Annotated in this window: 204 protein-coding genes, 3 tRNA genes, 4 pseudogenes and 2 riboswitches (1 of these 213 running past the window's edge); of the genes and pseudogenes, 115 read left to right on the forward strand and 96 right to left on the reverse strand. The window is 72.4% G+C overall.

The annotated features are described in order from the left end of the window. Positions 1-266: 266 nt before the first annotated feature. Positions 267-1,139 (forward strand): class I SAM-dependent methyltransferase, encoded by an 873-nt coding sequence (locus ACFYOB_RS16050; RefSeq protein WP_388560255.1) that lies wholly within the window; start codon positions 267-269, stop codon positions 1,137-1,139. A gap of 4 nt (positions 1,140-1,143) precedes the next feature. On the opposite strand, the gene ACFYOB_RS16055 is transcribed toward ACFYOB_RS16050, so the two are convergent. Then, a complete protein-coding gene (locus ACFYOB_RS16055; RefSeq protein ID WP_388560257.1) occupies positions 1,144-1,572 on the reverse strand; it encodes a hypothetical protein in 429 nt (142 codons plus the stop codon). 112 nt (positions 1,573-1,684) lie between these two features. Between ACFYOB_RS16055 and ACFYOB_RS16060 the strand changes: the two genes are divergently transcribed. The 4 genes from ACFYOB_RS16060 to ACFYOB_RS16075 all read left to right on the forward strand — a co-directional run bounded on the left by ACFYOB_RS16060 (position 1,685) and on the right by ACFYOB_RS16075 (position 5,524). Further along, positions 1,685-2,512, forward strand: coding sequence for a helix-turn-helix domain-containing protein (locus tag ACFYOB_RS16060; RefSeq protein ID WP_388560717.1), 828 nt, complete (start codon positions 1,685-1,687; stop codon positions 2,510-2,512). Positions 2,513-2,706: 194 nt separating this feature from the next. Next, positions 2,707-3,528 (forward strand): inositol monophosphatase family protein, encoded by an 822-nt coding sequence (locus ACFYOB_RS16065; RefSeq protein ID WP_388560259.1) that lies wholly within the window; start codon positions 2,707-2,709, stop codon positions 3,526-3,528. A 59-nt stretch (positions 3,529-3,587) separates the two neighbouring features. Next, positions 3,588-5,006, forward strand: coding sequence for a phytoene desaturase family protein (locus ACFYOB_RS16070; protein WP_388560261.1), 1,419 nt, complete (start codon positions 3,588-3,590; stop codon positions 5,004-5,006). Then, positions 5,006-5,524, forward strand: coding sequence for an O-acetyl-ADP-ribose deacetylase (locus tag ACFYOB_RS16075; RefSeq protein WP_388560263.1), 519 nt, complete (start codon positions 5,006-5,008; stop codon positions 5,522-5,524). Before ACFYOB_RS16070 ends, ACFYOB_RS16075 begins: the two co-directional genes overlap by 1 nt. A gap of 16 nt (positions 5,525-5,540) precedes the next feature. Here the strand turns inward: ACFYOB_RS16075 and ACFYOB_RS16080 are convergent, their stop codons facing one another. Next, positions 5,541-6,023, reverse strand: a complete 483-nt coding sequence (locus ACFYOB_RS16080) for an Lrp/AsnC family transcriptional regulator (protein WP_388560265.1) — start codon at positions 6,021-6,023, stop codon at positions 5,541-5,543. 135 nt (positions 6,024-6,158) lie between these two features. On the opposite strand from ACFYOB_RS16080, the gene ACFYOB_RS16085 reads away from it, so the two are divergent. The 3 genes from ACFYOB_RS16085 (at position 6,159) to ACFYOB_RS16095 (ending at position 10,843) form a co-directional block, all read left to right on the forward strand. Further along, complete coding sequence (locus ACFYOB_RS16085; protein WP_388560267.1) at positions 6,159-7,202, forward strand: DMT family transporter; 1,044 nt, start codon at positions 6,159-6,161, stop codon at positions 7,200-7,202. Continuing rightward, the gene (locus ACFYOB_RS16090; RefSeq protein ID WP_388560269.1) at positions 7,195-8,418 is read left to right on the forward strand and encodes an aromatic amino acid transaminase; all 1,224 of its coding nucleotides are present in this window, start codon (positions 7,195-7,197) and stop codon (positions 8,416-8,418) included. Before ACFYOB_RS16085 ends, ACFYOB_RS16090 begins: the two co-directional genes overlap by 8 nt. A 367-nt stretch (positions 8,419-8,785) precedes the next feature. Next, the gene (locus ACFYOB_RS16095; protein ID WP_388560270.1) at positions 8,786-10,843 is read left to right on the forward strand and encodes a SpoIIE family protein phosphatase; all 2,058 of its coding nucleotides are present in this window, start codon (positions 8,786-8,788) and stop codon (positions 10,841-10,843) included. A 37-nt stretch (positions 10,844-10,880) separates the two neighbouring features. Here the strand turns inward: ACFYOB_RS16095 and ACFYOB_RS16100 are convergent, their stop codons facing one another. Together ACFYOB_RS16100 and ACFYOB_RS16105 are read right to left on the reverse strand one after the other, a co-directional pair. Further along, a complete protein-coding gene (locus ACFYOB_RS16100; protein ID WP_388560272.1) occupies positions 10,881-13,682 on the reverse strand; it encodes a SpoIIE family protein phosphatase in 2,802 nt (933 codons plus the stop codon). Continuing rightward, the gene (locus tag ACFYOB_RS16105; protein WP_388560274.1) at positions 13,679-14,674 is read right to left on the reverse strand and encodes a GlxA family transcriptional regulator; all 996 of its coding nucleotides are present in this window, start codon (positions 14,672-14,674) and stop codon (positions 13,679-13,681) included. The genes ACFYOB_RS16100 and ACFYOB_RS16105 overlap by 4 nt, the downstream gene beginning before the upstream one ends. A 97-nt stretch (positions 14,675-14,771) precedes the next feature. On the opposite strand from ACFYOB_RS16105, the gene ACFYOB_RS16110 reads away from it, so the two are divergent. Continuing rightward, the gene (locus ACFYOB_RS16110; protein WP_388560275.1) at positions 14,772-15,356 is read left to right on the forward strand and encodes a cysteine hydrolase family protein; all 585 of its coding nucleotides are present in this window, start codon (positions 14,772-14,774) and stop codon (positions 15,354-15,356) included. Here ACFYOB_RS16110 and ACFYOB_RS16115 read toward each other — a convergent pair. Continuing rightward, positions 15,335-15,862 (reverse strand): GNAT family N-acetyltransferase, encoded by a 528-nt coding sequence (locus ACFYOB_RS16115; protein ID WP_388560276.1) that lies wholly within the window; start codon positions 15,860-15,862, stop codon positions 15,335-15,337. The genes ACFYOB_RS16110 and ACFYOB_RS16115 overlap by 22 nt on opposite strands. A 106-nt stretch (positions 15,863-15,968) precedes the next feature. Beyond that, on the reverse strand, positions 15,969-17,117 hold the full coding sequence (locus ACFYOB_RS16120) for a glycerate kinase (protein WP_388560277.1): 1,149 nt from the start codon (positions 17,115-17,117) through the stop codon (positions 15,969-15,971). A gap of 384 nt (positions 17,118-17,501) precedes the next feature. Here ACFYOB_RS16120 and ACFYOB_RS16125 point away from each other — a divergent pair, with 384 nt between their 5' ends. Together ACFYOB_RS16125 and ACFYOB_RS16130 are read left to right on the forward strand one after the other, a co-directional pair. Continuing rightward, positions 17,502-18,002 (forward strand): NUDIX domain-containing protein, encoded by a 501-nt coding sequence (locus ACFYOB_RS16125; protein ID WP_388560278.1) that lies wholly within the window; start codon positions 17,502-17,504, stop codon positions 18,000-18,002. 35 nt (positions 18,003-18,037) lie between these two features. Continuing rightward, positions 18,038-18,466, forward strand: coding sequence for a hypothetical protein (locus tag ACFYOB_RS16130; protein WP_388560279.1), 429 nt, complete (start codon positions 18,038-18,040; stop codon positions 18,464-18,466). On the opposite strand, the gene ACFYOB_RS16135 is transcribed toward ACFYOB_RS16130, so the two are convergent. The 11 genes from ACFYOB_RS16135 to ACFYOB_RS16185 all read right to left on the reverse strand — a co-directional run bounded on the left by ACFYOB_RS16135 (position 18,463) and on the right by ACFYOB_RS16185 (position 31,776). After that, positions 18,463-18,966 (reverse strand): methylated-DNA--[protein]-cysteine S-methyltransferase, encoded by a 504-nt coding sequence (locus ACFYOB_RS16135; RefSeq protein ID WP_388560280.1) that lies wholly within the window; start codon positions 18,964-18,966, stop codon positions 18,463-18,465. The genes ACFYOB_RS16130 and ACFYOB_RS16135 overlap by 4 nt on opposite strands. A gap of 11 nt (positions 18,967-18,977) precedes the next feature. Then, positions 18,978-20,462: an AlkA N-terminal domain-containing protein gene (locus tag ACFYOB_RS16140; protein ID WP_388560281.1), complete on the reverse strand. Its 1,485-nt coding sequence runs from the start codon at positions 20,460-20,462 to the stop codon at positions 18,978-18,980. Positions 20,463-20,757: 295 nt separating this feature from the next. Beyond that, positions 20,758-21,618 carry a CDP-diacylglycerol--serine O-phosphatidyltransferase gene (gene pssA / locus ACFYOB_RS16145; protein WP_328928614.1) on the reverse strand — a complete coding sequence of 287 codons (861 nt, stop codon included), beginning with the start codon at positions 21,616-21,618 and terminating at the stop codon, positions 20,758-20,760. Beyond that, positions 21,605-22,261, reverse strand: a complete 657-nt coding sequence (locus ACFYOB_RS16150) for a phosphatidylserine decarboxylase (RefSeq protein WP_073909135.1) — start codon at positions 22,259-22,261, stop codon at positions 21,605-21,607. The genes pssA and ACFYOB_RS16150 overlap by 14 nt, the downstream gene beginning before the upstream one ends. A 186-nt stretch (positions 22,262-22,447) precedes the next feature. Next, on the reverse strand, positions 22,448-23,653 hold the full coding sequence (locus ACFYOB_RS16155; RefSeq protein WP_328928615.1) for an acyl-CoA dehydrogenase family protein: 1,206 nt from the start codon (positions 23,651-23,653) through the stop codon (positions 22,448-22,450). Positions 23,654-23,655: 2 nt separating this feature from the next. Beyond that, entirely contained in the window at positions 23,656-24,168 is a 513-nt protein-coding gene (locus tag ACFYOB_RS16160; RefSeq protein WP_030155134.1) for a MaoC family dehydratase, read from the reverse strand. A 5-nt stretch (positions 24,169-24,173) separates the two neighbouring features. Beyond that, entirely contained in the window at positions 24,174-25,148 is a 975-nt protein-coding gene (locus ACFYOB_RS16165) for a CoA ester lyase (protein ID WP_249768874.1), read from the reverse strand. Further along, positions 25,145-27,223, reverse strand: coding sequence for a protein meaA (locus ACFYOB_RS16170; protein ID WP_388560284.1), 2,079 nt, complete (start codon positions 27,221-27,223; stop codon positions 25,145-25,147). Before ACFYOB_RS16170 ends, ACFYOB_RS16165 begins: the two co-directional genes overlap by 4 nt. A 21-nt stretch (positions 27,224-27,244) precedes the next feature. Further along, positions 27,245-28,582 carry a crotonyl-CoA carboxylase/reductase gene (gene ccrA, locus ACFYOB_RS16175; protein ID WP_388560286.1) on the reverse strand — a complete coding sequence of 446 codons (1,338 nt, stop codon included), beginning with the start codon at positions 28,580-28,582 and terminating at the stop codon, positions 27,245-27,247. Positions 28,583-28,985: 403 nt separating this feature from the next. Continuing rightward, positions 28,986-29,801, reverse strand: a complete 816-nt coding sequence (locus ACFYOB_RS16180) for a TetR family transcriptional regulator (protein WP_388560287.1) — start codon at positions 29,799-29,801, stop codon at positions 28,986-28,988. A gap of 178 nt (positions 29,802-29,979) precedes the next feature. Next, the gene (locus tag ACFYOB_RS16185) at positions 29,980-31,776 is read right to left on the reverse strand and encodes a 3-hydroxyacyl-CoA dehydrogenase family protein (RefSeq protein ID WP_388560289.1); all 1,797 of its coding nucleotides are present in this window, start codon (positions 31,774-31,776) and stop codon (positions 29,980-29,982) included. A 366-nt stretch (positions 31,777-32,142) separates the two neighbouring features. Between ACFYOB_RS16185 and ACFYOB_RS16190 the strand changes: the two genes are divergently transcribed. Next, positions 32,143-32,700 carry an adenylosuccinate lyase gene (locus ACFYOB_RS16190; RefSeq protein ID WP_388560290.1) on the forward strand — a complete coding sequence of 186 codons (558 nt, stop codon included), beginning with the start codon at positions 32,143-32,145 and terminating at the stop codon, positions 32,698-32,700. On the opposite strand, the gene ACFYOB_RS16195 is transcribed toward ACFYOB_RS16190, so the two are convergent. The 3 genes from ACFYOB_RS16195 to ACFYOB_RS16205 all read right to left on the reverse strand — a co-directional run bounded on the left by ACFYOB_RS16195 (position 32,697) and on the right by ACFYOB_RS16205 (position 35,844). Beyond that, the gene (locus ACFYOB_RS16195; protein WP_388560292.1) at positions 32,697-33,122 is read right to left on the reverse strand and encodes a RidA family protein; all 426 of its coding nucleotides are present in this window, start codon (positions 33,120-33,122) and stop codon (positions 32,697-32,699) included. The two genes, ACFYOB_RS16190 and ACFYOB_RS16195, sit on opposite strands and share 4 nt — an antisense overlap. Before the next feature lie 24 nt (positions 33,123-33,146). Further along, complete coding sequence (locus tag ACFYOB_RS16200) at positions 33,147-34,709, reverse strand: alpha/beta hydrolase (RefSeq protein WP_388560294.1); 1,563 nt, start codon at positions 34,707-34,709, stop codon at positions 33,147-33,149. A 112-nt stretch (positions 34,710-34,821) separates the two neighbouring features. After that, positions 34,822-35,844 carry an Rv2578c family radical SAM protein gene (locus ACFYOB_RS16205; RefSeq protein ID WP_388560296.1) on the reverse strand — a complete coding sequence of 341 codons (1,023 nt, stop codon included), beginning with the start codon at positions 35,842-35,844 and terminating at the stop codon, positions 34,822-34,824. Between the two features lie 393 nt (positions 35,845-36,237). Between ACFYOB_RS16205 and ACFYOB_RS16210 the strand changes: the two genes are divergently transcribed. The 4 genes from ACFYOB_RS16210 (at position 36,238) to ACFYOB_RS16225 (ending at position 41,093) form a co-directional block, all read left to right on the forward strand. Next, complete coding sequence (locus ACFYOB_RS16210; protein ID WP_388560297.1) at positions 36,238-36,681, forward strand: SRPBCC family protein; 444 nt, start codon at positions 36,238-36,240, stop codon at positions 36,679-36,681. Positions 36,682-36,879: 198 nt separating this feature from the next. After that, the gene (locus tag ACFYOB_RS16215; RefSeq protein ID WP_388560299.1) at positions 36,880-37,716 is read left to right on the forward strand and encodes a M55 family metallopeptidase; all 837 of its coding nucleotides are present in this window, start codon (positions 36,880-36,882) and stop codon (positions 37,714-37,716) included. A 1-nt stretch (position 37,717) separates the two neighbouring features. Beyond that, positions 37,718-39,094 (forward strand): M20/M25/M40 family metallo-hydrolase, encoded by a 1,377-nt coding sequence (locus ACFYOB_RS16220; protein WP_388560301.1) that lies wholly within the window; start codon positions 37,718-37,720, stop codon positions 39,092-39,094. 13 nt (positions 39,095-39,107) lie between these two features. Further along, positions 39,108-41,093, forward strand: a complete 1,986-nt coding sequence (locus tag ACFYOB_RS16225) for a prolyl oligopeptidase family serine peptidase (protein ID WP_388560303.1) — start codon at positions 39,108-39,110, stop codon at positions 41,091-41,093. A gap of 1 nt (position 41,094) precedes the next feature. On the opposite strand, the gene ACFYOB_RS16230 is transcribed toward ACFYOB_RS16225, so the two are convergent. Further along, entirely contained in the window at positions 41,095-41,808 is a 714-nt protein-coding gene (locus ACFYOB_RS16230) for a hypothetical protein (protein ID WP_388560719.1), read from the reverse strand. A gap of 40 nt (positions 41,809-41,848) precedes the next feature. Here ACFYOB_RS16230 and ACFYOB_RS16235 point away from each other — a divergent pair, with 40 nt between their 5' ends. The 3 genes from ACFYOB_RS16235 (at position 41,849) to ACFYOB_RS16245 (ending at position 45,451) form a co-directional block, all read left to right on the forward strand. Further along, positions 41,849-42,403, forward strand: a complete 555-nt coding sequence (locus ACFYOB_RS16235; RefSeq protein ID WP_388560305.1) for a GNAT family N-acetyltransferase — start codon at positions 41,849-41,851, stop codon at positions 42,401-42,403. A gap of 37 nt (positions 42,404-42,440) precedes the next feature. Continuing rightward, positions 42,441-43,340, forward strand: a complete 900-nt coding sequence (locus ACFYOB_RS16240) for an arginase family protein (RefSeq protein ID WP_388560307.1) — start codon at positions 42,441-42,443, stop codon at positions 43,338-43,340. A 140-nt stretch (positions 43,341-43,480) separates the two neighbouring features. After that, on the forward strand, positions 43,481-45,451 hold the full coding sequence (locus ACFYOB_RS16245) for a DUF5107 domain-containing protein (RefSeq protein ID WP_388560309.1): 1,971 nt from the start codon (positions 43,481-43,483) through the stop codon (positions 45,449-45,451). Positions 45,452-45,461: 10 nt separating this feature from the next. Here ACFYOB_RS16245 and ACFYOB_RS16250 read toward each other — a convergent pair whose 3' ends face one another. After that, positions 45,462-46,280 (reverse strand): methyltransferase domain-containing protein, encoded by an 819-nt coding sequence (locus ACFYOB_RS16250; protein ID WP_388560311.1) that lies wholly within the window; start codon positions 46,278-46,280, stop codon positions 45,462-45,464. 192 nt (positions 46,281-46,472) lie between these two features. Here ACFYOB_RS16250 and ACFYOB_RS16255 point away from each other — a divergent pair, with 192 nt between their 5' ends. From ACFYOB_RS16255 to ACFYOB_RS16265, 3 genes are all read left to right on the forward strand, one after another. Further along, positions 46,473-47,045: a TIGR03086 family metal-binding protein gene (locus ACFYOB_RS16255; RefSeq protein WP_388560312.1), complete on the forward strand. Its 573-nt coding sequence runs from the start codon at positions 46,473-46,475 to the stop codon at positions 47,043-47,045. Between the two features lie 124 nt (positions 47,046-47,169). Next, the gene (locus tag ACFYOB_RS16260) at positions 47,170-48,387 is read left to right on the forward strand and encodes an aminotransferase class I/II-fold pyridoxal phosphate-dependent enzyme (protein ID WP_388560313.1); all 1,218 of its coding nucleotides are present in this window, start codon (positions 47,170-47,172) and stop codon (positions 48,385-48,387) included. A gap of 28 nt (positions 48,388-48,415) precedes the next feature. Then, entirely contained in the window at positions 48,416-49,495 is a 1,080-nt protein-coding gene (locus ACFYOB_RS16265; protein WP_388560315.1) for an MBL fold metallo-hydrolase, read from the forward strand. Here ACFYOB_RS16265 and ACFYOB_RS16270 read toward each other — a convergent pair. From ACFYOB_RS16270 to ACFYOB_RS16280, 3 genes and pseudogenes are all read right to left on the reverse strand, one after another. Beyond that, positions 49,496-49,957 (reverse strand): annotated as a pseudogene (locus tag ACFYOB_RS16270) (MarR family transcriptional regulator). Between the two features lie 90 nt (positions 49,958-50,047). After that, a complete protein-coding gene (locus ACFYOB_RS16275) occupies positions 50,048-50,689 on the reverse strand; it encodes a DedA family protein (protein ID WP_388560317.1) in 642 nt (213 codons plus the stop codon). Then, positions 50,686-51,462 (reverse strand): MBL fold metallo-hydrolase, encoded by a 777-nt coding sequence (locus ACFYOB_RS16280; RefSeq protein WP_388560319.1) that lies wholly within the window; start codon positions 51,460-51,462, stop codon positions 50,686-50,688. Before ACFYOB_RS16280 ends, ACFYOB_RS16275 begins: the two co-directional genes overlap by 4 nt. A 127-nt stretch (positions 51,463-51,589) precedes the next feature. Here ACFYOB_RS16280 and ACFYOB_RS16285 point away from each other — a divergent pair, with 127 nt between their 5' ends. The 6 genes from ACFYOB_RS16285 to ACFYOB_RS16310 all read left to right on the forward strand — a co-directional run bounded on the left by ACFYOB_RS16285 (position 51,590) and on the right by ACFYOB_RS16310 (position 59,346). Further along, positions 51,590-51,994 (forward strand): hypothetical protein, encoded by a 405-nt coding sequence (locus tag ACFYOB_RS16285; protein WP_388560321.1) that lies wholly within the window; start codon positions 51,590-51,592, stop codon positions 51,992-51,994. 113 nt (positions 51,995-52,107) lie between these two features. Continuing rightward, positions 52,108-54,246 (forward strand): phage holin family protein, encoded by a 2,139-nt coding sequence (locus ACFYOB_RS16290; protein WP_388560322.1) that lies wholly within the window; start codon positions 52,108-52,110, stop codon positions 54,244-54,246. A gap of 74 nt (positions 54,247-54,320) precedes the next feature. Continuing rightward, positions 54,321-55,730: an amino acid permease gene (locus ACFYOB_RS16295; protein ID WP_388560324.1), complete on the forward strand. Its 1,410-nt coding sequence runs from the start codon at positions 54,321-54,323 to the stop codon at positions 55,728-55,730. A gap of 42 nt (positions 55,731-55,772) precedes the next feature. After that, complete coding sequence (locus tag ACFYOB_RS16300) at positions 55,773-56,222, forward strand: SRPBCC family protein (protein ID WP_388560325.1); 450 nt, start codon at positions 55,773-55,775, stop codon at positions 56,220-56,222. A 257-nt stretch (positions 56,223-56,479) separates the two neighbouring features. Further along, on the forward strand, positions 56,480-57,541 hold the full coding sequence (locus tag ACFYOB_RS16305; protein ID WP_388560326.1) for an ATP-binding protein: 1,062 nt from the start codon (positions 56,480-56,482) through the stop codon (positions 57,539-57,541). Further along, positions 57,538-59,346 carry a hypothetical protein gene (locus ACFYOB_RS16310; RefSeq protein WP_388560328.1) on the forward strand — a complete coding sequence of 603 codons (1,809 nt, stop codon included), beginning with the start codon at positions 57,538-57,540 and terminating at the stop codon, positions 59,344-59,346. The genes ACFYOB_RS16305 and ACFYOB_RS16310 overlap by 4 nt, the downstream gene beginning before the upstream one ends. 11 nt (positions 59,347-59,357) lie before the next feature. Here the strand turns inward: ACFYOB_RS16310 and ACFYOB_RS16315 are convergent, their stop codons facing one another. Then, a complete protein-coding gene (locus ACFYOB_RS16315; RefSeq protein WP_388560330.1) occupies positions 59,358-60,962 on the reverse strand; it encodes an RNA polymerase sigma factor in 1,605 nt (534 codons plus the stop codon). A 215-nt stretch (positions 60,963-61,177) separates the two neighbouring features. After that, entirely contained in the window at positions 61,178-61,939 is a 762-nt protein-coding gene (locus ACFYOB_RS16320; RefSeq protein WP_388560332.1) for a methyltransferase domain-containing protein, read from the reverse strand. A 57-nt stretch (positions 61,940-61,996) separates the two neighbouring features. After that, positions 61,997-62,090, forward strand: a riboswitch (ZMP/ZTP riboswitch). A gap of 66 nt (positions 62,091-62,156) precedes the next feature. Here ACFYOB_RS16320 and ACFYOB_RS16325 point away from each other — a divergent pair. Continuing rightward, positions 62,157-63,002, forward strand: coding sequence for a bifunctional 5,10-methylenetetrahydrofolate dehydrogenase/5,10-methenyltetrahydrofolate cyclohydrolase (locus tag ACFYOB_RS16325; protein WP_388560721.1), 846 nt, complete (start codon positions 62,157-62,159; stop codon positions 63,000-63,002). An 83-nt stretch (positions 63,003-63,085) separates the two neighbouring features. On the opposite strand, the gene ACFYOB_RS16330 is transcribed toward ACFYOB_RS16325, so the two are convergent. The 4 genes from ACFYOB_RS16330 to ACFYOB_RS16345 form a co-directional block, all read right to left on the reverse strand. Further along, positions 63,086-64,249 carry a DUF6545 domain-containing protein gene (locus ACFYOB_RS16330; protein WP_388560334.1) on the reverse strand — a complete coding sequence of 388 codons (1,164 nt, stop codon included), beginning with the start codon at positions 64,247-64,249 and terminating at the stop codon, positions 63,086-63,088. Next, the gene (locus ACFYOB_RS16335; RefSeq protein ID WP_388560336.1) at positions 64,246-65,778 is read right to left on the reverse strand and encodes an FAD-dependent oxidoreductase; all 1,533 of its coding nucleotides are present in this window, start codon (positions 65,776-65,778) and stop codon (positions 64,246-64,248) included. Before ACFYOB_RS16335 ends, ACFYOB_RS16330 begins: the two co-directional genes overlap by 4 nt. Positions 65,779-65,848: 70 nt before the next feature. Then, the gene (locus ACFYOB_RS16340) at positions 65,849-66,427 is read right to left on the reverse strand and encodes a toxin-antitoxin system, toxin component (RefSeq protein ID WP_388560337.1); all 579 of its coding nucleotides are present in this window, start codon (positions 66,425-66,427) and stop codon (positions 65,849-65,851) included. Beyond that, the gene (locus ACFYOB_RS16345) at positions 66,424-67,452 is read right to left on the reverse strand and encodes a hypothetical protein (protein ID WP_388560338.1); all 1,029 of its coding nucleotides are present in this window, start codon (positions 67,450-67,452) and stop codon (positions 66,424-66,426) included. The genes ACFYOB_RS16340 and ACFYOB_RS16345 overlap by 4 nt, the downstream gene beginning before the upstream one ends. 258 nt (positions 67,453-67,710) lie before the next feature. Here ACFYOB_RS16345 and ACFYOB_RS16350 point away from each other — a divergent pair, with 258 nt between their 5' ends. After that, a complete protein-coding gene (locus ACFYOB_RS16350; protein ID WP_388560340.1) occupies positions 67,711-68,136 on the forward strand; it encodes a hypothetical protein in 426 nt (141 codons plus the stop codon). Here ACFYOB_RS16350 and ACFYOB_RS16355 read toward each other — a convergent pair. Then, positions 68,113-68,916: a helix-turn-helix domain-containing protein gene (locus ACFYOB_RS16355; RefSeq protein WP_388560342.1), complete on the reverse strand. Its 804-nt coding sequence runs from the start codon at positions 68,914-68,916 to the stop codon at positions 68,113-68,115. The genes ACFYOB_RS16350 and ACFYOB_RS16355 overlap by 24 nt on opposite strands. Positions 68,917-68,940: 24 nt before the next feature. Continuing rightward, complete coding sequence (locus ACFYOB_RS16360; RefSeq protein ID WP_388560344.1) at positions 68,941-70,731, reverse strand: FAD-dependent oxidoreductase; 1,791 nt, start codon at positions 70,729-70,731, stop codon at positions 68,941-68,943. A gap of 198 nt (positions 70,732-70,929) precedes the next feature. On the opposite strand from ACFYOB_RS16360, the gene ACFYOB_RS16365 reads away from it, so the two are divergent. Continuing rightward, positions 70,930-71,235, forward strand: a complete 306-nt coding sequence (locus tag ACFYOB_RS16365) for a 4a-hydroxytetrahydrobiopterin dehydratase (protein ID WP_388560345.1) — start codon at positions 70,930-70,932, stop codon at positions 71,233-71,235. Between the two features lie 17 nt (positions 71,236-71,252). Continuing rightward, positions 71,253-71,987: a class I SAM-dependent methyltransferase gene (locus tag ACFYOB_RS16370; RefSeq protein WP_388560722.1), complete on the forward strand. Its 735-nt coding sequence runs from the start codon at positions 71,253-71,255 to the stop codon at positions 71,985-71,987. 22 nt (positions 71,988-72,009) lie between these two features. Here the strand turns inward: ACFYOB_RS16370 and ACFYOB_RS16375 are convergent, their stop codons facing one another. The 8 genes from ACFYOB_RS16375 to ACFYOB_RS16410 all read right to left on the reverse strand — a co-directional run bounded on the left by ACFYOB_RS16375 (position 72,010) and on the right by ACFYOB_RS16410 (position 82,011). Next, positions 72,010-72,642 carry a hypothetical protein gene (locus ACFYOB_RS16375; protein ID WP_388560347.1) on the reverse strand — a complete coding sequence of 211 codons (633 nt, stop codon included), beginning with the start codon at positions 72,640-72,642 and terminating at the stop codon, positions 72,010-72,012. 111 nt (positions 72,643-72,753) lie between these two features. Further along, positions 72,754-73,179 carry an RICIN domain-containing protein gene (locus tag ACFYOB_RS16380; protein ID WP_388560349.1) on the reverse strand — a complete coding sequence of 142 codons (426 nt, stop codon included), beginning with the start codon at positions 73,177-73,179 and terminating at the stop codon, positions 72,754-72,756. 50 nt (positions 73,180-73,229) lie between these two features. Continuing rightward, on the reverse strand, positions 73,230-74,036 hold the full coding sequence (locus ACFYOB_RS16385) for an aldo/keto reductase (protein ID WP_388560723.1): 807 nt from the start codon (positions 74,034-74,036) through the stop codon (positions 73,230-73,232). 144 nt (positions 74,037-74,180) lie between these two features. Continuing rightward, on the reverse strand, positions 74,181-74,969 hold the full coding sequence (locus ACFYOB_RS16390) for an ABC transporter ATP-binding protein (protein WP_388560351.1): 789 nt from the start codon (positions 74,967-74,969) through the stop codon (positions 74,181-74,183). Then, a complete protein-coding gene (locus ACFYOB_RS16395) occupies positions 74,966-77,818 on the reverse strand; it encodes an ATP-binding cassette domain-containing protein (protein ID WP_388560353.1) in 2,853 nt (950 codons plus the stop codon). The genes ACFYOB_RS16390 and ACFYOB_RS16395 overlap by 4 nt, the downstream gene beginning before the upstream one ends. A 15-nt stretch (positions 77,819-77,833) precedes the next feature. Beyond that, positions 77,834-79,102, reverse strand: a complete 1,269-nt coding sequence (locus ACFYOB_RS16400) for an ABC transporter substrate-binding protein (protein ID WP_388560354.1) — start codon at positions 79,100-79,102, stop codon at positions 77,834-77,836. A gap of 114 nt (positions 79,103-79,216) precedes the next feature. Further along, complete coding sequence (locus ACFYOB_RS16405) at positions 79,217-81,040, reverse strand: AMP-dependent synthetase/ligase (RefSeq protein WP_388560356.1); 1,824 nt, start codon at positions 81,038-81,040, stop codon at positions 79,217-79,219. A gap of 119 nt (positions 81,041-81,159) precedes the next feature. Beyond that, positions 81,160-82,011, reverse strand: a complete 852-nt coding sequence (locus tag ACFYOB_RS16410; RefSeq protein WP_388560358.1) for a LysR substrate-binding domain-containing protein — start codon at positions 82,009-82,011, stop codon at positions 81,160-81,162. Between the two features lie 94 nt (positions 82,012-82,105). Between ACFYOB_RS16410 and ACFYOB_RS16415 the strand changes: the two genes are divergently transcribed. Continuing rightward, entirely contained in the window at positions 82,106-83,173 is a 1,068-nt protein-coding gene (locus tag ACFYOB_RS16415; protein WP_388560360.1) for a bile acid:sodium symporter family protein, read from the forward strand. A gap of 9 nt (positions 83,174-83,182) precedes the next feature. Next, positions 83,183-83,614, forward strand: a complete 432-nt coding sequence (locus ACFYOB_RS16420; protein ID WP_388560362.1) for a (2Fe-2S) ferredoxin domain-containing protein — start codon at positions 83,183-83,185, stop codon at positions 83,612-83,614. 38 nt (positions 83,615-83,652) lie between these two features. Here ACFYOB_RS16420 and ACFYOB_RS16425 read toward each other — a convergent pair whose 3' ends face one another. Both ACFYOB_RS16425 and fdhD read right to left on the reverse strand, forming a co-directional pair. Then, positions 83,653-84,126 (reverse strand): flavodoxin family protein, encoded by a 474-nt coding sequence (locus tag ACFYOB_RS16425; RefSeq protein ID WP_388560363.1) that lies wholly within the window; start codon positions 84,124-84,126, stop codon positions 83,653-83,655. A gap of 128 nt (positions 84,127-84,254) precedes the next feature. Beyond that, on the reverse strand, positions 84,255-85,082 hold the full coding sequence (fdhD, locus tag ACFYOB_RS16430) for a formate dehydrogenase accessory sulfurtransferase FdhD (RefSeq protein WP_388560724.1): 828 nt from the start codon (positions 85,080-85,082) through the stop codon (positions 84,255-84,257). A 228-nt stretch (positions 85,083-85,310) separates the two neighbouring features. On the opposite strand from fdhD, the gene ACFYOB_RS16435 reads away from it, so the two are divergent. The 3 genes from ACFYOB_RS16435 to ACFYOB_RS16445 all read left to right on the forward strand — a co-directional run bounded on the left by ACFYOB_RS16435 (position 85,311) and on the right by ACFYOB_RS16445 (position 88,377). After that, a complete protein-coding gene (locus ACFYOB_RS16435) occupies positions 85,311-86,252 on the forward strand; it encodes a beta-ketoacyl-ACP synthase III (protein ID WP_388560365.1) in 942 nt (313 codons plus the stop codon). Positions 86,253-86,453: 201 nt separating this feature from the next. After that, positions 86,454-86,538 (forward strand) — tRNA-Leu (locus ACFYOB_RS16440). Positions 86,539-86,778: 240 nt separating this feature from the next. Further along, positions 86,779-88,377 carry a protein kinase gene (locus ACFYOB_RS16445; RefSeq protein ID WP_388560725.1) on the forward strand — a complete coding sequence of 533 codons (1,599 nt, stop codon included), beginning with the start codon at positions 86,779-86,781 and terminating at the stop codon, positions 88,375-88,377. A 409-nt stretch (positions 88,378-88,786) separates the two neighbouring features. On the opposite strand, the pseudogene ACFYOB_RS16450 reads toward ACFYOB_RS16445, so the two are convergent. Both ACFYOB_RS16450 and ACFYOB_RS16455 read right to left on the reverse strand, forming a co-directional pair. Continuing rightward, positions 88,787-89,506, reverse strand: a pseudogene (locus ACFYOB_RS16450) (IclR family transcriptional regulator C-terminal domain-containing protein); the annotation flags it as partial. 830 nt (positions 89,507-90,336) lie between these two features. Next, complete coding sequence (locus ACFYOB_RS16455; RefSeq protein ID WP_388560367.1) at positions 90,337-90,942, reverse strand: sigma factor-like helix-turn-helix DNA-binding protein; 606 nt, start codon at positions 90,940-90,942, stop codon at positions 90,337-90,339. A 451-nt stretch (positions 90,943-91,393) separates the two neighbouring features. On the opposite strand from ACFYOB_RS16455, the gene metG reads away from it, so the two are divergent. Continuing rightward, positions 91,394-93,109 (forward strand): methionine--tRNA ligase, encoded by a 1,716-nt coding sequence (metG, locus tag ACFYOB_RS16460; protein WP_388560369.1) that lies wholly within the window; start codon positions 91,394-91,396, stop codon positions 93,107-93,109. A gap of 146 nt (positions 93,110-93,255) precedes the next feature. Then, positions 93,256-94,455 (forward strand): glycosyltransferase 87 family protein, encoded by a 1,200-nt coding sequence (locus ACFYOB_RS16465; RefSeq protein WP_388560371.1) that lies wholly within the window; start codon positions 93,256-93,258, stop codon positions 94,453-94,455. Here ACFYOB_RS16465 and ACFYOB_RS16470 read toward each other — a convergent pair. Then, entirely contained in the window at positions 94,452-95,111 is a 660-nt protein-coding gene (locus ACFYOB_RS16470) for a response regulator (RefSeq protein ID WP_388560373.1), read from the reverse strand. The two genes, ACFYOB_RS16465 and ACFYOB_RS16470, sit on opposite strands and share 4 nt — an antisense overlap. After that, positions 95,099-96,346: a sensor histidine kinase gene (locus tag ACFYOB_RS16475; RefSeq protein WP_388560726.1), complete on the reverse strand. Its 1,248-nt coding sequence runs from the start codon at positions 96,344-96,346 to the stop codon at positions 95,099-95,101. The genes ACFYOB_RS16470 and ACFYOB_RS16475 overlap by 13 nt, the downstream gene beginning before the upstream one ends. Before the next feature lie 214 nt (positions 96,347-96,560). Here ACFYOB_RS16475 and ACFYOB_RS16480 point away from each other — a divergent pair, with 214 nt between their 5' ends. Then, positions 96,561-96,980, forward strand: coding sequence for a DoxX family protein (locus tag ACFYOB_RS16480; protein ID WP_388560375.1), 420 nt, complete (start codon positions 96,561-96,563; stop codon positions 96,978-96,980). Between the two features lie 55 nt (positions 96,981-97,035). Here the strand turns inward: ACFYOB_RS16480 and ACFYOB_RS16485 are convergent, their stop codons facing one another. Beyond that, positions 97,036-97,914 (reverse strand): alpha/beta hydrolase, encoded by an 879-nt coding sequence (locus ACFYOB_RS16485; RefSeq protein ID WP_388560377.1) that lies wholly within the window; start codon positions 97,912-97,914, stop codon positions 97,036-97,038. Between the two features lie 315 nt (positions 97,915-98,229). Here ACFYOB_RS16485 and ACFYOB_RS16490 point away from each other — a divergent pair, with 315 nt between their 5' ends. Together ACFYOB_RS16490 and ACFYOB_RS16495 are read left to right on the forward strand one after the other, a co-directional pair. Further along, positions 98,230-98,871, forward strand: a complete 642-nt coding sequence (locus ACFYOB_RS16490; protein WP_388560379.1) for a hypothetical protein — start codon at positions 98,230-98,232, stop codon at positions 98,869-98,871. An 81-nt stretch (positions 98,872-98,952) separates the two neighbouring features. After that, positions 98,953-99,732, forward strand: coding sequence for a hypothetical protein (locus ACFYOB_RS16495; protein WP_388560381.1), 780 nt, complete (start codon positions 98,953-98,955; stop codon positions 99,730-99,732). 2 nt (positions 99,733-99,734) lie between these two features. Here ACFYOB_RS16495 and ACFYOB_RS16500 read toward each other — a convergent pair whose 3' ends face one another. From ACFYOB_RS16500 to ACFYOB_RS16510, 3 genes are all read right to left on the reverse strand, one after another. Further along, entirely contained in the window at positions 99,735-100,958 is a 1,224-nt protein-coding gene (locus tag ACFYOB_RS16500; RefSeq protein WP_388560383.1) for an MAB_1171c family putative transporter, read from the reverse strand. Further along, entirely contained in the window at positions 100,955-101,512 is a 558-nt protein-coding gene (locus ACFYOB_RS16505) for a toxin-antitoxin system, toxin component (protein WP_328928674.1), read from the reverse strand. Before ACFYOB_RS16505 ends, ACFYOB_RS16500 begins: the two co-directional genes overlap by 4 nt. A gap of 64 nt (positions 101,513-101,576) precedes the next feature. Continuing rightward, positions 101,577-102,245, reverse strand: coding sequence for a helix-turn-helix domain-containing protein (locus ACFYOB_RS16510; protein WP_388560385.1), 669 nt, complete (start codon positions 102,243-102,245; stop codon positions 101,577-101,579). A 229-nt stretch (positions 102,246-102,474) separates the two neighbouring features. On the opposite strand from ACFYOB_RS16510, the gene ACFYOB_RS16515 reads away from it, so the two are divergent. The 4 genes from ACFYOB_RS16515 (at position 102,475) to ACFYOB_RS16530 (ending at position 108,336) form a co-directional block, all read left to right on the forward strand. Then, on the forward strand, positions 102,475-103,464 hold the full coding sequence (locus ACFYOB_RS16515; RefSeq protein ID WP_388560387.1) for a helix-turn-helix domain-containing protein: 990 nt from the start codon (positions 102,475-102,477) through the stop codon (positions 103,462-103,464). A gap of 53 nt (positions 103,465-103,517) precedes the next feature. Next, positions 103,518-104,873: a 6-phospho-beta-glucosidase gene (locus tag ACFYOB_RS16520; protein WP_388560389.1), complete on the forward strand. Its 1,356-nt coding sequence runs from the start codon at positions 103,518-103,520 to the stop codon at positions 104,871-104,873. Positions 104,874-104,946: 73 nt separating this feature from the next. Then, the gene (locus ACFYOB_RS16525) at positions 104,947-107,001 is read left to right on the forward strand and encodes an MDR family MFS transporter (protein WP_388560391.1); all 2,055 of its coding nucleotides are present in this window, start codon (positions 104,947-104,949) and stop codon (positions 106,999-107,001) included. A gap of 132 nt (positions 107,002-107,133) precedes the next feature. Next, a complete protein-coding gene (locus tag ACFYOB_RS16530; protein ID WP_388560393.1) occupies positions 107,134-108,336 on the forward strand; it encodes a calcium-binding protein in 1,203 nt (400 codons plus the stop codon). Between the two features lie 58 nt (positions 108,337-108,394). On the opposite strand, the gene ACFYOB_RS16535 is transcribed toward ACFYOB_RS16530, so the two are convergent. Further along, complete coding sequence (locus ACFYOB_RS16535) at positions 108,395-108,883, reverse strand: NUDIX hydrolase (RefSeq protein ID WP_388560395.1); 489 nt, start codon at positions 108,881-108,883, stop codon at positions 108,395-108,397. Beyond that, positions 108,880-109,497 carry a helix-turn-helix domain-containing protein gene (locus ACFYOB_RS16540; protein ID WP_388560397.1) on the reverse strand — a complete coding sequence of 206 codons (618 nt, stop codon included), beginning with the start codon at positions 109,495-109,497 and terminating at the stop codon, positions 108,880-108,882. Before ACFYOB_RS16540 ends, ACFYOB_RS16535 begins: the two co-directional genes overlap by 4 nt. Positions 109,498-109,562: 65 nt before the next feature. On the opposite strand from ACFYOB_RS16540, the gene ACFYOB_RS16545 reads away from it, so the two are divergent. Both ACFYOB_RS16545 and ACFYOB_RS16550 read left to right on the forward strand, forming a co-directional pair. Then, positions 109,563-110,534 (forward strand): NAD(P)/FAD-dependent oxidoreductase, encoded by a 972-nt coding sequence (locus ACFYOB_RS16545; RefSeq protein WP_388560399.1) that lies wholly within the window; start codon positions 109,563-109,565, stop codon positions 110,532-110,534. A 177-nt stretch (positions 110,535-110,711) separates the two neighbouring features. Beyond that, positions 110,712-112,091 (forward strand): NAD(P)/FAD-dependent oxidoreductase, encoded by a 1,380-nt coding sequence (locus ACFYOB_RS16550; protein WP_388560401.1) that lies wholly within the window; start codon positions 110,712-110,714, stop codon positions 112,089-112,091. A 47-nt stretch (positions 112,092-112,138) separates the two neighbouring features. Here ACFYOB_RS16550 and ACFYOB_RS16555 read toward each other — a convergent pair whose 3' ends face one another. Continuing rightward, positions 112,139-113,212, reverse strand: coding sequence for an ATP-dependent DNA ligase (locus ACFYOB_RS16555; protein ID WP_388560403.1), 1,074 nt, complete (start codon positions 113,210-113,212; stop codon positions 112,139-112,141). 75 nt (positions 113,213-113,287) lie between these two features. On the opposite strand from ACFYOB_RS16555, the gene ligD reads away from it, so the two are divergent. After that, positions 113,288-114,307 (forward strand): non-homologous end-joining DNA ligase, encoded by a 1,020-nt coding sequence (gene ligD, locus ACFYOB_RS16560; protein WP_388560405.1) that lies wholly within the window; start codon positions 113,288-113,290, stop codon positions 114,305-114,307. A 10-nt stretch (positions 114,308-114,317) separates the two neighbouring features. Here the strand turns inward: ligD and ACFYOB_RS16565 are convergent, their stop codons facing one another. The 3 genes from ACFYOB_RS16565 to ACFYOB_RS16575 form a co-directional block, all read right to left on the reverse strand. Continuing rightward, a complete protein-coding gene (locus tag ACFYOB_RS16565; RefSeq protein ID WP_388560407.1) occupies positions 114,318-115,559 on the reverse strand; it encodes a serine hydrolase domain-containing protein in 1,242 nt (413 codons plus the stop codon). 622 nt (positions 115,560-116,181) lie between these two features. Further along, entirely contained in the window at positions 116,182-116,448 is a 267-nt protein-coding gene (locus ACFYOB_RS16570) for a hypothetical protein (protein WP_388560409.1), read from the reverse strand. Positions 116,449-116,567: 119 nt separating this feature from the next. Then, positions 116,568-117,230, reverse strand: coding sequence for a TetR/AcrR family transcriptional regulator (locus ACFYOB_RS16575; RefSeq protein ID WP_388560411.1), 663 nt, complete (start codon positions 117,228-117,230; stop codon positions 116,568-116,570). Between the two features lie 146 nt (positions 117,231-117,376). On the opposite strand from ACFYOB_RS16575, the gene ACFYOB_RS16580 reads away from it, so the two are divergent. Then, positions 117,377-118,168 carry a VOC family protein gene (locus ACFYOB_RS16580; protein ID WP_388560413.1) on the forward strand — a complete coding sequence of 264 codons (792 nt, stop codon included), beginning with the start codon at positions 117,377-117,379 and terminating at the stop codon, positions 118,166-118,168. A 57-nt stretch (positions 118,169-118,225) separates the two neighbouring features. Next, positions 118,226-118,468, forward strand: a complete 243-nt coding sequence (locus ACFYOB_RS16585) for a WhiB family transcriptional regulator (RefSeq protein ID WP_388560415.1) — start codon at positions 118,226-118,228, stop codon at positions 118,466-118,468. Here the strand turns inward: ACFYOB_RS16585 and ACFYOB_RS16590 are convergent, their stop codons facing one another. The 8 genes from ACFYOB_RS16590 to ACFYOB_RS16625 all read right to left on the reverse strand — a co-directional run bounded on the left by ACFYOB_RS16590 (position 118,469) and on the right by ACFYOB_RS16625 (position 126,082). Further along, positions 118,469-119,050 carry a hypothetical protein gene (locus ACFYOB_RS16590; protein ID WP_388560417.1) on the reverse strand — a complete coding sequence of 194 codons (582 nt, stop codon included), beginning with the start codon at positions 119,048-119,050 and terminating at the stop codon, positions 118,469-118,471. Beyond that, positions 119,047-119,667: a hypothetical protein gene (locus ACFYOB_RS16595; protein ID WP_388560419.1), complete on the reverse strand. Its 621-nt coding sequence runs from the start codon at positions 119,665-119,667 to the stop codon at positions 119,047-119,049. Before ACFYOB_RS16595 ends, ACFYOB_RS16590 begins: the two co-directional genes overlap by 4 nt. Next, a complete protein-coding gene (locus ACFYOB_RS16600; RefSeq protein WP_388560421.1) occupies positions 119,664-120,797 on the reverse strand; it encodes a hypothetical protein in 1,134 nt (377 codons plus the stop codon). The genes ACFYOB_RS16595 and ACFYOB_RS16600 overlap by 4 nt, the downstream gene beginning before the upstream one ends. Continuing rightward, complete coding sequence (locus ACFYOB_RS16605; protein WP_388560423.1) at positions 120,790-121,092, reverse strand: hypothetical protein; 303 nt, start codon at positions 121,090-121,092, stop codon at positions 120,790-120,792. Before ACFYOB_RS16605 ends, ACFYOB_RS16600 begins: the two co-directional genes overlap by 8 nt. 72 nt (positions 121,093-121,164) lie before the next feature. Next, a complete protein-coding gene (locus ACFYOB_RS16610) occupies positions 121,165-122,136 on the reverse strand; it encodes an acyl-ACP desaturase (RefSeq protein WP_388560425.1) in 972 nt (323 codons plus the stop codon). 1,118 nt (positions 122,137-123,254) lie between these two features. Beyond that, positions 123,255-124,892, reverse strand: coding sequence for an ABC-F family ATP-binding cassette domain-containing protein (locus ACFYOB_RS16615; RefSeq protein WP_388560427.1), 1,638 nt, complete (start codon positions 124,890-124,892; stop codon positions 123,255-123,257). Between the two features lie 180 nt (positions 124,893-125,072). Beyond that, on the reverse strand, positions 125,073-125,489 hold the full coding sequence (locus tag ACFYOB_RS16620) for an SsgA family sporulation/cell division regulator (protein WP_388560429.1): 417 nt from the start codon (positions 125,487-125,489) through the stop codon (positions 125,073-125,075). Between the two features lie 179 nt (positions 125,490-125,668). Next, complete coding sequence (locus tag ACFYOB_RS16625) at positions 125,669-126,082, reverse strand: (4Fe-4S)-binding protein (protein ID WP_388560431.1); 414 nt, start codon at positions 126,080-126,082, stop codon at positions 125,669-125,671. A 75-nt stretch (positions 126,083-126,157) separates the two neighbouring features. Here ACFYOB_RS16625 and ACFYOB_RS16630 point away from each other — a divergent pair, with 75 nt between their 5' ends. Then, on the forward strand, positions 126,158-127,294 hold the full coding sequence (locus ACFYOB_RS16630; protein ID WP_388560433.1) for a WD40/YVTN/BNR-like repeat-containing protein: 1,137 nt from the start codon (positions 126,158-126,160) through the stop codon (positions 127,292-127,294). Here ACFYOB_RS16630 and ACFYOB_RS16635 read toward each other — a convergent pair whose 3' ends face one another. Together ACFYOB_RS16635 and ACFYOB_RS16640 are read right to left on the reverse strand one after the other, a co-directional pair. Further along, on the reverse strand, positions 127,295-127,783 hold the full coding sequence (locus ACFYOB_RS16635; RefSeq protein ID WP_388560435.1) for a GNAT family N-acetyltransferase: 489 nt from the start codon (positions 127,781-127,783) through the stop codon (positions 127,295-127,297). A 49-nt stretch (positions 127,784-127,832) separates the two neighbouring features. Next, a complete protein-coding gene (locus ACFYOB_RS16640) occupies positions 127,833-128,132 on the reverse strand; it encodes a YciI family protein (protein WP_388560437.1) in 300 nt (99 codons plus the stop codon). Positions 128,133-128,158: 26 nt separating this feature from the next. On the opposite strand from ACFYOB_RS16640, the gene ACFYOB_RS16645 reads away from it, so the two are divergent. Continuing rightward, positions 128,159-128,839 carry an endonuclease V gene (locus tag ACFYOB_RS16645; protein WP_388560439.1) on the forward strand — a complete coding sequence of 227 codons (681 nt, stop codon included), beginning with the start codon at positions 128,159-128,161 and terminating at the stop codon, positions 128,837-128,839. Positions 128,840-128,883: 44 nt separating this feature from the next. On the opposite strand, the gene ACFYOB_RS16650 is transcribed toward ACFYOB_RS16645, so the two are convergent. Then, positions 128,884-130,101, reverse strand: coding sequence for a saccharopine dehydrogenase family protein (locus ACFYOB_RS16650; protein WP_388560441.1), 1,218 nt, complete (start codon positions 130,099-130,101; stop codon positions 128,884-128,886). Positions 130,102-130,229: 128 nt separating this feature from the next. Continuing rightward, a complete protein-coding gene (locus ACFYOB_RS16655; RefSeq protein ID WP_388560442.1) occupies positions 130,230-131,873 on the reverse strand; it encodes a hypothetical protein in 1,644 nt (547 codons plus the stop codon). A gap of 223 nt (positions 131,874-132,096) precedes the next feature. Here ACFYOB_RS16655 and ACFYOB_RS16660 point away from each other — a divergent pair, with 223 nt between their 5' ends. The 6 genes from ACFYOB_RS16660 to ACFYOB_RS16685 all read left to right on the forward strand — a co-directional run bounded on the left by ACFYOB_RS16660 (position 132,097) and on the right by ACFYOB_RS16685 (position 139,358). Then, entirely contained in the window at positions 132,097-132,489 is a 393-nt protein-coding gene (locus ACFYOB_RS16660) for an MmcQ/YjbR family DNA-binding protein (RefSeq protein ID WP_388560444.1), read from the forward strand. 94 nt (positions 132,490-132,583) lie between these two features. Continuing rightward, positions 132,584-133,714 carry a CaiB/BaiF CoA transferase family protein gene (locus ACFYOB_RS16665; RefSeq protein ID WP_388560446.1) on the forward strand — a complete coding sequence of 377 codons (1,131 nt, stop codon included), beginning with the start codon at positions 132,584-132,586 and terminating at the stop codon, positions 133,712-133,714. After that, positions 133,714-134,739 carry an LLM class F420-dependent oxidoreductase gene (locus ACFYOB_RS16670; protein WP_388560448.1) on the forward strand — a complete coding sequence of 342 codons (1,026 nt, stop codon included), beginning with the start codon at positions 133,714-133,716 and terminating at the stop codon, positions 134,737-134,739. Before ACFYOB_RS16665 ends, ACFYOB_RS16670 begins: the two co-directional genes overlap by 1 nt. Before the next feature lie 10 nt (positions 134,740-134,749). Further along, positions 134,750-135,892, forward strand: a complete 1,143-nt coding sequence (locus ACFYOB_RS16675) for an acyl-CoA dehydrogenase family protein (protein ID WP_388560450.1) — start codon at positions 134,750-134,752, stop codon at positions 135,890-135,892. A 29-nt stretch (positions 135,893-135,921) separates the two neighbouring features. Then, positions 135,922-137,136 (forward strand): acetyl-CoA C-acetyltransferase, encoded by a 1,215-nt coding sequence (locus tag ACFYOB_RS16680; RefSeq protein ID WP_388560452.1) that lies wholly within the window; start codon positions 135,922-135,924, stop codon positions 137,134-137,136. 50 nt (positions 137,137-137,186) lie between these two features. Beyond that, a complete protein-coding gene (locus tag ACFYOB_RS16685) occupies positions 137,187-139,358 on the forward strand; it encodes a 3-hydroxyacyl-CoA dehydrogenase NAD-binding domain-containing protein (RefSeq protein WP_388560454.1) in 2,172 nt (723 codons plus the stop codon). Between the two features lie 70 nt (positions 139,359-139,428). Here ACFYOB_RS16685 and ACFYOB_RS16690 read toward each other — a convergent pair whose 3' ends face one another. From ACFYOB_RS16690 to ACFYOB_RS16705, 4 genes are all read right to left on the reverse strand, one after another. Then, positions 139,429-140,400: an antibiotic biosynthesis monooxygenase gene (locus tag ACFYOB_RS16690; protein ID WP_388560456.1), complete on the reverse strand. Its 972-nt coding sequence runs from the start codon at positions 140,398-140,400 to the stop codon at positions 139,429-139,431. Continuing rightward, the gene (locus ACFYOB_RS16695; protein ID WP_388560458.1) at positions 140,397-143,123 is read right to left on the reverse strand and encodes a molybdopterin-dependent oxidoreductase; all 2,727 of its coding nucleotides are present in this window, start codon (positions 143,121-143,123) and stop codon (positions 140,397-140,399) included. Before ACFYOB_RS16695 ends, ACFYOB_RS16690 begins: the two co-directional genes overlap by 4 nt. Beyond that, positions 143,120-143,947: an FAD binding domain-containing protein gene (locus tag ACFYOB_RS16700; protein WP_388560459.1), complete on the reverse strand. Its 828-nt coding sequence runs from the start codon at positions 143,945-143,947 to the stop codon at positions 143,120-143,122. Before ACFYOB_RS16700 ends, ACFYOB_RS16695 begins: the two co-directional genes overlap by 4 nt. Before the next feature lie 149 nt (positions 143,948-144,096). After that, positions 144,097-144,825, reverse strand: a complete 729-nt coding sequence (locus tag ACFYOB_RS16705) for a MerR family transcriptional regulator (RefSeq protein WP_388560460.1) — start codon at positions 144,823-144,825, stop codon at positions 144,097-144,099. A gap of 94 nt (positions 144,826-144,919) precedes the next feature. Between ACFYOB_RS16705 and ACFYOB_RS16710 the strand changes: the two genes are divergently transcribed. Continuing rightward, complete coding sequence (locus ACFYOB_RS16710; protein WP_388560461.1) at positions 144,920-146,761, forward strand: AMP-dependent synthetase/ligase; 1,842 nt, start codon at positions 144,920-144,922, stop codon at positions 146,759-146,761. Positions 146,762-146,819: 58 nt separating this feature from the next. Here the strand turns inward: ACFYOB_RS16710 and sph are convergent, their stop codons facing one another. Beyond that, positions 146,820-147,806: a sphingomyelin phosphodiesterase gene (gene sph, locus ACFYOB_RS16715; protein WP_388560462.1), complete on the reverse strand. Its 987-nt coding sequence runs from the start codon at positions 147,804-147,806 to the stop codon at positions 146,820-146,822. A 198-nt stretch (positions 147,807-148,004) separates the two neighbouring features. On the opposite strand from sph, the gene ACFYOB_RS16720 reads away from it, so the two are divergent. After that, on the forward strand, positions 148,005-148,931 hold the full coding sequence (locus tag ACFYOB_RS16720; RefSeq protein ID WP_388560463.1) for an oxygenase MpaB family protein: 927 nt from the start codon (positions 148,005-148,007) through the stop codon (positions 148,929-148,931). 5 nt (positions 148,932-148,936) lie between these two features. On the opposite strand, the gene ACFYOB_RS16725 is transcribed toward ACFYOB_RS16720, so the two are convergent. After that, the gene (locus ACFYOB_RS16725) at positions 148,937-150,496 is read right to left on the reverse strand and encodes a M1 family metallopeptidase (RefSeq protein ID WP_388560464.1); all 1,560 of its coding nucleotides are present in this window, start codon (positions 150,494-150,496) and stop codon (positions 148,937-148,939) included. An 822-nt stretch (positions 150,497-151,318) separates the two neighbouring features. Next, positions 151,319-152,140 carry a lipase family protein gene (locus tag ACFYOB_RS16730; protein ID WP_388560465.1) on the reverse strand — a complete coding sequence of 274 codons (822 nt, stop codon included), beginning with the start codon at positions 152,138-152,140 and terminating at the stop codon, positions 151,319-151,321. A gap of 622 nt (positions 152,141-152,762) precedes the next feature. Here ACFYOB_RS16730 and ACFYOB_RS16735 point away from each other — a divergent pair. From ACFYOB_RS16735 to ACFYOB_RS16760, 6 genes are all read left to right on the forward strand, one after another. Continuing rightward, a complete protein-coding gene (locus tag ACFYOB_RS16735; protein ID WP_388560727.1) occupies positions 152,763-154,154 on the forward strand; it encodes a glutamate decarboxylase in 1,392 nt (463 codons plus the stop codon). Positions 154,155-154,264: 110 nt separating this feature from the next. Then, a complete protein-coding gene (locus tag ACFYOB_RS16740) occupies positions 154,265-155,128 on the forward strand; it encodes a hypothetical protein (protein ID WP_388560467.1) in 864 nt (287 codons plus the stop codon). 103 nt (positions 155,129-155,231) lie between these two features. Next, positions 155,232-157,673, forward strand: a complete 2,442-nt coding sequence (locus ACFYOB_RS16745; RefSeq protein ID WP_388560468.1) for a Tex family protein — start codon at positions 155,232-155,234, stop codon at positions 157,671-157,673. A 321-nt stretch (positions 157,674-157,994) separates the two neighbouring features. Next, positions 157,995-158,435 carry a hypothetical protein gene (locus ACFYOB_RS16750; RefSeq protein ID WP_388560470.1) on the forward strand — a complete coding sequence of 147 codons (441 nt, stop codon included), beginning with the start codon at positions 157,995-157,997 and terminating at the stop codon, positions 158,433-158,435. After that, positions 158,425-159,621, forward strand: a complete 1,197-nt coding sequence (locus ACFYOB_RS16755; RefSeq protein ID WP_388560472.1) for an MAB_1171c family putative transporter — start codon at positions 158,425-158,427, stop codon at positions 159,619-159,621. Before ACFYOB_RS16750 ends, ACFYOB_RS16755 begins: the two co-directional genes overlap by 11 nt. Next, positions 159,618-160,403, forward strand: coding sequence for an SDR family NAD(P)-dependent oxidoreductase (locus ACFYOB_RS16760; RefSeq protein WP_388560474.1), 786 nt, complete (start codon positions 159,618-159,620; stop codon positions 160,401-160,403). Before ACFYOB_RS16755 ends, ACFYOB_RS16760 begins: the two co-directional genes overlap by 4 nt. A 73-nt stretch (positions 160,404-160,476) precedes the next feature. Here the strand turns inward: ACFYOB_RS16760 and ACFYOB_RS16765 are convergent, their stop codons facing one another. Then, a complete protein-coding gene (locus ACFYOB_RS16765) occupies positions 160,477-160,749 on the reverse strand; it encodes a hypothetical protein (RefSeq protein ID WP_388560476.1) in 273 nt (90 codons plus the stop codon). 317 nt (positions 160,750-161,066) lie between these two features. Further along, positions 161,067-162,704, reverse strand: coding sequence for an ABC-F family ATP-binding cassette domain-containing protein (locus tag ACFYOB_RS16770; RefSeq protein WP_388560478.1), 1,638 nt, complete (start codon positions 162,702-162,704; stop codon positions 161,067-161,069). Between the two features lie 104 nt (positions 162,705-162,808). On the opposite strand from ACFYOB_RS16770, the gene ACFYOB_RS16775 reads away from it, so the two are divergent. Beyond that, complete coding sequence (locus ACFYOB_RS16775) at positions 162,809-163,765, forward strand: GlxA family transcriptional regulator (RefSeq protein ID WP_388560480.1); 957 nt, start codon at positions 162,809-162,811, stop codon at positions 163,763-163,765. Between the two features lie 112 nt (positions 163,766-163,877). Further along, positions 163,878-164,504, forward strand: coding sequence for a DJ-1/PfpI family protein (locus ACFYOB_RS16780; RefSeq protein ID WP_388560482.1), 627 nt, complete (start codon positions 163,878-163,880; stop codon positions 164,502-164,504). Here ACFYOB_RS16780 and ACFYOB_RS16785 read toward each other — a convergent pair. Beyond that, the gene (locus tag ACFYOB_RS16785; RefSeq protein WP_388560483.1) at positions 164,491-165,267 is read right to left on the reverse strand and encodes an enoyl-CoA hydratase/isomerase family protein; all 777 of its coding nucleotides are present in this window, start codon (positions 165,265-165,267) and stop codon (positions 164,491-164,493) included. The genes ACFYOB_RS16780 and ACFYOB_RS16785 overlap by 14 nt on opposite strands. 315 nt (positions 165,268-165,582) lie before the next feature. On the opposite strand from ACFYOB_RS16785, the gene ACFYOB_RS16790 reads away from it, so the two are divergent. Further along, positions 165,583-166,107: an ATP-binding protein gene (locus ACFYOB_RS16790; protein ID WP_388560728.1), complete on the forward strand. Its 525-nt coding sequence runs from the start codon at positions 165,583-165,585 to the stop codon at positions 166,105-166,107. Positions 166,108-166,135: 28 nt separating this feature from the next. Here ACFYOB_RS16790 and idi read toward each other — a convergent pair whose 3' ends face one another. Together idi and ACFYOB_RS16800 are read right to left on the reverse strand one after the other, a co-directional pair. Beyond that, positions 166,136-166,735 carry an isopentenyl-diphosphate Delta-isomerase gene (gene idi, locus ACFYOB_RS16795; protein WP_388560485.1) on the reverse strand — a complete coding sequence of 200 codons (600 nt, stop codon included), beginning with the start codon at positions 166,733-166,735 and terminating at the stop codon, positions 166,136-166,138. A gap of 148 nt (positions 166,736-166,883) precedes the next feature. After that, the gene (locus ACFYOB_RS16800; RefSeq protein ID WP_388560487.1) at positions 166,884-168,179 is read right to left on the reverse strand and encodes a GNAT family N-acetyltransferase; all 1,296 of its coding nucleotides are present in this window, start codon (positions 168,177-168,179) and stop codon (positions 166,884-166,886) included. 380 nt (positions 168,180-168,559) lie between these two features. Here ACFYOB_RS16800 and ACFYOB_RS16805 point away from each other — a divergent pair, with 380 nt between their 5' ends. The 16 genes from ACFYOB_RS16805 to ACFYOB_RS16880 all read left to right on the forward strand — a co-directional run bounded on the left by ACFYOB_RS16805 (position 168,560) and on the right by ACFYOB_RS16880 (position 185,791). Next, the gene (locus ACFYOB_RS16805; RefSeq protein WP_388560729.1) at positions 168,560-170,344 is read left to right on the forward strand and encodes a DUF5941 domain-containing protein; all 1,785 of its coding nucleotides are present in this window, start codon (positions 168,560-168,562) and stop codon (positions 170,342-170,344) included. After that, positions 170,341-171,093: a sugar phosphate nucleotidyltransferase gene (locus tag ACFYOB_RS16810; RefSeq protein ID WP_388560489.1), complete on the forward strand. Its 753-nt coding sequence runs from the start codon at positions 170,341-170,343 to the stop codon at positions 171,091-171,093. Before ACFYOB_RS16805 ends, ACFYOB_RS16810 begins: the two co-directional genes overlap by 4 nt. Next, positions 171,081-172,142, forward strand: a complete 1,062-nt coding sequence (locus ACFYOB_RS16815) for an iron-containing alcohol dehydrogenase family protein (protein ID WP_388560490.1) — start codon at positions 171,081-171,083, stop codon at positions 172,140-172,142. The genes ACFYOB_RS16810 and ACFYOB_RS16815 overlap by 13 nt, the downstream gene beginning before the upstream one ends. Beyond that, the gene (locus ACFYOB_RS16820) at positions 172,120-172,899 is read left to right on the forward strand and encodes a CDP-alcohol phosphatidyltransferase family protein (RefSeq protein ID WP_388560492.1); all 780 of its coding nucleotides are present in this window, start codon (positions 172,120-172,122) and stop codon (positions 172,897-172,899) included. Before ACFYOB_RS16815 ends, ACFYOB_RS16820 begins: the two co-directional genes overlap by 23 nt. 8 nt (positions 172,900-172,907) lie before the next feature. Further along, positions 172,908-173,780 carry a glycosyltransferase family 2 protein gene (locus ACFYOB_RS16825; protein ID WP_388560730.1) on the forward strand — a complete coding sequence of 291 codons (873 nt, stop codon included), beginning with the start codon at positions 172,908-172,910 and terminating at the stop codon, positions 173,778-173,780. A gap of 94 nt (positions 173,781-173,874) precedes the next feature. Then, the gene (locus ACFYOB_RS16830; protein WP_388560494.1) at positions 173,875-174,804 is read left to right on the forward strand and encodes an ABC transporter permease; all 930 of its coding nucleotides are present in this window, start codon (positions 173,875-173,877) and stop codon (positions 174,802-174,804) included. After that, positions 174,797-175,579, forward strand: coding sequence for an ABC transporter ATP-binding protein (locus ACFYOB_RS16835; protein WP_388560496.1), 783 nt, complete (start codon positions 174,797-174,799; stop codon positions 175,577-175,579). Before ACFYOB_RS16830 ends, ACFYOB_RS16835 begins: the two co-directional genes overlap by 8 nt. A gap of 345 nt (positions 175,580-175,924) precedes the next feature. Continuing rightward, positions 175,925-176,854, forward strand: coding sequence for a squalene synthase HpnC (gene hpnC, locus ACFYOB_RS16840; protein ID WP_388560498.1), 930 nt, complete (start codon positions 175,925-175,927; stop codon positions 176,852-176,854). Beyond that, a complete protein-coding gene (gene hpnD, locus ACFYOB_RS16845; RefSeq protein WP_388560500.1) occupies positions 176,851-177,801 on the forward strand; it encodes a presqualene diphosphate synthase HpnD in 951 nt (316 codons plus the stop codon). The genes hpnC and hpnD overlap by 4 nt, the downstream gene beginning before the upstream one ends. Next, positions 177,801-177,983: a hypothetical protein gene (locus tag ACFYOB_RS16850; RefSeq protein ID WP_388560501.1), complete on the forward strand. Its 183-nt coding sequence runs from the start codon at positions 177,801-177,803 to the stop codon at positions 177,981-177,983. The genes hpnD and ACFYOB_RS16850 overlap by 1 nt, the downstream gene beginning before the upstream one ends. After that, positions 177,980-179,371, forward strand: coding sequence for a hydroxysqualene dehydroxylase HpnE (gene hpnE, locus ACFYOB_RS16855; RefSeq protein WP_388560503.1), 1,392 nt, complete (start codon positions 177,980-177,982; stop codon positions 179,369-179,371). Before ACFYOB_RS16850 ends, hpnE begins: the two co-directional genes overlap by 4 nt. 50 nt (positions 179,372-179,421) lie before the next feature. Continuing rightward, a complete protein-coding gene (locus ACFYOB_RS16860) occupies positions 179,422-180,522 on the forward strand; it encodes a polyprenyl synthetase family protein (RefSeq protein WP_388560505.1) in 1,101 nt (366 codons plus the stop codon). Positions 180,523-180,628: 106 nt separating this feature from the next. Next, positions 180,629-182,662, forward strand: a complete 2,034-nt coding sequence (shc, locus tag ACFYOB_RS16865) for a squalene--hopene cyclase (protein ID WP_388560507.1) — start codon at positions 180,629-180,631, stop codon at positions 182,660-182,662. Beyond that, positions 182,659-183,282 carry a 1-hydroxy-2-methyl-2-butenyl 4-diphosphate reductase gene (locus ACFYOB_RS16870; RefSeq protein WP_388560509.1) on the forward strand — a complete coding sequence of 208 codons (624 nt, stop codon included), beginning with the start codon at positions 182,659-182,661 and terminating at the stop codon, positions 183,280-183,282. The genes shc and ACFYOB_RS16870 overlap by 4 nt, the downstream gene beginning before the upstream one ends. Positions 183,283-183,287: 5 nt before the next feature. Then, positions 183,288-184,319 (forward strand): adenosyl-hopene transferase HpnH, encoded by a 1,032-nt coding sequence (gene hpnH / locus ACFYOB_RS16875; protein ID WP_388560511.1) that lies wholly within the window; start codon positions 183,288-183,290, stop codon positions 184,317-184,319. Further along, positions 184,316-185,791, forward strand: coding sequence for an aspartate aminotransferase family protein (locus ACFYOB_RS16880; protein WP_388560513.1), 1,476 nt, complete (start codon positions 184,316-184,318; stop codon positions 185,789-185,791). The genes hpnH and ACFYOB_RS16880 overlap by 4 nt, the downstream gene beginning before the upstream one ends. A 45-nt stretch (positions 185,792-185,836) precedes the next feature. Here ACFYOB_RS16880 and ACFYOB_RS16885 read toward each other — a convergent pair whose 3' ends face one another. Further along, positions 185,837-186,628 (reverse strand): tyrosine-protein phosphatase, encoded by a 792-nt coding sequence (locus ACFYOB_RS16885; protein ID WP_388560514.1) that lies wholly within the window; start codon positions 186,626-186,628, stop codon positions 185,837-185,839. Between the two features lie 315 nt (positions 186,629-186,943). After that, positions 186,944-187,117: riboswitch (cyclic di-AMP (ydaO/yuaA leader) on the forward strand. A 4-nt stretch (positions 187,118-187,121) separates the two neighbouring features. On the opposite strand from ACFYOB_RS16885, the gene ACFYOB_RS16890 reads away from it, so the two are divergent. The 9 genes from ACFYOB_RS16890 to ACFYOB_RS16930 all read left to right on the forward strand — a co-directional run bounded on the left by ACFYOB_RS16890 (position 187,122) and on the right by ACFYOB_RS16930 (position 196,240). Beyond that, positions 187,122-188,141 (forward strand): peptidoglycan DD-metalloendopeptidase family protein, encoded by a 1,020-nt coding sequence (locus ACFYOB_RS16890; protein ID WP_388560516.1) that lies wholly within the window; start codon positions 187,122-187,124, stop codon positions 188,139-188,141. A gap of 163 nt (positions 188,142-188,304) precedes the next feature. Next, a complete protein-coding gene (locus ACFYOB_RS16895) occupies positions 188,305-189,090 on the forward strand; it encodes an SGNH/GDSL hydrolase family protein (protein ID WP_388560518.1) in 786 nt (261 codons plus the stop codon). 132 nt (positions 189,091-189,222) lie between these two features. After that, the gene (locus tag ACFYOB_RS16900) at positions 189,223-190,422 is read left to right on the forward strand and encodes an MBL fold metallo-hydrolase (RefSeq protein ID WP_388560520.1); all 1,200 of its coding nucleotides are present in this window, start codon (positions 189,223-189,225) and stop codon (positions 190,420-190,422) included. Positions 190,423-190,757: 335 nt separating this feature from the next. After that, complete coding sequence (locus ACFYOB_RS16905) at positions 190,758-193,700, forward strand: ATP-binding protein (RefSeq protein WP_388560522.1); 2,943 nt, start codon at positions 190,758-190,760, stop codon at positions 193,698-193,700. Positions 193,701-193,735: 35 nt separating this feature from the next. After that, positions 193,736-194,170, forward strand: coding sequence for a roadblock/LC7 domain-containing protein (locus ACFYOB_RS16910; RefSeq protein ID WP_388560731.1), 435 nt, complete (start codon positions 193,736-193,738; stop codon positions 194,168-194,170). Between the two features lie 71 nt (positions 194,171-194,241). Continuing rightward, positions 194,242-194,580 carry a DUF742 domain-containing protein gene (locus tag ACFYOB_RS16915; RefSeq protein ID WP_388560524.1) on the forward strand — a complete coding sequence of 113 codons (339 nt, stop codon included), beginning with the start codon at positions 194,242-194,244 and terminating at the stop codon, positions 194,578-194,580. Next, the gene (locus ACFYOB_RS16920; RefSeq protein WP_388560526.1) at positions 194,558-195,193 is read left to right on the forward strand and encodes an ATP/GTP-binding protein; all 636 of its coding nucleotides are present in this window, start codon (positions 194,558-194,560) and stop codon (positions 195,191-195,193) included. The genes ACFYOB_RS16915 and ACFYOB_RS16920 overlap by 23 nt, the downstream gene beginning before the upstream one ends. Further along, complete coding sequence (locus ACFYOB_RS16925) at positions 195,190-195,741, forward strand: GAF domain-containing protein (protein ID WP_388560528.1); 552 nt, start codon at positions 195,190-195,192, stop codon at positions 195,739-195,741. The genes ACFYOB_RS16920 and ACFYOB_RS16925 overlap by 4 nt, the downstream gene beginning before the upstream one ends. 133 nt (positions 195,742-195,874) lie before the next feature. Continuing rightward, positions 195,875-196,240 carry an MmcQ/YjbR family DNA-binding protein gene (locus ACFYOB_RS16930; protein ID WP_388560530.1) on the forward strand — a complete coding sequence of 122 codons (366 nt, stop codon included), beginning with the start codon at positions 195,875-195,877 and terminating at the stop codon, positions 196,238-196,240. Between the two features lie 19 nt (positions 196,241-196,259). Here ACFYOB_RS16930 and ACFYOB_RS16935 read toward each other — a convergent pair whose 3' ends face one another. Beyond that, complete coding sequence (locus ACFYOB_RS16935; RefSeq protein WP_388560531.1) at positions 196,260-197,162, reverse strand: transketolase family protein; 903 nt, start codon at positions 197,160-197,162, stop codon at positions 196,260-196,262. Between the two features lie 14 nt (positions 197,163-197,176). Then, complete coding sequence (locus tag ACFYOB_RS16940; protein WP_388560533.1) at positions 197,177-197,878, reverse strand: transketolase; 702 nt, start codon at positions 197,876-197,878, stop codon at positions 197,177-197,179. A 147-nt stretch (positions 197,879-198,025) separates the two neighbouring features. On the opposite strand from ACFYOB_RS16940, the gene ACFYOB_RS16945 reads away from it, so the two are divergent. After that, positions 198,026-198,099, forward strand: a tRNA-Pro gene (locus ACFYOB_RS16945). 242 nt (positions 198,100-198,341) lie between these two features. On the opposite strand, the gene ACFYOB_RS16950 is transcribed toward ACFYOB_RS16945, so the two are convergent. The 4 genes from ACFYOB_RS16950 to ACFYOB_RS16965 form a co-directional block, all read right to left on the reverse strand. Then, positions 198,342-199,454, reverse strand: a complete 1,113-nt coding sequence (locus ACFYOB_RS16950; RefSeq protein ID WP_388560535.1) for a CU044_5270 family protein — start codon at positions 199,452-199,454, stop codon at positions 198,342-198,344. After that, positions 199,454-200,074 (reverse strand): RNA polymerase sigma factor, encoded by a 621-nt coding sequence (locus tag ACFYOB_RS16955; RefSeq protein ID WP_388560537.1) that lies wholly within the window; start codon positions 200,072-200,074, stop codon positions 199,454-199,456. Before ACFYOB_RS16955 ends, ACFYOB_RS16950 begins: the two co-directional genes overlap by 1 nt. Before the next feature lie 111 nt (positions 200,075-200,185). Continuing rightward, the gene (locus ACFYOB_RS16960; protein ID WP_388560539.1) at positions 200,186-201,232 is read right to left on the reverse strand and encodes an NUDIX domain-containing protein; all 1,047 of its coding nucleotides are present in this window, start codon (positions 201,230-201,232) and stop codon (positions 200,186-200,188) included. Positions 201,233-201,306: 74 nt separating this feature from the next. After that, positions 201,307-201,930 carry a LysE/ArgO family amino acid transporter gene (locus tag ACFYOB_RS16965; protein ID WP_388560541.1) on the reverse strand — a complete coding sequence of 208 codons (624 nt, stop codon included), beginning with the start codon at positions 201,928-201,930 and terminating at the stop codon, positions 201,307-201,309. Positions 201,931-201,999: 69 nt separating this feature from the next. Between ACFYOB_RS16965 and ACFYOB_RS16970 the strand changes: the two genes are divergently transcribed. The 7 genes from ACFYOB_RS16970 (at position 202,000) to ACFYOB_RS17000 (ending at position 209,673) form a co-directional block, all read left to right on the forward strand. Next, positions 202,000-202,935 carry a LysR family transcriptional regulator ArgP gene (locus ACFYOB_RS16970; RefSeq protein WP_388560543.1) on the forward strand — a complete coding sequence of 312 codons (936 nt, stop codon included), beginning with the start codon at positions 202,000-202,002 and terminating at the stop codon, positions 202,933-202,935. A 170-nt stretch (positions 202,936-203,105) separates the two neighbouring features. Further along, a complete protein-coding gene (gene corA, locus ACFYOB_RS16975; RefSeq protein ID WP_388560545.1) occupies positions 203,106-204,188 on the forward strand; it encodes a magnesium/cobalt transporter CorA in 1,083 nt (360 codons plus the stop codon). Between the two features lie 87 nt (positions 204,189-204,275). After that, the gene (locus tag ACFYOB_RS16980) at positions 204,276-204,878 is read left to right on the forward strand and encodes a GNAT family N-acetyltransferase (protein ID WP_388560547.1); all 603 of its coding nucleotides are present in this window, start codon (positions 204,276-204,278) and stop codon (positions 204,876-204,878) included. A gap of 70 nt (positions 204,879-204,948) precedes the next feature. Beyond that, positions 204,949-205,791, forward strand: a complete 843-nt coding sequence (locus tag ACFYOB_RS16985) for a chitosanase (RefSeq protein ID WP_388560549.1) — start codon at positions 204,949-204,951, stop codon at positions 205,789-205,791. A gap of 162 nt (positions 205,792-205,953) precedes the next feature. Continuing rightward, positions 205,954-206,307 (forward strand): DUF805 domain-containing protein, encoded by a 354-nt coding sequence (locus ACFYOB_RS16990; protein ID WP_388560732.1) that lies wholly within the window; start codon positions 205,954-205,956, stop codon positions 206,305-206,307. A gap of 194 nt (positions 206,308-206,501) precedes the next feature. Beyond that, the gene (locus tag ACFYOB_RS16995; RefSeq protein WP_388560550.1) at positions 206,502-208,721 is read left to right on the forward strand and encodes an NADP-dependent isocitrate dehydrogenase; all 2,220 of its coding nucleotides are present in this window, start codon (positions 206,502-206,504) and stop codon (positions 208,719-208,721) included. Between the two features lie 175 nt (positions 208,722-208,896). Continuing rightward, on the forward strand, positions 208,897-209,673 hold the full coding sequence (locus tag ACFYOB_RS17000; RefSeq protein ID WP_388560552.1) for a hypothetical protein: 777 nt from the start codon (positions 208,897-208,899) through the stop codon (positions 209,671-209,673). 2 nt (positions 209,674-209,675) lie between these two features. On the opposite strand, the gene ACFYOB_RS17005 is transcribed toward ACFYOB_RS17000, so the two are convergent. Further along, a complete protein-coding gene (locus ACFYOB_RS17005) occupies positions 209,676-210,146 on the reverse strand; it encodes a hypothetical protein (protein WP_388560553.1) in 471 nt (156 codons plus the stop codon). Positions 210,147-210,243: 97 nt separating this feature from the next. On the opposite strand from ACFYOB_RS17005, the gene ACFYOB_RS17010 reads away from it, so the two are divergent. The 3 genes from ACFYOB_RS17010 to ACFYOB_RS17020 all read left to right on the forward strand — a co-directional run bounded on the left by ACFYOB_RS17010 (position 210,244) and on the right by ACFYOB_RS17020 (position 213,488). After that, positions 210,244-210,384 (forward strand): hypothetical protein, encoded by a 141-nt coding sequence (locus tag ACFYOB_RS17010; protein WP_388560555.1) that lies wholly within the window; start codon positions 210,244-210,246, stop codon positions 210,382-210,384. 125 nt (positions 210,385-210,509) lie between these two features. Beyond that, positions 210,510-212,234: a glycoside hydrolase family 71 protein gene (locus tag ACFYOB_RS17015; RefSeq protein ID WP_388560557.1), complete on the forward strand. Its 1,725-nt coding sequence runs from the start codon at positions 210,510-210,512 to the stop codon at positions 212,232-212,234. A 111-nt stretch (positions 212,235-212,345) separates the two neighbouring features. Then, complete coding sequence (locus tag ACFYOB_RS17020; protein ID WP_388560559.1) at positions 212,346-213,488, forward strand: aminotransferase class V-fold PLP-dependent enzyme; 1,143 nt, start codon at positions 212,346-212,348, stop codon at positions 213,486-213,488. A gap of 6 nt (positions 213,489-213,494) precedes the next feature. On the opposite strand, the gene cobF is transcribed toward ACFYOB_RS17020, so the two are convergent. Beyond that, positions 213,495-214,247: a precorrin-6A synthase (deacetylating) gene (gene cobF, locus ACFYOB_RS17025; RefSeq protein WP_388560561.1), complete on the reverse strand. Its 753-nt coding sequence runs from the start codon at positions 214,245-214,247 to the stop codon at positions 213,495-213,497. A gap of 18 nt (positions 214,248-214,265) precedes the next feature. On the opposite strand from cobF, the gene ACFYOB_RS17030 reads away from it, so the two are divergent. The 4 genes from ACFYOB_RS17030 to ACFYOB_RS17045 are packed head-to-tail and all read left to right on the forward strand — an operon-like array spanning position 214,266 to position 217,510. Next, a complete protein-coding gene (locus ACFYOB_RS17030; protein WP_388560563.1) occupies positions 214,266-215,021 on the forward strand; it encodes a (Fe-S)-binding protein in 756 nt (251 codons plus the stop codon). Beyond that, positions 215,018-216,487 (forward strand): lactate utilization protein B, encoded by a 1,470-nt coding sequence (locus ACFYOB_RS17035; protein WP_388560565.1) that lies wholly within the window; start codon positions 215,018-215,020, stop codon positions 216,485-216,487. The genes ACFYOB_RS17030 and ACFYOB_RS17035 overlap by 4 nt, the downstream gene beginning before the upstream one ends. Beyond that, on the forward strand, positions 216,484-217,113 hold the full coding sequence (locus tag ACFYOB_RS17040) for a lactate utilization protein C (protein WP_388560567.1): 630 nt from the start codon (positions 216,484-216,486) through the stop codon (positions 217,111-217,113). Before ACFYOB_RS17035 ends, ACFYOB_RS17040 begins: the two co-directional genes overlap by 4 nt. A gap of 4 nt (positions 217,114-217,117) precedes the next feature. Next, complete coding sequence (locus tag ACFYOB_RS17045) at positions 217,118-217,510, forward strand: VOC family protein (protein WP_388560569.1); 393 nt, start codon at positions 217,118-217,120, stop codon at positions 217,508-217,510. Here the strand turns inward: ACFYOB_RS17045 and ACFYOB_RS17050 are convergent. Next, the gene (locus ACFYOB_RS17050) at positions 217,490-217,975 is read right to left on the reverse strand and encodes a DUF309 domain-containing protein (protein ID WP_388560571.1); all 486 of its coding nucleotides are present in this window, start codon (positions 217,973-217,975) and stop codon (positions 217,490-217,492) included. The two genes, ACFYOB_RS17045 and ACFYOB_RS17050, sit on opposite strands and share 21 nt — an antisense overlap. Before the next feature lie 108 nt (positions 217,976-218,083). On the opposite strand from ACFYOB_RS17050, the gene ACFYOB_RS17055 reads away from it, so the two are divergent. Continuing rightward, a tRNA-Pro gene (locus tag ACFYOB_RS17055) sits at positions 218,084-218,160 on the forward strand. Positions 218,161-218,191: 31 nt separating this feature from the next. Here ACFYOB_RS17055 and xerC read toward each other — a convergent pair. From xerC to ACFYOB_RS17075, 4 genes and pseudogenes are all read right to left on the reverse strand, one after another. Further along, positions 218,192-218,839, reverse strand: coding sequence for a tyrosine recombinase XerC (gene xerC / locus ACFYOB_RS17060; RefSeq protein WP_388560733.1), 648 nt, complete (start codon positions 218,837-218,839; stop codon positions 218,192-218,194). Between the two features lie 59 nt (positions 218,840-218,898). Continuing rightward, positions 218,899-218,946, reverse strand: a pseudogene (locus ACFYOB_RS17065) (hypothetical protein); the annotation flags it as partial. Positions 218,947-219,223: 277 nt separating this feature from the next. Continuing rightward, positions 219,224-219,280 (reverse strand): annotated as a pseudogene (locus tag ACFYOB_RS17070) (hypothetical protein); the annotation flags it as partial. Further along, positions 219,274-219,588: a hypothetical protein gene (locus tag ACFYOB_RS17075; RefSeq protein ID WP_388560573.1), complete on the reverse strand. Its 315-nt coding sequence runs from the start codon at positions 219,586-219,588 to the stop codon at positions 219,274-219,276. The gene ACFYOB_RS17075 and the pseudogene ACFYOB_RS17070, both read right to left, overlap by 7 nt. A gap of 776 nt (positions 219,589-220,364) precedes the next feature. On the opposite strand from ACFYOB_RS17075, the gene ACFYOB_RS17080 reads away from it, so the two are divergent. The 4 genes from ACFYOB_RS17080 (at position 220,365) to ACFYOB_RS17095 (ending at position 224,205) form a co-directional block, all read left to right on the forward strand. Next, complete coding sequence (locus ACFYOB_RS17080; protein WP_053788620.1) at positions 220,365-220,973, forward strand: hypothetical protein; 609 nt, start codon at positions 220,365-220,367, stop codon at positions 220,971-220,973. A 13-nt stretch (positions 220,974-220,986) separates the two neighbouring features. Next, positions 220,987-222,327, forward strand: a complete 1,341-nt coding sequence (locus ACFYOB_RS17085; protein WP_388560575.1) for a Dyp-type peroxidase — start codon at positions 220,987-220,989, stop codon at positions 222,325-222,327. 28 nt (positions 222,328-222,355) lie between these two features. Next, positions 222,356-223,453 carry a catalase family protein gene (locus ACFYOB_RS17090; protein WP_388560577.1) on the forward strand — a complete coding sequence of 366 codons (1,098 nt, stop codon included), beginning with the start codon at positions 222,356-222,358 and terminating at the stop codon, positions 223,451-223,453. A gap of 104 nt (positions 223,454-223,557) precedes the next feature. Beyond that, on the forward strand, positions 223,558-224,205 hold the full coding sequence (locus tag ACFYOB_RS17095; protein WP_388560579.1) for a TetR family transcriptional regulator: 648 nt from the start codon (positions 223,558-223,560) through the stop codon (positions 224,203-224,205). Positions 224,206-224,608: 403 nt separating this feature from the next. Here ACFYOB_RS17095 and ACFYOB_RS17100 read toward each other — a convergent pair whose 3' ends face one another. Beyond that, on the reverse strand, positions 224,609-225,674 hold the 3' portion of the coding sequence (locus ACFYOB_RS17100) for an MFS transporter (RefSeq protein ID WP_119094881.1). 554 nt of this gene lie beyond the right edge of the window; the window shows 1,066 of its 1,620 coding nt (coding positions 555-1,620); the start codon falls outside the window, past its right edge — the gene reads right to left on this strand; it ends in the stop codon at positions 224,609-224,611.

Genomic DNA, 225,674 nt, shown 5'->3' on the forward strand with positions numbered 1-225,674 from the left:
TGGAAACCGGTCCGCTCCTCGTCGAAACCCTCCTGCCCGGGCAGGAACACCTCACCCTCGACCCGCGACACCAGCGAAGAGAACTCACTCATAAGGCAACCTTTCCACGAAGGCGGAACCAAGCCCCGCCTGCATAAATGATGTTGATGCGGCCGGCACTCCATGTCCAATAAGAAACCGTGCTGGACGTCAGAAGCCGTGCCTATTGGACGCGGTCGCGCGGATGCCGCACGCTTTTCCCGGCGAACTCAAGTCAAGGAGCCGGTATGGGTAATTCGGAAAGCACGGCGGAGATGCACCGTGTGTTCAGCACTGCCGCGGACGTGTACGACCAGAGCGGAGTCGAATTCTTCGGCCCCATCGGCCGCAAGCTGGTCGAATTCTCCGGAATTCGCAGCGGCGACTCGGTGCTGGACGTGGGCTGCGGCCGTGGCGCCGTGCTCTGGCCGGCAGCGGCGGCCGTGGGCGGCACCGGCGAGGTCATCGGAATCGACCTCGCCGAGGAAATGGTCACGTACGCGGACGCCGACGCGCGTTCGCGGGGCCTGACCCACGTGACCACCCAGGTCATGAACGGCCAGGTGCCGGACTTCCCGGCCGGGCGCTTCGACGCGGTGCTCGGCGGCTTCAGCGTCTTCATCTGGACGCACGGCGCGGCCGAACTGCGCCCCTACCGCACGATCCTGCGCCCCGGCGGTCTCTTCGCGGCCAGCGCGCCCTCCTTCTTCCCCACCGCCACGGGCAAGTGGGGATTCCTCCCCGAGGACGTGCACGACCTGCTGCTGCCGCACCTGACCCGGCCCAAGGAGGGCGATGCCTACGACTGCCCCTTCACCAACATCCACAACAACTGGCTGGTGACCCCCGAGGCCGTCACGGCCACCCTGACCGACGCGGGCTTCACCGACGTGTCCGTACGGGAAGAGGACCTGCCCATCGTCGTGGAGTCCGGGGCCCAGTGGGTCGACTGGACCCGCTCGCACGGCATGCGCCGGCTGTGGGACAGGCTGTCCGAGCAGGAGGCCGCGGAGCTGTCCGCCGAGGTCGCCCGGCGCCTGGACGCCCTGCGCTCGGCCGACGGCACCATCACCCTGCCGACCCCGATCGTGTACCTGCGAGGCCGGGCCCCGCAGGCCTGACCCGTCACCCCGCGCTGGTCATCCGCCGCAGCCCCGCCCACTCCAGGGCCGCGTACACCCCCACGACCAGCGCGCCGATCAGCATGAACACGATGCCGAACCCGGTGAGCGGGACGAAATCCCCCGCGGCCACCACCAGGCATGCGACGGCGGAGCCGAGATTCACCCCGATCACGGCTTTGACCAGGCCGGCCGGGATCACCGGGTACCCCGCGATGAGGGCCAGTGAGGCCGCCCCGCCGAGCTGGAAGAGCCCGAAGCCGATGCTGAAGGCGACCGGCATCCCGGTGGCGGAACCGAGCGGGCCGCACGCGGCGATGAGCACGGCGGCCATCACAGCGGTGCTGGCACTGTCGATCCGCAGGACCAGCCGCAGGAAGCGGTCGGCCGCCTGCCGGACGGCAGGGTCGGTCGTATGCATGGTCTGTGTCATGGCAGAGCTCCTTCGCACCGGACTGTGCCCCCACCGTGACACGGGACAGGTCGCGGACTCCATGACCTCAGAGGTCATGGAGTCCGCGACCCCGGCGGCTACCGTGGAGTGCATGAAGACCGAAGACCCGCCCCGCGTCGGGCTGTTGCTGCGCGACTGGCGCCAGCGCAGGAAGTTCAGCCAGCTCGACCTCGCCCTGCGTGCCGAGACCTCCACCCGGCACCTGTCCTGCGTGGAGACGGGGCGGGCCCGGCCCAGCCGGGAGATGGTGCTGCGGCTCGCCGAGCACCTCGACGTGCCGCTGCGCGACCGCAACAGCCTGCTGCTGGCGGCCGGCTACGCCCCCGCCTACCAGGAGAGCCCCCTGGACAGCGACCGCATGGCGATGGCACGCCAGGCGCTGCGGAGCATGCTGGCCGGCCACGAGCCCTACCCGGCGGCGGTCGTCGACCGGGTCTGGAACATCGTCGACTCCAACCGTTCGATGTCCCTCCTGCTGGACAGCGTCCCGCCGACCCTGACGGCCGGGGGCGCGAACGTGATGCGCCTGATCCTGCACCCGGACGGCCTTCCGCAGCACTGCCTCAACTTCGCGGAGGTCCGCGCCCACGCCCTCGGCCGTCTCCTGCACCAGGCCAACGGCACCGGCCACCCCGAACTGCAGGCGCTGTACGACGAGGTGTCCGCCTACCCGCCGCCGCCGGGCACCGGCGCCCCGGCCGGCCCGGTCGACGCGACCGGGATGGTCGTCCCGCTGAGGCTGCGCACCCCCTTCGGCGACATGGCGCTGTTCAGCATGATCGCCACCTTCGGCGCGCCCGCGGACGTGACGCTGTCGGAACTCGCGGTCGAGACCTTCTTCCCGATGGACGAGGAGACGGCCCGGCTCCTGCGCCTGCACGCGGCGGCGGCCCACCCGCAGGGCCCCCAGGGCTTCTGACACGGCGTGGCCGGTCAGGAGCCGTCCGAAGCCCGGGTCGCAGAGCCGCGCCTTCCCGGTGTCACGTCCGCGGGACCGGTCCCGGATCCGGCCGGTCCGGCCCGGGGCCGGTTCACCCGGTGTCCACCCGGTGTCCAGCCGTCCGTCCGGGATTGTCGGTGGGGTTTGTCGGTCGGGCGTGCTTTGCTGGGGACATGATCGATGAGTTCCTGGCACAAGGCCTGTCCGATGTGGAAGAGGCCGTCCGCAAGGCGGCGGCGGTCGAGATCATGCCGAGATTCCGCCAGCTCGCCGACCACGAGGTCGATGAGAAGAGCGGACCGCACGACCTGGTGACGGTCGCCGACCGCAAGGCCGAGGAGCACCTCACGGCCGCCCTGACGCGGCTGCTGCCCGGCTCGGCCGTGGTCGGCGAGGAGGCCGTGCACGCCGACCCGACCGTGTACGAGGCGCTGCGCGCCGACGCCCCGGTGTGGATCGTGGACCCGGTCGACGGGACCCGGCAGTTCGTCTCCGGCGACCCCGCCTTCTGCACCCTGGTGGCGCTGGCCCACCGCGGGGAGATCCTCGCCTCCTGGACCTTCGCCCCGGCTCTGGAGGAGCTGGCGACCGCCGTGCGCGGGCAGGGCGCGTACGTCAACGGCGAGCGGATCCACAGCGGTTCGCCCGAGCCGGGCGCCGAGCTGCGGATCGCCATGGCCCACCCGCTGTACACCTCCGACCAGGACAAGCGGACCCTGAGCCGGCTGGACGCGCCCGGCGTGGCGGCCAGGCCCTGCGGATCGGCGGGCCTGGAGTACCTGAAGGTGGCCCGCGGCGAGATGGACGGCCTGGCCTTCACCTGGCCCTCGGCCTGGGACCACGCGGCCGGACTGCTGCTGGTCGCCGAGGCCGGCGGGGCGCAGAGCACCGTCGCCGGGCTCCCCTTCCGGGTGGACCGCGACAACGCGCTGCCCTTCGCGGTCGGCCGGGACGAGGCCACCGTGGTCCGCATCCGCGACCTGCTGCGGGGTTAGGTACCGCGCGGCCGGAATATCCTTGGGAACACAGGCGCCGCCGGACGAAGGAGTCGCAAGTGCCGTCGATTCTCGATGCGGTCGTGGTGGGGGCGGGGCCCAACGGGCTGACGGCCGCCGTCGAACTGGCCCGGCGCGGCTTCTCGGTGGCCGTCTTCGAAGCCGCCGGCACGGTCGGCGGCGGAGCCCGGACCGAGGAGCTGACCCTCCCCGGCTTCCGGCACGACCCCTGCTCGGCCGTGCACCCGCTCGGCATCGGCTCGCCCGTCTTCGCCACGATGCCGCTGAAGCGGTACGGGCTGGAGTGGCTGCACGCCCCGCTGCCCATGGCGCACCCCTTCGACGACGGCACGGCCGCCGTCCTCTCCCGCTCGGTCGCGGAGACGGCGGCGTCCCTCGGGCCGCGCGACGCCGGTGCGTACCGGCGGCTCGTGGGGCCCTACCTCGGCAAATGGGACACGCTGGCCCGGGACTTCATGTCGCTGCCGAGCACCGCCCTGCCCCGCGACCCCGTCACCCTCGCCCGCTTCGGGCTCACCGGGCTGCCCCCCTCGACGTGGCTCATGCGCCGCTTCCACGACGACCGGGCCCGGGCGATGTTCGCGGGGCTCGTCGCGCACGCCATCGCCCCGCTGGACGGGATCGGCACCGGAGCCCTCGGCCTGGTCTTCGCCCTGGCCGCGCACGCGAACGGCTGGCCCCTGCCGCGCGGCGGCTCGCAGTCGATCTCCGACGCGCTCGTCGCGTACCTTCGCGACCTCGGCGGCACGGTGCACACCGGCTTCGAGGTCAAGCGGCTCGACGACCTCCCGCCGGCCCGCGCGTACGTCTTCGACACCTCGCCGACCGCGCTGGCCCGCATCGCACGCCTGGGCCGGGCGTACGAGGGCTACAAGTACGGCGCCTCCGTGTTCAAGATCGACTACGCGCTGGACGGCCCCGTCCCGTGGACCGCCGAGGAACCGCGCCGGGCCGGCACCGTCCAGATCGGCCCGCGGGCCCGCGACATCGACGCCGCCCTGCAACTCGCCTGCGGCGGGCGAGCCCCTCGCAGCCCCTTCCTCATCACCGCGCAGCCCAGCCTCGTCGACCCCGGCCGGGCGCCCGAGGGCAAGCACGTGTTCTGGGCGTACGGTCATGTCCCGGCGGGCTGGGGCGGCGACCTCACCGGCGCCGTCGAACGCCAACTGGAGCGCTTCGCACCGGGCTTCCGCGACCTGGTCCTGGCGCGCGCCACGGCCGGCCCGCCCGAGCTCGCCGCCCGCAACCCCAACTACGTCGGCGGGGACATCGCCTGCGGCGCGGCCTCGGGGCTCCAGCTCCTGCTGCGCCCCAAGCTCTCCCTGTTCCCGTACGCGACCTCCCACCCGGCCGTCTTCATCTGCTCCTCCGCGACCCCGCCGGGCCCGGGCGTGCACGGCATGTCCGGCCACAACGCAGCCAAGGCGGTCTGGCGCCACCTGCGAAAGGACTCCTGATGCTCCGCATCACCCTGGTCCTCGGCGACATCACCGCCGAGAAGGCCGACGCGATCGTCAACGCCGCGAACTCCTCGCTGCTCGGCGGCGGCGGGGTGGACGGCGCCATCCACCGGCGCGGCGGGCCGCAGATCCTCGCCGCCTGCGAGGACCTGCGCCGCTCGCACTACGGCAAGGGCCTGCCGACCGGCAAGGCCGTCGCCACCACCGCGGGCCGGCTCGCGGCCGGGCACGTCATCCACACCGTCGGCCCGGTCTGGTCGCGGGAGGACGACCGGTCGGCGCTGCTGGCCTCCTGCTACCGCGAGTCCCTGCGGGTCGCCGACGAGCTGGGGGCCCGTTCGGTCGCCTTCCCGGCCATCTCCACGGGGATCTACGGCTGGCCGATGGACGACGGGGCGCGGATCGCCGTGGAGACCGTACGGGCGGCGCGGACCGACGTGGAAGAGGTGCGGTTCGTGCTCTTCGACGCGGCGGCCTACGCGGCCTTCGAGGCGGCGGTCGAGGCCGCCCGCTAGGCCACGCCCGCGGACCTCACAGGGGTCGCGCGGAGCCGCCCGGGGAGGGGCGCGGGTACGTGCGGGACTGCTTGACACTGCCGTACGCGAAGCTCGACTCGATCGAGGCGATGCCGGGAATGGCGTGGATCCGGTGGCGCACCAGGGCCTCGTAGGCCTCCAGGTCCTCGATGACCACGCGCAGCAGGTAGTCGCTGCTCCCAGCCATCAGGTAGCAGTCCTGGATGTGCTCGATGACCGCCACGTGCTCCTCGAAGAGCCGGACCGCCTCCGCGGTGTGGCGTTCCAGCCGGATCCGGACGAAGACGGTGACCGGGAGTCCGAAGGCGACCTGGTCCACCATCGCCGTGTAGCCGCGGATCAGCCCCGCCTCCTCCAGGCGCCGGACGCGGCGCAGACAGGGCGAGGGAGAGAGCCGTACGCGGTCGGCGAGGTCCTGGTTGCTCAGGCGGCCGTCGGCCTGCAATTCCCGGATGATCTGCAGATCGACTGCGTCCATGGCCACTCCTTGGCAGATTCTGCCCCAAACGTATGTCCGAGAGGCAGAACTGGCAATCGGCTGCCCCGTCCGAAGCCCTAGCCTTGCCCGGGAACGGACCAGACCGGTCCGGTCTCAGAGGCTGGAGCAATTTCCGTGGTCGCGACGAACATCACCGGGGTGACCGCGCCTCCCGACACAGCGGTCCCGTCGGCCGGAAACCCCGGCCGACGCGGGCTCTCCCCGCACGCCCAGGGCGTGCTCGCGCTCCTGGTGACCGTGTCGATCTGGGCCGCCTTCGCGCTCAGCGCCCGGGCCCTGAGCGCCTCCACCCTCCTGCCCGCCGATGCGGCCCTGCTGCGCTTCGGCGTCCCGATCGTCGTCCTGCTTCCCGCGCTGTGGCGCCGCCGCCACCGGATCGCGGCGGTCCGGCCGGGCCCCGCGATCAAGATCATCTGCGGTGCGGGGGTGCCGTTCTTCCTGGCGGCGATGCACGGCGGCGCCCTGACGTCCGCGGCGTTCGTCGGCTCGATCGTCCCCGGAATGGTCCCGCTGTTCGTCTCCGCGCTCATGGTCGCGCGCGGGCACGGCATGCCCCGCGGGACCCAGGCGGCCGGGCTCGCGCTGATCGCGGCCGGCGTGATCGCCCTCGTCTGGCGCTACGTCGTCCCCGTGGACACGGACGTCCTGGCGGGTGCCGGAATCCTCCTGGTGGCCAGCGGACTGTGGGCCCTCTACACGGTGGGCCTGCGGGACGTCGACCTCGACCCGATCGGCTCGATCGGACTGCTGTGCCTGCCCTCCTTCGCGGTGATCGGGCTCCTGGTCCTGACCGGGGTGCTCCCGACGGGCCTCGCGCACGCGGCGGGCGGCGACATCGCCCTGTTCCTCGTCGTGCAGGGGCTCGGGGTCGGCCTGTGCGCCGGCCTGCTGTACGCCTTCGCCATCCGCAGGCTCGGCGCCGAGCGCAGCTCCGTCTTCGGCAGCCTCAGCCCCGTGGCCGTGGTCCTGCTGGCCATCCCCCTCCTCGACGAATCACCCACCCTCGCCGTGCTCATCGGCGTACCCCTCATCACCGTCGGCGTCGTACTCGCCAACCGCCGACCCGGCATCCGCCTCAGGGGGTGCCTTGCCGGTGAGGCAGGGCTCGCGGCGTCCGACAAGACACCCCCTAGACCCGAGGTCCCCGCACATGCTTGAGCTCCTCCCGCCGCCGCCCACCGACCCGCTGTGGGACCTGACCGCGGAGTTCGCCGCCGACGAGCGGCCCGAGCGCCTGAACCTCGTCCTCGGCGTCTACCGCGACCACACGGACCGCACGCCCGTCATGGCCGCCGTCCGTGACGCCGAGATGCGTCTTGCGGAGCGCTCCGAGTCCAAGGAGTACCGGGGGCTCTCCGGCAACGCCGCCTTCAACCGGGCCATGCAGGCGCTGGTCCTGGGGGCCGAGGTGCCCGCCGACCGGGCCGTGGCCGTCCAGACCGTCGCCGGCTCCGGCGCGCTGCGGCTGCTGGCCGACCTGATATGCCGGACCCGCCCGGGCACGACGGTCTGGATCAGCGACCCCGCGTACGTGAACCACCGGCCGATCCTTGAGGCCGCCGGGCTGAAGGTCCGTACGTACGGCTGGCGTGACGCACAGGGCGGCTTCGACGCGGATGGCGTGCTGCGGGAACTGGGCGGCGCGCAGCGCGGTGACGTCGTCCTGCTCCAGGGGTGCTGCCACAACCCGACGGGAGCCGACCCCACGCTGGACGCCTGGGAGGCGCTGGCCGAGCTGGCCGTCCGGGGCGGCTGGGTGCCGTTCGTCGACCTCGCCTACCACGGGCTCGGCGACGGACTGGAGGCCGACCTGCTGCCCACGCGCATCCTGGCCGCGCGCGTGCCCGAGATGCTGATCGCCGTCAGCTGCTCGAAGAACTTCGGCCTCTACAGCGACCGCACCGGCTGCGCCATCGTCCTCGGCCAGTCCGGCCAGGCGCTGCGGCACGTCGAGACGGCCCTGCAGAACGCCGCCAGGACGCTGTACTCGATGCCGCCCGAGCACGGCGCCGCCGTCGTCACCACGATCCTGGAGGACACCGGGCTGCGAACCGCCTGGCAGACGGAACTGGAGGTCATGCGCGGCCGGATCGTGGCCAACCGGGCCGACCTCACGACCCACCTGAGCGCCCTGGGCTGCGGCCCGCAGGCGCGGGCCCTCGCGCTGCAGAAGGGGATGTTCTCGATGCTGCCGCTCGACGCGGCGCAGATGCTGCGGCTGCGCCGGGACTTCGCCGTCTACGGCACCACGTCGGGCCGGATCAACATCGCGGGGATCCCGGGCCACCGGATTCCCCGGCTCGCGCAGGCCGTCGCGGCGGTGCTGGGGGAGGCGCGGGCGACCCGGCCCCTCGAAGGCGCGCTGCGGCAGTAGCCGGACACGACAGTCCCCGGCAGTCCCGCCGATCCATGAGCCATCCGCCGTCGCCGATGGCTCCCGTGGATCGCGAGATCTGCCGGGGGCCTGGCCAGAGCCTGGACAAGGGTCACGCGGCACTCTGGACGTCTCCAGAGGGGGGTGCGGCTCTATCCGGTTTTCCGGTGTATTGATGAGTTTCCTCCCTATTTCGCCCGAGTCAAGGGTTCTGGAGCTTCCGGTGTGACGAGCTCGTGCGGCGAGCTCCGGTCCCCGGCCGGCCGTCCCGCCCGGGGGCCGGAATCGCCGGACACAGAGCCCCGCGCCGATGCCTCGGATAGGGTGAATCGGTAGGAATCAGGCCCCCCGGGGTGAGGTCGGTGCGTTGGACACTTACCAGTCGACGAGCGAGGTGCCGGACCCGCCGGCGGCGGCTGTCGGGTACGCGGGCGTGCTCCGCGAGCTGCTGCCGATCGCCCTGTGGCGGGAGGACGCGGACGGGCGCGTCGTCGAATGGTCGCTCGCCGCCCAGGACCTGCTCGGGTACTGCCCCGAGGACATCCTCGGCCGCCTCGGCTCCGCCGTCCTGGTCCCCGACGCCAACCGTGAGCTCGCCGGTCAGCTGACCCGCCGCGTCCAGGCGGGCGAGACCGTCGGTGGCACCCTGCCCGTGCGCCACCGGGACGGCCACCGCGTCGTCATGGAGATGTGGATCGTCCCCGCCCAAGACCCGCAAGGGCGTACGGGGGCCATGCTCATCGCCGTGGAGACCTCCGAGGTGCTCCACATGCGCGACTCGCTCGCCGCCCTGGAGAGCCTGTTCACCCAGTCGCCCATCGGCATCGGCACCCTCGGCCTCGACCTGCGCTTCATCCGGGTCAACGACGCGCTGGCCCGGATGAACGGGGTCCCGCCCGCCGAGCACGTCGGCAAACGGCTCACCGAGGTCGTACCCGGGGTCAACGCCGGGGCGCTGGAGGCGACCATGCGCCAAGTCCTCGACCGGGGCACGGCCGTCGTCGACGTCCGCCGCACCGGGCGGACCGCGGCCGACCCCGAGCACGACCGGACCTGGTCCTGCTCGTACGCCCCCCTGCGCGACGGCTCCGGGCGGCCGCTGGGCCTGATCGCCTCCCTCATCGACATCACCGAGGGCCAGCGGGCCCAGGCCGACGCCGAACGGGCCAGGCGCCGCTTCGCCCTGCTGGCGGAGGCGGGCACCCGCATCGGCACCACCCTGGACCTCCATCAGACCGCCCGGGAGATCGTGGACGTCCTCGTACCGCAGCTCGCGGACTCGGCCGACGTCCAGCTGCTCGAAGCGGCGATCGAACCGGACGAGGCGGCCGGCTCCACCCACGGAGTCCTGCGGCGGCTGGCCGTCAGATTCCCCGACCCGGACGCCCCCACCGCGAAACTCGCCGCGGGCCAGACCCTCCAGATCCCCGAGGGCAGCGTCTACGAGCAGGTCATCGCCGACGGGCGGGCCATGAACCTCTACGTGTCCGACATCCCGGAGCTGATCACGGACCCGCGCGCCGAACCGCTGCGCGCCTACCTCGCCACCCTCGGCGCCGCCCGCCTGGTCCCGCTGGTCGCCCGGGGCGCCGTGCTCGGAGCGGTCGTCGTGACCCGGGTCCGCGAGCGCGGGCCCTTCGACGAACAGGACTGCGTACTCGTCGACGAGCTGGTCGCCCGCGCCGCCCTCAACATCGACAACGCCCGGATGTACACCCGTCAGCGGCAGGCCGCCCTGACCCTCCAGCGCAGCCTCACCAACAGCGAGCTGCTCCAGGTCACCGGCCTCGAACTGACCGGGCGCTACCTGCCCGCCAGCGACCACGACGTCGGCGGCGACTGGTTCGACGTCATCCAGCTGCCCGGCGGGCGGACCGGCCTGGTCATCGGGGACGTCATGGGCCACGGGATCCACGCGGCGGCCGTGATGGGCCAGCTGCGCACGGCCGTACGGACCCTCGCGCGCCTCGACGTGCCCCCGGCCCGGATGCTCGGCTCGCTCGACGCCGTCGTGGCCGACCTGGGCGAGGACGAGATGGCCACCTGCGTCTACGCCGTCCACGACCCGGCGTCCGGGGGCTGTGTCATCGCCCGCGCCGGGCACCCGCCGCCCGCCGTCGTCGGCGCCGACGGGACCATCACCTTCCTCCACGGCCCTCCCGGCACCCCGCTGGGCACGGGCGGGCAGGACTTCCGCACCGAAGAGGTGCGGCTGCCCCCGGGAAGCCTGCTCGTGCTCTACACCGACGGCCTCATCGAGGCCCGGGACCGGGACCTCGACGAGGGCATGGACCAGCTGGCGCGGGCCCTGCGCGGGGCGCAGCAGCCCCTGGAGGAGCTCTGCGACGGGATCCTGCAGCGGCTGCTGCCGGACGCTCCCCAGGACGACGTGGCGGTGCTGCTGGCCCGCACGCGGCCGGTCTGAGAGCCGGCCCGGTCTGCGGCCCCCCGGCCGGGCCGCGTCACCAGGCCAGGTCCTCCAGCGAGTCCAGGTCCGCCGCGTCCAGGTCCAGCAGGTCCGGCGCCGACGGCTCCGATCCCCCGGTCAGCGGCAGCTCGGCCCAGATGACCTTGCCGCGGTCCGTGTAGCGGGTGCCCCACCGTTCGGCGTACTGGGCGACGAGGAACAGCCCGCGCCCGCCCTCGTCGGTGGTGGCCGCGTACCGCAGGTGCGGGGAGGTGCTGCTGCCGTCGGAGACCTCGCAGATGAGGCTGCGGTCGCACAGCAGCCGGACCCGGACCGGCGCGCTCCCGTACCGGATGGCATTGGTGACCAGCTCGCTGAGGATGAGCTCGGTGCTGAAGGAGATGTCGTCCAGCCCCCATGCGGAGAGCTGCGCCGAACCGGCGTTGCGCACCCGCGAGACGGCCGACGGCTCGCCGGGCACCTCCCACTCGGCGATCTTGCCGGGCTCCAGCCGCCGGGTGTCGGCGATCAGCAGGGCGATGTCGTCCGCCGGCGTCGGGAACAGCATCGCGGCGAGCACGTCCGCGCAGGCCTGCTCGGGGCTGCGGCCGGTCGCGGACAGCGTCTCGGCCAGCAGGCGCAGGCCGGAGTCGAAGTCCCGCTGGCGGTCCTCCACCAGACCGTCGGTGAACAGCACGAGCCGGCTCCCCTCGGGCAGCTGCAGCTCGACGGCCTCGAAGGGCATGCCGCCCACCCCGAGCGGGAGCCCGGCGGGCAGCGTCGGGAAGTCCACGTGGCCGTCGGCCCGCACCAGGGCGGGCCCGGGGTGTCCGGCGCTGGCCATCACACACCGCCCGGAGACCGGGTCGTAGACCGCGTACAGGCAGGTGGCGCCCGTGATCCCGGCCGATTCGCCCATCCCGTCCGGACCGCCCCCGTCGCCGCCGCCCGCGGACTCGTTCTGGTCGATCCGGCTGATCAACTCGTCCAGGTGCCCGAGCAGCTCGTCGGGCGGCAGGTCCAGGGTGGAGAAGTTGTGCACGGCGGTCCGCAGCCGGCCCATCGTGGCCGCCGCGTGCACCCCGTGCCCGACGACGTCGCCGACGACCAGCGCCACCCGGGCGCCCGGCAGCGGGATCACGTCGAACCAGTCCCCGCTCACCCCCGCCTTCGCGGGCAGGTAGCGGAAGGCGACGTCCACGGCGGTCTGCTCGGGCAGCACCCGGGGGAGCAGGCTGCGCTGCAGGGTCACGGCCGTCGCGTGCTCGCGCGTGAAGCGGCGGGCGTTGTCGATGGAGACGGCCGCGCGCGCCGCCAGCTCCATCGCGAAGGAACGGTCCTCCTCGTCGAAGGCCTCCGGGGTGTCGGCGGCCCGCCAGAAGTTGGCCATGCCCAGGACAACGCCCCGCGCCTGGAGGGGTACGGAGATCAGCGAGTGGAAGCCGTAGTCGAGGGCCAGCCGGGTCCCGTCGGCGTCCTGCGCCCGCCAGCCCATGGCGGCCTGCAGATCGGCGGCGAGCACCGCCTGCCCGGCGTCCAGGGCCGCGGCCATCGGCGCGGTCGGCACGACGAACCGGATGGTGTCGCCGACCGCCTGCAGCGGCTGGTCCGCGCGGACCCCGCTCATGGCCGCCCGCCGCATCTCCGTGTACATGCCGGCGACCAGCGAGGGCTCGTCACCGTGCAGCACCGGCTCCAGCAGTTCCACGGTGACGAAGTCCGCGAAACGGGGGACGGCGACCTCCGACAGCTCCTCGGCGGTCCGCACCACGTCCAGCGTGGTCCCGATCCGCCCGCCGGCGTCGTAGAGCAGCTGGAGCCGCTCGCGGGCCACCTCGGCCCGGCCGGAGAGCGCGGCGAGCTCGGTGGAGTCGCGCAGGGTAATGACGGTGCCGGAGGGCTGGCCTCCGTACGGCTTGGCGAGCCGCTGGTTGACCGCGAGCAGCCGGTCGCCCGCCAGGTGCACCTCGTCCGTCGCGACCCGGCCCGAAACGAGCAGCTCGGTGGTGCGCGGGTCGAGGCCGAGGTCGGCGACGTGCCGCTGCTCGGCGTCGGGCGGCAGGTCGAGCAGCCGTCTGGCCTCGTCGTTGGCGAGGACGAGGCGCCGGTCGGTCCCGATGATGAGGACTCCCTCGCGCACGGCGTGCAGCACGGCCTCGTGGTGCTCGTTCATCCGCGCCATCTCGGCGGCGCCCAGACCGTGGGTCTGGCGCCGCAGCCGTCGGCTGACCAGGAAGGCGCCGCCCGTGCCGAGCAGCAGGGCGGCCACCGTGGCGCCGACGAGGAGCGGGATCTGGTGCTCGACGGCGTCGGACACGTTCGCCACCTCGATGCCCGTGCCGACCAGGCCGATGACCGCGCCGTCCGCGTCCCGCACGGGCACGACGGCCCGCACCGCGTCGCTGGGCTCGCCCAGGAACGTTTCGGTGAAGGACTGCCCGGCGAGGGCGCGGGAGAGGTCGCCCGGGGCGCGCTTGCCGATCAGCTCGGGCCGCGAGTCGGTGTACCGGATCCCGTCGAGGTTCATCACGGCGATGAAGTCGATGCCGGAGCCGCGGCGTGCGGCGTCGGCCAGCGGCTGGAGCTCGGCGGTCGGGTTCGCCGCCTTCAGCGCCGCCGGGAGGCCGGGGGCGTGGGCGAAGGCCTCGGCCGCCGCGAGCGAGCGGTTGCGCGCGTCGCGCTCGGTGTCGTACCGGGACTGGACCACCAGCGCCACCGCGCCCGCGGTGGCGAGCAGCAGCACTATCACCGCCATGAGGGCGAAGACCTGACCGGCGACACTGTGCGCCCACCCGGACGGGCGCGCGAGCAGGCGCGGGCCCCACCCGGTCGGCTGGCGACCATTACGTCCGGTCATGAGCCCTTTCTAACACTGTCCAGGTGGTTTGGGGGCGGCTGCGCGGCGGCGGCGGCCGCCCGGTACGCGCGGGGGCTGAGGCCGACGTACGAGGTGAAGTGCTGGCGGAAGGTGACCTCGCTGGCGAAACCGGCGCGGCGGGCCACCTCCGGGACCGGGTGGTCGGTGCGTTCCAGCAGCTTGCGGGCCCCGTCCAGGCGGTGACTCAGCAGCCACCGGTGGGGAGTGGTGCCGGTGGCCGCGGCGAAGTGCCGGGCGAAGGAGCGCGGGGACATCCCCGCCCAGCGGGCCAGGGTGGCCACGTCGAGCGGTTCGTGCAGATGGCGCAGGGCGCGTTCCCGTACGGCCGCCAGGGTTTCGGCGGTCCGGTCGGCCGCGGGCGTGGGCCGGTCCAGGTACTGGGCGTGGTCCCCGGTGCGGAAGGGACCCGTCACCATCGAGCGGGCGATGGCGGCGGCGGCCTCGGCGCCGTGCGCCTCCCGGACGAGGTGCAGGCACAGGTCGATGCCCGAGGCCACCCCGGCGGAGGTCCACAGCCCGCCGTCCTCCACGTAGAGCGGGGCGTCCTCGACCAGTACCCCCGGATGGCGGGCGGCGAGCCGGGGAGCCAGCGACCAGTGGGTCACCGCCCGGCGGCCTTCCAGCAGCCCGGCCTCCGCGAGGACGAACGCCCCGGCGCACAGTGCGGCCACCGGGACGCCCCGGGCGTGCGCCTCCCGGAGGGCGGCGAGGGCCGGCTCCGGCGTCGGATCGTCCGGCGAGGCCAGCGCCGGTACGACGACCAGGTCGGCCGAGGTCAGCCAGTCGAGCCCGCGGTCGGGGGCCAGGGTCAGCCCGCCGGGCAGGGCGATCGGTCCGGGCTCCACGGCGCACCGGCGCAGCTCGAACGGCGGCACCCCGCCGCGGGTGCGGTCGGGGCCCCAGACCTCGGTGATCACGGCGAGGTCGAAGCTGCGGATGCCGGGCTGGACGAGGATCGCGACGCGGTGCACGAGGCCAGTGTGCCATCCTGCCAGGCTGGCAGGATCCCATCGATCCGGGGCGCCGGTGGCCCTGTCGGCCCTGCTCCAGGGCCACCAGCATGGAGCCATGACGAAGAACGCGATCGAGATCGCCCCCGACAGTGCCCTGCTGGTCATCGACGTGCAGCAGGGGTTCGACGACACGTCCTTCTGGGGGCCGCGCAACAACCCGGCCGCCGAGGACAACATCGCCGCCCTGATGGACGCCTGGCAGGCAGCCGGGCGGCCGGTGGTGCAGGTGCGGCACGCCTCGCTCAGCCCCGGCTCCGTACTCGCCGCCGACCGGCCGGGTTACGCCTTCAAGGAGTTCGTGGAGCAGCGCCGGTACGAGTCCCTGCTGATCACCAAGCACGTCAACTCGGCCTTCTACGGCACCCCGGACCTGGCCGCCTGGCTCACCGCCCGGGGCATCGGCCAGCTGGTGGTGGCCGGGATCCAGACCAACATGTGCGTCGAGACCACGGCCCGGATGGCCGGGAACCTGGGCTACGACGTCCTCGTCCCGCTCGATGCCACCCACACCTTCGACCTCGCCGGCCCGGCGGGCCTGAGCCTGACCGCCGACGAACTCGCCACCGCCACCGCGGTCAACCTCCAGGGCGGTGGCTTCGCCCGCGTGGTGACCACCGCTCAGCTGCTCTCGGCCGCGTAGTACCGCAGGCGGCCGTCCTCTCGCAGCAGCCGCATTCCGACGGCCTCCATGACCCGCTGCGAGGCCGTGTTCTCCAGGTCGGTGTCGCCCAGAACGGCGGTCGCACCGTGCTTCCGGGCGTGGTCGAGCAGCGCGCGCAGGGCCTCGGTGGCGTAGCCCCGGCCCCTGGCGGAGCGGATCAGCCCGTAGCCGACGGTCACCCGGCCCCGGGCGTCGGCCGGGCCGTGGAAACCGGCGCCGCCGATCGTGGTGCCGTCGTCCCGGCGCCGTATCTCGTACGCACCGAACGGCAGCGGGTCGCCGTGCGCGGCCAGCACGCGCAGGTACCGCTGCGCGCCCGCCCGGTCCCCGGCGTCCGGGTAGCCCGGACCCCAGTGGTCGTCCGGGCCCGGCGCGCCGTCGATCAGCCGCCGTGCCCCGTCCGCGTCCAGCGGCCGCAGCACGAGCCGCTCGGTGAGCAGGCTCCGGGAGGCCGGGGGGTCCGAGGTGTCCCAGGTGTCGTCCATGACCGCCATGCCTATCAGCCCGCGTCGCCGCCCCGCCGGCATTTTGAGGCCGTACACGGCAGAGGCCCGGTCCCCCCGCTCGGGGGGACCGGGCCTCACCGGAGCGTCAGAGGACGTCGGCGGCGATGTTCGCCGCGACCTGCTCCAGCAGTGGTCCCGCGTTCGGGATGGACTTGGCCGGATCGGGCTCCAGGTCCGTGAGCGGGTACGCCTTGCGGATACCGGCCGCCTCCAGGGCCTCCTGGCCCAGCAGCAGCCGCCCGCAGACCGCCACGACCGGCTTGCCGGCCGCCCGCGCCGCCGCCGCGACACCCGCCGGAGCCTTGCCGTGCAGGGTCTGCTCGTCCAGCGAGCCCTCACCGGTGATGACCAGCGTGGCCCGCTCCAGGGCCGGCGCGAAGCCCAGTACCTCCAGCATCAGCTCGATGCCGGGCCGGAAAGTCGCACCGAGCAGCAGCGCCCCGTAGCCGATGCCGCCGGCGCCACCGGCACCCGGGAGCACCGCGCACTCGGCGGCCTTCGCGCCGATCGACTTCTCCAGCACCACCGCGAAGTGGGCCAGCGCCGCGTCGAGCGTCGCCACGTCCTGCGGCGACGCGCCCTTCTGCGGTCCGTAGACGGCCGGCGCGCCCTTCGGGCCCGTCAGCGGGTTGTCCACGTCGCTCGCCAGGACGAACTCCACGTCCGCGAAGCGCGGGTCGATGCCGGACAGGTCGGCCGAGGCCAGCTCGGCCAGCGCGCCGCCGCCCGGACCGACCGGTTCGCCGTTCGCGTCCAGGAACACCGCGCCCAGCGCCGCCAGCATGCCCGCGCCGCCGTCGGTGGTGGCGCTGCCGCCCACGCCGAAGACGATCGAGCGCGCGCCCGCGTCCAGCGCGGCCTTCAGCAGCTCGCCGGAGCCGTACGTGGTGGCCGTCAGCGGCGCGAAGGTGCCCGCCGGCAGCAGCTGCAGCCCGGAGGCCTCCGCCATCTCGACCACGGCGGTGCCCTCGCGCAGCGCGAACGCCGCCGTGACCTGGTCGCCGAGGGGTCCGGTGACCCGTACCTCGCGACGTTCGAAACCGGCCGCCACCGCGGCCGCGACCGTGCCGTCGCCGCCGTCCGCGACCGGGAGGGTCTCGATCTCCACGCCCGGTACGGCCTTGCGAAGGCCCGCCGTCACCCGCTCCGCGACCTGAACGGCCGTGAGCGAGCCCTTGAATTTGTCCGCGGCGATGAGCACGCGCGCGGCCTCAGTTACTGCTCCGTCCGTCACCTTGCTATTCCCTTGCTATCGAACAGTGCAGTCGCGCCGCCATGAGCTTATCCGGAGGATCCTCCTATTCCCATGAGTGGCCTGGGTCACACCCGGCGCGTCATGCGCCTAAATACGGATATACGCCTGCATAGTGTGGCCGCATGAGCGCGGATTCACTGGAACAGTCACGTCCGGATACCCCAGGTGGCGGTTCCGGTGCCCCGGTGGACGGCATGGGGATCGGCCTCATGTTCCACGGGGTGGGGGAGCCCCTCACCCACTACCCGCTGCCGCCCCCGGCCTCCGGCGCCGCCCCGTCCTCGGGCGCGTCCGCCCTGGCGGCCCGAGCCCAAGGGTTGGGACCGCGGGGACGGGCCCGGCACCCCTCGGTAGGGTGGCGCGGTGACCACCACGGATGACTACGCCACGTACATCGCGACCCTGCCCCGGGTGCTGGCCGGGGCGGCCGCCCTCTACCGGGACGCCGAGGGGCGGGTCCTGCTCGTCGAGCCCAACTACCGTGAGGGCTGGGCCCTGCCCGGCGGCACCATCGAGTCGGACATCGGCGAGTCGCCCCGTACGGCCGCCCGCCGCGAGAGTGCCGAGGAGATCGGCATCGACGTACCGCTCGGCCGGCTGCTCGCCGTCGACTGGAGCCTCGGCGCGGGCCGCCCGCCGCTGGTCGCGTACCTCTACGACGGCGGGGTGCTGGACGACGCCCAACTCGCCTCCATCACCCTCCAGGAGGAGGAACTGCTCTCCTGGCGGCTGGTCGACCCCGCCGAACTCACCGCGTACCTCCCCGGATCGCTCGGCCCGCGCACCGAAGAGGCCTACCGGGTCCTGCTGTCGGGCGAGGGCACGGCGGAACTGGAGAACGGCCGCCGCCCGGCGTCCAGGTAACACCGGGCTTACTGCGAGCAGGACAGAATCAGCTGATGATCACGATGTACGCCTGGCCCAGCACAGCCGACGGGCCCGACGCCCTCCCCATGGTGCACTTCACGACCGACCAGCAGGCCGGCGGCGAGGTGACCCCCGAGGGAACGCCCGTCTGGCTGTTCGACACCGCGATACGCGAGGGCGGCTGGGCCCAGTTCACCGACTTCGAGGGCTGGTCCGTGCCCGCCGCGCAGTGGCAGGCCTTCTACCGCCGGGAGGACGACCTCCTCGCCGTCAGCGGCCCCGGCTCCTGCGAGGGCTGGTACCAGGGCAACCTCGGCGCCGACGCCGAGTGGGTGGCGGCCGCCACCGCCCAGCAGAGCGTGGTCCTGCTCGCCGCCCCCGTCCAGCACCCGTCGCTGTACGGCTACGCGGTGGATGCGGGCGCGGCCTTCGCCCTGCTCGTCCCGCTGGTCGTCGTCTAGACCTGGAGCTGGCGGGCCCCGGATTCGAAGTCGAGCAGCCGCACCTTGCGGTCGACCCCGCCGCCGTAACCCGTCATACCGCCCGAGGCGCCGATCACCCGGTGGCAGGGCACGATGATGCCGATCGGGTTCTTGCCGTTGGCCAGGCCCACGGCGCGCGAGGCGTTCGGCTTGCCGAGCTCGGACGCGAGCTGCCCGTACGACCAGGTCTCGCCGTAGGGGATCCGGACCAGCTGGTCCCACACGCTGCGCTGGAAGTCGGTGCCCTCCAGCCGGAGCGGGAGGTCGAAGACGGTGAGTTCCCCGGCGAAGTACGCGGCCAGCTGCCGTGCCACCTCGGGGAACGGCTCCTCGGAGTCGGCGACCCGCTCTCCGAAGAACTCCTCGGCGGGGCGGTGGCGCTGGCCGGTCATGTACAGGCCGCTGAGGACACCGTCCGTGGCGACCAGGGTGAGCGGACCGTAGGGGCTGTCGACGACGGCGTGCTGCTTGCTGCTCATGCTCGTGCTCCTCAGGCGGGCAGGTGGTTGATGGGGTGGGCGTCCGTGGCCCACAGGTACTGCACGGCGTACGCACGCCAGGGCCGCCAGCCGGCCGCCCGGGCGGTCAGCGCCGAGGGCGTGGACGGCAGCCCGAGCCCCTGCGCGGCCCGCCGTACGCCCAGGTCGGACGGCAGGAACGCGTCCGGGTCGCCGAGCGCCCGCATCGCGATGACCTCGGTGGTCCACGGGCCGAAGCCGGGCAGCGCCGACAGCTGGGCCCGCGCCGCCTCCCAGTCGCTGTCGATGCCGAGCGGCAGCGAGCCGTCGGCGAGCGCCGAGACCAGGGTGATGAAGGTGGTGCGCCGGCTGCGCGGCATGGCCAGGGACTCCGGGTCCAGCCCGGCGAGCGCCTGCGGGGAGGGGAAGAGGTGGGTCAGCCCGCCCAGCGGGTCCTCCACCGGCTCGCCGTACGCGGTGACCAGCCGGGCCGCGTGCGTGCGTGCCGCCGCGGTGGACACCTGCTGGCCGAGGACCGCCCGTACGGCGAACTCCGCCGCGTCGACCGTACGCGGCACCCGGCGCCCGGGGGCCTTGTCCACGAGCGGGGCGAGCAGCGGGTCGGAGCGCAGCTGCTCGTCCACCGCCTCCGGGTCGGCGTCGAGGTCGAGCATCCAGCGGCAGCGGCTGATGGCGATGGTCAGGTCGCGCAGGTCGGTCAGGGCGAGGCGGCAGCCGATGTGGTCGGGCTGCGGTGTCAGTGCGACGACCCCCGTGCCGTAGGGCAGGCGCAGGGTGCGGCGGTAGGCGCCGTCCCGCCACTCCTCGACGCCGGGGACGGCGGTCGCGGCGAGATGCCCGAAGAGGTTGTCCGGGTTGAGGGGGGCTCGGAACGGCAGCCGCAGGCTGATCGTTCCGGGGATGCGGGGCGGGGCGTTCTTGTGGCGGCTGGCCTTCACCGCCCGCTCCCGCAGCTCGCTCGGGGCGAGGGCGAAGACCTCGCGGACGGTGTCGTTGAAGGTGCGGATGGAGGAGAAACCGGCGGCGAAGGCCACGTCGCCCATGGGGAGTTCGGAGGTCTCGATGAGCAGCCGGGCGGTCTGGGCGCGCTGGGCCCTCGCCAGGGCGAGCGGACCGGCGCCGAGCTCGGCGTTGAGCTGGCGCTCGACCTGCCGGGTCGAGTACCCCAGGCGGGTGGCGAGCCCCGGCACCCCCTCCCGGTCCACGACCCCGTCCCGGATCAGCCGCATCGCGCGTGCGACGGCATCGGCCCGGGCGTTCCACTCGGGCGATCCGGGGCTCGTGTCGGGCCGGCACCGCTTGCAGGCCCGGAAGCCGGCCTGCTGGCAGGCGGCGGCGCTGGGCAGGAAGGTCATGTTCTCGACCTTGGGGGGCACGGCGGGGCAGCTGGGCCGGCAGTAGATCCGGGTGGTCAGCACGGCGGTGAAGAACCAGCCGTCGAAGCGGGCGTCCTTCGACTGCACGGCCCTTACGCAGCGCTCGGTGTCGGTGTGCATGGCTCCAGGATCCGGGGCGGGATCGACGGGGGCTGGCGGTTTTCCGACATCAAGCGTAGCCCTGGCCGTGGGCTCGGCAGGTGTGGCGGGGGTGGGGCGGGGAGTCTCCGGGGTGTCAAACGTGATTTGTGGCCCTCGTCCCGAGTCCTGTGGCATGCCGCTCAGGGGCCATAAATCATGCCTACCCCGGAGACTCCCCGCCCCGCCGCCGACCCCGGCCCCGACTTCCGCCGCCCCCCGAACACGCAGAAGGCCCCGGATGCCATCGGGCATCCGGGGCCTTCGTACGGCTCGGCTAGCGCAGCGTCGTGGCTCGGGCCTCGCGCCGGTTGTGCCGGAAGGTGTTGGCCCTCCGGGTCGTCGCGAACAGCGGGATGGTCGCGGCCAGAGCGATCTGCAGCGCGCAGCCGGTCTGGAGCAGCAGCTGACCGCCCGGGGCGTCGAACGCCCAGGCCGCCAGCAGCCCCATCGCCCCTACGATCCAGCTGAGCATCGCCACCGCGAGGACACCCCGCGGCTTCGGGTACTCGACCCGGCTCACCATCAGCCAGGCCACGCCGACGATCGCCAGCAGGGTGGGGATGAAGGGGAGCTCGAGCAGGACGATGGACACGACCGTCAGCGCGCCGAAGGGGCTCGGCATGCCCTGGAACATGCCGTCCTTCATCGTCACGCAGCTGAATCTCGCGAGTCTGAGCACCACGGCCAGCAGGACCACGATCGCGGCCAGCGCCGACATCTTCTGGTGCGCGTCGTCGGCGACCATGCCGTAGACGAGCACGAAGTACGCGGGAGCCAGTCCGAAGCTGATCAGGTCGGACAGGTTGTCCAGCTCGGCGCCCATCGGCGAGCTGCGCAGCTTGCGGGCCACGATGCCGTCGAAGAGGTCGAAGACCGCCGCGAGCAGCATCAGTATCACCGCGGTCGCCGCGCTGTGCCGGGCCATGCCCGACTCGCCGCTGCCGGTGAGGTGCGGGATGAGGATTCCGGTGGTGGTGAAGTACACCGCCATGAATCCGCACGTCGCGTTGCCGAGGGTGAGGGTGTCCGCTATCGACAGCCGCAGCGAGAGCGGCATGTCGTCCTCGGCGGACTCCTCCTCGGCACGCTCGGGAACCCAGCCAGTGGCAGGAGTCTCAGGGTCAGTCACGGTCAATTCGGGTCACCCCCGCGGTGGTGGCCTGACCGACCTCGACCGCGACCTCGACGCCCTCGGGGAGGTAGATGTCGACGCGGGAGCCGAAGCGGATCAGACCGATGCGCTCGCCCTGCTCGACCTTGGTGCCGGCGGGCAGGTACGGGACGATGCGGCGGGCCACGGCACCGGCGATCTGCACCATCTCGATGTCACCGAGCTCGGTGTCGAAGTGCCAGACAACGCGCTCGTTGTTCTCGCTCTCCTTGTTGAACGCCGGGACGAATCCGCCGGGGATGTGCTCCACGGACGTCACCGTGCCCGCGAGGGGCGCGCGGTTGACGTGGACGTTCAGCGGGCTCATGAAGATCGCGACCCGGGTGCGCCCGTCCTTCCACGGCATGATGCTCTGCACCACGCCGTCGGCGGGCGAGATGACACGGCCCTGGGCGATCTCACGCTCGGGGTCGCGGAAGAACCACAGCATGCCCGCCGCGAGCGCGGTGACGGGCACGGCCGCCGCGGCCCAGCGCCCGGACTTGCGAGCCCGGGTGAGGCTGAGCGCCGCGGTGGCGACGGTCGGCAGAAGCCACGGCGATGCTCCGCGCGCGAGGCGTACGCCAAGGAGGCTGTCGCGAGGTGCAGAGGTTTGGCTGTGGGGCATGGATGACCTTCGTAGCGGGTGATTGCCGCGCCGCAAACAGGGGGACGGGACGGCGGCTTTACTGGAATGCTATCGGTTGCGCGCAACAACTGGGCAAGCCAGAAGCCGAGTCGATGGCCGTCGGCCAGTCACTGCCAGTAACGCTTCTGCGACGGATCAGTGGATGATCCGCCGCAAAAGGTACTTTCAGCCCTGGAGTCGGTACTCCTCGAGCAGGCGTCGCCCGATGATCATTTTCTGGATCTCGGCGGTACCTTCACCGATCAGCAGCATCGGAGCCTCTCGGTAGAGGCGCTCGATCTCGTACTCCTTCGAGAATCCGTATCCACCGTGGATACGGAAGGCGTCCTCCACCACCTCCTTGCAGTACTCGGAGGCGAGGTACTTCGCCATCCCTGCTTCGAGGTCGTTTCGTTCCCCAGAGTCCTTTTTGCGCGCTGCATTCACCATCATGGCATGGGCGGCTTCGACCTTGGTAGCCATCTCGGCCAGCTTGAACTGGATGGCCTGGTGTTCCGCGATCGCCTTGCCGAAAGTGTGACGTTGCTGGGCATAGGAGACACCCAGCTCGAAAGCACGCTGAGCGACGCCGCAGCCACGGGCCGCCACGTTGACGCGGCCGACCTCGACCCCGTCCATCATTTGGTAAAACCCTCGGCCCGTCTGCCCGCCGAGTACCCGATTGGCCGGAATGCGCAGTCCGTCCATGATCAGTTCGGTCGTGTCGACGCCCTTGTAACCCATCTTGTCGATCTTGCCCGGGATGGTCAGGCCCGGACGGACCTCACCGAAGCCCGGCTCCTTCTCGACGAGGAAGGTCGTCATCGACTTGTGGGGCGCGGTGCCCTCGGGGTGTCCTTCGTCACTTCGCACCAGAACGGCCACGAGGGTGGAGCTTCCACCGTTCGTCAGCCACATCTTCTGGCCGTTCAGGACGTACTCGTCGCCGTCCTTCACCGCCTTGGACGTGATGGCCGACACGTCGGAGCCCAGGCCCGGCTCGGACATCGAGAACGCGCCGCGCACCTCGCCCAGCGCCATCCGCGGAAGGAAGTAGTCCTTCTGCTCCTGCGTACCGTGCTGCTTGAGCATGTACGCCACGATGAAGTGGGTGTTGATGATGCCCGAGACGGACATCCAGCCCCGCGCTATCTCCTCGACGCACAGGGCGTAGGTGAGGAGCGACTCACCCAGGCCGCCGTACTCCTCCGGGATCATCAGGCCGAAGAGGCCGAGTTCCTTGAGGCCGTCGACGATGTCCTGCGGGTACTCGTCGCGGTGCTCCAGCTCGGTGGCGACAGGGATGATCTCCTTGTCGACGAACTCCCGGACGGTCTTGAGGATCTCCCGCTGGACGTCCGTGAGCCCGGCGGTCTGGGCGAGTCGGGCCATGGCTACTTCCCCTGTTCCTTCAGCTGCGGGCGGCCGGGCTGCTCGCCGCCGCGCTCCTTGATGTACGTCTCGGTCGGGACCATCACCTTGCGCCGGAAGACGCAGACGAGGGTGCCGTCCTGCTTGTAGCCCTTGGTCTCGACGTAGACGATGCCGCGGTCGTTCTTCGACTTCGACGGGGTCTTGTCGAGGACCGTGGTCTCGCCGTAGATGGTGTCGCCGTGGAAGGTCGGCGCCACGTGCCGCAGGGACTCGATCTCCAGGTTGGCGATGGCCTTCCCGGAGACGTCCGGCACGGACATGCCCAGCAGCAGCGAGTAGATGTAGTTGCCAACGACCACGTTCTTGCCGAAGTCGGTCGTGTTCTCGGCGTAGTTGCTGTCCATGTGGAGGGGGTGGTGGTTCATGGTCAGCAGACAGAAGAGGTGGTCGTCGTACTCCGTGACCGTCTTCCCGGGCCAGTGCTTGTAGACCGCGCCGACCTCGAACTCTTCGTACGTGCGTCCGAACTGCATGGTGCTCAGGCCTCCGGGATCTCGAACTTGCTGGTGCGCTGCATGCCGGCGGCCCGGCCCTTGCCCGCGATGACCAGGGCCATCTTGCGGCTGGCCTCGTCGATCATCTCGTCGCCGAGCATCGCCGAGCCCTTCTTGCCGCCCGCCTCGGAGGTGCACCAGTCGTACGCGTCGAGGATCAGCTCGGCGTGGTCGTAGTCCTCCTGCGAGGGGGAGAAGACCTCGTTGGCCGCGTCGACCTGGCCCGGGTGCAGCACCCACTTGCCGTCGAAGCCCAGCGCCGCCGCCCGGCCGGCCACCTCGCGGTACGCGTCCACGTCGCGGATCTGGAGGAAGGGGCCGTCGATCGCCTGGAGGTTGTGCATGCGGGCCGCCATCAGGATCCGCATCAGGATGTAGTGGTAGGCGTCCGCGCCGTAGCCGGGCGGCTGCATGCCCACGACCAGCGACTTCATGTTGATGGAGGCCATGAAGTCGGCCGGGCCGAAGATGATGGTCTCCAGCCGGGGCGAGGCGGCGGCGATCTCGTCGACGTTCACCAGGCCCTTGGCGTTCTCGATCTGCGCCTCGATGCCGATCTTGCCGACCTCGAAGCCCATCGTCTTCTCGATCTGGGTCAGCAGGAGGTCGAGGGCCACGACCTGCTGGGCGTCCTGGACCTTCGGCAGCATGATGCAGTCGAGGTTCTGGCCGGCGCCCTCGACCACCGTGATGACATCGCGGTAGGTCCAGTGCGTGGTCCAGTCGTTGACCCGCACGACCCGGGTCTTGCCCGTCCAGTCACCGTTGTTCAGCGCGTCCACGATCGTGTGGCGGGCGCCTTCCTTGGCGAGCGGCGCGCAGGCGTCCTCCAGGTCCAGGAAGACCTGGTCGGCCGGCAGGCCCTGGGCCTTCTCCAGGAAGCGCGGGTTCGAACCCGGGACCGCGAGGCAGGAGCGACGCGGGCGAAGACGGTTCACCGGGTGGACGGGCGTGGTCATGCGGGGACCTCCGTGCTTGCAAGGTTTGCGGTGTCTAGAAGGGGGTCGAGCTTGTTGGCTTTGCGGATCTCGTCGACGATGCGGCCGATGATCTCCGTGATGCCGAAGTCCTTCGGCGTGAAGACGGCGGCGACACCGGCCGCCTTCAGTGTCACGGCATCCGCGTTCGGAATGATGCCTCCGACGATGACGGGAATGTCACCCGCCCCCGCCACGCGCAGGCGTTCGAGGACATCCGGGACGAGTGCGCTGTGGGATCCGGACAGGATGGACAGTCCCACGCAGTGCACGTCCTCGGCCAGCGCCGCGGAGGAGATCTCCTCGGGTGTCAGCCGGATGCCCTGGTAGACCACCTCGAAGCCGGCGTCGCGGGCCCGGACGGCTATCTGTTCGGCGCCGTTGGAGTGCCCGTCCAGACCGGGCTTGCCGACCAGCAGGCGCAGCCGGCCGGAGCCGAGCTCGTCGGCCGTACGGGCCACCTTCTCGCGGACCTCGTGCAGCGGCGTACCGGGCTCGGCCGTGACCGCGACCGGGGCCGAGGAGACCCCGGTCGGGGCGCGGAACTCGCCGAACACCTCGCGCAGTGCGCTCGACCACTCGCCGGTGGTGACACCCGCACGGGCGCACTCCAGGGTGGCTTCCATCAGGTTCTCGGTCCCCGCCGCGGCCTCCTTGAGGCGTTCCAGGGCCTGCTGGGTGGTGGGGAAGACGAAGGGATCGCCGTTCCCCTGCCGGTCCGAGGACTCATGACGTTCGGCCCGCCAGCGGACGATGCGCTCGACGGTGAGCGCCTCCACTGCCGGGTCGACCGTCATGATGGCGCCGTCCAGGTCGGACGTGAGCGGGTTCTCCTCGGTCTGCTGGAAGCAGTTGACACCGACGATCTTGTCCTCGCCGGCCTCGATCCTCGCGCGCCGCTCGGCGTGCGACGAGACCAGCTGGGACTTCAGGTACCCGGACTCGACGGCCGCCATGGCGCCGCCCATCTCCTGGATCCGGTCGATCTCGGCCAGGCAGTCGGCGACCAGGGAGTCGACTTTGGCCTCGATGACGTGGGATCCGGCGAAGATGTCCTCGTACTCCAGCAGGTCGCTCTCGTGTGCGAGGACCTGCTGGATGCGCAGCGACCACTGCTGGTCCCAGGGCCGGGGCAGACCCAGCGCCTCGTTCCAGGCGGGCAGCTGCACCGCGCGGGCGCGGGCGTCCTTGGAGAGGGTCACGGCCAGCATCTCCAGCACGATGCGCTGGACGTTGTTCTCCGGCTGTGCCTCGGTCAGGCCCAGGGAGTTGACCTGGACGCCGTACCGGAAGCGCCGCTGCTTGTCGTTCTCGATGCCGTAGCGCTCACGGGTGACCTTGTCCCAGATGCGGCCGAAGGCGCGCATCTTGCACATCTCCTCGATGAAGCGGACGCCCGCGTTCACGAAGAAGGAGATCCGGGCGACCACCTCGCCGAAGCGCTCCTCGGGCACCTGGCCCGAGTCGCGCACCGAGTCGAGGACGGCGATCGCGGTGGACATCGCGTACGAGATCTCCTGGACCGGAGTGGCTCCGGCCTCCTGCAGGTGGTAGCTGCAGATGTTGATCGGGTTCCACTTCGGGATGTGGTTGACCGTGTACGCGATCATGTCCGTCGTCAGGCGGAGGGACGGCCCCGGCGGGAAGACGTGCGTCCCGCGGGAGAGGTACTCCTTGACGATGTCGTTCTGGGTGGTGCCCTGGAGCTGGGAGATGTCCGCTCCCTGCTCCTCGGCGGCCACCTGGTAGAGCGCCAGCAGCCACATGGCGGTGGCGTTGATCGTCATCGAGGTGTTCATCTGCTCCAGGGGGATGTCCTGGAACAGCCGCCGCATGTCGCCCAGATGGGAGACCGGGACCCCGACCCGGCCCACCTCGCCGCGGGCGAGGATGTGGTCGGGGTCGTAGCCGGTCTGCGTCGGAAGGTCGAACGCGACCGACAGGCCGGTCTGGCCCTTGGCGAGGTTGCGGCGGTACAGCTCGTTGGACGCCTCGGCCGTGGAGTGGCCGGCATACGTCCGCATGAGCCACGGACGGTCCTTCTGGCGCTCTGTCATCTCAGGCTGTCCCTTTGGCCCTTAGATGTTGCGGAAGCGGTTGATGGCGTCGAGGTGCGTGGCGCGCAGCTCGTGGTCCCGGACGCCCAGGCCCTCCTCGGGGGCCAGCGCGAGGACGCCGACCTTGCCCTGGTGGAGGTTGCGGTGGACGTCGTAGGCGGCCTGGCCGGTCTCCTCCAGGGAGTAGACCTTCGACAGGGTGGGGTGGATCTTGCCCTTGGCCACCAGGCGGTTGGCCTCCCACGCCTCGCGGTAGTTCGCGAAGTGCGAGCCGACGATCCTCTTGAGGGACATCCACAGGTAGCGGTTGTCGTACTCGTGGTTGTAGCCCGAGGTCGAGGCGCAGGTGACGATCGTGCCGCCCTTGCGGGTGACGTAGACCGAGGCGCCGAAGGTCTCGCGGCCCGGGTGCTCGAAGACGATGTCCACGTCCTCGCCGCCGGTCAGCTCGCGGATGCGCTTGCCGAAGCGCTTCCACTCCTTCGGGTCCTGGGTGTGCTCGTCCTTCCAGAACTTGTAGCCCTCGGCGTTGCGGTCGATGACCGCCTCGGCGCCCATGGCCCGGCAGATGTCGGCCTTCTCCGGAGAGGAGACGACGCAGATCGGGTTGGCGCCGCCGGCCAGCGCGAACTGGGTGGCGTACGAGCCGAGTCCGCCGCTCGCGCCCCAGATCAGGACGTTGTCGCCCTGCTTCATGCCGGCGCCGTTGCGGGAGACCAGCTGGCGGTAGGCGGTGGAGTTGACCAGGCCGGGGGAGGCGGCCTCCTCCCAGCTCAGGTGGCCGGGCTTCGGCATCAGCTGGTTGGACTTGACGAGTGCGATCTCCGCCAGGCCGCCGAAGTTGGTCTCGAAGCCCCAGATGCGCTGCTCGGGGTCGAGCATCGTGTCGTTGTGGCCGTCGGAGGACTCCAGCTCGACCGAGAGGCAGTGCGCGACGACCTCGTCGCCCGGCTTCCAGGCGTTGACGCCGGGGCCGGTGCGCAGCACGACGCCCGCGAGGTCGGAGCCGATGATGTGGTACGGGAGGTCGTGGCGCTTGGTGAGCTCCGACAGGCGCCCGTAGCGCTCCAGGAAGCTGAAGGTGGACACCGGCTCGAAGATCGAGGTCCACACGGAGTTGTAGTTGACCGAGGAGGCCATGACGGCCACCAGGGCTTCGCCCGGGCCGAGCTCCGGCACCGGGACCTGGTCCAGGTGCAGGGACTTGCGCGGGTCCTTCTCGCGGGTGGTGAGCCCCTCGAACATCTCCGTCTCGTCCTTGTGCACGGTGATCGCGCGGTACGAGTCGGGGAGCGGCAGGGCTGCGAAGTCGGCGGCAGTCGCGGTCTGCGACTGGATCGCGTCCAGGATGTCCTTCACGGTAGAGCCTCCGGCTTAGCGCTGATGAGGGTGCGCTGAGGGATACGCGTTGCGTGCGTAGAGCGTGTGGGGTGGTGCTGCGAGGTGCCGTCGGTCCGGCTGGTGCGGTGGTGCTGGCGACGCCTGTGGTGGGGCGTGCGGTGCCTGGTGACGCAGGCATCCGGGGCGCGTTCCGTGCCGAGTGGGCGTGGGCCGCGGGGACATCCGGACAAGATTCAACGTATGGCACGCGGTGTCACTCAGCAAGGCACCGCGTGCCAAAACTTTCTCTCATTTGCCTATTGACCTGCGAGTTTGAGCGATGATCGATCAGAGTTACCGGCGAGTAGGGGCAAGCTGGACAAACGGAAGCGGCCGCCCCCGGAACGGGAGCGGCCGCTGTGACGCTTGTCGCTAAGTGTCGCTACTTGTTGCGCAGTGCCTCTTCGATGGTCCGCATGACCTCGTCCAGCGGGGCGTCCGTCCGGGCCACCGCCACGAGCACCTCGCCCTGCGTACGGACCTCCGCCGCCGGCGGGGCCGGCGCCGTGCTCAGGGTGCGGCCCGCGCCGATCCCCGTGCCGAAGGTCTTGCGCACGATCGCGAAGGCGTGGTCCAGCTGCGCCTCCACGTCCCCCTGGCCGCCCGCCCGCAGCCAGCGCCGCAGCACGTGGTTGTGGGCGGTCACCACCGCGGAGGCGGCCACCTCGGCCAGCAGCGGGTCGTCGTTGCCGTCGTGGTGGTCCTGCTCGTCGAAGTGGGCCAGCAGGTAGCGGGTGAACAGCCGCTCGTACCGGGCCACCGAGGCGATCTCCCGCTCCCGCAGCGCCGGCACCTCGCGCGTCAGCCGGTAGCGCTCCACCGACACCGCGGGCGAGGCGGCGTACATCTTCATGACTTCCTTGATGCCGCGGCAGACCGTGTCGAGCGGGTGCTCGTGTGCCGGGGCTACATCCAGGACGGCCTCGGCACGCGTCAGGGTGTCGTCGTGGTCCGGGAAGATCGCCTCTTCCTTGGACCGGAAGTGCCGGAAGAAGGTCCGGCGCGCCACCCCTGCGGTCGCGGCGATCTCGTCGACCGTCGTCGCCTCGTACCCCTTGGTCGCGAACAGCTCCATCGCGGCCGCCGCGAGCTCGCGGCGCATCTTGAGCCGCTGAGCGGCCGCCTTGGTGCCGGCCGTGCTCTCTTGGGCGTCGGGGGCCGTGGCGGTGCGGGGCGAGGTCTTGGCGGGCTGGGACATAGAGCGAACGTACTTCATTTGCGCGGAGGAGCGCGCCTGAGGGGGGTGGGACAGGGGTGGATGCGGGGGAGGGCAGGCACTGGGCACACAGTGCTCGCCGGGAGGGTTTGCCCGCCGTGAGGGTCCGGCGGGCCCGAGGAGCCCTCCCCACGCATCCGGCTCGTGGCCCGGCCGGGGGTTACCGGCGGGCGTACTCACGGAATCCGCGGCCGGTCTTCCGGCCCAGGCAGCCCGCCGCCACCAGGTGCTCCAGCAGTGCGGAAGGGGCCAGGCCCGGGTCGCGGAACTCCTTGTGGAGGACCTTCTCGATCGCCAGCGAGACGTCCAGGCCGACCACGTCCAGGAGCTCGAAGGGCCCCATCGGGTAGCCGCCGCCCAGCTTCATCGCCGCGTCGATCTCGTCGATGCCGGCGTAGTGCTGCTCGACCATCTTGATCGCGTTGTTGAGGTACGGGAAAAGCAGCGCGTTCACGATGAAGCCCGCCCGGTCCCCGCAGTCCACCGGGTGCTTGCGGACCTTGACGCAGATCTCGCGGACCGTGGCGTGCACGTCGTCGGCGGTCAGGACCGTGCGGACGACCTCGACCAGCTTCATCGCCGGGGCCGGGTTGAAGAAGTGCATGCCGATCACGTCCTGCGGGCGCGAGGTCACGCGGGCCACCGCGATCACCGGCAGCGAGGAGGTGGTCGTCGCCAGCACGGCACCCGGCTTGCAGACCTTGTCCAGGGTGGCGAACAGCTCCTGCTTGACCGCCAGGTCCTCGGCCACCGCCTCCACGGCCAGGTCCACCTCGGCGAAGGCGTCCAGCGAACCGGCCGCCGTGATCCGGTCGAGCGTCTGCGTCGCGGCCTCGTCCGTCAGCCGGCCCTTGGCCACCGCGCGGCCCAGGGACTTGCCGATCGCGGCCTTCGCCGCCTCCGCCTTCTCCTGGCTGCGGGCGGCCAGGACGACGTCGTAGCCGGCCTGGGCGAAGACCTGCGCGATGCCGCTCGCCATGGTGCCCGAGCCGGCCACGCCGACCGAGGAGACCGGGCGGCCCGAACCGACCAGGGACCCGTCCGGCGGGGACTGGAGGTCGCGGACGATCACCGAGCTGCCCGGAGCCTCGTACGTGTAGAAGCCGCGCCCGGACTTCTGCCCGGTCAGGCCGGCCTCGGCGAGCTGGCCCAGGATCGGGGCCGGCGCGTGCAGGCGGTCGCCCGAGGAGGCGTACATGGCCTCCAGGACGGTGCGGGCGGTGTCCACGCCGATCAGGTCGAGCAGCGCGAGCGGGCCCATGGGCAGGCCGCAGCCGAGCCGCATCGCCGCGTCGATGTCCTCGCGGGAGGCGTACTTCGCCTCGTACATGGCGGCGGCCTGGTTCAGGTAGCCGAACAGAAGGCCGTCGGCGACGAAACCGGGGCGGTCGCCGACCGGGACGGGCTCCTTGCCGAGCTCGCGGGCCAGCTCGGTGACCGCCTCGACGGCCGGCGGGGCGGTCAGGACGCAGGAGACGATCTCGACCAGCTTCATCGCCGGAGCCGGGTTGAAGAAGTGCAGGCCCAGCACGCGCTCGGGGCGCAGCGACTCGGCGGCCATGCGGGTCACCGACAGGGCGTTGGTGCCGGTGGCGAGGATCGTGTCGGGCCGCACGATCGCGTCGAGCTCCCGGAACACCTGCTGCTTGAGCTCGTACGACTCCGGCACGACCTCGATGACGAGATCCGCGTCGGCGGCGGCGCCCAGGTCGGAGTAGGTGCGGAAGCGGGCGAGCACGTCCGCCCGCTCCTGCTCGGTGAGGCGCTCCCTGCTGACGGAGCGCGCCGTGGCCGCCGCGAGGGCGGCCGAGGCCCGGCGGGCGGCGTTCTCGCTGATGTCGATGCCGATGACCTCGCGGCCGGCCCGGGCGAGGACCTCGGCGATGCCGGTGCCCATGGTGCCGAGGCCGACGACGGCGACGGTCTGGAGGGTGGGGTGACTGGACGGACGGTCCATCGAGGGACTCCAGTGGAAGAGGGTGACGACTGTGGGAGCGCGCGGCGCACGGCGCGCGCGGATGCCGTACGGGAAGAACCGTGCGGAAGAGCCCAGGGGAAGGTGCCCGAAGGGCGGAAGCGGCGGACCCTGTCCCGGGGTCACGCCGTGGGTGGTGCAAAGAGTCGTACAGAACCGACTGGCACGAGGCGGCTGCGTCACCAGGCCGTCCTCGTACGTGTTGATGTGACAGTAACCCGTCGGTAACTGGTCCGCCAGAGCGGGGAGATGTGACCTGTACCGCCCAAATGTACCGATCATCGATCATCGATCATCAATCACTGCGAACGGGCCGTGGCGGCGGCCCGGCCCGCCTAGGGTGGCCGGGTGAACGACGTGCTGGAGCGCCTGCGCACGGAAGCCGGACGGTCGCCGGAGTACGAGGCGCTGCTCGCGGCCGGCCCCGATGCCCTTGCGGCCTCCCTGACCTCCGCCGGGCTGCCCCTGTGGGCCCGCGAACTCGCCGCGTACCGGCTGGGGCTGGCGGGGGACCGCCGTGCCTTCGAGTCGCTGGTGCTGCTGCTCAACCACCGGGACCCGCCGCGCTGCGCGGCAGCCGCCGAGGCGCTGGCCGTCCTGGGCGACCCCCGCACCGCCCGCGCCGCCGCGGCCCTCGCCACCAACAGCCTGCGCACCGCCTACGCCCTGCAGCCCGTCCGGCTGCTCACCGCCCTGCGCGCGCCGGAGTCGGCCCCGGCCCTGATGACGACCCTGTCCCGGCTGCTCTCCCCGCACGACCCGTACTGGCGGATCGCCCTGGCCTGCGTCGAGGGCCTCGGCGCCCTCGCCGACCCCCGGGCCCGTGAACTCCTGACCCGCGCCCAGTCCCACCCCCGCCTCGCGGTGGCGGCGACGCAGGCGCTGCGGGGTCTCCCTCCCGGCTAGGCCGTCCCGGCCGGGACGACGGCGAACGCCTCCACCTCCAGCAGGAGTTCGGGGCGGACCAGGGCCGAGACCTGGACCGCCGAGGAGGCCGGGAGGCGGTCCGCGGGGATGACGGCGTCGCGGGCGGCCCGTACCGCCGGGAGGTCGGCCACGTCCGTGACGAAGTAGGTCAGCTTCACGACGTCGTCGAAGGTGGCCCCGGCCGCCGCCAGGCACCGGCGCAGGTTCTCGAACACCTGCCGGGCCTGGGCGGCGGCGTCGCCCTCGCCGACCACCTCGCCCTTCTCGTCGAACGCGCACTGACCGGAGACGGCGACGAACCGCCCCGTGCCCCAGACGACGTGGCTGTATCCGGTACCGGGACTGACGCCGTCCGGGGCGTGGACGCGGGTGAGGTGGTCGTGCTCAGGTGTGGTGGTCATGGGCACGATCGTGCCCTGTGAAGATCAGCCGCGGAAGCCCAGCAGTCCGTGCAGGGCGGCGCCGCCGGCCGAGGGCGGGACCGCGCGGGTCGCCGCGGCCGGCTTCGGCGCCTCCTGGGCGGGGCAGACGGCGTCCGAGGCCTTGCCCGTCCTCAGGTACACCGCGACCTTCTCGTCCAGGCACTTGTTGCCGCTGAGCGCGATGCCGTGGTTGCCGCCGCCCTCCTCGACGACCAGGGCCGAGCCCTTCAGCTTCTCCCGCATGCTGAGCGCGCCCCCGAACGGGGTCGCCGCGTCCTCCGTCGCCTGGAGCAGGAGGGCCGGCGGGAGGTCGGCGTTCGTCACGTCCGGGGCCTGGAGCGGCTCCGTCGGCCAGAAGGCGCACGGAGCGTTGTACCAGGCGTTGTTCCAGGTCATGAAGGGAGCCTTGGCGTGGGTGCGCCACATGTCCGCCCGCCACTGGTTCCAGTCCTTCGGCCAGGCCGAGTCCCGGCACTGCACCGCCGTGTAGACGCTGTACCCGTTGCCCGCGGAGGGCTCCACCGCGCCGAACCGCTCGTACGCCGCGACCAGCGGCTTCGGGTCGTTCTCCACCGCGTACGCCGCGAAGGCCGCGGCCAGGACCGGCCAGTAGCCGTTGTAGTAACCGCCCGGCATGAAGGTGTCCTCCAGCTCGGACGGGCCCACCTTGCCGCCCGCAGGCGTCGTGCGCAGCTCCTCGCGCACGGCGTACCAGCGCTCCTCGACCTCTTCCGGGTCGGTGCCGAGCCGGTACGTCGCGTCGTACTTCGCCACCCAGGCCAGGAACGCCTTGTGGCGGGCGTCGAACGCCTGGTCCTGGGCCAGGTTGTCCTCGTACCAGACCCCGCCCGGATCGACCACTGAGTCCAGGACGAGCCGGTGCACCCGGTCCGGGTGGAGCTTGGCGTACACCGCGCCCAGGTAGGTCCCGTACGAGTAGCCGAAGTAGCTGATGCGCTGTGCGCCGAGGGCCGTGCGCAGCAGCTCGATGTCACGGGCGGCGGAGACGGTGCCGACGTGCTGCAGCACGTCCGCGTGCTTGGCCTGGCAGGACTCGGCGAAGGACCGCACGCGGTCCAGGTTGGCCTGCTCGCCGGCCGCGTCGCGCGGTACGGAGTCGGGCCGGACGGGGGAGAAGTGGCCCGCTGCACAGTCGAGCGCGGGTTCGCTCTTGCCGACCCCGCGCGGGTCGAAGCCGATCACGTCGTACTGGGCGGCCACGTCCTTGGGGAGGGCGGAGGCGATGAAGCCGGCCAGGCCGCGGCCGCTGCCGCCCGGGCCGCCGGGGTTGACCAGCAGCGGTCCGGCGGAGGTGGCGGCGGTGTGCGGGACCCGGGTCAGGGCGAGGGTGATCTGGCGCCCGGCGGGCACGTCGTGGTCGAGGGGGACCTTGAGGGAAGCGCACTGGAGCGTCGGGTAGCGGGGGGTCGCGCAGTCGGTCCAGCGCAGCGGCGCCTGCTTGGGCGCGGGAGCGGCCGGGGCGGCCGTGACCGGGCCCGCGAGGGCGGCGGCGACGGTGGAGATCGACAGCAGGACAGCGGCGCGTTTCTTCAAGGGGTGCAGCATGGGGCCTCCCAGCCGAGGGTTCTGGGCGGAATCGTCCCGGAAACCGTGGCGGGAAGGCGGGATTGGGCTGCCTATTGGCCCGATGTGATGACCCTTCAGGGGGTCTGGGGCATCACAGCAGGGTGAGCTGCGTCGGCGCGGCGGGCTCCGGCCGCTCGGGGGCGGTGATCCTGCGGGCCGCTCCGCGACCGTTCGGGCCGATGCCGAATTCGGCCGCCAGCTCGTGGACTTGGCGGGTGATCTGCCGCTGGTACCAGGTGGGGGCGTACGAGCCGCCCGCGTACATCCGCTCGTACCGCTCGACGAGGTGCGGATGGTGCTCGCCCAGCCAGGCCGTGAACCACTCGCGCGCCCCGGGCCGCAGATGGAGTACCAGGGGTGTCACCGAGGTGGCGCCGGACTCGGCGATGGCGCGGACGGTGTCCCGCAGCTGCTCCGGGGCGTCGCCGAGGAAGGGGATGACGGGGGCCATCAGCACCCCGCACTCGATGCCGGCGTCGGTCAGGGTCCGTACGGCGCCCAGCCGGGCGGCGGGGGAGGGGGTGCCGGGCTCGACGGTCCGCCACAGCGCGGTGTCGGTGAAGCCGACGGAGACGGAGATGCCGACGTCGGTCACTTCGGCGGCCTGCTGGAGGAGGGGGAGGTCGCGCAGGATCAGCGTGCCCTTGGTGAGGATCGAGAAGGGGTTCGCGTGGTCGCGCAGCGCCTCGATGATCCCGGGCATCAGCCGGTAGCGGCCCTCTGCCCGCTGGTAGCAGTCGACGTTGGTGCCCATGGCGATGTGCGCGCCGGTCCAGCGGTGCGAGGCGAGCTCGCGGCGCAGCAGCTCGGGTGCGTTGGTCTTGACGACGATCTGGGAGTCGAAGCCGAGGCCGGTGTCGAGGTCGAGGTAGCTGTGCGTCTTGCGGGCGAAGCAGTACACACAGGCGTGGGAGCAGCCGCGGTAGGGGTTGACGGTCCATTCGAACGGCATGCGGGAGGCGCCGGGCACCCGGTTGACGATCGAGCGGGCCCGGACCTCGTGGAAGGTGATCCCGCGGAACTCCGGGGTGTCGAAGGTGCGGGTCACGACGGCGTCGGCCCCGAAGAGGGCACTGCTCCGCGCCGGCCCATCGGTCAGGTTGTCCCAGCGCATGGCGCCTCCCTCGGGTAGCTCTCACCCCGAGAATAGAACAAACGTTCCCATGATCGTGCGGGTCGGGAAAGGGCCCGTGCGGCGCCGACGGCGTGAGGTGTCGCCGTGGCCGCGGACGCGCTGGAGGTGAGTGACGCGGCTCCCGCGGTCAGGGCGGTGGCCAGTGGCCAGAGCCAGACGCCCGATGCGGATGCCGCGCATGAGGTGCTCCTTGTGATCGGCAGGTGACCGTACGAGTGGGTGCGGTGCGCGGGGATCTGGGATGCGCGTCCGGTCGCGGCGGGTCCGTCGGGAACCGGAGCGGCGGTGGTCGTGCGGACCGGATTTGGGCGCCCGCCCCGGAGGTGGTTGGCTTCGCGATGACGAGCGGACACAACTGCTGGAGGAACAGCTATGGCGCAGGTCGAGGCCACCACGGAGCGGATCATCGCAGCCGACGCGGAGACCGTGTTCGACGCGCTGGCGGACTACACCGGGACCCGGGGGAAGCTGCTGCCCGAGCACTTCAGCGAGTACGAGGTGCGCGAGGGCGGCGACGGCGAGGGCACGCTGGTGCACTGGAAGCTCCAGGCCACCAGCAAGCGCGTACGGGACTGCCTGCTGGAGGTCAGCGAGCCCACCGACGGCCAGCTGGTGGAGAAGGACCGCAACTCCTCCATGGTCACCACCTGGGTCGTCACCCCCGCCGGTGAGGGCAAGGCCAAGGCCGTCGTCACCACCGTGTGGAACGGCGCCGGCGGCATCGGCGGCTTCTTCGAGCGCACCTTCGCCCCCAAGGGCCTCGGGCGCATCTACGACACCGTGCTGGCCAACCTGGCCGCCCAAGTCGAGGCCTGAGCCCGGACGTTGCACGGCTCCGAGCGGCTCACCGGATCGGGTGGAATTCCCCGGCCGAGGTGAGCCGCCGGAAGCCGGGCGTGGCCCCGGGCCGGCGCAGGCCGAGGCGGCTAGGCTGGATCCCTGCGCGTGCCGCCCGCGACGCGCGCGACCGAGCGCGCGCCACCGCCCGCGCGCGACCGACCGCCCGGGGGCCCGATGAAGATCCTCATCTCCGCCGACATGGAAGGCGCCACCGGGGTCACCTGGCCGGCGGACGTGCTGCCCGGGACGCCGCAGTGGGAGCGCTGCCGGTCGATGTTCACCTCCGACGTCAACGCGGCCGTCCTCGGCTTCTACGACGGAGGCGCCGACCAGGTCCTCATCAACGAGGCCCACTGGACCATGCGCAACCTGCTGCTGGAGCGCCTCGACGCCCGCGCCGAGATGCTCACCGGCCGCCACAAGTCACTCTCCATGGTCGAGGGCGTCCAGCAGGGAGACGTCGACGGGATCGCCTTCGTCGGCTACCACATGGGCGCGGGCTCCGAAGGGGTCCTCGCCCACACCTACCTCGCCAACTCCATCACCGGCGTCTGGCTCAACGGGATCCGCGCGAGCGAGGGACTGCTCAACGCCCACGTCGTCGCCGAGTACGGAGTCCCGGTCATCCTGGTCACCGGAGACGACCTGACCTGCGTCGACGCCGCCGGCTACGCCCCGGACGCGGTGACCGTCGCGGTGAAGGACCACGTCTCGCGCTACGCCGCCGTGTGCCGGACCCCCGCCCGCACCGCCGCCGACATCCGCGCCGCGGCCAAGGAGGCCACGGGCCTCGCCGGCCGGCGCGTTCCCCTACCCGGCGGCGGTCCGTACACCGTGGAGTTGGAGTTCGACGCCGAGCACCTGACGATGGCCGCCACCGTGGTCCCGGGTGCGGAGCGGTGCGGGGAGCGCAGGATTTCGTACACCAGCGAGACGATGTACGAGGGGATCCGGACCTTCAAGGCGGTCACGACGGTCGTCTCGGCAGCCGTGGAGGAGCAGTATGGCTGACATGCCCGCAGTTACCACCCAGGTCCCGGCGCAGGTGCAGGACCGCGCCCCGGACGACGTCGTCGACGAGGCCGCCCTCGACGAAGTGGTCGAGTTCACCTCCGGCTTGATCCGCATCGACACCACCAACCGGGGCGGCGGCGACTGCCGTGAGCGCCCCGCCGCCGAGTACGCCGCCGAGCGGCTCGCCGCGGCCGGACTGGAGCCGGTCCTCCTGGAGCGCACTCCCGGCCGCACCAACGTCGTGGCCCGGATCGAGGGCACCGAGAGCGGCGCCGATGCACTCCTGGTCCACGGCCATCTCGACGTGGTCCCGGCCGAGGCCGCCGACTGGAGCGTGGACCCCTTCTCGGGGGAGGTCCAGGGCGGAGTGGTCTGGGGCCGCGGCGCGGTCGACATGAAGAACATGGACGCGATGGTGCTGGCCGTCGTACGGGCCTGGGCGCGGGCCGGGGTGAAGCCGCGCCGGGACATCGTGATCGCCTTCACCGCCGACGAGGAGGACAGCGCCGTCGACGGCTCCGGCTTCCTCGCCGACCACCATCCGCACCTCTTCGAGGGCTGTACGGAGGGCATCAGCGAGTCCGGCGCCTTCACCGTGCACCCCGGCCCCGGACAGCCCGCCCTCTACCCGATCGCGGCAGGTGAACGCGGCACCGCCTGGCTGAAACTGACGGCCCACGGCACCGCCGGGCACGGCTCCAAGCCGAACAGGGCCAACGCCGTGAGCCGCCTCGCCGCGGCCGTGGCCCGGATCGGCGAGTACGAGTGGCCGGTCCGCCTCACCGACACCGTCGTCGCCTGCATCACCGAACTCGCGTCCCTGCAGGGCCTGTCGGTCGACCCCCGAGCCCCCGGCTTCGACCTCGACCAGGTCCTCGGGCGGATCGGCCCGGCCGCCACCCTGCTGGAGGCGACCGTACGCAACAGCGCCAATCCGACGATGCTCAGCGCCGGTTACAAGCTCAACGTGATCCCCGGCCAGGCCACCGCCTACGTGGACGGCCGGATGGTGCCGGGCGGCGAGGCAGAGTTCATCGCCACCCTCGACGCGCTCACCGGCCCGGACGTCCGCTGGGAGTTCCACCACCGCGAGGTGCCGCTCGAAGCCCCGGTGGACGGGCGGACCTACGGGATCCTGCGCGAGTCCGTCGAGCGGTTCGACCCGGACGCGCACGTCGTGCCGTTCTGCATGGCGGGCGGCACCGACGCCAAGCAGTTCTCCCGTCTCGGCATCACCGGCTACGGCTTCTCCCCGCTGAAGCTGCCGCCCGGCTTCGACTACTGGTCCCTCTTCCACGGTGTGGACGAGCGGGTCCCCGTCGACGCCCTGCACTTCGGGGTCCGCGTCCTCGACCACGCGCTGCGGACGCTGTGAAGGGGACCCTGTGATGGAGGTCGTGCCGACCCGGCCCTACGGGAGCTGGCCCTCTCCCATCGACGCGGAGCTCGCCGCCTCGCTCGACGGCCGGCCCGAGTACGTGGGCACGGTCGGCCCCGAGGTGTGGTGGACCGAGCCCCGGCCGCAGGAGGGCGGCCGCCGTGCCCTGGTGCGCCGGCCCGCGGACGGCGGACCCACGGTCACGGCGCTGCCCGCGCCGTGGAACGTGCGCAGCCGGCTCACCGAGTACGGCGGCCGCCCCTGGGCCGGAACCGAACGGGCCGAGGACGGGCCGCTGCTCGTCTTCGTCCACTTCGCCGACCAGCGGCTCTACGCCTACGAGCCGGACGCGCCCGACGGCGGACCGCGGCCCCTCACCCCCCTGTCCGGTGTCGGCGGCGGGCTGCGCTGGGCCGACCCGGTGCTGCGCGGCGCCGAAGTCTGGTGCGTGCTGGAGGAGTTCACCGGCCCCGCCCCGACCGACGTGCGCCGGGTGCTGGCCGCCGTACCGCTGGACGGGTCGGCGGCGGAAGACCGGTCGGCGGTGCGGGAGCTGACGGACGACCGGTACCGGTTCAGCACCGGGCCGCGGCTGTCCCCCGACGGGCGCAGCGCGGCCTGGCTGGTGTGGGACCATCCGCGGATGCCCTGGGACGGCACCGAGCTGCGGCTCGCCGAGGTCACCGCGGACGGGACCCTGTCCGGGCCCCGGACCGTGCTCGGCGGACCCGACGAGGCCATCGCCCAGGTCGAGTGGACGGCCGACGGGTCCCTCCTCGCGGTGAGCGACCGAGGCGGCTGGTGGAACCCGTACCGCGTGGACCCGGGGACGGGCTGGGCGGTCAACCTGTGCCACCGTGAAGAGGAGTTCGGCGGCCCGCTGTGGAAGCCCGGGCTCTGCTGGCTCGCCCCGCTCCCCGACAGGCTCGTCGCCGTCCTGCACGGGCAGGGCTCCTCGGTGCTCGGCATCCTCGACCCCGAGAGCGGGGACCTGGTGGACGCGGCCGGCCCGTGGACGGCCTGGCAGCCGGCCCTCGCCGTCAGCGGCACCCGCGTCTACGGGGTCGCCGCGAGCCCGCGCAGCGCGTACGAGGTGGTGGAGCTGGACACGGCCACCGGGCACGCCCGGGTGATCGGCGCTCACGGGGTGGACCGGGTCGACCCGGCCTACTACCCGGAGCCGCAGAGCCGGACCTTCCTCGGGCCCGACGACCGGGAGATCCACGCGCACGTATACCCGCCGCACCACCCCGCGGTGCGCGCCCCGGCCGACGAACTGCCCCCGTACGTGGTGTGGGCGCACGGCGGACCCACCGACCACGTCCCGCCCGTACTCGACCTGCACATCGCCTACTTCACCTCGCGCGGCATCGGCGTGGTCGAGGTGAACTACGGCGGCTCCACCGGCTACGGCCGCGCCTACCGGGAGCGGCTGCGCGAGCAGTGGGGCGTCGTCGACGTCGAGGACTGCGCGGCGGTGGCGCGGGCGCTGGCCGCCGAGGGCACCGCCGACCCGGTCAGGCTCGCCATCCGCGGCGCCAGCGCGGGCGGCTGGACGGCGGCGGCCTCGCTGGCCGCGACCGACCTGTACGCCTGCGCGGCGATCATCTACCCGGTGCTGGACCTGCTCGGCTTCGCCGAGGAGACCCACGACCTGGAGTCCCGCTACATCGACACTCTGGCCGGACCGCCGCAGACCCTCGCCGTACGGTGCCGCGAGCGCTCGCCAGTGGCTCGCGCCGACCGGATCACGGCCCCGTTCGCCCTGCTCCAGGGGCTGGACGACCCGATCTGCCCGCCGGCCCAGGCGGAGCGGTTCCTCGCCGCCATGCAGGGGCGGCAGGTGCCGCACGCGTACGTGACCTTCGAGGGCGAGGGGCACGGTTTCCGGCGTGCGGACACGATGATCCGCGCGCTGGAGGCCGAACTTTCGCTGTACGCCCAGGTCTTCGGCATCGAGCGCACCGACGTTCCCCGGTTGGAACTGTGGCTCTGAGTCAGGCGGTGTGCAGCCAGACGCGGAGCGGGCCGAGCGGGGAGAAGCCGGCGCGTACGGCGGCGTCGAGGTCGTCGCCCGTCTCGTAGCCGACGACCGGCAGGTCCGGCCAGCGGGCGGTGACCGCGGTGAGGGCGCCCGTCCAGGCGGCGTCGGTGTCGGCGTCGTCGTGTGCGAAGAGGTTGGACAGGCCCACCACCGCGTCGCCGCCCCGGTTCGCGACGGCTCCCGCCACGATCCGGCCGTCCGCGCGGCCCGCCAGGAAGGCGACGTCCTCGCCCAGCAGGGCCGGGTGGAACAGCCCGGTGCACTCCTCGCCGTCCCAGGCGGCCTCCCAGGCCTCCAGTTCGTCGGCGGTGGTCACCTCGGACCACTCCAGCCGCGAGCCCGCGGCCGTCGGGGCCCCGGCCGGACGGTGGATCCACCGGGCCTCGAAGAGCACCTCGAAGCCGTGCGCGGCCAGGTCCAGGTCGGCGAAGCTGTCCTTCACCGAGCAGCCGGGGCCGTCGGTGTCGATCGCGTCGACCAGCCCGGCCGCCGAGGCGCCCGGGGCGAGGGACACGGCGTCGGGGTAGAGCGGCGGGGTCCGGCGCGCACTCGTCCAGACGCCCGGCGCGAACGTGCCGGCCGAGCCGTGGCCGCGCACGACGGCGTCGCACCATTCGGCGTTGTTGCGCGCCGCGGCGAGCAGGAGTTCTTCGGTGTCCCGGATCATGATCACCGGGGGATCCTGCCACACGGCCTAGCCTGGCGCGATGAGTATTTCCCCGTACCTCCGAGAAGGCGACCGGGTGGGCCTGCGGCCCTTCCGGCCCGCCGACGGGCCCGAGTTCACCGCGCGCGTGCGCGAGAGCCGCGAGCTGCACCGGCCGTGGCTGTTCCCGCCCGCCACCATCGAGGAGTACGGGCCCTACGCGGCCCGGCTGACCGACGGCGAAGGCCGCGCCGGGTTCCTCGTCTGCGAACGGGGGACCGGAGCCATCGCCGGGTTCGTCAACATCAACAACATCGTGCACGGTGCCTTCCGGTGCGGGGCCCTCGGTTACGGAGCCTTCGCGCACGCCGCCGGCCGCGGGCTGTTCCACGAGGCCCTGCGCCTCGTCCTCGCGCACGCCTTCGCCCCGGCCGGGCAGGGCCTCGGCCTGCACCGCCTGGAGGCCAACATCCAGCCCGGCAACACGGCCTCGATCGCGCTGGTCCGCGGCGCCGGATTCCGGCTGGAGGGGCTCTCCCCGGACTTCCTCCACGTCGACGGCGCCTGGCGCGACCACGAGAGGTGGGCCGTGACCGCCGGAATGCCGCTGCCGTAGGAGGCCTTCCGGTCCGGTACCGAGGCAGGATGGGTCCATGCGATCCCTCGTGCTCCTCGATGCCCCGTCCAACCTCGGCCTGCGTCCGCCCGCCCCCGGCACCGTACCCGGCGTCTACAAGCTGGCCGGGGCCCTGCGCGAACAGGGCCTGTTGGCCCGGCTCGGCGCACGCGAGGGCGGGGTGGTGGTCCCGCCGAGGTACGACCGCGGCGACTGGAAGGAGGGCGACGGGGTGTTCCACGCCGACGCCCTCGCCGCGTACACCCTCCTCCTCGCGGACCGGATCGAACGGCACCTGCGGGAAGGGGAGTTCCCCGTCGTGCTCGGCGGGGACTGCTCCATCCAGCTCGGGGCCTCGCTCGCGATGCGCAGGCTGGGCCGGTACGGACTGGCAGCGATCGACGGCTCCGCCGACTTCCGCCACCCCGGCAACGAGGCCGTGAACGGGCCGGTCGGTGCCGCGGGCGGGGAGGAGCTCGCCCTCGCCACCGGGCGCGGGCAGGCCGCCCTCGCCGACCTGGAGGGCCGGTCGCCGTACCTGCGGGACGAGGACGTGCGGCTCTTCGGGATCCGGAACGGGGACGCCGACCTCCCGGAGCTGCGCGCGGCCGGGATCCGTACCGCCACCGTCTGGGAGATCCGCGAGCGCGGCGCCGGGCCGGTGGCCCGGGCGGCGCTGGACGGGCTGCACCCGCCGGTGACCGACGGCTTCTGGGTGCACCTGGACGCCGACGTGCTGGACCCGACTGTCATGCCGGCCGTGGACAGCCCCGACCCCGGCGGCCTGCTCCCCGGTGAACTCGCCGAACTCCTCGGTGTGTTGGTGAGCTCCCCGCGCTGTGTCGGGATCAACGTCACGATCTACGACCCGGACCTGGACCCGGACGGCCGCGCGGGCGCGCTGCTGGCCGACCTGGTCGCGGGCGCCTTCGCGTAGGCCGTCGCGCAGAGCGCGCGCAATTCCACGCACGGCCCGCGCGCAGGACGTCGACGTCGAACGGGCCTTTGCGTAATCCTGACCGGTGGTGATCCGCGGAACCCCTGTGCACCGGCCGCCGTGGCGTGTTCCATTTCCTCATGGCCACCACCGTCCGCCGCGCCGTACTGACCCTTCCCGCAGCCCCGTTGGGCCCCGAGAACCCGCTGCCCGCCCTGCGCGCTCCCGACGGGGTGCACGTGCTGGACGAGCGCTCGCGCGACGGGCTGCCGCGCGACATGGCGCGGCAGATCGGGTACGAGCCGCTGCGTTCGCTGCTGCCCGTCCGGATCCGGGACGGCTACCGACGGGAGCGCCCGGAGCGGGAGTTCGAGTCGATCGTCATCGAGAACGAACACCTGCGGGTGACCGTCCTCCCGGGCCTGGGCGGGCGCGTCCACTCGCTCGTGCACCTGCCCACCGGGCGTGAACTGCTCTACTGCAACCCGGTGTTCCAGCCCGCCAACTTCGCCCTCAACGGGGCCTGGTTCTCCGGCGGCATCGAGTGGAACACCGGCGCCACCGGACACACCACGCTCTCTTGCGCCCCGCTGCACGCCGCTCTCGTCCCGGCCCCGGACGGCGGTGTCATGGTCAGGCTGTGGGAGTGGGAGCGGCTGCGCGACCTGCCCTTCCAGGTGGACCTGTGGCTGCCGGAGGACTCGGAGTTCCTCTACGTCGGCGTGCGCGTGCGCAATCCGCACGAGCGCCCCGCGCCCGTGTACTGGTGGTCCAACATCGCCGTCCCCGAGGACGCGGGCACCCGCGTCCTCGCCCCCGCCGACGCGGCCTGGAACTTCGGCTACGAGCGCTCGCTGCGCCGCGTCCCGCTCCCCGAGTGGGAGGGCGCGGACCGCACGTACCCGCTCCGCAGCGAGTATCCGGCCGACTTCTTCTACGAGGTCCAGGACGGGGCCCGGCCCTGGATCGCCTCCCTGGACGCCGACGGCCGGGGGCTCGTACAGACCTCCACCGGGCGGCTGTGCGGGCGCAAGCTGTTCGTGTGGGGCGCGGGCGGCGGCGGCCGCCGCTGGCAGGAGTGGCTGACCGAGCCCGGCACGGGCGGCTACGCGGAGATCCAGGCCGGGCTGGCCAGGACCCAGCTGGAGCACGTTCGGCTGGAGGGCGGGGCGGAGTTCAGCTGGCTGGAGGCGTACGGGCCGCTGGCCGCGGAGCCCGCGGCGGTCCACGGGGCCGACTGGGCGGCGGCCCGCGGCTCGGCGCAGCACGCACTGGACTCCGTACTGCCCCGGGAGCGGGTGGACGCGGCCTACGAGGCGTGGCGCGGCCGCGCCGACAGCGAGCCGGGGGAGCGGCTGGCGACGGGCTCGGGGTGGGGCGCGCTGGAGGTGCTGTGCGGCGGTTTCAAGCTGCCGGGCACCCCCTTCGGGGAGGACACGCTCGGCGAGGACCAGCAGCCGTGGCTGGAGCTGTGGCGCACGGGGGTCTTCCCGGCCCCGCGCCGGCTGGCTCCGCCGGGGCCGAGCCTGGTCGCCGCGCACTGGCGGGACATGCTGGAGACGGCCCCGGCGCAGCCGCTGACCGAGTACCACCTGGGCGTGGCCCAATGGCATGCCGGTGACGTGGCCCAGGCGGTACGGAGCTGGGAGCGCGGGCTGGCACTGGCCCCGTCGCGGTGGCCGCTGCTGCGCTGCCTGGCGGTGGCGGACGCGCTGGCCGGCGACCCGGCGAGGGCGGCCGACGGGTACGCGGAGGCCTTCGACGACCTCGCCGGGGAGAGCCGGGGCAGTGAGCCGTGGACGGCCGCGGAGTCCGCACTGGGACAGGAGGCGATGGCGGCCCTGCTGGCCGCGGGGCGCCTGCCCGGGGCCCGGCGGGTCTGGGACCGGCTGCGGCCCGCGCTGCGCGAGCACGGCCGCTTCCGGCTCCTCGCCGCCAGGCTGCTGGCGGCGGAGGGCCATGTGGCCGCGGCCCGGCGGGTCTTCGAGGACGGCTTCGAGATTCCGGACCTCCGGGAGGGCGAGGAGATCCTGGGCGAGGTCTGGTCGGCCCTCACCGACCGGCCGCTGCCCGCGCGCTACGACTTCCGGATGCGGCCGCCGGTGGGGTGACGCCCGAACGTCAGGCCCGGCAGAGGATCTCGCCGTTCAGGACCGAGAACCAGGCGTCCGGGGACGCGCCCCAGGCGTGCCAGGCCTCGGCGGCGGCGGCCAGGTCCGCGGCGGCGGCGTGGCCGCCGCGGACGGCGATGTCCGCGTACGAGGAGGCCGTCGTGCGGTCCGCCCACAGCGACGACCACCAGGTGATCTCCTCCGGGGCGGCGAAGCACCAGGCCGTCGCCGAGGACGCCACGTCCGAGAAGCCCGCCTCCCGCGCCCACGCCCGCAGGCGGCGGCCCGCGTCCGGTTCGCCGCCGTTGGCGCGGGCGACCCGGCGGTACAGGTCCAGCCACTCGTCCAGCCCCGGCGTGGCCGGGTACCAGGTCATCGCCGCGTAGTCGGCGTCCCGCGCGGCCACGATCCCGCCCGGCCGGCACACCCGCCGCATCTCGCGCAGCGCCCGTACCGGGTCGCCGACGTGCTGCAGCACCTGGTGGGCGTGGACCACGTCGAAGGAGTCGTCCGGGAAGTCCAGCGCGTGGACGTCCGCCGTGGCGAACTCCACCCCGCTCAACCCCCGCTCCGCAACGTGCGCCCGGGCCTGCGCGATCACGTCCGCCGACGCGTCGACGGCGGTCACCCGGCCGCCCGGCGCCACCAGCTCCGCCAGGTCGGCGGTGATCGTGCCCGGGCCGCAGCCCACGTCCAGCACCGACATCCCCGGCCGCAGTTCGCCGATCAGGTACGCGGCAGAGTTCCGGGCCGTGCGCCAGCGGTGCGAGCGCAGCACCGACTCGTGGTGGCCGTGCGTGTAGACGGCGGTCTCCTGGTGGGCGTTCATGGCCTGACCCCTCCTCGTCGAAGCGTTGTCCTCACCGTAGACGATCAGTTCGTGATGTGAGATATGCGTTTCTACATGTGGACACAACCCTTGCGCGGCAAGGGGATTGGGCCCGGCGGTGGCAGGGTGATGCGGGGGCGAGGAGAGTGGGGCCCGAGGGGGCGGACCTCGTGCCACGGGACGGTGAGAGCCATGCCGGAAACGCTGCTCGAACGGCACGCCGAGGCGCTTCGGCTCTTCGGCGAGCGTCTGCGCGCCATCGGGGACGACCAGTGGGGCGCGCCGACTCCGTGCACGGAGTGGAGCGTGCGGGATCTGGTCAACCACGTCACCGGGGAGCAGCTCTGGATCCCGCCGCTGGTCACCGAGGGCCGCACGGTCGAGGAGATGGGCGACATGTTCTCGGGTGACGTGCTGGGCGACGACCCGGTCGCAGCCTGGGACCGGGCGGCCTCCGCCGCGCACGACGCCTTCGCCGAGCCCGGGGCGCTCGACCGGACCGTCAAGCTCTCCTACGGACCCGCGCTCGGCTCCGCGTACTGCTCGGAGCTGACCGCCGACTGCGTCGTGCACACCTGGGACCTCGCCCGGGGCATCGGAGCCGACGACCGGCTGCCGGACGGCCTCGTCGAGTTCTCCATCAAGGAGGTCATGCCGTACGCGGACGGGCTCGCGGCGAGCGGGATGTACGCCGCTCCGCTGGAGGTTCCGGCGGGAGCGGACGCGCAGACCAGGCTGCTGGCGCTGCTGGGGAGGCAGGGCTGACCGGCTTCGGCCGGCGGCGGTCGCAGGGGGCATAGAGCGGGCATACAGCAGCAAATAATCGTATAAAGGTCAGGATCGGCGGAGCTGAGCGGGACGCGCGCGGAAGGCGGCAACGGTGGAGGGGATGCAGCGCACGACGGCGGAAGGCCGTGGTCCGGTGCGGTACGGGCCTCCAGCGCCCCAGCCGGGCCTGCCCGTGCTGCCCGAACTCCTCTCCGTCCTCGCCGCGGCCGCCGGGCGCTCCGCCCCCGAGCCCGCCGGTGGCGGGGACGCCGTCCGCGAGGCAGCCTGCCGGTACTGGGGGCGGCGCGGGCTGCCGACCGCCCCGGAGAACGTGGCCGCGGGCCCGGGGGCCCCGGCGCTGCTGCTCGCGCTGATCGGCGCCTACGGGGGCGACGTGATGCTGCCCCGGCCCTGTCCCGCCTGGTGGACCCCACAGGTCCGGCTGCTGGGACGGCGGGCCTACCACGTGCCGACGCCCGCCGAGTGCGGGGGCATCCCGGACCCCTACGCCCTGCTGGAGACCGTACGGCGGGTGCGCGCCGAGGGGGGCGACCCGCGCGTGCTCCTGCTGTCGGTCGCCGACGACCCGACCGCGACCGTGCCGCCGCCCGAGATCCTGCGCGAGGCGTGCGAGGCCGCCGAAACCGCCGGGCTCTTCGTCGTCAGCGACGAGAGCTGGCGCGACACCGTCCACCGGCCGCACGACACCCTGGTCCTGAGCCCCGCCGAGATGCTCCCGGACCAGGCGGCCGTCCTCGTCGACCTGTCCGGAGCGCTGCTGCCCGCCGGCTGGCCCGCGGCCGTGGTCCGGTTCCCCGGCACCAGCAGGGGCACCTGGCTGCGCGCTCGTACCCTCGACGTCCTCACCGCCACCGGCGCGCTGGTCGCCGGCCCCGTTGCCGGGGCCGCGGCGCACGCGCTCGACGAACCCGACGCGGTCGCCGGGCGGGCCCGCGCGGCCGCCGCCCTGCACGGAGCGGTCGCTGCCGCCGCGCACCGGGAGCTGCTGGCCGTCGGCGCGCTGGCCCGGCCCCCGCAGGCCGGCCGGCACCTCTACGCCGACCTGACCCCGCTGCGCGCCGGACTCGCCCGGCACGGGGTCGGCGACGCCATGGAGCTGGAGGACTGGCTCGGCGGGCGGCTCGGCGCGCCCACCCCCGGCGGGCAGCGGTTCGCGGACGAACCGGTCGCGCTGCGGGTGAGGCTGTCGACCGGGCCGCTGCTGGGCGCCACCCCGCAGGAGCGGCTGGCCGCGCTCACCGCCCGCGACCCGCTCGCTCTGCCGCACGTGCGCAGCTCCCTGGACCTGCTCGGATCAGTCCTGGGCGGCCTGGTCTGATGCCCGGCCCGGTGAACGGAGACTCCTGATGAGCGACAGGACGGACGTCCCGGCATCCACGGGCGCGGGCGCGGTGCGGCAGGACGCCGCCCGGCGGGCCGTCGCCCCGCCGCCGCTCCCCGGCACCCCGCGCCCGCTCGGCGAACACCGCCGCTGGCCCCGTTCTTTCGCCGACCGGCTCACCACCCCGCTCCCCGGTGTCCGCGCCTTCGCCCGGCTCGCCCGTGAGGGCGCCTTCCGGCCGGGCCCCGAAGGGCTGCGAGGCATCCCCGACCTGCCGTGCGAGCCGGCCCCGCTGCCCGCGGCGGAGCCCGGCACGGTCTGCGTCACCTGGGCCGGACACGCCAGCTGGGTGTTGCGGACCGGCGGGCTGACCGTGCTCACCGATCCCGTCTGGTCCCGGCGGATCCTCGGCACCCCCTCCCGTATGACACCCGTCGGGGTGCGCTGGGAGGACCTGCCGCCGGTGGACGCCGTGGTCATCAGCCACAACCACTACGACCACCTGGACGCGCCCACCCTCAAGCGGCTGCCGCGCGGCACCGCCCTCTTCGTCCCGGCGGGCCTGGCCGGCTGGTTCCGCCGCCGTGGCTTCAACCGAGTCACCGAGCTCGACTGGTGGGAGTCGGCCGAACTGGGCGGGGTGCGCTTCGAGTTCGTACCGGCCCACCACTGGTCGAAGCGCTCGCTGATCGACACCTGCCGGTCCCTGTGGGGCGGCTGGATCCTGACCGACACCCTGAGCCCGGCGCCGAAGGAGCTCTACTTCGCGGGCGACACCGGCTACGGCCACTGGTTCGCGGAGATCGGCCGCCGCCACCCCGGCATCGACCTCGCGCTCCTGCCCATCGGCGCCTACGCCCCGCGCTGGTGGCTGGGTGACGTCCACGCCGACCCGGAGGAGGCCGTGCGGGCCTGCCTCGACCTCGGCGCCCGGCGGATGGCCCCCATGCACTGGGCCACCTTCGTCCTATCCGCCGAGCCGGTCATGGAACCCCTGCACCGTGCCCGGGCCGCGTGGGCCCGCGCGGGCCTGCCCCGCGAACACCTCTGGGACCTTCCGATCGGAGCCTCCCGCACGCTCGGCCAGGCCGTGCCCCCGCCGTGACTAGTGGTGCCAGGCCCGGCCACCGGTGTTGTGGATGAACCGCTGGAGGACCTTCAGGGTGGTCAGGTACTCCTCGTCGGAGATGCCCGCGTGCCGCTCGTCCCACAACTCCCGCTGCAGGTCCGCGGCCCGGTCGAGGAACTCCCGGCCCTCAGCGGTCATCGCGAGGTTCCCCCCGGCGTCCTGCGTGACCCACCCCCGGGCGACGGTCGTGTCGATCTCCTCGGCCACCGCCTCCTCGCCCACGGCGAGGTAACCCTTCAGGGTCCGGGTCACCTCGTCCCGGTCCTTCGGCTACCCGGCGGCCGCGGCGACCTGGTTGAGGATCCACCACCGGGGCTGGGTGGTGCCCAGCCGCGCGAGCGCGTCCCGGGTCCGGCCCACGACCGCCTCGTAGGCAGCCCAGCTCCAGTAGCCGATGGGCTGCCGGACCAGTTCTGCGTCGTCGTGCGTGTACTTCATGGCGTGTCAGCTCCGTTCGCCGGCCGGGACCGTCCGTTGCTCAGGACCGTCCGATGGACACGACCCTAGGACCCGAACCGCACTTGAGGTCTAGCCCTCCTGCCGGGCCCGTCCACGGAGCCGGCGCCACCCCGGCGGCACCGCGCTGATCAGCAGGGTCAGGGCCACCGCGAGGGCCACGCCCTTCCACGGCTCCGAGAAGAGCGAGCCGCCCAGGATGCCGATCAGGCTGTACGCCGCCGCCCAGGCGAGGCAGGCCGGGGCGTCGCCGCGCGCGAAGCGGCGCAGGGGCAGCCGCGCCAGCAGGCAGGCCAGCATCACCGGGATCCGCCCCGCCGGAACCAGCCGGGACAGCACCAGGACCAGCACCCCGTGTTCGTCCAGGCCCGTCCGCGCCCGCTCCAACCGGTCGGGCGTGGCGCGTCCGCGCAGCGCCTCCAGCCAGCGCGAGCCGCCCCGTGAGCGCACGCCGCGCTGCCCGAGCCAGTACAGGGTGACGTCCCCGGTGAACGCCGCCAGTGCCGACACCGCGAACACCAGCAACACCCCGTACGGCAGCGAGTCGTGATGGAACGCCACCACCGCGGCCGAGCTCACCAGCGCCCCCGTCGGGATCACCGGAACCAGCGCGCCGAGCGCCACCAGTACGAACAACGCCGGGTAACCCACCGCCTGCTGGGTGGTCTCCGGCGGCACCTGTCCGGCCGCCGCCGTGATGTCGCGCCAGGTCACGGCAGCCGCACCCGCTCCCCGTGGGCCGGCACCCGTACGGTCACCTTCGGCGCGAGCCGCTCCGCGCGGCGCTCGAACTCCTCGCCCGGCGCGTGGAACTCGTGCGGACGCACGGCGTCCATCCCGATCGGCCAGTACGTCCCGTAGTGCACCGGGACCGCTGCCGCCGGGGCCAGCTCGGCCAGCGCCCGCGCCGCCCGCCCCGCGTCCAGGTGCCCCGGGCCCAGGTACGGGCCCCAGCCGCCCACGGGAAGCAGGGCCACGTCCACCGGGCCGACCTCCCGGGCCATCGTGTCGAACAGCCCGGTGTCCCCGGCGAAGTAGGTACGGGCCGCACCCTCGACCACGTACCCGAGGGCCGGCGCGAGGTGCGGCCCGAACGGCAGCCGCCGCCCGTCGTGCAGGGCGCTGACCGCCCGTACCCGTACGCCGCCCCGCACCGGGACCTCGTCCCCCGGCAGCACCTCCGTCACCGCCAGCCCGCGCAGTCCGGCGATCCGCGCCAGCCCCGGCACCGCCCGGCGCGCACCCCGCGGCACCAGCAGCCGGGTGCCGGGCGCCAGCCGCTGCAGCGAGGGCAGGTGCAGGTGGTCGGCGTGCAGGTGTGACACCAGCACCACGTCGGCCCGCGCCGCCTCGGGCGGGGGCTCGGGCCCGCGCCGCCGCCTCAGATGGGCGAGCCGCCGGGCGAACAGCGGATCCGTCAGCAGCCGGACCCCGGAGTCCTCGACCGTGCACGTGGCATGCCCCCACCAGGTGATCTCCACCGGCATCCGGCCCTCCCTCCCACGCCCGTCCCGTCCCCTCACCGAGCCTAGAGGCTGCCCCGTGGATCCGCCCGGAACCGGAACGCCGCAGCCCTCTCCTCCCCGGCCGCCGATCGGAGTAGGGTCGGGCGGCATGGAAGAGCTGCGCGTGGCCGCGATCGCCAGCCTGGCCCCGCTCGAAGAACTCGACGCCGACCCCTTCGCCGTGGACACCCGGAGCCAGCACGCCGTGTGCGCGCGCTGGGCCGCCGACCACGGGTACGTCGTGACCAGGCAACTGCTCGTCTACGGGCTGCGCGCCGACCACTGCGGACTCTGGTCCGACATCGACGCCGGGCAGGTCGACCTGTTCGTCGCCGCCAACCACCGCGTGCTGGCCCGCGCGCTGCGCTCCGTCGAGGAGTTCAGCGCCGAGTGCGAGCGGCGAGGGGTGCGCCTGGAGACCGCCGGACACCGAGAACCCCCGTACACCTCCGCGATGAAGGCCGAGGTGCACCGCCGCCTCTCCATGCCGACCGCCGGCTACGACGGCACCTGAGCGGCGCCTCCTCCGCCCCGTGCGCCGCCCCTGTGCGCCGTCCGTGTCACCCGGCCCGGTGAGCCGGGCTGTGCGAGCCTGGAAGGCGGGACGGGGCGCGCGGAAGGTGGGGCGTGGTGCGAGGACGGTGGCGGACCGCGGGTGGCGCCCTGGTGCGGGTGATCCTCGTCTGGGCGGTGTCCACGCTGACGATGCTCGTGCTGGCCGGGATCCTGCCGGACTTCCGGCTCCGGTCGGGCGACGACGACAGCATCACGCGGATCGGGCTGACCGCCGCCCTGGGCGCCGGGGCCTTCGGGCTGCTGAGCGCGCTCGTCTGGCCCGTGCTGGTACGGGCCCTGCTGCTGGTGCCCGCCCTGGTACTCGGCCTGCTCGTCTTCTTCCTGAACGGCTCGCTGCTGCTCATAGCCCTCAGCCTGATCCCCGCCGGGGGCGAGGTGGCCCCCGAGACCGCGGTGGTCGTGGCCGCCGTGATGTCCGCCGTGGCCTCGGCGACCTCGACGGCGCTCGCCGTGCGCGACGACGAGGCGTACCGGCGGCGGCTCTACCGCCTCGCCGACCGGCGCCGCCGCCGACAGCGGGGGACGGGCGCGCCCGGGGCCGACGGGACCGCGCCCGGGCTGGTCTTCCTCCAGCTCGACGGGGTCGGGTACGAGGTGCTGCGCCGGGCCGCGGGCAGCGGCCTGATGCCGACCGTCGCCGACTGGCTGGACGGCAGCCACCGCATCGCGTCCTGGCGCACCGACTGGTCGAGCCAGACCGGCGCCAGCCAGCTCGGCATCCTGCACGGCTCCAACTTCGACGTGCCCGCGTTCCGCTGGTACGAGAAGGACACCGGCGAGGTGATGGTCTGCAACCGGCCCACCAGCGCCGCCGAGCTCCAGCGGCGGGCGATGGTGCGGACCGCGGACGGCGGGCTGCTCACGCTCGACGGGGCCAGCCGGGGCAACCTGTTCAGCGGCGGCGCGGACCAACTGGCGCTCGTGCTCTCGGTCTCCGCCCGCCGCGGGCGGGCGAACCGCTCCCGAGCCGGGTACTTCGCCTACTTCTCCGATCCGGCCAACGCCGTCCGCACGGCCCTGTCCTTCGTCGCCGAGGCCGGCCGGGAGATCGGCCAGTCGCTGCGCGCGCGGATCCGCGGGGACCGGCCGCGCGTGGCGCGCGGCGGGCTGTACCCGCTGATCCGGGCCTTCGCGACCGTGGTCGAACGGGACGTGGTCGTCGCGGCGGTGATCGGCGACATGCTCGCCGGGCGGGCCGCGATCTACGCCGACCTGGTCGCCTACGACGAGGTCGCGCACCACTCCGGCCCGCACGGCCCGGACACCGACCGGGTGCTGCAGCGCCTGGACCGGAGCCTCGCGCTGCTGGCCCGGGTCGCCGAGCACGCGCCGCGCGCGTACCGGATCGTGCTGCTCTCCGATCACGGCCAGAGCCCGGGGGAGACCTTCCTCAGCCGGTACGGGCTGACGCTGGGGGACCTGGTCCGGGCGGGCTGCGGGCTGCCGGTCTCCCGCCGGGCGGGCGGCACCCGCAGCGGGGCCGAGGCGCGGGCGGCCGTCCTGGCGGCCCTGCACCGGCCGGTGGAGGAGGACGCGGAGGCCTCCCCGGGGCCGGGCCCCGACCCGGTGGTGCTGGCCTCGGGCAATCTCGGGCTGATCTCCTTCCCGGACGTCCCGGGCCGGGCCTCGCGCGAACGCGTCGAGCGCGCGTACCCCGCCCTGCTGCCCACCCTGGCGAACCACCCCGGCGTGGGCTTCCTGCTGGTGGACGGCGTGGTGCTGGGCCGGGGCGGGATGGTGGCGCGCCTCGACGTGCCGGGGGAGGCGGAGGAGCTGCTGGCTCCCTTCGGCCCCGCGGCGGCCGGGGCCGTGCGCCGGACCGACACCTTCCCGCACGTGGCCGACGTGATGGTGAACTCGGCGTACGACCCGCAGACGGGCGCGGTACACGCCTTCGAGGAGCAGATCGGCTCGCACGGCGGCCTGGGCGGGGAGCAGGGGCACCCGTTCCTGATGTGGCCGACGGAACTGTCGGATCCGGGCGGTGAGCTGGTGGGCGCCGAGGCGGTGCACGGCGTACTGCGCCGCTGGCTGCGGGAGGCGGACGGGCCGCAGCTGCCGGTGACCCCGCAGGTGGCCCCGCAGGTGGCTCCGCCCGCCGCTGTGCCGGTGGAGGATTCCCGGCCGGAGGGCGCCCCCGGCGGAATCTTTCCTTCCGCGGCTACGCGCACGCAGGACGAAACCCACTGATTTGGTACCGCATGTGCGGTGGTCAACCATGTGTTGACCTGCCCACCATGTGAGACACCCCGAGGCGCACCACCGTGACCAGCACCGCAGTACCGCCGGCCGAGGCCGCAACCGTCCCCGAGCCCCCCGCGCCCGGCCGGGAGGACACCGGGCGCTTCGGCCTCCCCGTCGCCACCTGCCTGGTCATGGGCAACATCATCGGCGGCGGGATCTTCCTCCTCCCCGCCTCGGTGGCCCCCTTCGGCACCATCAGCCTCGTCGCGTTCGCCGTGCTCACCCTCGGCGCGGTCGCCCTCGCCCTCGTCTTCGGCCGCCTCGCCCGGCGGCACCCGCAGACCGGCGGCCCGTACGTCTACGCCCGCGCCGCGTTCGGCGACTTCGCCGGATTCCTCGCCGCGTGGAGCTACTGGATCACCACCTGGGTCTCCAACGCGGCCCTCGCGGTGGCGGCCGTCGGCTACCTCTGCGTGCTCTTCCCGGCCGTCGGCGCGCACAAGTGGTCCATGTGCCTGGCCGCCCTCGCCGTGCAGTGGCTGCCGGCGCTCGCCAACCTGGCCGGCACCCGGTACGTCGGCGCCGTCCAACTCGTCTCCACCGTCCTGAAGTTCGCCCCGCTGCTGCTCGTCTCCGTGGGCGGCCTCCTCTTCTTCGATCCGGCCAACCTCGGCCCCTTCCGGGCCACCGACCAGAGCGCGGTCGGCGCCGTCTCCGCCTCCGCGGCGATCCTGCTCTTCAGCTACCTGGGCGTCGAATCCGCCGCCGTCAGCGCCGGCGAGGTCCGCGACCCGGCGCGCAACGTCGGCCGGGCCACCATCCTGGGCACCATCGGCGCGGCCACCGTCTACCTGCTGGGCACCCTCTCCGTCTTCGGCCTGGTCGCCCACGACAGCCTGGTCTCCTCCCAGGCCCCCTTCACCGACGCCGTCAACGCCATGTTCTCCGCAGACGGAGGGGCCGGCGGCACCTGGGGCGGCACCGTCGTCGCCTGCGCGGCGGTGATCTCGATGGCGGGCGCCCTCAACGGCTGGACCCTGCTCAGCGCGCAGACCCCGTACGCCGCCGCCAAGGACGGCCTCTTCCCGAAGGCCTTCGAGACGAAGAAGCGCGGTGTCCCGGTGGTCGGCGTGGTCGTCACGGCCGTCCTCGCCTCGGCGCTGACCGTCTACAACTACACGGCGGGCTCGAAGGGCGTCTTCGAGATCCTGGTCCTGGTCACCACCTTCACCGCGACCGTCCCGTACCTGCTCTCCACCGCCGCGCAGCTCTACTTCCTGCTCTCGGGCCGGTCCGAGAGCGTCCACCGGGGCCGCCTGGTCCGTGACGCCTCGCTCGCCTGCCTGGCCTTCGGCTTCTCGATGTGGCTGGTGGCGGGCTCCGGCTACGCCGCCGTCTACCAGGGCGTGATGTTCCTGTTCGCGGGCGTCCTCGTCTACGCGGTGATGTCCGCCCGGAGGCGACGGGTCACCGCTTCCCCCGCGGGGTAATTTGGAGGGAGAGGACAGCCAGGGGGGCTCTAAGGGGTCGCCATGTCCGCGATCAGCAACACCATCGACATCGACCGCAGCCCCGAGGACGTCTACTCGTACGTGACGGACCCCACGCACCTGCCGGAGTGGCAGGGCAGCGCCGTGTCCGCCGTACCGATGGGCGACCTCCCCGTCCATGTCGGCTCGCAGGTCCTCGTCACCCGGCAGATCGGCAAGCGCAGGATCCCGACGACCATGGAGTTCACGGAACTCGACCCGCCGCGGAGCTGGCACATCCACGGCGTCGACGGGCCGGTCCGGCCGGACGTACGGGGCCGTATCGAACCCCTCGACGGCGGGACGCGTTCACGCGTGACCCTGTCCGTCGACTTCGAGGGCCACGGCATGGGCAGGGCCCTGGTCCCCCTCGTGGTCAAGCCCATGCTCCGCAAGGAGATGCCCCGGGGCGAGGAGAAGCTGAAGCACCTGCTGGAGCACTCCGCGAGCTGACTCGCGGGTACCGGGGAAAACCGGGTGCTCCGGGGCGGGGGGGGGGGGGGGGCCGGGCGGCGCGCCCCCCCCCCCCCCCCCCCCCGCCCCCCCCCCCCCCCCCGCCGCCCCCGCCCCCCCCCCCCCCCCACCGCCCCCCCCCGCGCCCCCCCCCGCCCGGGCGCCCGCCCCCCCCCCCCGCCCCGGCGGGGGGGGGGGGGGGGGGGCCCCCCCCCCCCCCCCCCCCCCCCACGCCCCGATCATGAGGACCGCCACCCGTGCAGGCTGCCGTCACCGTCACTCCCGCCCAGATCCCCGAACTGCTCCTCGGCCTCGCCACCGTGCGGCCCGTGTTCCTCTGGGGGGCGCCCGGAATCGGCAAGTCCTCGCTCGTACGGAAGTTCGCCGACTCCCTCGGCCTGGAGTGCGTCAGCCTCCTCGGCACGCAGCTCGCCCCCGAGGACCTGATCGGCGTACCGCAGATCCAAGGCGGCCGCTCCGTCTTCTGCCCGCCCGAGGCCATCGCGCGCGACGAGCCGTACTGCCTCTTCCTCGACGAGCTCAACGCCGCGTCCCCGGACGTCCAGAAGGCCTTCTACTCGCTGATCCTGGACCGCCGGATCGGCTCCTACGAGCTCCCCGCGGGCTCCATCGTCATCGGCGCGGGCAACCGCGCCACGGACAACGCGCTGGCCCGGCCCATCGCCTCCGCCCTCGTCAACCGCCTCACCCACGTCCACCTCCAGGCGTCCGCACAGGACTGGCTGGTCTGGGCCGGCGAGAACGGCATCCACCCCTGGGTCACGGACTACCTCACCGACCGCCCCGACCACCTGTGGTCGCAGCCGCCCAAGACCGAGGAGGCGTTCTCCACCCCCCGCTCCTGGCACATGCTCTCCGACGCCCTGCACTCCTTCGGGACCGGCCTGGACGAGCAGACGCTGAAGGTCGTGGCGCACGGCACCCTCACCCCCGCGCACGCCGTCTCCTTCTGCGGCTACGCCAAGATCGTCCGCCACACCTTCGGCATCGAGGCGATCATGAAGGGCGACGCGGGCTGGCCGCGCCGCGTGGAGGACCGGGACCTGCTGTACTACCTGGCCGAGGCCTTCCGGGGCCGTCTGGTCAAAGAACTCCCCGCGCAGCGCGAACACGTCTCGCCCGCCGCCCGGCAGACCGCCTACCGCGCCAAATCGCTCCTGGTCCAGCTCGCCGAGATCTCCGTCGAGGTCGCCCAGACCGTCATCGCCGACGACGCCGACGGCCTGCCCGTGCTGCCCGCCTGGTTCCTGGTCGAGGCCGCCCGCGACATGCCCCGCCTGGTCGAGGCCCGCCGGTGAGCCGGACCTCGCGCGGCAAGGACGCCAAGCCCGATCCCGCCACCGAGGCCTTCGCCGAGGGCCTCGCCCTGGTCAAGCGGAACCCGGCCCTCGCCGCCGTCGACGCCGTCATCTGCCGCCAGGCCAAGTGCGCGGCGACCCCGGCCGGGGGACTGGCCGCGGTGGACTCCAACGGCACCGTCCACGTCCACCCGACCCGGCGCGCCGACCCCCGGGACTGGGCCTGGACCCTCGCCCACGCCCTGCTCCACCTCGGCTTCGGCCACGTCCCCGCGAGCAAGGACGAGGACCGCCCGCAGCCCGACCGCTTCGACCTCGCGGCCCGCTGCGCTGTGGTCAACCGTTTCCTGCTCACCGTCCCGGCGGGCCGGGCCCCCGACCACCTCCCCGCCGAATACCCCGGCGGGGACGAGGAACTGCTCGCCGCCCGCTGGCGCCGCGACGGCATCCCGGCCGCCTACGAGCAGTGCGGCACCGCCGGGGACCACCCCGACCAGGTCCTGGTCACCTGGCGCCGGTGGAACACCACCGCCCCCGACTGGGAGACCGCCTTCGCGCACGCCCTGACCCGCAGCGTCTCCGCCGCGATGGACGTGGCCGGCGGCCGCCGCGACCGGGTCACCGGCGAGAGGACCCCCCAGAGGCCCTGGGACCGGGCCCTGAACTGGTTCGTCTCCTCGTACCCGCTGCTCGGCGGCCTCGCCGCCGGCCTGAAGATCGTCGCCGATGCCGAGCTGGCCCGATCCCAGGGCATCGCCATCGCTGCGGTCAGCGCGAGCGCCGGCGAGATCTACGTCAATCCGCTGCGCACCTTCACCGACGGCGAATGGCGGTTCATCCTGGCCCACGAGATGCTCCACGCCGCCCTGCGCCACGGCGAGCGCCGCGGCGCCCGCGACCCGTACCTGCACAACGTGGCAGCCGACTACGTGGTCAACGGCTGGCTCGTGGAGATGGGCGTCGGCGAGATGCCCGCGGGACTGCTCCACGACCCCGAGCTCCGGGACCTGTCCGTGGAGGAGGTCTACGACCGGATCGCCACCGACCTGCGCCGGATGCGCCGCCTCGCGACCCTGCGCGGCAAAGGCCTCGGGGACATCCTGGGCGAGCCGCTGCCCCACCCGGGGAGCTGTCCGTACACGGACCTGGACGACTTCTACCGGCGCGGCCTCGTCCAGGGCTTCGACCTGCACGAGGCGGGGCAGCGGGGGCTGCTGCCCGCCGGACTGATCCAGGAGATCCGGGCGCTGGCCCATCCTCCCGTGCCCTGGGACGCAAAGCTGGCCCGCTGGTTCGACGAGTACGTGCCGCGACCCGTGCCCGTACGGACCTACGCGCGCCCGGCCCGCCGCCAGGCCTCCACCCCGGACATCCCGCGCGCGGGCCGGTACTTCCCGCCCGAGGAGGTGGCTCGCTGCACCTTCGGTGTGGTGCTCGACACCTCGGGGTCGATGAACGCCGCCCTGCTCGGCAAGGCACTGGGCGCGATCGCCTCGTACGCGGAAGCCCGCGACGTGCCGGCGGCACGCGTCGTGTTCTGCGACGCGGCGCCGTACGACGCGGGCTATCTGCCCCCCACCGAGATCGCCGGACGTGTCCGGGTACGCGGCCGGGGCGGGACCGTGCTGCAGCCGGGCATCGACCTGCTGCAGCGGGCGGAGGACTTCCCGCCCGGGGCCCCGGTGCTGGTGATCACGGACGGGTGGTGCGACACCCTGCGGATCCGGCGCGAGCACGCCTATCTGGTTCCGCAGGGTGCCTCCCTGCCGTTCACACCCAAGGGGCCCGTCTTCCGACTGGCCTGAGACCCGCGGGCCTAGTCGAGGTAGTCGCGCAGCACCTGCGAACGCGACGGGTGGCGCAGCTTCGACATGGTCTTGGACTCGATCTGGCGGATGCGCTCACGGGTGACCCCGTACACGCGGCCGATCTCGTCCAGCGTCTTGGGCTGGCCGTCGTTGAGGCCGTAGCGCATGGAGACCACGCCCGCCTCGCGCTCGGAGAGCGTGCCCAGGATGGACTGGAGCTGCTCCTGGAGGAAGGTGAAGGAGACCGCGTCGGCCGGCACGACCGCCTCGGAGTCCTCGATGAGGTCGCCGAACTCGCTGTCGCCCTCCTCACCCAGCGGGGTGTGCAGGGAGATCGGCTCGCGGCCGTACTTCTGGACCTCGATGACCTTCTCGGGGGTCATGTCGAGTTCCTTGCCCAGCTCCTCCGGGGTGGGCTCGCGGCCCAGGTCCTGGAGCATCTGGCGCTGCACGCGGGCGAGCTTGTTGATGATCTCGACCATGTGCACGGGGATGCGGATGGTGCGCGACTGGTCGGCCATGGCACGCGTGATCGCCTGCCGGATCCACCAGGTCGCATACGTGGAGAACTTGAAGCCCTTGGTGTAGTCGAACTTCTCCACGGCGCGGATCAGGCCGACGTTGCCCTCCTGGATCAGGTCCAGGAAGAGCATGCCGCGGCCGGTGTAGCGCTTGGCGAGGGAGACCACGAGGCGGAGGTTGGCCTCCAGCAGGTGGTTCTTCGCGCGGCGGCCGTCCTCGACCAGGATCTCCAGCTCGCGCTTGAAGGCGGGCTTGTGGTCCTCCTCCTCTTCGAGCTTGTACTCGGAGAAGAGGCCCGCCTCGATGCGCTTGGCGAGCTCGACCTCCTGCTCGGCGTTGAGGAGCGGCACCTTGCCGATGAGCTTGAGGTAGTCCTTGACGGGGTCGGCGGTGGCGCCGGCCACCATGACCGTCTGCGCCGGAGCGTCGTCCTCGTCGTCGTCGGACAGGACGAAGCCCTGGGTGCCGCCGGCCTTGGGGGCCTCTTCCTCGGCCTCGTCGACGAGGTCCTCGGCTGCCCAGTCCTCGCCCTCCACCGCGGGGGTCTCGCCCTCGTCGGCGTCCTTGGCGCTGGTCTTCTTCGCCGCCGTCTTCTTGGTGGCGGTCTTCTTCGCGGCGGTCGCGGTCTTCTTGACCGTCCGCTTCTTCGGCTCGGCGGCGGCCCCGGCCGTCGCCTCGTCCTCGGTGGCGGGCGCCGACGGAGCGGATATCGCCGCGGCGGTGGCCGTGGCCGCGCTGGCGGCCGTGCTGGTGGCGGAAGTCTTGCGCGCGCCGATGGGGCGCGGCGGGGTGGCCGCCTTCTTGGCCACCGTGCGGGCCGGGGCGGCGGCTGCCTTACGGGGCTTCTTGGCGGCAGCCTTGGTGGCGGGGGCCGCGCTGACGTGGAGGGCGACACCCTCCTCGTCCAGGACCTGGTTCAGGCTGCGCAGGACCCGCTTCCACTGGTCCACCGGGATGCGGCCGGCCTCGAAGGCCTGGCGCACGTCGTCACCGTTGATGTGACCCTGCTCGCGGCCGCGCTCTACGAGCGCGACGAGGGCCTCCGATTCGGCGATCTCCGGAGGGAACGTACGGGACGGGCTGAGCGACACAAGGAGCCTCTCGTTGCGAACAGATAAGGGGTGAGCGGGACATCATCGCGCGAACTCGGGAAACAGACCCGAGGGGGGTCTGTATTCCGGGGCCGCGCGAGGACGCCTGTCGGTTCATCGCATGCCCGAGTCGATTCGTTACGCGCTGAATTGAGTGACCTGCGCCACGCTGTGGCCGCGCAACCGATTCGGCGGGGATCCGTCCGCCCTCTCCGTCACCCCGTTCTGCGGGCTTCGATGAGGAAACGGGCGGTGTGCGCGACGAACGGGCCCTCGCGTTCGATCTGTTCGTGCAGCTCGCGCAACCGGTCCCGGTACTGCCCGACCGTGAAGCCGGGCACCATCCAGATCACCTTCCGTAGAAAGTAGATCACGGCTCCGATGTCGTGGAACTCCGTACGCAGTCTCTCGGAGCGCAGATCGACGACTTCGAGGCCGGCCTTGGTGGCGTCCGTCACGGCGTCGTCGGGGTGCCGGCCGCGCCGGACCTCCTGCGGCTGGGGCCCGAGGAAGTACTCGACCAGCTCGAAGACGCTCGCCGGACCGACCTGCTGGGACAGGTACGTGCCGCCGGGCCGCAGGACCCGCGCGATCTCGTCCCACCAGATCGTCACCGGGTGCCGGCTCGTGACCAGCTCGAAGGCCTCGTCGCCGAAGGGCAGCGGCGGCTCGTCCGTGTCGGCGACCACCACCGCGCCGAGCGGGTGCAGCAGCCGGGTCGCCTTCGCGATGTTGGGGGGCCAGGATTCGGTGGCCGCCATCAGCGGGGGCAGGGGGCCGGCTCCGGCGAGGAACTCCCCGCCGCCGGTCTGGATGTCGAGGGCGGACCGGACGCGGGCCAGGCGCTCCGCCAGCAGCCGCTGGTAGCCCCAGGAGGGGCGCTGCTCGGTGGCGCGGCCGTCGAGCCAGGAGAAGTCCCAGCCGTCCACGGAAACGGATTCGGCCTCGGCGACGAGATGGTCGAATGTACGCGTCATGTCTGGATCGTCCCAGGCCGGGGCCCGGTGATCCACCGAATATGTCGACTACAGTGGACGGCGGGCCGTGACTGGCGTTCGGGTGGATCACCACCGGGGAGCGGCCCGGCGTACGTCCGTATGCCGGCTGCCGCGCGCCTGGGCGAACCGCGATCCGCAGCGACGTTCAGGAGACCCCGTGACGACTGCCCAGACTGCCACTGCCTCTGCCCAGCTGATGGACGGCACGGCCCTCGCCCGCCGCATCTCGGAGCAGACCGCCGCCTACGCGGCGAAGATCACCGAGCGCACCGGTACCGCGCCCTGTCTCGCGACCGTGCTGGTCGGTGAGGACCCCGCCTCCGTCACCTACGTACGCATGAAGCAGAACCGTTGCGCCAAGGCCGGGATCACCTCCCGCCACGTGGAGCTGCCGGCCGAGACCACCACCGAGGAGCTGGTGGCCACCCTCACCGCGCTCTCCGAGGACCCCGAGATCAGCGGCATCCTGCTCCAGCACCCCGTCCCGCACCACATCGACGAGCGCGCCGCCTTCGAGGCCATCGCGCCCGGCAAGGACGTGGACGGCGTCACCATGCACTCCTTCGCCGCCATGGGCTTCGGGCTGCCGGGCTTCGTCTCCTGCACCCCCGGCGGCATCATGCGCCTCCTCGCCGCCTACGACGTGGACCTCACCGGGAAGCACGCCGTGGTCGTCGGCCGCAGCGCGATCCTGGGCAAGCCGGCCGGGATGCTGCTGCTGGAGCAGAACGCCACCGTCACCTACTGCCACTCCCGCACCCAGGACCTCCCCTCGATCGTGCGCCAGGCGGACGTGCTGGTCGCCGCCGTCGGCAAGGCCGAATTCATCCGGGGCGAGGACATCAAGCCGGGCGCCGTGGTCCTGGACGCCGGGTACAACGAGGGCAACGTCGGCGACGTCCACTTCGAGTCGGCCGCCGCCCGCGCCTCCCTGATCACCCCGGTACCGGGCGGGGTCGGCCCGATGACCATCGCCGTCCTGCTGGAGCAGACCGTCCAGGCCGCCGCCGCGCAGGCCGGGCTGGACCTCGCATCGCTCTGAGCCGCAGCCGCGCTGTCTGACGAACGCCCCGGGCCCTCGGGCCCGGGGCGCCGTGCTGCCGGGGCCAGGGGGTGTCTGACGGATCAGGGCCGGGCCCGGGTCGTCTCGGTGGCGGCCTCGCGAGCCGCGGCGACGATGGGGGAGGTGCGCAGCTCCCGGGCCAGGGCGCCCAGCGGGCTGCCGCCCAAGCGGTACGGGGCCGGGTGCTCGCCCTCCGTACCGGCGGCCCCGCGCCGGCAGGCCACGGCGAGCACGGCCGCGTCCGCGACCACGGCGGCCCGGGTCTCGCTCATGCCCTGCCCGCGCGCCGCCTCGTACGCCCGGCCGCGCACGGCGGGATCGAACCGGGAGGCGAGGGCCAGGATGGCGTCGTCGATGAAGGACTCACGGTGGATGAGGCGGATCCCGACCGGCGACCACCAGGCCAGCGGCACGGTCCGTACCCTCGCGGCTCCCCGCAGTGCCTTCCACAGCGGATACAACCGCCGGTACTGGGTGAAGTCCCGCCAGGCCGCCGACCCGCCGGCCAGCGGCACGATGAACCCCGCACCGATCAGCAGGGCCGCCCCGGAGACCAGCGTCAGCGCCACGTCCGCGGAGGCCACCCAGTCCCGGCCGGCCCAGCGGGCCGCCACCGAGGCCCACTTCGCGGCGAGGTAGGCCAGGTCCAGCAGCCCGCCGCACACGATCAGCGCCAGCCCGGTGCGCAGCGGGCGCAGCGAACGGTCCGCGCGCCACATCCACTTCCCGCACAGCACGGTCAGCGCCGAGGTCCCGACGGTGTGGGCCAGCAGGAAGCAGACGATCATCTCGCGGATCCACGGCGTCGTGGCGTAGTACGTGTCCAGGTCCCGGACCCGCTCCACCGGCGCGTCGCCGATCACGAACAGCACGACGATCGCCACGGTCACGGCGCCGAAGACGGCCACCGTCAGCCGGGTTGCCCGCCGCACGATCGCGGGCGGGCCGCCGCGCCACTGCAGGACCAGCACCACGCACGTCCCCGAGAAGACGGTGATCAGGCCGAACACCAGCGGCGCGGAGAAGTTGACCACGCCGGTGAGCCGGTTGACCGTGGAGATCGTCGACGGCGACGCCAGGAACGTGAGCGGGGCGCCCACGGCGAGCAGTGTGCACGCGGCCCGGTTCAGGGGCTGGTCCCAGTCCCGGCGCAGCGCCGGCAGCTTGATCAGCAGGGCCAGGAACATCACGGATCCCGGCAGGTAGAGCAGGAGTCCGCTGCTCACCGGGCCTGTCCGACGGGATCGGCCGGGCCGACGGGGTCCGCCGGGTCCGTGCCGACACGGTCTGCCGGTTCCGCCGGGGCGGCCCTGTCCGCCGGTTCCGCCGGGTCCGTGCCGACCGGGGCCGCAGGGCCGGCCGGGCCGAGCCCGGCGACGGCCCGCTCGGCCGCCGTGAGCGGCGGTGCGGTCAGGGCGCCCCGGTCCGAGGCGCGCAGCACGTGCCAGACCACCGACGGCTGGAGCCAGTGGGTGGGCGCGCTGCTCATGGTGAGCACCTTGAACAGGGCGGCGGTGAGTGCCTCGTCGGTGGTGGCGCCCGTCATGAGCCGGTTCACGTACGCGTTGAGCGCACCCGTTCCGGCCCGCGGCTTCATCCCGGTGGCCCCCGGGTACAGGATGTCCTGCGAGGTGGCGAGCTCCCAGGCGGTGCTCACCAGGGGGGCGATCGCGCGCTGCGCCTCGCGGCCGAAGCCGGGGTGGGCGAGCCCCTTGCGGCGGATCAGGGCGCGCAAGGCCAGCAGCCCCTGGGCGGCGACCGTCATGCCCTGCCCGTACAGCGGGTTGAAGGTGGCGACGGAGTCGCCGACGGCGATGAAGCCGTCGGGCAGTTCGGCCCTTTCGAAGTAGATCCTGCGGTTGGCGGTGCCCTGGGTGACGGCGACGTCCGTCAGGGGCTTCTTCCCTTCGAGGAGCTCGCCGACGATCGGGTCCCTGATGTCCTTGGCGAACGGGATGAACCGGTCCGGGTCGCCGGTCGGCTGGCCGCCGCGGGTCCCGGAGAGGGTGGCCTGCCACTGTCCGTTCTCGATGGGCACGATCGTGGCCGTCCGGCCGGGGACGGGCACCCGGGGGTCGGACTGCACGTTGACGATGGGGAAGCCCATCTCGTGGGCTCCGGCCGGGGCTTCGAAGATCCTCGTCGCGTAGACGAGGCCGGAGTCGACCTCGGCCTGCCGTATGCCGGTGACGCCCAGTGCCTGGAGCCAGGTCCGGGCGCGCGAGCCACGACCGCTCGCGTCGATCACGAGGTCGGCGGTCAGCAGCCGGCCCTCTTCCTCCGGAGTGTCGACCAGGACGCCGGTGACCCGGGCCGCCGTGCCCTCCAGGGCCCGGACCCGGCTCCGCTGGAGTGTGGAGATCCCCTTCAGCCCGGTCACCCGGGCACGGATCACCGAGTCGAGGAGGTCGCGGCTGCACGAGATGTTGAACTGCTTCTCCCCGACGCGCGGGATCCAGCCCTGGGCGGTCTTGGTGACCAGGTCGGTGGGCAGGCTGCGGCGGATGGCGCCCGCGGCCGTCCAGTCGTCGGTGATGCCGGGCAGGATCCGCTCGATGGCACGGGCGCCGCCCGACCACAGGAGGTGGGTGTGCCTGGCCTGTGGCAGTCCGCGCCGCGGCGCCGGGCCCTCGGGCAGCGGGTCCGCGTCGATGACGGTGACCGTCGTGTACTCGGCGAGGACGGCGGCCGCGAGCAGGCCGGACAGGCTGCCGCCGATGACGACGGCGTGGCGGGGCGGGGAAGACTGGGTCATCGTGTCGTGCTCTCTGTCGGGGCCGTGCCGAGGGCATCGGCGCGAGGGTGCGGGGCTGGCTGGGCGCGGGTCACCGGAGTGACGCGGGGCGCCCCCAGCCGAGCGAGGTCTGGATGCGCTCGATCGCCTCGGGGAACTGTTCTTCCCGGGGTGGTGGCAGGTACGGCTTGAGGAGCTTGCCGAGGTGCAGGCCGAAGATCTCGGCGCGGATCTCCGCCGGATCCTCGTGGTCGGCCCGGGCGGCGGCCTGGCGGATCACGGTGCTCAGCCCGGTTTCGGAGCGCAGCAGCCCGGCGAGATCGCCGTGGCGTCCGGTGAGCCGCGCGGCCACCGCCATGCCCGGCCCGTGGCTGTCGCAGGTGCCCTCGTCCACGTGCCACAGCTCGTGGCAGGCGATGACGAGCTGGTGCTCGGGGCGGGTCCGCTCCTCGATGACGAGCAGGTCGCGGTCGTCCATTTCCAGCCATAACCCGCTGGCCGTGTCGGGCGGGAAGGAGGCGAAGCGGAAGTCGACTTTCCGCCCGCCGCGGCGGCGGGCGTAGGCGGCGCACAGGGCCCCGATGATCCCGGTGGCCTCGGCCGGCGCCGAAAGGCGCGCGTCCGCGAGCAGCTCGCCGGCGAGCTCGCGCATCGCCCGTGTCGTCCTCATACGGCTCCCCCCTCGGCGGTGTGGCCCCCGGCGGCCGCGTCCCCGCTGTCGCGGCCGGCGCCCGTGGCCGGACGGCCGAGCTGCCCTTCCCGGGCGAGCAGGTCGTCCAGGTGGTCGGCGAGCGACTTCCAGCCCCGCGGGGAGAGCCGGCCGGCCCGCGTGACGATGCTCCGTACGTCGTGCGCCCGCATCACGGCCAGCATCGGGTTCTCCTGCTGTCGCTCCGCGCACTCCAGTTCGCGCTCGATCGCGGTGAGGGCGGTGGCGAGCGCCTCGGTGTCGTCGGCCAGCAGGAAGCCGCCCTCCACTCCGTAGAAGCGCTGGATGCCGGCGGCCGCGGCGAGGTTCGGCAGGCCCTCGCCCTGGGCGAGGCGGGTCAGCGACTGGCCCGACGCGTCGAAGGACCTGGCGATGGCGGAGAGGGAGTGGGGCTGCCCGTCCTCCCGGAGCCGGGTGCGGCGCAGGTGCTCGAACCGCTGGCGCACCTGCTCCTTCAGCGGGAGCCGGGGCGGCCTGCCGTCGAGGGTGAGCCGGATGGCCTCGGGGGTGATGCCGGTGAGGTAGGAGAGGTGCTCCAGGTCGCCCCGGCCGTCCGGGGTGAGGGCGAGGGCCCGCTCCACCGAGCTCTTGCTGTCGGCCAGCAGGAAGCCGGCGTGGACCCCGAAGAAGCGCTGCACACCGGCCGCGTGGCCGAGCCGGGGAAGTCCGGTGCCCGCGTTGAGGGGGCCCAGGGAGGCGCCGGGGGCGTCGAAGTCGTCGGCGATGGCGGCGAGCGGCCACTCCCGGCCGTGCTTGTCGCGGCGGGTGGCCCGCAGTCGCAGGAAGCGGCGGTGGACGCGCTGTTCGAGGGGTTCCTCGGCGGCCGTGCCCGCAACCACCGAGGGAATGCGGGCCGGTTCGACACCGGAGAGATGGCTCAGCCGCTGGGCGGCCAGTACGTACGCGGGGTCCTGCCCGCTCCGCTCCGACAGCTCCTCCACGCGCCGCCAGAGCGCGGCGAGATCGGGTCGGGGAGCGGCTCGCACCGGCTGATTCTCCGTAAGTCGACAAGACGTTCGAGGGGCTGGGCTCGGTGAAGCCTATCCGGCAGCCCCCTGCCGAACCAGGGGAAACCCAACGTTTCCTGCCGTACAGCTCAAAGAAGGTTGGGCATGACTTCCGAGGTAATCGACCCCCCGGAAGGGCGCGGGCACAGTGGGGTTCAGCGGGTTCCGGAGCCGCGCACTCGGCGCCGGAACCCGTGTCCCACCAGGCCGTTCGACCTCGATGGAGGCTGATTTCCCATGTCCGCGACCCTGCTCGGCAGCATCGCCCGGACCACCGTGCCGCAGACCGCACTGCGCCGCTTCCTCGCCCTCGACTCGGTGGTCACCACCGGCAACGGGCTCGCGTACGTCGCCTTCTCCGCCCCGCTGGGACGGTTGCTCGGGGTCGGCCAGGGCCTGCTGCTGGAACTGGGCGTCTTCCTGACCGTCTTCGGCGCCGGGGTCGGCTGGCTCGCCTCGCGCCGCCGGCCGCCGGTCTTCCCCGTGAAGTTCGTCGTCGAGGCGAACTACGCCTGGGCCGCCCTGAGCCTGGTGTCCCTGGCCGTCTGGTTCACGCCCACCACCGCCGGTCTGGTGTGGATCGCGATGCAGGCCGTCACGGTGGCTTCGTTCGCCGTGCTGCAGCAGCTGGCCCTGCGTTCAGTCGCCGAGGGAGCCGAGTGAGCGCAGGTACTTCACCGTCGCCGGGTCGGCCGGGAGCATGGTCTCGATGGCCAGCTCGGCGACGGTCACGTCCATCGGCGTGTTGAAGGTCGCGATGGACGACACGAAGGACAGCAGGTGGCCGTCGTGCTCGATGACCAGGGGAAGCGCGATGTACGGGACGGGCTCGTCCGGTTCGCTGTCGCCGGGGCGCGCGGCCACCGGGTAGCCGGACACCTCCTCGTACAGCGCACGGAGCGGCCCGGACCGGGCCAGCGCGATCTGGCGCTCCATCTGGGCCAGCAGGTGCCCGCGCCACTCCTTGAGGTTGTGGATCTTCGAGGCCAGGCCTTCGGGGTGCAAGGTGATCCGCATGGCGTTCAGCGGCGGGGTCAGCAGGTGCTCCGGCAATCCGTCCAGCAGCATCATGATGCCCCGGTTGACGGCGATGACGTTGTACGTGGCGTCCACGACCAGCGCGGGGTAGGGCTCGTATCCCGTGAGCAGCCGCGAAATGCCCTCGCGCAGCGTCTCCATCGAGGGGTCGTCCAGAGCGGTCTGCGCGTAGTGGGGTGCGTAACCCGCCGCCAGCAGCAGGGCGTTGCGCTCCCGCACCGGCACGTCGAGGCGGTCGGCGAGTCGCAGCACCATCTCCTCGCTCGGCCGGGCCCGCCCGTTCTCGATGAAGCTGATGTGCCGGGACGAGGAATCGGCGCGGCCCGCCAGCTCCAGCTGGCTGATGCCGCGCCGTCTCCGCCATGTACGGAGCAGGGCGCCGACCGTGGGCGTCGTGGTGGTCATGCGCACGACGGTAGTCGAGACGGGTCACCCCAGGTCGAAGACGTTCCGCAGTCCAAGACGGTAACGCCACAGGTCGTGGCGCTTGGCGGACGCGACCTCCGGCGCCCGGTACAGCGGCTGGATCACGCACCGGGCGGCCTTCGAACCGTCCCGGTCCAGCAGGGAGTTGACGGCGGCCCGAGCCGAGGCGTTCGCGCCCTCCATCGTGGCCAGGTCGATGTCGACCGCCACGTAGTCCCCGCTGAGGAAGAAGTTGGGGATGCGGGTGCCCGCGCTCGGCCGGTTGTGGAAGGTGCCGGTCGGGTGGATCAGCAGCTCGTCCTGGTTGGTGGGGTTCGGGGTGCCGAGCCCGTCCACGCCCGGGTCCAGGAACCAGGAGTGCAGCGCGGAGTCGCGCAGCAGGATCTTCCCGGTGTCGTTGAGGGAGGCCTTCAGCTGCGCCCACACCTCGCGCGCCACCTCCTCGCGGGTGCATTGCTTGGCCGTCTTCCCGTACAGGATCCCGGGTTTGTCCCACTCCGAGACGTCCACCGACAGGCAGTCGACGGCGGCGCCGTCGCCGTAGTCGGCGGGGAAGTCCCGGGACGGCCAGTGCTCGGCCTGCTGGATGGCCGTCAGCGACCAGGGCGAGTCGATGCAGTTGAGGTGGCCGTGGACCAGCGGGGCCCGCTCGGTGAGGTAGAACTGGATCCCGGTCATCCAGTCGGTCTCCAGCCTGTCGCAGCGCCCCAGCATCGGATCCGCTGCCCGCAGCGCCGGGCTCCAGGTGCGCCGGGCGTGCTCGACGGGCAGGGCGCAGACGTAGTGGTCGGCGGTGACGGTCTGCCGCGCGCCGGACGGGTCCGATGCGGCGACCCCGCTCACCCGGCCGTTCCCGTACTGCACCTCCCGCACGGTCCAGCCGATCCTGAACTCCACGCCGAGGGAGCGCAGATGCGCTTCCCATGGGTCGATCCACGCTTCGTTGGTGGGCAGGTTGAGGATCCGGTCCGGCGGGCCGTCCGCGCCGCGGCCGAGCAGGTTGAAGACGAAGGCCTCGCCGAGGGTGCCGACCGTTCGGGTGGAGGCTTCCTCGGCCTTGGTGGCCACGATGTTGCGGGTCACGCCGATGGCCAGGATCCGCTGGTACTCGTTCGACATCTGCGCCGCGCGCACGAAGTCCCACCAGGGGGTGTGCTCCCAGACCTCGTTGCGCCGTTCGTCGCAGCTGGTGAGGAAGACGAGTACGCGGTTTACGAAGTACGCGGTCTCGTGCGGCGGGAGCCGGACCAGCGACTGCAGGATCCCGCTGAGGGCGCGCCGGAGCTCGTCGGGCGTCAGCTCGGCGGGGGAGTGCTCCGGCCAGGGGATGGGCCCGCGCAGGTCCTCGCGGCCGCCCGCCCGGGCGAACATCATCTCGCGCGGGGCGACGAGGTTGTCCCACACTCCGTTCGCGTTCCCGGGAAAGGGGATGCGCCGCATGGTGTCGGGCAGGTTGTGGTAGATGCCGGGGATGAAGCGGAAGCCGTGCTCGGCGGGCAGTGGCCGGCGCGTGCCGCGGGCGCTGCCGGGTACGTCCATGCTGCGGGCCTTGCCGCCGAGCGCCCGGCGCTCGTACACCGTGACGGCGTAGCCGCGCTCGGCGAGTTCGTGGGCCGCGGTCAGCCCGGCCACCCCGCCTCCGAGGACGGCGACGCGTCTGCCGTCCGGCGGGGTCGCGGCGGCCGCTGCCGCCGCGGGGGCCGCCAGGGCCCCGGATATCGACAGGGCGCCGGCGGTGGCCGCCGCGCCCGCGCCCGCGATGAACGTACGCCTGGAACCGCCTGTGCTCGCCATGGCGATGCCGCCCTTCGTTCCCTTGTTACCGCTGGTAACGGTCGCGTCCGGCGCAGGAGCATATGGGGGGCCGGGCGGGTGCGGAAGGCGCGGAAAGTACCCGAGCGCACTATGGCGCGAAAGGTTCGCCCCGGCGCGCACTGTGGGAACCTTGACTCCACGTCACGGGGGAAATCCGCGCGGAAAAGGAGCCGGTGCATGCCGAGTGAGCCGCTGTCACAGAAGGAGATCGAGGACCGGTTGCGGGAACTCCCCGGCTGGGCCTTCGAGGACGACCGCATTTCCCGCACCTACCGGCTGGGCTCGCACTTCGCGGCCAGCGCCCTCGTCGCCCACATCGCCAGCGTCCAGGAGGAGTTGAACCACCACTCCGACCTGACCCTCGGCTACAACACCGTGCGCCTGTCGGTGAACAGCCACGACGCGGGCGGCGTGGTGACGGAGAACGACTTCGTACTCGCCGAACGCGTCGAATCCCTCGCCCCGGCGCACGGCGCGAACTGATGCCGATACCGCGCACCCTGCTCGACTACGACGCGGAGGCCGAGGCCTACGACTCCACCCGCGGCGGCACCCCGCGCGCCGGGGCCGCCGCCGCGGCGGTCCTCGGCCTGCTCCCGGCGCACGCCCGCACCCTCCTCGACCTCGGCTGCGGCACGGGCATCGTCACGACCCGGCTGACCCGCCCCGGCCTGCGCGTCCTGGGCGCGGACACCTCGCAGGGGATGGCCGCGATGGCGGCCCGCCGCGGCGTCCCCGCCGTCCTCGCCTCCGCCACCCGGCTGCCGGTGCGGCCCGGTTCGCTGGACGCGGTGAGCGCGGTGTGGCTGCTGCACCTGCTGAGGGAGCCGGGCGCGGTCGAAGCCGTCGTCGCCGAGGCGGGGCGGGTGCTGCGGCCCGGCGGGGTGTTCGTCACCACCGTCGACAAGGACGCCGCGCACGACGTCGGCAGCGACATCGACGCCGTGCTCGCTCCGCATCTGACGGACCGCCCCGCGGACTCCTCGGACCAGGTCGCGGCGTACGCGGCGGGCGCGGGCCTGCGGCCGGCCGCCGAGACCCGCTTCACCGGCCACGGCCAGGGCCGCACCCCGCGTGGCTGCGCCGCGGACCTGCTGGCGGGCCGGTACGCCTCACGGGTCAGCCCGCGCGGCATCACCCCGCAGGAACTGGCCTCCCGCCTGGAACTGCTGCCGGGCCCGGACGCCCCCCGCGCGGAACCGACGTACCGCGTCCGCAGCTTCGTGCGTGCCTGACGACTGAGGTCTTGACCTCAGGTCACGGGCAGTTCTCCTCGAACTTCACCGCGGTGAACGAGACGGGCTGACCCGTCAGCGGGGTACCGGCCGCAGGGCTCTGCGTGCACACCTTCCAGTTCGATTCCTGGAGCACCATGCGGCCCTGGGCGGCGTCCTTCACGGAGATGGAGGCGTTGGAGGGCAGAGCGCCGCGGACGACCTTGAGCGACTTCCCGGCGAAGTCCGGCATGCTGCCGCCGGCCTCCGGCGGAGCACTGGCGTCCTGGGCGGGGCAGCTCTCCTCCAGCTTCACGGCGCCGAAGTCGATGGTCGTGTCCGTGGAGGCGGCGGCTCCGCCCGCCGGTGTCTGCGAGCAGACCTTCCAGTTCCGGTCCATGGCCTGGAGGCGCCCGCGGCCCAGTGCGTCATGGGACTTCAGCGAACGGAACCCCGCGGCCTGGGCCTCGTCCTGTGCGGTCTGGAGCCCCTTGCCCACGAGGACGGGGAGGGGCGCCTTCTTGGCGCCGGAGCTGCCCGGAGCCGTGGAGGGTGCGGGAGTGCCCTTGCCGGATGCGGCGGGCCCGCCGGGGGAGGGTGGCGTGACCTCCTGGCATCCCGTGAGGGCGAGCGTGCCCGCGAAGGCCAGCAGGGTGATGCTCCGGTGTGTGCGCATCGGCCCATGTTCGCGGGGCTGCTGATGCCCCGTGTGGTTCGTGACGCATCTGTGACGCGCGAAAGCCCCGCATCCGGCGGGGCTTTCACGTCGTCGGCCGTCCGCGGCCGGTCAGACCGGCTCCAGGCGCCACCACTGGGCGGGGGAGTCGGTGTCCTCGCCCTGCCGGGTCCGCCCCTCGGTGTCGGTCTCCAGCAGCAGGCCGCTGATGCACGCGACCAGAGACACCACGCCGGGATCGTCGAGGTGCTCCTCGACGATCCACTCCTGCGCGCCGAAGGCGTTGGCCCGCCACACCTGCACCCTGGCGCCGCTGTCCGTCGAAGCGTTCGCGACGTCGAGGCGCCGGTCGTTGTCCTCGCTCACCACATGGAAGATCCCGCCGCCGCTGTGGACCGGCGAGATCCGCCACCGGCGGGCGGCCACCGGCGCGGGCGGCCCGTCGGGGCCGACCCGCACCCGGGAGGCGCCCTCCAGCTGCAGCACCAGCCCACTGTCGACGTTGCGGATCCGATAGACCCCGTCGGGGACGTTCACGCGTACGTTTCTCCCGGCTCTCGTAGCTCTCTCGGCTCTCTCCCGATCCCTCAGACGTCGAAGACGGCCGGGTCCGGACCGATCCGGCGGCCCGCCGGGCCCGAGCCCAGCGCGTCCAGCGCGGCGATGTCGGCGGCGTCCAGCTCGAATCCGAAGACGTCCGCGTTCTCCCGGATGCGCGCCGGGGTCGCGGACTTCGGGATCACGATGTTCCCGTGCTGCAGGTGCCAGCGCAGCACCACCTGCGCGGTGCTGCGACCGTGCTTGGCGGCGATCTCGGCCACCGCCGGGAGCGTCAGCAGCTCCTTGCCCTGGCCCAGCGGGGACCAAGCCTCCGTGGCGATCCCGCGCTCGGCGTGCAGCGCGCGCAGCTCGGCCTGCGGGAACAGCGGGTGCAGCTCGATCTGGTTCACCGCCGGGACCAGCGGGCTCGCCGCCGCGAGCCGCTCCAGGTCCGCCGGGCGGAAGTTCGACACGCCGACCGCCTTGGCCCGGCCGCTCGCGGCGATCTCCTCGAACGTCTTCCAGATGGAGACGAAGTCGTCGCGCATCGGGCGCGGCCAGTGGATCAGGTACAGGTCGACGTAGTCGAGACCCAGCTTGCCGAGCGAGTCGTCGAAGGCGCGCAGCACCTCGCCGCGGCCCCACTCGCGCGACGGACCGTTCCACAGCTTGGTGGTGACGAACAGTTCCTCGCGCGCCACCCCGGAGGCGGCGACCGCCTTGCCGGTGCCGGCCTCGTTGCCGTAGACGGCCGCCGTGTCGACGCTGCGGTAGCCCGCCTCCAGCGCGGCCCCGACGATCCGCTCCGCCTCCGCGTCCGGCACCTGCCAGACCCCGAATCCGAGCTGGGGCATGAGCGTGCCGTTGTTGAGCTTGACGGTGGGGATGGTGGGGACCTGGCTCACGTCTGGATCGTTCCCTCGGGTCGGCGGTAGCGCGTCGTACGAGGGGCCACAACCGGCCCCTCGTACGACGTATTCCCGCCTCCCGCGCATGATTCACGCCGCGCCCGGAGAGGTCCCGAGATAGGCCTCCCGTACGAGCGGGTTCGCCCGTACCTCGGCCGCCGTGCCCTCGGCGAGGACCGTCCCGAGGTCCAGTACGACCACCCGTGCGCACAGCTCCATCACGAAGCCCACGTCGTGCTCGACCAGCAGCACCGCGCAGCCCTCCTCCCGTGCCAGCCGCCGCACGACCGCCGCGAGCTGCTCGCGCTCGGGGGCCGACATGCCGGACGCCGGTTCGTCCAGCAGCAACACCCGCGGCGGATCGGCCACCGCACGCGCCAGTTCCACCATCCGGGCCTGCCCGACCGGCAGCCCGCCGGCGTACGAGGCCCCGAGCGTCCCGATCCCGCAGTCGGCCAGTACCCGCTCGCCCCGCTCCCGGCGGGCCCGCTCCCGGGCCCGCCGGGCCGGGAAGGCGACGAGATCGGCGGCGAAGCCGCCCCCGCCGCCCCGCCACTCCTGCGCCACCAGCACGTTGTCGGCCACGCTGAGCTGGCCGAACAGTTGCCGGCGCTGGAAGGTCCGGCGCATCCCGTGCCGCGCCCGCCAGACGGGGGAGCGGCGGGTGATGTCCACCCCGTCCAGCAGCATCCGCCCCCGGTCCGGCCGCCGGATCCCGGACAGGACGTCGAACAGCGTGGTCTTCCCGGCCCCGTTCGGCCCGATCAGCCCGCACACCTCGCCCGCCCGGGTCCCGAGATCCACCCCGGTCAGCGCCCTGACACCGCCGAACCGCACGCTGACGCCGCTCGCCCGGAGCACGTATCCGTCGCCGCTCATGTCGCCATCCCCAGATAGGCCTCGGTGAGCCGGTCCGCCTCCACCTCGGCCCGCGGGCCGCACCAGGAGACCCGGCCCTGGGAGAGGTAGGCGACGGTGTCCGCGATCCCGAGGACCTCGGCCGCCTTCTCCTCCACCAGCAGGAGCGCGGTCCCGGCGTCGCGGAGCTCGGCGAGCAGCGCGTACACCTCCTCCACCACGCGCGGGGCCAGCCCGAGCGAGGGCTCGTCGGCGATCAGCACCTGCGGGGGCCGCTGCAGCAGCGGCGCCAGGGCCAGCATCTGCTGCTCGCCGCCGGACAGGGCTCCGGCGGCCACCCCGCGCCGCTCGCCGAGCCGCGGGAACCGGTCGTAGACGGCGGCCCGGGCGTCGGCCTCCCCCAGGTACAGGGCCAGGTTCTCCTCGATGGTGAGCGACGGGAAGATCCCGCGCCCCTCGGGGGCGAGCAGCACCCCGGCCCGGGAGCGCCGCACGGCGCCGTCCCGCGTGGCGTCCCGCCCGTGCACGCGTACCTCGCCGTCGGTGACGGGCAGCAGCCCGGCGGCCACCCGGCAGGCGGTGCTCTTCCCGGCCCCGTTCGGGCCCAGTACCGCGAGGATTTCCCCCCGCCGCACGGCGAGATCGACCCCGTGGAGCACGAGCCCCCCGTCGTACCCGGCGGTCACGGAACACAGCTCCAGCGCGGGCACGGACGCGGGCCGCGTGGCCGGGGCGGGCCCTGCGGGGCTCGCCCCCACCCCGCCCTTTCGCCGCTTCCCGGGGCTCCGCCCCAGACCCCGCGCCTCAAACGCCGGCGAGGCTGATGAATGCCGCTGCGCGGCATTTCCAGCCCGCGCGGCGTTTGAGCGCACCGGGTGCGCAGCGTCGGGCGCGGGGCTGGGGGCGGAGCCCACAGTTTGGGGAGGGGGCGGGGTGGGGGAAAGCCCCGCAGGGTCCCCGGCCCGGGCCCGGCGCCGGGCGAGCCGCACCGGTACGGCCGCGCAGTACCCGTCCGGATCGTTGGCCAGGGCCAGCCCCGCAAGGCCGAACAGGATCACCGGCAGATGCGCCGACGACGTCACGTAGTCCGACAGCAGCCGCGGGGCGACCGCGAACACCAGCCCGGCCACCACCGCGTACTGCGGCCGCCGGACACCCGCCGCCACCACGACCGCCAGCCACACCAGCCCCGCCATCGCCGTGAAGTCCGTCGCCGTGATCCGGGTGTTGAACGACGCGTACATCACGCCGCCGAACCCGGCCAGCCCCGCCGACAGCGCGAACAGGACCAGCTTCGTGCGCAGTACGGACACGCCGGAGGCCATCGCGGCCGCCGGGGCCGACCGTACGGCCAGCATCGCCCGCCCCGACGGGGAGCTGCGCAGCGCGCTCAGCCCGGCGGCCACCACGGCGACCAGGACCACCAGGGCCACCCCCAGCGCCCGGTCGTCGGACAGGTCCACCGGCCCGAACACCGGCCGCGGGACCGGCCATCCCGAGTCCCCGTTGCGCAGCCACCGCAGCTGGAACAGCACCTGGTCGGCGAGGAACGCCAGCGCCAGCGTGGCCAGGGCCAGGGACCGCCCGCCGAGCCGCAGCGCCGGCAGCGCGACCAGCGCCCCCAGCAGGGCGGCGGCGCACGTACCCACTGCCAGTGCCGCCACGAACGGCCAGCCCCGGCTCATCAGCAGGCCGGCCACCAGCGCGGCCCCGGTCACGAACGTGCCCTGGGCCAGCGAGACCATCGCCCCCAGCCCGGTCACCACGGTGAAGGACATGAACACCAGCGCGACGGCCAGCCCCTGGGCCAGCAGCCCGCTCCAGAAAGGGGTGGTCACGGTGTAGAACGCCACGCACAACAGCCCGGCGCCGCCTGCCCACACCCCCCACCGCCGCCCCCAGGAGGCCCCGGCCAGATGGTCCACCGGAGGTTCGTCCACGGCCGCGACACCCGCCGTCCGCGCCCGCCGGGTCAGTACCAGCAGCCCCCCGAACAGGATCAGGAAGGGCACCGCCGTGCGGAACCCCGTGATGCCCTCGGCGAACGACGCGTACCCGGCCACGAGGTTCTGCAGTACGCCGAGCCCCAGCCCGCCCGCGAAGGCGAGCGGCACGGACGCGAACCGTCCGATGACCGCCGCCGTCGCCGAGACGAACAGGAACAGCGTGAAGTCGTGCGCGGACAGCCCCAGCAGCGGGGTCGCCAGCACCCCCGCCAGCCCGGCCAGCGCCGACGCGATCATCCAGGCCACCGACGACAGCCGGTCCGCGCTGATCCCGCGCAGCTCGGTCAGCGAGCGGTTGTCGACGGCCGCCCGCAGCCGCAGCCCCAGCCGGGTGTGCCGCATCAGTACCCACAGGGCCACCGCCACCACCGCCGTCGCCACCCAGGTGATCAGCTGGTCGGAGTCGATGCCGACGCCCTGCGCGAGCTGCCAGGACTTGGCCGGGCTCGGCCCGGCGCCCGGCAGCCCGAACTGGTTCTCGGCGGGTTTCACCGGCGCGCCCGCGTCCGCCAGCAGCTCCACGGCCCACAGCCCGGCGGCCGGCAGGGCCACGAGCAGCCCGATCGTCGCCACGATCTGCGCCGTCTCGCCGACCCGCGCGAGCCGCCGGAACATCAGCCGGTCCAGACCCCAGCCGAGGCCGGGCGCCAGTACGCACACCACCAGCAGCGCCGCGGGAACGGCCGGCCAGCCCAGGCCCGAGTGCAGCTCGTAGAAGGCGAGCGCGCACAGGTAGGCGGTGGCCCCGTGCGCGAAGTTGAACAGCCCGGACGCCGAGTACGACAGCACCAGCCCGGTGGCGAGCAGTGCGTACAGAGCGCCGGAGACCAGCCCGCTCAGCACGAAGACCAGCAGATCTCCCATCCCGTCCCCCGATCCCTAGGTGAAGGGGACGGGTTCGTAGCACTTGAACGGGACGGCGACCTCGTACGTGCCGCTCTTCAGCTGGACGAGCGCCCCGCAGCCGAAGCTGTCCTTCTGCCCCTTGGGCTCCGCCCGGTCGCCGACGAGCGTGCCGGTGTCGGAGAAGGTCTGGGCGGCCTGCTGGAAGGACTCGACCGTCATGTCCTTGCCCGCCTTCTGCGCGATGGACACGAACAGGTCGGCCGCCATGTACCCCGTCATCACGTGCATGCTGAGCGGTACTTCCTGGCCTCCCGACGCGGCCTTGATGTCGGCCTTGAACTGGGCCATCTTCGGGCTGTCCGACTCGAAGGGCTCGAACTGCAGCAGCACGTACACCCCGTCGAGCGCCTGCTTGGTGGCGTCCTTCGCGAGCAGCCCGGGGTCGTAGTCGGTGGGGTCGGAGAGCAGCCCCTTGTAGCCGCTGCGCTTGAGCGCCGTGAACAGCCCGATGTTGTTGGGGGTCTGCATGACGGAGACCACGGCGTCCGGCGCCTTGCCGCCGTTGCTCTCCAGGATCTCCTTCACGTACGCGGACCAGTCGCTCGGCACGGCGGTGGCGGGCACGGAGGCCTTGGCGTAGGACACCGTGAAACCGGCGCTGGTGAAGCCCTGCTGGAAGGTCCGGATGCCGAACTTCCCGGCGTCGCTGTCGTTCGCGATGACCGCGACGGACTTGCCCCGGGCGCCGCCGAGGACCGCGGCGATGCCCTCGGGCCAGGTCTGGTTGAGGGTGCCTCCGGGGGTGGGGACCAGGCAGCCGTTGAAGCCGTAGATGTACTTGGGCCCGCAGAAGGAGGGCAGCGTGCCCCAGCCGAAGGTGGGGACCTTCTCCTGCTCCAGGAAGTCGGAGCCCGAGAAGGTCACCGAGCTCATCGGGGCGACCGCGAAGACCTTGTCCTGCTGGACGAGTTTGCGGGCGGCCGCCATGTTCTTCGCGGGGTCCTGGCCGTCGTCCTCCGCGCCGAGGTAGTCGATCTTGCGGCCGCCCACGCCTCCCTCGGCGTTGGCTCTCAGGTACCGGGCCTTGGCGCCGAGGTCGGTGTCCTTCTTGCTGTAACCGCTCGCGCTGGTCATCGACACGATGCCGCCGACCTTGACCGAGTCGGCGGTCAGCCCGCGGCGGCTCCCGGGCGCGTCTTTCGCCCCGCCCTTGCCGCTGCCGTTCGTGGAGGCGGAGTTGCAGGCGGAGACGAGCGCGAGGGCCGCCGCCGCGACGGCCAGGGTGCGGATCGGTCGCAACATCTGGAGATCCCCTCCGGTCGGAATCCCCGCATTCTGTGCGTGACCTGACGGATCGTCAATATCAACGGCAAGAGTGAAATGACGAACCGTCAGATGGGGTGGGAAGGGGCGCGCTCACGACTGGTAGAGGGCCGCGACCTCCGTCGCGTACGCCTTCTCGATCGCCCGGCGCTTGAGTTTCAGGGAAGGAGTCAGCAGCCCCCGCTCCTCCGTGAACTGCTCGCCGAGCACCCGGAAGGTGCGGATCGCCTCCGCCTGCGAGACCAGGGTGTTGGCGGCCACCACCGCCCGGCGGACCTCCGCCGTCAGGTCCGCGTCGTGCACCAGCTCCGCGGCCGGCCGCTGCGCCAGGCCGCGCATCGACAGCCAGTGGGCGATCCCCTCAGTGTCCAGGGTGATCAGGGCCGCGATGTACGGCCGGTCGTTGCCCACCAGCACGCACTGCGACACCAGCGGATGCGAGCGGACCCGCTCCTCCAGCGCGGTCGGCTGGACGCTCTTGCCGTTGGAGGTCACCAGGATCTCCTTCTTGCGGCCGGTGATGGTGAGGTAGCCGTCCTCGTCCAGCCGCCCCAGGTCCCCGGTCGCCAGCCACCCGCCGCGCAGGACCGCGTCCGTGGCGGGCGGGTCGTTGAGGTACCCGGCGAAGACGTGACCGCCGTGCAGCCAGACCTCCCCGTCCTCCGCGATGTGCACCGTGCCGCCGGGGATGGGCGGGCCCACCGTGCCGTACTTCGTCGCCCCCGGCGGATTCGCGGTGGCCGCCGCGGACGACTCGGTCAGGCCGTACCCCTCGAAGATCGTGATCCCGGCGCCGTCGAAGAACAGCCCGAGGCGGCGCGACATCGCGGACCCGCCCGACATGGCGTGCCGCACCCGGCCGCCCATCGCCTCGCGGACCTTGCCGTACACGAGCTTCTCGAAGAGCTGGTGCTCCATCCGCAGCCCGGCCGAGGGGCCGGGGCCGGTGCCGAAGGCCTTCTCCTCGCGCGCCTCCGCGTACCGTACGGCCGTCTCCACCGCCCGGTCGAAGGCGCCCGTACGCCCCTCCGCCTCGGCCTTGCGGCGCGCGGCCGCGAAGACCTTCTCGAAGACGTACGGGACCCCGAGCACGAAGGTCGGCCGGAACGCGGCCAGGTCCGGCAGCAGCTCGGCCGCCGCCAGTACGGGCTGGTGCCCGAGCTTGACCCGGGCGCGGACGGCGGCCACCTCCACCATCCGCCCGAAGACGTGCGCCAGTGGCAGGAACAGCAGGGTCGACGGCTGCTCGCCGGGGCCGGCCTGGAAGACGGACTCCCAGCGGCTCGCCATGGTGTCGGCCTCGAACATGAAATTGCCGTGGGTGAGGACGCAGCCCTTGGGGCGGCCGGTGGTGCCCGAGGTGTAGATGACGGTGGCGACCGAATCCGGGGTCACGGCGCCGCGGTGGCGGTGCACGACGTCCTCGGCGACCCCGCGGCCGTCGGCGACGAGGCCGTCCAAGGCCCCCGCGTCGAGCTGCCACAGAAGCCGCAGGAGGGGAAGCCGGTCGATGACCGAACCCACCGTCATGGCCTGGTCCTCGTTCTCGACGACGCAGGCCGTGCAGGCGGAGTCGGCCAGGATCCAGTGCACCTGCTCGGCGGAGGAGGTCGGGTAGACGGGGACCGGCTGGGCGCCGATCGCCCACAGGGCGAAGTCGAAGAGGGTCCACTCGTACCGGGTACGGGACATGACGGCGACCCGGTCGCCGAACCGTACGCCCTGGGCCAGCAGGCCCTTGGCGAGCGCGAGCACCTCGGCGGCCAGTTCGGCGGAGGTCACGTCCCGCCAGACCCCGTCCGTCTTGCGGCCGAGCACCACCCGGTCCGGCTCCTCGCGCGCATGCCGGAAGACGACGTCGGCCAGGCCGCCGACGGGCGCGTCGGTGACGACGGGTGGGACGGTGATCTCGCGCAAGGGTCCCGCTCCTCTCCGTGCGGCGCGGCGACGCTACCCCACGTCGCAGGGCAGTTGATCAGCCCGCGGATACCTCCACAAGACCTCCTCAGCGACCTTCTCGTAGGCCGGGCCCGCGGTCAGGCCGTGCGGCTGAGGCGGTCCGCGCCCGAGAGGACGGCCGAGGCCAGGGCTTCGGCGGGCGCGGAGGCCCGGGCCCCGCGCAGGAGGGCGAACTCGACCGGTCCGAGCTCCGGCAGCCCGCCGACCCGGACCAGGCCCGGCGGGATCAGCCCACGGGTGTGCGCCATCACGCCCAGCCCGGCCCGGGCCGCCGCGATCAGACCGCTCAGGCTGCCGCTCGTACAGGCGATCCGCCAGGCCCGGCCGTCACGCTCCAGCACCTCCAGCGCCCGCGCCCTGGTGATCCCCGGCGGCGGGAAGACGATCAGCGGAACCGGTCGCTCCGGGTCCACCCGCAGTCCCTCCGCCCCGATCCACACCATCCGGTCCCGCCACACCAGGCGCCCCCGTTCGTCCCCCGGCCCCCGCCGCTTCGCCAGCACCAGGTCCAGGCGTCCCGCGTCCAGCCGTTCGTGCAGCGTCCCCGAGAGCTCCACCGACAGTTCCAGGTCCACCTCGGGATGCTCGTGCCGGAACCCCTCCAGAATCTCCGGCAGCCGCGTCAGTACGAAGTCCTCCGAAGCCCCGAAGCGCAGCCGCCCCCGCAGCCGGGTCCCCGTGAAGAAGGCCGCCGCCCGTTCGTGCGCCTCCAGGATCGTGCGCGCGAAACCCAGCATCGCCTCGCCGTCCTCCGTCAGCTCAACGCTGTGCGTGTCCCGGACGAACAGAGGCCGCCCGGTCGCCTCCTCCAGCCGCCGCACGTGCTGGCTGACGGTGGACTGCCGTACGCCGAGCCGCCCGGCGGCCTGGGTGAAGCTCAGCGTCTGGGCCACCGTGAGGAACGTACGCAGCTGGACAGGGTCGTACATACCGCCCATGCTAGCCGCGCTCATCGGGATACGTGATGACAGTGAGTGCGGTGTGCGGGTTTCCCGATCACGACCCACCGCCGACCATGAACGGGTGAGCACCCTGCACAAGCGCCGCCCGCACCTCCCCGCCGAGCTGCCCGTCGACCCGTACGTACTGGCCCTCCTCGGCACCGTCGGCCTCGCCGCCCTGCTCCCCGCCCGCGGCCAGGCCGCCACCGTCGCCGACGGGGCCGCCACCGCGGCTGTGGCCCTGCTCTTCTTCCTCTACGGAGCCAGGCTCTCCACCCGCGAGGCCCTCGACGGCCTGCGCCACTGGCGGCTGCACCTCACCGTGCTCGTCTGCACCTTCCTCCTCTTCCCCCTCCTCGGCCTCGCCGCCCGAGGGTTCGTCCCCACCCTTCTCACGCCCCCGCTCTACAGCGGCCTGCTCTTCCTCTGTCTGGTCCCCTCGACCATCCAGTCCTCCATCGCCTTCACCTCGATCGCCCGCGGCAACGTCCCGGCCGCGATCTGCGCGGGCTCCTTCTCCAGCCTCGCGGGCATCGTCCTCACCCCGCTGCTCGCCGCGGCCCTGCTCGGGAGCAGCGCGGGCGGCTTCTCCCTCGACTCCCTCCTCAAGATCGTTCTCCAACTGCTGCTGCCCTTCCTCCTCGGACAGCTCCTGCGCCGCTGGGTCGGCGGCTTCCTCGTGCGCAACAAGCAGGTGCTCGGCCGCGTCGACCGCGGCGCGATCCTGCTCGTCGTCTACGCCGCCTTCAGTGCGGGCATGGCCGCCGGCATCTGGCACCAGGTGAGCGTCCCGCGCCTCGGCGCCCTGCTGGCGGTGGAGGCCGTACTGCTCGCCGTGATGCTCCTCGTCAGCTGGTACGGGGCGAGGCGCCTCGGCTTCGGCCGCGCGGACCGCATCGCCATCCAGTTCGCCGGGTCGAAGAAGAGCCTCGCCGCCGGACTCCCCATGGCCAGCGTGCTGTTCGGGGCCCAGGCCGGTCTCGCGGTGCTCCCGCTCATGCTGTTCCACCAGATGCAGCTCATGGTCTGCGCGGTCCTCGCCCGCCGCCGCGCCGCACGGACGGAGCCGGCCGGACACGGCGAACTCCCCGTCGGCCGTGTGGCGGAGGTCTCGCCGACGGTCCAACACCCCTGCGCACGGGCCCGGTAACGTTCGGCGGTGACCTGGATACGCCCGCTCGCCGCCCACACCGAACGCCCCTGCACCCTGGTGGTCTGCCGCGGCTGCTGCTGCGGCGACCCCCGCAAGAACCCCGGCTCCGACCACGCCGGCCAGCTCGCCCGGCTGCGCGAGGCCGCCGAGGCCTCCGGGGGCCGCCTGGCCGTCCGTACGAGCGAGTGCCTCGGCCCCTGCGCCCAGGCCAACGTCATCGTGGTCCAGCCCACCACCGAGGCCCGCCGCCGCGGCGCCCGCGCCGCCTGGTTCGGGTGGGCCCTGGACGACACCGCGACCGACGAGATCATCGCCTGGGCCGAATCCGGCGGCCCGGGCTCCACCCCGGTCCCGCCCACCCTGGACCTCCACCGCATAGAGCCGCCCGAGCCCAAGCGGGCCCCGAACTCCACCCGCCGCGGCCGCCGGGCCCGCTAGTGGAAGAGGCGACCCGTGCGGGTTTTCGGGCGACGAGGTCAGGACACCGCGCCGCCGGGGGCGCACAGCCGCTGGGCGAACTCACACGCGGTTTGCAGATCGGTGGCGTTGGGCCGCCGCTTGTTGATACCGCCGGCGAGCCTGAAGGGCCCCCAGGTGTCGAAGCCGCGGCAGGAGAAGCTGTCGGTCACCACGAAGCCCTTCTCCTGGAGGAGTTGGATCAGAGGCCCGGCGAAGGGGCGCAGGGGTACCTCGGGTAGACCGCTCGTGGCGAAGACGAACGCTCGCCCGTATCCGCCCCGTGGAAGCGAGCGCACGAAGCGCAGCAGGTCAGGGTGGAGCTTGCCGTAGAAGACCCCCGAGCCGAAGCCCACGAGGTCGCAGCCGGCGAGCGTCACCGCGTCGGCCTCCCCCGCGGAAACCACGCGCGCTCCCAGTACCCGGCCCATGACATCGGCGACCTTCCGGGAATTGCCGTGGGATACCGATGTGCACACGATCAGCTTCTTCATGCGAACACGCTCCTCACTGTCTCTCGCTTCACGTACAAGGAGGACCGTGTCGGAGCGGTGGATGTGACATCACGCGAGTGTGACCGCCATCACCGCCCGGTAGCCACCGGCGGAACCGGCACCAGGTCTCAGCGGGTGATCCGTTCCTCGCCCGCGTAGATGTTCATGTTCGGGCCCCGCAGGAAGCCGACCAGGGTCAGTCCCGAGTCCAGGGCCAGGTCCACCGCGAGCGAGGACGGCGCCGAGACCGCCGCCAGCACCGGCACGCCCGCCATCACGGCCTTCTGGGCCAGCTCGAAGGAGGCCCGGCCGGACACCAGCAGGACCGCTCCGGCCAGCGGGAGTCGGCCTGCCTGGAGCGCCCGCCCGACGATCTTGTCCACCGCGTTGTGCCGGCCCACGTCCTCCCGCAGGTCGACCAGCTCGCCCTGGGCCGTGAACAGCCCGGCCGCGTGCAGCCCGCCCGTGCGGTCGAAGACCTTCTGGGCCGCGCGCAGCCGGTCCGGCAGCTCACCGAGGAGATCCGCGGAGATCCGTACCGGGTCGGCGGCCGTCCCCGGGAAGCGGGTCGCCGTACGGACCGCGTCCAGGCTGGCCTTGCCGCACAGGCCGCAGGAGGAGGTGGTGTAGACGTTCCGCTCCAGTGTGATGTCCGGCACCGGCACCCCGGCGGCCAGCTGCACGTTGACCACGTTGTAGGTGTTCGACCCGTCTTCCGTGGCGCCCTCGCAGTAGGTGACGGCCTGGACGTCCGCCGCGGAGGCGAGCACGCCCTCACTCACCAGGAAGCCCACCGCCAGGGCGAAGTCGTCGCCCGGGGTCCGCATCGTGATCGCCAGCGGCTTGCCGTTCAGCCGTATCTCCAGCGGCTCCTCGGCGACCAGCGTGTCCGGACGGACCCCGGCCACGCCGTTCCGGATCCGGACGACGCGACGGCGCTCGGTGACCCGTCCCATGGTGATCAACCCACCCCTTCAGTTCTTGCCGTGCATCCGTCCGAATCCGGCTGCATCCGACAATCTTCATTGTCGCGGTTCCGCTTCCCGCAGCGTCCCCGGCAGGTGGATCCTCGGGAATCTCCAAATTCCGGTGCCGGAATCCTGTCGGGTTACACGCACATGTACCCATCAGTAGCAGGCAAAGCTGGGTGATCCTGCACTTCCGTACAAAGGGGGACCCCGCCCATGACCGGTTCACGCGTGGTGGCGCTAGGGCACTACCAGCCCGCGAGAGTGCTCACCAACGAGGACCTCGCGGCCATGGTCGACACCACGGACGAGTGGATCCGGTCCCGGGTCGGCATCAAGACGCGCCACATCGCGGGGCCGGACGAACCGGTCGACGAGCTGGCCTTCCACGCCGCGGGCAAGGCCCTGGCCGGCGCCGGCCTGACCCCGGACGACATCGACCTCGTCCTGGTCGCCACCTCCACCGCGATCGACCGCTCGCCCAACATGGCCGCCCGCGTGGCCGCCAAGCTGGGCATGGGCGGCAGCCCCGCCGTGATGGACCTCAACGTCGTCTGCTCGGGCTTCACGCACGCCCTGGCTACCGCGGACCACGCGATCCGGGCCGGCTCCGCCACCCGAGCCCTGGTCATCGGCGCCGACAAGATGGCCGAGATCACCGACTGGAGCGACCGCACCACCTGCGTGCTCACCGGCGACGGCGCGGGCGCGGCCGTGGTCGAGGCCAGCGCGGAGGCGGGCATCGGGCCGGTGCTGTGGGGTTCGGTCCCCGAGATGGGCAACGCCGTCCGGATCGAGGGCTCGCCGCCGGTCTTCGCGCAGGAGGGCCAGTCCGTGTACCGCTGGACCACCAGCCAGCTCCCGCCGCTCGCCCGCAAGGTGTGCGAGAAGGCCGGGGTCCTCCCCGAGGAGCTGGCCGGGGTCGTACTGCACCAGGCGAACCTGCGGATCATCGAGCCGCTCGCCGCCAAGATCGGCGCCGTCAACGCGGTCGTCGCCCGCGATGTCGTCGACTCCGGCAACACCTCGGCCGCCAGCATCCCGATGGCCCTGTCCAAGCTGGTGCAGCGCGGCGAGATCCCGACCGGCGCGCCCGTCCTGCTCTTCGGCTTCGGCGGCAACCTCTCCTACGCGGGCCAGGTCATCCGCTGCCCGTGACCCCGGCGGCGCGCCCGTGACGTACGCGGTGACGTACCCGACGGCCGCAGCGAGACGCTTCGTCTCGCTGCGGCCGTCGGTGCATGCGTGCAGGTCAGCACGGCGTGGCGGGCGGCGGCCGGTCGGATAAGTGGTCGGAGCCCCGCCGATCCTTTGCTATTGTTGTCCATGTCGCCGCGGGAAACCGGGGCCGACCACCTAGTCCGGGTGGCGGAATGGCAGACGCGCTAGCTTGAGGTGCTAGTGCCCTTTATCGGGCGTGGGGGTTCAAGTCCCCCCTCGGACACAGATCGGCGAGGGCCGTGACTCCAGGAGTCACGGCCCTCGCCGTTTGCGTTGCACCCCGGGCCGTTCCCGCGCGAGCGCGCCGGGCCTCCCGGCGGAACGGCCCGGGCCGGATCCGCGCATCTGCGGCATCATGGCCTTGGAACGGGCCAGGGGGAGCAACGTGTCGCAGGACGAACCACGCAACAGCACCGCGATCGTCGGGCGTTACCGGCTTGAGAAGCGGCTGGGCAGGGGCGGCATGGGCACCGTCTGGCGGGCCTCCGACGAACTGCTCGGACGCTCCGTCGCCGTCAAGGAACTCCACGTGGGGGACGGTACGCAGTCCGCGGGCGCCCTGCGTGAGGCGCGTACGGTGGCGCAGATCAAGCACCCGCACGTCGTCGTGGTCCACGACGTCGTGGAGCAGGACGGGCACCCGTACATCGTCATGGAACTCGTCGAAGGCGGCTCGCTCGCCGACCGGCTCGCCGCCGACGGTCCGCTGGACCACGGCGAGACCGCCCGCACGGGGCTCGCCCTGCTCGGCGCCCTGAGCGCGGCACACGCCCGCGGAGTGCTCCACCGGGACATCAAGCCGGCCAACGTGCTCATGGAAGCGGGAACCGGCCGGGTGGTGCTCACCGACTTCGGCATCGCCCGCCTCGCCGGCTCCACCACCATCAGTGAGACCGGGGCCTTCATCGGCTCACCCGAGTACACCTCGCCCGAGCGCATGCAGGGCGCCGCCGCCGGCCCCGCATCCGACCTGTGGTCCCTCGGCGTGCTGCTGTGTGCCGCGTTGACCGGCGAGTCGCCCTTCCACCGCGATTCGCTCGGCGGTGTCCTGCACGCCGTGGTGTACGCCGAGATCCGGCCGCCGGCTCAGGCGGGGCCGCTCCTGCCGCTGATCCAGGGCCTGCTGGAACGCGACCCGGAGCGGCGGCTGGGGGCGGCGGAGGCCGAGCGGCTGCTGTCGGCGTACGTGACCACCGGCGCCGTCCCGCTCATCGGCCGGCGCCCCGGCCCGAACCCGACGGCGGGGACCGCCACCGAGGCTCCGACCACTCCCAACCCGCCCGGCTACTCGCCGACCGAGCGCGTCGGCCGGCCCGGCGACCGCGCGCCGGGACCGGCCGGGAAGTTCCGGCCGGCCGTCCGCCTCGGACTGCTCGCGGCCCTCGTGGCGACCGTCGCGGGCGGAGTGACCGCGGCATCCCTGCTCGGCGACCGCACGGACGGCCGGGCCCAGGAGCCTGCGCGGAGCGTCCCCGCCACCACCGCCGCACCAGCCCCTGCCTCACCCGCCACCGCCTCACCCGCCACCGCCTCACCCGGCACCGACAAGGCCGTCGCGCAGTCCCCGGCGGCGACGCCCGCGCCCGCGCCCGCGAGCGCCGCGTCCGCCAAGCCCGTGCCCCCCGGGTACCGGACCGTCACCGACGTGCAGGGCTTCGCCCTCGCCGTCCCGAAGGGCTTCCAGCGCGCCACCGACGACCAGCGGGTCTTCTACGTCTCCGGGGACGGGGCGATCCGGATCGGCATCAAGGTGAAGCCGTCGGCGCCCGGCGGCCCGCTCGACGCGATGCGGCTCTCGGACGGCGACGGCCCGGCGACCAACCCCGGATTCCGCGACAACTCGGTCGTCCCGACGACGCACAACGGACTGCCCGCCGCGCTGTGGGAGTTCACCTGGGACGGCTTCACCCGTGCCGAAGGCGCCCGGCACACCTTCGACCTCTGCTGGGACGAGAACGGCCTCCTGTACGACGTCTGGGTGTCCGCTCCCGTCAGCCGGCTCGCCGAGGCCAGGAGCCACTTCGACGCGGCCCTGGACTCCTTCGTCCCCGGCGGGTCTTGATCACGGGGCCGGGCGCCCCGGCCCGGCCGCCTCACGTACGCAGCACCACCAGGCCCCTCGGGGTGGTCAGCGTGCCCGGGGCGACCTGGGTGAAGGTGTGTGGGAGGGACAGGGACGGTTGGCCGGTGTCCGGGAGGGCGTCGAAGAGGTAAGCCGCCGCGGACGTGGTGTCGCTGACCAGGTGGGGGCCGCCGGCCGAGGCCGTGGTGTCGGTGAGCGGGGTGCGGAACAGGCGTCGGAGGTGACGCAGGGTCTCCGGGGTGAGGGGGGCCCGAGTCGGCTGGGGCGCGCGCTGCTGCTCCCGCTCCGGCCGCGCGGACGGAGAGGGGTACGGGGGCTCGGCGGCGGCGGACGCCCCGGGCCCGGACGCGGTCGGGGCAGCCGGCGCGTCCGGGGGGATGGCACCCGTCAGGAGCAGGGCGAGCAGCACCGGAACGGCCTTGCGGCGCAAGGCCTCGGTGGCCGAGTGCAGGCGATGGGCATGGACCGCGGGCAGGGAGAGCGCGAGGCTCCCGGCGGCGTCGCCGGTGGCGATCGGGACCGCCGAGCAGACGACCCCCGGCGAGTACTCCAGCAGGTCGAAGACGGGCGCGCCCGGGGCCAACGCGTCCAGCGCGGTGAACAGGGCCCGGCTGTCGGTGATGGTCCGCGGCGTCAGCCGCGCGGGCCGGTGCCGGGCCACGTGGTCGGCCCGGCGGTCGTGGTCGAGCTGGGTCAGCAGGCACTTGCCGACGGCGCTGGCGTGCGCGGCGGCCCGGAAGTCCACCCACTCCCGTACCGGCGGGGTCCCGGGACCGTCCGCCATCTGCGTGATCCGGACCTCGCCCTCCGCGTACCGGCTCAGGTACACAGCCGCGCCCGCGCTGTCCCGGGCCAGTGCCAGCGTGCGCTGGAGCTGGCCCGCCAGGCCGCTGCCGCCGGGGGCCGCGAGCCGGTCCAGGGCCGGTCCGCGCGCGTACACCCCCGTGCCGGGGCGGCACGCGTACTCCTCCTCGCACAGCATCGACAGCAGGGGACCGAGTTCCTCCTCGGCGAGCCCCGACTCCCGGGCGAGCTGGGCGGCCCGCACCCCCAGGGGATGCCGCTCCAGGACCTGTACGACGGCCAGCGCGCGCCGGGCCTCCGACAGGGCCCGGCCGGTCCCGGCCTGGACGACGGTCCCGCGGGCCGCCGCCGTCAGCGCCGGGTGGCGCAGCGGGCCGGGTGCGAGGCGCGGTACGGGAACGGCCGCCGGCGTTGCTGCTGCGGCGGCCGCGGCGCCGCTGACCGCGGCCGCCGACGGCTGGAACGCGGCCAGTATCCCGGGCAGCCCGGGCCTGGGCAGCGGCACCGGGCCCAGGTCGGGATCGTCGAGCTGGTCGACGTACCGCAGGACGGCCGCCTGCGCGCACAGCCGCACCTCCCGCAGATCCCGCCGGCCGCCGGGCCGGAAGCCGCGGCGGCCCAGTTCGCGCGCCCAGTGCCGGGCGTCGTGGTACTCACCGCGGCGGGAGTGGTCGAGGAAGAGGCAGTACGCGGCATGGGCGGTCCCCGGACCGGTCCAGCCCGCGGCGAACTGCCACCAGAACCGGGCGCCTTCGCGCAGCCCGGCCAGGTACAGCAGACAGCCGAAGACGACCGCGCCGGCCAGGTCGGTGTGCCGGGAGGCGCGGAAGGAGACGAGCTGCGCCTCGGCCTTCGGGGCGCACACGGAGGCCAGGCAGGCGGCCTTGAGGTCGCGGCGGGCGCGTTCGGCGTCGAGCGGGCAGTCCCGTGCTGGGTCGCTCCAGCCGGACACGGACCGGCGCCGGGCGCGGTGGCCGGAGGCCGGCGCGGGCGGGGCGGCGCGCAGCAGCCGGGCCTCGGCCGCGCCCAGGTCGTAGTGCGGGTAGCGGTCGCGGACGCTCGCCCGGGCGAGGAACTCGGCCAGGGCGCGGGGGGCTCCGCCGCCGTCCTGCGGCTGCTTCCGTTCGCGGTGCCTCATGACTCGGCTGATTCGTCTGATCCGGCGGACTCGGCGGACTCGGCGGACTCTGCGGATTCGGTGCATCCGGGTGAGTCGACGGAGGCGTCGAGGAGCCGGGCGAGACGCCGGTTGGCCTGGCCGAGGTACGAGCGGACCGTGGCCTCGTCGACACCCATCACGGAGGCGGCCTCGCCGGGGGAGCACTGGAGCCCGTACCGCAGCAGTACGGCGTCGCGCTGCCGCTCGGCGAGCCGGGCCACGGCGGAGTAGAAGCGGATGGTGTCGGTCAGCACCTCGTACCGGTCCGCGTGGGCGTCCTTGAGGGCGGCTTCGAAGGCGCTGATGTCCATCGGCCGGGGCTGCCGCTGCCAGGGGTGGCGCGGCCGCAGCCGCCGGTCGGCCAGGCATTGCTTGAGCACGGTCCACGCGTAGGCGTCCAGACGGTCCATGTGGAGCATCCGGAGCCACTCGCCCATGATCGAGTCGAAGGTGGTGTCGACGGCCTGCTCGGCCGCCGCGTCGGAACCGAGCTGCAGGTACGCGAAGCGCATGTACGCGGGTCGCCGATTGGCGTGGAAGGCCCAGTAAGAAAGGCGTGCCGTCGCGTTCCACTGGCTCATCGGTGTCGGCTGCCGACGCCGGCTCGGCAGCCCAACGGCCCCTCCGGACTCCTCCGGTCCGCCATCGCTCACCGCTCCACCCCATCCCCTGTGTGCGGTGTACAGGAAAGCAAGTGAGGGCGCATCCGGAGGGCGCATAGAAGAAACCTGGGAACATTACGTCGGTGATGATCGGCTCGTGATCGATGTCGACCGCGCGGCGGTCCAGCCGGCACGTATGCATATGACTGCCGCCGGTGCAGCCGGGCCGACGGTCGGGTGCGCGGCCGACCGGCTGTAGCATGGGCCCGATCGCGAGGGCCGTGACGGAGAGGTCACTGCCCTCGCTTTTGTGTTACTCCCACCCATGAACAAATGCGGCGCGTGGCCTTTCGGCGGTTCGATACGATGAACCTCATTCACAGTCCGTCACGTCACGTGGTACCGCACATATGAAATGGAGCATCCGAGGATGGCTCGACACCTGATCACCAGCGCGCTTCCGTACATCAACGGGATCAAGCACCTGGGCAACATGGTCGGGTCGATGCTTCCGGCGGATGTGTACTCCCGGTACCTCCGCCAGCGCGGCCACGACGTCCTCTACATCTGCGCCACCGACGAGCACGGCACCCCCGCCGAGCTCGCCGCCAAGGAGGCCGGCATCTCGGTCGCCGAGTTCTGCGCGCAGGCCCACGACGCCCAGAAGGCGGTCTACGACGGCTTCGAGCTGTCCTTCGACTACTTCGGCCGCAGCTCCTCCGCGCAGAACCGCGAGATCACCCAGCACTTCGCGCGCAGGCTCCAGGAGAACGGCTTCATCGAGGAGCGGGCGATCCGGCAGGTCTACTCGCCGGTCGACGGCCGCTTCCTGCCGGACCGCTACGTCGAGGGCACCTGCCCGCACTGCGGCTACGACAAGGCCCGCGGCGACCAGTGCGAGAACTGCACCCGCGTCCTGGACCCCACGGACCTGATCGAGCCCCGCTCGGCCATCTCCGGCTCCACCGAGCTGGAGGTCCGCGAGACCAAGCACCTCTTCCTGCTGCAGTCCAAGCTCCAGCACGAGGTCGAGGCCTGGGTCGCGCAGCACGAGGCGGAGTGGCCGCAGCTGGCGTCCTCCATCGCCCGCAAGTGGCTGACCGAGGGCCTGCACGACCGCGCCATCACCCGTGACCTCGACTGGGGCGTCCCGGTCCCGGCCGACACCTGGCCGGAGCTCGCCGCCGAGGGCAAGGTCTTCTACGTCTGGTTCGACGCGCCGATCGAGTACATCGGCTCGACGAAGGAGTGGTCGGACCTGGACCCGGCGAACCGCGACTACAAGTCGTGGTGGTACGAGGCCGAGGACGTCCGCTACACCCAGTTCATGGCCAAGGACAACGTCCCGTTCCACACGGTGATGTTCCCCGCCACCGAGCTGGCCACCCGCGAGCCGTGGAAGAAGGTCGACTACGTCAAGGCCTTCAACTGGCTGACGTACTACGGCGGCAAGTTCTCCACCTCGCAGAAGCGCGGCGTCTTCACCGACCAGGCGCTGGAGATCCTCCCGGCCGACTTCTGGCGCTACTTCCTCATCGCGAACGCGCCCGAGTCCGACGACTCGTCCTTCACGTGGGAGCACTTCGCCGCCACGGTCAACAAGGACCTCGGCGGCACCCTCGGCAACTTCGTCAACCGCGTACTGACCTTCTCCCGCAAGAAGTTCGGCGACGAGGTCCCCGCCGGCAGCCCCGCCGGCGAGGTCGAGGCGAAGCTGGGCGAGCAGATCGCCGAGCTGCTGGCCGAGTACGAGGGCCACATGGAGGCGCTCCAGTACCGCAAGGCCGCGGCCGCGCTGCGCGCCCTGTGGTCGGCCGGAAACGCGTACCTCGACGAGAAGGCCCCCTGGCTGGAGGTCAAGACCGACCTGGAGGGCGCGGCGCTCACCCTGCGCACCGCGATGAACCTCATCCACCTCTACTCGGTGGTCTCCGAGCCGTTCATCCCGGCCTCGGCGCGCGCCATGCGTTCCGCCTTCGACCTCGCCGACGACACGGCGACGTGGATCACCCCGGAGCAGGCCAAGTCCCTGGACGCGGTCGCGGCCGGCACCCCGTTCACCGTGCCGCCCGTGCTGTTCGCGCGGGTCACCGAGGAGGACCTGGAGTCCTACCGCGAGCGGTTCGGCGGTTCGCCGGAGGCGTGAGGCTCGGCATGACGACTGCGTGAGGGGCGCGACCCGTTGAGGGTCGCGCCCCTTTCGCGTGCCTGCGGGGTGGTAGGGAAAACCCCACCGCGAAGTGTCCACCTGGGCGTGCAGACCCGACGGGGCCGCGCGGCTGGAATGGACCCATGACCCTTTCCCGTACCGCCCGGTGGACCGCGGGCTGGCTCCTCGCGGCCGCCTGGGCGCTGTCCTTCCCGCTCCTGTCCTCGCTGGGGCCGCACCGGCTGTGGGGCTGGTGCGCGGCCGCCGGGTACCTCGGCGCCGCCGGAGCCTCCGCCCTCGGCCACCGCCGCGCGGCGCTCACCGCCGCCCTGCTCGGCGCCGTCGCCGTACCGCTCCTGTGGCTGGTCCTGACCGGGCAGGGACAGTCGGAGGTGACGGTCGTCGAACGGTCCGGGCGGCTCCTGCTGGAGTCCGGCCGGCTCTACGTCGACCAGCCCGCGCGGGTCGAGGAGTACACCCCGTACCTGCCGGGCATGGCGCTGCTCGGCATCCCGCGCGCCCTGCTCGGCGGCGGAGACGGCTGGGCCGCCCGGCTGCTGGGCGACGCCCGGATCTGGTGCGCTGCGGCCCTGTTCGGCGGCCTGTGGGCCGGGCGGCGGCTGCTCGGCGCGCCGAGGACGGCGCTGCTTCCCGTACTGGTGGTTTCGCCGGTGGTGGCGCTGGCGCTCGCGGTGAGCGGGGTGGACCTGCCGCTGGCCGGGCTGTGCTGCCTGGCCCTCGCGGCCGCCGGAGCCGGGCGGCCGGTCCTGACGGGAGCGGCCCTCGCCGGGGCGTGCGCCCTGAAGTGGACGGCGCTGCCCGCGGTGGCGGTGGCGGTGACCCTGCTCGCGGCCTGCCGGGGGCGGCGGGCGGCCGTGCGCTGCGGGCTGGTCGCGGCCGGCGGGACGGCCCTGCTGGTCCTGCCGAGCGCGCTGCTCCAGCCGGGCGAGCTGTGGCGGCAGGTGTTCGCCTTCCCCACCGGGCGCGCGGAGGTCCCGACGCCGGCGAGCAGCCCGCTGCCCGGCCACCTGCTGGCCGAACTGGGCGAGTGGGGCTGGTACCTGACGGTGAGTCTGCTGTTGCTGGGAGGCCTCGCGGTGGCCGTGTCGCTGCTGGTCCGGCCGCCGCGCACGGTGGTGGCGGCGGCCGACCGCCTCGCGATCGGCCTCACGACGGCCTTCCTGCTGGCCCCGGCGGGCCGCTTCGGCTACCTGGCGCTACCGGTGCTGCTGACCGTCTGGGCCCGCTCGGTGGAGCCCCGCGGTCACGCCCGGACCCCGGCGGCCTCCCGCGTCGTGGCCGGCTCCCGCCCGGCGCGGACGGTGGTGACGCCCAGGCGCTAGCCGGTCTCCGCCCCGCGCAGATGGGCCAGGACCGCCAGGACCCGGCGGTTGCCCTCGGTGGCGTCCAGGTCGAGCTTCATGAAGATGCTGGAGGCGTGCTTGACCACGGCGGCCTCGGAGATGAAGAGTCGGCCCGCCAGGGCCTGGTTGTTGAGGCCCTCCGCCATCAGGGTCAGCACCTCCCGCTCGCGCGGGGTGAGGCGGGCCAGCGGGTGGTCCTGCGACCGGCTGCCGAGCAGGACCCGCACCACCTCGGGGTCGATGACCGTCTGCCCCTCGGCGACGCGCCGGAGGGCGTCGAGGAACTCGGCGACCTCGCCCACCCGGTCCTTGAGCAGATAGCCGAGCCCGGCCGCCGAGGCACCGGTGAACAGCTGGGTCGCGTACGCCGTGGCCACGTACTGCGAGAGCACGAGCACGGGCAACGAGGCGTCACGGGAACGGAGTTCGAGCGCGGCCCGCAGCCCCTCGTCACGAAATCCCGGCGGCATCCGTACATCGGTGACCACGGCGTCCGGCCGCTCTGCCGCCACGGCCCGCACGAGTTCCTCCGCGTCGCCGACGGCGGCGAGGACCTGGTGGCCGCCGCGGGTGAGCAGTTCCGCCAGCCCCGCGCGCAGCAGGACGGAGTCCTCGGCGAGGATCAGCCGGAGCACGGGACCTCCACGCGGAGTTCGGTCGGCCCGCCCACCGGACTGGACACCACCAGCCTGCCCTTCAACATCGCCACCCTGTCCGCGAGACCCGCCAGGCCCGCTCCCGCGCCGGGATCGGCCCCGCCGCGGCCGTCGTCGGTGACGGAGAGAGTGAGCCGGTCGTTCTCGACCCTACCGGCGACGGCCACGCACGAGGCGCCACTGTGCTTCGCGGCGTTGGCCAGCGCCTCCGTGACGGTGAAGTACGCCGTGATCTCCACGGAGTCGGCCAGCCGCGGTACGTCGAGGTCCACGGTCACCGGTACGGGATGCCGCAGCGCCACCTCGGCCACGGCGGCCGCCAGCCCGTGGTCGGTGAGCACCTGCGGGTGGATGCCCCGTACGAGGTCGCGCAGTTGCTCCAGCGCCACCTTGGCCTCGCCGCGGCCCCGCGCCACCAGCGCGGCGGCGCCCGCGGCCTCGGGAAGTCCGCGCAGTTCCAGTTCGGCGAGGCCCAGGGTCATGCTGAGCGCGACCAGCTGCTGCTGCGCCCCGTCGTGCAGATCCCGCTCGATGCGCCTGCGTTCGGCTTCGAAGGCGTCGACCAGGCGCACCCGGGACCGGGTGAGTTCCAGTACCCGGGTGTCCTCCTCGCGCGGCCCGAGCAGCAGACGGACGGTCTTCACCTGCGCCCCGGTGAGCAGGGCTCCCGCGTACGCCGCCACCACCAGCCCGACCAGTCCCGCAGCCGTGCCGCCCAGGGCCTCCAGCGGGCCGGAGACGGCCCTGCCGGGGATCAGCATCACCGGCTCCGGGGCGAGGGCCCAGACGACGACCGGGCTCGCGACCAGGGTCAGGGAGAACGCGAGCAGCGCGACCACCCCGAACCCCGCCGCCCCGAAGACCGGCCCGAGCAGGACGGCGTACCCGAACTCCCGCCGGGTGGCCCGCTCCTTCAGCCGTGTCCGCAGCCAGGCCGCCGGGCCCGCCCCGGCGAGGGAGGTGTGCGGATCGCCGACCGGCACCGGATCGACCCACCGCAGCCGCCATCGCTCCAGCACCCCGAGCGGTACCGCGCCGGAGGCGGCGCAGAGCAGGAGCAGCAGCCCGATCCCGGCCACGGCCAGCACCACGCCCAGCCCGACGAGGAGCACGAGCGCGACCAGTACGGCGTATCCGAGGGTGAACCCGGCCGCCAGGTACCCCCAGCACCGCCAGGGCCACCACGAGCCGAGGAACCGCAGGGGCCGCCGCATCACCGCCCAGACGGCGACCGGGGCCTCGTCGGCCGGGCTGTGAAGGGTGGTGGAGGCAGACACACGCCCCAGCCTAGGACGATCGCTTCACACCATGACGCCCAGGGCACGGGGGTGGCGGCGTGGCGAACTGGGCCGAACGGGTGAACGATGTCAGAGGGGGCGTGTTCGCCCCTCCTCGACTCGGTACGCGCGATGCCCCAAGGAGGTCGTGATGGACGTCCTTGTACTGATCGGCCGCCTGCTGTTCGTCGCCCTCTTCCTCGCCTCCGCGACGGGGCACCTGACCAAGACCCGGCAGATGGCCGGGTACACCGCTTCCCGCGGGGTGCCGATGCCCGTCGCGGCCACGGTCGCCAGCGGTGTGGTGATGCTGGCGGGCGGGGTGAGCGTGGCGGTCGGGCTGTGGGCCGACCTCGGGGCCCTGGCGCTGGCGGCCTTCTCCTTCTCGGCGGCCGTGCTGATGCACCGGTTCTGGAAGGAGAGCGACCCGCAGGCGCGGATGATGGAGCAGACGCAGTTCCTGAAGGACACGGCCCTCGGCGGCGCGGCCCTGGTGATGTTCGCGTTCTTCGCCTACGCGGGCCACGACCTGGGCCTCATGGTCACCGGCCCGGCCCTCTCGATCAGCTGACGGGCAGCTGAGGGGACCTCCGGTCGCAGGGGCGGCCCGGAGCCGGCGCCCGCGTTCAGCGGTAGGTGACGGTCGGCCGCACCAGGCAGTCCTCGAAGAAGCCGAAGCAGCGCAGGTGGTAGGAGCGGGCGGCGTGGCCCAGGCTGATGTTGTGGCCCGCCCCCGGCTGCCGGTCGACGTTCACGCTCGGGGCGGCGGTGAGCCGCGATCTCAGCTCGGCGAGCGTGTCCCGGTCGTACCGCCACCACGGCTCGTGCTCGGCGAAGGTGAACCGTACGGGCACGCTGACGCGGCCCGCGGCGTCGCGGAAGACCTCGGGCCAGCGGGCGATGTCCGCCTGCTCCCGGGCCGGCACGGGGCCGACGATCGAGCCGCAGGTGGCGAAGGTGTTCGGCGGGTAGAGCCGCAGCGGCCCCCAGCTGCGCCGGCCGCCCCGGGACGCGCCCTCGCCGGTGAAGGCGTCGGGCGCGTAGCGGTGGCCGCAGCCGGAGATCTCCAGGCCGAGCAGGTCGGGCCAGGCCTGGTCGGCGGCGGTGAGCAACCCGACCTTGCCGCCGAACGAGTGGGCGAGGAGGAACAGGCCCGCCCCGGTCTGCTGCCGGGCGGCGAAGTCGCGCACCGCGGCGGCGAGGGTGGCCGCCTGCTCGGTGATGGACTGCCCTTCGGGCAGCTCGGCCGCGGACCGTCCGTAGCCGGGCCGGTCGACGGCCAGGACCGTGTATCCGAGCCGGGCCCCGAGGGTGAGTAAGGAGAGGTCGGGATGGGCCTGGCCGTCGAAATAGCCGGAGTTCATGCCCGCCCCGTGCACCGCGACCACCGTGGCCCGCGGCGGGCCCTCGGACGCTTCACTGAGCAGCGCGGACAGGGGAGTGCCGGCGGCGTCCAGGGTGATCCGGCGCACGCCCCGCGACAGCTCCGCGGGCGCGGTGCTCATGCCGGGACCGCCGTGCCGGGGCGGCGGGTGTCGAGAGCGGTCGGCCCGGCGCCGACGTTGATGACGTCCGTGTCCACGGGCTCATCCTCCGCTCCGATTGTCGTATGCGCGTCGTGACGCGCCGGAGCGCGGGTGCGGACCCGGTGGTGCGCGGCGCCCTGCTCGGTCGGGCCCGCGCGGCGGCCCGGGCGCCCGGTGGCTTGAAGTCACCCCTCGATCATGGATCTTGACCTGTCTGCCGCGTGTCGAAGCCGGGCTCTGATCGTTTCTTCAGCCGTAACCCTCATGTGTGCTGCGGAATCGGGAGGACACGCGGTGACCGCATGGCAGTACCTCGCCGGGGCGGGCCTGGTGGCGGCGCTCTGCCCGCTGCACGGCCACGTGGCGGTCGCGGCTGACGGCGACGGCCGCGGTGCCCGGGCCGACGTGTGCGTGCCGGGAGGGCAGCCGGGACGGCCCGTGTTCCGGCCGCCCTCGGTACGGCCGGGGGTACCCGGGGCCGACCGGCCCACCGTGCACCACCCGGGGCGGCCCCCCGAGCCGCCCGCCGCCGCCTCGCCCGCCGACCCGCCTGCTGCCGCCCCGCCTGCCGCCGCCCCTGCCGCCGACCCGCCTGCCGCCGACCCGCCGGAGCGGGCGCGGCCGCCGGAGCGGCCGGAGCCCCCGAGCCCGGCGGGACCCGCCGCGGAGGCCGGGGCCGTGGGGACGGAGCCGCCGGAGCCCGCACCGGCTGCCGGGCCCCTGAGCGGTCCGGATCCGGCGGACGCACCCGCCCCGCCCCGGCTCAGGGCCGCGGCCGCGCCCGTGAGCGCCTTCCACGTGCGCCCGTACCGCTCGGCGGTCCTGGAGCGGCGCGGTCCGGGCGGGATGTCCACCGTGATGCTCATGGTCGTGGTCACCACCCCGGCCGTACTCGCCGCCGCCGCCCTGCGCCCGCGCTCCAAGAGCCGCGGCTGACCGCCGCCGCACATCCGCCCGCGCATCCGCCCGCTGACCCACTCGCTGATCCACCCGACGATCCACAAGGGGAGAATCCTCGTGTCCGAATGGCTGGTCCTGGCCATCGCCATGGCGCTCGTCTGCGCCCTCGTCCTCGCCATCACCGCGATCCGGCACCGCCGGGTCGCCGATGACGAGGACACCAGCGAAACCCCCGACGTCATCGAGTACATGACGATGATGGTGGGCGTGGTCTACGCGATCGTGCTGGGCCTGGCCATCGCCGGAGTCTGGGAGGCGCGCGGCGCCGCCGAGGACAGCGTGCGCCGGGAGGCCCAGGCGCTGTACGAGGTCACCCAGCGCGCCGACGTCTACCCCACGGCCGTCCGTGACCGGATCCGCGGCGAGGTGAACGCGTACGTCTCCCACACGGTCGCGGTCGACTGGCCACTGCTGACCTCCGGGGAGGGCGCGTCGGCCGAGGGCGCCCAACTGCTCGGCAAGCTGCGCAGCGACGTCACCCACCAGAGCCCGGCGAACGAGCTGCAGGCGCAGGCCTACCAGCCGCTGCTGGACCACATCGCCGCCGCCGACGACGCCCGCCACTCGCGGACGCAGAGTTCCGAGTCCACCCTGCCGAGCGTGGTGTGGTTCGGCCTGCTCGTCGGCGGGGTGGTCACGGTCGGACTGATCTTCACGCTGCAGATCCGCCGGTCCGGGCGGGAGCTGCTGCTGGCCGGGCTGTTCAGCGCGCTGATCGTGTTCCTGCTGTTCATGGTCTGGAGCTTCGACGCGCCCTTCGGGCGGGCAGGCAACGACTCCGCGGGGCCCTTCCAGGACCTCTTCCCGACGACGACGGCGGTGGCCGCGGCCCGCTAGGACTACGCGGAGCCGAACCCGGAGCCGAACCCGGACCCGGACACCGGTCCGGATCCGGACAGCGCGGCCCGCTCCCGGACCGCCCGCACCACCGGCGAATGCCGCAGGGCGTGGGAGATCCGCAGCAGGTCGCGCGGCCCGTCGGCGGTGTCGAGCACGGTCTCCTCGCCCTCGCCGATGACCTTGCCCTCGGGGTCCGCCGAGCGGGCCCGCACGGCGGCCGCGACCATGGCGGCGTCGGCGACCGCGCGGGCGGCGGGCTCGTCGGCCCCCTCCGCGACGGCGCGCTCGTAGGCGCCGTCGCGCAGGCTCCGGTCGAAGTACGGGCCGAGGTGCAGGAATCCGTCGTGGATGTCCGACTCGCGCTGGATCACCCGCAGTTCGGCGGCGGACCACCAGGCCATGTGTACGGACGGGGTGCCGGGGGGCGCGGCGATCTGCACCTCCTGCCAGAGCGAGCCGAGCTTCCGGTACGTCGTCCAGGTCTCCCAGTTGTCCGACAGTCGCTGGCAGACGAGGGGGAGGACGAAGCCGATCGCGCTGATCAGCGCTCCCACGGAGGCCAGCGGCGGCGCGACGAGCGTGCTGAGGAAGTCCAGGTCGTGGCCGGTCCAGCGGGCGACTACGGCGGACATCTTGGTGGCGTCGTAGCTGAGGTTGAACATGTAGCCCGCGACGATGATCATCAGGCCGACCCGCAGCCAGCCGCGCACCTGGAGCGACCAGCGCCAGCACATGGCCACCATCACCACCGCGGCCACGTTGTGCGCCACGAGGTAGAGGGCGATCATCTCGCGGATGTACGGCGTGTTCGCGTAGTAGGTGTCCAGGTCGCGAAGGCGCTCGACGGGGGCGTCACCCAGGGCGAAGAGCACGATCAGGGCCACGACCACGACGCTGTAGCCGAGGATCCAGCGCTGCGAGACGCGGCGGGTCTCCTCCGGCGGGCCACCCCGCCAATTGACCACCAGGACCAGGCAGGAGGCGCTGAACGCGGTGATCAGGCAGTACACCAGCGGTGCCGAGACGTTCGGCACCCCGGTCCATCGGTTGACCGCCGCGATGGTGGGCGGGGCGGCGAAGGCGAAGACGGATCCGGCCAGCATCAGCAGCGCGCAGACCGAGCGGAGCAGTGGATCCCGCCAGTTGTTGCGCAGGGCCGGCAGCTTGAAGGCGAGGGAGACCGCCATCGCCGCTGCCGGTATGTAGTAGTCCTGGCCGTTCAACGATCGTTCCTGTGCCCCCGGTAGCCCAGCGCGGCCTCGATCCGGCCCGCCAAATGGTCGCGCTGTGCCGGGGCGCGGTGGCTCGCCGACCCGGCGAGCCAGGTCCGGCACCGGCTGCCCAGCAGTAAGCCGAAGGTCTCGGCCTCGGTCTCCTCCCGTACGTCGGCACGTGTGCGCGCGGCGACCCGGCGGACCGTCTCGCCGATGTCGGCCTCGTCGGACAGCAGCCGGGCGGCGACTGCGGCGCCGTCGACGTGGTGGCTGCAGTGACCGGCTTTCATGTGCCACAACTCGTGGCCCAGGATGACCAGCTGGTGATCGGGTGCGGTGCGCTCCTCGATGACCACGAGATCGCGGTCCGCCATGTCGAGCCACAGGCCGCTGGCCGTCCCCGGCGGGAACGAGGCCATCCGGAAGTCCACCCGGCGGCCCCGGTGCCTGCTCATGCCCTCGCAGAGGGCGGCGTAGAGGTCCACGGGCTCCACGGGGGCGGTCAGCCGGATCCCGGCCACCAGCTCCCCGCACAACCGCCGCTGCTCTCTGCCTATGCTCACCGTTCTCCCCGTCGGCGTGGATCCGGATCAGGATTCAAGGATCAGACCCAGACTTTCGACTGGGTCAGGATTCATTCGGTTTCACGCTCTCGAGAAGCATGTCCAGCCATTCGGTCACCTTGTCCCGGTGCTTGTCGCTGGGCAGTTGGGCGGCCCGCCAGGCGATGCCCCGTACGCCGTGGTTCTGGAGGAGTCTTGCCAGCGGATCCCCGGCCGAAGCGGCCGCGGCCGGTACGGCTTCCCGCGCTCGGCCCGCGAAGTCCTGGAGCAGCTGCTGCTCGGTCCGCTGGAGCGCGTCGGTGAGGGCGTCGGCGTCGTGGGCGGTGAGGAATCCGGCGTGCACCCCGAAGAAGCGCTGGATCGCGTCGCAATGCTCCATGGTGGGGCGGCGGTCGCCGTTGATCAGGGCGCCTGCCTGCTGCCGGGACATGCCCGCGCCGTCCGCGATCTCCTGCTGCGTGTAGCGGCGGCCGTTGGGTTTGACCCGTGTGCGCCGGAGCAGGTCGAGGCGCTGGAGGAAGCGGGTCTGCAGATCGGGTTCGCCGGCGGGTCTGCCGTCGAGCAGGATCCTGACCACGTCCGTGGGCACGCCGGAGGCCTCGGAGAGGCGCCGCAGGTCGAAGACCTGGTTCACGTCGCGGCCCATCTTGCCCGCGAGTTCGGCGACACGCGTGACGGTGGCGGCCAGGGGTGCGTGGGCCACCGCGACGGGAGCCGGGAAGCCGTCTGTCACCAGTGGTTCTCCTAGATCGCGCGAAGTCGGTTCGGGCAGCGCCCGGGCACATGGTCGGCTTCTGGAATCTAGCCGTTCCGGCCGAGAAGGGCTAGAACGTGCCACAGCTGTGGCGGGAATGAGCTGTCAAGAGGCTGGAATTGCCACAATAGTTGACACTCGAATGAAGTCGGTAGCAGGATCGCCACACGGAAATGAAGATCCAGACCGTGAGGAGGGGGAGCTCTCGGTGCCACATCTCGCAGCGGTGGGCCCGTCCGATGGCCTCGCCCGAGCCGGTGAGGAGCGCCTGGCGGGCGATGAGTCCGCACGCGGCGCCGTGCGGTCGGAGCGACGCAAGGAGATTTTGCGCCAGCGTCGCGAGGAGCTGGGGCTGAGCCAGGAGGATGTCGCCGCACGGCTGCGCATCAGCGTGCGTGCGTACGGAAACTGGGAACGCGGCCTGGTCAAGGAGTGGACGGACCGCAAACTGCTCGCCCTGGCCCAGGCGTTGGAAATGAGCGAGCGGCAGTGCTTCTGGCTGTTCCGCGTCATGGTCGACCGCGACCCGCCGCCCACGTGGCGGGCCGCCGAGGAGAACCGGCTGCCGCAGGACCCCGCCCAGCGCGACTACCTGTGCGACTACGCGGCCCTCATGGAATCCGTCCCCTACCCGAGCTTCCTGGTGGACCACCGCTGGGACGTCGCGCTCACCAACTCGGCCTTCGACCAGCTCTTCCAGTCCGTCAGACCGCACCCGACGGCACTGCCGGACGACAACTTCCTGCGCTTCGTGCTGTTCCACCCGGACGCGGCGGGCGTGCTGGAGGACCACGAACCGGCTTGGTGCGTACCGCTGCTGGCCCAGTTCGCCACCGCGCTCGCCGCGGCCCCGGAGGACGAGGGACTGCGCAGCATCCGCCAGGAGGTGGCCCGCGACCCGTTCATGGAAGCGGCCTTCCGGTACGGGGTGCCGCACTGGCTGAGCATGCGCGGAGCCGAGGCCGCCGAACAGGACGGGGCGGTACGGACCGTACGCCACCCCGACCCGCGGTGGGGGCTGGTGCGCTGCCGGATGGTGGCCGAGACCAGCCGGATGCTCGACGCGATGGGGCTGACCCGGATCACCCTGATCCTCTCCGTCCCGCAGGGCGCGCCCGCGGGTCCCGTCCCGGGCAGCGGGCCCGGCCGGCAGCAGGGCGCCGTCAGACTGCGTGCCGTGCCGCCGCTCGGGGAGTGAGCGGCCGGGGGAGACTGGTTGCCTGACTCCACCGGACGAAGGGCGGTAAGGGCGTGCGGCTGACGATCCTCGGCGGGGGCGGTTTCCGGGTACCGCTGGTCTACGGAGCACTGCTCGCGGACCACGCCGAGGGCCGGGTGACCCACGTGACGCTGTACGACGAGGACGCCGGGCGGCTCGCCGCCATGGCCCGGGTGCTCGCGGACCAGGCTGCTGCCGCCGGAGTGCCGGACGCCCCGGCCGTCACGGCCACCGTCGACCTCGACGAGGCCCTGCGAGGCGCCGATTTCGTCTTCTCCGCCATCCGTGTCGGCGGGCTGGAAGGGCGGGCGGCCGACGAGCGGATCGCCCTGGCCGAAGGCGTGCTCGGCCAGGAGACGGTGGGCGCGGGCGGGATCGCGTACGGCCTGCGGACCGTGCCGGTGGCTCGTGAGTTCGCGCGCAGGATCGCCCGCAGGGCCCCAGAGGCATGGGTCATCAACTTCACCAACCCGGCCGGGCTGGTCACGGAGGCGATGGCAGAGGAGCTCGGCGAGCGGGTGATCGGCATCTGCGACTCGCCCGTGGGGCTCGGCCGGCGCATCGCCCGGCTGCTGGGGGCCGGGCCGCAGGAGGCGTGGATCGACTACGTCGGCCTCAACCACCTGGGCTGGGTGCGCGGGCTGCGCGTCGGTGGCCGCGACGAACTGCCCAGGCTGCTGGCCGACACCGAGGCGCTGGAGTCCTTCGAGGAGGGGCGCCTCTTCGGGGCCGAGTGGCTGCGCTCGCTCGGCGCGATCCCGAACGAATACCTGCACTACTACTACTTCAACCGTGACACGGTACGTGCCTACCGGGAGGCCGAGCAGACGCGCGGGGCCTTCCTGCGCGACCAGCAGCGCGGGTTCTACGCCGAGGCCGGCCGCCCCGGGCAGCCGGCCGGGGCGGCGCTGGCCGCCTGGGACCGGACCCGGGCCGAGCGCGAGGCCACGTACATGGCCGAGAACCGCGAGGCGGCGGGCGTCGGGGAGCGCGACGAGAGCGACCTGGAGTCGGGCGGCTACGAACAGGTCGCGCTCGCGCTGATGCGGGCCATCGCCCGGGACGAGCGGGCCACGCTGATCCTCAACGTCCAGAACGGCCCCACGCTGTCGGTCCTCGACGCCGGCGCGGTCATCGAGGTGCCCTGCCTGGTCGACGCGAACGGCGCCCACCCGGTGGGCGTCGCACCGCTGCCGCTGCACGCGGTGGGACTGGTGACCGCGGTCAAGGCCGTCGAGCGGGAGATCCTGGCGGCCGCCGCGAGCGGCTCGCGGGCGACCGCGGTGAAGGCCTTCGCCCTGCATCCGCTGGTGGACTCGGTGGGGGTGGCGCGGCGGCTGCTCGACGGGTACGCGGCGGAGCACCCGGGGCTGGCCTACCTGCGCTGACTTCCGGCGCGCGGTTGCCCCGTACGGCTCAGCGCCGCATGCGGTGCGGCGGGTGCGCTGTGACAGTGCGAAGGTGACCACTGCCCCCGTCGTAGCCGCCGCGCCACCCGTGCTCGACCGGCGGCGGCGCAACGTCATCTTCGGCACGATCATGCTCGGCGTGCTGCTGGCGGCACTCGACCAGACGATCGTGGGTACCGCCCTGCCCACGATCGTGGCGGATCTGGGCGGCGGGGACCACATGTCGTGGGTGGTCACCTCCTACCTGCTCACGGAGACCGTGGCGACGGTACTGGTGGGCAAGTTCGGTGACCTCTTCGGCCGAAAGCTGATCTTCCAGATCTCCGCCGTCGTCTTCATCAGCGGCTCCTTCCTGTGCGGCCTGTCGAGCAACATGACGTTCCTGATCGTGTGGCGCGGCGTCCAGGGCGTCGGGGCCGGCGGCCTGATGGTCACCGCGATGGCGTTGATCGCCGATGTGGTGCCCCTGCGCGAACGCGGTAAGTACCAGGGCATGATCGGCGCCGTCTTCGGCGTCGCCACCGTGATCGGCCCGCTGCTCGGCGGGTTCTTCACCGACCAGCTGAGCTGGCGGTGGTGCTTCTACGTCAACGTCCCGATCGCGATCCTCGTCGTAGTCGCGGCCGCCCGGACGATCCCGGCGGTGCGGGCCTCGGGCAAGCCGGTCATCGACTACCTGGGCATCACCCTCGTCGCGATCGGCGCGAGCGCGCTGATCCTGGCCACCAGCTGGGGCGGGAACGAGTACGCGTGGACCTCGCCCGTGATCATCGGCCTGTTCGCGGGCGGTGCGCTCGCACTGGCCCTGTTCTGTGTGGCCGAGACACGGGCCGCGCAGCCGATGCTGCCGATGCGGCTCTTCCGAAATCCGGTCTTCTCGGTGTGCTCCGTGCTGAGCTTCATCGTCGGGTTCGCGATGCTCGGCGCGCTCACGTTCCTGCCGACCTACCTGCAGTACGTGGACGGGGATTCGGCCACCGTCTCGGGCGTCCGGACCCTGCCCATGGTCTTCGGGCTGCTGCTCGCCTCCGTCTTCAGCGGCAACGTCACCAGCAAGACCGGCAAGTACCGGATCTTTCCGATCGTGGGCAACGCCGTCATGGGCGTCGGCCTGTACCTGCTGTCGCGGATGGAGCCGGGGACCAACACCTGGCTGGAATCGCTGTACATGTTCGTGCTCGGTACGGGCATCGGCCTGTCCATGCAGGTGCTGACGATCGCCGTGCAGAACACCGTCGACTACGCGGACCTCGGCACGGCGACCTCCGGGGTCACCTTCTTCCGTACGCTCGGCAGCGCCTTCGGGACGGCGGTCTTCGGAACGATCTACGCGAACACCCTGGGGCCCGAACTGAAGGCGGCCGTCGCGCAGGCGGCAAGGCTCACCGGGGAGGATCCGGCGCGCCTCGCCGAGGCCGCGTCGAGCCCGCAAGGGGTGCACGGGCTCGACCCGGTGGCCGCGGGCCCGGTGATCGACGCGTACGCGCAAGCCCTGCACACGGTGTTCCTGTGGACCGTGCCGGTGGCGGTGGTCGGCTTCGTCGTGGCGCTCTTCCTCAAGCAGGTGCGGCTGCGCGACACCGCCCGCGCCGGGTCCACGGACATGGGCGACGGTTTCGGCTCCCCGGCCACGGCCTCCGGGGACTCGGCCAAACTGCTGGAGCTGGCGGTCGGCAAACTCGTACGGAACATGGGGCCGAAGACGGCGCGCGCGATCGTCGAGAACTCCGACACCCGGCTGGACATCGCGGGCGCGTGGGCGGTGATGCAGGTGGACATGATGACCCGGACGGTGGGCCACGCCGGCCTGGGCCTGATCGCCGGTCGCCGCTCCCTGCCGCCCGAGGTGCTGCTCCCCGTCTTCGACCGGATGGTGGACGAGGGCTTCCTCGGCCGTGAGGACAGCTTCTTCACGCTCACCCCCGCCGGGCAGCGGGAGGCCGGTGTCATCTCGGCGGCATGGGCGCAGTGGCTCGGCAACGAGCTGGAGAAGGACCGCGGGCGGCCGCGGAGCGCCGAACTGCGGGTGGCGGCGGACGCGATCGCGAAGCGGCTGCTGGCGGAGGACCTGCGCGAGGGTAACTTCGCCCCGAAGGCGGTGGTGTAGGGGAGTCCGGATGCCGTGTCAGGTCATTCGTACGACGGACCTGGTGCAGCAGACGGACGAGGGAAGGGCGACCGCCGACGGTTCTCGGGACATGTCTGCGTCATGACAGTTCCCGGAAGCCGGAGGCTCTGAATGGCTCGACTCGTCACGATCGGCATCATCACGGCTTCGCTGATCACCCTGGGACCACCGCCGGCCGGCGCCGGCGCAGCTCAGACCACGTGTTTCGCCGTCCCCGCCACGCTGACCGGGGCGGGCGCCCTCACCGGAACGCCCGGTGACGACGTCATCGTCGGATCGCCGGGCGACGACGTCATCAACGGCAACGGCGGGAACGACGTCATCTGCGGTCTCGGCGGTGACGACCGGCTCATCGGCGGAGCCGGCGACGACCGGATCGACGGCGGCGCCGGGAATGACGCCCTGCGTGGCGACGAGGCCGTCGAAAGCGGTGACGTCAGGCGCGGCGGCAACGACGAGCTGTCCGGCGGCGACGGCGACGACGACATGGTCGGCGATTCACTGACGGGCAGCGGCAACGCCGAGGGCGGGGGGAACGACCTGCTCGACGGCGGTAGCGGCGTCGACTTCATGGTCGGCGACTCGCAGAGCGACGGCGACGGCAACGCCAAGGGCGGCGGGAACGACCGCCTGTACGGCGGCGACGGCGACGACGAGCACATGACGGGCGACAGCGTCAGCTTCGGCGGCAACGCCGAGGGCGGCGGGAACGACCTGCTGGAGGGCGGCAACGGCGACGACGGCCTCCTCGGGGACTCGGCCGCGCCCTTCGGGGGATCGGCGACCGGCGCCGGCAACGACATCCTGCGGGGCGGGGCCGGTGCCTACGACAACCTGATCGGCGACAGCGAGGGCGTCGCCGCGGCCTACGGCAACGGCGGCAACGACGTGCTGGACATGGGGGCCGACGGCGGGTTCTTCGCCCTGGGGGACCACAACATCGGCGACCCGGACGGCGGCGGTCAGGCGTTCGGGGCGGGCAACGACCGGATCACCGGGGGCAGCTCCGCCGAGGTCCTCGTGGGCGACAGCTCGGTCGCGAACGCCGCCACGACCGTGGCGGGCAACGATGTGATCGTCGGGCGCGGCGGCGGTGACTTCGTCTTCGGTGACAACGTCAACTTCGACGGTGACGCGACCGTCGGGACGGCTGGCGGCCGGGACCAGCTCCGAGGCGGCGCCGGCGGCGACGCGATCGCGGCAGGACCCGGCGACGACGTCCTCGACGGCGGACCGGACGCCGACACCTGCGACGGAGAGGCGGGCACGGCCGACGTCGCGACGCACTGCGAGTCGCTCGCCGGCATTCCGTAGCGGACGGCAGGACGCCCCCCTTCTGCAGGCCCGGCCCCCGTTCTGTAGGGCGCCGCTGCTACAGGGCGCCGCCGGTGGCGGTCGGGTAGTCGTACGAGGGCACGTGCGGCAGCGACGTGAGGTCCGGGCGCCAGGTGCGCAGGACGGCCGCCGACGGGGCGTAGAGGTCCGAGGGGATCTCGGCCGGGGCGAACCACTCCCAGCGGGCGATCTTGTGGGGCTCGGTGACGGCGGGGACTCCGACGGCCGTCGTGGTCACCGCGGCGGCCGTCAGCCGGGTCATGCCGGACTTCGCGTCGATCTGGACGGCGAGCACCCGGATTCCCTCGGGTTCCGCCCGCAGGTCGGTCTCCTCGGCGAGCTCCCGGGCGGCAGCCCGCTCGAAGCCCTCCCCGGGGTCGACCTTGCCGCCGGGCAGCTCCCAGCGGCCGTCGTGCGCCTGGCCGAGCAGGACCCGGCCGTCCGGGCCGACCACGACGAGGCCGACGCCGACGACGGCGTTGGGTTGCGGGACGGCCCGTTCGGGGCGTTCGCCGGTGGTGCTCATGTACGTCCTTCCGATGAGGTGGTGGGTCTGGCGCGGATGTGGATCCGCTCGCCCTGCGGGCCGAAGAGGCTGAGGAACTCCGCGGCCCGCGGGCCCGGGTTGAAGAAGGCGTGCGGGGTGCGCGTGTCGAACTCCGCGGCCTCCCCGGGGCCGAGGACGAGATCGTGCTCGCCCAGCAGCAGACGGACGCGCCCGGACAGCACGTACAGCCACTCGTAGCCCTCGTGGACACGGAGCTCCGGCAGCGGCGGCGTGCCCTCGACGGGCGGGATGATCTGCTTGAAGGCGCGCACGCCGCCGAAGTCGCGGGTCAGCGGCACGAAGGTGTGGCCGTGGCGGACGAAGGGACGCGGGCGGACCCGGGGGTCCCCGGTCTCCGGTGCGCCGACCAGCTCGTCGAGCGCCACCCGGTGCGCCCTGGCCAGCGGGAGCAGCAGTTCCAGTGTCGGCCTGCGCTGCCCGGATTCGAGCCGGGAGAGGGTGGAGAGCGAGATTCCGGTGGCCTCGCTGAGCTGGGCCAGGGTGGTGCCGCGCTGCTGGCGCAGGGCGCGCAGGCGCGGTCCTACGGCCGTCAGCACGCCCGCGAGTTCCTCGTCCTGCTCTTCGGTGGCCATGACCCCATTTGCCGCTTCGGCAAGAGCATTTGTCAAGCGGGGCCGGTGGGCGGACCCTCGCAGACATGGACAACGCAAAGGACGACTCGTTCGACGTGGTGGTCGTGGGCGGTGGGGCGGCCGGGCTCGCCGGAGCGCTGACCCTGGCCCGGGCCCGCCGCTCGGTACTGGTGATCGACTCCGGCAGCCCGCGCAACGCACCCGCCGCGCACATGCACGGGTACCTCGGCCACGACGGAGCGAGCCCGGCCGGACTCCTGGCCAGGGGGCGCGCGGAGGTGACCGGCCACGGCGGGGAGATCCGGCCGGGCACGGTCGTCGCCGCGGACCGGCTGCCCGAAGGGGGCTTGCTGGTCCGCTGCGGGGACGGCTCGACCGTCCGAGCGCGCCGGCTGCTGGTCGCCACCGGGCTGGTGGACGAGCTCCCCGCCGTGCCGGGGCTGCGGGCGCGCTGGGGGCGGGACGTGCTGCACTGCCCGTACTGCCACGGCTGGGAGGTCCGGGACCAGCCGATCGCGGTGCTGGCCGACGGCCCCCTCGCCGTGCACCAGGCCGGGCTGTGGCGGCAGTGGAGCGCGCGGACCACCCTGCTGTCGCACACCTGGCCGCTCCCCGCCGGGGACCGGGAGCTGCTGGCCGCCCGGGGCGTCGAGGTCGTCGAAGGCGAGGTGACCGGCCTCGTCGTCGAAGAGGACCGGCTGGCCGGGGTGACCCTGGCCGACGGGGGCGAACGGCGGTGCCGGGCGCTCGTGGTGGCGCCCCGGTTCACGGCCCGCTCCGGCGTCCTGACCGGACTGGGCCTGCCCGTGACCGCCCTGGAGCGGGACGGCCACGTCATCGGCACCTGCGTCGATTCCGACCCGGCGACCGGTGCCACCGCCCTCCCGGGCGTATGGGCGGCGGGCAATGTCACCGCGCCGACGGAGCAGGTGGCGGGCGCGGCCGCGTACGGGGTCCGCGCGGCTGTTGCCATCAACGCCGACCTGATCGAGGAGGAGACCCGGCGGGCGGTCGAGGCCTACCGCGTGAGCGGGTGAGTCGGTGAGCGCGTGACCGGGTGACCGCGCGTGGTGCGGTGGAGTGGCGCTGAACCGGTGGTGAGCGGGACCCGAACCGCCGGGCATCGGACGCCTGTACGGGTTTCGGCCAGGTCCCGTCCGCGCAGGCTCTGGGCGGTCTGATCGTCGTACCGTTCAGCGGCTCAGGGGGGCGCAATGGCACATGTACTGGTCATCGGCGGAGGTGTCGGAGGGGCGGCCACCGCCCTGCTCGCGGCGCGGCAAGGACACACGGCGGAGCTGTTCGAGCGCGACACGCGCGCCCCGGGTACCGCCCTCGATCGAGACTTCTTCGGCTGGCGGCGGCCGACCGTACCGCAGGCGACGCAGCCGCATGCCCTGCTGGGCGCCGCTCGGAGCGTCCTGCGGGACGAACTGCCCGACGTCCACCAGGAGATGCTCCGGCTCGGCGCCCGCGAGCGGCACGAGCTGGACTGGTTCGACGTACGGCCGCCCGCGCGCCCCGGCGACGAGGACCTCGTCATGCTCCAGGCCCGGCGCATCGTCCTGGAGAGCGCGCTGGCCACCGCCCTGCGCGCCGAACCGGGTGTCGTCGCGCGGTACGGGGAACCGGTCACCGGGCTGCTCACGGAACCCGGGATCCGGGTGACGGGAGTGACCACGCAGGCAGGGAGTTACGAGGGGGACCTCGTCGTGGACGCGGGCGGCCGGCGCGGAGGTGTCGAGCGCTGGCTGACCGCGGCGGGGTGCCGCCCACCGGTCGTGGAACGGCACCGCACGGGCCTCGCGTACTTCTGCCGCTGGTACCGGCTGCCCGACGGCATGGACGAGGGGCCGCGCCGGCCCTGGGCGGTGACGGGCGGCGCCTTCGCCGGATGCGCGGTCTTCCCGGCCGACAACCGGCTCTTCGCCGTGACGCTGTTCGTGCACACCGCGGACACCACGCGCTCGGCGCTGCGCGACACCATCGTCTTCGAGGCCGCCGCCCGTACCTTCCCGCCCGGCGCGGCCTGGCTGGCACTGGGCGCCGAGCCGCTGTCGGAGGTACTGGCCACCGCGAGCCTGGACAACCGGTGGAGCGCGCTCGCCGACGAGCGCGGGCCGGTGGTGAGCGGGCTGGTGCCCGTCGGGGACGCGATCACGCACACCAACCCCACCCTCGGACAGGGCACTTCACTGGCGCTGTGGGCCGCGCGCAGGGTGGCCCGTACGGCGCACCGGGACCCGGGATCCGAGGCGTTCGCCGCGGGCCACCACGCCTGGGCGGTGCGCACGCTGAAGCCGTGGTTCGACTTCCAGGTCGTCGCCGACGAGGCCATCGGGGAGCGGTTCGCGACCCGGGCCGGGCGTACGGGGACGGCCCGGGACGTGGCCGCGCTGTTCGAATGCGCGCTGGAGGACCCGGAGGTGATGCGGGCGCGGGCCAGGGTCCGGCACCTGGCCGAGCCGCCGGAGCGGGCGTACGCGGATCCGGAGGTCCGGGAGCGGGTGGCGCGCTGGCTGGCCGCGCGGCCGCAGTACGCGCCGAACGCGGTGGGGCCGGACCGGGCGGAGTGGGAGAAGCTGACCTCGTAGTGAGAGGGGCGGGCCGGGACGGGCGGGCCGGTCAGCCGCTCGGCCGGTCAGCCGGCCGGCGGGGGGCCGAGCACCTCGGCGAGGTCGTAGCCGACCACTTCCTCCAACTGGGCGTAGGTGCAGCTCTCCGGCGCCCGGTCGGGCCGCCAGCGGCCGAACTGGGCGGTGTGCCGGAACCGGTCGCCCTCCATGTGGTCGTACTTCACCTCGATGACCCGCTCGGGGCGCAGCGGCACCCAGGACAGGTCCTTCTTCCCGGTCCAGCGGCTCGTCGCGCCGGGCAGCCGGGCGCTCTCGTGGGCGGACTCCTCGGCCCAGGCGGCCCACGGGTGGCCCCCGGGGTCCGGCATGCGCAGCGGTTCGAGCTCCTCGACGAGCTCGGCCCGGCGCTTCATGGGGAAGGCGGCGCACACGCCGACGTGCTGGAGGGCGCCCTGGCCGTCGTACAGGCCCAGCAGCAGCGATCCGATGATCAGACCGCTCTTGTGGAAACGGAAACCCGCGAGGACGACGTCGGCCGTACGCTCGTGCTTGATCTTGTACATGAGGCGCGTGTCGGGCCGGTAAGGGAGATCGAGGGGCTTGGCGATGACCCCGTCGAGGCCGGCGCCCTCGAATCGCTCGAACCACTCCTGCGCGAGAGCGGGGTCGGTGGTCGCGGGCGCGAGGTGAACGGGGGGCCGGGCGGTGGAGAGGGACCGGGCGAGGGCGCTGCGGCGGTCGGCGAGCGGGGTGTCTAGGAGCGCCTCGTCGCCGAGCGCGAGCAGATCGAAGGCGACGAAGCTGGCGGGTGTCGTGTCGGCGAGCAGTTTCACGCGCGACGCCGCGGGGTGGATCCGTTCGGTCAGCCGGTCGAAGTCGAGGCGCCCGCCATGAACGATCACGATCTCGCCGTCGATGACGCAGCGCGGGGGCAGGTTCTCCCTCAGGGCCGCCACCAGTTCGGGAAAGTACCGGGTCAGCGACTTGCCCGTGCGGCTGCCGATCTCGATCTCGTCGCCGTCGCGGTGGACGATGGCGCGGAAGCCGTCCCACTTGGCCTCGTACTGCATCCCCGGCGGGATCCTGGCCACGGACTTGGCGAGCATCGGCTTCACGGGCGGCATCACCGGCAGATCCATGTCTCCGATTCTGCGGTGGTACGTCCGGCCCCGCCCGGTATGCGGGTCCGGCCGGGCCCGCCTACCGTGGCGCACATGGGTGCTGCCGGTAATGCGATCGAGCTCGACGCGGGCGGGCGGACGGTACGCCTGTCCAGCCCGGACAAGGTCTACTTCCCGGAGCGCGGCCTCACCAAGCGGGACGTGGCCGAGTACTACCTGGCGGTCGCGGACGGCATCACGCGGGCCCTGCGCAACCGGCCGACGACGCTGGAGCGGTACCCGGACGGGGTGGGGGGCGAGTCCTTCTTCCAGAAGCGGGCGCCGAAGAACCTGCCCGACTGGATCCCGACCGCCCACATCGCCTTCCCGAGCGGCCGCAGCGCGGACGAGATCTGCCCGACCGAGCCGGCCGCCGTGCTGTGGGCCGCCAACCTGGGCTGCCTCACCTTCCACCCCTGGCCCGTACGGCGCGAGGACACCGACCGGCCCGACGAGCTGCGCATCGACCTCGATCCGCAGCCGGGCACCGACTACCACCACGCGGTGGCCGCCGCGCACGAGCTGCGCGCCCTGCTGGAGGAGCTGGGACTGCGGGGCTGGCCGAAGACCTCGGGCGGCCGCGGCCTGCACGTCTTCGTCCCGATCGCGCCGCGCTGGACCTTCACCGAGGTCCGCAGGTGCGCCATCGCCCTCGGCCGGGAGCTGGAGCGCCGCATGCCGGGCAAGGTTACGACGGCCTGGTGGAAGGAGGAGCGCGGCGAGCGGATCTTCGTCGACTACAACCAGACGGCGCGCGACCGCACGATCGCCTCCGCCTACTCCGTCCGCCCCCGCCCGCACGCCCCGGTGTCGGCGCCGCTGCGCTGGGACGAGGTGGACGACGCGGAGCCGCGCGACTTCGACATCGTGACCATGCCGGCCCGCTTCGCCGAACTGGGCGACCTGCACGCCGAGATGGACGAGCACGCCTTCACTCTGGACGCCGTACTCGAACTCGCCGCCCGCGACGAGCACAAGCACGGCCTGGGGGACATGCCCTACCCGCCGGACTATCCGAAGATGCCGGGCGAACCGAAGCGGGTCCAGCCGAGCCGGGCGAAGCGAGAGGACTGAACCGGGCGCGTCAGCCGGGATTCGGGGCGGTCGGCTTGTGGCCGGGGTACACGTGGTCCGGACTCACGATGCTGGTGATCGCCTCGCCGAACAGGGTGCTGGGCTCCTGGCCGTCGTGCTGGACGTCGGTGTTGAGGAGGACCACCATGGTCGCCTGAGCCTCCGGCAGATAGACGGTCAGCGTCTCGTACCCGGGCAGTGAGCCGTTGTGGCCGATCCAGCCCTGGACGTTGAAGATGCCGAGCCCGTAACCGGCGCCGGGAATGCCGACCGAGGTGGTCTTCAGCCGCTCGGCCTGGGTCGCGGGCGTCAGCAGCGTGCCGGTGGCGAGAGTCCGTGCCCAACTGCGCAGGTCCTGCAGGTCGGAGATGATCGCTCCCGCGGCCCAGGCCCAAGTCGGGTCCCAGTTGGTCGCGTTCACGATCTTGCCCGAGGCCGACTGGTCGGTGTAACCCTGCGCGTGCGGTACGGGGAACTCGGCCCCGATCGGGAAGAGCGTGTGGCGCAGACCGGCCGGCTGCAGGACGTCCCGTCCGATGACCTCGTTGAGCGGCCGGCCGGTGATCTTCTCGACCACCAGGCCGAGCAGGATCAGGTTGGTGTTGGAGTACTCCCACTTCTCGCCCGGTGCGAACTGCACGGGGTGATCGAAGGAGTAGCCGAGCAGCTGCTGTGGTGTGAAAGGCTTGTTGGGGTTGGCTTCGAACGCCTTGATGAAGTCGTTGTCCTCGGAGTAGTTGAACAGTCCGCTGCGCATTCCGGCGAGTTGGCGCAGAGTGATTCGATCCCCGTTCGGAACTCCGGCGATGTACTTGCCGATGGGGTCGTCCAGGCCGATCTTGCCCTGGTCGACCAGTTGGAGGAGGGCGGTCACGGTGAACGTCTTCGTCTCGCTGCCGATGCGAATGCGGAAATCGCTCTGCATGGGAGCGCCGGTCGCCTTGTCCGAGACCCCGAAGTTCCTCACGTAACTGCCCTTGCCGGGGGCCCACAGCCCCACGGTGACGCCCGGCACATGGGCCTCGCGCAGGACCTGCAGGATGGCGGCGTCCAGCTGCGCCGCGACGGCCGGAGTGAGCTGCTTGAACTCCGTGTCGCCGTCCGGGGAGGGGGAGGGGGAGGGAGCGGCGGGGGCGAACGAACCCTGGGCGGGCGCTCCGTGGGCGGGGCCCGCGACGGCCGGGGCGATGAGCAGGGCCGCGGCGGCGGTGGCCACGCAGGCCCGGCGAAGCCGTATGTGCGTCGACCTCACGGCATGCCTCCCTCCTGTTGTTCCTGTCGTACGAGGATCAAGGAAAGTGCTGGCACAAGCGTAGGTCCGCGTCATCAGGGGCGCGATCAGGGATCAAAACAACACGGACGATCGTGCTAATGTCTGGGCCCGGTTCCGCCCCGACGAGGCGGAGCTGATGGCTCGGGTCGAGACCGGCCGCCTGCTCGTACGCGGCGTACCCGTCACCACGGACCGCTGGGGCGGTCACGGCGGCGGCGGAGGCGACGGTCACGGCGACGGCGGAGGCGACGGTCACGGCGACGGCGGAGGCGACGGTCACGGCGACGGCGGAGGCGGCAGGCCCGTCCTGGTCGTGAACGGCTGCTCCTCGCGCGCCTCGCGGTTCGCCGGCATCGTCGAGGCCTTCCGCGCCCAGGGCCGTACGGTGATCGCCTTCGACACCCCGGGACACGGGGAGTCCGGCGCCGGGCCTCCACGATCCTCGACTACCGGGCCGTCATCCGCCGACCGCACGCGGAACAGGGGGGACTTCTCGGCGGTCGTCGCCCACTCCTTCGGCGTGCTCGCCACCTTCTTCACGCTGCGCGACGGCATACGGGCCGACCGCGTCGTCGCCATCGGAAGGCGTCGCCGACTTCGACTACCTCCTGGACGGGTTCTGCGCCCGGCTGCGCCTGAGCGGGGCGGTCCGGCGGCCCTGCGCGGCCACGTGGAGCGCCGGCCCTTCCCCGCCGAACCCGGCATCTGGCAGCGCCTCGACGCCGGTCGGCGGCAGTCGGACCTGCCGGCCCCGATCCTCCTCGTCCACGACGCGGACGACGACGTGGCCGCCCCCGCGCAGTCCCACGCGATCGCCGACGCCTACGGTTCCCAGGCCCGGCTGATCGAGACGAGCGGCCTCGGTCACCGGCGCATCCTGGCCGACCCGGAAGTCATCACGGCCGCCGTCGAGTTCGCGACCGCGCCCCCGTGGCCCGATGACGCGCACCGACCTGCGGGCAAGCTCGATGCGGCCGAGGAGCGGGGTCAGGAAGGGGAGTTGAAGACGGGCGGCCGGTCCGGGAGCTCCTCCGGAGCGGCCGCCACCGCCCGAAGCCGGTCGAGGATGCCTCGGCCGGCCCGCTCGTACGCCGCCGGGTCCTCGTGCAGGACGGAGTGCGCGTTGGCCAGCTCCATCAGCGCGATCAGCTCGAAGGCGAGCTGGGGAACGTCCGCGGGGTCGAACCCGTCCCGGAGTCCGCCCGCCAGCCGGGCCTCTTCGAGGACCCGCTCGACGTAACGCGTCCAGTCGGAGCGCACCTTGGCGATCTCGTCGCGTACGGGGCCGGGGCGGGCGTCGAACTCCGCGGAGACGCCGTAGAAGAAGCACCCGCCGGGGAAGACGCGGCGCCCGGAGTAGTCGAGCCACAGCTCGCACACCCGCCACACCTTGGCGAGGCCCGCGGGGTCCTCGCGCATGGGCCGGACGACCTGCTCGACGAACACGTCCACCGCGGCGCGGACGGTCGCGAGCTGAAGGTCCTCCTTGGAGCCGAAGAGTGCGAACACGCCGCTCTTGCTCAGGCCGAGGTCCGCGGCGATCTTCCCCAGGGACATGCCTTCGAGGCCGTCCACGGAGGCGATGCCCATCGTCCGGTCGAGAACCGTCCGTCGCGTCTGGTTGCCGCGTTCCACGCGTCCGTCTGCCATCTCCCCACTTTACCGAACGCACGGTCGTTCACTCTGTGGAGCGGGCGCGGGGCCACTGTCAGTGGCGGGTGCCATGCTCGAAGAGGGAGGACAGGGATCGGACAGGACAGGACACGACAGGACACGACAGCGGAAGGGTGCGGACCATGCTCACCACGGACTACAAGGACGGCTCCCCGAACTGGGTGGACCTGGGTACGCCGGACGTCGCCGCCGCCGCGGAGTTCTATGCGGGACTGTTCGGCTGGGACTTCCGGGCTGGTGGCGAGGAGGTCGGGGGGTACGGGATGTTCCACCTCGGCGACAAGACGGTCGCGGGCGGTATGACGGTCCCGGCGGACCAGGGCCCGTGTGCCTGGCAGGTGTACTTCCAGACCTCCGACGTGGACGCGACGGCGGCGGCCGTGGTCAAGGCGGGCGGTTCGGTGACCTTCGAGCCGATGGATGTCCTGGACTACGGCCGGATGGCGATGTTCGCCGATCCGGAGGGAGTGGGCTTCGGCGTATGGCAGCCCAGGAAGAACAGCGGCCTGGGCGCGGTGACGGAGGTGGGCTCCCTGTGCTGGACGGAGCTGTACACGGGCGACGTCGCCCGGGCGGCCGAGTTCTACCGCGCGGTACTCGGCTGGGAGATCGGCGAGACGTTCGAGGGCGGTTCGTACACGATGGCCAAGCCGGCCGGCGCGACGGAGCAGGCCTCCTTCGGTGGTCTGGTCCCGATCTCGTCGGACCCGGTCGAGGACGCCGAACGGCCCTACTGGACGCCGTACTTCGAGGTGGCCGATTGCGATGCGACGGCAGCAAAGGCGGAGGAGTCGGGCGGCAAGGTCCGCCTCACCCCGGTGACCATGGAGGGAGTCGGCCGCTTCGCCAAGCTGGCGGATCCCTTCGGGGCGCGATTCGCGGTCATAGCCAGCCTGCCGCCGACGGGCGGATGACAGGGTGTTGATCGCCCGTTGATCGGACGTCCATCGGCGGCGGTCAGTATCACCGGCATGTCGATGAACACCACCACCACTGCAACTGCTTGGTACGACCTCGCCCTGTGCGCCCAGACGGGGCCGGGCTTCTTCTTCCCCGAGCCCGGCTCTTCGCTGCGTGACGCGAAGCGGCTGTGCGGGGCGTGCGAGGGGCGGGCGGCGTGCCTGGAGTACGCCCTGGCCAATGACGAACGCTTCGGCGTCTGGGGCGGCTTGTCCGAGTCCGAACGCCACGCCCTGCGCTCGCGCCGCAGCTGATCAGGTCCGTGTACCCTTGCCGCTGCGCCGCACCAGCCCCACCCGCAGCGCGAGCTCGAACCCCTCACCGCCGCACTCCTCGCGACGCGGCGTGTGGGGTACGACCCGCACGGGGTAGTGGCCCCCGACGGGCGACACGACCCCACCGAAGCGGGGGTCCCCGGCGAACCAGATCCGGTCGGGGTGAGCGTTGTCCAACTCCGCGAGTGCGACGGGAAACGGGATGATCCGAAACGTGGCGGTGAAGTCCTCCCGGAACGGGATGGCGACGGTCGCGGGGCTTCCCGTCGCCCGCGGAGGGTGCAGGCACGGCCACTCCCGCCACGGGTACGCCTGAAGGATCGCCGCAACGCGGTGACGCCGACAGTACGCGATGGCCACCCAGGGGAGGAGGGGTGCCGCGAGCATGGCGATGAGGGCGAAGCCGGTCCCGGCGTGAGGGATGACGTCGATGCAGGCAAAGGCGATCAGGGGAGGGCCGCCGAGGCTGAGCACCCATCCGGCGCGGCGGACGACCAGCCGCCTGTAGCCGACAGCCGTTGGCGGGTGGTCCCAGGCGACCTTGGTGAGCGCGAGGCTCATTGGAGCAACTCCAGGATGCGTGAGGACCCGGTCGCGGTTGGCGCACTGACGGCAGGGTCGGAAAAGCGGATGGTGTGGGCGACCGCTTCGAGGATGTCTGTGTAAGCGTCGGCGTGCTGGACGGATGTGCTGGTCAAGTCGAGGATGAGCAAGTGAAACCCGTCCGGGTGCACGGTCGCGACTTTGGCTTGAAAGAGTCGTTGCTCCACACCGGGCACGGAAATGACCCCGGCGACCAGGCAGCACGGGAGCGCCGACGCCAGGTCGATGAACCTCCGGACGGAACTGGTCCACAGGGTGGATCGTGCGATGGCCAGAGCCGTTCGTGCCACGGTTAGCCGGGAGTTGGTCTGCTCGGCAGGCCGGGTGGTCAGAGAGAACAGCGAAGTGGCGACGCCGCCCGGCCCCTCGGGGTGAAAGCCGAAAGACGTGTGCACGATGTCATGCCCTGAGAGCTCCTCAAGCCCATCCATGAGCTGGGCCAGTTCCTGCTGTGCAGCAGGACTGTTCAGGGCCTCAGCGAACGAGTTCAGTGACGCCCTGTCGTCCGGGCCGATGTCGTGAAAGCCGGGAGGCAGGCGAAACCAGACCGGCGGGACGTTGCTCCGGTGCGTCACGGCGTCAGTACCGACCAGACGCGGCTCGACTTCTTGACGGCTGAGGGAGCATCGTCCAGCACCCCTCGGGCACCGTCAACGGCCGTCGAGCCGTGTTCGAGTGCTTCGTTCTCCGGGGCGTAGTCGACCCCGGCGGTCACGGCGCCCGCACCTGCCACGGCCACGCCCACCCGGTCCCTGGTCGCTTGAGTCGATGATCGCAGTGCCCATCCCGTGAGGGGGCTCTCCACCTGCCGCACGTCTTCGGCGGTGGTCCACGCCGCTTGCCTGAACGCGGTGGTGCCCGGGGCGAGCCCCGCCAATGCGCTGCTCTCAGGGGCGGCGGCCATTGCCGCGCGGGCGGCCGCCGTGCCGGCCTTGGCCCCGGAGGCGACGGCCGCGAGGCCCGGCACCGTGCCGGCCGCGTCGCCGATCAGGGTCACACTGCTCTTCCAGAAGTCGGCATCGAACTCGCCCTTCGTGAAGCCGTCCGTCAGGGACTTCCGGAATTTCGGATCCGCAGTGTGCGTCGCAAGGGCCGCCAGGGACAGTCCGCTCCCGACAAGCATGATTGCGAGTCCGACCGGTGGGCAGGCGAGAGCCACCAATGCACCGACGAAGCCCAGGACTGCCGACGCGTTCGACAAGGCGTCGCCCGGGTCGTCGACGATCTTGTGCCAGATCGAGGACAGCAGGCCCGGTTCCTTCGGGGCCAGGCGGTCCGACGCCGTGTTCAGCGTCTGCGCCACCCGGCGGGCCGCCGTCGCGTGCTCGCCGGCGAGCTCGCGGGCCAGGCGGCGGGCGTCGGCCAGGGCTTCGGGGGACTTCGCGGCGGCCGCCTGGGCCTCGTACCGGGCCGCCAGGGCGCGGTGGTCCACCAGCGTCTCGTGCCAGCCCGTGAGCCGCTTCGCGGCCTCGGCGAGGGAGGTGTGGGCCGAGCCCAGGTAGCGCGGGAGGTCCTGCGAGAGGGAGGCGCGGAAGGCGGTCGCGGCCTCGCCGTGCCAGTCCGAACTGTGCGAGACCAGCGCCTTCACCACGCGCGAGGCCTCGCCGAGGGAGGCCGCCGACGCGGAGAGTTTCCTGGTCAGGGCCAGGACCGCCGCCGGATTCCCGGGGGCCGGGTCGAAGCCGAGGGCGGCGTGGTCAGTCATGCGTGGCCGCCGCCCGGCGGAAGGCCGCGCGGATGGCCTCCTCCAGTTCCGCGAACTCCGCGGCGCTGCGGTCCACGCCGTCCCGCACGGCCTTGACGCGCTTGGTCAGCTCCCGCGCGCCGAAGGCCCATCTCTTCTGGAAGCCGTCACACGCCGCGTCCAGGTCCGCCGTGCCCAGCTCGTCGGCCCGTACGTGGTCCAGCGCGCGCCGGGCGTCCCGCAGGGAGACCAGCGAGGAATCCAGAGCACGGGTCAGACGGGTCAGCTGGTCGATGTCCACCTGGAGCGAGGTCATGACGCGAAACCCTGGCAGAGCACGGCTCTGCCAGGGCAATCGGCATCACTCGCCCGAGCGAGCGGGAATCGGTCAGGCCTTGCGGGCCGCGAGACGCGCCGCGCGGGCGGCCAGGCGCTCGTCGAACTTGCGGGCCTCGGCGTCCAGACCGTTCATGAAGAGGCCGAGCTCCTCCTGGGCCTTCTGGCCCTCCGGGCCCAGGCCGTCGATGTCCATGATCTTCAGGAAGCGGATCACGGGGCTCAGCACGTCGTCGTGGTGGATCCGCAGGTTGTAGACCCCGCCGATCGCCATCTGCGCGGCCATCCGCTCGAAGCCGGGCATGCCGTGTCCGGGCATCCGGAAGTTGACGACGACGTCCCGTACGGCCTGCATGGTCAGGTCCGGGGCGAGCTCGAAGGCCGCGCCCAGCAGGTTGCGGTAGAAGACCATGTGCAGGTTCTCGTCCTGCGCGATGCGGGCCAGCATCCGGTCGCAGACCGGGTCACCGGACTGGTGGCCGGTGTTGCGGTGCGAGATGCGGGTGGCGAGCTCCTGGAAGGCGACGTACGCCACCGAGTGGAGCATGGAGTGGCGGTTGTCGGACTCGAACCCCTCCGACATGTGCTGCATCCGGAACGCTTCCAGCTTGTCCGGGTCCACGGCGCGCGAGGCCAGCAGGTAGTCGCGCATCACGATGCCGTGGCGGCCTTCCTCGGCCGTCCAGCGGTGCACCCAGGTGCCCCAGGCGCCGTTGCGGCCGAAGAGCGAGGCGATCTCGTGGTGGTAGCTGGGGAGGTTGTCCTCGGTCAGCAGGTTCACGACCAGCGCGATCTTGCCGATGTCGGTGACCTTGGACTGCTGCGGGTCCCAGGCCTCGCCGTCCTCGAAGAATCCCGGGAAGTTCCGGCCGTCGCTCCACGGGACGTACTCGTGGGGCATCCAGTCCTTGGTGACCTTCAGATGGCGGTTGAGTTCCTTCTCGACCACCTCTTCCAGCGCGAACAGCAGCTTGGCGTCCGTCCACGCCTCCGAGCTGCCGAGGTGGGGAGAGGTGATCGTCACGGGTACTCCTGGGTGCAAAGCGAATTACCTACGGTTCCGTAGCCTACGGAGTCGTAGGTTAAGCGCGACATTAAGACCCAGCCAAGCCCCACCCCTGCCTATGTCCGGTTACGTCCGGTTATCTGTGCAGTTTGGGGAGCGTTCGAGCGTGAATCGACGAGCCAAAGTCACGCCGGCAGGTGGTCCGCGGCTCCCGCCTTGACGGCGGAGACCGGCGTGCGCCCTGCCCTCGGCGTCACGGCCGAAGGGGAAGCGATGGCGCGGACGCGATCGCGCGAGGCCGCGGCCGGCAGCGCCGGCGGGCGCAGCCGCTCCAGTGGCCCGCGGTGCCGAAGCGGCTTCAGTGCGAGTCCGCGGCATCGAGCCGTGGAGCTGCCCCGTCGGCCTATCGCTCCGCGGCGTACGCGAAGGACTGCCCGCCCCGCCCGGGAAGCCGCCGCGGCGGACACCGCCCGAGGCGCTGAAGCCGAGCTGCCCTACAGGCCTGCCGGGTGCCGCCCACTGCGGGGGTGCCGCCCACTGCGCGGGCGGTGCGCACTGTGCGGGCGGTGCGCACTGTGCGGGCGGTGCCCACTGCGCGGGTAGCGCCCACTGCGCGGGTGCCGCCCACTGCGCGGGTAGCGCGCACTGTGCGGGCGGTGTCCACTGCGCGGGTAGCGCGCACTGTGCGGGCGGTGTGCACTGCGCGGGTAGCGCGCACTGTGCGGGCGGTGTGCACTGCGCGGGTGCCGCGCACTGTGCGGGCGGTGTCCACTGCGCGGGTAGCGCGCACTGTGCGGGCGGTGTCCACTGCGCGGGTGCCGCGCACTGTGCGGGCGGTGTCCACTGCGCGGGTGCCGCGCACTGTGCGGGCGGTGTCCACTGCGCGGGTGCCGCGCACTGTGCGGGCGGTGCCCACTGCGCGGGTGCCGCCCACTGCGCGGGTGCCGCCCACTGCGCGGGTGCCGCCCACTGCGCGGGCGGTGTCCACTGCGCGGGTACGCGCACTGTGCGGGCGGCGGCCACTGCGTGGGCGGCGGCCACTGTGCGGGCGGTGGCCGCTCCGTCGGCCGGTCCCTGCTCAGTGCGGAAACCGCCGCCCTCGCATCACTCGCACTCGTCGCGCGAAGCACTCCCCGTCAGTGCCACAGCGTCTCCCGGACCTCCTCGGCCGTGGTGGGCCGCAGCTCGCCGTCCAGCAGCAGCCACCGGGTGATGCCGATCGACTCCAGGAACGGCACGTCGTGGCTGGCCACCACGAGCGCTCCCTCGTACGACTCCAGCGCGTCCGTCAACTGCCGCACGCTCGCGAGGTCCAGATTGTTCGTCGGCTCGTCCAGCATGAGCAGCTGCGGAGCGGGCTCCGCCAGCAGCAGCGCCGCCAGCGCCGCGCGGAAGCGCTCGCCGCCGGACAGGGTGCCGGCCGGCCGGTCCGCCCGGCCGCCCCGGAACAGGAAGTGCGCCAGCCGCGCCCGGATCAGGTTGTTCGTGGCCTGCGGGGCGAACCGCGCCACGTTCTCCACCACCGAACGGCTCTCGTCGAGCACGTCCAGCCGCTGCGGCAGGAACCGCGTGGTCACATGGGTGAGGGCCGTGCCGGATTCCGGCGCCAGCAGCCCCGCGACCGTCCGCAACAGCGTGGTCTTGCCCGAGCCGTTGCGGCCCACCAGCGCGACCCGCTCCGGACCGTGCAGCTCCCACTCGCCCCGTACGGCTGCCCCGTGGGCCAGGCGCAGATTGCTCAGGGTCAGTACGCGCCGGCCCGGCGGGACCTGGGTGGCGGGCAGGTCGATCCGGATCGCGTCGTCGTCGCGCACCGCCTCCACCGCGTGGTCCAGCCGTTCCTTGGCCTGGGCCAGCTTCTCGGTGTGCATGATGCGGTGCTTGCCCGCCGATTCCTGCGCCGCCCGCTTGCGGGCGCCCATCACGATCTTCGGCTCGCGCTTGGTGTCGTACATCTTCTGGCCGTAGCGCTTGCGCCGCGCCAATTTGGCCTGGGCTTCGGCGAGTTCGCGCTTCTGTCGCTGTACGTCGGCCTCCGCGACCCGGACCATCCGTTCGGCCGCGTCCTGTTCGGCGGCGAGCAACTCCTCGTAGTCCGTGAAGTTCCCGCCGTACCAGCGGACTTCGCCGTCGCGCAGATCGGCGATCTGGTCGACCCGCTCCAGCAGCTCCCGGTCGTGGCTGACCAGGACCATCACTCCGGTCCACGACTCGACCGCCGCGTACAGGCGGCCCCGGGCCTGCAGGTCCAGGTTGTTGGTGGGCTCGTCCAGCAGCAGGACGTCGGGGCGCGCGAGCAGCAGGGCGGCCAGCCGCAGCAGTACGCACTCGCCGCCCGAGAGTTCGCCGACGGTCCGGTCCAGGCCGATGCGGACGAGACCGAGCTGGTCGAGGGTGGCCCGCGCCCGCTCCTCGACGTCCCAGTCGTCCCCCACGGCGGCGAAGTTCGCCTCCGTGGCCTCCCCCGCCTCGATGGCGTGCAGGGCGGTCCGGACGGTCCGGATGCCGAGGGCCTCGTCCACGCGCAGCGCGGTGTCGAGGGTGATGTTCTGGGGGAGGTATCCGACGCTGCCCGCGACGGACAACTGGCCCTCGGAAGGGGTCAGTTCACCGGCGATGAGCTTCAGCAGGGTGGACTTCCCGCAGCCGTTGAGCCCGATCAGGCCGGTACGGCCGGGGCCGACGGCGAGCTGGAACCCGTCGAAGACGGAGGTTCCGTCGGGCCAGTCGAAGGAGAGCGCGGAGCAGGTGACATAGGCAGGGGCGTGACTCATGGAGGCCTCCAGGTTGCGTGAGTGGTGAATGCAACGCGGGGAGACAGTCGACGCTCAGATGGTGTGTCGCTGTCTCGAACCTCAGACGAGCAATGTCCTGCTCCGTTTCGGCGGCAATGGGGCGATCACGAAGCTACGGGCGGCCGCGGCCGCCCGCAAACGAATTAAGGGACCGGTGGCTCAGCAGGTGTCGCGCATCAGCTCGGCCAGACTGTGGTCCATGTCGAGGTAGAGGTGCTCCAGGCCCGGTGGAACCACGGCCCGGGACCGCTCCAGGAACCGGTGCAGCTCCGCCGTCGCCATGAGCACGATCGCCACGCCCTCGGGCGCGTGGAACTCGATCGTGGTCCGGTCGGCGTCGTACGGGCGCACGCGCACGTCGCCGCCGCCCGACGGGCAGTCCAGTCCGGATTCCAGCAGCTCGCGCGCGAAGGTCCAGGAGACCTCGATGCCCTCCAGGGTGGCCGGGGCGGGGAAGGCCATGCGCACGGCGAAAGGATCCGCTCGGTCGTAACAGAGGGTGACGGGAATGATCTCGACCTTCGGCGCGGTGGCGACCAGACGGGCCTGTACGGCCTGCTCGATGACAGTGATCAAGGCTCACTCCCTTGCGGCGGATCTGCTGCCGGGCTGTGGGGTGAAACCCGGCAACCCGATAGACGCCGGAATCGGCAAATCCGTGCATGGGAGGTGACGTGAGCTGTGTCACCGATTGGCCGGAACCTGCCTGTGTGATCGCACAGAGTGACCATCAGGGAGGCGTGACGGCGGGAAGATCAGTCGGAGTGGCAGGTTCCGGAGAGGTCGCAGAAGGGCTGGTTACCGCTCACTCCACAGGCGCAAAGCATGGCCCGGGTCTCCCTGCGGACGGTGCCGTCCGGACTCGTCACACTCAGGTCGCCGCGCAGCACGAGCCGGCCGGCGGGGTCGCGCACGACGGTGGTCGGCCGGTCCGGCTCCTCGGTCGGGCCGTCCGCGAGCCGGTACTGGAGCGCCCCCGAGGGGCAGCGCCGGATCACCTCGGCGACCCGCTCGGGACCGGCGCCGTCCGGCTGGACCCAGGGGCGACTGCCCGAGTCGAACACCTCGGGCAGTCCTCGCACGCACTCGGCGGCGTGCAGGCAGCGGCCGGTCTCGTAGGTGACGGTGACGAGCTTGCCGTCGTAGGCCTTGGGCTCTTTGGAGGGCATGGGCCCAATCTAGGAAGACGGGGGCCGCGACGCACCCTGGACGGCGAATCGGGGGGTGCGTTAGCTTCCGGCGCCATGAGACTTCTGGGAGTTGGCATGTGCGCGGCGGTTTTGGCGGTGGGGCTGCTGGCGGCGCCCGCTCAGGCATCCGCCGGTTCGTCCGCCGGGTCGTCCGCCGGTTCGTCCGGCGGGGCGTCCGCGGGCGCGGAGTCGGCGGAGGCGGAACTGCACGGTGCGCGATGGGCGTTGAAGGACACCGGGAAGGACGTCCGCTTCCGGGGACTGTCGGCCGTCAGCCGGACCACGGCCTGGGTGGCCGGCTCCAAGGGAACCGTCCTGCGCACGGTCGACGGCGGCCGCACCTGGGGCGACGTCTCGCCGCCGGGCGCGGCCGCGGAAGGGCTGGAGCTGCGCGACATCGAGGCCTTCGACGCGCGGCGCGCCGTCGCCCTGTCGATCGGTGAGGGCGAGGCCTCCAGGGTGCTGCGCACCGAGGACGGCGGCGCCACCTGGACCGAGGCCTTCCGCAACCCCGACCCGCGCGCCTTCTACGACTGCCTCACCTTCTTCGACTCCCGGCACGGGCTGGCGATGAGCGACCCGGTGGACGGGCGCTTCCGCATCCTGTCGACCGACGACGGCGGGCGGAGCTGGCGGGTGCTGCCGGGCGAGGGCATGCCGGCGGCGCTGCCGGGCGAGGCGGGCTTCGCGGCGAGCGGCCAGTGCCTGGTCAGCGCGGGCCCGCGCGACGTCTGGCTGGCCACGGGCGGCGGGGCGACCGCGCGGGTGCTGCACTCCGCGGACCGCGGCCTGACCTGGCGGGCCACCGAGTCCACCGTCCCCGCGGGCGACCCGGCGCGGGGCGTCTTCGCCCTCGCCTTCCGGGACCGTACGAGGGGCCTCGCGGTCGGCGGCGACTACCGCGCCGGGCAGGCCTCCCCGCAGGCCGCGGCCGTCTCCTCCGACGGGGGCCGCAGCTGGCGCCAGGCGGCGGCCCCGCCGCCGGCCTACCGCTCCGGCGCGGCCTGGTACCCGTACAGCGGCGGCACCGCGCTGGCGGTGGGTCCGACGGGCACGGACGTGACCGTGGACGGCGGCCGCAGCTGGCGGCCGCTGGACGCCGGGTCGTTCGACACGGTCGACTGCGCCGCGGACACCGGCTGCTGGGCGTCGGGGGAGAAGGGGCGGGTGGCCCGGCTGGAGCGCCGCTGATCAGGCAGTCGCGGTGAACCTGTCCATGCCCGGGTAGCGGCCGGAGGTGAAGCCCGCCGCCCGGTAGACCGGTTCGCCGTCCTCGCTGGCGTGCAGCTGGACGTAGCCGATGCCGATGCTCTCCAGCCAGCCGACCAGGCCGTCGACGATCGCCCGCCCGTGGCCGCGTCCCCGGGCGGGCCCGTCGGTGACGATGCCGTCGAGGTAACCGCGCCTGCCGTCGGTCCATCGGGGGCTCGGCAGGTGGTACGTCACCCAGGCCATCCCGGTGGCCAGCAGCGGCTCACCGGGGGCGCCGCCCACGACCAGGCAGCGCATGCCGGGGTGCTCGCCGACCCGCTCGGCGAACCAGTCGTACGCGGTCTGCCGCCAGGCGGCGTCGGCCGGCCCCGGGTCCACCCCCAGGGAGGCGAGGGCGACGGCGCGCAGCCGGATCAACTCGGGTATGTCCTCTGGGGCCGCGAGCCGCGGGCGGACGGGGGCGGTCATGTCTGTCTCCCTTGGCGGACGGTGGGCGACGGCTTCGGGGGCCGGGGCCTCACGCCACCGGGTTCTCGCGTACCGTCGCGAGGTCCGCCGACGTCTTCGTCGCGATGAACTCCGTGATGCGGTAGGAGCAGACGCCCGCCAAGGTGAAGGGGTCCTCGGAAGCGATCTTCTCGATCTCCGCCCGGGAGACCCCGCCGGCCAGGATCACGCCGCCGTCGCGCGGCACCTTGCGGCCCGACGCGAGGAAGACGCCCGAGGCGTAGTGGCCGTCCAGCCAGGCGACGTGGGCGTCCATCTCGTCTTCGACGGCTTCGATGGGCGCGATGTAGGTGAGCTCCATGACGAACATGATCGCCAGGCTACTCTCGCTCCATCATGACGAGTACGAAGACCCCCGCCGACGAGGCCGAGGCCCGGGCGATACAGGACGAACTACGCCATCAGGTCGTGCTCACCGAGCCCGGCCCGCCGCCCGGCCGCGGGCTGGTCGCGGGAGTGGACGTCGCCTACGACGACGAACGCGACCTCGTCGCCGCCGCGGCTGTGGTGCTCGACGCCGCCACCCTGGAGGTCGTCGAGGAGGCCACCGCCGTCGGGCACGTCAGCTTCCCCTACGTGCCCGGGCTGCTCGCCTTCCGTGAACTGCCGACCGTACTGGCCGCCCTGGACTCCCTGACCGCCGCGCCCGACCTCGTCGTCTGCGACGGCTACGGGCTCGCCCACCCCCGCGGCTTCGGCCTCGCCTGCCACCTCGGCGTGGTCACCGGGCTCCCGGCCATCGGGGTCGCCAAGAACCCGTTCACCTTCACCTACGAGGAACCGGGTGCCCGGCGCGGCGACTTCGCCCCGCTGGTCGCCGCCGACGGCGCCGAGGTCGGCCGGGCGCTGCGGACCCAGGACGGGATCAAGCCGGTCTACGTGTCCGTCGGGCACCGCGTCTCGCTGGACAACGCCTGCGCACACGCCCTCGCCCTCAGCCCCCGCTTCCGGATCCCCGAGACCACCCGGCACGCCGACTCCCTGTGCCGCCGCGCCCTGCGCGAGGCGACGGCGTGACCGGGTGACCGGGTGACGGGCTGACGGGTGGCCCCGGGGATGCGTCAGCGGGCGTCCACCACCCGGAAGTTGATCCCGGCCTTCTGCAGTCGGGTGATCAGCGCGTCGCCCATCGCCACGGCCGTCGTCAGCTGTCCGGCGGCCTTCGGCAGGGAGTCGTAGGCCAGGCAGAGCGCCGACTCCGCCAGCATCTTCGCCGTCTCCCCGTACCCCGGGTCGCCGCCGGCCACCTCGGTGAACACCCGCCGGCCGCCGCCCTCGCCCACGAACCGCACCGTGAACCAGCTGCGCGCCCGCCGCTCCGCGTCGGGCCCCTGACCCGGTTCCCAGCGGTTCATCAGCCACCGCCGGACGGGCGGGACCTGGGCCAGGGCCACCGTCGCGCCCAGCGCCGCCGTCCCGCCCACCGCGACCGGGAGGTGCTTGACCGACGCGTAGTGCCGGTAGCGGAAGTCCGGGCCGTACCGCTCCAGGGCGGCGGCCGACCGGGCCACGATCGCCGGGTCCAGCGTGGGCAGCGGCAGCGCCCAGGTACCGGTCTCCCGGCTGAACCGCGGCGGCCCCACCGGTCCCCGTGCCCGTCGCCCCAGCAGCCGGGGCTCGTGCAGTCGGCGGGCGTGCGCGGCCGCCAGGGTCTGCGGCCCGCGGCTCAGGGCGGTCAGCGCGGAGGCCAGGGTCCCGCCCGAGAACAGCGCGTTGGACCGCATGAACCCGTCGACCGTCAGGGGGACGCCCTCGGGCAGCCGGCCGACCGTGAAGTACGCCCCGAGGTCGGCCGGGATCGAGTCGAAGCCGCAGGCGTGCACGAGCCGCGCCCCGGTCTCCCGGGCCCGCGCGTCGTGTTCGACGTACATCCGGTCCACGAACTCGGGTTCTCCGGTGAGGTCCACGTAGTCCGTGCCCGCCTCCGCGCAGGCGGCGACCAGTTCCGCGCCGTACCAGACGTAGGGGCCCACGGTGGTGGCAAGCACCCGTGTGGACGCGGCCAGTTCGCGTACCGCCGCGGTGTCCGCCGCGTCAGCCCGCAGCAGCGGGAGCCCCGCGCAGTCCGGATCGATCACGGCGAGCCGGTCGCGCAGCCGCTCCAGCTTCGCGAGGTCCCGGCCCGCGAGGGCCCACCGGCAGCCGGCGGGCGCGTGCGCGGCGAGGTACTCGGCGGTCAGCGCCCCCACGAACCCGGTCGCGCCGAAGAGCACGACGTCGTAGGCCCGTTCCGGATGCTCCGCGTCCTGCGGACGGTCCTGCCGAACCTGTGCGTTCATGAAACCGCTCCTCCCAGCTGATGTCGGTGGCCGAGGCTAGCGTGACGCGCAAGCGGAACGGACGGCGCCCCGGGAGCCGGCCCGAATGGGCCGGTCCCGGGGCGCCGTGTCGGACACCTGCAGTCGGGTCAGTTCTTGGCGTAGAAGCCGAAGGTGTCGACGACGAGGTCGGTGGACTGGTAGCCCATGTTCCAGAAGTCGATGACGTTGTTGGTGCCGGAGCTCCCCTGGACCAGGTTGGGGACGGTCTTGCCCGGGGTCCAGTTGAGGTTGGAGGAGTTCGGCGGGGTTGGCCAGGTCTCCCAGCCGCCCTCGTAGGCGCTCCAGGAGTTCGGGTCCGGGGAGACGGTGAGGAAACCGGTGCCCGCGGTGTTGGTGACGGTGGCGTTGAGGACGAGAGCGGTGACGTTCGGGTCGCCGCCGCCGACACGGCCGTAGATGTAGCCGCGGCCCCCCAGCGGACCGTCCCACTCGCGGGTGTCGAACCAGCGGTTGGGGAAGGAGCGGATGAGCGCGCTCTGGCTCTCGGGGCTGTAGTAGCCGACGACGTCGACCACCACGTGGGTGCCGGCCCAGGCGCCGTTGCGGATGCTGATCTTGCCGTCCGGACCGATCGGGACGATCACCGAGTTGGCGATGGTCTGGCCCGCCGTGAAGTTCAGGTTCGACGCGGTCGGGGCCTGGCTGCCGGAGGGGTAGACGTTCAGGTGCCCGTCCGACTTCGGCTCGGTGACGGTCACGTTGAGCGCGACGGCCTTCGCGGTCGACGGGACGCCGGCGCGACCGGTGATCTGGGTGCTGAAGGTGCCGTAGCCCGCGACCTGGCCCTGGCCCGTGCCGAGGCCCTCGCGGGTGTCGACGACGCGGCTCGGGTCGACCGAGGTGTAGCCGCTGGCCGCGGTCTTGGAGAAGTAGCCCGTGACGTCGGCGATGAGGTCGACGGCACCGTCGCCGTGGTTGTAGATGTCCACGTAGCCGTTCTCGCCGACCGACGCGAGCACCAGGTTCGGGACGGTCTGCCCCGGGGTGTAGTTGACGTTCGAGGTGGTCGGCAGGTCGCCGCCCTCCGCGTACACGCGGACGTGTCCGGCCTTCGTGGGGTTGGTGACGGTGACGTTGAGGGCCACCGCGGTCACACCGGCCGGGATCTGCGCGGCGCCGGCGACCTTGACGCGGGCGGTGCCGTAGGCGGGCACCTTGGTCGCGGCCCCGCCGGTGCGGGTGTCGAGCAGACGGGTCGGGGCGTGCGGGGTGAACTCGTTGCCCGCGGTGCGGACGACGATCTCGTTGGTGCCCCGGAGGGTGGTGCCCTCGATGAGGCTGACCTTGACGGTGTAGACACCGGCGTGGGCGTAGCTGTGGTCCAGCGTCTGGGCGGTCGGGTAGGCCGGCGTCGACGACGTCTGGCCGTCGCCCCACTCGATGACCGAACTGATCGAGGCGTTCGGGTCGGTGGTGAACGTCATGTCCAGCTTGATCGCGTGGGCGCTGGTGGCCCCGGCCTTGAGGTCGACCGTCGGGTCGACGGTGGCCGTTCCCTCGGTCTGCGGAGCGGCCTGCTTGCTGCCCTTGGCAGCCGGGTGGACCGTCTTGGACGCCGGGCTGGAGAAGGTTTCGGCGCCGTACGCCTTGGCCTTGGCCTCGGTCAGGTCGAGGTCGGGAACGGCGACCCCCTGGCTGCCCGTCCCCTTGGCCCCGCCCGGGCCCGTCGCGTTTGCGACACCCGGGACGAGACCGACGCCGGCCGCGACGATGGCGGCAGCGGAAAGCATGAGTCGGCGATTGCGCACCGGCCCCCCCATTTTCTGTTAACGCTTGAACAGGTTCGAAAGCTCGCCCAGAGTACACAGACTCCGGGCAGATGATCAGTGGATATGTGTGGCTGGAAACAGCAGTTCCCCGGCGCATGCGGCGCCCCGCCCGGCTGGTGCGGTCTTGCCCCGAATGTCCCACCGGGCTCCGCTAGCGTGTGGAGACGATCGACTGGAGGCGCCGATGAAGTCCGCAGTGCGCAAGTGGGAGGCGGTACGGGAATTCGCCCGCGGGTTGCCGGAGGCCGCGGAGGACCACCCGTGGGGTCCCGAGGACTGCGTGGTGAAGGTCAACAAGAAGATCTTCGTCTTCCTGGGGAACGCCGACGGACCGCAGCCGCCCGGCCTGTCCGTCAAGCTCAAGGACGAGGCGCTGCACGGGCACGCGATGGCCGCGCCCGGCGCGGAGCCCACCGGATACGGCCTGGGCCGGTCCGGCTGGGTCTCCGTTCCGCTGGGGGAGAAGGGGGCGCCCTCCGTGCAGGTGCTGTGCGAGTGGGTGGAGGAGAGCTACCGCACCGTGGCGCTCAAGCGGCACGTCACGGAGCTGGACGCCCGGATCCAGGCAAATGGCTAAGCGCTTGCTCTTGTGCTGAGTGGAACACGTTCCTAGCATCGCTGGTGTTACATCAGTTGTGTCACACCGTGCGGCTAAGGATGCTGGGGGCTCGATGGCAGTGACAGGTAACGGCCCGCTCGCGGGAGTGCGCGTCGTCGAGCTGGCGGGCATCGGCCCCGGCCCGTTCGCCGCCATGCTCCTGGCCGACCTGGGGGCGGACGTCGTACGGGTGGACCGGCCCGGCGGTGGCGGGCTCGCGGTCGATCCGGCCTACGACGTCACGAACCGCAACAAGCGCTCCGTCCTGGTCGACCTCAAGTCCGCCGACGGCCCGGCCCGGGTCCTGGACCTCGTCGAGCGGGCCGACGTCCTCATCGAGGGCTTCCGCCCCGGCGTCGCCGAGCGGCTCGGCGTCGGCCCGGCCGACTGCCACGCCCGCAACCCGAAGCTGGTCTACGGCCGGATGACCGGCTGGGGCCAGGAGGGCCCCCTCGCCCACACCGCCGGGCACGACATCGCGTACATCGCCGTCACCGGAGCGCTGGGCATGATCGGCAACCCGGGCGAGCCCCCGGCGGTACCCGCCAACCTGGTCGGCGACTACGCGGGCGGCTCGCTCTACCTCGTGATCGGCGTCCTCGCCGCACTCCAGCACGCCCGTACCCCCGGCGGCGCGGGCCAGGTCGTCGACGCGGCCATCGTCGACGGCACCGCCCACCTCACCGCCATGATCCACGGGATGATGGCGGCCGGCGGCTGGCAGGACCGGCGCGGGGTCAACCTCCTCGACGGCGGCTGCCCCTTCTACGGCACCTACGAGACCTCCGACGGCCAGTACATGGCGGTCGGCGCCCTGGAGCAGCAGTTCTACGACACCTTCACCGAGCTCCTCGGCATCAAGGAGCAGGCCCCGGCCCGTAAGGACCTCGCCCGGTGGGGCGAGCTTCGCGAGGCCGTGGCCGCACGGTTCAAGTCCCGTACGCGCGAGGAGTGGACGGAGGTCTTCGAGGGTACCGACGCCTGCGTGGCGCCCGTGCTCTCGCTGCGCGAGGCCCCGCACCACCCGCACCTCGCGGCCCGCTCCACCTTCACCGACTTCGGCGGGATCACCCAGCCCGCCCCCGCGCCGCGCTTCTCGGCGACCCCGGCCGCCGTCACCGGCGGCCCCGCCCAGCCCGGGGCGGACACTGAATCCGTGGCTCGTGACTGGGACGTACCGGGCCTGACCGGGAAGGGTGCCTGATGGAACTGTCGATGATGCTCGACTACGCGGGCGATCCGCGCCGGGCCGCCGACGAGGCGGCGTCGCTGGAGTCGGCCGGGCTCGACGCCGTGTGGGTCGCCGAGGCGTGGGGCTTCGACTCCCCGACGATCATGGGCTACCTCGCCGCCCGCACCGAGCGGATGAAGATCGGCTCGGCGATCCTCAACGTCTACTCGCGCACCCCCGGCCTCATCGCGCAGACGGCCGCGGGCCTCGACGCGATCTCCGGCGGCCGCGCGCTGCTCGGCCTCGGGGCCTCCGGCCCGCAGGTCGTGGAGGGCTGGCACGGCAAGCCGTACGACAAGCCCCTCGGCCGGACCCGCGAGACGGTCGAGCTGTGCCGCCGCATCTGGCGCCGCGAGACGATCGACCACCACGGCATCACCGACATGCCGCTGCCGCCCGAGAAGGGCGGCCGGCACGGCAAACCGCTCAAGATCCTCACCCGGCCGGTGCGTGACGCCGTCCCCGTCTACATCGCCTCGCTCGGCCCGGCCAACGTCCGCCTGACCGCCGAGATCGCCGACGGCTGGCTGCCCACCCTCTTCATCCCGGAGAAGGCCCGGGCGGTCTGGGGCACCCCCCTCGCGGAGGGTGCGGCCAAGAGGGCGCCGGAGCTCGGCCCGCTGCGGACCGTGGCCGGAGGCCTGCTCGCGATCGGCGAGGACGCGGCCGCCGTACGGGACCTGGCGCGCCCGCAGATCGCCCTGTACGTCGGCGGCATGGGCGCCGTCGGCAAGAACTTCTACAACGACCTCGCCGTGGCCTACGGCTACGAGCGGGAAGCGAAGAAGATCCAGGAGCTGTACCTCTCCGGGCGCAAGCGCGACGCCGCGGCCGCCGTCCCGGACGAGTTCTGCGAGCTGATGACGCTGTGCGGGCCCGAGGGCTACGTACGCGAGCGTGTCGAGGCCTTCCGCGAGGCGGGCGTCACCATGCTCAACGTCACGCCCGTCGGTCCCGAGCCGGCCCGGCTGATCGAAACCGTCAAGAACTGGCTTTAAGGAGCCCCTGATGCAACGCCGGATCTTCGACGCCGACCACGAGGCGTTCCGCGAGACCGTCCGCACCTTCCTCACCAAGGAGGTGCTGCCGTACTACGAACAGTGGGAGAAGGACGGCATCGTCAGCCGCGAGGCCTGGCGGGCCGCCGGCCGGCAGGGGCTGCTGGGCCTGGCCGTCCCGGAGGAGTACGGGGGCGGCGGGAACACCGACTTCCGCTACGCGGCCGTGATCGCCGAGGAGTTCACCAGGGCCGGCGCCCCCGGGCTCGCGATCGGCCTGCACAACGACATCATCGGGCCGTACCTGACCTCGCTGGCCACCGAGGAGCAGAAGCGCCGCTGGCTGCCGGGATTCTGTTCCGGGGAGACCATCACCGCCATCGCGATGACCGAGCCGGGCGCGGGCTCCGACCTCCAGGGGATCCGCACCACCGCCGAGGACCGCGGCGACCACTGGCTGCTCAACGGATCCAAGACCTTCATCTCCAACGGCATCCTCGCCGACCTGGTCATCGTGGTCGCCAAGACCACCCCGGAGGGCGGTGCGCACGGCCTGTCGCTGCTGGTCGTCGAGCGCGGCGCGGAGGGCTTCGAGCGCGGCCGCAACCTCGACAAGATCGGCCAGAAGGCACAGGACACCGCCGAGCTGTTCTTCAACGACGTCCGCGTCCCCAAGGAGAACCTGCTCGGCGAGCTGAACGGCGCCTTCGTCCACCTGATGACCAATCTCGCGCAGGAGCGGATGGGCATCGCGATGGCCGGCATCGCGGCCGCCGAGTACCTGCTGGAGATCACCACCCAGTACGTCAAGGAGCGCGAGGCCTTCGGCCGGCCGCTGTCCAAGCTCCAGCACATCCGGTTCGAGATCGCGGAGATGGCCACCGAGTGCGCGGTCACCCGTACGTTCCTCGACCGCTGCATCACCGACCACTCGAACGGCGAGCTGGACCACGTCCACGCCTCGATGGCCAAGTGGTGGGCCACCGAGCTGCAGAAGCGCGTCGCCGACCGCTGCCTGCAACTCCACGGCGGATACGGATACATGACCGAATACCGGGTCGCGCGGGCCTTCACCGACGGCCGCATACAGACCATCTACGGCGGCACGACCGAGATCATGAAAGAGATCATCGGCCGCTCCCTCCTCGGCTAACGCTCAGACCTCCCCGAAAGGCTTGACCAGTGAGCACCGAAGCTTACGTATACGACGCGATCCGCACCCCGCGCGGCCGCGGCAAGGCCAACGGCGCCCTGCACGGCACCAAGCCGATCGACCTGGTGGTCGGCCTCATCCACGCCCTGCGTGAGCGCAACCCGGGGCTGGACCCGGCCGCCATCGACGACATCGTGCTCGGCGTCGTCGGCCCGGTCGGCGACCAGGGCTCCGACATCGCCCGGATCGCGGCCATCGCGGCCGGCCTGCCGGACACCGTCGCCGGTGTGCAGGAGAACCGCTTCTGCGCCTCCGGCCTGGAAGCCGTCAACATGGCCGCCGCCAAGGTCCGCTCCGGCTGGGAGGACCTGGTCCTCGCGGGCGGTGTGGAGTCCATGTCCCGCGTCCCGATGGCCTCCGACGGCGGCGCATGGTTCAACGACCCGATGACCAACTGGGACGTCAACTTCGTCCCGCAGGGCATCGGCGCCGACCTGATCGCCACCATCGAGGGCTTCTCCCGGCGCGACGTCGACGAGTACGCCGCCCTGTCCCAGGAGCGCGCCGCCGCCGCCATCAAGGACGGCCGCTTCGCCAAGTCCGTCGTCCCGGTCACCGACCGCAACGGCCTGCTCGTCCTGGACCACGACGAGTTCGTCCGCCCGGGCACCACCGCCGACACCCTCGCCAAGCTCAAGCCGTCCTTCGCGGACATCGGCGAGCTCGGCGGCTTCGACGCCGTCGCGCTGCAGAAGTACCACTGGGTCGAGAAGATCGACCACGTTCACCACGCCGGCAACTCCTCCGGCATCGTCGACGGCGCCTCCCTCGTCGCGATCGGCTCCCGCGAGGCGGGCGAGCGGAGCGGCCTGACCCCGCGGGCGCGGATCGTCTCGGCGGCGGTCTCCGGCTCCGAGCCCACCATCATGCTCACCGGACCCGCCCCCGCCACCCGCAAGGCGCTGGCCAAGGCCGGCCTGACCATCGACGACATCGACCTGATCGAGATCAACGAGGCCTTCGCGGGCGTCGTCCTGCGCTTCGTCAAGGACATGGGCGTCTCCCTCGACAAGGTCAACGTCAACGGCGGCGCCATCGCGCTCGGCCACCCGCTCGGCGCCACCGGCGCGATGATCCTCGGCACGATCGTCGACGAGCTGGAGCGCCAGGACAAGCGCTACGGGCTCGTCACCCTCTGCGTCGGCGGCGGCATGGGCGTCGCCACCGTCGTCGAGCGACTCTGAACCGTCCTGTATCCCCGCCCCCTGGACCTTCCGAAACGAAAGCAGAGACCATGAGCGAGTCCACCACGATCCGCTGGGAACAGGACGAGACCGGCGTCGTCACCCTGATCCTCGACGACCCGGGCCAGTCCGCCAACACGATGAACCAGGCCTTCAAGGACTCCATCGCAGGCGTAGCCGACCGCGCCGAGGCCGAGAAGGACTCCATCCGCGGCATCATCTTCACCTCCGCCAAGAAGACCTTCTTCGCCGGCGGTGACCTCAAGGACATGATCCGGCTGCGCCCCGAGGACGCGCAGCTGGCCTTCGACACCGGCACCGAGATCAAGCGCTCGCTGCGCCGCATCGAGACCCTCGGCAAGCCCGTCGTCGCCGCCATCAACGGCGCGGCCCTGGGCGGAGGTTACGAGATCTGCCTGGCCTCCCACCACCGCGTCGCCCTCGACGCCCCCGGCTCCAAGATCGGCCTGCCCGAGGTCACCCTCGGCCTGCTCCCGGCCGGCGGCGGCGTCACCCGTACCGTGCGCCTCATGGGCATCGCCGACGCGCTGCTCAAGGTCCTGCTCCAGGGCACCCAGTACAGCCCCCAGCGTGCCCTGGACAACGGCCTGGTCCACGAACTGGCCGCCACCCCCGAGGAGATGCTCGCCAAGGCCCGCGCCTTCATCGACGCGAACCCCGAGTCGAAGCAGCCCTGGGACGTACCCGGCTACCGGATCCCCGGCGGCACGCCGTCGAACCCGAAGTTCGCCGCCAACCTCCCCGCCTTCCCGGCCAGCCTGAAGAAGCAGCTGAACGGGGCCCCGTACCCGGCGCCGCGCAACATCCTGGCCTGCGCCGTCGAAGGCTCCCAGGTGGACTTCGAGACCGCTCTGACCATCGAGGCCCGCTACTTCACCGAGCTGGTCACCGGGCAGACCGCCAAGAACATGATCCAGGCGTTCTTCTTCGACCTCCAGGCCGTCAACGCCGGCCGCAGCCGTCCGCAGGGCGTCGAACCCCGCAAGGTCCGCAAGGTCGCCGTCCTCGGCGCGGGCATGATGGGCGCGGGCATCGCCTACTCCTGTGCCCGCGCGGGCATCGAGGTGGTGCTCAAGGACGTCAGCGCCGAGGCCGCCGCCAAGGGCAAGGCGTACTCCGAGAAGCTGCTCGACAAGGCGCTCTCGCGCGGCCGTACGACCGAGGCCCAGCGCGCCGAGCTGCTCGCCCGGATCACCCCGACCGCCTCGGTCTCCGACCTGGCGGGCTGCGACGCCGTGATCGAGGCCGTCTTCGAGGACACCGCCCTCAAGCACAAGGTGTTCCAGGAGATCCAGGACGTCATCGCTCCCGACGCCCTGCTCTGCTCCAACACCTCCACGCTGCCGATCTCCGGGCTCGCGGAGGGCGTGAAGCGGCCCGTCGACTTCATCGGACTGCACTTCTTCTCGCCCGTCGACAAGATGCCGCTGGTCGAGATCATCAAGGGTGCGCAGACCGGCGACGAGGCCATCGCCCGTGCCTTCGACCTGGTCCGCCAGATCAACAAGACCCCGATCGTGGTCAACGACTCGCGCGGCTTCTTCACCTCGCGCGTCATCGGCCAGTTCATCAACGAGGGCGTGGCCATGGTCGGCGAGGGCATCGAGCCCGCCTCGATCGAGCAGGCCGCGGCCCAGGCCGGGTACCCGGCCAAGGTGCTCTCCCTGATGGACGAGCTCACCCTGACCCTGCCGCGCAAGATCCGCAACGAGACCCGCAAGGCCTTCGAGGCCGAGGGCCGGGCGTGGGCCGAGCACCCCGCCGACACCGTCATCGACCGGATGGTCGACGACTTCGGCCGCCCGGGCCGCAGCGGCGGGGCCGGCTTCTACGAGTACGACGAGGCGGGCAAGCGCACCCGCATCTGGCCCGGCCTGCGCGAGCACTTCGCCAAGCCGGACGCCGAGATCCCCTTCGAGGACATGAAGGAGCGGATGCTCTTCTCCGAGGCCCTGGACACCGTCCGCTGCCTCGACGAGGGCGTCCTCACCTCCATCGCCGACGCCAACATCGGCTCCATCATGGGCATCGGCTTCCCGGCCTGGACCGGCGGCGTGATCCAGTACATCAACGGCTACGAGGGCGGCCTGCCCGGCTTCGTCGCCCGGGCCCGCGAGCTCGCCACCGCGTACGGCGAGCGCTTCACCCCGCCGGCGTCGCTGCTGGCGAAGGCCGAGCGCGGCGAGAGCTACAGCGACTAGCGCGGTCACCGGGAAGGCCGGCCGGGTCGCTCCCGGCCGGCCTTCCCCTGCGTCGCGCGCGTCGCGCCGGTCAGGGCAGGGTCCAGAACTGCCGCGTCACGAGGTAGAAGACGACGACCCAGAACACGGTCAGTGCGGTGACGGTGCCGATACCGATGAGGTTGGTCTTCGCCGGCGATTCCTCCGGGCGGGGCCACAGCCATCGCCCCAGCAGCCGGTTCACGTAGTGGGGCATCGTGAAGAAGCTCATGATGAAGCTCGACAGCAGGTTGCCCACGAGCAGTCCGAACCAGAGCGGCCACTTCAGCGGAGACAGGGCGAGCGTCAGCAGCACGACCGTCGGGTACAGGCCGACCCAGACCGCGATGGAGGTCTTGGTCTCCGAGGGCGCCGGAGCTTCCTTGCCGTTCTCGTCGAAGGCGAACCAGCTGCCGAACGAGTCGTCGATCGTGCGCATTTTGAAGTCCTCGAACTTCTTGCCCTCGGCGAGGAGCTCCCGCCGCTTGTCCGAGGTCAGCCAGGCATCGAGGTGTTCGGCGTTGTCGTAGCGGTACAGGGTGGTCCACTCGTCCTGAAGGCCCTCGATCGGGCGGAAGATCTCGGTCCCGCGGAAGCCGTCGAACTTGCTCTCCTCCTCGCTCATGTGGCGCTGCCATTCGAGGAAGTCGTCGACATGGTTCGGGTACACGCGGTGGGTCACCACCACGGTCACGAGCGGATCCGTCGGCTGCGCGCCACCGCCGATGACCTGCTGGGTCGCGGGACCGTCGAAGTACTGCGCGCCGGCGTCGAGGAGCCTCTGCCGGGTCGCGCCGTTCATCCACGCCTGCAGATGGGCCACCGAGTCGAACCGGTAGACGACCGCCCAGTCCGGTTGCAGGTCCGTCGGCGGGGAGACCTCCACGCCGAGATGTCCGGGGTATTCGGAGGCGGCGGCGTTGACCCGGTCCTGCCACTTCTCGTACTCCCGCTCCATGCCGGGCCGGACCTTCCGGCCGATGATGACCGTCGCCGCGGTTTCCGCATGCTCCTCGGTGGTCATCGTCTCGGGCCCGTCCGCGCCGACTGGCTCTCGACAAGCCGGCTGTAGATCCGTTCCGGGGTCAGCGGCAGCTCCCGGAAGCGGACGCCCGTGGCGTCACGGATCGCGTTCGCCAGCGCCGGGGCCACCGGGTTGATGCAGCATTCCGCCATCCCCTTCGACCGCATCGCCCCGACGGAGTCCGATGAGCCCACCAGGAGCAGGTCGGTGCGGGGCACGTCGGCGTAGGTGGGGATCCGGTAGTTGCGGAGGTTCGGGTTGACCATCACGCCGTCCGCGTCGACCTGGAAGTTCTCGGTCAGCGCGAATCCGATGCCCTGGGCCACACCGCCCTCCACCTGGCCCCGGACCTGCTGGGGGTTGATGAGCACACCGGCGTCCGCCGCGTGGACGCTGTACAGGACCCGGACCTCGCCCGTCACCTGGTGGACGGCGACGCGGAAGCCGTGCGAGTTCGAGGTGACACTGCGGGGCGAGCCGTACGCCTTGCGGGCGGCGGTGAACCGGTTGCCCCGTGCCCGGGCCAGGGCGACGAGCTCGGCCAACGAGACGCGCTCGTCCCCGCAGACGACGTCCTCGTGGTCCATCGAGCACATCACGACATGGACGCCCGTGTGCGCGGCGGCGAACTCCAGAATGCGGTCGCGCACCGCGTTGGCCGCCCGCAGCACCGCGTTGCCCGCCACGAACAGTCCGGCGCTCGCGAAGGCGCCGGTGTCGAATCCCGTGCGGTCGGTGTCGGACTGCACCAGGCGGATCCGCGACGGCGTCGTACCCAGCTGGTTGGCCGCGATCTGGACGTGCGCCGTCGAGGTGCCCTCGCCGAATTCGACGGTGCCGACGGCCAGCTCGTAGACGAGGTCGTCGCCGAGCGTGACCCAGGCCTCGGAGATGTGCTCGGTCGGCGGCGCGGTCTCGTGCAGGGAGCTCGCGACGCCGGTCCCGACGAGCCAGCCGGGGCCGGGAGACGGCTGATCGGCCGTGCGGGCCAGTTCGCCGGCCACGAGGTCGATGCACTTGGCGAGTCCGTCCTCGTTGAACATCACGTCGTCGGGGCCGTCGTGCAGGGCGACGAGCGGGTCGCCGGGACGCACGATGTTGCGGCGCCGCAGTTCGAACGGATCCATGTGCAGCGCGAGGGCCAGCTCGTCCATCGCCGATTCCACGGCGAAGGCCGGCTGGGTCATCCCGTAACCGCGCAACGCGCCGCTCGGAACGGTGTTCGTGTAGACGGAGAAGGCGTCGTACTTCTTGTTGGGGCAGCGGTAGATCATGACGGCGGACCCGCCCGCGTACAGCGTCTCGCCGCCGTGGTTGCCGTAGGCGCCCGTGTTCGACACGTTGCGGACCTGGAACGCCGTGAGCGTGCCGTCGTTCCTCGCGCCGAGCTTGACCGTCAGCTTCATCGGGTGACGGGGCGACGCCGTGGTGAAGTCCTCTTCGCGCGTGAACTCGAAACAGACGGGACGCCCGGTGTCCAGAGCGGCGAGTGCGACCAGATCCTCCGAGATGACTTCCTGCTTGCCGCCGAAACCGCCGCCGACGCGCTTGCAGAACACCCGGATCTGGTCCGGGCGCAGCGCGAAGAGGTAGGACAGTTTGACCTTCGCGATCGACGGCGACTGCGAACTGGTGCGGACGTTGAGCCGGCCGTCCTCCATCCAGGCGATCGAGCCGTGGGTCTCAAGGTGCGCGTGCTGCACGCGCGGTGAGAAGTACGTGCCTTCGTGGATCACGTCGGCCGCGGCGAACCCCGCGTCGACATCGCCGATGTGCGAGTGGATCTCCAGCAGGAGGTTGTGGACCGAATCGCGGACGAACGGATCCTCCGAGCCGTGCAGTTGGGGCGCGCCCTCGGCCATGGCCTCCTCGGGGTCGAAGACCGCGGGCAGCACCTGGTACTCCACGGCCACCCTTCGGCAGCCCTCCTCGGCCGCCCCGGGGGTGTCGGCGAGGACGGCGGCGACGCGCTGCCCGGCGAAGCGGACCTTGTCGTCGAGGATGTAGGTGTCGTCCGGGTCGACGAGGTGGTCGGTGTGGATCGCCGTGGTGAAGCGCCTGCGCGGCACGTCCTCCCAGGTGTAGACCCGTCGCACGCCGGGGACCGCGAGCGCGGCGGTCTTGTCGACCGAGACGATCCGGGCGTGCGCGTGCGGCGAGTGCAGCACCTTGATGTGCAGCATGCCTTCCATGCGGGTGTCCATCGTGAACTCGGCCCGGCCGGTCACGACGTCGTCGGCCGCCGGCGCGCCGACGCTCGTTCCGACGGCCTTTCCCGGCGCGGCCGTCTGCACGCCGGTGACGCCCTTGACGGCGTCCTCGATCGCCCGATAGCCGGTGCATCGGCAGAGATTGCCCTTCAGCGCCCGCGGCAGGTCCGCTTTCTGGGCCTCGGTGAAGGTCGCCGACGTCATGATCATCCCCGCGGTGCAGAAACCGCACTGGAACCCCGGGGCGTCCCGGAACCGGCGCTGCACCGGATGCAGGTCGCCGGGCGATCCGAGACCCTCGATCGTGGTCACCTCGCGGCCCTCCGCCCGGAACGCGGGGGTGATGCAGCTGTGGACGGGGTGGCCGTCGAGCCAGACCGTGCACGCGCCGCAGTCGCCCGCGTCGCAGCCCTTCTTGACGCCGAAGTGGCCGAGCGCGCGCAGGAATGTGCGCAGACACTGGCCGGGGTCCGGTTCCTCGGCGAAGCTCCTGCCGTTGACGAGGTAGGTCATGCCGGGCCCCCAGCCATGATTTCGCGACGAATCTCTGCGGCGAAGTGCTGTGTGAGGTGGTGCCGGTGGTCGGGGGTCCCGTTGGGGTCGGCGAACCAGACGTCGGCGGGAATGGCGTCGATGCTCTGCCGCAGGGTGTGGGCATCGGGCATGGCCTCGAAGGCGAGCCGTACCGGACGCGTGGTGCCGGCGGTGATGGTGAGCAGCAGATTGCTCGTCCCGGGCGTGTGCGTACCGATGAGGAACACGGTCGAACGGCCGAGCCGGGTCAGGCTGAAGCGGCGGTGCGCGGGGCGCTTGCGCAGGGCGTGCCCCGGGATGTCGATACGGCGCAGTATTTCCCCGGGCGCGAGGATGTTGCGGTTGTTCCCGGTCACGAAGTCGAGGGCGTCGACGGTGCGCACCGACCCGTCGGCGGCCCAGAGTTCGTACCGTGCTTCCAGCGCGACCGTCAGCGTGATCATCGGGCCGGCGGGCAGGGACATGCAGATGTTCCCACCGACGGTCGCCGAGTTCCACACCTTGAACGAGGAGAGGAACGCCTCGCAGGCGGTCGGGATGAGGGTGCCCGCGGTCCAGTCCGCCGGCGGCGCGAAGGCGTACAGGTCGCGGATCGTGCATGTGGCACCGATTTCGAGGCCGGCGTCGCTCGGGACGATGGGATCCCACGGCAGCGCCGTCAGATCGACCAGGCGCCGCAGGCTCGGCTGTTCCGCGGAGAACAACCACGTCCCGCCCGCGAGCCACGCGTCGCCGTCGCGCCAGTCCGCGCCCGGGCGGTCGGCGGGCCGACGCACGACTTCGGTGATGGTGTTGAGATCCATGGGAATCGATCTCCCTCACGAGGACATTCGTGAACGGCCCGAGGCACGACCGGCGCCCGGCGCGGAGATTCCTTTCCAGCGTACTCAGGGCGGGCCCGTTCCGCTCGGCCGCAGCCGGCCCGGCCGCCCCTGGGCCCGGCCCGGCGTCCTCATTCCCCGCCCGAGACGAACGCCGCCCGCAGCTCCTCCTTCAGCGACCGCTGGAAGGCCGTCACCAGCGCCTGCACCACCATCGGCTGCATGTGCGCGGACAGCGCCTTCATCGACTCCACCCGCTCCGGATCGCTCTCGCCCTCCGTGAACGGACCCCACACCTCGTCCCGGAACAGCGCCGTCAGCTCGTGCGCCGCCGACCTGGTGTGCTCCATCAGCACCTTGCGGGCCGCCAGGATCGTCTCGTGCGCGATCGGCACGTCCAGCAGCGCGACCCCCAGCCGCAACAGCCCCACGTCCACCCGGAATCCGTCCGCCGACGCGGCGAGCACGTTCATCGCCGTCAGCCGCCGTACGTCGGTGTCCGACAGGGTCCGCCCCGCCCGCTTCTCCAGCTCGGCCCGCGAGACCTCCTGCGCCGAATCCGGGGCCCAACTGGCCACCAGCGCACGGTGGATCGCCAGGTCGTGCGCGCTCAGATCGTCCGGCAGTGCGTCCAGGTAGCGCTGACAGGCCGACAGCGTCATGCCCTGGTGCTGCAACTCCTCGATCAGCGCCAGCCGGGAGAGGTGCTCCGGTCCGTAGTGGCCGACCCGGCGAGGGCCGATCACGGGAGGGGGCAAAAGCCCGCGCGTGCTGTAGAACCGTACGGTACGGACGGTGACGCCCGCCCTGGCCGCCAGCTCGTCGACGGTGAGCATCGGCTCGGGTGCCTGGTCGGCCATCGTCTGCGCCTCGCTCTCTGCTCCACATGCTCCACAGCTTGGGTTCAACAGTATTGCTGTCGCACCAACGATGTGAAACGGCCAGGAGCTGCCCATGACCACGAACCTGCGACTGCCCGGACGACCCGAGGAGCTCACCCTCCCCTCCCTGCTGGCCCGCAACGCGGCCGAGTACGGGGACCTGCCCGCCCTCTCCTGGCGGGCCGGCCCCGGAGCCGCCCAGTGGACCACCCTCACCTGGCGCGAGGTGCGCCGCCAGACCGCCGTCCTCGCCTCCGGCTACGCCGCCCTCGGGGTGGCGCGCGGTGACCACGTCCTGCTGATGATGGGCAACCGCCCCGAGCACTGGCTCAGCGACCTCGCCCTCGTCCACCTCGGTGCCGTCCCCGTCACCGTGTACGGGACCTCCGCGCCCGAACAGATCGCCCACATCGCCCGCCACAGCCGGGCCAGGGTCGCCGTCGTCGAGGGAGCCCGCGAGCTCGCCCGGTGGGAGCCGCTGCTGACCGACGCCGGCGTGCCCCTGGAGCGGCTGGTCGTGGCGAACGCCGCCGAGGCGGGCCCGCACCGCACGTACGGCTCCCTGTACGCGAGCGGCGCCCGGCTGCACCGCGCCGACGCCTTCGAGAAGGCCTGGCAGGACACCCGCCCCGAGGACCCGCTCACCGTCGTCTACACCTCCGGCACCACCGGCGACCCCAAGGGCGTCCGCCTCAGCCACCGCAACCTCATGCTCCAGGCGGTCCGCCTCGACCGGCACGTGGAACTGCCCGAGCACGCCGAGCACATCTGCTACCTGCCCTTCGCGCACATCGCCGAGCGGGTCCTCGGCATCTACCTGCCACTGCTGCGCGCCGCCCACGTACGGCTGTGCGCGGACCCCTCCGCCGTGTCCGGTGCGGTCCGTGAGCTGCGCCCGGTGCAGTTCTTCGGCGTGCCCCGGGTATGGGAGAAGCTCGCCGCGTCCGTCCGGGCCGTCCTCGCCCAGCTGCCCGAGGAGCAGCGCGCCGCCATCGAGGCGGCCAACGCCCTCGCCCGCACCCGGGCCGGCCACCGCGAGCGCGGGGAGGCGATACCGGCCGCGCTCGAAGCCTCGTACGCCGCGGCGAAGGAGCGGGCACTGGACCCGCTGCTGGGACTGGCGGGCCTGGACCGTCTCGTCTGGACGGCGAGTGCCACCGCGCCGATGCCGATCGACGTGGTCCGTTTCTGGGCGGGCTGGGGGATCACCATCATGGACGCCTGGGGACTCACCGAGACCTCCGGCGTGTGCACGGTCAACAGCCCGGACGCCTTCCGGCTCGGCTCGGTGGGCCGGCCGATCGAGGGGCTGGAGCTGAGGCTCGCCGAGGACGGGGAGATCCTCACCCGCGGCGAGACCGTCTTCGGCGGCTATCTGCGGCCCGACGGCTCGGTGGAGAGCGCCGCCGACGCCGAGGGCTGGTTCCCGACCGGGGACATCGGCCGGCTCGACGAGGACGGGTTCCTCTGGCTGACCGACCGCAAGAAAGAACTGATCATCACTTCCACGGGCAAGAACGTCTCCCCGGCGCTGGTGGAGAACACCGTCAAGGAACACCCGCTGATCGGCCAGGCCCTGGTCCACGGCGACTCCCGGTCCTACCTCGTCGCCCTGCTCGTCCTGGACCCGGAGCTGGCCCCGGCCTGGGCCGCCGCCCGGGGCATCGCAGCCGCCTCCCTCGGCGAGCTCGCCGAACACCCCGCCGTCCGGGAGGAGATCGCCCGCGCCGTCGAGGCGGCCAACGCGCGGCTCAACCGGACCGAGCAGATCAAGCGGTACCGGGTGCTGACCGAGGAGTGGGGCCCGGAGTCGGGCGAGCTCACGCCTTCGCTCAAGCTGCGCCGCCGCGTGGTCCGGGAGAAGTACGGCGCACTGATCGAGGGCCTCTACGGGGCTTCGTACGAGACCCCGTGACCCGAAAGGCCCCCGTTCCGGTGGGCGGCATGCCGCCCACCGGAACGGGGGCCGATGCCTAGCGGCCGATCAGCGGGTAGTGGTCCGAGAGGTTGGTGTAGGTGTAGGAGGTGCCCCAGCTGGAGACCGTCCAGGGCGCCGACTGCTCCTTGACGACGTTGTTCTCCCAGCCCGCCGGACGGGCGTTGCCCTTGCGGTAGAGGACGTAGTCCAGGTCCTCGCGCGGGTCGGTCGGGTAGCGGTAGTTCGCTATCGAGTTGAGCGCGGTGTCGAAGGAGTACGGGTGGCCCGTGCGCGTGTCGGAGGCGGCCAGGTCGGCGCCCGCGAGCATGGAGGCGAGCTCCGGCGTGCGCGAGTCGACGTTCATGTCGCCCGCCACGATGACCTGCTCGTTCGCGGGGATGTTCTTCCCGTCCAGGAACGCGTCGATGGTGCGGAACTGGCGGTCGCGCATCTGTGCGGCCTCGCCCGCGCCGCAGCCCGGGTCGGTGGACTGCGCGTGGGTGCCGACCACGTGCACTTTGACGCCGTTCACGTTCAGCACGACGTAGGCGAAGCCCTTGTTCGACCACCAGTCGGCGCCGCAGGCGTCCTTGTAGACGACCTGCTCCTTGCGGACGATGGGCCACTTGCTGAGGACCGTGACGCCGCCGTCCTCCGGGGTGGTGGAGGAGTACGCGCCGCCCGTGGCGTCCCAGCCCGTCTTGCTGCGGCCGACGACCGGGGTCTGGTACGGGTACTGGGCCGCCGAGTTGGCCTTCAGCGCGTCGGAGGCGCCGTTGTCGAAGGCCTCCTGGAGCACGACCACGTCGTGGCCCTGGTAGAAGGCGGCCTTGGGGATCTCCGCGGCCCGGTGGTCCTGGCCCCAGTTCGGGTACAGGTTCTTGCTCATCAGGAACACGTTGTACGACAGGACGCTCAGCCGCGGGGCGGCGGACTCGGCGGCCGTGGCGGCCGGCGCGGTGGTGGCGGCCAGCGCGCCGGCGGCGACCGCGGCGACGGCAGCGGCGGCGGCCCGGTTGCGGCGGTTCGAGGTGTGCTGCATGGAGGTCTCCATCGATCCTGCGGGGGATGGGAAGATCGGCTCCGCCATCCAAGCAGCCACGGTTACCTCTGGGTAACACCCGTGACAAGACTTTCTGTCCGGGCCACGACAACGTGGGGGCGCCGGGGGCCCGGCGCACGGCACGCGGCCCCCGTCATACTGGGAGAACAGCGAGGTCTACACCCTGGGGGCACACTCATGAGCACGACGGAGCACCCCGCGGGACACGCTGCGGACCATCCCGTGAGCGGGACGGCGCGCCGCACGGCCGGGGTCCGCACCGACCCCGAGCCGCCCCCGCCCGGCGGGGTGCTGTGGACCACCGCCGGGGACGTCCGGTCCCTGCTGACGCTGCCCGCCGCCTTCACCCTCCAGGTCGCCCACCCCGCGGTCGGGGCCGGGGTCGATCAGTACTCGGTCTTCCGCACCGACCCCTGGGGGCGCGGCGAGCGCTCGCTGCGCTCCGTCCAGCTGTGGGTGTACGGCGGGGACGAAGCCGCGGCCGAGGGCCGCAGGGTCCGCCGCCTGCACCGGGAGATCCAGGGCACCGACACCCGGGGGCGCCGCTACCACTCCCTCGACCCGGCCTGCTACGCCTGGGTGCACGCGACCGGATTCCCCATCGCCCTGTACTCCGGGCGCTACCTCTTCCGCCGCATCAGCCCCGCCGACGAGCGGCAGCTCTACCGTGAGTGGCTCCAGGTGGGCCGGATACTCGGCCTCCGTGACCGGGACATGCCGCAGACCATCGAGGAGTTCTGGCCGTACTACCGCCGGATGCTGGCCGAGGAGATCGAGCCGACCGCGGTCGCCCGCGAGCTGGTCGCCACCGATGTGCCGCTGCCCCGCCCCGAGGGCGGCTCGCTGCCGGTACGGCTGCTGCTGCGGCTCACCTGGCCCGTGCTGCGCGTAGCCTTCCTGCGCCTGCGGGCCTTCGTCACCGTCGGCTACATGCCGCCCGAGGCGCGCGCCGCCATCGGGCTGGAGTGGAGCCCGGCCCAGGAACGCAGGCTCCGGCGGTTCAGCACGGCCCTACGGCTCCTCGTGCCGGTGCTCCCCGAACGGCTGCGGTACCTGCCCGTCGCGCGGGCGGCGCGGGCCCGGTGGCGCGCCGCCGCCCGCTGACGGACTCAGTGCTTGTCGTTCCCGATCCCGGTGCCGCTCCCGTGTGCGTTCTCGTGGCCGTGGTCGTGGATCGTGTTCGTCTCCGCGATCTTCTTCCAGGACTTGGGCTCCGTCTTCGCCGCCGGGGCCGAGGAGGAACGGGCCGTGGCGGCCGGCGCCGTGGGGTTCAGGGCGGAGGCGTCCGGCTTGCCCGGGGTGTACAGCCAGGTGTCGAACAACTGGGCCAGCGGCCGGCCCGAGACCTTCTCCGCGTAGGCGACGAAGTCCGCGACCTTCGCGTTGCCGTAGGCGCGCTCGGCCGGCCACCCCTTGAGGATCTGGAAGAACTTCTCGTCGCCGATGTGGTTGCGCAGCGCCTGCAGGGCGATCCCGCCGCGGTCGTAGACGGCACCGTGGAACTGGTTCTCCGGACCCGGGTCACCCGGCTTGACCTGCCAGAACGGGTCCTCGGCCGGGCGCGTGGAGTAGGCCCAGTCGGCGAGCTCCTGCGCCGTGCCCTCGCCCTCCTTCTCCGACCACAGCCACTGGCTGTAGCGGGCGAAGCCCTCGTTGATCCAGATGTCCTTCCAGCCCTCGACGGACACGCTGTCGCCGTACCACTGGTGGGCCAGCTCGTGCACGACCACCGACACGTTCGCGCCGTTCTGGAACTGGCGCGGCCCGTAGAACGGCCGCGTCTGGGTCTCCAGCGCGAAGCCCGCGGTCACGTTCGGCACGTAGCCGCCCAGCGCGTTGAAGGGGTACGGACCGAAGACCCCCTCCAGCCACTCGGCGGCCTCGGCCGTCCGCTCCACGCTCGCCCGCGCCGCGCCCGCGTTGTCGCCGAGGTCCTTGCTGTAGGCGTTGAGGACCGGCAAGCCGCTCGCCGTCTTGTCGGTGGTGATGTCGAACTTGCCGATCGCCAGGGTGGCCAGGTACGTGGCCTGCGGCTTGTTGGAGCGCCAGTTGTACCGGGTCCAGCCGAGCCGCGAAGTCTGCGACTGGAGGACGCCGTTGCTGATCGCCTGGGTGCCGTCCGGGACGTTGACCGAGATGTCGAAGGTGGCCTTGTCGAGCGGGTGGTCGTTGCTCGGGAACCACCAGACCGCCGAGTCGGGCTCCTGCGCCGCCACACCGCCGTCGGGCGTGCGCTGCCAGGCCGTCCAGCCGTCCACCTTCAGCTCGGAGGGCTTCCCCGCGTACTTGACCACGACGGTCAGCGGGGTGTTGCGCGCCAGCGGCCTGGCCGGGGTGACCTCCAGCTCATGGCTTCCGGAGGCGGCGAACTTCGCCTTGGTCCCGTTGACCCGGACCTCGCTGACCTGGAGGCCGAAGTCGAGGTTGAAGCGGGACAGGTCCTGCTTGGCGGTGGCGAGGAGGGTGGCGGTGCCTTCGAGCAGGTCCGTCTTCGGCTGGTACTGCAGGCGCAGGTCGTAGTGCGACACGTCGTATCCGCCGTTGCCGCTGGCCGGGTAGTAGGGATCGCCGATACCCGGGGCGCCCGGACCGGAACTCGCCGCCGACGCCGGGATCACCAGCAGCAGGGAGGCGGCGAGCACGCTCGGGGCGATGACTTTGCGGTGCACTAATGGCTCCAAGTGGTAGAGGAGACAGATCTGTTCAAGGCCTTGTCGTTCGACCGTATTCACCCGTGACGCCCCACGTCATGTCCATGGCCCCCGCTGTCACACGATCGCCATCCGGCCGTCACGAGCCGCCGGACAGCGCGGCGAAAGCGCCCAGGGCACCGAGCGTCGGATACCCCCCGCCGGCGGCCCGGTGCTATCGGCCCAGGGCCCGTGGCCTGCGGCGCAGCCGACGGCTCAAGGCCCCGCCGGTGCACGCGTAGCCATGTCGAGGACCGCGCCGAAGGACGAGGAACACCCCTGCGCGAAGCCACATCCGCGCCTTCGGATCGGCTGAATCCGGCCGGGGAAACTCCGGGAGGAAAGCCAGGAAGAGGAGCGTCACTCGGGGTTGAGGAGATCGGCCGGGGCCGGGCCGCCGTGGTCTGTGCCTACGACGAACTGCGCGGCGCCGGCGCGGTGGAGGGCTGGAGGGCCTGCGGGGGAGCGGGACCCGGATCGCCCGGCTGCCGGGCGAGTCGTTGCGGCCGCCCGACGGGCCGGACCCTCCGCCGGCGGCGAACGGCTACCACCCGGGCGGTCTCCCCGCGCTGCGGGCCGCGCCCGCGGACCGGTACACGGCCGCCGGGCTGCGCACGGAGCCCGGACGGATCCTCGTCACGACCGGCGCCGCCCGGGCGAGCCGGCGCCCGCCGACTCGCCCTCGACCGGGCGACGGCCCTGCGGATTCACCGGCCCGCGCGGGTATGAGCGGCAGCACGCAGCACGGGCCATGTCCACCGTGCCCTGTGCCGGCACCTACGCCGTCGGCACCTCGATCCTTCAGACCAGGTTCTTCTCCATGGCTGCGACGTAGTTCTTGATGGGGTGGTCACGCAGGGCGTCGCCGGCGGGGGCGAGGAGATCTGCGGTGGCGCCCTTGACCCGGTCGGTCAGCGCGCCCATCAGCGGCATGGAGGAGCGGATCCGGCCGCTCGCGTCGATGTAGTGCAGGGTCTCGACGTGGGTGTAGGCGGGCTCGGGCGGAAGTTGCGGGACGACGTCGTTGTTGTTGACGTAGCGGTGCAGGCGGTCCTTGAAGCCCTTGTTGCAGGAGGCGGCCAGGAGCCGGTCGCAGGTGCGGGGCTGGCCGTAGGTGTAGATGCCGTCGGCCTGCAGACGCGGCTCCTCCAGGTACATGCGACAGCCGGCGAGCATGGCGAGTGCGCCGCCGAGGCTGTGGCCGGTGAACCATACGCTCTGGTCGTTGTCGCGGAAGTCCGCGAGGGTGTCCCTGACGGTGGGGAAGACGGAGTCGAGGGCCTGGCCGAAGCCGTAGTGGACGTAGCCCGTCTTGCCCGGACCCGGCCACGGGGGTGTGGTGGCGTCCGAGAGCCAGTCCCTGATCTGCGCCGGCTCGGTGCCCCGGAATCCGGTGATGATCATCTTGTCGCTGGCGACCGTATAGGCCTGGGTGTCCTCCAGCGGGAACGGCGGCGTGAAACGGGTGTGGTGGTGACGCACCCGGTCGAAACCCCAGTCGCGGGCTTTGGCATCGATGGCGGCCTCGTCCTTGTAGGCGAGGTCGGCGGCCTGGACCATCCAGTACGCGAGCTGGGGGCTGTGCTTCTTGGCGGTGTGGTCGATCGTCGACGGTACGGACACGGCGTTCTCCCGGCCATGGTGAGTAGTGCGTGAGACCGTCCGCGGAGCAGCCCGCGGACCGATGTCGCCCGGCTCTGTCGCGTGCCGAGGGGCCGGCCCCGCCGGGCAACCAGACGCTAGCCGGGAACCGATGCGGTTCCCGGCCCCCACAGTCCTGACCGATACGCAGGAACGTTCCCTCGTCACCCGGACGGATCGTGGCTTTGCTCGCGGGCGGCTCCGGACGGGCGGGCTCGGGGGCTTACGCGGGTGGGACGGACCAGTGCGGCGCCGACGACGACGTAGATGCTCAGCACGACGAGCGCGGTGTCGCGGCGAACAGGGCCCACCGTCAGGCGCATCCCAGTGAACTCGCCCACAGCGGCCAGAAGTTGGAGCCGGCGTAGCCGGCCGCGAGCAGCACGAACACGGCGGTGCCGGGGCCCGGGACCAGCGGCGCGCCCCGACGGCGGCCGCGGGCTCTCGCCGGCGCCCGGTACCCCGCTCGGCCGCGCACCCGGCCCGGCGGTGCGGTCCGGATCCGGGCGGGCGGCACCCCGGGATGGCCCAGGTCCGCATGCCGCCCGCTGGACCTGTCTGTAGTGTCCGATTCGGACCAATGGACCGATATGTGAGGTGAATGGTGGCGCTCCACAACGCCCAGGAACCGGCGGCCGACCCGGCCGTCGACATCTTCGCCTCCCCGCTGAGCGAGCGCCCCCTGCCCAAACGGTCCATGCCCGGCCTGCCCTCCCCGCCGCCGGTGGTGTTCCAGCTGCTCCGCAACGAGCTGCTCCTGGACGGCAACGCCTCGCAGAACCTCGCGACCTTCTGCACCACCTGGGCGGACGACGAGGTCCGCCGGCTGATGGACCTGTGTCTGGACAAGAACATCGTCGACAAGGACGAGTACCCGCAGACCGCGGAGATCGAGTCCCGGTGCGTGAACATCCTCGCCGACCTATGGCACGCCCCGGCCGGTACGGGCGGCGACGCCAACGCGGTGGGCTGCTCGACCACCGGCTCCAGCGAGGCCGCGATGCTCTGCGGCCTCGCCCTGAAATGGCGCTGGCGCGACCGCCGGCAGGCCGCAGGCCTGTCGACCGACCGGCCGAACCTGGTCTGCGGGCCGGTGCAGGTCTGCTGGGAGAAGTTCGCCCGCTACTTCGACGTCGAGCTCCGGCAGGTCCCGGTGGAGCCCGGCGCGACCGGCCTCCAGGCGCACCAGCTGCGCGAGTACGTCGACGAGAACACCATCGGCGTCGTCGCCATCCTCGGCGTGACCTACACCTGCACCTACGAGCCGGTGGGTGAGATCGCCGCCGAACTCGACCGCATGCAGGCGGAGAGGGGCCTGGACGTCCCGTTGCACGTCGACGCGGCCTCGGGCGGGTTCATCGCGCCGTTCCTCCACCCGGATCTGGTGTGGGACTTCCAGCTGCCGCGCGTCGCCTCCATCAACGCCTCCGGCCACAAGTACGGCATGGCCCCGCTCGGCGTCGGCTGGGCGCTGTGGCGCGACCAGGAGGCCCTGCCGGACGGCCTGGTCTTCCACGTCGACTACCTGGGCGGCGACATGCCCACCCTGGCCCTGAACTTCTCCCGCCCCGGCGGCCAAGTCGTCACCCAGTACTTCATGTTCCTGCGCCTGGGCCGCGAGGGGTACCGGCGCGTCTACGAGGCCTGCGCCGACACCGCGCAGCACCTCGGCCGGCAGATCGCCGAGATGGGCCCCTTCACCCTGCTCTACGACGGCGTCGGCGCACTTCCCGCCGTCTCGTACACCCTCACCGATCCCGACTCCGTCGGCTGGAGCCTGTACGACCTATCCGACCAGCTCCGCATGCGCGGCTGGCAGGTGCCCTCCTACCCCCTGCCGCCGGACCGCCAGGAGACCGTCATCCAACGCGTCCTGGTCCGCCACGGCGTCGACCGGGACGAGATCGAACTCCTCGCCGACGACATGCGCAGAGCGATCAAGCACCTCGGCGAGGGCCACCCGCCCAAGAAGGACCGCGTCGGTTTCCACCACTGACGGCACGGCGGGGCACGGCACGACACGGCACGGCACGGCACAGCGGGGCCCGGCCGGATCCCAACCGTGACACTGGCCGACATACCGAACAGTCGGTAACCTGCCGTCCCATGACCCTTCCCCCGCTCGCCGCACGGCACTGCTGGCACAACGCGATCAATCCGCTGCACTCCACCGTCTACTTCTCGCCGGACACCACCAAGGAGTTCGCGGGCCTCGGGATCACCGACCCCGTCGCCGTCAACCTCGCCCACCGGTCCGCGGCCCTGGGCGCCGTCGGAGCGGGCACGGTGACCGCCACGTTCTACAACTACCGCTACGACCACGTCGCCCGGCACCTCCCGGCGGTCTGGGACATCACCACGCCCGAACAGGCCCTCGCCGCCCGGCTGCGCGCCGCCGACGCCACCCTGCGCCGGCTGCTGGGCGCCGAGACCATCGAGTCGCCCGAGCTCGCGGAGGCCGCCGACCTGGCGATACGCGCCACCGAGGGCTGCACCCGGCACGCCCGCCCCCTCTACGCGGCCCACGCCGACCTCCCCGTACCCGAGGAACCGCACCTGCGCCTGTGGCACGCCACCACCCTGCTGCGCGAGCACCGCGGCGACGGCCACCTCGCCGCCCTGCTCATCGCGGACCTGGACCCGCTGGAGGCCCTGGTCAGCCACACCGCCACCGGCAAGGGCATGACCCCGAAGTGGATCAAGTCCATCCGCGGCTGGGAGCAGTCCGACCTGGACGCCGCCGTCGCCCGGCTGCGCGGACGCGGTGTGCTCGACGCCGACGGGGCGCTGACCGAGGAGGGCGCCGCGCTGCGCGAGCGGCTGGAGACCGAGACGGACCGCCTCGACGCCGCCCCCTACGAGCACCTCGGCGCGGCCGGCCTGGCCCGGCTGGCGGAACTCGGCGGCGCCCTGGTGATGAAGGCGGTCATGGCCGGAGCCTTCCCGGCGGACCTGCGCGGCAAGGCCTGACCGGCCCCGCGGCCGGGCTCTGGCGGGCTTACCGCCCCTTGTCACGGCCACCTGCCACAATTGGCAGCCTTCCAGTGCAAACGAAGGCAGGCGGGACCCGATCGTGACGACGTCCATCGAAGGCAGGATCGCCGAGGAACTCGGCGTACGGGAGCGGCAGGTCAAGGCCGCCGTCGAGCTGCTCGACGGCGGCTCCACCGTGCCGTTCATCGCGCGCTACCGCAAGGAAGCGACCGAGATGCTCGACGACGCCCAGCTACGCACCCTGGAGGAGCGGCTGCGGTATCTGCGCGAGCTGGAGGACCGGCGCTCCGCGATCCTGGACTCCGTGCGGGAGCAGGGCAAACTCGACGCCGAGCTGCAGGCGCGGATCAACGCCGCCGACACCAAGGCCCGGCTGGAGGACATCTACCTGCCCTTCAAGCCCAAGCGCCGCACCAAGGCGCAGATCGCCCGCGAGGCCGGCCTGGAGCCGTTCGCGGAGGGCCTGCTCGCGGACCCGTCCGTGGAACCGGCCGCCGCCGCGGCCGCGTTCGTCGACGTCGGCAAGGGCGTCGCCGACCCGGCCGCGGCCCTGGAGGGCGCCCGCGCCATCCTCACCGAGCGGTTCGCCGAGGACGCCGACCTGATCGGCGAACTGCGCGAGCGCATGTGGGGCCGCGGCCGGCTCGCCGCGAAGGTCCGGGACGGCAAGGAGGAGGCGGGCGCCAAGTTCGCCGACTACTTCGACTTCGCCGAGCCGTTCACCGCGCTGCCCTCGCACCGCGTCCTCGCGATGCTGCGCGGTGAGAAGGAGGACGTCCTCGACCTCACCCTGGAGCCCGAGGGCCCCGAAGACGCGGCGACCGCCGGCCCGTCGACGTACGAGGGCATGGTCGCCCGCCGCTTCGGCATCGCCGATCGCGGCCGCCCCGGAGACAAGTGGCTGGCCGACACGGTCCGCTGGGCCTGGCGTACGAAGATCCAGGTGCACCTCGGCATCGACCTGCGGACCCGGCTGCGCGCCGCCGCCGAGGACGAGGCCGTACGGGTCTTCGCCGCGAACCTGCGCGACCTGCTGCTCGCCGCACCCGCCGGCACCCGCGCGACGCTCGGCCTGGACCCCGGCTTCCGCACCGGCGTGAAGGTCGCCGTCGTGGACGCCACCGGCAAGGTCGTGGCCACGGACGTGATCTACCCGCACGTGCCCGCCAACAAGTGGGACGAGTCCCTCGCCAAGCTCGCCCGCCTCGCGAAGGAGCACGCGGTCGAGCTGGTCGCCATCGGCAACGGCACGGCCTCCCGCGAGACCGACAAGCTGGCCGGTGACCTCATCACCCGCCACCCCGAGCTGAAGCTCACCAAGGTGATGGTCTCGGAGGCCGGCGCCTCCGTGTACTCGGCGTCCGCCTTCGCCTCGCAGGAACTGCCCGGCATGGACGTGTCGTTGCGCGGCGCGGTCTCCATCGCCCGGCGCCTGCAGGACCCGCTCGCCGAGCTGGTCAAGATCGACCCCAAGTCGATCGGCGTGGGCCAGTACCAGCACGACCTGTCCGAGGTGAAGCTCTCCCGCTCGCTCGACGCGGTGGTCGAGGACTGCGTGAACGGCGTCGGCGTGGACGTCAACACCGCCTCCGCGCCGCTGCTCTCGCGCGTGTCGGGCATCAGCGGCTCGCTCGCCGAGAACATCGTCTCCCACCGCGACGCCAACGGGCCCTTCCGCAGCCGCAAGGGGCTCAAGGACGTGGCCCGGCTCGGCCCGAAGGCGTACGAGCAGTGCGCGGGCTTCCTGCGGATCCGCGGCGGGGACGACCCGCTGGACGGCTCGGCCGTGCACCCCGAGGCCTACCCGGTGGTCCGGGCGATGGGCAAGACGGCGGGCGGCGAGGTGGCGGCCCTGATCGGCAACACCGGCGTACTGCGCTCCCTGCGCCCCGAGCAGTTCGTCACCGAGGCCTTCGGCCTGCCCACGGTCACCGACATCCTGCGCGAGCTGGAGAAGCCGGGCCGCGACCCGCGTCCCGCCTTCAAGACGGCGACCTTCAAGGAGGGCGTGGAGAAGATCGGCGACCTGACCCCCGGGATGATCCTGGAAGGCGTGGTCACCAACGTGGCCGCCTTCGGGGCCTTCATCGACATCGGCGTCCACCAGGACGGACTGGCGCACGTCTCGGCGCTGTCGAAGACCTTCGTCAAGGACCCCCGGGACGTGGTCAAGCCGGGCGACATCGTCCGCGTGAAGGTCATGGAGGTGGACATCCCGCGCAAGCGGATCTCGCTGACCCTGCGGCTGGAGGACGAGGCGGACCGTTCCTCCGGCGCGCCCGGGCAGCGCGAGGACCGGCAGGAGCGGCGGGGCGGCGGCCGTCCGCCGCAGCAGCGCGGCCGCGCGGGCACCCGCGACGGCGCGGGCAAGAACCAGGACCGCCGCGGTCAGGGCCAGGGCGGTGGCCAGGGCCAGCGGCAGGGCGGCGGCGCGTCCGCCCCCGCACCCGCCAACAGCGCGATGGCCGACGCCCTGCGCCGCGCCGGCCTCACCGGTCCCGAGGAGCGCCGCAAGCGGTGACCGCAGGCTTGCAGCCAACCCGGCGCGTGAGGTCTCCGTACACGTTGGCCGAATAGGTCCCCCACCTGGGGACCTGCCTTGCCAACTCCCGTACAAGATCTGTAGGCATGGTGGAACGCCCGTTCGTCACCCGGCGGACGGGCATCCGCATTTCCCCTCAGGACCGCATTCCCCGAGGCCGCCTTGAAGGCACAGGACACCATGCCCATGCCCGCACACGCCTACCGACGCTGCCCGAGAAAGGGTCCGAAGAGGGATCACATGCCCCACCGGCAACTCAGCCTGCGTAAACGGTGCGAGAACATTCTCGGCCATCTGGAATTGACCCACCCGTTTTCACTCGACGCACTGTGCGGCCGAATAGCGGAGCAACGTGGCCGCCCCATCCGGCTCCACCCGCTCCCCAAGGAGGCGGCGGAGACCGGCGTCTGCGGACTGTGGGTCGGCACCGCCAGCGTCGACTACGTCTTCTACGAGGCGCAGACCACCCCGCTCCACCGGGAGCACATCGTGCTCCACGAGCTCGGCCACATCCTCTTCGGCCACCACTCGCTGGAGGGTGAGGAGGCCGACGGAGGGGCCCCCACCGTGCTCGGGCGCACCAACTACACCACCCGCCAGGAGCAGGAGGCGGAGATGCTCGCCAGCATGATCCGCATCCGCACGGCGAACGCCGGCCCGCAGTCGGCCCCCCGGGCCCGGGGCACGCTGGCCCGGCTGGAGTCCGCCATGGGGTACGAGTGGGGCCACGATGGCAGCTGACCTGACCGCCTTCGGCAACTGGCTGTCGATTCCCAGCGTGGTGTTCCTGTGGATCGCGGTCCTCCTGCGCGCCCCGGGCGCCCTGCGCTCGCGGCAACAGCGCGGCCTGTGGCTGGCCGTCGCCACCGCCGCCGCCGCGATGACGCTCAACCTCCCCGAGGTCGTCGCCTACGCGATGAGACGCGAGGCCTCCTACGCCCACACCATCGGCATCATTCGCAACCTCACCGGCGTCCTCTCCGCCGGGGCGGTCCTCTACTTCGTGGCCTCCGCCACCGGCCGCCGCCGGCTCCAGCTCGCCTCCTGGGTGGCCACGGCGGGCTGGCTCACCACGCTGGTCGCGCTGGATCTGGCCGCGCCCGTGCACGGCACGCACACCATGCCGCCGGTCGGCGACCCGGTGCCCTCCCTCGCCTATTGGCTCGTGCTGATCTCCGCACACGTCGCGGCCAACACCATCTGCGTCTCCCTGTGCTGGCGCTACAGCCGCCGCACCGAGAGCCGGGGGCTGGCCGCCGGGCTGCGCCTCTTCGGCCTCGGGACCGCGCTCGCCGGCCTGTTCTGGCTCGCGTACCTGCTCAAAGCACTGTTCGGCAGCACCTGGGCGATGCCCGCCCTGCCGCTGATGATGAACGTGCACGGCCTCCTGCGCGCCGCGGGCATCCTCGTGCCGACGCTGTTCACCTTCCGCCGCACCGCCGCCGACATCGTCACCGCGTGGCGGCTGTGGCCGCTGTGGCGCGACCTGGTCCAGGCCGTCCCGCACGTGGCCCTGAACAAGCCGCGGGCCGGGCGGGTGGTCGAGCTGCTGTGGCCGCCGGTCCCGCGCAACCTGCTGGTCTACCGCAAGGTCATCGAGACGCGCGACGCGATCCTGATCCTCGGGGAGTACGTCTCCTCGGGCGCCCTGGACCTCGCCCGCGGCCAGGTCGCCGGCCGCGGCGTCCCCGAGCAGCGGCGCACCGCGGCCGCGCTGGCCTCCGTACTGAAGGAGGCGCGGCGGACGAAACTCGACGGACTGCCCGGTCAGCCGGGCGAGACGGCCGGCCTGGAGCTGACCGCCGCGATCCAGACCTCCGACGAGAGCGGGGACCTGGCGGACGAGGCCCGCTTCCTCGTCGACGTCGCCCAGGAGTACACCGCACACCGTGACGTGTCCGACCGCCGGGAAGTGAAGCCGTCTTGACCACCGTACTGATCACCGGGGCCAGCGCCGGACTGGGCGCGGCCTTCGCCCGGGGCTTCGCCGCCAAGGGCTGCGGCCTGGTCCTCGTGGCCCGTGACAAGGACAGGCTGCAGTCCGTCGCCCGGGACCTCGCCCGGGAGTTCGGCGCGGCGGTCGAGGTGCTGCCCGCCGACCTGCTGGACGAGGCTGACCGCGCGGCGGTCGCCGAGCGGCTCGCCGACCGGGTCCGGCCCGTGGACATCCTGGTGAACAACGCGGGCTTCGGGCTGCCCGCGCCCTTCCCGTACAGCCCGGTCGAGGACGAGGAGCGGATGCTCGACCTGCTGGTCAAGGTCCCGCTCCGGCTCACCCACGCCGTGCTGCCGGGTCTGCGCGAGCGCCGCCGGGGTGCGGTGGTCAACGTCTCCTCGGTGGCCGGACTGCTGCCGACCGGCACGTACGGGGCCGCGAAGGCCTGGATCACCGCGTTCAGCGAGTCGCTGCGGGTGGACATGGAACCGTACGGGGTCCGAGTGCTGGCGGTGGTCCCCGGCTTCACGCGCACCGAGTTCCAGGAACGCGCCGGGATGGACGTCAGCGCGCTGCGCGAGGCGGTCTGGCTGGAGCCGCAGGCCGTGGTGGACCGGGCGCTGCGGGACCTCGCGCTGCGCCGCCCGCTGAGCATCACGGGCCGCCGCTACAGGGCGTACGCGCTGGCGGCCCGCCATCTCCCTAGGGACTTCGTGGCACGCAGGATGGCCCGCACCCGGCGCGCCCCGGCAGACCGGCCGGACGAGCGCTGAAACCGCCGCGGCAGCCCGATGCGCGGCCCGGTGACCGGTCCGCGCAGGGCCTGCTGTAAAAGGGGCGGATCAGCTACCACTTGCCGTGTCCGCGGCCGTGGCCCCACCCTCCGTATCCGTTGTCGTCGTCATCGTCGTCCCAGCCGCCGTGACGCCAGCCGCTGTGGTGACTGCCCCAGTCGTCGTCGTCGTCATCGCCGCCGCAGCCACCGCCGTTGACGTAGCTGACGGGCTGGGCCGGGGCTGCCGCCGAAGCGGTGCCCGCGGTGCCGAGCGCGGCTCCACCGGCCAGCAGGAGACCGGCAGCGGAGGCCGCCAAGAGGCGCTTCGCTCGCTGTGCTTGCATGGGAGTTCCCTTTCCTTCCACCCTCTCGCACCTCTCCGAGGTGTGCGGGGGCAGAACCGCGACCGCCGAGAAAAACGTGCGGCACGGATCGGATACAGGGCCGCCGGAAAATGCGGAAGCACGTGTCCGGCCACATGGGGCTCAGGCGCCACACGGTCCCGAAGCAGGCACGCGTCAGAGGCTCCACCCCTGCCGACGCGAGACTCCGGCCATGGCGGTGTGCTCCGCGGTTGCGGCTCTCACTACAAAGGCTAGTCGCGCACGCGCCGGTTGGCACCTCGGGACCTCAAGGTGTCACCAACTGCCACCCCGGTCGGCTAGAGCTCGGTGACCTTGCCGTCGGAGACCTGGAGCCGGCGGGTCACCGAGACGGCGTCCAGCATGCGGCGGTCATGGGTGACCAGGAGGAGCGTGCCCTCGTACGCCTCCAGGGCCGACTCCAGCTGCTCGATCGCCGGGAGGTCGAGGTGGTTGGTCGGCTCGTCCAGCACCAGCAGGTTCACCCCGCGGCCCTGCAGCAGAGCCAGGGCGGCGCGGGTGCGCTCGCCCGGGGAGAGGGTGGCCGCGGGGCGCAGGACGTGGGCCGCCTTGAGGCCGAACTTGGCCAGCAGGGTGCGGACTTCGGCCGGCTCGGTGTCCGGGACGGCCGCGCAGAAGGCCTCCAGCAGCGGTTCGTCGCCGAGGAACAGGCCGCGGGCCTGGTCGACCTCGCCGATCAGGACGCCGGAGCCGAGGGTGGCGGAGCCGGAGTCCGGCGCCAGCCGGCCGAGCAGGACGGCGAGCAGCGTGGACTTGCCCGCGCCGTTGGCCCCGGTGATGGCCACCCGGTCCGCCCAGTCGATCTGGAGGCTGGCCGGGCCCAGGCGGAAGTCCCCGCGCTTGACCACGGCCTCGCGCAGGGTGGCGACCACAGAGCCGGAGCGCGGGGCCGCCGCGATCTCCATGCGCAGCTCCCACTCCTTGCGGGGCTCCTCGACGACCTCCAGCCGCTCGATCGCCCGCTGCGTCTGGCGGGCCTTGGCGGCCTGCTTCTCGCTGGACTCGCCGCGCAGGTTCTTGCCGATCTTGTCGTTGTCGCTCGCCTTGCGACGGGCGTTGCGCACGCCCTTGTCCATCCAGTTGCGCTGCATCTGGGCGCGGCCCTCAAGGGCGGACCTCTTGCCCGCGTACTCGTCGAACTCCTCACGGGCGTGGTCGCGGGCGCGCTCGCGCTCCTCCAGGTAGGCGTCGTAGCCACCGCCGTAGAGGTTGATCTGCTGCTGGGCCAGGTCGAGTTCGAGGACCTTGGTGACGGTGCGCGTCAGGAACTCGCGGTCGTGGCTGATCACGACCGTGCCCGCGCGCAGCCCCTTGACGAACCGCTCCAGCCGCTCCAGACCGTCCAGGTCCAGGTCGTTGGTGGGTTCGTCGAGCAGGAAGACGTCGTAGCGGGACAGCAGCAGCGAGGCGAGGCCCGCGCGGGCCGCCTGGCCTCCGGAGAGCGCCGTCATGGGCAGGTCCAGGCCCACCGTGAGGCCGAGCTCGGCGGCGACCTCCTCGGCCCGCTCGTCGAGGTCGGCGCCGCCGAGGTCCAGCCACCTGTCCAGCGCGGTCGCGTACGCGTCGTCCGCGCCCGGCGTCCCGTCCACCAGGCCCTGCGTCGCCGCGTCGAGCTCCGCCTGCGCGGCGGCCACGCCCGTACGGCGCGCCAGGAAATCCCGTACCGACTCGGCGGGCCGGCGCTCCGGCTCCTGCGGGAGGTGCCCGACGGCGGCGGTGGGCGGGGAGAGCCGCAGCTCACCGGTCTCGGGGGTGTCCAGCCCGGCGAGCAGGCGCAGCAGGGTGGACTTCCCGGCGCCGTTCACGCCGACCAGGCCGATGACGTCGCCGGGCGCGACGACGAGGTCGAGATCGGCGAAGAGCGTGCGCTCACCGTGCGCGGCGGTGAGCTTCTTGGCGACGAGGGTTGCAGTCATGATGGCCCGATCCTATCCGGGCGCGCACCGCCCCCAGGGGCATGGCCGGATAGGTGGGATGCACGGCATTGCGGCCACCGGGCTTCCCGTCACACCATGAGGCCATGTCGTTGCGAAACGTACTCGTCCTCCTCTACGACGGGGTGCAGAGCCTGGACGTGACCGGGCCGGTCGAGGTGTTCTCGGGCGTGGCCCGGTTCCCCGGGCGGCCGGGTTACGAGATCCGGACGGTGTCCCCGGGCGGCGCGCCGGTCCGCACGAGCAGCGGGCTGACCCTGATGCCGGACGGGGAGCTGGAGAGCGCCCGGCCGGGGACGGGAACCACCCTGCTCGTGCCCGGGGGCCGGTACACGGCCGACTTCGATCCCCGGATCACCGACTGGCTGCGCGCTCACGGGGGTGGCGCGCAGCGGCTGGTGTCCGTGTGCACGGGCGGGCTGCTGCTCGCCGAGGCGGGACTGCTGGACGGGCGGCGGGCGACGACGCACTGGTACGTGTGCGAGCAGATGGCCCGGGACTATCCGGCCGTCGCGGTGGAGCCCGATCCCATCTACGTACGGGACGGGCCCGTGGCCACCTCGGCCGGGGTCACGGCGGGCATCGACCTCGCGCTCGCGCTGGTGGAGGAGGACCATGGGCGGGACGTGGCGCTCACGATCGCCCGGCACCTGGTGGTGTTCCTGCGCAGGCCCGGCAACCAGGCCCAGTTCAGCGCGCAGCTGGAGGCCCAGACGGCGCGGCGGGAGCCGTTGCGGGACGTGCAGCAGTTCATCACCGAGCATCCGGGCGGCGACCTGAGCGTCGAGGCCCTGGCAGCCCGGGCCAGGCTGTCGCCGCGGCACTTCGCGCGCGCCTTCCAGGCGGAGACGGGGGTGACGCCGGGGCGCTACGTCGAGCGGGTGCGTGTCGAGCACGCGCGGCGCCTGCTGGAGGACAGCCGCGAGGGCGTCGCCCAGATCTCCCGGGCGTGCGGCTACGGCACGCCCGAGGCGCTGCGCCGGGCCTTCGTGAAGACCCTGGGCCAGTCCCCGGCCGAGTACCGCCGCCGCTTCGGCCCCTGACCTCGTCACGCCCCGTACCCGAAGCCGCGCCCGTACCCGGTCCGGGTGCACGCCCGGACAGACCTGCCCTCCCCGGCCGGGGAGGGCATCGATCGACCGCTCCGGAGGAGCCATGCAGATCGCCGTACTGCTCTACGACCGCTTCACCGCCCTCGACGCCATCGGGCCCTTCGACACGCTCGGCCGCCTCCAGGGCGCCGAGACCGTGTTCGTGTCCGAGCGTCCCGGGCCGGTGCGGACCGACAACGGGTCGCTCGCCCTCGTCGCCGACAAGGCGCTCCACGAGGTGACCCGGCCCGACATCGTCGTCGTGCCCGGCGGGCCGCATCCCGAGATCGAGATGAAGAATCCCGCCGTCCTCGACTGGCTGCGGGCCGTCGACGCCACCACCACCTGGACGACGTCCGTCTGCACCGGCTCCCTGCTGCTGGCGGCCGCCGGGCTGCTCGACGGGCGGCGGGCCGCGAGCCACTGGCTGTTCCTGGACCGGCTGCCGCAGTTCGGGGCCGAGCCCACCGGGGAGCGGGTGGTGTCCGACGGGAAGTACGTCACCGCCGCGGGTGTCTCCGCCGGGATCGACATGGGCCTCACCCTGCTGGGCAGGATCGCCGGGGACGAGTACGCCCAGACCGTCCAGCTGATGACCGAGTACGACCCCCACCCGCCCTACGACGCGGGCTCCCCGGCCAAGGCCCCGGCCGAGTTGGTCGCGCGGCTGCGGGCGGTCAGTCCTCTGTAGGCAGGCCTTGCGCGCGCCGGCCCTCCGCCGGCCAGCGGAAGACGGGCGCCCGGCGCTCCAGGAACGCGGCGACGCCCTCCGCGGTGTCGCCGCTTCCGGCCGCCTGCGCCGCCCAGTGCCCGTCGCGGTCGGTCCGCCCGTCCGCGAACTCCTTGGCCGCTGCCTGGGTGAGCTGCGAGCGCGAGACCAGTACGCGCGTGAACTCGGCCACCCGCTTGTCCAGTTGGCCGGCCGGCAGCAGCTCGTCGAGGAAGCCGGTCCGCAGCGCCCGGTCCGCGTCGATCAACTCGGCGGAGAAGAGGAGGTACTTGGCGGCGGCCGGGCCGACCAGGGCCGTCAGCCGCCTGGTGGAGGAGGCCGGGTAGACGATGCCCAGCTTCGCCGGGGTCACCCCGTACGACGACCCCTCCTCCGCGAACCGCAGATCGCAGGCCGCGGCCAGCTGGCTGCCGCCGCCCACGCAGAACCCGCGGATCGCCGCCAGCGTCGGCTTCGGGAAGGCGGCCAGCGCATCCTCCGCGGCGACGGCGAGTGCCTGCGGCTCGTCGTCCCCGGTCAGCGAGGAGATGTCCGCGCCCGCGCAGAAGGTCGGTCCCGCGCCGGTCAGGACGAGGACCCGTACGGCGGGGTCGGCCGCCAGTCCCGCCAGCAGCTCCGGCACGGCCCGCCACATCGCGGCCGTCATGGCGTTCCGCTTGGCGGGATGGGAGATGACGACGGTGGCGACCCCGTCGGCGACCGTGTGCAGGAGGGCTGCGTCCATGCGCCGGATGCTATCCCGGGCCGCCGGTCGGGCCGCCGACCGGGTGGCCGCGGGCATGGGGCCCGGTGCATCCTGGGGCTGGTCAGGGAAGACGGGACGCCGGACGGAGGCGGGCACGGCGGGACCTGGCGCGCGAGGCGGCCGGCGAACATCCCGCAGAAGATCAGGAACGGTCGAACAACTGACTCTGTCATACGCCAGTGGTCAGAATGTGTGCGAATCACGCTGACTTATGGTCAGCGGTCCGGTCCCGACCAGCCCGTTACCCACTCTGGACGCGTGGAGACGATCGAGCGCGAAGACGGGGGACGGAACATGGACGTCAGCGGGAACGTCCCGCCAGCGAGGGAGGGGGAGCCGGAGTCTTTGGCCGGACCCCTCGCGTACGAGGGAGTGTGGCGGTTCACCGCTCCCGCCGTAGAAGAATCCGTTCCGCAGGCTCGCCGTGCGGTCCGGGACCTCCTCGGGCGCCAGGGGGTGCCCGCCCAACAGGACCTCGTGTACGCGCTGCTGCTGATCGTCTCCGAACTGGTGACGAACTCGGTCCGGCACGCCGCCCTGCTCTCCCCGGAGGTCGCGGTCGAGGTCGCGATCGGCCGGGAGTGGGTACGGGTGGCCGTCGAGGACAACCACCCGTACCGGCCCAAGGCGCTGGAGGCCGATTTCGGCCAGACAGGCGGCCGGGGTCTGCTCCTGGTACGGGAGATCACGCGGGAGGCGGGCGGGGTCTGCGACGTCGAGCACACCTCGACCGGCGGCAAGGTCATCTGGGCGGCCCTGCCGCTGACCGCACCGGCCGCTCCCGCCCCGGCCCCGGCCTCCGCGACCCCGGCCGGCTGACCGGAGTACGAACGCGCCGACGTAGGGGCTACCAGCCCGCGGCCTCACCGGTCAGCTCGCGGATCGCGGGCCGCGCCGCGTCCAGCACGGTCATGAACCAGGCCGAGAACGGCACTTCGGCATGCCGCTTCGCCAATTCCCCCGCGGTGACGAAGGCCGTGTCCTCGACCTCCTCCGGATCCGGCCGCAGAGCCGCCTGCGCGAGTCCCACGAACAGATGGTTGAACTCCTGCTCCACCAGACCCGACGCCGGATCCGGGTGGTTGTAGCGCACCGTTCCCGCCTCCGCGAGCAGCGAGGGCGACAGCCCCAGCTCCTCGTGGGTCCGCCGGGCCGCCGCCGCGAACGGCGACTCCCCGGGGTAGGGGTGACCACAACAGCTGTTCGACCAGACGCCGGGGGAGTGGTACTTCCCGAGGGCCCGCTGCTGGAGCAGCAGACGCCCCTGCTCGTCGAAGAGGAACACGGAGAACGCCCGGTGCAACTGCCCGGGTGCCTGATGGGCGGAGAGTTTCTCCGCCGTGCCGATGGTGTTCCCGGACTCGTCGACCAGTTCGAGCATGATCGGTTCTTGGGTCCCGGTGCCGTTGGTCGCGCTGTTCGCGGCGGTGGCTGGTGTGGTCGGCATACCCATCCTTCGCTTCGGACTCGGCCTTCAGTCTGCCGTACAAAAGCGGCTTGTCCCCACTTCGGAGATCCGCGCATGTCCGCCCCCGCCGCGTGATATGCGACGGGGGCAGATCACCGCGCGTCACGGCGCCCGCCGCGTCCCCGCGTCAGACTCCGAACGGGGCCGGATACCTGATCGTGCCCGCCGGCACCGGGACGGAATCGTCCAGGACCAGCGCCATCATCGCCTCGTCGGGCACCTCGAACGGCGCCCTGATCCCGAAGCGCGAGGCCGGCACGAAACCGAAGCGCGGGTAGTACTCCGGGTGTCCCAGCACCAGGACCAGGGACTCCCCGCGCTCCTTCGCGGCCGCGAGCAGTGCCCGTACGACCGAGCTGCCCGCGCCCGAGCGCTGGAACGCCGGATCGGCCGCCACCGGGGCGAGCGCGAGCGCCCGTACCCCGTCGACCTCGCACACGGTGAGCAGGGCGTGCGCGGCCACCGACCCGTCCGGGCCCTCGGCCACGTACGACAGTCCGGGCACCCAGGAGGCGTCGGTGCGCAGCGCGTCCACGAGATCCGCCTCCAGCGGGGTCCCGAACGCCGCCAGGTTGACGTCCCGTACGGCGGCCACGTCGGCCGCCGTCTCCGGGCGGACGGGCCAGGCGCCGCCGTCGCCCGCGCTCACCGGGCGCAGGACGTAGCCCGTGTACCCGTACTCGTGCCCGTGGCGGGCCCGCACGTCGAGCTCCTCGCGGGTGGCGGCCAGCGCGGCCTCCATCGCGGGGTTCCCGGCGGATCCGTCGCGGGAACGGGCGCGCACCCGCTCGGCGAGCGGGCCGTAGTACTCGGCCCAGTCGGAGTCGGGCAGGTGGTGCACGCCGAGCACCCGGTACCCCGCGCTCTGGGCGGCGGCGACGGTGCCCGCGGTGGTGCGCAGCGGACACTGCGCGTCCCAGAAGGCGCGGGCGCCGGCGGACGGCTCCTCGACGGTCCACTCGCACTCGGTCAGCACGATCGTGCCGCCGGGGGCGAGCAGCCGGCGCCACCGCGCCAGCGCTGCGGCGAAGCCGATGACATAGGCGGAGCCCTCGGCCCACACGAGGTCGAAGGAGCCGTCCTCGAAGTCCTCGCGGGGGAGTGCGCCCATGTCCGCCTTGACGGTGCGGACGCGATCGGTGAGTCCGCGGGCCCCGGCGGCCGTACGGAGCTCTTCGAGGAACGGCTCGTACAGGTCGACGGCGGTCACCTCGGCGCCGCCGGATCCGGGACGTCCCGCCTCGGCCGCGAGCAGCAGGGCGCTGCGGCCCGGACCGCAGCCCAGGTCGAGGACGCGCGGCCGCTCGGGCAGGGGTCCGCACAGGGACAGCAGGTGCCGGGTGCTCGCGTCGGAACCGGGAGCCTGCCGGGGCAGGCCGCGGTGCAGAGTGAAGAAAGCCTCGATGAAGGTGGTGTCGGTCAACGTGAACCCTTGAACGGGGGCTCCGGCCGACGAGACCGCTCAGCGCGTGCAGCGCGTGATCAGGCCCGGCCGGATGCCCGGAGGAAATGGGGGATGCACCGGAGTTCGCCGCGCATGGCCGCGAGCACTACGACGGTCATCAACCCACCTCTTCCACTCGACACGATCAGGGGCGCGTCCACCGTAACATCGACGCCGTTTGTGGTATCGCGCCGTGATCGTCAATGATGATCACGCCCCGGCCCGGGCCGGGAATATTCGGCTTATCGGGGCGTAAACGGGTGGTGAACCCCTGCTTCCATTCATCCGATAGCCTCTGCCGACGTGTCGCCGCCCCCCAGAGGCGCCCGTTCGGAATCCGTTACAAGGAGTGAGTTCGCCTGCCGACCGTCATCCTCACCGGCCTGCCGGTCCCCGGATCACCGCTCGCTGACGAGCTGCGCTCCCTCGGCTTCGAGGTCCGGTCGGCCGCCGGTCCCGAGGACACCGCCGCCGCGCTGGCCGCCGTACCCGCCGACCAGCGGGTGGCCGTCGTGGACAGCGCCTTCGTCGGGCACGTGCACGCGCTGCGCCTCGCGCTGACCGACCCGCGCTTCGACGCCTGCGCGGTCACCGGTGCCCTCGCCGTCCAGTCCGGCGCCCGCGAGGCCCTCGACAAGGCCGCGGCCGACGCACCCGCGGGCACCGGCCCGTACGCGGACCGGCTGGCCGCCGCGGTCGAGGCCTCCGGGACCGCCGTCCAGCGCCCCGAGCTCGGCACCCTCGTCGCCACCGTCCCCGCCACCGCGGCGGACCGGGACGCGGCGAGCGCGGCCGTCGCCGCCGTCGACGACGAGGCCGTCCGCCTGCGGACCGCCGTGAAGTCCCGCGACGGCTTCTTCACCACCTTCTTCATCAGCCCGTACTCGCGCTACATCGCCCGCTGGTGCGCGCGCCGCGGCCTGACCCCGAACCAGGTCACCACCGCCTCGCTGGTCACCGCGCTGATCGCGGCCGGCTGCGCCGCCACCGGCGAGCGCTGGGGCTACGTCGCGGCCGGTGTGCTGCTCCTCGTCTCCTTCGTCCTGGACTGCACCGACGGGCAGTTGGCCCGCTACTCGCTCCAGTACTCGACGATGGGCGCCTGGCTCGACGCGACCTTCGACCGCGCCAAGGAGTACTCCTTCTACGCGGGCCTCGCGCTGGGGGCCGCCAGGAACGGCGACGACGTCTGGGGGCTCGCGCTCGGGGCCATGATCCTCATGACCTGCCGGCACGTCGTGGACTTCTCCTTCAACGAGGCCAACCACGACGCGACCGCCAATACGAGTCCCACGGCGGCCCTGTCGGACAAGCTCGACAGCGTCGGCTGGACGGTCTGGGTCCGGCGGATGATCATCCTGCCGATCGGAGAGCGCTGGGCGATGATCGCGGTCCTGACCGCCTTCACCACCCCCCGGATCGTCTTCTACGCCCTGCTCGTCGGCTGCGCCTTCGGCGCGCTCTACACCACCGCCGGCCGGGTCCTGCGCTCGCTGACGCGCAAGGCGAAGCGCACCGACCGGGCCTCCCAGGCCCTCGCGGACCTCGCCGACTCCGGCCCGCTCGCCGAGCTCCAGGCCCGGCTGCTGCGCGGCCGCGCCGGATCCTTCGGCTCCATGTACGTGGCGGCCCTGGGCACGCTGCTGATGATCGGCGCCGCTCTGTGGCTGCCGTTCGGCGACCCGCGGCTGACCGCCGTCGCGGTGATCTATGTCATGACCGCCGGGCTCGCCGTCGCCGCCCCCCTCAAGGGCGCCCTGGACTGGCTGATCCCGCCGCTGTTCCGGGCCGCCGAGTACGTCACGGTCCTGGTGCTCGCAGCCAAGGCGGAGGTCCCCGGAGCCCTTCCGGCGGCATTCGGCCTGATCGCGGCGGTCGCCTACCATCACTACGACACGGTGTACCGCATCCGCGGTGGCACCGGCGCGCCCCCGCACTGGCTGGTGCGGACGATCGGCGGCCACGAAGGCCGGGTCCTGCTGATCACGGTCCTGGCGGCCGTCCTCGCGTCGCGCGAAGCGGACTTCCCCGTCGCGCTCACGGCCATGGCCGTGTTCGTGGCACTCGTGGTGCTCGTGGAGAGCATCCGATTCTGGGTCTCCTCCGGAGCACCCGCCGTACATGACGAAGGAGAACCAGCATGATCGGCCTTGTACTCGCTGCCGGTGCCGGGCGCCGTCTGCGTCCCTACACCGACACCCTGCCCAAGGCCCTCGTGCCCGTCGGTCCCGCGGGCGACGAGGAGAGCATCACGGTTCTCGACCTGACCCTCGGCAACTTCGCCGAGGTCGGCCTCACCGAGGTCGCCATCGTCGTCGGCTACCGCAAGGAAGCCGTGTACGCGCGCCGGGAGGCCCTGGAGGCCAAGTACGGCGTCAAGATCACGCTGATCGACAACGACAAGGCCGAGGAGTGGAACAACGCCTACTCCCTGTGGTGCGCGCGTGACGTCCTCAAGCAGGGTGTGATCCTCGCCAACGGCGACACCGTCCACCCGGTCTCCGTCGAGAAGACCCTGCTCGCCGCCCGCGGCGACGGCCAGAAGATCATCCTCGCCCTCGACACGGTCAAGAACCTGGCCGACGAGGAGATGAAGGTCGTCACCGCCGACGGCAAGGGCGTGCAGAAGATCACCAAGCTGATGGACCCCGCCGACGCGACAGGCGAGTACATCGGTGTCACCCTCATCGAGCCCGAGGCCGCCGAGCAGCTCGCCGAGGCGCTGAAGACCACCTTCGAGCGCGACCCCGACCTCTACTACGAGGACGGCTACCAGCAGCTCGTGAACGACGGCTTCACCATCGACGTGGCCCCCATCGGCGACGTCAAGTGGGTCGAGATCGACAACCACGACGACCTCGCCAAGGGCCGGACGATCGCATGCCAGTACTGACGAGGCTCATCCCCTCGCCCGTCGTGGTCGACATCAGTCGCGGAGCGATGGACGATCTGGCCGGCCTCCTGGCCGACCAGCGGATCTCCGCGTCCGGCAAGCTGGCGATCGCGATCAGCGGCGGATCCGGCGTCGCGCTGCGCGCCAAGCTGGAGCCCGTACTGCCGCACGCCGACTGGTACGCGGTCGTCGACGGCACCATCGACTCCGCGGTCAAGCTGGCCGACGACATAAAGGGCCGCCGCTACGACGCCGTCGTGGGCCTGGGCGGCGGCAAGATCATCGACGTGGCGAAGTACGCCGCGGCGCGGGTCGGGCTGCCCATGGTGGCCGTCGCCACCAACCTCTCGCACGACGGCATCTGCTCACCGGTGTCCATCCTGGACAACGACAACGGGCGCGGGTCCTACGGCGTCCCGACGCCGATCGCCATGGTGATCGACCTCGATGTGATCAAGGAAGCCCCGGTACGGTTCATCCGCGCCGGCATCGGCGACGCGATCTCCAACATCTCGGCCATCGCCGACTGGGAGCTCTCCCACAAGATCACCGGTGAGCCTGTCGACGGCCTGGCCGCGGCCATGGCCCGTACCGCCGGCGAGTCAGTGCTGCGCCACCCCGGCGGCTGCGGCGACGACGAGTTCCTCACCGTGCTCTCCGAGGGACTGGTCCTCTCGGGCATCGCCATGTCGATCAGCGGGGACACCCGCCCGTCGTCCGGCGCCTGCCACGAGATCAGCCATGCCTTCGACCTGCTCTACCCGGGGCGCTCCGCGCTCCACGGCGAGCAGGTCGGCATCGGCGCCGCCTTCGCGATGCACCTGCGCGGGGCCGCCGAGAAGTCCGGGCTCTTCACCGAGGTGCTGCGCCGGCACGGTCTGCCGGTGGCGCCCGAGGAGATCGGCTTCAGCATCGACGAGTTCGTCGCGGCCGTCGAGTACGCCCCCCAGACCCGCCCGGGACGCTTCACGATCCTGGAGCACCTCAACCTGTCCGCAGCCGAGATCAGGGACGCTTACGCCGACTATGCCAAGACCATCCGTAGCTGAACTCCGGCCCGTCGTGCACCCGGCGGGCGTCAAGGACCGGGTCAGCGGCGAGCACTGGGGCGGGCGCCTCTACATGCGCGAGATCTCCCTGCGCATCACCCGCTACCTGGTCACCACCAAGGTCACGCCCAACCAGCTGACCTACGTGATGACCCTGGCCGGTGTCCTCGCCTGCCCGGCCCTGCTGGTGCCGGGTATCTGGGGCGCCGTCCTCGGCGTCGTCATGGTCCAGCTGTACCTGCTGCTCGACTGCGTCGACGGCGAGGTCGCCCGCTGGAAGAAGCAGTTCTCGCTCTCCGGCGTGTACCTGGACCGGGTCGGCGCCTACCTGTGCGACGCGGCGGTGCTGGTCGGCTTCGGCCTGCGCGCCGCCGACCTGTGGGGCCCCGGGCCGATCGACTGGCTGTGGGCGTTCCTGGGGACCCTCGCGGCACTCGGCGCGATCCTGATCAAGGCCGAGACCGACCTCGTCGGTGTCGCCCGCCACCAGGCGGGGAAGCCGGTGGTCAAGGACGCGGCGGCCGAGCCTCGCTCGTCCGGCATGGCGCTCGCGCGCCGGGCCGCGGCCGCGCTGAAGTTCCACCGCCTCGTCCTCGGCATCGAGGCCTCGCTGCTGATCCTCGTACTGGCCGTCCTGGACCAGGTCCACGGCGACCTGTTCTGGTCCCGCGTCGGTGTGGCCGTGCTGGCCGGCATCGCGATGCTGCAGACGGTGCTGCACCTGGTGTCGGTCCTGGCCTCCAGCAGGCTGAAGTGACCCGCCCGATGCGGCTGGGCGCCGTGATCATCACCATGGGCAACCGGCCCGACGAGCTCAAGGCGCTCCTCGATTCGGTGGCACGGCAGGAAGGCGACCCCGTCGAGGTCGTCGTCGTGGGCCAGGGCGTCGAGGTCACCGGCCTGCCCGAGGGCGTGCGTTCCGTCACGCTGCCGGAGAACCTGGGCATCCCCGGCGGGCGCAACGTCGGCATCGAGGCCTTCGGCCCCGGCGGCACCGACGTCGACGCACTGCTCTTCCTGGACGACGACGGCCTGCTGGAGCGCACCGACACCGCCGAGCTGTGCCGCCAGGCCTTCGCCGAGGACCCCCGGCTCGGGATCATCAGCTTCCGGATCGCCGACCCGCAGACCGGCGAGACCCAGCGCCGGCACGTGCCGCGGCTGCGCGCCTCGGACCCGATGCGCTCCTCCCGCGTGACCACCTTCCTGGGCGGCGCCAACGCCGTCCGCACGACGGTGATCGGGCAGGTCGGAGCGCTGCCGGCCGAGTTCTTCTACGCGCACGAGGAGACCGACCTGGCCTGGCGTGCCCTCGACGCCGGGTGGCTGATCGACTACCGGGCGGACATGGTGCTGCTGCACCCTACGACCGCCCCCTCCCGGCACGCGGTTTACCACCGTATGGTTGCGCGTAACCGGGTGTGGCTCGCCCGCCGCAACCTGCCCGCCCCGCTGGTTCCGGTCTACCTGGGCGTCTGGCTCCTGCTGACGCTCCTGCGCAGGCCCTCGGTGCCCGCGCTCAAGGCCTGGTTCGGCGGATTCAGGGAGGGATGGACCACTCCCTGCGGTCCGCGCCGCCCGATGAAATGGCGTACGGTCTGGCGGTTGACCCGGCTGGGCCGACCACCTGTCATCTGACAAGCCCGCGTCTGGGAACATGGCGCGATCACGGGCTTCGCGCCACCAGCCTGATGCCCCTCATGCCGCATCTTGAAGACGAAAGTTTCAACTTGTGAGTGACACAACCCACGACGGCGCCCTCGCCACGAGCAGGCCGCCGTCCGCAGACGCGGGGCTGAGCCCCGCGGAGCTCGCCAGGAAGTACGGCCTCTCCGTGAGCGGCGCACGGCCCGGTCTGGGCGAGTACGTGCGGCAGCTCTGGGGCCGGCGCCACTTCATCATGGCCTTCTCCCGGGCCAAGCTGGTCGCGCAGTACAGCCAGGCGAAGCTCGGCCAGGTCTGGCAGGTGGCGACCCCACTGCTGAACGCCCTGGTCTACTGGCTGATCTTCGCCCTGATCCTCAAGGCGGACCGCGGCATGCCGCCGGGGGTCTACATCCCCTTCCTGGTGATCGGGATCTTCGTCTTCACCTTCACCCAGAGCTCGCTGATGGCGGGTGTCCGGGCGATCCCCGGGAACCTCGGCCTGGTCCGTGCGCTGCACTTCCCGCGCGCCTCCCTGCCGATCTCCTTCTCGATGCAGCAGCTCCAGCAGCTGCTGTACTCGATGATCGTCGTGGTCGTGGTCGTCATGGCCTTCGGGAACTTCCCGCAGCTGTCCTGGCTGCTGGTCATCCCGGTGCTGGTGCTGCAGTTCGTCTTCAACACCGGCCTCGCCATGGTTTTCGCGCGGATGGGCTCCAAGACGCCCGACCTCGCGCAGCTGATGCCGTTCGTCACGCGTACGTGGATGTACGCCTCCGGCGTCATGTTCTCGATCAACACGATGCTCAAGGACAGGCCCCAGTGGATCGCCGACGTGCTCCAGTGGAACCCGGCGGCGATCTACATGGACCTGATCCGCTTCGCGCTGATCGACAACTACGGTGCGGAGAACCTGCCGCCGCACGTCTGGGCCTTCGCGGTCGGGTGGGCCGTCGTGATCGGCCTCGGGGGATTCGTGTACTTCTGGAAGGCTGAGGAGCGTTACGGCCGTGGCTGAGAACACCCAGGGACGCATTCCCACCGTCATCGCCGACGGCGTCCACATCGTCTACCGGGTCAACACCGGCAGCTCCGGCAAGGGCAGCGCCACCGCGGCGCTGAGCAAGATCATCCGCCGGGGCAAGGGCGACGCGCCGGGCGTCCGCCGGGTGCACGCCGTACGCGGGGTCACCTTCACCGCGTACCGGGGCGAGGCGATCGGCCTCATCGGCTCGAACGGCTCCGGCAAGTCGACCCTGCTGCGCGCCATCGCGGGCCTCCTGCCCTGTGAGGAGGGCAAGGTCTACACCGACGGCCAGCCGTCGCTGCTGGGTGTGAACGCGGCGCTGATGAACGACCTCACCGGCGAGCGCAACATCGTCCTCGGCGGTCTCGCGATGGGCATGAGCCGCGAGCAGATCAAGGAGCGCTACCAGGACATCGTCGACTTCTCGGGCATCAACGAGAAGGGCGACTTCATTTCCCTGCCGATGCGCACCTACTCCTCCGGTATGGCGGCGCGACTGCGCTTCTCCATCGCGGCGGCCAAGGACCACGACGTCCTGATGATCGACGAGGCGCTGGCCACCGGTGACCGCAGCTTCCAGGTGCGTTCCGAGAACCGCATCCGCGAACTGCGGGAGAAGGCCGGCACGGTCTTTCTGGTGAGCCACAACAACAAGTCCATCCGCGACACCTGTGACCGGGTGCTGTGGCTGGAAAAGGGCGAGCTCCTGATGGACGGACCCACGGAGGAAGTCGTCTCGGCATATGAGAAGGCGTCCAACGGCTGACGCGGATTCCGCACTCCGCGGCCGGACTTCCGAGGCCCCCTCCGCTCAGCGCGGCGGGGGTCTTGGCGTGTCCCGGCATTTCCCCGGCGACATTCAGTGGCACTACGAATACCCGAGCGGCCTCGGCGGCGTTGTACAGCGTAAGCTGAAGCGGTCCTGAATCGCGGCAAGAGGGGACGATTCCCCGCAGGTGAACGGCCTGGGCGGCCCGGGTAAAACCCGGGCGGCGTGTCCGAAATAGGATGTATTGGGTCGGCAGTGTAGAACGGGAGATGTGACGGCAATGGCTACGGGAATTCTCCGGCCCCCAGGCACTACGGCCGTCCCCGCCCCGGGCGGCGGGCGGTGACGCCGGGGGACGGCATCCGCCCCCTGTCCGACACCGTCCACGCGCACGCCACCCTCGGCAAGGCCGCGGCGGAGAACTTTCCCGTCGCCCCCGCATTCCTGCCCCGCGCCTGGCGGGACGGCCTGATGGCGGTCTACGGGTACGCCCGCCTCGTCGACGACATCGGCGACGGCGACCTGGCCCCCGGCGGACGCGACGCCGTGCTGCTGGGCCTCGACCCCGCCGCCGCCGACGACCCGCTCGCCATGCTCGACGCCGCCGAGGCCGACCTGCGGCGCGTGTTCGGCGGCCACGACGGCCCGCCCCGCCACCCGCTGATGCTGGCGCTCCAGCCCGTCGTCCGCGCCCACGGCCTCACCCCGGAGCCCTTCCTCGGGCTCATCGAGGCCAACCGCCAGGACCAGCGGGTCGCACGCTACGAGACGTACGGAGACCTGCTCGCCTACTGCGAGCTCTCCGCCAACCCCGTGGGGCGCCTCGTGCTGTCCCTCACCGGCACCAGCACCCCCGAGCGGGTCCGCCGCTCCGACGCCGTCTGCACCGCCCTGCAGATCGCCGAACACCTCCAGGACGTCACCGAGGACCTCGGCCGGAACCGGATCTACCTTCCCGCCGAGGACATGCGGCGCTTCCACGTCACCGAGGCCGACCTCAAGGCGCCGTGCGCCGGCGCGTCCGTACGCTCCCTGGTCGCATTCGAAACTGAACGCGCACGCGAGCTCCTGAATGAAGGCACCCCGCTCGTGGGTAGCGTGCACGGCAGACTCCGGCTGCTGCTCGCGGGCTTCGTGGGAGGAGGGCGCGCCGCCCTGAACGCGATCGCGGCTGCCGGTTTCGACGTGGCACCCGGCCCGCCCAAGCCCACCCGGAGCGGCCTGCTCCGCGAGGTGGTCGCCGTCCTGCGCACTGCGCCGAGAAAGGGGTGAGCCCCACCGTGGAGGGCCCCACACACGCGTCCGCTCAGGTCCAGGCGGCCTACAGCTACTGCGAAGCCGTCACCGGATCGCAGGCGCGCAACTTCGCGTACGGCATCCGGCTGCTGCCCACCGACAAGCGGCAGGCGATGTCCGCGCTGTACGCCTTCTCCCGGCGCGTCGACGACATCGGCGACGGCGCGCTGGCGCCCGCCGCGAAACTGACCCGGCTGGAGGAGACCCGCGCCCTCCTCGGCCGGATCCGCGCCGAGGAGATCGACGAGGACGACACCGACCCGGTCGCCGTCGCCCTCGCGCACGCCGCGCAGCGCTTCCCGATCCCGCTCGGCGGCCTCGACGAACTCATCGACGGCGTCCTGATGGACGTGCGCGGCGAGACGTACGAGACCTGGGACGACCTCAAGGCCTACTGCCGCTGCGTGGCCGGAGCCATCGGGCGGCTCTCGCTCGGCGTGTTCGGCACGGCGCCGGGCGCGCCCGACTCCGCCCGCGCGGCGGAGTACGCCGACACGCTCGGACTCGCCCTGCAACTCACCAACATCCTCAGGGACGTCCGCGAGGACGCGGCCAACGGGCGCACCTACCTGCCCGCCGAGGACCTCGCCAAGTTCGGCTGCTCGGAGGGCTTCCACGGCGACCGGGCGCCCGCGGGATCCGACTTCGCCGGGCTGGTCCACCACGAAGTCCGCCGCGCCCGGGTCCTGTTCGCCGAGGGCTACCGGCTGCTGCCCATGCTGGACCGCCGCAGCGGCGCCTGCGTGGCCGCCATGGCCGGCATCTACCGGCGCCTCCTCGACCGCATCGAGCGGGAGCCGGAGGCGGTACTGCGGGGGCGGGTCTCGCTGCCGACCCACGAGAAGGCGTACGTCGCCGTGCGCGGTCTGTCGGGCCTCGACGCGCGGACGATCTCCCGCCAGAGCACCCGGAGGCGGGCCTGATGACCCCGACCCCGACCGCCCCGTCGGCCTTCGCCGTGCCCCAGGTCCGCCGCCCGGCCGCGCCCACCGCCCTGCGGGCAACCGGCCGGCCCCTGGCCGCGTCTCTCCCCGCGGGCTTCGCCCCCGCGCGGGACCGGCAGTCCGGGCCGACGGGTGACCGCACCACCGGGGAGGGCTCATGAGCGGCGGCGACCACGCCACGGAGCAGCGCGCCGTCGTCATCGGCGGGGGACTCGCCGGGGTCACCGCCGCGCTCGAACTCGCCGACGCCGGGCTCGAGGTGACCCTGCTGGAGGGCCGTCCGCGGCTCGGCGGGCTCGCCTTCTCCTTCAAGCGCGGCGAACTCACCGTCGACAACGGCCAGCACGTCTACCTGCGCTGCTGCACCGCCTACCGGTGGTTCCTCGACAGGGTCGACGGCGCGCACCTCGCCCCCGTCCAGGACCGGCTCGACGTACCCGTCCTCGACGTCGCCCACCCCCGCGGCCCGCGCCTCGGGCGGCTGCGCCGCAGCGCCCTGCCCGTGCCCCTGCACCTGGCCGCCTCCCTGGCCCGCTACCCGCACCTGTCCCTCGCCGAGCGCGCGGGCGTCGGCCGTGCCGCCCTCGCGCTGCGCCGCCTCGACCCCGCCGACCCGGCGCTGGACGGCCTGGACTTCGCGACCTGGCTCGGCCGCTACGGCCAGTCCGCCCGGACCGTCGAAGCCCTGTGGGACCTCGTCGGCATCGCCACCCTCAACGCCACCGCCGATCAGTCCTCACTGGGCCTGGCCGCGATGGTCTTCAAGACCGGCCTGCTCTCCGAGAACGGCGCGGCCGACATCGGCTGGGCCCGGGTACCCCTCGGCGACCTGCACGACACGCTCGCCCGCAAGGCGCTCGGCGCGGCCGGCGTACGGACCGAACTGCGCACCCGGGCCACCTGCGTATCCCGTACGCCCGAAGGGAACTGGCGGGTCGACACCGAGGAGGAGCCCCTCGACGCGGGCACCGTCGTCCTCGCCGTCCCCCAGCGCGAGGCCCACGGGCTGCTCCCGCCCGGAGCGCTGGCCGACCCCGACAAGCTCCTCGACATCGGCACCGCGCCGATCCTCAACGTCCACGTCGTCTACGACCGCAAGGTCCTCAAGGCGCCGTTCTTCGCGGCGCTCGGCTCCCCGGTGCAGTGGGTCTTCGACCGCACCGACGCCTCCGGACTCCCCGACGGCGGCCAGTACCTCGCGCTGTCCCAGTCCGTCGCCCAGGACGACATCGACGAGCCCGTCTCGGTGCTGCGCGCCAAGTACCTGCCCGAGCTGGAGCGGCTGCTGCCCGCCGCGCGCGGCGCCAAGGTGCGCGACTTCTTCGTCACCCGGGAGCGGACGGCCACCTTCGCCCCCACACCCGGCGTCGGCCGGCTGCGCCCCGGGGCGCGGACCGACACGCCGGGGCTTTACCTGGCCGGTGCGTGGACTGCCACCGGCTGGCCCGCGACCATGGAGAGCGCCGTCCGGAGCGGACTGAGCGCGGCACACGCCGCACTCACCGCGCTAGGCCGCCCCCGCGAACACCCTCTGCAGGAGGCGGCATGACCATCACCAGCACTACCGGCACAGCACGTACAGGAACCAGAGGAGAGCCAGTGAACCCGGGGAATCCGGCTGTCGAGAACACGGATGCCAGTGTGGGCGCGGCCGGCGGGAGTGTGGAGAAGGCGGACACGATCGCCCTCCTGGAACGCGGCCGCACGCTGTCGACTCCCGCGCTCCGCGCCGCCGTCGACCGGCTCGCGGCGCCCATGGACACCGTCGCCGCCTACCACTTCGGCTGGATCGACGCCCAGGGCAACCCGGCGGACGGCGACGGCGGCAAGGCCGTGCGCCCCGCGCTCGCGCTGCTCTCCGCCGAAGCGGCGGGCGCCCCCGCCGAGGTCGGCATCCCGGGCGCCGTCGCCGTCGAGCTCGTGCACAACTTCTCGCTGCTGCACGACGACCTGATGGACGGCGACGAGCAGCGCCGCCACCGCGACACGGTGTGGAAGGTGCACGGCCCCGCCCAGGCGATCCTGGTCGGCGACGCGCTCTTCGCCCTCGCCAACGAGGTGCTGCTGGAGCTCGGCACCGTCGAAGCGGGCCGCGCGACCCGCCGGCTGACCACCGCGTCCCGCAAGCTCATCGACGGCCAGGCGCAGGACATCTCCTACGAGCACCGCGAGCGAGTCAGCGTCGAGGAGTGCCTGGAGATGGAGGGCAACAAGACGGGCGCCCTGCTCGCCTGCGCGGTCTCCATCGGCGCCGTGCTCGGCGGCGCGGACGACCGTACGGCCGACAAGCTGGAGGAGTACGGGTACCACCTGGGCCTCGCCTTCCAGGCGGTGGACGACCTCCTCGGCATCTGGGGCGACCCGGAGGCCACCGGCAAGCAGACCTGGAGCGACCTGCGCCAGCGCAAGAAGTCCCTGCCGGTGGTCGCCGCCCTCGCGGCGGGCGGACCGGCCTGCGAGGAGCTCGCGGAGCTGCTCGCCGCCGATGCCAAGAGCAACGACTTCGAGAACTTCTCGGAGGAGGAGTTCGCGGCCCGCGCGGCGCTCATCGAGGCGGCCGGCGGCCGCCGGTGGACGGAGGACGAGGCCCGCCGCCAGCACGCGGTGGCGATCAAGGCCCTGGACGACGTCGACATGCCGCAGCGCGTACGCGACCAGCTCGTGGCCCTCGCCGACTTCGTCGTCGTGCGCAAGCGGTGACCGCCACCCGGCAGCGGATATGACTCGCGAGTCGCCGGCCGGCGCGACGTAGCGCCGGCCGACGGCAGACCCCAGCACAGCAAAGACACTGTTCTAAGGGGAAGCCATGACAGCGACGACCGACGGCAGCGCGGAGAGCGCTGGCGCTGGCAGCAGGACCGAAGCCGGCCTCTGGCCGGGCCGCGCCGGGGAACCGGTCGCCGTGGAGCTGCCCGAGCCACCTGACGGGCGGGGGCAGGCCGCGTACGGCGCCGCCGCCCGAGCGGTCCGCCAGCTGCTGGGCCGCCAGGACCCGGCGGGGTGGTGGAAGGGAACCCTCCAGACCAACGTCACCATGGACGCCGAGGACCTGCTGCTCCGGCAGTTCCTCGGGATCCGGGACGAGGCCACCACCCACGCCGCAGCCCTCTTCATCCGCGGCGAGCAGCGGGACGACGGCACCTGGGCCACCTTCCACGGCGGACCGCCCGAACTCTCCGCCACCATCGAGGCGTACGTGGCCCTGCGCCTCGCCGGGGACGCCCCCGAGGCCCCGCACATGTCCCGTGCGTCGGCCTGGATCCGCGCCCACGGAGGGATCGCCGCCGCCCGCGTCTTCACCCGGATCTGGCTGGCGCTCTTCGGCTGGTGGCGCTGGGAACACCTGCCCGAACTCCCGCCCGAGCTGGTGTTCCTGCCGCCCTGGGTGCCGCTGAACATCTACGACTTCGGCTGCTGGGCCCGCCAGACCATCGTCCCGCTCACCGTGGTGTCCGCGCTGCGCCCCGTCCGCGCCGCCCCCTTCGCCCTGGACGAGCTGCACACCGACGCGCGGGTGCCGAACCCCGCCAAGCGTCCTGCCCCGCTGGCCAGTTGGGACGGCGCCTTCCAGCGGATGGACAAGGCCCTGCACGTCTACCGGCGGTTCGCCCCGCGCCGGCTGCGCAAGGCGGCGATGGCCGCCGCCGCCGGCTGGATCATCGAACGCCAGGAGAACGACGGCTGCTGGGGCGGTATCCAGCCACCCGCCGTGTACTCCCTCATCGCCCTGCACCTGCTCGGCTACGACCTCGGCCACCCGGTGATGCGCGCCGGACTGGATTCCCTGGACCGGTTCGCGGTGTGGCGCGAGGACGGCGCCCGGATGATCGAGGCCTGCCAGTCCCCGGTCTGGGACACCTGCCTCGCCGCGATCGCACTGGCCGACGCGGGCGTGCGCCCCGACCACCCGGCGCTGGTCAAGGCCGCGGACTGGATGCTCGGCGAGGAGATCGTCCGCAGCGGGGACTGGGCGGTACGGCGGCCCGGGCTCGCCCCCGGCGGCTGGGCGTTCGAGTTCCACAACGACAACTACCCCGACATCGACGACACCGCCGAGGTCGTCCTCGCGCTGCGCCGCATCAGGCACCCCGACCCGGCCCGGGTCGACGCGGCCATCGCCCGCGGGGTGTCCTGGAACCTCGGCATGCAGTCGAAGAACGGCGCCTGGGGCGCCTTCGACGCCGACAACACCAGCCCCCTCCCGAACAGGCTGCCCTTCTGTGACTTCGGCGAGGTCATCGACCCGCCCTCGGCCGACGTCACCGCCCACGTCGTGGAGATGCTCGCCTTCGAGGGCCGGGCGGGCGATGCCCGGACCCGGCGCGGGGTCGCCTGGCTGCTCGCGGAACAGGAGCCCGACGGAGCCTGGTTCGGCCGCTGGGGCACCAACTACGTGTACGGGACCGGGTCGGTGGTCCCGGCCCTCACCGCGGTCGGCCTCGCCCCGGGGCATCCCGCGATCCGGCGGGCCGTGCACTGGCTGGAATCCGTACAGAACGAGGACGGTGGCTGGGGCGAGGACCAGCGCTCCTACAAGGACCGGTCCTGGGCGGGGAAGGGTCCCTCCACCGCCTCGCAGACCGCGTGGGCGCTGATGGCCCTGCTGTCGGCCGGCGAGCGGGACGGCAAGGCGGTCGAGCGGGGCGTCGCCTACCTGGTCGAGACCCAGCAGGCGGACGGCTCCTGGGACGAGCCGTACTTCACCGGCACCGGCTTCCCCTGGGACTTCTCCATCAACTACCACCTCTACCGGCAGGTGTTCCCGCTCACCGCGCTGGGCCGCTACCTGTACGGCGAACCCTGCGCCGCTGCCGGGCCCGCGGCCGTGGAGACCCGGTGACCACCCCTCTCCTGGTCGCCTGCGCCCTGCGCATCGAGCAGGCGGCGCTGCGCGGTACGGGCCGCGGCGCGCCCGAGGCGTACGCCCTGCTGCGCACGGGCATGGGCCCGCGCGCCGCCGAGCGGGCCGTGGGCCGGGCACTGGCCCGGCCCGGGATGGGGCGGGCCGCCGTCCTCGCGACCGGCTTCTGCGCCGGGCTGCTCCCCGGCATGAACCCCGGCGACCTGGTCCTCGCCGACGAGACCCGGGACGTGCACGGGGCCGTCCCGTGCACCGGTACCCCCCTGCTCGCCGAGGCACTGGCCCGGGCCGCTCCGGGCCGGACCGTGCACATCGGCGTACTGACCGGATCCGACCACGTCGTCCGCGGCCAGGAGCGCGCGCAGCTGCGCGCCACCGGCGCCATCGCGGTCGACATGGAGTCCGCGGCCACTTTGCGGACCGCCACCCGCGGCAGCGGCCGTCCGGTTGCGGCCGTCCGGGTGGTCGTGGACGCTCCGGAGCATGAGCTCGTCCGTATCGGCACCGTCCGCGGTGGAATATCGGCCTTCCGCGTATTGCGTGCCGTACTGCCCGCGTTTTACGAATGGCACCGTTCTTTGCTGCTCCCCAGGAGGTGAGCCAGATGGCCATGCCGCTGCGCCAGACCATCAGGGTCGGGACCTATCTTCTCGAACAGAAGCTGCGCAAGCGTGAGAAGTTCCCGCTGATCGTCGAGCTGGAACCGCTCTACGCCTGCAACCTGGCCTGTGAAGGGTGCGGGAAGATCCAGCACCCGGCCGGGGTGCTCAAGCAGCGCATGCCGGTGGCCCAGGCGGTCGGCGCCGTGCTGGAATCCGGCGCGCCCATGGTGTCCATCGCGGGCGGCGAGCCCTTGATGCACCCGCAGATCCACGAGATCGTGCGCCAGTTGGTCGCGAGGCGGAAGTACGTCTTCCTCTGCACCAACGCCATGCTCCTGCGCAAGAAGATCGAGAAGTTCACCCCGTCCCCGTATTTCGCCTTCGCCGTGCACATCGACGGCCTGCGCGAACGGCACGACGAGTCGGTGGCCAAGGAAGGTGTCTTCGACGAGGCCGTCGCGGCCATCAAGGAGGCGAAGCGGCGCGGGTTCCGCGTGACCACCAACTCCACCTTCTTCAACACCGACACCCCGCAGACGATCATCGAGGTTCTCAACTACCTCAATGACGACCTCCGGGTGGACGAGATGATGATCTCGCCCGCCTATGCCTACGAAAAGGCCCCCGACCAGGAGCACTTCCTCGGCGTCGAACAGACCCGTGAACTCTTCAGGAAGGCCTTCGCGGGCGGCAACCGCAGGCGCTGGCGGCTCAACCACTCGCCGCTCTTCCTCGACTTCCTGGAAGGAAAGGCCGATTTCCCCTGCACGGCCTGGGCCATTCCGAATTACTCCCTCTTCGGCTGGCAGCGCCCCTGCTATCTGATGAGCGACGGCTACGTCCCCACGTACCGGGAACTGATCGACGAAACCGACTGGAGCAAGTACGGCCGCGGAAAGGACCCGCGCTGCGCGAACTGCATGGCGCACTGCGGCTACGAGCCCACCGCCGTCCTCGCCACCATGGGCTCCCTCAAGGAGTCCCTGCGCGCCGCCAGGGACACGATCGGCGGCAACCGGGACAAGTCGGCATGACGGCGGTCGGACAGGGCCCGAGCGGACAGGGCCGGAGCGGACAGGGCCCGGGCGAACAGGGCCCGGGCGACGCGGGGAAGCGCGGCCGGAGCAAGGGCTTCGACCTCGGCGCCCTGCTGGCCGAGCGTGGCGGCGAGCGGTACGAGCTGCACGCCCGGCACCTCAACCACCAGCTGCCCCGGATGCTGCACACCATCGGCTTCGACAAGGTCTACGAACGGGCCGAGGGCGCCCACTTCTGGGACGCCGACGGCAACGACTACCTCGACATGCTGGCCGGGTTCGGCGTGATGGGCCTGGGCCGGCACCATCCCGTGGTCCGGCGCGCCCTGCACGACGTCCTGGACGCCCAGCTCGCCGACCTCACCCGCTTCGACTGCCAGCCGCTGCCCGGGCTGCTGGCCGAGAAGCTGCTCTCGTACAGCCCGCACCTGGACCGGGTCTTCTTCGGCAACAGCGGCACCGAGGCGGTGGAGACGGCCCTGAAATTCGCCCGGTACGCCACCGGACGGCCCAGGATCCTCTACTGCGACCACGCCTTCCACGGGCTCACGACGGGGTCGCTCTCGGTCAACGGCGAGGGGGGCTTCCGGGACGGCTTCGCGCCGCTGCTCCCCGACACGAAGATCGCGCTGGGGGACCTGGCCGCCCTGGAGCGGGAGCTCCGGAAGGGCGACGTGGCCGCCTTCGTCGTCGAGCCGGTCCAGGGCAAGGGGGTCCTCGCCGCCCCGCCCGGATTCCTGCCCGCCGCGCAGGAGCTGCTGCGTAGGCACAAGGCGCTGCTGATCGCGGACGAGGTGCAGACCGGCCTCGGGCGTACCGGGGACTTCTACGCCTACCAGCACGAGCCGGGCGTGGAACCCGACCTGGTGTGCGTGGCCAAGGCGCTGTCGGGCGGCTATGTGCCGGTCGGCGCGACCCTGGGCAAGGACTGGATCTTCAAGAAGGTCTTCTCGTCCATGGACCGGGTACTCGTGCACTCCGCGAGCTTCGGCTCCAACGCGCAGGCGATGGCCGCCGGGCTGGCGGTGCTGTCGGTCATGGAGGACGAGGAGGTCGTGGCGAACTCCCGGGCGATGGGCGACCTGCTGCGCGGGCGGCTCGCCGCCCTGGTGGACGAGTACGAGCTGCTGCACGAGGTGCGGGGCCGTGGCCTGATGATCGGCATCGAGTTCGGCCGGCCGTCCTCGTTGGGGCTGCGCGGCCGGTGGACCGTGCTGCAGGCTGCCCGCAAGGGGCTCTTCGCGCAGATGGTCGTCGTGCCGCTGCTGCAGAAGCACAGGATCCTCACGCAGGTGTCCGGGGACCACCTCGAAGTGATCAAGCTCATCCCGCCGCTGATCGTGGACGAGCGGGACGTCGACCGGTTCGTCGCAGCTTTCCGGGACGTCATGGACGAGGCGCACGGAGGCTCGGGGCTGATGTGGGACTTCGCCAGGACCCTGGTGGCGGGGGCCACCTCACAGCGGTAGCCGGGGGAAGGCCGTCGGGAGCGGTGACGGCCTGCCCCGCCGTCATCAGTCGAGCAGCCGCTCCCGCAGCCGGCCGAGGGTCTCGGGTGTGAGCCCGAGGCCCTCGGCCAGGTAGCGGTCCACGCCGCCCCAGTACCCGTCGATGGTGTCGAAGGCCGCCTCCAGGTACTCGGCGCGGGCGTCGAAGAGCGGGGCGAGGAGCTCCATCGCCTCGGGGGAGCGGGCCTCGACCTGCTCGCCGCTGCGGCGTACCCGGTAGCGGCGGTGCGGAGCGTTCGACTCCAGGTAGTCCGCCACGATCGCCTCGCGCTCGACGCCCAGCGCGAGCAGGGTGACGGCGATCGACAGGCCCGCCCGGTCCTTGCCCGCCGCGCAGTGCAGGAGGGCGGGCACGCTGTCCTCGGCGAGGGCGTGCACCACCCGGCTGTGCTCGATGGTGCGGTGCTTGATGATCCCGCGGTACGAGTTCGTCATCCGGGCGGCGGCCTTCCCGTCGCCCAGGATCGAGCGGAGCTGGTCGAGGTCGCCGTCGCGGACCATCTTCCAGAACTCCCGGCCGTCGGCCGGATCCGAGAGCGGTATGTTGACGTTCCGAACGCCGGGCAGTTCGACGTCCGGCCCCTCCAGGGCGTGGTCGGCGTTGTTGCGGAAGTCGAAGACGGTGTGGAGGCCGAGCGAGGCGAGGAACTCTGCGTCGGTTTCAGTGGCATGCGCAAGATGTCCACTTCGGAACAGTCGTCCCGTCTTGACCCTTCGCCCGTCGGAAGTCGGCAATCCGCCCACGTCGCGGAAATTGCGCACTCCGGACAGTTCCGGCTCCTCTATCTGCTGGGTCACGGGTACTCCTCCGCTTCGTGGTGGGCCATCTGTCCGAATTGAGCTACTTGGCGCCAACTTGCCATAAACGGCGGCGAGATCGGACGGGGCCCCGTGAGCCAGATCATACGGTGACCGTGCGTGCCTGATCGCGAAAGCCGAAGGGCCCGGCCGGTGGGCCCGTTGGCGGCGGGGAATGGACGCAGGGTGACCGGAATTCCGTCGATGTCTCATCCCTGTTATTCCGTCAGGGAATTCACGGCTTGTTACGTACGGCCTTATGGGATTACCTTCGCGATCGATCCGGGTGGACCGCCGAATCCTGCCGCCGCCCGGAAACCGCACTCGACTATTCACGCGCGCGGCAGGAGCGGGGGAACCAGGTAAGCCGCTGTTCCGGATCTTTTCCCGGGGCCGCTCGGGGTGAAGTCGTTCATGTTCCGTTCATGGACAGCCGGACATCTCCAGTCCGAACCCGACAGCTCACCTCGCAGGCGACGGAGAGGAATTCGCGATGTCCGCAAAGGGTAAGCACCGCCGTCCCAAGTCCCGTTCCGTGTTCCGCGGACTCGCTGTCGCGGGCACCGGTGGTGCGGCGCTCGCGCTGCCCCTGCTGGGCGCCGCAGGCGCCCAGGCGGCCGGCGCCCCGGCCGCGGCGCCGGCCGCGGCCCCCGCCGTGGCGCCGCAGGTTCCCCTCTCGCTCCAGGCCGCCCCGACGGCCGCCGTGGAGACCGCGCCGACCGTCTACACGGTCGTGCCCGGCGACTACCTCTCCAAGATCGCCGCGGAGCGTCACCTCTCCGGTGGCTGGTACGAGCTGTACTCCGACAACCGCGAGGCCGTCGGCGCCAACCCCGACCTCATCCACCCTGGCCTGAAGCTGACCCTCGGTGCGAAGGGCGCGGCGGCCCCGGCCGACTCCGCTCGCGCCGAGGCCAAGGTCGAGACCGAGACCGAGACCAAGGCCGAGGCCGCGGCCCCGGCCCCCAAGGCCGCTCCGAAGCCGGCTAGGAAGTCCGCTCCCAGGCCCGCCGAGAAGGCCGCTCCGGCGCAGCGGGAATCCGCCGCCGAGGCCCCGGCCGCGCAGCGGGAATCCGCCGCCGAGGCGCCGGCCGCGCAGCAGTCGGCCTCCGGCTTCGTGGCCCCGGTGAGTGGCGGGATCTCCACCCAGTACAAGGTCGCGGGCAGCATGTGGTCCTCCGGTTACCACACCGGCGTCGACTTCATCGCCAGCTCCGGCACCACCGTCAAGGCCGTCGGCGCGGGCACCGTCGTCTCGTCCGGCTGGGCCGGTGCGTACGGCAACGAGGTCATCATCCGGCACGCGGACGGCACCTACTCGCAGTACGGACACCTCTCCGTGCTGTCCGTCTCGGCGGGCCAGAGCGTCACCGGCGGCCAGAGCATCGGCCTCTCCGGCTCCACCGGCAACTCGACCGGCCCGCACCTCCACTTCGAGATCCGCACGGGCCCGTCCTACGGCTCGGACATCGACCCGCTCGCCTACCTCCGCTCGAAGGGCGTGAGCATCTGACGGCACCCGCCGTCGCAACACCGGCACGCGTGAGGCCGGGGCCCGAGGGGGGTCCCGGCCTCACGCGTACCTATTCCTTATCCCCCGCGTGGTAAAGATCACGGTCCGTCAACCCCTGCTTACGTTGGCGTAGGTCGTGTACGGGAGTGAAGGATGTCGTCTCGTGGCAGCGACGACGACGACACTCAAGACCATCGGCTCGTACGCGGCGATCGGGGACAGCTTCACCGAGGGCGTGGGGGACCCGGGACCCGGGGATTCTTTTCTCGGCTGGGCGGACCGGCTCGCCGTGCTCCTGGCCGACCGGCGTGACGAGCACGACTTCCGGTACGCGAACCTGGCCGTGCGCGGCCGGCTCCTCGACCAGATCGTGGCGGAACAGGTCCCGCGGGCCAAGGAGCTCGCGCCCGACCTCGTGACCTTCTGCGCGGGCGGCAACGACATCATCCGGCCCGGCAGCGACCCCGACGACGTGGCGGAGCGGTTCGAGGCGGCCGTCGCCGACCTCACCGGGGCCGTCGGGCACGTCATGATCACCACCGGCTTCGACACCCGGGGCGTGCCGGTCCTCAAGCACCTGAGGGGCAAGGTGGCGACGTACAGCGCGCACGTCCGCGCGATCGCCGACCGCTACGACTGCCCGGTGCTCGACCTCTGGTCGCTGAAATCCGTACAGGACCGGCGGGCCTGGGACGCCGACCGGCTGCACCTGTCGCCCGAGGGGCACACGCGGGTCGCGCTGCGCGCCGCCCAGGTGCTGGGGCTGGAGGTGCCCGCCGACCCCGACCAGCCGTGGCCGCCGGAGCGGCCGCGCGGCTCGGTGGACGTGACCCGGGACAACATCCAGTGGGCGCGCGAGCACCTGGTGCCGTGGATCGGCCGACGGCTGCGCGGGGAGTCCTCCGGGGACCACGTGGAGGCGAAGCGGCCGGACCTGCTTCCGCTGTAGCCGGACCGACTTCCGCTGTGCCAGGAGGTGACGGCGGGGACGGGGTCCGCAAGCGGAATCCTTCGGGGCACGTGTGCGTTGGGATGGTCGTAGACCGACGACCATCCTGACCCCATCCTCCCAGGAGGCGCTTTGACCGGCTCCCGTCCCCTGCGTCCACGGCTGCGCGCCCTGCGGCCCGAAGCCTTCGGCGCGGACCCGTCCGGCGCCCGGCTCGAGCGGATCCGCCGCTCGCCGAACTTCGCCGACGGCGTCTTCCAGAATCCGGTCGGGGCCCGGACCAGGCCCTCGGGGTCGATGGCGGAGTTCGCCAAGATCTACTTCCACAAGGAACAGCGGCTGCGGCGCAATCCCGGCGCGCCGATCCCCGTGTACCCGACGACCCTCGCGGAGCTGGCGAAGCCGCCCGTGAGCGGACTGCGGCTCACCTGGATGGGACATTCCAGCGTGCTCGCCGAGATCGACGGCCGACGGGTGCTCTTCGACCCCGTGTGGGGCGAGCGGTGCTCCCCCTTCCCCTTCGCCGGCCCCAAGCGGCTGCACCCCGTGCCGGTGCCGCTGGCCTCGCTGGGGACGGCAGATGTGGTGGTCATCTCGCACGACCACTACGACCACCTCGACCTGCCGACGATCAAGGCGCTGGCGGATACCGACACGGTATTCGCCGTTCCGCTGGGCGTCGGCGCGCACCTGGAGCGCTGGGGCGTACCGGCCGACCGGCTGCGTGAGCTGGACTGGAACGAGACCACGGAAGTCGCCGGGCTCTCGCTGACGGCGACCCCCGCCCGGCACTTCTGCGGACGCGGGCTGCGCAACCAGCAGAACACCCTGTGGGCCTCCTGGGTCGTCGCGGGCGACGAGCACCGCATCTACCACAGCGGGGACACCGGCTACTTCCCCGGCTTCAAGGAGATCGGCGCCGAGCACGGGCCGTTCGACGCCACGATGATCCAGATCGGGGCCTACTCGGAGTACTGGCCCGACATCCACATGACGCCCGAGGAAGGCATGCAGGCCCACCTGGACCTGCAGGGCGGCGCCCCGCACGGCACGATGCTGCCGATCCACTGGGGCACCTTCAACCTGGCCCTCCACCCGTGGGACGAGCCGGGCGAGGGCACCCTGGCCTCGGCCGCGGACACCGGATCGGCGATCGCCCTGCCGATCCCGGGCCAGCCCTTCGAACCGGGCTCGGCCGATGCCCCGGCGGAGCCGTGGTGGCGCCCGTTCGTGACGGGCGCCGCGGCCGCCCCGGCCGGGACCCCGCATCCCATCACGACCGGGCGGCCGGCGGTCGTGATCCACGAGGAGCCCGAGGCCGTCGGGTCCTGACGGACCGCGGCTCGCCGCCGGGTGGCCCCGTCCCAGGGGGCCGGCCCGGCGGGGGGTGCGCGGCACGCCCGGAGCGGGGGCTTGACCGAGGTGGGAGTACGCCGCTGAGCGGGCGGCGCCCCGGCCCTCGGGGCGGGCCGTAGCCGGTCCGGGGCGGAGGCGGCCCGGCGGATTCGGGCGGCTGTACGAGCGCTCCACCGGGAGCGGGAAGCACCCCCGCGAACTTCCCCAACTCGCCGTCCGGCGCGGGACGGTGCGGTCTAGCGTGGGTATCCGGTGATCAACACCGGGCCCCGGGATCGCTGGGGGCCGGGCCCCACGTACCGAGGACGCCGATGTCCGGACTCCGCGCCGCCCGCCACGCCCCGTCGAGACACGCCGTCACCGGTCCGGCCCGGCAGATACGGCCTCAGCTGGTCCGCGCCGCCGTGCTGCCCACGCTCGCCGCCGGGCTCAGCGGCACCGCCGCGGTCATCTTCACGCTCCAGCTCGGCGGGGGAGCCGGCGAGCGGGACGCCCGGCTCTGGCCGGTGCTCACCGGCTGCGCCCTCCTCGTCCTCGGAGCCCTGGCCGCCGCCCTGCTCGGGGCCCAGCGCGCGGCCAAGGCCGTCCGGGACCGGTGCGAGTCACTGCGCCGCTCCAGCGTGCGCGGCCGCCAGGAGCTGCGGACTGCCGCCGACCGGCTGGAGCGGGGCGAGACCCCGCCCCGTCCCGTGCGTGGCGGACCGACCGGGCCACCGCCCGGCGCCGACCCGGCCGGCGTGGACGAGTTCTGGCTGCTCTCCCAGGAGCTGCGCGGCGCCCGCGAACAGGCCCACACGACCCTCGTACGGCTGGCCGGCCCGGCCGCGCCGTCCGACAGCGAACGCAAGGTCGAGGTCTTCGTCAACCTCGCGCGCCGGCTGCAGTCCCTCGTCCACCGGGAGATCTCGCTGCTGGACGACCTGGAGGACACGGTCGAGGATCCCGACCTGCTCAAGGAGCTCTTCCACGTCGACCACCTCGCGACCCGCATCCGCCGCCACGCCGAGAACCTCGCCGTGCTCGGCGGCGCCGCGTCCCGCCGTCAGTGGACCCGGCCCATCGACCTGAGCGAGGTGCTGCGCTCCTCCGTGGCGGAGGTCGAGCAGTACACCCGCGTCAAGGTCGTGCCCCCGGCGGGCGGCAGCGTACGCGGCCACGCCGTGGCGGACGTGGTGCACCTGCTGGCCGAACTGGTCGAGAACGCCACGGTGTTCTCCGCGCCCGACACCGATGTGGTGCTGCGCGCCGAACGGGTCACCGCCGGGATCGCGGTCGAGGTGGAGGACCGCGGGCTGGGCATGCCGGCCGAGGAACAGCACCGGATGAACGCCCTGCTCGGCGATCCCGACCAGATCAGCGTCCGGCACCTTCTCGCCGACGGGCGGATCGGCCTGTTCGTGGTCTCCGCGCTGGCCCGCAGGCACGGGATCGCCGTCGAGCTCAAGTCCAACATCTACGGCGGCGTGCTCGCCGTGCTGGTGCTGCCGCAGGAGCTGCTGGGCGCGGAGGCGCCGAGCGCCGCCGACGCGGCGGGCGGCTCCCGTGCCACCTCCTGGGGGACCGGGGAGTCGGCGGCGATGCCGCCGCTGGAGCCGGTACGGGTGACCCCGCCGCGCCTGGCCCCGGAGCCCCTGCCGGGGCGGGGCGCCCGGACCGGGGCCGAGGCCTGGGGCGCGGCTGCGCCGGGAGCCGGGGCTGCCGCCCCCGCCCCGTCCGTGACCGGGCCGTCGCCCGTTCCGGCAGCCCCACGGGAGGCCGGTTTCGCGCCGGAGCCCGGGGCCGGGATGCGGTCCGCGCCCGAGTCCGGGCCGGAGTCCGGGGCCGGGATGCGGTCCGGGGCCGTGTCCGCGCCGGAGCCTGGGGCCGGGATGCCCGAGCCGGAGCCGCTGCGCGGGCCCGTGGCCGCAGCCCGGCCCGCCCACCCGTCCACGGCTGCGGCAACGCCGCCCGTGGGCTGGCCCCCACACGCATCCTCTGCCCCGGCCGCGTCCGTGGCGGGGCCTGCGGCCGGGCCGGAGTCCGGGGCTGTGGCGGACCCGAGGCTCGGGCATGCGGCCGCGGCGGAGTCGGCGTATGCGTCCACGGGTCCGGCCACGTCAGTGGCGGGGCCGGAGGCCGGGAGTGGGTTGGGGCCGGGGACGCCGCCCGGGCGTGGGCCCGGACCTCTGTCCGGGCCGGAGTCCGGGGGCGGGCCTGTGCCGGAGTCCGGGACCCGGTTTCGGCCTGGTGGTGTGGCTGAGTGGGAGTCCGGGGCTGTGGCGGACCCGCGGCTGGGGCGTGCGGTCGCGGCGGAGTCGGCGCGTGGGTCCACGGGTCCGGCCACGTCCGTGGCGGGGCCGGAGACCGGGAGTGGGTTGCGGTCGGGGACGCCGCCCGGGCGTGGGCCCGGGCTCTTGTCCGCGCCGGAGCCTGGGGCCGGGATGCGGTCCGGGCCCGAGTCGGAGCCGCTGCGCGGGCCCGTGGCCGCAGCCCGGCCCGCCCACGCGTCCACGGCTGCGGCAACGCCGCCCGTGGGCCGGCCCCCACACGCATCCTCTGCCCCGGCCACGTCCGTGGCGGGGCCTGCGGCGGGGCCGGAGGCCGGGAGTGGGTTGCGGCCGGGGACGCCGCCCGGGCGTGGGCCCGGGGTCTTGTCCGCACCGGAGTTCCGGGCAGTGGCAGACCCGAGGCTCGGGCGCGCGGTCGCGGCCGAGCCGGCGCGTCCGTCCACGGGTGCGGCCACGTCCGTGGCGGGGCCTGCGGGCGGGCCGGAGTCCGGGGCTGTGACGGACCCGCGGCTCGGGCGTGCGGTCGCGGCGGAGTCGGCGCGTGCGTCGACGGGTCCGGCCACGTCCGTGGCGGGGCCGGAGACCGGGAGTGGGTTGCGGCGGGGGACGCCCCCCGGGCGTGGGCCCGGGACCGCGTATCCGCCGCTGCCCGTGCGCCGGGCCAGGGGCGCAGTCGCAGAAGCCGCGGTCATGCCGCTGCCCGCGCCCCGGGCCGGGGACGGAGCCTCCGCTCCGGCGGTGGCCGAGCCGTGGGCCGAGCCCGGGTCCGGGAACGTCGCCGCGGGCGGGAACGGAGAGGCCCGGACCGCGGCGGCGGAGCGGCCACCGCTGCCCAGGCGACGGGCCCAGGAACACCTCGCCCCCCAGCTGCGCGACGCGCCCGCCCCGCGGCGGGCCGCCGACACCGATCGGCCCGTACACGACCCCGGCCTGATGGCCGCCTTCCAACGGGGCTTCGGCCTCGCCCAGTCGGAGAACCAGGTATGACCCCGACCCCTCACCTCAGCAAGGAGCGCACCCCCATGGGCGGCGAAGTGTCGACGAAGACCGGCAACCGGCTCTCGGACCTCGACTGGCTGCTCAGCGGCCTGGTGCAGCGCGTGCCCCACACGCGCAGCGCCGTACTCCTCACCGCCGACGGCCTCGTCACCTGCGTGCACGGCCTCGACGCGGACAGTGCCGACCACCTGGCGGCGCTGGCCTCCGGGCTGTACTCGCTCGGGCGCAGCGCCGGATCCCGCTTCGCGGAGGGCTCGGAGGTCCGCCAGGTCGTCGTAGAACTCGACTCCGCGCTCGTCTTCGTGTCGGCCGCCGGCGCCGGCACCTGCCTGGCGGTCCTCGCCGACCGCGAGGCCGACGCCGGAGTGCTCGGCTACGAGATGGCGATGCTGGTCAAGAGCGTACGTCCGTACCTGGCGGCCCCGCCGCGTCGGCCCGTCGCCGACCCGGAGCGATGAGGGGCCACGCGAGGGGGGTACCGAAGGCGACGCGTGACACACCGTGGCTCGACGACTCGGCGGGCCGGGTGATGCGCCCGTACACCGCCAGCGGCGGGCGGACCCGGCCCGGAGTCGCACTCGACCTGCTCTCGCTGATGACCGCGACCGGGGTGCGGCCGCGCGTCCCGCTGGGGGCGGAGCACATCCTCGCCCTGCGGCTGTGCGCGGGAACCGCGGCGGTCACGGTCGCCGAGGTCGCCGGGCAACTGCGGCTGCCCGCGGTGGTGGTGAAGGTGCTGCTGTCCGATCTGATGGAACACGGGGCGGTCGTGGCGCAGGCGCCCCGGTTCCCGGGCGGTCGCTCGTTCGCCGCCGATGACCAGTCCCTGCTGCGGGCGGTGCTCGATGGTCTCCACAAACGGCTGTGACGCGCCCGCCCCCGACTCCGCGCCCGCGACGCTGAAGATCCTGGTCGCGGGCGGATTCGGGGCGGGCAAGACCACCTTCGTGGGCGCGGTGAGCGAGATCGAGCCGCTGAGCACGGAGGAGCTGGTGAGCGACCTCAGCCGGACCGCCGACCGGCTGGAGGGGGTCGAGGCCAAGGCCACGACCACCGTCGCGCTGGACTTCGGCCGGATCACGCTCGACCAGGGCCACGTGCTCTACCTCTTCGGCACGCCCGGACAGCACCGCTTCTGGTTCCTGTGGGAGGAGCTGTGCGCGGGCGCGCTCGGGGCGGTCGTGCTCGCCGACACCCGCCGCCTCGCCGACTGCTTCCCGGCCGTGGACTTCTTCGAGCGGCGCGGGATCGGATTCATCGTCGCCGTCAACGAGTTCGACGGCGCTCACCGCTACGGGCCCGACGAGGTGCGCGAAGCGGTGGGGCTCGGGCCCGAGGTGCCCGTCGTACGGTGCGACGCGCGCCTGAACAGTTCGGGAACGGGGGCGCTGGCCGCTCTCGTCCGCCATCTCCTGTGCACGTTCAAAGAAAGCTCCTGCACAGTCAGCTCTTCGTCTTCGGAGTCGGGGGAACCGCCATGACGTACTACGAATCGACCGGACACCTGCTGCTCACGCCGGTGGACCGGGAAGCGCCCGCGCGCGTCGTCCGGCTGCGCGAACTGGGCCTGGGCGAACGGGTGGACGCCGAACTGGACGCCTTCGCGCGGCGCGTCGCGGACGCGCTCGCCGCGCCGTACGCGGGGGTCAACTTCATCGGTGAGGAACGGCAGTTCTTCGCCGGGCTGCACCACGCGGCCGAGGCGCCGGCGAGCGGCTACCCGGCGCGGGTGCTGGCCCGTGACCACGGCTACTGCCCGCACGTGGTGGTGCGGCGGCGGGCGCTGGTGCTGGAGGACGTACGGGACTTCGCGCGCTTCGCCGGCAACGCGGTGGTCGACGAGAGCGGGGTGCGCTCGTACGCCGGCGCGCCGCTGACGGACCGGCGCGGGATCGTCCTGGGGACGGTGTGCGCGGTGGACGTGGTGCCGCGCCGGTGGGGGACGGAGGGGCTCGCCACCGTGAAGGCGCTGGCCGCGGAGCTGGTGGAGTTGGTGCACGCCCGGGAGGACCGGCGGCGGACCGCGTGAGGCTGCGTGAGCCTTTGTGAGGCGGCCAAGTCGGTGCGGAAGGCGGTGCGGAGCGGTCCGTGGCGGCGGATGTCAGTGCCGGGGTCTACGGTCGTGGACGAGGGGTCACCGGTGGCCGGAGAGGAGTCGCGGGATGGGCACCACCGCGCAGGACGTCCGTACGATCGCGCTGTCGCTGCCGGACAGCAGCGAGAAGCTCGCCTGGGGCATGCCGACCTTCCGGGTGGGCGGGAAGATCTTCGCCGCGCTCGGCGACGACGACACCTCCATAGGGGTGAAGTGCCCCAAGGAGGACCGGGCCGAGCTGATCGCGGCGGAGCCGGAGAAGTTCTTCGTGCGCGAAGGCCACGACGACGACTACGCCTGGCTGCGGGTCCGCCTGGAGGCGGTGGAGGACGAGCGCGAACTGCGCTCGATCCTGATCGACTCCTGGCTCCAGGCGGCCCCCAAGCGGCTGGCGGCCGCCCACCCGGAACTGTCGGCGGACGGCGCGGGCTGACTGCGGGCGGCGTCGGCGTTCAGTTCGGCGCCCGGAATCCCGTGATGCGCTCCCGCAGGGAGCGCGGGTCCAGGCCGTGCGCCGCGGTGTGCTCGTCGATGGTGCCGTAGCGGCGCAGTTCGGCCCGTCCCACGCCCAGGCCCAGTACCCGGTGGGGGATGTGGGCCAGGGCGTCGTTCGCCGCCGCCGTGGACGTGCCCGCGAGGTAGGGCTCGACGAGGACCACGTCGGCGGCACCGCGACCGGCCGCCTCGCGCACGGCCGCGTCGTCGAAGGGGCGCACGGTGGGGGCGTACAGCACCGTGAGGTCCAGGCCCTCCGTCGCCGCCAGGACGTTGTCCAGCAGCGGGCCGACGGCGACCACCACGCCCGCCCGTCCCTCCCGTACGGTCCGGAACCCCAGGCCCTCCACCGGACGCGGGGCCGCGTTCGACTGCTGGGAGAGCCGGACGTACACCTTGTCGTCACCGGCGGCGTACGCGTGGCGCAGGAGCGCCTCCGCCTCGTCCGGGTGGCCCGGGACGTGGACCGTCCAGCCGTCGAGGGTGTCGAGCAGTGCCACGTCGCCCGGCGCCATGTGCGTGAATCCGCCGGCCGGCCAGTCGTAGCTGGCGCTCGCGCTGACGAGCACGCCGCCCGTGCCCTGGTGCCCGAAGTCCAGCTTGACCTGCTCGAACGGCCGCTCCACGAGGAAGCTGGCGAAGGTGTGGACGACCGGCCGCAGGCCGGTGAGGGCCAGGCCGCCGCCGACGCCGACGAGGAGCTGTTCCCTGATCCCGACGTTGATCACCCGGTCCGGGTGCCGCTCCTGGGCGGGCCGGAAGCCGTCCATGGTGATCTCCGCCAGCACCAGGGCCAGCCGGGGGTCCTCGCCGAGGAGGTCCGACGTGACCGAGATGAAGCGTTCCCGCATGGTGTCCATGTCTCTCCCCGCCCTCAGAACTTCTTCTCGACACGGGCGACCACGACGTGCGGCCGACCGGGATGCGGCTCGGTGAACGCGGCGGGCAGCGCGGCGTGGTCCCGCCCGTCCACGGTGGCCGCGGACCAGCCGGCCGCCTCGAAGCGGGCCGCGATCCCGCCGGGCCAGCCGTGCGTCGCGGAGTCGTTGTCGATCACCACCGTGTGCAGCCGCTCCAGCCCGGCGGAGCCCGCGTAGGCGAGTGCCTCGTGGTTGCTGCCCTCGTCCAGCTCGGCATCCCCGATCAGCACCCACACCGCCGGGTCGTCCAGTCCTTGGGCGCGCAGCCCGAGCGCGCTGCCCACGGCGAGCGGCAGTCCGTGCCCGAGGGACCCGCTGCCGATCTCCACACCGGGAACGAGCGTGCGGTCCGGGTGGTGCCCGAGCGGGGAGTCGTAGGAGCCGAAGCCGGGCAGCCACTCGACGGGGAAGAACCCCTTCGCGGCGAGGACGGCGTAGTACGCCATCGGCCCGTGACCCTTGGACAGCAGGAAACGGTCCCGCCCGGCGTCCTCGGCGGTCCCGGGCGTCACCCGCAGCACCCGGTCGTAGAGCACCCACAGCACGTCGAGGGTGGAGGTGGCGGCGGGGCCGTGCTTCTCGGCCCCGGTCATGAGGCCGATCAGCCGGCCCAGATCCTCGTAGCGGAAACCCGTGTCCGCGATTGCCTGCGTCATGCATCGATCGTGCAACCTCAAGTGCGGTCGAGGTCAAGAAGCTCCCGCCCGGGACCGGGTAGCGGAAAGGTGCGCGCGACCACCCCACGAAGTGCGGTATCGTTCTCCTGCGCGTTCAACCAGGGGAAACCCCAGGTCAGCGCGCATCGGGACGTGGCGCAGCTTGGTAGCGCACTTGACTGGGGGTCAAGGGGTCGCAGGTTCAAATCCTGTCGTCCCGACTCGAAAGAGTCGCAGATCAGAGGCCGTATCGGAGAGATCCGACACGGCCTCTGACCGTTTCTGGGCCATGGGGTGACCGTCGCGGACGGCTCCGTACGGGCGGTGGGCTGCCGGTGATCGCGCTCCGTGGGCCCGGGGTGTCGTCCGGGCCCACGGAGCGCGTGGTGGCGGGCAGTCGGTCAGTGGTGCCGGGCGCCCCAGCGGCCGCTGCTGTCGCGGGGGTTGGCGGGCGGCGGGGCGGTCAGCCGGCCGGGGTGGGTGTCTGCTTCATGCGGTCGACGATCGCTCGGGTCATGACCGCGTGGGTGAACACGACGGTGCCGGGCTTGATCAGGCCGCGCTCGCCGGAGCTGCCCTCCACCTGGACGGTTCGCTCGCCGAGGAACGTGAGGGTCTCCTTGTCGAAGATCCATTCGGTGCGCCGGCCGGAGGTCTCGTCCAGACGGGCCACCGCGACCCCGTGCCGGCCCGCGGCGTCGACCGCGTCGTCCACCGTGACCACGCCGGGGATCTTCGCCGCGGCCTTGTAGAGCGCCGCAGCGAGACCGGCCGGCGGGTAGCTCTGACCCAGCAGGTCACCGATCGTGGTGAACGCCTCCTGGTCGGGGCCCCTGCCGTGGCCCCTGGTCTCCTCGTAGATCTTCTGCAGCAGCACGTCGGGGTCGGTGGGCAGCCCGGCGAGGTAGTCGTAGGTGGGTGCGTTGAGGGTCGGTGTCGGCTTCCGGCCCGTCTCGGTGTTCCCCTCCAGGGTGATGCCGTCCGGACCGGTGTTGCCGGGCTCGATCAGCCAGCCCTTGCGTCCGTCGGGGGAGTTCCAGCTGTGGCGCATGTGCAGTTGTTCGCTGACCAGGGCGCTCTTGCCGTGGTCGGTCCTCACGTACGTGGTGGCCGTCTTCGTGCCGATGTAGATGAACTGGTTCTCGCGCACCGCCGGGCCCGAGACGTCGGCGGCGGCCAGGGAGATGCGGTCCAGGAGCCGGGTGGCGCCTGCCGGGTCGCCGGCGCCGATCCGGGTGGTCAGGACCGGGCCCGTGGCGACCCCGGAGCCCGATCCGTCGTTCGTGACGCCCAGGTCCGAGAGGACGTGGACGCCGGTCGCGATCGTGCCGGCCAGGACGCAGGCCGCCACGGGCAGGAGGATCGCGCGGCGCAGGAACGGGTTGCGAGGCTTCCCGGCGCGTACGGGCCGGGCGGCGACGGAGCCGGTGGCGCGGAGGTCGTCGTGGATCCGGGTCATGAGGCGCTCCCTGTGGAACTGGTGGCGGCCCGCGGGCAGTTCCCGCTCCGCGAACGGCAGGAGATGCCCGGTCTCCTCCCGGTCGGCCGGGTGGGGCTGGGAAAGGTCGGCGTTCATCAGATTCCTTCCTGCGCGGACCGGACCGCGTCCGTGCGGTCGCCATATGTCTGTCGCGGGCGACCGGCGGGTTCCCGTCTGTTCTTCTTCAGTTCCGCGTCGGCGAGTGCGCGCAGCTTCGAACGTGCCCGGGACAGCCGGGAGCGGACGGTCCCGACCGGGATCCCGAGGGCCTGGGCGGCGTCGGCGTACTCCAGGCCCTCCCACACGCACAGCAGGAGGACTTCGCGCTCGGGCCGCCGCAGCGCGCTCAGCTGCGCCAGCGTGACCGCGATGCGCCGCCGGTCGTCGAGCCGGCCGGCCACCTCGTCGGCGTGGTCGGGCACGGATGCGGCGGCGGCCGCGGCCGCCGCGGCCGCGGCCCGGTACCGCCGGTTGCCGCGGCAGTGATTGCGGGCGAGGTTGGTGGCGACTCCCAGCAGCCATGGCCGCAATGACCCGCCTTCGGGATCCACGTCGGCGCGCCGCCGCCACGCCTCCAGGAAGGTCGCCGACATGACGTCCTCCGCGACGGCCCAGTCCCCGGTCATCCGGAAGGCATGGTTGTAGACGGCGCGGGCGTAGCTGTCGAACAGCTCGGCGAAGGCGTCAGGATCCCCGGACCGCACCCGGGTTCGCATGTCTGTGGTCACTCCTGTCGGCTGTCCGGCATCAAGGTGCGGGTTCCCGTGACGCACGTCACTTCGAGCCGCCGCGGATCCGTGGCACCCGCAGGCGTCCGCTCCCGGAGGTCAGGGGGACTCGACCGGGCGGCCCGCCTGGAGTTCCAGGGGGGCCGTGGCGGAGGTACGGGCGGCGAGGCAGGCCTTGATGCGGCGGCGCAGTGAGGCTTTGACCAGGTCCCGGAGTTCTGCCGGGGCGGCCGTGCGCCATTCGAGGTGCTCGCCGGGGTTCAGCCGGATCCGGCCCAGCGCCGACGCGTCGAGGACGCCGCCGTCGTAGAGGAAGCGGACGCGGGCCAGACGGCCCGGTTTGTGGGACCAGTCGACGGCCAGCAGGCGCCCCGGGGCGAGGTCGAGGCCGGTCTCCTCGTGGACCTCGCGCCGGGCGGCGGCGCGCGGGGTCTCGCCGAGGTCGCTGTCGATGCCGCCGCCGGGCAGCTGCCAGCGGCTGGTGTCGCCGTACGCTGGCCGCACCAGCAGGATCCCGCCGGCGGTGTCGGTGAACAGCACGCTCGCCCCCGCCAGCGCCTTCGGGCGGCTGGCGCGGTGGCCGGCGGCGTCGAGCATGCCCGCGTGTTCCAGGGCGGCACGGTCGGCCGGGTCGAGGCCGGCCGGGGAGCCGGGCTGGGGCACCCCGTCGAGCAGATGCGCCACGGATCCGGTGTGCAGGGCGGCCAGGCCGGCGCGCAGCCGGGGTGCGATGCGGGCGGGGAGGGCCTCACCGGCCTCCTCCGGCCGGAGCCAGTGGGCACCGGTGATCTCGCCGTCCGGGAAGGAGAGTACGGCGGCGTCGTCCGTCGGCAGCGGACCGACGAGGTGGACGTGGACCACGAGGGAGCGCCCGAGCGGGCCGGGCGGCCGGGAGTCCACCGCGAGCAGCCGGCCGATGGGCACGGTGAGGCCCAGCTCCTGCTCCAGCTCGCGCGCCAGCCCCGCCTCCGGCGTCTCGGTGTCCTCCACCGTGCCGCCCGGCAGTTCCAGATCCGCCTTGTACGAGGTGGTCAGCACGAGGACCCGCCCGCGCGTGTCCAGGACGATCCCGGTGACGGCCACGAGCGGGGAGGGCTGAGTGGCGTAGTACGCCCGCACCTCGTCGGGGGAGGGGCGGTGGGGCACGGCGGGCTCCTGGGGTCGTGGTCGCGGCGGTGTGCGTGTCCTGGCACTATCGCGCACGGCCCGGCACGCGGACCTCAGGCGCGGGCCAGGAGCAGACCGCCCATCGTGACCATCGTCGCCGCGACCAGGCCGTCCAGCACCCGCCAGGCGGCCGGGCGGGCCAGCAGGCCGCTGAGCAGCCGGGCTCCGTACCCCAGGGTGCCGAACCAGGTCAGGCTGGCCAGACCGGCCCCGATGCCGAAGGCCCAGCGCAGGTCGCCCCGGTCGGCGGCGAGCGAGCCGAGGAGCAGGACGGTGTCCAGGTAGACGTGCGGGTTGAGCCAGGTCATGGCCAGGCAGGTCAGTACGGCCCGGCGGCCGGACCCGGCGGTGGCCCCCTCCGCGCTGAGCGCCGCGCCCGGGGCGGGCCGCAGCACCCGGCGGGCCGCGAGGACCCCGTAGCAGATCAGGAACCCGCCCCCGGCCAGTCCGACCACGGTCAGGGCGGCGGGCCAGGCGGTGACGAACGCGCCGACGCCCGCCACGCCGAGGGCGATCAGGACCGCATCGGACACGGCGCAGATGGCGACCACGGCCAGAACCGCGTGGCGGCGCGCGCCCTGGCGCAGGACGAAGGCGTTCTGGGCGCCGATGGCGACGATGAGGGAGAGTCCGGTGCCGAAGCCGGCGAGGGCCGCCGTGATGATGCCGTGTGTCATGCCGTCGACCGTAGGCAAGCGTTCCGGTTCAGTACAGCTAAAGATTTTTACGTACCATTAGCGCTCGTGATGGATGAGCTTCCTCTCGACCAGGTGCGGACGCTGCTGGCGGTGGTGGACGAAGGAACCTTCGACGCCGCGGCGGCCGTCCTGCACGTGACCCCGTCCGCGGTCAGCCAGCGGGTCAAGGCACTGGAGCAGCGGACCGGGCGGGTGCTGCTGATGCGGACGAAGCCGGTGCGGGCGACGGAATCCGGGGAGGTGGTGGTCCGCTTCGCCCGGCAGCTGGCCCGGCTGGAGCGGGACGCGCGGGCGGAGCTGGGAATGGCCGAAGGGTCGGGACCGGTGCGGCTGCCGATCGCGGTGAACGCGGACTCCCTCGCCGTCTGGTTCCTGACGGCGATGGCGCGGGTGGAGCAGGATCCGCCCGTCTGCATCGAACTGCACCGCGAGGACGAGTCACACACGACCGCGCTGCTGCGGGAGGGCCAGGTGATGGCCGCGGTGACCTCCGCGCCGGATCCGGTCGCGGGGTGCAGCGTACGGATGCTGGGCCTGGCGCGGTACCTGCCGGTGGCGAGTCCGGATTTCGCGGCACGCCACCTGACGGGCGCGCCGGCCCGGGACCTGAGGCGGGCGCCCGTGATCGTCTTCGACCGGAAGGACGAGCTCCAGGACCGGTTCGTGCGGTCGCTGACCGGGGACGCGGCGAGCGGGGCGGGGCCGGTGCGGCACTCCGTACCGACGTCGGAGGGATACCGCGACGCGGTCGTCGCGGGGCTGGGGTGGGGGATGGTTCCGGAGCAGCAGGCGAGGCCGTTGGTACGGACGGGGGAACTGGTGCTGCTGGCGCCGCGGCGGCCGTTGGACGTACCGCTGTACTGGCAGCAGTGGAAGCTGGATTCGCCGGCCCTGTCCATGGTGGCCCGGGTGGTCGCGGAGGCGGCCGGGCAGGCGCTCCGCAGACCCCCGCGGACGACTCCTGAGGTGGGCGACAGGACGTGACGTGCTCCGCTCGGACGTGACCCGCTGCGCCGGAAGGTGACCTGCGCTGCCGGAACGTGACGCGCTCCGCTGCGTCCACCTCGGTTCGGGCGGCATGGTCGCAGCCCGGGGGGCGTCCCGGGTGATGGCAGACTGGCCGCTGATCAGCCGAAGAGGAGCACGCGTTGTCCATGTTCAGCAACCTCCGCCGGGTCGTCCGCCGCGGTTACCGGCGGGCCGTCGACCTCAGCCACCCGGCCCGCTCCCCGCTCGGCAGTGCCGTGGTCAACTGCGTCGTCTACCAGGACGGCGTACGCCAGGAAGGCTGCGCGGAGGCCGAGGAGGCGTTGCGCAGGGTCCGCAAGACGGGCGACGGCTTCGTCTGGATCGGCCTGCACGAACCGGATCAGTCGGAACTCGCCGGGCTCGCCAAGCTGTTCGGACTGCACCCGCTCGCCGTCGAGGACGCCGTGCACGCGCACCAGCGCCCCAAGGTGGAGCGGTACGACGACACGCTGTTCTCCGTCTTCAAGACCGTGCGCTACGTCGATCACGACGAGCTGACCGCCACCAGCGAGGTGGTGGAGACCGGCGAGCTGATGGCCTTCACCGGCGAGGACTTCGTCATCACCATCCGGCACGGCGGAAGCGGCACCCTCGGCCCGGTCCGCGAGGCGCTGGAAGCCGCCCCGGGGCAGCTGGCCAAGGGGCCGGCGGCCGTTCTGCACGCCATGGCCGACCACGTGGTCGACGACTACGTGGCCGTGACGGACGCGGTGCAGAACGACATAGACGCCGTCGAGACCGCGGTGTTCAGCCCGGAAGGCGGGCGCGGCGACGCCGGCCGGATCTACCAGCTCAAGCGTGAACTCCTGGAGCTGCGGCGGGCGGTGGCGCCGCTGAGCCGCCCGCTGGAGCAGCTGGCCACCCAGCCGATACCGGTCATCCCGCCGGAGGCCCGCGCGTACTTCCGGAACGTGGCCGACCACCTGAGCCGGGCCACCGAGCAGATCAGCGCCTACGACAACCTGCTCGACTCGATCCTGCAGGCGCACCTGGCACAGGTGACCGTCGCGCAGAACGAGGACATGCGCAAGATCACGGCGTGGGCGGCCATCGTCGCCGTACCGACGATGGTGTGCGGCGTCTACGGCATGAACTTCGACCACATGCCCGAGCTCCACTGGCAGTTCGGGTACCCGATGGTCCTCGGCCTCATGGCGGTCGCCTGCTTCGTCATCCACCGAGGTTTCCGGCGCAACGGCTGGCTCTGACCCTCGCGAAATCCCGGTGAGGGCGGCCGAGGCCGCCGGTATGGTCCGCCCTGTCATCGATGATCACAGGGAACGGGCGGTTCGGACATGGAACGGACGGCGACGGAGCCGGTCGGCGGCGCACTGGCCGGTGAGCGCGTGCGGCTGGAGCCGCTCGCGCACCGGCATCACGACGGACTCTGCGAGGCGATACGCGACGGGAGCCTCTGGGAACTCCCGGTGACGACCGTCCCGCACCCGCAGGACGTGCCCGCCTTCATAGAGGACGCGCTGGCGGCGCACGAGGCGGGCACGCAGATCGCGTACGCGACGGTGGACCTCGCGACCGGCAGGGTCGCGGGCTCCACGCGGCTCATGATGATCAACCTCCCGCACCGGCGGCTGGAGATCGGCTTCACCTTCCTCGGCGCGTCCTGGCAGGGGACGGGGCTGAACACCGAGGCCAAGCTGCTCATGCTCACCCACGCCTTCGAGGTGATGGGCATGCACCGCGTCGAGCTCCTGACCGATGTGCGCAACAGCCGGTCGAGGGCGGCGATCGCACGGCTGGGGGCCACGCACGAGGGAGTGCTGCGCCACCACATGGTGATGCGCGACGGATGGATCCGCGACACCGCCGTTTACAGCATCACGCGCCCCGAATGGCCGGACGCCAAACACTCGCTCCAGGCCCGTGTGTACGGGTCTTGAGGATTCCCAAACGCTGGTAGTAAAGTTTCCTAACCAACCAAGGAAGCCTCAACTACCCCACGGAGGCCTTGTGTTCGCCCCCCGACGTAAGACCCTGGTCATCGGCGCCCTGATCGGCAGCGCGCTCCTCGCCGTACCGGTCGCGGCCCACGCCACGGCCGCCGACGCCGGTGCCGCCTCCGCGAAGGTGACCGCGGCGGCCGCCGTCGGTCTCGACGATCCGGCGAAGAAGGAAATCGCCATGCAGATCGTCTCCAGCGCCGAGAACTCCTCGCTGGACTGGAAGGCGCAGTACAAGTACATAGAGGACATAGGCGACGAGCGCGGCTACACGGCCGGCATCATCGGCTTCTGTTCCGGCACCGGAGACATGCTCGACCTCGTCGAGTACTACACCCAGGTCAAGCCGGGCAACGTCCTCGCGAAGTACCTCCCCGCCCTGCGCAAGGTCGACGGCTCCGACTCGCACGCCGGTCTCGACCCCAACTTCACCAAGGACTGGGCGAAGGCGGCCCAGGACGCCGAGTTCAGGAAGGCCCAGGACCACGAGCGCGACCGGGTCTACTTCAACCCGGCGGTCAAGCAGGGCAAGTCCGACGGGGTCGGCACCCTCGGCCAGTTCATCTACTACGACGCCATCGTCATGCACGGTGACGGCGGCGATTCCACCAGCTTCCGCAACATCCGCAAGCGCGCGCTGTCCAAGGCCAAGCCCCCGGCCCAGGGCGGCAACGAGACCGCGTGGCTGAACGCCTTCCTCGACGCCCGCGTCTGGGCGATGAAGCAGGAGGAGGCGCACAGCGACACCAGCCGCGTCGACACCGCGCAGCGGGTCTTCCTGAAGAAGGGCAACCTGCACCTCAACACCCCCCTCGACTGGAAGGTCTACGGCGACTCCTTCCACATCGGCTGACGCACCTGCGGTCGGGGTCCGGGCCCGGGCCCCGACCGCGGCGCCGCGCGGCCGATCGGGCGATGCGGGAAGTGACCTTGACCCGCCAGTAAACAGGGGCATGAATTCTGCCCGGGCTTGATCCAGCAGGACGGGCCCACCATCCGTCCTCTGGGGGGACTCGTGCACTACTACACCGATGTGCTGAAGAAGTACGCCGTCTTCGCCGGTCGCGCCCGCCGCCAGGAGTTCTGGATGTTCGTCCTGTGCAACCTCGTGGTCGAGGCCGTCATCGTGAGCCTGGACCTCGTCCTCGGCACGAAGGGCATCATCGACGCGGTCTACACCCTGGTGATCCTCCTGCCGTGCATCGGCCTCACCGTGCGCCGGCTGCACGACACCGGCAGGTCCGGCTGGTGGTACCTGCTCGTCCTGATCCCCCTCATCGGCTGGATCTGGCTCATCGTCCTCATGGCCACCGAGGGCCAGGCCGGGCCGAACGAGTACGGCCCGAGCCCCAAGGCCGTCCACGCCTGACCGGCCCGAGCACGCGCACACCCTGGCGCCGCCGCCGACGGAACACGTCCGCGGCGGCGCTCTCGTGTGACGGGCGTGACGCGCGTCTCCCGGGGCTCGGGGCAGGGGGCTGTCCGGACCGGCCCGATCACGAGATATCTTGATGTCGAGCAATGTTGCAGACGAGAGACGCAGACTGTGGAGCGGAGCATCCGGTGACTGACTCGACCATCATCTACACGCACACTGACGAGGCCCCGGCCCTCGCGACGTATTCGTTCCTGCCTGTGATCCAGGCATACGCGTCGACGGCCGGTGTGAATGTCGAGACCCGTGACATCTCCCTGGCCGGTCGGATCATCGCCAGCTTCCCGGAGTACCTCCAGGAGAGCCAGCGGATCGCCGACGCCCTGGCCGAGCTCGGCCAGCTGGCGAAGACGCCGGAAGCGAACATCATCAAGCTTCCCAACGTCTCGGCCTCGATCCCGCAGCTCAAGGCCGCGGTCGCCGAGCTCCAGGGCCAGGGCTACGCCCTCCCGGACTACCCGGACGACCCGAAGTCCGACGAGGAGCGCGACGTCCGCGCCCGCTACGACAAGATCAAGGGCAGCGCCGTCAACCCGGTCCTGCGCGAGGGCAACTCCGACCGCCGCGCCCCCGGCTCGGTCAAGAACTACGCCAAGACGCACCCGCACCGCATGGGCGCCTGGACCCCCGAGTCGAAGACGAACGTCGCCACCATGGGCGAGAACGACTTCCGCTCCACCGAGAAGTCCGCGGTCATCGCCGAGGCCGGCACCCTGCGCATCGAGCACGTGGCCGCCGACGGCGCCACCACCGTGCTGCGCGAGTCCGTACCGGTCCTCGCCGGTGAGGTCGTGGACGCGTCCGTCATGCACGTCGACGCGCTGCGCACCTTCCTCAACGACCAGATCGAGCGTGCCAAGGCCGAGGGCGTGCTGTTCTCCGTGCACCTCAAGGCCACGATGATGAAGGTCTCCGACCCGATCGTCTTCGGCCACGTGGTCCGCGCCTTCCTCCCGAAGACCTTCGCCCGCTACGGCGAGACCCTCGCCGCCGCCGGCCTGTCGCCCAACGACGGCCTCGGCGCCGTCCTGAACGGCCTGGGCGCGCTGCCCGACGGCGACGCGATCAAGGCCTCCATCGACGCCGAGATCGCCGAGGGCCCGGCCCTCGCGATGGTCGACTCCGACAAGGGCATCACCAACCTGCACGTGCCGTCCGACGTCATCGTCGACGCCTCCATGCCGGCCATGATCCGCACCTCCGGCCACATGTGGGGCCCCGACGGCAACGAGGCCGACACCCTCGCCGTCCTCCCGGACAGCAGCTACGCCGGTGTCTACCAGGTCGTCGTCGACGACTGCCGCGCCAACGGCGCCTTCGACCCCTCCACCATGGGCTCGGTGCCGAACGTCGGCCTCATGGCCCAGAAGGCCGAGGAGTACGGCAGCCACGACAAGACCTTCGAGATCGCGACCGCGGGCACCGTCCGCGTCGTCGACGCCGCGGGCAACACGGTCCTGGAGCAGGAAGTCGCCGCCGGTGACATCTTCCGCGCCTGCCAGACCAAGGACCTGCCGATCCAGGACTGGGTCAAGCTCGCCGTCACCCGCGCCCGCGCCACCGGCAGCCCGGCCGTCTTCTGGCTGGACGAGGCCCGCGCGCACGACGCGCAGCTGATCGCCAAGGTCAAGACGTACCTGGCCGACCACGACACCGAGGGCCTGGACATCAAGATCCTCTCCCCGGTCGAGGCCACCGCCTTCTCCCTGGAGCGCATCCGCCGCGGCGAGGACACCATCTCGGTGACCGGCAACGTGCTGCGTGACTACCTGACCGACCTGTTCCCGATCCTGGAGCTGGGCACCAGCGCCAAGATGCTGTCGGTCGTCCCGCTGATGAACGGCGGCGGCCTCTTCGAGACGGGCGCCGGCGGCTCCGCCCCGAAGCACGTCCAGCAGCTGGTCAAGGAGAACTACCTGCGCTGGGACTCGCTCGGCGAGTTCTTCGCGCTCGCGGCCAGCTTCGAGCACCTCGCCACCACCACCGGAAACGCCCGCGCCCAGGTGCTGGCCGACACCCTGGACCGCGCGACCGGCACCTTCCTCAACGAGGACAAGTCGCCGAGCCGCAAGCTGGGCGGCATCGACAACCGCGGCAGCCACTTCTACCTCGCCATGTACTGGGCGCAGGAGCTGGCCAAGCAGACCGACGACGCCGAGCTGGCCAAGGCCTTCGAGCCGCTCGCCAAGACGCTGTCGGAGCAGGAGGAGACCATCGTCGCCGAGCTCATCGCGGTGCAGGGCTCGCCGGCGGAGATCGGTGGCTACTACCGGCCCGACGCCACCAAGGCCGCGGCGATCATGCGCCCGTCCGCGACCTTCAACCAGGCGCTGGCCCTCCTCGGCTGACACCTTCAGTCGCACGCGTGACGTCTCCGCCCCGGCCGGCCCCGTGCCCGGCCGGGGCGGACCCGTGTCCGCACCGCCCGCAGTCCCTAGCCGACAACGCGAGCATCCTGGAACTGCTGCCTGAGGAGTGGGCCCTGCGCTAGCGTTCGCTGGTCGGTGACCTTCGGGGGGCTCTGTGGCACGCGGTTCCAACTCGTCCTGCGGCGGTATCGGATGCGCTGCGATCCTGCTCCTGACGTTCGTCCTGCCCACGGTCGGATACCTGCTCTCGCTCCCGTTGACCCTGCCCGACCTGATGGCGGCGCAGACGCCGCCGCAGCAGCTGCACGGCTTCGTCCCGTACCTGGTCACCTACGGCATCCCGGTCGTGGTGGCGCTGGGCCTGGCGCTGTTCGCCGGCCGGCGCCGTTCCTTCGTGTGGTGGCTGGTCCCGGCGCGGGCCGCGGCCCTGCTGGCGCTGGTCGCCGCGGCCCTGTGGTGGACCGAGAGCAGGGTGGGCGACCAGCCCCTGTGGAACATCCGGGCGACGGCCGAGAGTCTGGCCGCCGGGCTGGTCGCGGCCGCCTTCGTCGCCGCGGTCCGCCGGTGGGACGGCTCCCGCGGCGGCACGCTCGCGGCGAAGGGCACCCAGCGGCCGGCCCCGGGAGAGGTCTGGCTGGCGATGGTGCCGCTCCGCGAGGATCCCGGGCGGCACCTGCGGCACTACTGCGTGGTGCTGGCCGCCCACGCCGACCACGCGGAGGTCGCCCAGATCACCAGCCAGGACAAGGACGGGCGGTCCGACCACATCCGGATGCCGAACGACGGCTGGGACAAGGTCTCCGGCCGGCCCCACTGGGTGGAGATCGGCCGGCCGCCGCGCCAGGTCGACTACCGGCTGTTCCTCAAGACCCGGCCCCAGGGGAACTGTCCGGCGCCGGTGTGGCGCGAGCTCAGCCGGCAACTGGGCTGACGTCAGAGCCTGTGGACCCATTCCTGCTCGAAGGCCAGCGGAGACCGCCCGGACGCGAGGATCCGCAGTCCGGGGGCCACCGCGAGCAGGCGGCGCAGCCAGGCCAGTGCTTCGGGGCGGAGCTGTTCGGTGCCGTCCAGGACGAGCAGCATGTCCCGTTCGGCCAGCCACGAGGCGGTGTTCGCCGTGCCGCAGGGCAGGAAGCGCATGCCGCGTACGCAGCCCAGTTCGGCCGTCAGCTCGCGGACTCCGTAGCCGCCCCGGAGCGGGTCCAGGGCGATGACGGCCACCCCGTCGCAGAAGTTCGACGCGAGCCGCCGGGCGATCTCCCGCACGAGCAGGCTCCGCGGCTCGCGGAACCCTCCCGTCACCGTCAGTACGCGCCCCCGGCGGACGGTGGTGAGCAGCCGGGACATCTCGGTGGACGTCGCGGGCAGTGTCGTTCCGGGCGACCCGGATTCCCTCATCGGCACGATGCCCCCCATTGCATGCGTGACCAAGCGCGGCAAAAGGGGTGTTTCAAGCCGCATGACGATGATTATCCGCCGCTTGCGCCAGGAGGCCAGGGGAATGTCGCATTCCGCAGAGAACGGCCCGCCGTGGCGGGCGGGCCGCGTCCAGCCCGAAGTCCTCGTACATGACGGGCAGTTCGTTCTCCACCACGTGCCCGCGTCGCTGCCCGCCGAGCACAGCGACCCGCAACCGGCGTAGGTCCCGTCGTCCCTGTGACGTACGTGTCCGGGCGCGCGCATCCTGAAACGGTTGTCCGGCAGCCGGTAATGGGCTCTACTGCTGTGCAGCCCCCACCGAGGGGCATATTCGCGGGAGGGGCCAGGATGAGCGCGGACCGGCGATCCGACGGGCGGGCCGCCCCGCGCGGCTCGCACCGGCACCGGCACCGGCGCAGACCCGGCTTCCGGGGCCGCAGGCCGCTGCTCGCCCTGCTGATCTCCGCCTTCCTCCTGGTCGGGGTGTGCGCGGCCACCGGGATCGCCTGGGACCCCTTCAACGGGGCCTCGCCTCAGGCCGGTTCGGCCCCCGGCAGCGGAGTCCCGTGCCCCACCGGGCCCGGCAGCGCCGCGCCCGCCGCCTCCGCACCGGCCACCCCGCAGCCGGCCGACAGCCCGCAGCCCACCAAGGGGGCGGCCGCCAAGGGCAATCCCAAGGGCGCGGTGGACACCGGGGCCGCCCGCCCCTTTGGCGCCCTGCCCTTCGACCTGCCCGAGCCGGCCGCCCTGCGCTCCGGCGCGGCGGGCAGGAAGCTGGTGTTCGCCCACTACTTCACCCCGTACCCGCTCTCCCTCGACAACGCGAGCGCGGACGGCGACTACTACACCCGCAACTACCTGAACCCGGGCGGCGAGAGCGGCAAGCACGAGAAGTACGGCGGCCTGCTGCGCGACCGGCCGCTGCCCACCCCGCCCAAGGCCGGCGACTGGGAGTACGCCAACCTCCAGCAGGAGGTACGCACCGCCCGCGCGGCGGGCATCGACGGGTTCACCCTCGACATGCTCTCCCTCTCCGGCAAGAACTGGGACCGCTCCAACCTCCTGATGGCGGCGGCCCGTTCGGTGGACCCCGCATTCAAGATCATGCTGATGCCGGACATGACCTCGCTGAAGACCGACGACCCGGGCGTGCTCGCCGACGCGATCGCCACGCTCGGCGACGCCCCCGCCGCCCACCGGCTCCCCGACGGCCGACTCGTCGTCTCCCCCTTCAAGGCGGAGGCGAAGAGCGCGGCCTGGTGGACCCAGGTCATGGAGATCCTGAAGACCAGGCACGGCGTCCGCACCGCCTTCGTCCCGCTCTTCCTCGACTTCGGCGCCCACAACGGCGCCTTCGCCCCCATCAGTCACGGCTTCTCCGAGTGGGGCAGCCGCAGTTACGTCGGCCAGGAGAGCAGCACCCGCGACGTCCGGCGGGCGCACGACATGGGCAAGATCTGGATGCAGCCCGTCTCCGTCCAGGACGCCCGCCCCAACCAGGGCATCTACGACGAGGCCGGCAACACCGCGACCCTGCGCTCCACCTGGACGCACGCCATCGAGGACGGCGCCGACTGGGTGCAGCTCACCACCTGGAACGACTACTCGGAAGGCAGCCAGTTCGCGCCCTCCCTGCACAACGGCCACGCCTACCTGGACCTGACCTCGTACTACCTCACCAAGTTCAAGACGGGCAGCTGGCCGAAGATCGTCCGGGACACGCTGTACCTCACCGCCCGCACCCAGTTCGCGAGCGCCGACCCGACCGGCGACCAGTCGCTGCTGATGGCGCCGCGCAAGGGCAGCGCGGCGCCCCGGGACACCGTGGAGGTGCTCAGCTTCCTCGCCGAGCCGGCGACCGTCCGTACGACCGTCGGATCCGCGAAGGACACCCACGAGGCACCCGCGGGGATCCACTCGCAGCTGCTCCCGCTGAAGCCCGGCACGGCCTCGGCGGAGGTGGTGCGGGACGGGAGGAGCGGAGCGGACGTGGAGCTTCCGTACCCGGTGGACCGCACGGTGGAGGTCCAGGACCTCCAGTACTACGCGGCGACCAGCGGACGGGATCAGTAGCGCAGCGCGGCCACCGGCAGGCCACCCTGTCGGGATTGGCCCTGTGGGCTCGGCCGCGCTCCTTGCATGATCCGGAAGCAGGCCAGCCGCACCCGTCACCCGGAGGTACCCGTGACCGAGCACGCCACTCCGACCGCCTTCCCCGGCGGCGCCGCCCTGTTCCGGCTGGACCCGGGCGTCGCACACCTCAACCACGGCTCCTACGGGGCGGTACCCCTCCCCGTCCAGGAGGCCCAGGAGGTGCTGCGCGCCGAGGCCCACGCCGACCCCGACGCCTTCTTCTTCAGCGTCTCCGACCGGCTGGCCGAGGCCCGCGGCCGGATCGCCGCCCGCCTCGGGACGGACCCCGAAGGCCTCGCCTTCATCTCCAACGCCACCGAGGGCGCCAACATCGCGTTCGACGCCATCCCGCTCGAAGACGGCGACGAGATCCTGGTCACCGACCACGGCTACGGCACCGTGACCGCGGCGGCCGCCCGCCGAGCGCCCGTCACCACGGTGGCCCTGGACCCGCACCTGCCCGACGAGGACGCCGTACGCGAGGCCGTGCTGGCGGCGCTCACGCCCCGCACGAAGGTGGCCCTCCTCGACCACGTCAGCTCGCCGACCGCCCGCCTCGTGGCCGGCCCGCGGCTCCTCGCGGACCTCGCCGCGCGCGGGATCATCACCGTCGTCGACGGCGCCCACACCCCCGGCACGCTGGCCGAGCCGATCGCCGCGGGGGCCGACTTCTGGTTCGGGAACCTGCACAAGTGGGGCTACGCCCCTTCCGGCAGCGCGCTCCTCGCCGTCGCCCCCGCCCACCGGGCCCGCGTCAGGGCCCTGGTGCCCTCCTGGGAGGACCACCGCGGCTTCCCCCGCTCGGTCGAATACCGGGCCACCGCCGACTACACCGGATGGCTGGCCGCCCCCGAGGGCCTCGACCTGCTCGACGGCCTGGACGCCGCCAAGGTACGGGCCCACAACAGCGCGCTCGCCGCCTACGGCGCGGACCTGCTCGCCCGGATCCCCGGGTTCACCGCCCTCCCGCACACCCCGGGCCTGCCGATGCGCTCCCTGCTGCTGCCGCCCGGCGTCGCCGAGACCCAGGACGCCGCCCGGGCCATGCGCGAGGAACTCGCGGCGAAGCTCCGTATCCGGGTCCTGGTCTGGCCCCGGCCGGGCGGCGGCGGCCTGCGCGTGTGCGGGCAGGTGTACAACCACCCCGAGGAGTACGAACGCCTCGCCGCTGCCCTGCCCGCGTTCCTGGGATGAGGACGCTCAGCCGCGCCTGAGCAGGTACGTGTCCATGATCCAGCCCTTGCGGGCGCGGGCCTCGGTGCGCAGCTCCTCGATGCGCCCGGCGACGTCCGCGAGCTTGCCCTGCACCAGGATCTCGTCAGGGGTGCCGACGTAGGCCCCCCAGTAGATGAAGAGGTCCTGGTCCAGGTGGGCGGTGAAGGCGTGCCGCGCGTCCAGCATCACCACCACGTCGTCCACGTCCTGCGGCCAGCCCTCGGCCAGCCGCCGCCCGGTGGTGATCTGGACCGGGCGGCCCACCCGGTTCAGGTTGGTACGGTGCCGCGCCAGCAGCGCCGAGACGCTGCTGATGCCGGGTACCACCTCGTGCTCGAAGGCCACCCGGCCCCGCTCCAGCACCTCGTCGAGGATGGCGAGCGTGGAGTCGTACAGCGAGGGATCGCCCCACACCAGGAACGCCCCGGTCTCGCCGTCCGCCAGATCCTCCGCGATGAACCGCTCGAAGAGCTCGGCCCGCGCGCTGCGCCAGCCGTCCACCGTCGGGGTGTAGTCGGCGGGGGTCCGGTCCCGGTCCGGGTCCCGGCCCTCCACCAGCCGGTGGCCGGGGCGGGCGTGCTCGTCGAGCATCGCGCGCCGCAGCCCGGTCAGATCCGCCTTCTCCTCGCCCTTCTCCAGGATGAGGAACGCGTCCGCCGCGCCGATCGCCTTGACGGCCTGGAGGGTCAGGTGGTCCGGGTCGCCCGCGCCTATGCCGATCACTGAGAACTTCTTCACGGCGCTATTGTGCCCGTCATGCGCGTCGCCCTGTTCGTCACCTGCGTCAACGACGCGCTGTACCCGCGCACCGGCATCGCCGTCGTGCGGCTCCTGGAGCGGCTCGGCGTCACCGTGGACTTCCCGGCGGCCCAGAGCTGCTGCGGGCAGCCGCAGTACAACACCGGCTACCGGTACGAGACCGAACCGCTGGTGCGGCGTACGGCCGAGGCCTTCGCGGGGTACCGGTACGTGGTCACCCCCTCCGGGTCCTGCGCCGCGATGATCCGCGAGCACTACCCGCGCATCGGCCGCAAGGCGGCGGGGGAGGGGCGCGGCACCGCACTCGCGGAGGCGGCGAGGTCGCTGTCACCCCGCGTGTACGAGCTGACCGAGTTCCTGGTCGACGTCCTCGGCGTGACCGACGTGGGCGCGTACTTCCCGCACACCGTCACCTATCACCCCTCTTGTCATGGTCTGCGGGGACTCGGGCTCGGCGACCGGCCGCGACGGCTGCTCGCCGCGGTCAAGGGCCTGGAGCTGATCGAGCTGCCCGGCGCCGAGGAGTGCTGTGGCTTCGGCGGGACCTTCGCGGTCAAGAACCCGGACGTGTCGGCCGCGATGGGCGCCGACAAGACCGCAGCGGCCCGGGCCACGGGCGCGGAGGTGCTGTGCGGCGCCGACAACTCCTGCCTGGCCCACCTCGACGGCCTGCTGCGCCGGGCCGGAGCACCGCTGCGGGCCCTGCACCTCGCCGAAATCCTGGCCGCCACGGAGGAGGAACCGCTGCGATGACGGGTGTCCATCTCGGCATGCCCGCGTTTCCCGACGCGGCCCGCGAGGCCGTCCGGGACGACGTACTGCGCGCCAATCTGCGCCGCGCCACGCACACCATCCGCGACAAACGGGCCCGGGCGGTCGCCGAGCTGGCGGACTGGGACCGGCTGCGCGCGGCCGGCAAGGCCGTCAAGGACCACACGCTGCGCCATCTCGACCGCTACCTCGTCCAGTTGGAGCAGGCGGTGACGGCGGCCGGCGGGACCGTCCACTGGGCTGCCGACGCCGAGGAGGCGAACCGGATCGTCACCGGCCTGGTCCGGGCGACGGGCGAGCGGGAAGTGGTCAAGGTCAAGTCCATGGCCACCCAGGAGATCGGCCTCAACGAGGCGCTGGAGGCCGCCGGGATCGCCGCGTACGAGACCGACCTCGCCGAACTCATCGTCCAGCTCGGCCACGACCGGCCCTCGCACATCCTGGTCCCGGCCATCCACCGCAACCGCGCCGAGATCCGCGACACCTTCCGGGCCGAGATGGGCCATTGGGGGCGGCCGGCGCCCGAGCCGCTCGGCGACGACCCCCGGGAGCTCGCCGAGGCGGCGCGCCTGCACCTGCGCGAGAAGTTCCTGCGGGCCAAGGTCGCCGTCTCCGGCGCCAACTTCATGGTCGCCGAGACCGGGACGATGGTCGTCTTCGAGTCCGAGGGCAACGGCCGGATGTGCCTGACCCTGCCCGAGACCCTGATCTCGGTGGTGGGCGTGGAGAAGGTGGTCCCGACCTTCCGCGACCTGGAGATCTTCCTCCAGACGCTGCCGCGCTCCTCGACGGCCGAGCGGATGAACCCGTACACGACGATGTGGACGGGAACGACGGACGGCGACGGGCCCCGTGCCTTCCACCTCGTCCTCCTCGACAACGGCCGCACCGACACCCTCGCCGACGAGGTGGGCCGCCAGGCCCTGCGCTGCATCCGCTGCTCCGCCTGCCTGAACGTCTGCCCCGTCTACGAACGCGCCGGCGGCCACGCCTACGGCTCCGTCTACCCCGGCCCCATCGGCGCCATCCTCAGCCCCCAACTGCGCGGCACCGGCAGTGGGATCGACGCCTCGCTGCCCTTCGCGTCCACGCTGTGCGGGGCCTGCTACGAGGTGTGCCCCGTCGCCATCGACATCCCCGAAGTCCTCGTCCACCTGCGCGAACGGGTGGCCCAGGGCGGACCGGTGACCCGCGACGGCATCCGCGTCACGGTCCGCCCCGCGCACGGCCGCACCGCCGAACGGGCCGCCATGCGCGCCGCCCGGCTCCTCCTGGACCATCCGGGAGCCCTCAGGGCGGGCGAGCGCCTGCTGGCCCGGGCCCGCCGGCTGCGCCCGCGCCGGCTGCCGGGGCCGGGGCGGGCCTGGACCGGCACCCGCGAACTGCCCGACATCCCGGCGGAATCCTTCCGCGACTGGTGGACCCGGGAACGGGGGACCCCGCAGTGACGAGCAAGGACCGCATCCTGGCCCGCATCCGCCGCGCCGTGCCGGGCGGCCCCGAGGTGGACGTCCCCCGGGACTACCTGCGCGTCCACGGCGAGCGCACCCCGGCCGAGAGCGCCGACCTGCTCGCCGCCAACCTGGCCGAGTACCGCGCGAAGGTCCACCGCACCCGCGAGGACGACCTCCCCGTGCTGCTGACGCGGCTTCTGGCGGCGCGCGGTTCCCGGACGGTCCTCGTGCCGCCCGCGCTGCCCCCGCACTGGCTCGCGGCGGCCGACCCGACCCGCGTCCACGACCGCGCCGGGTCCACCCCGTACGAACTGGACGAGGTCGACAGCGTGGTAACCGGCTGCGCCCTGGCCATCGCCGAGACGGGAACGATCGTTCTAGACGGCGGACCCGAACAGGGGCGCCGGCGCATCACGCTGATCCCCGACCACCACATCTGCGTCGTCCGCGTACCGGAGCAGCTGGTGGACTCCGTACCGCAAGCCCTCGAACGCCTCGACCCCGTCCGCCCGCTGACCTGGATCTCCGGACCCTCCGCCACCAGCGACATCGAACTGGACCGGGTGGAGGGCGTGCACGGCCCCCGCACCCTGGAAGTGATCCTCCTCGGCGCACAATGAGGTCATGCCCACCCACATCGCCCTCACCGCCCTCGTGGTCCACGACTACGAGGAAGCCATCGACTTCTACACGCGCGCCCTCGGCTTCGACCTCGCCGAGGACACCGAGCGCCCGGACGGCTCCCGCTGGGTCGTCGTCCGCCCACCCGGCGCCAAGGAGACCGCGCTGCTGCTGGCCCGTGCCAAGGACGAGGCCCAGCGCTCCCGGGTGGGCGACCAGACGGGCGGCCGGGTCGGCTTCTTCCTCTACACCGACGACTTCGCCCGCGACCACGCCCGGATGGCCGCCGAGGGCGTCCGCTTCCTGGAGGAGCCGCGCCACGAGGCGTACGGCTCCGTGGCCGTCTTCGAGGACCTCTACGGCAACCGCTGGGACCTACTCCAGCCCGCCCGCTAGCCGCGGCGCCTCCCGCGCGGCATCGACGGCCGGGCCGCCGTCCGCGACCCGGCCGGCCAGCTCCCGGGCCCAGCGCACCAGGCCCGCCACGTCGACCCCGTACGGCCGCCCGTCCAGCCCCTCGATCCCGGCGGCCCCGCGGTGCAGCAGCCGCGCCCCGCCGACCGGGTTCCCGCGCGCGGCGTGCGTCAGCCCTACCGCGAGCTGCGCGAGCCCCCGCCAGAGCGGGGCAGCCGCGGCCCCGGGCGCGGACTTCCAGGCGTCCTCGAACACCTCGTGCGCGTGGAACGGCATCCCGGCGTCCAGTAGCCGCTGCGCCTCCCGGACGGTCTGGGCGGGTGAGCGCACCACCCCCTCGGGCTGCCGCTCCACCCCGGGCGCCCCGTAGGGCAGCGGCCGCCCCAGCCCGTCCCTGGGCCGAGCGCTGCGCGCCCGCCCTTCGGCATCCCGATCGCGTGTGTTCACCACCCCATCCTCTCCCTCGTCGATTACCGGTGCATGCACACCCGTCTGCGTGGGGTAATGTTCTGCATGTGCCGCCGAGCAGGGGGAAACCCCAGGTCGAGAGCACATCGGGACGTGGCGCAGCTTGGTAGCGCACTTGACTGGGGGTCAAGGGGTCGCAGGTTCAAATCCTGTCGTCCCGACCAGCGTTTACGCAGGTCGGAGGCCGTTCTCTCGCTAAAGAGAGGGCGGCCTTTCGCGCGTTCGGAGCCATGGTGGTCGCAATGTGGTCGCACGTCCAGTCCGTGGCAGGTTGGCCGTGGCGCTGAAGGCCGGCGGCGCGGGGGAGCGGAGTCGGCGGACAAGCTCGCTGAGCCGGAGGATGTGGTCGCGTGGTGGTCGCAGCCACGCCAGGCGGCCCGTTTGGTGGTTGGCCTTCTCGGCTCCGCTGAGCGTGTGGTCGATGGTGTCGACGGCTTCGCGGGCTGCCTGTTGGGTGAGGTGGCTGTAGATGTTGGCGGTCGTCGACAGGGTGGAGTGCCGCAGCGTCTTGGAGACGACGGTGAGCGGCACGCCGGCTGTGATGGTGATCGTGGCGGCCAGATGGCGCAGGTCGTGCACCGAGATCCTGGGGACGCCCGCTTCCTCGGAGAGCCGGTGGAGCCGGTCCAGGACCTGGTGGGGGCCGAGAGGACGGCCGTCGGGTCGGCAGAAGACCAGTCCGGCGAACGGATCGTCAGGATCGCCGCGCGTTCGAGGCATTGTTTGCGCGTGGTGCCGGAGGGCGGTGGCAACGCGGGGTGAGATGGCGACCCAGCCGCGGCTCGACCGGGTCTTCGGTTGGTGATGACGAGGTGGTTGTTGTCGATGGCGGAGAGGGTGCAGCGGACGTAGAAGACGCCCTGGTCAAGGTGGACGTCGTCCCAGTGGAGTCCGAGGGCTTCGCCCTTGCGGAGGCCGGTGCCGATGAGGAACTCGAACAGGTCGGCCATCTCGGGATCGGCCTGGTGGCAGTAGATGAGGAAGCGGGCGGCCTCGTCCGCTGTCCAGATGTGACGCTCCGGCGACGGAGGGCGGCGCAGGACCGGGGGACTGGCGGGGTTGTGAGGCAGGCGGTGCTGCCCTGACGGCGTCGCCGAGGGCGCTGGAGAGGGTGGCAAGGCACCGGTAGAGGGTGGTTTCGCCGCGGCCGGCGGCGAGCTGGCAGGTGACGTAGGCCGAGATGTGCCTGTGGGCGAGCTGGTCGAGCTTGAGGGTGCCGAAGGCCGGGGTGAGGTCGTTGCGGACGTAGTCGCGGTAGCGGGCCATTGTGGTCGGCTTCAGCACGAGGGCCTTCGCGGCCAGCCAGGTGTTGAGGTAGGCAGCGACGGTCTGGCTCGGGTCGGCGTGTATCCGCCGGCCTCACCCTCGAGGAACGGGCCCAGGGCCTGCTCGGCGGAGTCTTGGGTGGGGAATCCGCCTCGGCGGACGGTGGTGCGGTGGTGGTCTGGGGTGGGGACGTCGACGGCGAAGTTCCAGGTGCCGTGCTGGCTGTCGGTGGTCAGGTGGGGGCAGTGGGTGCCGAGCTGGTGGTGCTGGGGGTCTCGGCAGCCGCAGCGGCGGTAGATCCGGCCGCGGCCGGCGCTGGTACGCATGGGGATCGCCTCCGGGAGGCGGGAACGGGGGTGGGGTTCTTCCAGCGTGCGACCACAAGCGACCACCATGCCGCCCGAAGGTGCGTGACCAGGGCGTTTCCCTTGTTGGCGCGCCAAGGGGCCTATCCGGGAGCGTGGCAGCAGATTCTTCGTCTGCTGGTGGTACAGCAGCCGCACCCATGCTGACCTGCGGAAATCGCGGCAGGCGAGGGCTCTCTGGTGAGGACTGGTACGGGAATGGTCCGGATCTTGGTCCTGGTTGATCCCAGGCGGAGAAGCCGGCGCGGGATGGGAAGTTCCGGGAGCCGTCCATGTCCTGCATGTCCCGTGCGCTCGCCAGCCGGACCGGGGCTGTGGTCGTCCTACCGCCAAGGTGCCTGGACGCGCTGCGCCTGTTGTTGTCCGGAGGCGGCGTCTGCGCGTGCCATGGACAAGGGGGCGGGGAGCCGCCCGGTGGCCGGCATCGACGTCACGTGCTGGGCGTCCTTGATGCCAGCACGTCGGCGGCAACGCCGAGGTTCTGGCGGCCGCTGAACCTTGAGAAGGTGCCCCGTGTAGTTCAGGCGAGTGGCGCGTTGACAAAGCACGCGCACAAACTGATGATGTAATCAGTTGTGCGGAAATGCTCAAACTTGCCTCGCATCGCCGCGCCTCATGTGGAGAAGTGGCTGATTCGCGACTTATGTGAAAACCCTCACGATCCTATTGATGCGGCTCTGCCGAGTCGCCGTACAGCGTCGGCCGGCGGTCGACGCCGGACCACAAGGAGAGGTGCCATGAGCGAGACCGATCTGCAAGCGAAGTTCCAGAAGCTGCCCGAGGCCGTCCGTGAGCGCGTCGAGTCGACGCTGGCGGACGCGAAGATCGCGCTCAAGCTCCGCGTTGCCGAGTTGCTGGCCGACAAGGAGGAGATGGCCGAGCATGCCGTCACCACCGCCGGCCGAATCGGAGCCAAGAGCGGTGAGGTGTCCGAGCTGACCACGATCCTGCCGCTGAAGCCGAACGGCGCCGAACGCCTGCGGAAGTTCTTCAAGCTGGTCGGTGGGAATCTTGCGGGCGCCGGTCAGGTCGGCACGCTGCACAACATGCGCTTCGTGTTCCTCGACAACGACACTAAGCTGCTGTTCGCGACCGCCTTCGACGGCGAGTGGGACCCTTACATCGACGACTTCGCCACCAAGATCCCCGACTTCATGGACTACCTGTTCACCAACGTGGAGGGCTGGCCCGGCATCACCTCGCCCGACGTGAAGGACTTCATCGTCAAGTACCAGATCCCGGCGGAAGCGTGGTTCGTCGCCCATCCCAACCTCACCGTCGCGGAAGCCCACCGGCTCAAGCGGCAGGAGGCCGCGGTGCAGCGCTTCCTGTCGGACCTCAACTGAGGGCAGGCGCACCATGCCTTCCCCGCTGTTCCGGCGGCTGCGCCGGCCCCCGACCCTGGATCTCCACGACATCCAGGCGACTCTGCTGCGGGCCCGGCCTGAGCCCTACTTCGGTACCCACGCGATCCTGGAGATCACCGAGCCCGCGGCGGGCAGGGAACTGCTGCGCAGACTGGCTCCGCGGGTGACCTCGGCGGCCCGCTGGGACGAACCGCAGCCGTCCTGGCTGGCCCTCGCCCTCAGCTATCAGGGACTGGTGGCGCTGGGCGTGCCGGAGACATCACTGGCCTCCTTCCCCGCCAACTTCCGTGCCGGAATGGCCGCCCGCGCCGAGCGGCTGCGCGACACCGGCGTGAACGCGCCCAAGAACTGGGAGTTCCCCTTCGGTACGTCGCGCGTGCACGTCGCCGTCACGGTGTACGCCGCGAGCGAGGACGACTGGCGTGCCGAAGTCGCCGCCTACGAGAAGGAGTTGGGTGAGGTTCCGGGTGTGCGGCTGCTGTCCCACCAGGACTTCGCGGCCGACGGGTTCAATGTGTTCGGCTACCGGGACGGCTTCAGTCAGCCGGTGGTCGAGGGCAGCGGCGCCGAACCGCTGCCCGGCGACGGGCGCCCGATCAAGGCGGGCGAGTTCGTGCTCGGGTACCCGAGCGAGACAGGCGTCCCGCTGCCCGTTCCGGCTCCGGACGTCCTCGGCCGCAACGGCACCTACGTGGTCTTCCGCAAGTACCACTCCCACGTCGCCGCCTTCAACAAGTGGCTGCACGACAACGCCCGTACAGAAGCCGAACGCGAACTGCTGGCCGCCAAGCTCGTCGGCCGCTGGCGCAGTGGCGCACCCCTGGCCCCGGCCCCCGAGCGCGACGATCCTGCGATCGGCGAGGACCCGAACCGGATCAACGACTTCGACTACGCCGCCGACCCGCGCGGACTGCGCACACCGCTGGGTTCCCACATCCGCCGGATGAACCCGCGCGACACCAAGCTGACGGTCCTCACTGACGTCAACATCCGCCGGATCGTCCGCCGCGGCACCTCCTACGGCGCCCCGCTGCCCCCGGACCGGCTCAAGGACGACGGCAAGCCGCGCGGCCTGGACTTCATCGCCCTCGGCGCACGCGCGATCGACAACGTCGAGTTCCTGCAGAGCGAGTGGGTCGGTTCCGGAAACTTCATGGGCCTGGGCAAAGAGAAGGACCCGATGATCTCCTTGCAGGACAAGGGCGCCTACTTCACGGTGCCCGGCACTCCGCCCCGCAGGGTGCAGAACATCCAGTCCTTCAACACCCTGCTCGGCGGCGAGTACTTCTTCATGCCCAGCCTGTCCGCCATCCGCTGGCTCGGCAGCAACTGACCCCAGTACCCTCGCGCGGAGGCCGCCCATGACCACACCCCGCACGTACGTCAAGTACCACCCCGACCTCGAACAGCCCTTCCCCGACGAGGAGGAACTGATCCGGCAAGTCGTCGAGGCCATGGGCAAGGCCAACCAGCAAGTCGCCGACAAGCACCGGCACGGCCTGCGCGACGCCCACGCCAAGAGTCACGGCGTCCTCGCCGGCGAACTGCGCATCCACTCCAATCTCCCCGACCACCTGGCCCAGGGCCTCTTCGCCGAACCGGCCGCCTACCCGGTGATCGTCCGCTTCTCCTCCGCCCCCGGCGACCTGCGCTCCGACCAGGTACCCGTCCAGCGCGGCATCGCCATCAAGGTCATCGGCGCGCCCGGCCCCCGCACCCTCGACGACGGCCACACCACCCAGGACTTCCTCCTCGTCAACCACCCCACCCTTCCCTTCGGGAACATCGCCGAGTACGCCAAACTCCAGGACCTGCTGGAAAAGCAGCCCCGCCAGAGCGACCAGCAGCTCCAGCTCACCGGGCTGGCCGCCCGCGCCGCCGCCAAGGCCCTCACCCGCGTGGGACGCCCGCTGCCACCGGCCGTGGAGACCCTGGCCGCCGCCAACCACCACATCCTCGGCGAGACGTTCCACTCCATGGCCGCTCTGCGCTACGGCGACCACGTCGCCAAGATCTCGGCCGCGCCGCGCTCCGCCAACGTGCGGGCCCTGACCGGCCGACCTGTCGAGAAGAAGGCGGGCGAGTCGGCGCTGCGCGACCTCGTCGTCGACTTCTTCGCGCACAACAGCGCCGAGTACGACATCCGCGCCCAGCTGTGCACGGACATCGACCGCATGCCCGTGGAGGACGCGTCAGTCCTGTGGCCCGAGGAGCTGTCACCCCACGAAGTCGTGGCCGTGCTCCACCTGCCCGCACAGGACGCCTACAGCGACGCCCGCCGCCGCTACGCGGACGACGTCCTCTCCTTCAGCCCCTGGCATGCCCTGGAGGCCCACCGGCCGCTGGGCTCCATCATGCGCTCCCGCCGCGCCGCCTATCCCAGCTCCAGCGACTTCCGCCACCGGCTCAACGGGGTCGACCCCCAGGAGCCGGCAAGCATCAAGGAGCTTCCCGCCTGATCAGGCAGGCCGATCCGCGGATGAGGCCCCGGATCGGGCCGGGACTCACGTGTCAGAATGGATGTGCCCGTTCTCCGTCCGGTTTTCATCATCGAGGTTCTTCCGTGTCCCAGCCCGTTGGCCGTGTGCCGCAGCGACGCAATGCACGGTCCAACCGGGCGCGCATCCTGGCCACCGCGCGCCAGGAGCTCGGGCGGAACCCCGACACCACTCTGGAGGAGCTGGCGCGCGCCTCCGGTGTCGTCAGGCGCACTCTTTTCGGGCACTTCCCCGGACGGGCGGCGCTCCTGGAGGCGCTGGCCGAGGAGGCCGCCGAGGCTCTCCAGGCCGCCGCGGCGGCCGGGGTGAAGGCGGCGGACCCGGCCGAGCGGGCGCTCGCGCGCTTCTCGTTGTCGATGTGGCCGGTGGGCGACCGGTACCGGATGCTCCTGGCGCTGGCCCAGCGGGACCTGGGCATGGAACGGGTCACCGAGATCCTCGAGCCCGCCCGCGTCAAGGTCACCGCCATTCTGGAACGGGGGCAGCGGGACGGCGTCTTCCACTCCCACCTGCCGCCCGCGGTCATGGGTGCCGGCCTGGAGGGGATGACGGTCGCCCTGCTGGAAGAGGTCAACACCGGCGCGCTGGAGGACGACGGGACGCGTACGGCCGTCGCCACGCTCATCGCGGCCGGTGTGCTGGAGAAGCAGGCACGCCTCGTGGTCGATGACGTGGCCGCCGCGATCGCGGCGGAAGCCGTCGCCGATAGCTGAGTCGCAGCCAGCTGTTGGTGCAGAGGTGGAACAGACCCCGGTGCGAGGGCATCGGGGTCTTGGCACGTGTGCCCCGCCTCCGACGTTGTGGTGACGTCGAGCCCCGCGGCGCTGGGAAGCGAGGTCGCGGCGGCGGCACCGGGGGGCGTCGCCACCGAGGACGCGAGCGACGAGTCGTCGGACGACGGGACACCGGCCGGGGACAAGACGGTTGACGACACTACGACGACATCGTCGTCGACGACCGGCCCGGCATCAACAAAAAGGGACGGTGCCGGGTGTCCCCTCCCGGCACCGTCCAGGGCCGTGCGCCGCTCAGGCACGGCCCGTTCTGGGTGGAGGAGGCCGGATCGGGCTTCCGGCCTCCGGTCGGCGGTCATGGGTCGCGCCGAACCTGTGGGGCTCAGACGGCGCCCACGGTTTCGCTCTCGGCCGCTGCTTCCGCCGCCGCCGATTCCTCCTGGCGGTGCTTCCCGGTGGCCTTGCGGCCGGGCAGCACCGCAATGACGATCAGGGTGCCGGCGCCCATGATGATCGCGCCGATGAGGCTGGTGTGCGCGATGGCGTGGGCGAAGGACTCGTGCACCGCCTCGATCAGGGTCTGAGCCTGCTGGGGGCCACCGCCCGGGGTCTTGGCGATGTGCTCGGCGACCGCGAGGCCGCCGCCCACTGAGTCCTTGGCGGTGTCCATCGCCTCGGCCGGGAGGCGACCGCCGACCATGTCGGTCAGCTTGTCCTTGTAGGACGTGGCGAGGAGCGAGCCGAGCACGGCGATACCCAAGGCGCAGCCGAGTTCCAGCGCCGTGTCGTTGGCGCCGCCGCCGACGCCCAGCTCGGACTCGGGGAAGGAGCCCATGATGGTGTCGGTGGCCGGGGACAGGCTCAGGCCGATCGCGAAGCCGAGCATCAGCAGGGGCGTCAGGAAGTCCGAGTACGTTGAACCCGACTCGATCTGCGTGAGCAGGAAGACGCCCGCCGTGCCGATCACCATACCGGCGCCCACGACCAGCTTCACGCCCAGCTTCGGGGCCAGCTTGCCGGTGACCGCGGCGCCGACGAAGACGGCTCCGGCCAGCGGCAGAAGGCGTATGCCGGTCGCCAGGGCGTTGTACTCGAGAACGAACTGCAGGAACTGGGTGGAGTAGTAGATCGAACCGAAGGTGCCGAAGAAGAAGAACAGCACCGCGAGCATCGAGCCGCTGAAGGGGCGCTCCTTGAACTTGCGCACGTCCAGCATCGGGTTCGGATGCTTCAACTCCCAGGCCACGAAGGCCGCCAGGCCGACAGCGGCGACGACGGCCGCACTGATCGGGCCGGCGCCCCAACCGAAGTGCGGGCCCTCGATGGTCGCGTAGACCAGGCTGCCGATGAAGACGATCGAGAGCAGACCGCCGACGTAGTCGATCCGGCCCATGACCTCCGCCTTGGACGGCGGCACCAGGAGCAGTGCTCCGATGACGCCGAGGACC

It is taken from the genome of Streptomyces sp. NPDC006463, assembly GCF_042870715.1.
In the GTDB taxonomy this organism is placed as follows: Bacteria; Actinomycetota; Actinomycetes; order Streptomycetales; family Streptomycetaceae; genus Streptomyces.

Coding starts and splice junctions, on each gene's coding strand:
- ACFYOB_RS16050 (WP_388560255.1), top strand. CDS start 267: ATGGGTAATTCGGAAAGCACGGCGGAGATGCACCGTGTGTTCAGCACT.
- ACFYOB_RS16055 (WP_388560257.1), bottom strand. CDS start 1,572: ATGACACAGACCATGCATACGACCGACCCTGCCGTCCGGCAGGCGGCC.
- ACFYOB_RS16060 (WP_388560717.1), top strand. CDS start 1,685: ATGAAGACCGAAGACCCGCCCCGCGTCGGGCTGTTGCTGCGCGACTGG.
- ACFYOB_RS16065 (WP_388560259.1), top strand. CDS start 2,707: ATGATCGATGAGTTCCTGGCACAAGGCCTGTCCGATGTGGAAGAGGCC.
- ACFYOB_RS16075 (WP_388560263.1), top strand. CDS start 5,006: ATGCTCCGCATCACCCTGGTCCTCGGCGACATCACCGCCGAGAAGGCC.
- ACFYOB_RS16080 (WP_388560265.1), bottom strand. CDS start 6,023: ATGGACGCAGTCGATCTGCAGATCATCCGGGAATTGCAGGCCGACGGC.
- ACFYOB_RS16090 (WP_388560269.1), top strand. CDS start 7,195: ATGCTTGAGCTCCTCCCGCCGCCGCCCACCGACCCGCTGTGGGACCTG.
- ACFYOB_RS16100 (WP_388560272.1), bottom strand. CDS start 13,682: ATGACCGGACGTAATGGTCGCCAGCCGACCGGGTGGGGCCCGCGCCTG.
- ACFYOB_RS16110 (WP_388560275.1), top strand. CDS start 14,772: ATGACGAAGAACGCGATCGAGATCGCCCCCGACAGTGCCCTGCTGGTC.
- ACFYOB_RS16115 (WP_388560276.1), bottom strand. CDS start 15,862: ATGGACGACACCTGGGACACCTCGGACCCCCCGGCCTCCCGGAGCCTG.
- ACFYOB_RS16130 (WP_388560279.1), top strand. CDS start 18,038: ATGATCACGATGTACGCCTGGCCCAGCACAGCCGACGGGCCCGACGCC.
- ACFYOB_RS16135 (WP_388560280.1), bottom strand. CDS start 18,966: ATGAGCAGCAAGCAGCACGCCGTCGTCGACAGCCCCTACGGTCCGCTC.
- ACFYOB_RS16140 (WP_388560281.1), bottom strand. CDS start 20,462: ATGCACACCGACACCGAGCGCTGCGTAAGGGCCGTGCAGTCGAAGGAC.
- ACFYOB_RS16150 (WP_073909135.1), bottom strand. CDS start 22,261: ATGCCCCACAGCCAAACCTCTGCACCTCGCGACAGCCTCCTTGGCGTA.
- ACFYOB_RS16155 (WP_328928615.1), bottom strand. CDS start 23,653: ATGGCCCGACTCGCCCAGACCGCCGGGCTCACGGACGTCCAGCGGGAG.
- ACFYOB_RS16160 (WP_030155134.1), bottom strand. CDS start 24,168: ATGCAGTTCGGACGCACGTACGAAGAGTTCGAGGTCGGCGCGGTCTAC.
- ACFYOB_RS16165 (WP_249768874.1), bottom strand. CDS start 25,148: ATGACCACGCCCGTCCACCCGGTGAACCGTCTTCGCCCGCGTCGCTCC.
- ACFYOB_RS16170 (WP_388560284.1), bottom strand. CDS start 27,223: ATGACAGAGCGCCAGAAGGACCGTCCGTGGCTCATGCGGACGTATGCC.
- ACFYOB_RS16180 (WP_388560287.1), bottom strand. CDS start 29,801: ATGTCCCAGCCCGCCAAGACCTCGCCCCGCACCGCCACGGCCCCCGAC.
- ACFYOB_RS16185 (WP_388560289.1), bottom strand. CDS start 31,776: ATGGACCGTCCGTCCAGTCACCCCACCCTCCAGACCGTCGCCGTCGTC.
- ACFYOB_RS16195 (WP_388560292.1), bottom strand. CDS start 33,122: ATGACCACCACACCTGAGCACGACCACCTCACCCGCGTCCACGCCCCG.
- ACFYOB_RS16200 (WP_388560294.1), bottom strand. CDS start 34,709: ATGCTGCACCCCTTGAAGAAACGCGCCGCTGTCCTGCTGTCGATCTCC.
- ACFYOB_RS16205 (WP_388560296.1), bottom strand. CDS start 35,844: ATGCGCTGGGACAACCTGACCGATGGGCCGGCGCGGAGCAGTGCCCTC.
- ACFYOB_RS16210 (WP_388560297.1), top strand. CDS start 36,238: ATGGCGCAGGTCGAGGCCACCACGGAGCGGATCATCGCAGCCGACGCG.
- ACFYOB_RS16215 (WP_388560299.1), top strand. CDS start 36,880: ATGAAGATCCTCATCTCCGCCGACATGGAAGGCGCCACCGGGGTCACC.
- ACFYOB_RS16220 (WP_388560301.1), top strand. CDS start 37,718: ATGCCCGCAGTTACCACCCAGGTCCCGGCGCAGGTGCAGGACCGCGCC.
- ACFYOB_RS16225 (WP_388560303.1), top strand. CDS start 39,108: ATGGAGGTCGTGCCGACCCGGCCCTACGGGAGCTGGCCCTCTCCCATC.
- ACFYOB_RS16230 (WP_388560719.1), bottom strand. CDS start 41,808: ATGATCCGGGACACCGAAGAACTCCTGCTCGCCGCGGCGCGCAACAAC.
- ACFYOB_RS16235 (WP_388560305.1), top strand. CDS start 41,849: ATGAGTATTTCCCCGTACCTCCGAGAAGGCGACCGGGTGGGCCTGCGG.
- ACFYOB_RS16240 (WP_388560307.1), top strand. CDS start 42,441: ATGCGATCCCTCGTGCTCCTCGATGCCCCGTCCAACCTCGGCCTGCGT.
- ACFYOB_RS16245 (WP_388560309.1), top strand. CDS start 43,481: ATGGCCACCACCGTCCGCCGCGCCGTACTGACCCTTCCCGCAGCCCCG.
- ACFYOB_RS16250 (WP_388560311.1), bottom strand. CDS start 46,280: ATGAACGCCCACCAGGAGACCGCCGTCTACACGCACGGCCACCACGAG.
- ACFYOB_RS16255 (WP_388560312.1), top strand. CDS start 46,473: ATGCCGGAAACGCTGCTCGAACGGCACGCCGAGGCGCTTCGGCTCTTC.
- ACFYOB_RS16260 (WP_388560313.1), top strand. CDS start 47,170: ATGCAGCGCACGACGGCGGAAGGCCGTGGTCCGGTGCGGTACGGGCCT.
- ACFYOB_RS16265 (WP_388560315.1), top strand. CDS start 48,416: ATGAGCGACAGGACGGACGTCCCGGCATCCACGGGCGCGGGCGCGGTG.
- ACFYOB_RS16280 (WP_388560319.1), bottom strand. CDS start 51,462: ATGCCGGTGGAGATCACCTGGTGGGGGCATGCCACGTGCACGGTCGAG.
- ACFYOB_RS16285 (WP_388560321.1), top strand. CDS start 51,590: ATGGAAGAGCTGCGCGTGGCCGCGATCGCCAGCCTGGCCCCGCTCGAA.
- ACFYOB_RS16300 (WP_388560325.1), top strand. CDS start 55,773: ATGTCCGCGATCAGCAACACCATCGACATCGACCGCAGCCCCGAGGAC.
- ACFYOB_RS16320 (WP_388560332.1), bottom strand. CDS start 61,939: ATGACGCGTACATTCGACCATCTCGTCGCCGAGGCCGAATCCGTTTCC.
- ACFYOB_RS16325 (WP_388560721.1), top strand. CDS start 62,157: ATGGACGGCACGGCCCTCGCCCGCCGCATCTCGGAGCAGACCGCCGCC.
- ACFYOB_RS16335 (WP_388560336.1), bottom strand. CDS start 65,778: ATGACCCAGTCTTCCCCGCCCCGCCACGCCGTCGTCATCGGCGGCAGC.
- ACFYOB_RS16340 (WP_388560337.1), bottom strand. CDS start 66,427: ATGAGGACGACACGGGCGATGCGCGAGCTCGCCGGCGAGCTGCTCGCG.
- ACFYOB_RS16350 (WP_388560340.1), top strand. CDS start 67,711: ATGTCCGCGACCCTGCTCGGCAGCATCGCCCGGACCACCGTGCCGCAG.
- ACFYOB_RS16355 (WP_388560342.1), bottom strand. CDS start 68,916: ATGACCACCACGACGCCCACGGTCGGCGCCCTGCTCCGTACATGGCGG.
- ACFYOB_RS16360 (WP_388560344.1), bottom strand. CDS start 70,731: ATGGCGAGCACAGGCGGTTCCAGGCGTACGTTCATCGCGGGCGCGGGC.
- ACFYOB_RS16365 (WP_388560345.1), top strand. CDS start 70,930: ATGCCGAGTGAGCCGCTGTCACAGAAGGAGATCGAGGACCGGTTGCGG.
- ACFYOB_RS16375 (WP_388560347.1), bottom strand. CDS start 72,642: ATGCGCACACACCGGAGCATCACCCTGCTGGCCTTCGCGGGCACGCTC.
- ACFYOB_RS16385 (WP_388560723.1), bottom strand. CDS start 74,036: ATGCCCCAGCTCGGATTCGGGGTCTGGCAGGTGCCGGACGCGGAGGCG.
- ACFYOB_RS16390 (WP_388560351.1), bottom strand. CDS start 74,969: ATGAGCGGCGACGGATACGTGCTCCGGGCGAGCGGCGTCAGCGTGCGG.
- ACFYOB_RS16395 (WP_388560353.1), bottom strand. CDS start 77,818: ATGGGAGATCTGCTGGTCTTCGTGCTGAGCGGGCTGGTCTCCGGCGCT.
- ACFYOB_RS16400 (WP_388560354.1), bottom strand. CDS start 79,102: ATGTTGCGACCGATCCGCACCCTGGCCGTCGCGGCGGCGGCCCTCGCG.
- ACFYOB_RS16410 (WP_388560358.1), bottom strand. CDS start 82,011: ATGTACGACCCTGTCCAGCTGCGTACGTTCCTCACGGTGGCCCAGACG.
- ACFYOB_RS16425 (WP_388560363.1), bottom strand. CDS start 84,126: ATGAAGAAGCTGATCGTGTGCACATCGGTATCCCACGGCAATTCCCGG.
- fdhD (WP_388560724.1), bottom strand. CDS start 85,082: ATGGGACGGGTCACCGAGCGCCGTCGCGTCGTCCGGATCCGGAACGGC.
- ACFYOB_RS16435 (WP_388560365.1), top strand. CDS start 85,311: ATGACCGGTTCACGCGTGGTGGCGCTAGGGCACTACCAGCCCGCGAGA.
- ACFYOB_RS16445 (WP_388560725.1), top strand. CDS start 86,779: ATGGGCACCGTCTGGCGGGCCTCCGACGAACTGCTCGGACGCTCCGTC.
- ACFYOB_RS16455 (WP_388560367.1), bottom strand. CDS start 90,942: ATGAGCCAGTGGAACGCGACGGCACGCCTTTCTTACTGGGCCTTCCAC.
- metG (WP_388560369.1), top strand. CDS start 91,394: ATGGCTCGACACCTGATCACCAGCGCGCTTCCGTACATCAACGGGATC.
- ACFYOB_RS16465 (WP_388560371.1), top strand. CDS start 93,256: ATGACCCTTTCCCGTACCGCCCGGTGGACCGCGGGCTGGCTCCTCGCG.
- ACFYOB_RS16475 (WP_388560726.1), bottom strand. CDS start 96,346: ATGCGGCGGCCCCTGCGGTTCCTCGGCTCGTGGTGGCCCTGGCGGTGC.
- ACFYOB_RS16480 (WP_388560375.1), top strand. CDS start 96,561: ATGGACGTCCTTGTACTGATCGGCCGCCTGCTGTTCGTCGCCCTCTTC.
- ACFYOB_RS16485 (WP_388560377.1), bottom strand. CDS start 97,914: ATGAGCACCGCGCCCGCGGAGCTGTCGCGGGGCGTGCGCCGGATCACC.
- ACFYOB_RS16530 (WP_388560393.1), top strand. CDS start 107,134: ATGGCTCGACTCGTCACGATCGGCATCATCACGGCTTCGCTGATCACC.
- ACFYOB_RS16535 (WP_388560395.1), bottom strand. CDS start 108,883: ATGAGCACCACCGGCGAACGCCCCGAACGGGCCGTCCCGCAACCCAAC.
- ACFYOB_RS16540 (WP_388560397.1), bottom strand. CDS start 109,497: ATGGCCACCGAAGAGCAGGACGAGGAACTCGCGGGCGTGCTGACGGCC.
- ACFYOB_RS16545 (WP_388560399.1), top strand. CDS start 109,563: ATGGACAACGCAAAGGACGACTCGTTCGACGTGGTGGTCGTGGGCGGT.
- ACFYOB_RS16550 (WP_388560401.1), top strand. CDS start 110,712: ATGGCACATGTACTGGTCATCGGCGGAGGTGTCGGAGGGGCGGCCACC.
- ACFYOB_RS16555 (WP_388560403.1), bottom strand. CDS start 113,212: ATGGATCTGCCGGTGATGCCGCCCGTGAAGCCGATGCTCGCCAAGTCC.
- ligD (WP_388560405.1), top strand. CDS start 113,288: ATGGGTGCTGCCGGTAATGCGATCGAGCTCGACGCGGGCGGGCGGACG.
- ACFYOB_RS16575 (WP_388560411.1), bottom strand. CDS start 117,230: ATGGCAGACGGACGCGTGGAACGCGGCAACCAGACGCGACGGACGGTT.
- ACFYOB_RS16580 (WP_388560413.1), top strand. CDS start 117,377: ATGCTCACCACGGACTACAAGGACGGCTCCCCGAACTGGGTGGACCTG.
- ACFYOB_RS16585 (WP_388560415.1), top strand. CDS start 118,226: ATGTCGATGAACACCACCACCACTGCAACTGCTTGGTACGACCTCGCC.
- ACFYOB_RS16590 (WP_388560417.1), bottom strand. CDS start 119,050: ATGAGCCTCGCGCTCACCAAGGTCGCCTGGGACCACCCGCCAACGGCT.
- ACFYOB_RS16600 (WP_388560421.1), bottom strand. CDS start 120,797: ATGACTGACCACGCCGCCCTCGGCTTCGACCCGGCCCCCGGGAATCCG.
- ACFYOB_RS16605 (WP_388560423.1), bottom strand. CDS start 121,092: ATGACCTCGCTCCAGGTGGACATCGACCAGCTGACCCGTCTGACCCGT.
- ACFYOB_RS16615 (WP_388560427.1), bottom strand. CDS start 124,892: ATGAGTCACGCCCCTGCCTATGTCACCTGCTCCGCGCTCTCCTTCGAC.
- ACFYOB_RS16625 (WP_388560431.1), bottom strand. CDS start 126,082: ATGCCCTCCAAAGAGCCCAAGGCCTACGACGGCAAGCTCGTCACCGTC.
- ACFYOB_RS16630 (WP_388560433.1), top strand. CDS start 126,158: ATGAGACTTCTGGGAGTTGGCATGTGCGCGGCGGTTTTGGCGGTGGGG.
- ACFYOB_RS16635 (WP_388560435.1), bottom strand. CDS start 127,783: ATGACCGCCCCCGTCCGCCCGCGGCTCGCGGCCCCAGAGGACATACCC.
- ACFYOB_RS16640 (WP_388560437.1), bottom strand. CDS start 128,132: ATGTTCGTCATGGAGCTCACCTACATCGCGCCCATCGAAGCCGTCGAA.
- ACFYOB_RS16645 (WP_388560439.1), top strand. CDS start 128,159: ATGACGAGTACGAAGACCCCCGCCGACGAGGCCGAGGCCCGGGCGATA.
- ACFYOB_RS16650 (WP_388560441.1), bottom strand. CDS start 130,101: ATGAACGCACAGGTTCGGCAGGACCGTCCGCAGGACGCGGAGCATCCG.
- ACFYOB_RS16655 (WP_388560442.1), bottom strand. CDS start 131,873: ATGCTTTCCGCTGCCGCCATCGTCGCGGCCGGCGTCGGTCTCGTCCCG.
- ACFYOB_RS16660 (WP_388560444.1), top strand. CDS start 132,097: ATGAAGTCCGCAGTGCGCAAGTGGGAGGCGGTACGGGAATTCGCCCGC.
- ACFYOB_RS16665 (WP_388560446.1), top strand. CDS start 132,584: ATGGCAGTGACAGGTAACGGCCCGCTCGCGGGAGTGCGCGTCGTCGAG.
- ACFYOB_RS16670 (WP_388560448.1), top strand. CDS start 133,714: ATGGAACTGTCGATGATGCTCGACTACGCGGGCGATCCGCGCCGGGCC.
- ACFYOB_RS16675 (WP_388560450.1), top strand. CDS start 134,750: ATGCAACGCCGGATCTTCGACGCCGACCACGAGGCGTTCCGCGAGACC.
- ACFYOB_RS16685 (WP_388560454.1), top strand. CDS start 137,187: ATGAGCGAGTCCACCACGATCCGCTGGGAACAGGACGAGACCGGCGTC.
- ACFYOB_RS16690 (WP_388560456.1), bottom strand. CDS start 140,400: ATGACCACCGAGGAGCATGCGGAAACCGCGGCGACGGTCATCATCGGC.
- ACFYOB_RS16695 (WP_388560458.1), bottom strand. CDS start 143,123: ATGACCTACCTCGTCAACGGCAGGAGCTTCGCCGAGGAACCGGACCCC.
- ACFYOB_RS16700 (WP_388560459.1), bottom strand. CDS start 143,947: ATGGATCTCAACACCATCACCGAAGTCGTGCGTCGGCCCGCCGACCGC.
- ACFYOB_RS16705 (WP_388560460.1), bottom strand. CDS start 144,825: ATGGCCGACCAGGCACCCGAGCCGATGCTCACCGTCGACGAGCTGGCG.
- ACFYOB_RS16710 (WP_388560461.1), top strand. CDS start 144,920: ATGACCACGAACCTGCGACTGCCCGGACGACCCGAGGAGCTCACCCTC.
- sph (WP_388560462.1), bottom strand. CDS start 147,806: ATGCAGCACACCTCGAACCGCCGCAACCGGGCCGCCGCCGCTGCCGTC.
- ACFYOB_RS16720 (WP_388560463.1), top strand. CDS start 148,005: ATGAGCACGACGGAGCACCCCGCGGGACACGCTGCGGACCATCCCGTG.
- ACFYOB_RS16740 (WP_388560467.1), top strand. CDS start 154,265: ATGACCCTTCCCCCGCTCGCCGCACGGCACTGCTGGCACAACGCGATC.
- ACFYOB_RS16755 (WP_388560472.1), top strand. CDS start 158,425: ATGGCAGCTGACCTGACCGCCTTCGGCAACTGGCTGTCGATTCCCAGC.
- ACFYOB_RS16765 (WP_388560476.1), bottom strand. CDS start 160,749: ATGCAAGCACAGCGAGCGAAGCGCCTCTTGGCGGCCTCCGCTGCCGGT.
- ACFYOB_RS16770 (WP_388560478.1), bottom strand. CDS start 162,704: ATGACTGCAACCCTCGTCGCCAAGAAGCTCACCGCCGCGCACGGTGAG.
- ACFYOB_RS16775 (WP_388560480.1), top strand. CDS start 162,809: ATGTCGTTGCGAAACGTACTCGTCCTCCTCTACGACGGGGTGCAGAGC.
- ACFYOB_RS16780 (WP_388560482.1), top strand. CDS start 163,878: ATGCAGATCGCCGTACTGCTCTACGACCGCTTCACCGCCCTCGACGCC.
- ACFYOB_RS16785 (WP_388560483.1), bottom strand. CDS start 165,267: ATGGACGCAGCCCTCCTGCACACGGTCGCCGACGGGGTCGCCACCGTC.
- ACFYOB_RS16790 (WP_388560728.1), top strand. CDS start 165,583: ATGGACGTCAGCGGGAACGTCCCGCCAGCGAGGGAGGGGGAGCCGGAG.
- idi (WP_388560485.1), bottom strand. CDS start 166,735: ATGCCGACCACACCAGCCACCGCCGCGAACAGCGCGACCAACGGCACC.
- ACFYOB_RS16810 (WP_388560489.1), top strand. CDS start 170,341: ATGATCGGCCTTGTACTCGCTGCCGGTGCCGGGCGCCGTCTGCGTCCC.
- ACFYOB_RS16815 (WP_388560490.1), top strand. CDS start 171,081: ATGCCAGTACTGACGAGGCTCATCCCCTCGCCCGTCGTGGTCGACATC.
- ACFYOB_RS16820 (WP_388560492.1), top strand. CDS start 172,120: ATGCCAAGACCATCCGTAGCTGAACTCCGGCCCGTCGTGCACCCGGCG.
- ACFYOB_RS16825 (WP_388560730.1), top strand. CDS start 172,908: ATGCGGCTGGGCGCCGTGATCATCACCATGGGCAACCGGCCCGACGAG.
- ACFYOB_RS16850 (WP_388560501.1), top strand. CDS start 177,801: ATGACCCCGACCCCGACCGCCCCGTCGGCCTTCGCCGTGCCCCAGGTC.
- hpnE (WP_388560503.1), top strand. CDS start 177,980: ATGAGCGGCGGCGACCACGCCACGGAGCAGCGCGCCGTCGTCATCGGC.
- shc (WP_388560507.1), top strand. CDS start 180,629: ATGACAGCGACGACCGACGGCAGCGCGGAGAGCGCTGGCGCTGGCAGC.
- hpnH (WP_388560511.1), top strand. CDS start 183,288: ATGGCCATGCCGCTGCGCCAGACCATCAGGGTCGGGACCTATCTTCTC.
- ACFYOB_RS16880 (WP_388560513.1), top strand. CDS start 184,316: ATGACGGCGGTCGGACAGGGCCCGAGCGGACAGGGCCGGAGCGGACAG.
- ACFYOB_RS16890 (WP_388560516.1), top strand. CDS start 187,122: ATGTCCGCAAAGGGTAAGCACCGCCGTCCCAAGTCCCGTTCCGTGTTC.
- ACFYOB_RS16905 (WP_388560522.1), top strand. CDS start 190,758: ATGTCCGGACTCCGCGCCGCCCGCCACGCCCCGTCGAGACACGCCGTC.
- ACFYOB_RS16910 (WP_388560731.1), top strand. CDS start 193,736: ATGGGCGGCGAAGTGTCGACGAAGACCGGCAACCGGCTCTCGGACCTC.
- ACFYOB_RS16915 (WP_388560524.1), top strand. CDS start 194,242: ATGCGCCCGTACACCGCCAGCGGCGGGCGGACCCGGCCCGGAGTCGCA.
- ACFYOB_RS16920 (WP_388560526.1), top strand. CDS start 194,558: ATGGTCTCCACAAACGGCTGTGACGCGCCCGCCCCCGACTCCGCGCCC.
- ACFYOB_RS16925 (WP_388560528.1), top strand. CDS start 195,190: ATGACGTACTACGAATCGACCGGACACCTGCTGCTCACGCCGGTGGAC.
- ACFYOB_RS16930 (WP_388560530.1), top strand. CDS start 195,875: ATGGGCACCACCGCGCAGGACGTCCGTACGATCGCGCTGTCGCTGCCG.
- ACFYOB_RS16935 (WP_388560531.1), bottom strand. CDS start 197,162: ATGGACACCATGCGGGAACGCTTCATCTCGGTCACGTCGGACCTCCTC.
- ACFYOB_RS16940 (WP_388560533.1), bottom strand. CDS start 197,878: ATGACGCAGGCAATCGCGGACACGGGTTTCCGCTACGAGGATCTGGGC.
- ACFYOB_RS16950 (WP_388560535.1), bottom strand. CDS start 199,454: ATGAACGCCGACCTTTCCCAGCCCCACCCGGCCGACCGGGAGGAGACC.
- ACFYOB_RS16955 (WP_388560537.1), bottom strand. CDS start 200,074: ATGCGAACCCGGGTGCGGTCCGGGGATCCTGACGCCTTCGCCGAGCTG.
- ACFYOB_RS16965 (WP_388560541.1), bottom strand. CDS start 201,930: ATGACACACGGCATCATCACGGCGGCCCTCGCCGGCTTCGGCACCGGA.
- ACFYOB_RS16970 (WP_388560543.1), top strand. CDS start 202,000: ATGGATGAGCTTCCTCTCGACCAGGTGCGGACGCTGCTGGCGGTGGTG.
- corA (WP_388560545.1), top strand. CDS start 203,106: ATGTTCAGCAACCTCCGCCGGGTCGTCCGCCGCGGTTACCGGCGGGCC.
- ACFYOB_RS16980 (WP_388560547.1), top strand. CDS start 204,276: ATGGAACGGACGGCGACGGAGCCGGTCGGCGGCGCACTGGCCGGTGAG.
- ACFYOB_RS17010 (WP_388560555.1), top strand. CDS start 210,244: ATGTCGCATTCCGCAGAGAACGGCCCGCCGTGGCGGGCGGGCCGCGTC.
- ACFYOB_RS17015 (WP_388560557.1), top strand. CDS start 210,510: ATGAGCGCGGACCGGCGATCCGACGGGCGGGCCGCCCCGCGCGGCTCG.
- ACFYOB_RS17030 (WP_388560563.1), top strand. CDS start 214,266: ATGCGCGTCGCCCTGTTCGTCACCTGCGTCAACGACGCGCTGTACCCG.
- ACFYOB_RS17035 (WP_388560565.1), top strand. CDS start 215,018: ATGACGGGTGTCCATCTCGGCATGCCCGCGTTTCCCGACGCGGCCCGC.
- ACFYOB_RS17045 (WP_388560569.1), top strand. CDS start 217,118: ATGCCCACCCACATCGCCCTCACCGCCCTCGTGGTCCACGACTACGAG.
- ACFYOB_RS17075 (WP_388560573.1), bottom strand. CDS start 219,588: ATGCGTACCAGCGCCGGCCGCGGCCGGATCTACCGCCGCTGCGGCTGC.
- ACFYOB_RS17080 (WP_053788620.1), top strand. CDS start 220,365: ATGAGCGAGACCGATCTGCAAGCGAAGTTCCAGAAGCTGCCCGAGGCC.
- ACFYOB_RS17085 (WP_388560575.1), top strand. CDS start 220,987: ATGCCTTCCCCGCTGTTCCGGCGGCTGCGCCGGCCCCCGACCCTGGAT.
- ACFYOB_RS17090 (WP_388560577.1), top strand. CDS start 222,356: ATGACCACACCCCGCACGTACGTCAAGTACCACCCCGACCTCGAACAG.